General features: G+C 68.6%; 168 protein-coding genes and 5 pseudogenes. 81 read left to right on the forward strand and 92 right to left on the reverse strand.

The genetic code is table 11. The annotated features are described in order from the left end of the window. Positions 1 to 85: 85 nt before the first annotated feature. The 3 genes and pseudogenes from FXO19_RS13295 to FXO19_RS13305 all read right to left on the reverse strand — a co-directional run. A complete protein-coding gene (locus FXO19_RS13295; protein ID WP_149195599.1) occupies positions 86 to 493 on the reverse strand; it encodes a DUF2971 domain-containing protein in 408 nt (135 codons plus the stop codon). A 429-nt stretch (positions 494 to 922) separates the two neighbouring features. Then, positions 923 to 1117, reverse strand: coding sequence for a hypothetical protein (locus FXO19_RS13300; protein WP_149195600.1), 195 nt, complete (start codon positions 1115 to 1117; stop codon positions 923 to 925). A gap of 222 nt (positions 1118 to 1339) precedes the next feature. Beyond that, a pseudogene (locus FXO19_RS13305) lies at positions 1340 to 1707 on the reverse strand (RtcB family protein); the annotation flags it as partial. Positions 1708 to 1824: 117 nt separating this feature from the next. On the opposite strand from FXO19_RS13305, the gene FXO19_RS13310 reads away from it, so the two are divergent. The 4 genes from FXO19_RS13310 to FXO19_RS13325 all read left to right on the forward strand — a co-directional run bounded on the left by FXO19_RS13310 (position 1825) and on the right by FXO19_RS13325 (position 5220). Beyond that, positions 1825 to 2457, forward strand: a complete 633-nt coding sequence (locus FXO19_RS13310) for a GntR family transcriptional regulator (protein ID WP_149195601.1) — start codon at positions 1825 to 1827, stop codon at positions 2455 to 2457. 157 nt (positions 2458 to 2614) lie between these two features. Beyond that, positions 2615 to 2761, forward strand: coding sequence for a benenodin family lasso peptide (locus tag FXO19_RS13315; RefSeq protein ID WP_255516419.1), 147 nt, complete (start codon positions 2615 to 2617; stop codon positions 2759 to 2761). Between the two features lie 48 nt (positions 2762 to 2809). Next, positions 2810 to 3478 carry a lasso peptide biosynthesis B2 protein gene (locus FXO19_RS13320; protein WP_187775785.1) on the forward strand — a complete coding sequence of 223 codons (669 nt, stop codon included), beginning with the start codon at positions 2810 to 2812 and terminating at the stop codon, positions 3476 to 3478. Beyond that, positions 3478 to 5220 (forward strand): asparagine synthase-related protein, encoded by a 1743-nt coding sequence (locus tag FXO19_RS13325; protein WP_149195603.1) that lies wholly within the window; start codon positions 3478 to 3480, stop codon positions 5218 to 5220. Before FXO19_RS13320 ends, FXO19_RS13325 begins: the two co-directional genes overlap by 1 nt. Here FXO19_RS13325 and FXO19_RS13330 read toward each other — a convergent pair. After that, positions 5173 to 7395: an Atxe2 family lasso peptide isopeptidase gene (locus FXO19_RS13330; RefSeq protein ID WP_255516420.1), complete on the reverse strand. Its 2223-nt coding sequence runs from the start codon at positions 7393 to 7395 to the stop codon at positions 5173 to 5175. The genes FXO19_RS13325 and FXO19_RS13330 overlap by 48 nt on opposite strands. Then, complete coding sequence (locus FXO19_RS13335) at positions 7395 to 10085, reverse strand: TonB-dependent receptor (protein ID WP_255516421.1); 2691 nt, start codon at positions 10083 to 10085, stop codon at positions 7395 to 7397. The genes FXO19_RS13330 and FXO19_RS13335 overlap by 1 nt, the downstream gene beginning before the upstream one ends. A 257-nt stretch (positions 10086 to 10342) precedes the next feature. Here FXO19_RS13335 and FXO19_RS13340 point away from each other — a divergent pair, with 257 nt between their 5' ends. The 3 genes from FXO19_RS13340 (at position 10343) to FXO19_RS13350 (ending at position 12967) form a co-directional block, all read left to right on the forward strand. After that, on the forward strand, positions 10343 to 10672 hold the full coding sequence (locus tag FXO19_RS13340; RefSeq protein ID WP_187775786.1) for a helix-turn-helix domain-containing protein: 330 nt from the start codon (positions 10343 to 10345) through the stop codon (positions 10670 to 10672). Positions 10673 to 10868: 196 nt separating this feature from the next. Beyond that, positions 10869 to 11153, forward strand: coding sequence for a helix-turn-helix domain-containing protein (locus FXO19_RS13345; RefSeq protein WP_149195605.1), 285 nt, complete (start codon positions 10869 to 10871; stop codon positions 11151 to 11153). Between the two features lie 548 nt (positions 11154 to 11701). After that, positions 11702 to 12967, forward strand: a complete 1266-nt coding sequence (locus FXO19_RS13350; RefSeq protein ID WP_149195606.1) for a HEPN domain-containing protein — start codon at positions 11702 to 11704, stop codon at positions 12965 to 12967. Positions 12968 to 13024: 57 nt separating this feature from the next. On the opposite strand, the pseudogene FXO19_RS13355 reads toward FXO19_RS13350, so the two are convergent. Next, positions 13025 to 13288: pseudogene (locus tag FXO19_RS13355) on the reverse strand (transposase); the annotation flags it as partial. Between the two features lie 191 nt (positions 13289 to 13479). On the opposite strand from FXO19_RS13355, the gene FXO19_RS13360 reads away from it, so the two are divergent. The 7 genes from FXO19_RS13360 to FXO19_RS13390 all read left to right on the forward strand — a co-directional run bounded on the left by FXO19_RS13360 (position 13480) and on the right by FXO19_RS13390 (position 25558). Next, positions 13480 to 16383, forward strand: a complete 2904-nt coding sequence (locus FXO19_RS13360) for a DNA methyltransferase (protein ID WP_149195607.1) — start codon at positions 13480 to 13482, stop codon at positions 16381 to 16383. A gap of 326 nt (positions 16384 to 16709) precedes the next feature. Then, positions 16710 to 17159, forward strand: a complete 450-nt coding sequence (locus FXO19_RS13365; RefSeq protein ID WP_255516422.1) for a MerR family transcriptional regulator — start codon at positions 16710 to 16712, stop codon at positions 17157 to 17159. Then, entirely contained in the window at positions 17156 to 20116 is a 2961-nt protein-coding gene (locus tag FXO19_RS13370) for an HsdM family class I SAM-dependent methyltransferase (protein WP_149195609.1), read from the forward strand. Before FXO19_RS13365 ends, FXO19_RS13370 begins: the two co-directional genes overlap by 4 nt. Next, positions 20113 to 20766 carry a hypothetical protein gene (locus tag FXO19_RS13375; RefSeq protein WP_149195610.1) on the forward strand — a complete coding sequence of 218 codons (654 nt, stop codon included), beginning with the start codon at positions 20113 to 20115 and terminating at the stop codon, positions 20764 to 20766. The genes FXO19_RS13370 and FXO19_RS13375 overlap by 4 nt, the downstream gene beginning before the upstream one ends. 457 nt (positions 20767 to 21223) lie before the next feature. Continuing rightward, complete coding sequence (locus FXO19_RS13380; protein ID WP_255516423.1) at positions 21224 to 23098, forward strand: DEAD/DEAH box helicase; 1875 nt, start codon at positions 21224 to 21226, stop codon at positions 23096 to 23098. Between the two features lie 458 nt (positions 23099 to 23556). After that, positions 23557 to 24756 carry a reverse transcriptase family protein gene (locus FXO19_RS19850; protein ID WP_149195611.1) on the forward strand — a complete coding sequence of 400 codons (1200 nt, stop codon included), beginning with the start codon at positions 23557 to 23559 and terminating at the stop codon, positions 24754 to 24756. Next, complete coding sequence (locus FXO19_RS13390; RefSeq protein ID WP_149195612.1) at positions 24749 to 25558, forward strand: retron Ec48 family effector membrane protein; 810 nt, start codon at positions 24749 to 24751, stop codon at positions 25556 to 25558. The genes FXO19_RS19850 and FXO19_RS13390 overlap by 8 nt, the downstream gene beginning before the upstream one ends. A 26-nt stretch (positions 25559 to 25584) precedes the next feature. Here FXO19_RS13390 and FXO19_RS13395 read toward each other — a convergent pair. The 9 genes and pseudogenes from FXO19_RS13395 to recC all read right to left on the reverse strand — a co-directional run. Continuing rightward, a pseudogene (locus tag FXO19_RS13395) lies at positions 25585 to 26381 on the reverse strand (ATP-binding domain-containing protein); the annotation flags it as partial. 82 nt (positions 26382 to 26463) lie between these two features. Then, positions 26464 to 27696: a sensor histidine kinase gene (locus tag FXO19_RS13400; protein ID WP_149195613.1), complete on the reverse strand. Its 1233-nt coding sequence runs from the start codon at positions 27694 to 27696 to the stop codon at positions 26464 to 26466. After that, positions 27696 to 28400, reverse strand: coding sequence for a response regulator transcription factor (locus FXO19_RS13405; RefSeq protein ID WP_149195614.1), 705 nt, complete (start codon positions 28398 to 28400; stop codon positions 27696 to 27698). Before FXO19_RS13405 ends, FXO19_RS13400 begins: the two co-directional genes overlap by 1 nt. Before the next feature lie 15 nt (positions 28401 to 28415). After that, positions 28416 to 30752, reverse strand: coding sequence for a TonB-dependent receptor (locus FXO19_RS13410; protein WP_223115508.1), 2337 nt, complete (start codon positions 30750 to 30752; stop codon positions 28416 to 28418). Positions 30753 to 31259: 507 nt separating this feature from the next. Beyond that, entirely contained in the window at positions 31260 to 31565 is a 306-nt protein-coding gene (locus FXO19_RS19445) for a hypothetical protein (protein WP_223115509.1), read from the reverse strand. Further along, a complete protein-coding gene (locus tag FXO19_RS19450) occupies positions 31562 to 32011 on the reverse strand; it encodes a BRO family protein (protein WP_255516424.1) in 450 nt (149 codons plus the stop codon). Before FXO19_RS19450 ends, FXO19_RS19445 begins: the two co-directional genes overlap by 4 nt. Before the next feature lie 123 nt (positions 32012 to 32134). Then, positions 32135 to 34195 carry an exodeoxyribonuclease V subunit alpha gene (gene recD / locus FXO19_RS13420; protein ID WP_149195616.1) on the reverse strand — a complete coding sequence of 687 codons (2061 nt, stop codon included), beginning with the start codon at positions 34193 to 34195 and terminating at the stop codon, positions 32135 to 32137. Then, positions 34192 to 38031 carry a UvrD-helicase domain-containing protein gene (locus FXO19_RS13425; RefSeq protein ID WP_149195617.1) on the reverse strand — a complete coding sequence of 1280 codons (3840 nt, stop codon included), beginning with the start codon at positions 38029 to 38031 and terminating at the stop codon, positions 34192 to 34194. The genes recD and FXO19_RS13425 overlap by 4 nt, the downstream gene beginning before the upstream one ends. Beyond that, positions 38028 to 41444: an exodeoxyribonuclease V subunit gamma gene (recC, locus tag FXO19_RS13430; protein ID WP_149195618.1), complete on the reverse strand. Its 3417-nt coding sequence runs from the start codon at positions 41442 to 41444 to the stop codon at positions 38028 to 38030. Before recC ends, FXO19_RS13425 begins: the two co-directional genes overlap by 4 nt. A 359-nt stretch (positions 41445 to 41803) precedes the next feature. On the opposite strand from recC, the gene FXO19_RS13435 reads away from it, so the two are divergent. From FXO19_RS13435 to FXO19_RS13465, 7 genes are all read left to right on the forward strand, one after another. Then, on the forward strand, positions 41804 to 43024 hold the full coding sequence (locus FXO19_RS13435; protein WP_149195619.1) for a CynX/NimT family MFS transporter: 1221 nt from the start codon (positions 41804 to 41806) through the stop codon (positions 43022 to 43024). Positions 43025 to 43284: 260 nt separating this feature from the next. Continuing rightward, positions 43285 to 44073 carry an ABC transporter ATP-binding protein gene (locus FXO19_RS13440; RefSeq protein ID WP_149195620.1) on the forward strand — a complete coding sequence of 263 codons (789 nt, stop codon included), beginning with the start codon at positions 43285 to 43287 and terminating at the stop codon, positions 44071 to 44073. After that, a complete protein-coding gene (locus FXO19_RS13445; protein WP_149195621.1) occupies positions 44070 to 44819 on the forward strand; it encodes an MlaE family lipid ABC transporter permease subunit in 750 nt (249 codons plus the stop codon). The genes FXO19_RS13440 and FXO19_RS13445 overlap by 4 nt, the downstream gene beginning before the upstream one ends. A gap of 169 nt (positions 44820 to 44988) precedes the next feature. Further along, entirely contained in the window at positions 44989 to 45528 is a 540-nt protein-coding gene (gene mlaD / locus FXO19_RS13450; RefSeq protein ID WP_149195622.1) for an outer membrane lipid asymmetry maintenance protein MlaD, read from the forward strand. Next, positions 45528 to 46187, forward strand: a complete 660-nt coding sequence (locus FXO19_RS13455) for an MlaC/ttg2D family ABC transporter substrate-binding protein (protein WP_425481482.1) — start codon at positions 45528 to 45530, stop codon at positions 46185 to 46187. The genes mlaD and FXO19_RS13455 overlap by 1 nt, the downstream gene beginning before the upstream one ends. Next, positions 46174 to 46470 carry an STAS domain-containing protein gene (locus FXO19_RS13460; protein ID WP_149195624.1) on the forward strand — a complete coding sequence of 99 codons (297 nt, stop codon included), beginning with the start codon at positions 46174 to 46176 and terminating at the stop codon, positions 46468 to 46470. The genes FXO19_RS13455 and FXO19_RS13460 overlap by 14 nt, the downstream gene beginning before the upstream one ends. Positions 46471 to 46533: 63 nt before the next feature. Further along, positions 46534 to 47607 (forward strand): MlaA family lipoprotein, encoded by a 1074-nt coding sequence (locus tag FXO19_RS13465; RefSeq protein WP_149195625.1) that lies wholly within the window; start codon positions 46534 to 46536, stop codon positions 47605 to 47607. A 158-nt stretch (positions 47608 to 47765) separates the two neighbouring features. Here the strand turns inward: FXO19_RS13465 and FXO19_RS13470 are convergent, their stop codons facing one another. Both FXO19_RS13470 and FXO19_RS13475 read right to left on the reverse strand, forming a co-directional pair. After that, a complete protein-coding gene (locus FXO19_RS13470) occupies positions 47766 to 49109 on the reverse strand; it encodes a DNA recombination protein RmuC (protein ID WP_149195626.1) in 1344 nt (447 codons plus the stop codon). Positions 49110 to 49370: 261 nt separating this feature from the next. After that, on the reverse strand, positions 49371 to 52244 hold the full coding sequence (locus tag FXO19_RS13475) for a TonB-dependent receptor (protein ID WP_149195627.1): 2874 nt from the start codon (positions 52242 to 52244) through the stop codon (positions 49371 to 49373). 133 nt (positions 52245 to 52377) lie between these two features. Between FXO19_RS13475 and agaR the strand changes: the two genes are divergently transcribed. Further along, positions 52378 to 53157, forward strand: coding sequence for a transcriptional repressor AgaR (agaR, locus tag FXO19_RS13480; RefSeq protein WP_149195628.1), 780 nt, complete (start codon positions 52378 to 52380; stop codon positions 53155 to 53157). A gap of 6 nt (positions 53158 to 53163) precedes the next feature. Here agaR and FXO19_RS13485 read toward each other — a convergent pair whose 3' ends face one another. Beyond that, positions 53164 to 54315, reverse strand: a complete 1152-nt coding sequence (locus tag FXO19_RS13485) for an amidohydrolase family protein (protein WP_149195629.1) — start codon at positions 54313 to 54315, stop codon at positions 53164 to 53166. Between the two features lie 112 nt (positions 54316 to 54427). Here FXO19_RS13485 and FXO19_RS13490 point away from each other — a divergent pair, with 112 nt between their 5' ends. The 6 genes from FXO19_RS13490 (at position 54428) to FXO19_RS13515 (ending at position 61562) form a co-directional block, all read left to right on the forward strand. After that, on the forward strand, positions 54428 to 56527 hold the full coding sequence (locus FXO19_RS13490) for a glycoside hydrolase family 36 protein (protein ID WP_149195630.1): 2100 nt from the start codon (positions 54428 to 54430) through the stop codon (positions 56525 to 56527). Further along, positions 56524 to 57441 (forward strand): DMT family transporter, encoded by a 918-nt coding sequence (locus FXO19_RS13495; protein WP_149195631.1) that lies wholly within the window; start codon positions 56524 to 56526, stop codon positions 57439 to 57441. The genes FXO19_RS13490 and FXO19_RS13495 overlap by 4 nt, the downstream gene beginning before the upstream one ends. Positions 57442 to 57457: 16 nt before the next feature. Further along, a complete protein-coding gene (locus FXO19_RS13500; RefSeq protein WP_149195632.1) occupies positions 57458 to 58747 on the forward strand; it encodes a D-tagatose-bisphosphate aldolase, class II, non-catalytic subunit in 1290 nt (429 codons plus the stop codon). Then, positions 58734 to 59891, forward strand: coding sequence for an SIS domain-containing protein (locus tag FXO19_RS13505; RefSeq protein ID WP_149195633.1), 1158 nt, complete (start codon positions 58734 to 58736; stop codon positions 59889 to 59891). The genes FXO19_RS13500 and FXO19_RS13505 overlap by 14 nt, the downstream gene beginning before the upstream one ends. Next, positions 59888 to 60856, forward strand: coding sequence for an N-acetylglucosamine kinase (locus FXO19_RS13510; protein WP_149195634.1), 969 nt, complete (start codon positions 59888 to 59890; stop codon positions 60854 to 60856). Before FXO19_RS13505 ends, FXO19_RS13510 begins: the two co-directional genes overlap by 4 nt. A gap of 163 nt (positions 60857 to 61019) precedes the next feature. Continuing rightward, positions 61020 to 61562 (forward strand): DinB family protein, encoded by a 543-nt coding sequence (locus FXO19_RS13515; RefSeq protein WP_223115516.1) that lies wholly within the window; start codon positions 61020 to 61022, stop codon positions 61560 to 61562. A gap of 263 nt (positions 61563 to 61825) precedes the next feature. Here the strand turns inward: FXO19_RS13515 and FXO19_RS13520 are convergent, their stop codons facing one another. From FXO19_RS13520 to FXO19_RS13530, 3 genes are all read right to left on the reverse strand, one after another. Then, positions 61826 to 63877 (reverse strand): S9 family peptidase, encoded by a 2052-nt coding sequence (locus FXO19_RS13520; protein ID WP_187775787.1) that lies wholly within the window; start codon positions 63875 to 63877, stop codon positions 61826 to 61828. 138 nt (positions 63878 to 64015) lie between these two features. Then, positions 64016 to 65440, reverse strand: a complete 1425-nt coding sequence (locus FXO19_RS13525; RefSeq protein WP_187775788.1) for an amidase family protein — start codon at positions 65438 to 65440, stop codon at positions 64016 to 64018. A 56-nt stretch (positions 65441 to 65496) separates the two neighbouring features. Continuing rightward, a complete protein-coding gene (locus FXO19_RS13530; RefSeq protein WP_149195638.1) occupies positions 65497 to 67737 on the reverse strand; it encodes a TonB-dependent receptor in 2241 nt (746 codons plus the stop codon). 316 nt (positions 67738 to 68053) lie between these two features. Here FXO19_RS13530 and FXO19_RS13535 point away from each other — a divergent pair, with 316 nt between their 5' ends. Further along, on the forward strand, positions 68054 to 68542 hold the full coding sequence (locus tag FXO19_RS13535; protein ID WP_149195639.1) for an Lrp/AsnC family transcriptional regulator: 489 nt from the start codon (positions 68054 to 68056) through the stop codon (positions 68540 to 68542). 118 nt (positions 68543 to 68660) lie between these two features. On the opposite strand, the pseudogene FXO19_RS13540 reads toward FXO19_RS13535, so the two are convergent. The 4 genes and pseudogenes from FXO19_RS13540 to FXO19_RS13555 all read right to left on the reverse strand — a co-directional run. Further along, a pseudogene (locus FXO19_RS13540) lies at positions 68661 to 68822 on the reverse strand (aldo/keto reductase); the annotation flags it as partial. Between the two features lie 179 nt (positions 68823 to 69001). Continuing rightward, positions 69002 to 69667 carry a hypothetical protein gene (locus FXO19_RS13545; RefSeq protein ID WP_149195640.1) on the reverse strand — a complete coding sequence of 222 codons (666 nt, stop codon included), beginning with the start codon at positions 69665 to 69667 and terminating at the stop codon, positions 69002 to 69004. A 322-nt stretch (positions 69668 to 69989) separates the two neighbouring features. After that, the gene (locus FXO19_RS13550; protein WP_187775789.1) at positions 69990 to 71135 is read right to left on the reverse strand and encodes an aldo/keto reductase; all 1146 of its coding nucleotides are present in this window, start codon (positions 71133 to 71135) and stop codon (positions 69990 to 69992) included. A 145-nt stretch (positions 71136 to 71280) separates the two neighbouring features. Continuing rightward, entirely contained in the window at positions 71281 to 72240 is a 960-nt protein-coding gene (locus tag FXO19_RS13555; protein ID WP_149195641.1) for a LysR family transcriptional regulator, read from the reverse strand. A 90-nt stretch (positions 72241 to 72330) separates the two neighbouring features. Between FXO19_RS13555 and FXO19_RS13560 the strand changes: the two genes are divergently transcribed. Next, positions 72331 to 73248 carry a DMT family transporter gene (locus FXO19_RS13560; RefSeq protein ID WP_149195642.1) on the forward strand — a complete coding sequence of 306 codons (918 nt, stop codon included), beginning with the start codon at positions 72331 to 72333 and terminating at the stop codon, positions 73246 to 73248. A gap of 198 nt (positions 73249 to 73446) precedes the next feature. Here FXO19_RS13560 and FXO19_RS13565 read toward each other — a convergent pair whose 3' ends face one another. Together FXO19_RS13565 and FXO19_RS13570 are read right to left on the reverse strand one after the other, a co-directional pair. Beyond that, complete coding sequence (locus FXO19_RS13565) at positions 73447 to 75486, reverse strand: NHL repeat-containing protein (protein WP_149195752.1); 2040 nt, start codon at positions 75484 to 75486, stop codon at positions 73447 to 73449. Positions 75487 to 75584: 98 nt separating this feature from the next. Further along, on the reverse strand, positions 75585 to 76757 hold the full coding sequence (locus tag FXO19_RS13570) for a class I SAM-dependent rRNA methyltransferase (protein WP_149195643.1): 1173 nt from the start codon (positions 76755 to 76757) through the stop codon (positions 75585 to 75587). Between the two features lie 554 nt (positions 76758 to 77311). On the opposite strand from FXO19_RS13570, the gene FXO19_RS13580 reads away from it, so the two are divergent. Together FXO19_RS13580 and FXO19_RS13585 are read left to right on the forward strand one after the other, a co-directional pair. Further along, on the forward strand, positions 77312 to 78073 hold the full coding sequence (locus tag FXO19_RS13580) for a rhomboid family intramembrane serine protease (protein ID WP_149195645.1): 762 nt from the start codon (positions 77312 to 77314) through the stop codon (positions 78071 to 78073). Between the two features lie 206 nt (positions 78074 to 78279). After that, complete coding sequence (locus FXO19_RS13585) at positions 78280 to 79266, forward strand: NAD-dependent epimerase/dehydratase family protein (RefSeq protein ID WP_149195646.1); 987 nt, start codon at positions 78280 to 78282, stop codon at positions 79264 to 79266. A gap of 81 nt (positions 79267 to 79347) precedes the next feature. Here FXO19_RS13585 and FXO19_RS13590 read toward each other — a convergent pair whose 3' ends face one another. From FXO19_RS13590 to FXO19_RS13600, 3 genes are read right to left on the reverse strand one after another with little or no spacing between them, the layout of a single operon-like run. Further along, positions 79348 to 80109, reverse strand: coding sequence for a methyltransferase domain-containing protein (locus tag FXO19_RS13590; RefSeq protein ID WP_149195647.1), 762 nt, complete (start codon positions 80107 to 80109; stop codon positions 79348 to 79350). Positions 80110 to 80146: 37 nt separating this feature from the next. Beyond that, a complete protein-coding gene (locus FXO19_RS13595) occupies positions 80147 to 81634 on the reverse strand; it encodes an ABC transporter permease/substrate-binding protein (protein ID WP_149195648.1) in 1488 nt (495 codons plus the stop codon). Beyond that, positions 81631 to 82368: an ATP-binding cassette domain-containing protein gene (locus tag FXO19_RS13600; RefSeq protein WP_149195753.1), complete on the reverse strand. Its 738-nt coding sequence runs from the start codon at positions 82366 to 82368 to the stop codon at positions 81631 to 81633. Before FXO19_RS13600 ends, FXO19_RS13595 begins: the two co-directional genes overlap by 4 nt. Positions 82369 to 82460: 92 nt before the next feature. On the opposite strand from FXO19_RS13600, the gene FXO19_RS13605 reads away from it, so the two are divergent. Further along, positions 82461 to 83531 (forward strand): serine hydrolase domain-containing protein, encoded by a 1071-nt coding sequence (locus FXO19_RS13605; protein WP_149195649.1) that lies wholly within the window; start codon positions 82461 to 82463, stop codon positions 83529 to 83531. 67 nt (positions 83532 to 83598) lie between these two features. Here the strand turns inward: FXO19_RS13605 and FXO19_RS13610 are convergent, their stop codons facing one another. Continuing rightward, positions 83599 to 84636 carry an endonuclease/exonuclease/phosphatase family protein gene (locus tag FXO19_RS13610; RefSeq protein ID WP_187775790.1) on the reverse strand — a complete coding sequence of 346 codons (1038 nt, stop codon included), beginning with the start codon at positions 84634 to 84636 and terminating at the stop codon, positions 83599 to 83601. A gap of 187 nt (positions 84637 to 84823) precedes the next feature. On the opposite strand from FXO19_RS13610, the gene FXO19_RS13615 reads away from it, so the two are divergent. From FXO19_RS13615 to FXO19_RS13625, 3 genes are all read left to right on the forward strand, one after another. After that, positions 84824 to 86530 carry a M28 family metallopeptidase gene (locus tag FXO19_RS13615; protein WP_187775791.1) on the forward strand — a complete coding sequence of 569 codons (1707 nt, stop codon included), beginning with the start codon at positions 84824 to 84826 and terminating at the stop codon, positions 86528 to 86530. A gap of 223 nt (positions 86531 to 86753) precedes the next feature. Beyond that, the gene (locus FXO19_RS13620) at positions 86754 to 87818 is read left to right on the forward strand and encodes a patatin-like phospholipase family protein (protein WP_149195652.1); all 1065 of its coding nucleotides are present in this window, start codon (positions 86754 to 86756) and stop codon (positions 87816 to 87818) included. A gap of 477 nt (positions 87819 to 88295) precedes the next feature. Next, complete coding sequence (locus tag FXO19_RS13625) at positions 88296 to 89210, forward strand: LysR family transcriptional regulator (RefSeq protein WP_149195653.1); 915 nt, start codon at positions 88296 to 88298, stop codon at positions 89208 to 89210. Positions 89211 to 89549: 339 nt separating this feature from the next. On the opposite strand, the gene FXO19_RS13630 is transcribed toward FXO19_RS13625, so the two are convergent. Beyond that, entirely contained in the window at positions 89550 to 89855 is a 306-nt protein-coding gene (locus tag FXO19_RS13630; protein ID WP_149195654.1) for a DUF6506 family protein, read from the reverse strand. Positions 89856 to 89960: 105 nt separating this feature from the next. Between FXO19_RS13630 and FXO19_RS13635 the strand changes: the two genes are divergently transcribed. Next, positions 89961 to 90668 carry an aspartate/glutamate racemase family protein gene (locus FXO19_RS13635; protein ID WP_149195655.1) on the forward strand — a complete coding sequence of 236 codons (708 nt, stop codon included), beginning with the start codon at positions 89961 to 89963 and terminating at the stop codon, positions 90666 to 90668. Between the two features lie 157 nt (positions 90669 to 90825). Here FXO19_RS13635 and FXO19_RS13640 read toward each other — a convergent pair whose 3' ends face one another. Further along, a complete protein-coding gene (locus tag FXO19_RS13640) occupies positions 90826 to 91302 on the reverse strand; it encodes a DUF2269 family protein (protein ID WP_149195656.1) in 477 nt (158 codons plus the stop codon). Then, positions 91283 to 92572: an SDR family oxidoreductase gene (locus FXO19_RS13645; protein WP_149195657.1), complete on the reverse strand. Its 1290-nt coding sequence runs from the start codon at positions 92570 to 92572 to the stop codon at positions 91283 to 91285. Before FXO19_RS13645 ends, FXO19_RS13640 begins: the two co-directional genes overlap by 20 nt. 12 nt (positions 92573 to 92584) lie before the next feature. On the opposite strand from FXO19_RS13645, the gene FXO19_RS13650 reads away from it, so the two are divergent. Further along, positions 92585 to 93154 (forward strand): hypothetical protein, encoded by a 570-nt coding sequence (locus tag FXO19_RS13650; RefSeq protein ID WP_149195658.1) that lies wholly within the window; start codon positions 92585 to 92587, stop codon positions 93152 to 93154. On the opposite strand, the gene FXO19_RS13655 is transcribed toward FXO19_RS13650, so the two are convergent. From FXO19_RS13655 to FXO19_RS13675, 5 genes are all read right to left on the reverse strand, one after another. Continuing rightward, positions 93042 to 93569, reverse strand: coding sequence for a hypothetical protein (locus FXO19_RS13655; RefSeq protein WP_149195659.1), 528 nt, complete (start codon positions 93567 to 93569; stop codon positions 93042 to 93044). The genes FXO19_RS13650 and FXO19_RS13655 overlap by 113 nt on opposite strands. Next, entirely contained in the window at positions 93566 to 95113 is a 1548-nt protein-coding gene (locus tag FXO19_RS13660) for an FAD-dependent oxidoreductase (RefSeq protein ID WP_149195660.1), read from the reverse strand. Before FXO19_RS13660 ends, FXO19_RS13655 begins: the two co-directional genes overlap by 4 nt. Before the next feature lie 379 nt (positions 95114 to 95492). Next, on the reverse strand, positions 95493 to 95738 hold the full coding sequence (locus tag FXO19_RS13665; RefSeq protein WP_149195661.1) for a hypothetical protein: 246 nt from the start codon (positions 95736 to 95738) through the stop codon (positions 95493 to 95495). Positions 95739 to 95797: 59 nt separating this feature from the next. Next, positions 95798 to 96292, reverse strand: coding sequence for an arsinothricin resistance N-acetyltransferase ArsN1 family B (locus FXO19_RS13670; RefSeq protein WP_149195662.1), 495 nt, complete (start codon positions 96290 to 96292; stop codon positions 95798 to 95800). 192 nt (positions 96293 to 96484) lie between these two features. Next, a complete protein-coding gene (locus FXO19_RS13675; RefSeq protein WP_149195663.1) occupies positions 96485 to 96958 on the reverse strand; it encodes an Lrp/AsnC family transcriptional regulator in 474 nt (157 codons plus the stop codon). Between the two features lie 132 nt (positions 96959 to 97090). On the opposite strand from FXO19_RS13675, the gene phhA reads away from it, so the two are divergent. Continuing rightward, positions 97091 to 97981 carry a phenylalanine 4-monooxygenase gene (phhA, locus tag FXO19_RS13680; protein ID WP_149195664.1) on the forward strand — a complete coding sequence of 297 codons (891 nt, stop codon included), beginning with the start codon at positions 97091 to 97093 and terminating at the stop codon, positions 97979 to 97981. A 276-nt stretch (positions 97982 to 98257) separates the two neighbouring features. Further along, on the forward strand, positions 98258 to 100375 hold the full coding sequence (locus FXO19_RS13685) for a TonB-dependent receptor family protein (protein WP_149195754.1): 2118 nt from the start codon (positions 98258 to 98260) through the stop codon (positions 100373 to 100375). A 184-nt stretch (positions 100376 to 100559) separates the two neighbouring features. Here the strand turns inward: FXO19_RS13685 and FXO19_RS13690 are convergent, their stop codons facing one another. The 5 genes from FXO19_RS13690 to FXO19_RS13710 form a co-directional block, all read right to left on the reverse strand. Continuing rightward, complete coding sequence (locus FXO19_RS13690; RefSeq protein ID WP_149195665.1) at positions 100560 to 101252, reverse strand: helix-turn-helix transcriptional regulator; 693 nt, start codon at positions 101250 to 101252, stop codon at positions 100560 to 100562. A 58-nt stretch (positions 101253 to 101310) separates the two neighbouring features. Continuing rightward, complete coding sequence (locus tag FXO19_RS13695; protein ID WP_149195666.1) at positions 101311 to 101982, reverse strand: NIPSNAP family protein; 672 nt, start codon at positions 101980 to 101982, stop codon at positions 101311 to 101313. 106 nt (positions 101983 to 102088) lie between these two features. Then, a complete protein-coding gene (locus tag FXO19_RS13700) occupies positions 102089 to 102577 on the reverse strand; it encodes a hypothetical protein (RefSeq protein ID WP_149195667.1) in 489 nt (162 codons plus the stop codon). A gap of 199 nt (positions 102578 to 102776) precedes the next feature. After that, a complete protein-coding gene (locus tag FXO19_RS13705) occupies positions 102777 to 104288 on the reverse strand; it encodes a carotenoid oxygenase family protein (protein ID WP_149195668.1) in 1512 nt (503 codons plus the stop codon). Between the two features lie 10 nt (positions 104289 to 104298). Then, positions 104299 to 104721 carry a DUF2141 domain-containing protein gene (locus FXO19_RS13710; protein ID WP_149195669.1) on the reverse strand — a complete coding sequence of 141 codons (423 nt, stop codon included), beginning with the start codon at positions 104719 to 104721 and terminating at the stop codon, positions 104299 to 104301. A gap of 3 nt (positions 104722 to 104724) precedes the next feature. On the opposite strand from FXO19_RS13710, the gene FXO19_RS13715 reads away from it, so the two are divergent. Together FXO19_RS13715 and FXO19_RS13720 are read left to right on the forward strand one after the other, a co-directional pair. Beyond that, positions 104725 to 105978 carry a sensor histidine kinase gene (locus tag FXO19_RS13715; RefSeq protein WP_255516426.1) on the forward strand — a complete coding sequence of 418 codons (1254 nt, stop codon included), beginning with the start codon at positions 104725 to 104727 and terminating at the stop codon, positions 105976 to 105978. Then, on the forward strand, positions 105975 to 106622 hold the full coding sequence (locus FXO19_RS13720) for a response regulator transcription factor (RefSeq protein ID WP_149195671.1): 648 nt from the start codon (positions 105975 to 105977) through the stop codon (positions 106620 to 106622). Before FXO19_RS13715 ends, FXO19_RS13720 begins: the two co-directional genes overlap by 4 nt. A 30-nt stretch (positions 106623 to 106652) precedes the next feature. On the opposite strand, the gene FXO19_RS19615 is transcribed toward FXO19_RS13720, so the two are convergent. After that, the gene (locus tag FXO19_RS19615; RefSeq protein WP_425481479.1) at positions 106653 to 106934 is read right to left on the reverse strand and encodes a peptidase; all 282 of its coding nucleotides are present in this window, start codon (positions 106932 to 106934) and stop codon (positions 106653 to 106655) included. 71 nt (positions 106935 to 107005) lie between these two features. Between FXO19_RS19615 and FXO19_RS13730 the strand changes: the two genes are divergently transcribed. Then, the gene (locus FXO19_RS13730; protein ID WP_149195672.1) at positions 107006 to 107755 is read left to right on the forward strand and encodes a 2OG-Fe(II) oxygenase; all 750 of its coding nucleotides are present in this window, start codon (positions 107006 to 107008) and stop codon (positions 107753 to 107755) included. A 234-nt stretch (positions 107756 to 107989) separates the two neighbouring features. Here FXO19_RS13730 and FXO19_RS13735 read toward each other — a convergent pair whose 3' ends face one another. The 3 genes from FXO19_RS13735 to FXO19_RS13745 all read right to left on the reverse strand — a co-directional run bounded on the left by FXO19_RS13735 (position 107990) and on the right by FXO19_RS13745 (position 110657). After that, a complete protein-coding gene (locus FXO19_RS13735; RefSeq protein WP_149195673.1) occupies positions 107990 to 108430 on the reverse strand; it encodes a response regulator in 441 nt (146 codons plus the stop codon). After that, positions 108427 to 109203, reverse strand: coding sequence for a sensor histidine kinase (locus tag FXO19_RS13740; RefSeq protein ID WP_149195674.1), 777 nt, complete (start codon positions 109201 to 109203; stop codon positions 108427 to 108429). The genes FXO19_RS13735 and FXO19_RS13740 overlap by 4 nt, the downstream gene beginning before the upstream one ends. 347 nt (positions 109204 to 109550) lie before the next feature. Continuing rightward, positions 109551 to 110657 (reverse strand): PA0069 family radical SAM protein, encoded by a 1107-nt coding sequence (locus FXO19_RS13745; RefSeq protein WP_255516427.1) that lies wholly within the window; start codon positions 110655 to 110657, stop codon positions 109551 to 109553. 595 nt (positions 110658 to 111252) lie between these two features. Between FXO19_RS13745 and FXO19_RS13750 the strand changes: the two genes are divergently transcribed. Continuing rightward, complete coding sequence (locus FXO19_RS13750) at positions 111253 to 112578, forward strand: sigma-54 dependent transcriptional regulator (protein ID WP_149195675.1); 1326 nt, start codon at positions 111253 to 111255, stop codon at positions 112576 to 112578. Positions 112579 to 112602: 24 nt separating this feature from the next. Here FXO19_RS13750 and FXO19_RS13755 read toward each other — a convergent pair whose 3' ends face one another. The 6 genes from FXO19_RS13755 to FXO19_RS13780 form a co-directional block, all read right to left on the reverse strand. Beyond that, positions 112603 to 113961, reverse strand: coding sequence for a transporter (locus FXO19_RS13755; protein ID WP_255516428.1), 1359 nt, complete (start codon positions 113959 to 113961; stop codon positions 112603 to 112605). A gap of 34 nt (positions 113962 to 113995) precedes the next feature. Next, positions 113996 to 114775, reverse strand: coding sequence for a hypothetical protein (locus FXO19_RS13760; protein WP_255516429.1), 780 nt, complete (start codon positions 114773 to 114775; stop codon positions 113996 to 113998). A gap of 12 nt (positions 114776 to 114787) precedes the next feature. Further along, positions 114788 to 115489 (reverse strand): C39 family peptidase, encoded by a 702-nt coding sequence (locus FXO19_RS13765; RefSeq protein WP_149195677.1) that lies wholly within the window; start codon positions 115487 to 115489, stop codon positions 114788 to 114790. Positions 115490 to 115599: 110 nt separating this feature from the next. After that, positions 115600 to 117054: an adhesin gene (locus FXO19_RS13770; RefSeq protein WP_149195678.1), complete on the reverse strand. Its 1455-nt coding sequence runs from the start codon at positions 117052 to 117054 to the stop codon at positions 115600 to 115602. A gap of 37 nt (positions 117055 to 117091) precedes the next feature. After that, a complete protein-coding gene (locus FXO19_RS13775; RefSeq protein WP_255516430.1) occupies positions 117092 to 117718 on the reverse strand; it encodes a hypothetical protein in 627 nt (208 codons plus the stop codon). Between the two features lie 2 nt (positions 117719 to 117720). Then, on the reverse strand, positions 117721 to 118227 hold the full coding sequence (locus tag FXO19_RS13780; RefSeq protein WP_149195679.1) for a hypothetical protein: 507 nt from the start codon (positions 118225 to 118227) through the stop codon (positions 117721 to 117723). Positions 118228 to 118567: 340 nt separating this feature from the next. On the opposite strand from FXO19_RS13780, the gene cls reads away from it, so the two are divergent. From cls to FXO19_RS13800, 4 genes are all read left to right on the forward strand, one after another. Continuing rightward, the gene (cls, locus tag FXO19_RS13785; protein ID WP_149195680.1) at positions 118568 to 120013 is read left to right on the forward strand and encodes a cardiolipin synthase; all 1446 of its coding nucleotides are present in this window, start codon (positions 118568 to 118570) and stop codon (positions 120011 to 120013) included. 104 nt (positions 120014 to 120117) lie between these two features. Then, on the forward strand, positions 120118 to 120387 hold the full coding sequence (locus FXO19_RS13790) for a hypothetical protein (RefSeq protein WP_149195681.1): 270 nt from the start codon (positions 120118 to 120120) through the stop codon (positions 120385 to 120387). Between the two features lie 55 nt (positions 120388 to 120442). Further along, complete coding sequence (locus FXO19_RS13795; RefSeq protein ID WP_149195682.1) at positions 120443 to 121195, forward strand: pyridoxine 5'-phosphate synthase; 753 nt, start codon at positions 120443 to 120445, stop codon at positions 121193 to 121195. 53 nt (positions 121196 to 121248) lie between these two features. Then, a complete protein-coding gene (locus FXO19_RS13800; RefSeq protein ID WP_149195683.1) occupies positions 121249 to 121509 on the forward strand; it encodes a hypothetical protein in 261 nt (86 codons plus the stop codon). Here the strand turns inward: FXO19_RS13800 and FXO19_RS13805 are convergent. The 10 genes from FXO19_RS13805 to dnaA form a co-directional block, all read right to left on the reverse strand. Next, on the reverse strand, positions 121499 to 121912 hold the full coding sequence (locus FXO19_RS13805) for an ExbD/TolR family protein (RefSeq protein ID WP_149195684.1): 414 nt from the start codon (positions 121910 to 121912) through the stop codon (positions 121499 to 121501). The genes FXO19_RS13800 and FXO19_RS13805 overlap by 11 nt on opposite strands. 12 nt (positions 121913 to 121924) lie before the next feature. Then, positions 121925 to 122347: an ExbD/TolR family protein gene (locus FXO19_RS13810; protein ID WP_149195685.1), complete on the reverse strand. Its 423-nt coding sequence runs from the start codon at positions 122345 to 122347 to the stop codon at positions 121925 to 121927. A 27-nt stretch (positions 122348 to 122374) separates the two neighbouring features. Then, positions 122375 to 123130 carry a MotA/TolQ/ExbB proton channel family protein gene (locus tag FXO19_RS13815; protein ID WP_149195686.1) on the reverse strand — a complete coding sequence of 252 codons (756 nt, stop codon included), beginning with the start codon at positions 123128 to 123130 and terminating at the stop codon, positions 122375 to 122377. 104 nt (positions 123131 to 123234) lie between these two features. Beyond that, a complete protein-coding gene (locus FXO19_RS13820) occupies positions 123235 to 123900 on the reverse strand; it encodes an energy transducer TonB (protein WP_149195687.1) in 666 nt (221 codons plus the stop codon). Between the two features lie 157 nt (positions 123901 to 124057). Then, positions 124058 to 125245: a tetratricopeptide repeat protein gene (locus tag FXO19_RS13825; RefSeq protein WP_149195688.1), complete on the reverse strand. Its 1188-nt coding sequence runs from the start codon at positions 125243 to 125245 to the stop codon at positions 124058 to 124060. Positions 125246 to 125366: 121 nt separating this feature from the next. After that, positions 125367 to 126173 (reverse strand): M48 family metallopeptidase, encoded by an 807-nt coding sequence (locus tag FXO19_RS13830; RefSeq protein ID WP_149195689.1) that lies wholly within the window; start codon positions 126171 to 126173, stop codon positions 125367 to 125369. A gap of 235 nt (positions 126174 to 126408) precedes the next feature. Continuing rightward, positions 126409 to 128868, reverse strand: a complete 2460-nt coding sequence (gene gyrB, locus FXO19_RS13835; protein WP_149195690.1) for a DNA topoisomerase (ATP-hydrolyzing) subunit B — start codon at positions 128866 to 128868, stop codon at positions 126409 to 126411. A 142-nt stretch (positions 128869 to 129010) separates the two neighbouring features. Beyond that, on the reverse strand, positions 129011 to 130096 hold the full coding sequence (recF, locus tag FXO19_RS13840) for a DNA replication/repair protein RecF (RefSeq protein ID WP_425481480.1): 1086 nt from the start codon (positions 130094 to 130096) through the stop codon (positions 129011 to 129013). Positions 130097 to 130181: 85 nt separating this feature from the next. After that, complete coding sequence (gene dnaN, locus FXO19_RS13845; protein ID WP_149195692.1) at positions 130182 to 131282, reverse strand: DNA polymerase III subunit beta; 1101 nt, start codon at positions 131280 to 131282, stop codon at positions 130182 to 130184. A gap of 258 nt (positions 131283 to 131540) precedes the next feature. Next, entirely contained in the window at positions 131541 to 132854 is a 1314-nt protein-coding gene (gene dnaA / locus FXO19_RS13850) for a chromosomal replication initiator protein DnaA (protein ID WP_149195693.1), read from the reverse strand. Between the two features lie 231 nt (positions 132855 to 133085). Here dnaA and rpmH point away from each other — a divergent pair, with 231 nt between their 5' ends. The 5 genes from rpmH (at position 133086) to FXO19_RS13875 (ending at position 138252) form a co-directional block, all read left to right on the forward strand. Next, a complete protein-coding gene (gene rpmH, locus FXO19_RS13855; protein WP_013536759.1) occupies positions 133086 to 133226 on the forward strand; it encodes a 50S ribosomal protein L34 in 141 nt (46 codons plus the stop codon). Positions 133227 to 133292: 66 nt separating this feature from the next. Next, positions 133293 to 133721 (forward strand): ribonuclease P protein component, encoded by a 429-nt coding sequence (gene rnpA / locus FXO19_RS13860; protein WP_149195694.1) that lies wholly within the window; start codon positions 133293 to 133295, stop codon positions 133719 to 133721. A gap of 13 nt (positions 133722 to 133734) precedes the next feature. Continuing rightward, positions 133735 to 135453, forward strand: coding sequence for a membrane protein insertase YidC (gene yidC / locus FXO19_RS13865; protein WP_149195695.1), 1719 nt, complete (start codon positions 133735 to 133737; stop codon positions 135451 to 135453). Positions 135454 to 135780: 327 nt separating this feature from the next. Further along, positions 135781 to 137121: a tRNA uridine-5-carboxymethylaminomethyl(34) synthesis GTPase MnmE gene (mnmE, locus tag FXO19_RS13870; RefSeq protein ID WP_187775792.1), complete on the forward strand. Its 1341-nt coding sequence runs from the start codon at positions 135781 to 135783 to the stop codon at positions 137119 to 137121. A 99-nt stretch (positions 137122 to 137220) separates the two neighbouring features. Continuing rightward, positions 137221 to 138252, forward strand: a complete 1032-nt coding sequence (locus tag FXO19_RS13875; protein ID WP_149195697.1) for an energy transducer TonB — start codon at positions 137221 to 137223, stop codon at positions 138250 to 138252. Positions 138253 to 138347: 95 nt separating this feature from the next. Here the strand turns inward: FXO19_RS13875 and FXO19_RS13880 are convergent, their stop codons facing one another. The 7 genes from FXO19_RS13880 to FXO19_RS13910 all read right to left on the reverse strand — a co-directional run bounded on the left by FXO19_RS13880 (position 138348) and on the right by FXO19_RS13910 (position 144682). Further along, the gene (locus FXO19_RS13880; protein WP_149195698.1) at positions 138348 to 139517 is read right to left on the reverse strand and encodes an ABC transporter permease; all 1170 of its coding nucleotides are present in this window, start codon (positions 139515 to 139517) and stop codon (positions 138348 to 138350) included. Next, the gene (locus FXO19_RS13885) at positions 139514 to 140260 is read right to left on the reverse strand and encodes an ABC transporter ATP-binding protein (protein ID WP_149195699.1); all 747 of its coding nucleotides are present in this window, start codon (positions 140258 to 140260) and stop codon (positions 139514 to 139516) included. Before FXO19_RS13885 ends, FXO19_RS13880 begins: the two co-directional genes overlap by 4 nt. A gap of 112 nt (positions 140261 to 140372) precedes the next feature. Then, entirely contained in the window at positions 140373 to 141881 is a 1509-nt protein-coding gene (locus tag FXO19_RS13890) for an alpha/beta hydrolase (protein ID WP_149195700.1), read from the reverse strand. Further along, positions 141878 to 142078, reverse strand: coding sequence for a helix-turn-helix transcriptional regulator (locus tag FXO19_RS13895; protein WP_149195701.1), 201 nt, complete (start codon positions 142076 to 142078; stop codon positions 141878 to 141880). The genes FXO19_RS13890 and FXO19_RS13895 overlap by 4 nt, the downstream gene beginning before the upstream one ends. Then, positions 142075 to 142500: a hypothetical protein gene (locus FXO19_RS13900; RefSeq protein ID WP_149195702.1), complete on the reverse strand. Its 426-nt coding sequence runs from the start codon at positions 142498 to 142500 to the stop codon at positions 142075 to 142077. The genes FXO19_RS13895 and FXO19_RS13900 overlap by 4 nt, the downstream gene beginning before the upstream one ends. Positions 142501 to 142528: 28 nt before the next feature. Then, the gene (locus tag FXO19_RS13905; protein ID WP_149195703.1) at positions 142529 to 143743 is read right to left on the reverse strand and encodes a hypothetical protein; all 1215 of its coding nucleotides are present in this window, start codon (positions 143741 to 143743) and stop codon (positions 142529 to 142531) included. A gap of 174 nt (positions 143744 to 143917) precedes the next feature. Further along, positions 143918 to 144682: a ferredoxin--NADP reductase gene (locus FXO19_RS13910; protein ID WP_425481481.1), complete on the reverse strand. Its 765-nt coding sequence runs from the start codon at positions 144680 to 144682 to the stop codon at positions 143918 to 143920. A 214-nt stretch (positions 144683 to 144896) separates the two neighbouring features. Between FXO19_RS13910 and FXO19_RS13915 the strand changes: the two genes are divergently transcribed. From FXO19_RS13915 to FXO19_RS13935, 5 genes are all read left to right on the forward strand, one after another. Next, positions 144897 to 145874, forward strand: coding sequence for an ABC transporter ATP-binding protein (locus FXO19_RS13915; RefSeq protein WP_149195705.1), 978 nt, complete (start codon positions 144897 to 144899; stop codon positions 145872 to 145874). Next, positions 145871 to 146674, forward strand: coding sequence for an ABC transporter permease (locus tag FXO19_RS13920; protein WP_187775793.1), 804 nt, complete (start codon positions 145871 to 145873; stop codon positions 146672 to 146674). The genes FXO19_RS13915 and FXO19_RS13920 overlap by 4 nt, the downstream gene beginning before the upstream one ends. Before the next feature lie 111 nt (positions 146675 to 146785). After that, positions 146786 to 147337 (forward strand): ECF-type sigma factor, encoded by a 552-nt coding sequence (locus FXO19_RS13925; protein WP_149195706.1) that lies wholly within the window; start codon positions 146786 to 146788, stop codon positions 147335 to 147337. Positions 147338 to 147354: 17 nt separating this feature from the next. After that, positions 147355 to 150045 (forward strand): serine/threonine-protein kinase, encoded by a 2691-nt coding sequence (locus FXO19_RS13930; RefSeq protein ID WP_187775794.1) that lies wholly within the window; start codon positions 147355 to 147357, stop codon positions 150043 to 150045. A 193-nt stretch (positions 150046 to 150238) separates the two neighbouring features. After that, entirely contained in the window at positions 150239 to 151990 is a 1752-nt protein-coding gene (locus tag FXO19_RS13935; protein WP_187775795.1) for a YadA family autotransporter adhesin, read from the forward strand. A gap of 31 nt (positions 151991 to 152021) precedes the next feature. Here the strand turns inward: FXO19_RS13935 and FXO19_RS13940 are convergent, their stop codons facing one another. Next, entirely contained in the window at positions 152022 to 152822 is an 801-nt protein-coding gene (locus FXO19_RS13940) for a TatD family hydrolase (protein ID WP_149195709.1), read from the reverse strand. Between the two features lie 115 nt (positions 152823 to 152937). Here FXO19_RS13940 and hrpB point away from each other — a divergent pair, with 115 nt between their 5' ends. Both hrpB and FXO19_RS13955 read left to right on the forward strand, forming a co-directional pair. Then, positions 152938 to 155583 (forward strand): ATP-dependent helicase HrpB, encoded by a 2646-nt coding sequence (hrpB, locus tag FXO19_RS13950; RefSeq protein ID WP_255516431.1) that lies wholly within the window; start codon positions 152938 to 152940, stop codon positions 155581 to 155583. A 112-nt stretch (positions 155584 to 155695) separates the two neighbouring features. Next, on the forward strand, positions 155696 to 156094 hold the full coding sequence (locus FXO19_RS13955) for a hypothetical protein (RefSeq protein ID WP_149195710.1): 399 nt from the start codon (positions 155696 to 155698) through the stop codon (positions 156092 to 156094). Positions 156095 to 156176: 82 nt separating this feature from the next. On the opposite strand, the gene FXO19_RS13960 is transcribed toward FXO19_RS13955, so the two are convergent. Together FXO19_RS13960 and FXO19_RS13965 are read right to left on the reverse strand one after the other, a co-directional pair. After that, entirely contained in the window at positions 156177 to 157283 is a 1107-nt protein-coding gene (locus FXO19_RS13960) for a hybrid sensor histidine kinase/response regulator (protein ID WP_149195711.1), read from the reverse strand. Between the two features lie 122 nt (positions 157284 to 157405). Then, entirely contained in the window at positions 157406 to 157945 is a 540-nt protein-coding gene (locus FXO19_RS13965; RefSeq protein ID WP_149195712.1) for a pseudouridine synthase, read from the reverse strand. Positions 157946 to 158136: 191 nt separating this feature from the next. Here FXO19_RS13965 and FXO19_RS13970 point away from each other — a divergent pair, with 191 nt between their 5' ends. Both FXO19_RS13970 and FXO19_RS13975 read left to right on the forward strand, forming a co-directional pair. Next, a complete protein-coding gene (locus FXO19_RS13970) occupies positions 158137 to 158931 on the forward strand; it encodes a hypothetical protein (RefSeq protein WP_149195713.1) in 795 nt (264 codons plus the stop codon). A gap of 94 nt (positions 158932 to 159025) precedes the next feature. Further along, positions 159026 to 159772, forward strand: a complete 747-nt coding sequence (locus tag FXO19_RS13975) for an MHYT domain-containing protein (RefSeq protein ID WP_149195714.1) — start codon at positions 159026 to 159028, stop codon at positions 159770 to 159772. Positions 159773 to 159966: 194 nt separating this feature from the next. Here the strand turns inward: FXO19_RS13975 and FXO19_RS13980 are convergent, their stop codons facing one another. From FXO19_RS13980 to FXO19_RS13990, 3 genes are all read right to left on the reverse strand, one after another. Continuing rightward, a complete protein-coding gene (locus FXO19_RS13980) occupies positions 159967 to 160377 on the reverse strand; it encodes a PPC domain-containing protein (RefSeq protein WP_149195715.1) in 411 nt (136 codons plus the stop codon). Positions 160378 to 160477: 100 nt separating this feature from the next. After that, positions 160478 to 161356 (reverse strand): class I SAM-dependent methyltransferase, encoded by an 879-nt coding sequence (locus tag FXO19_RS13985; protein WP_255516432.1) that lies wholly within the window; start codon positions 161354 to 161356, stop codon positions 160478 to 160480. Positions 161357 to 161408: 52 nt separating this feature from the next. After that, positions 161409 to 162332: a LysR substrate-binding domain-containing protein gene (locus FXO19_RS13990; protein WP_425481483.1), complete on the reverse strand. Its 924-nt coding sequence runs from the start codon at positions 162330 to 162332 to the stop codon at positions 161409 to 161411. A gap of 120 nt (positions 162333 to 162452) precedes the next feature. Between FXO19_RS13990 and FXO19_RS19295 the strand changes: the two genes are divergently transcribed. The 3 genes from FXO19_RS19295 (at position 162453) to FXO19_RS14000 (ending at position 164710) form a co-directional block, all read left to right on the forward strand. Then, positions 162453 to 162614 (forward strand): hypothetical protein, encoded by a 162-nt coding sequence (locus tag FXO19_RS19295; protein ID WP_187775800.1) that lies wholly within the window; start codon positions 162453 to 162455, stop codon positions 162612 to 162614. A 99-nt stretch (positions 162615 to 162713) separates the two neighbouring features. Continuing rightward, positions 162714 to 163691, forward strand: coding sequence for an aldo/keto reductase (locus FXO19_RS13995; protein ID WP_149195717.1), 978 nt, complete (start codon positions 162714 to 162716; stop codon positions 163689 to 163691). After that, complete coding sequence (locus tag FXO19_RS14000) at positions 163688 to 164710, forward strand: NADP-dependent oxidoreductase (protein ID WP_149195718.1); 1023 nt, start codon at positions 163688 to 163690, stop codon at positions 164708 to 164710. The genes FXO19_RS13995 and FXO19_RS14000 overlap by 4 nt, the downstream gene beginning before the upstream one ends. A gap of 402 nt (positions 164711 to 165112) precedes the next feature. Here the strand turns inward: FXO19_RS14000 and FXO19_RS14005 are convergent, their stop codons facing one another. Together FXO19_RS14005 and FXO19_RS14010 are read right to left on the reverse strand one after the other, a co-directional pair. Next, the gene (locus FXO19_RS14005) at positions 165113 to 167347 is read right to left on the reverse strand and encodes an NADP-dependent isocitrate dehydrogenase (protein ID WP_149195719.1); all 2235 of its coding nucleotides are present in this window, start codon (positions 167345 to 167347) and stop codon (positions 165113 to 165115) included. A 261-nt stretch (positions 167348 to 167608) separates the two neighbouring features. Then, positions 167609 to 169003: a DUF763 domain-containing protein gene (locus tag FXO19_RS14010; RefSeq protein WP_149195720.1), complete on the reverse strand. Its 1395-nt coding sequence runs from the start codon at positions 169001 to 169003 to the stop codon at positions 167609 to 167611. Between the two features lie 144 nt (positions 169004 to 169147). Here FXO19_RS14010 and FXO19_RS14015 point away from each other — a divergent pair, with 144 nt between their 5' ends. Beyond that, positions 169148 to 169369 carry an AbrB/MazE/SpoVT family DNA-binding domain-containing protein gene (locus tag FXO19_RS14015; RefSeq protein WP_149195721.1) on the forward strand — a complete coding sequence of 74 codons (222 nt, stop codon included), beginning with the start codon at positions 169148 to 169150 and terminating at the stop codon, positions 169367 to 169369. A gap of 8 nt (positions 169370 to 169377) precedes the next feature. Continuing rightward, positions 169378 to 169803: a type II toxin-antitoxin system death-on-curing family toxin gene (locus tag FXO19_RS14020; RefSeq protein ID WP_149195722.1), complete on the forward strand. Its 426-nt coding sequence runs from the start codon at positions 169378 to 169380 to the stop codon at positions 169801 to 169803. A 152-nt stretch (positions 169804 to 169955) separates the two neighbouring features. Here the strand turns inward: FXO19_RS14020 and FXO19_RS14025 are convergent, their stop codons facing one another. Further along, complete coding sequence (locus FXO19_RS14025; RefSeq protein WP_149195723.1) at positions 169956 to 170897, reverse strand: LysR family transcriptional regulator; 942 nt, start codon at positions 170895 to 170897, stop codon at positions 169956 to 169958. A 123-nt stretch (positions 170898 to 171020) separates the two neighbouring features. Here FXO19_RS14025 and FXO19_RS14030 point away from each other — a divergent pair, with 123 nt between their 5' ends. From FXO19_RS14030 to FXO19_RS14050, 4 genes are all read left to right on the forward strand, one after another. Further along, positions 171021 to 171404: a DoxX family protein gene (locus tag FXO19_RS14030; RefSeq protein WP_149195724.1), complete on the forward strand. Its 384-nt coding sequence runs from the start codon at positions 171021 to 171023 to the stop codon at positions 171402 to 171404. A 12-nt stretch (positions 171405 to 171416) separates the two neighbouring features. After that, entirely contained in the window at positions 171417 to 172295 is an 879-nt protein-coding gene (locus FXO19_RS14035; RefSeq protein ID WP_255516434.1) for a pirin family protein, read from the forward strand. A gap of 138 nt (positions 172296 to 172433) precedes the next feature. Next, positions 172434 to 173372 (forward strand): alpha/beta hydrolase family protein, encoded by a 939-nt coding sequence (locus tag FXO19_RS19300; protein ID WP_223115511.1) that lies wholly within the window; start codon positions 172434 to 172436, stop codon positions 173370 to 173372. Positions 173373 to 173509: 137 nt separating this feature from the next. Next, on the forward strand, positions 173510 to 173878 hold the full coding sequence (locus FXO19_RS14050) for a hypothetical protein (RefSeq protein WP_149195727.1): 369 nt from the start codon (positions 173510 to 173512) through the stop codon (positions 173876 to 173878). 64 nt (positions 173879 to 173942) lie between these two features. On the opposite strand, the gene FXO19_RS14055 is transcribed toward FXO19_RS14050, so the two are convergent. The 5 genes from FXO19_RS14055 to lpxE all read right to left on the reverse strand — a co-directional run bounded on the left by FXO19_RS14055 (position 173943) and on the right by lpxE (position 180258). Continuing rightward, positions 173943 to 175382, reverse strand: a complete 1440-nt coding sequence (locus FXO19_RS14055; protein ID WP_149195728.1) for an ArnT family glycosyltransferase — start codon at positions 175380 to 175382, stop codon at positions 173943 to 173945. Then, on the reverse strand, positions 175382 to 176500 hold the full coding sequence (locus FXO19_RS14060; protein ID WP_223115512.1) for a glycosyltransferase: 1119 nt from the start codon (positions 176498 to 176500) through the stop codon (positions 175382 to 175384). Before FXO19_RS14060 ends, FXO19_RS14055 begins: the two co-directional genes overlap by 1 nt. Positions 176501 to 176598: 98 nt before the next feature. Beyond that, positions 176599 to 177435, reverse strand: coding sequence for a phosphatase PAP2 family protein (locus FXO19_RS14065; protein WP_223115513.1), 837 nt, complete (start codon positions 177433 to 177435; stop codon positions 176599 to 176601). A 325-nt stretch (positions 177436 to 177760) separates the two neighbouring features. Next, positions 177761 to 179359: a phosphoethanolamine--lipid A transferase EptA gene (gene eptA, locus FXO19_RS14070; protein WP_149195730.1), complete on the reverse strand. Its 1599-nt coding sequence runs from the start codon at positions 179357 to 179359 to the stop codon at positions 177761 to 177763. 83 nt (positions 179360 to 179442) lie between these two features. After that, entirely contained in the window at positions 179443 to 180258 is an 816-nt protein-coding gene (gene lpxE, locus FXO19_RS14075; RefSeq protein WP_149195731.1) for a lipid A 1-phosphatase LpxE, read from the reverse strand. A gap of 398 nt (positions 180259 to 180656) precedes the next feature. On the opposite strand from lpxE, the gene FXO19_RS14080 reads away from it, so the two are divergent. Both FXO19_RS14080 and FXO19_RS14085 read left to right on the forward strand, forming a co-directional pair. After that, entirely contained in the window at positions 180657 to 181445 is a 789-nt protein-coding gene (locus FXO19_RS14080; protein ID WP_223115514.1) for a response regulator transcription factor, read from the forward strand. Beyond that, entirely contained in the window at positions 181408 to 182793 is a 1386-nt protein-coding gene (locus FXO19_RS14085; protein WP_149195732.1) for an ATP-binding protein, read from the forward strand. Before FXO19_RS14080 ends, FXO19_RS14085 begins: the two co-directional genes overlap by 38 nt. A gap of 209 nt (positions 182794 to 183002) precedes the next feature. On the opposite strand, the gene FXO19_RS14090 is transcribed toward FXO19_RS14085, so the two are convergent. The 3 genes from FXO19_RS14090 to FXO19_RS14100 are packed head-to-tail and all read right to left on the reverse strand — an operon-like array spanning position 183003 to position 187879. Further along, positions 183003 to 183629: a thioredoxin family protein gene (locus FXO19_RS14090; protein ID WP_255516435.1), complete on the reverse strand. Its 627-nt coding sequence runs from the start codon at positions 183627 to 183629 to the stop codon at positions 183003 to 183005. A gap of 25 nt (positions 183630 to 183654) precedes the next feature. Next, entirely contained in the window at positions 183655 to 185751 is a 2097-nt protein-coding gene (locus tag FXO19_RS14095; protein ID WP_149195733.1) for a protein-disulfide reductase DsbD family protein, read from the reverse strand. A gap of 4 nt (positions 185752 to 185755) precedes the next feature. Further along, positions 185756 to 187879 carry a carbohydrate binding family 9 domain-containing protein gene (locus FXO19_RS14100; protein ID WP_187775797.1) on the reverse strand — a complete coding sequence of 708 codons (2124 nt, stop codon included), beginning with the start codon at positions 187877 to 187879 and terminating at the stop codon, positions 185756 to 185758. A 304-nt stretch (positions 187880 to 188183) separates the two neighbouring features. On the opposite strand from FXO19_RS14100, the gene FXO19_RS14105 reads away from it, so the two are divergent. Beyond that, entirely contained in the window at positions 188184 to 189248 is a 1065-nt protein-coding gene (locus FXO19_RS14105) for a sensor histidine kinase (RefSeq protein ID WP_149195735.1), read from the forward strand. Then, a complete protein-coding gene (locus FXO19_RS14110; RefSeq protein WP_149195736.1) occupies positions 189245 to 189982 on the forward strand; it encodes a LytR/AlgR family response regulator transcription factor in 738 nt (245 codons plus the stop codon). Before FXO19_RS14105 ends, FXO19_RS14110 begins: the two co-directional genes overlap by 4 nt. A 131-nt stretch (positions 189983 to 190113) precedes the next feature. Here FXO19_RS14110 and FXO19_RS14115 read toward each other — a convergent pair whose 3' ends face one another. Next, positions 190114 to 191712, reverse strand: a complete 1599-nt coding sequence (locus FXO19_RS14115) for an MFS transporter (RefSeq protein WP_255516436.1) — start codon at positions 191710 to 191712, stop codon at positions 190114 to 190116. A 231-nt stretch (positions 191713 to 191943) separates the two neighbouring features. On the opposite strand from FXO19_RS14115, the pseudogene FXO19_RS19620 reads away from it, so the two are divergent. Then, a pseudogene (locus FXO19_RS19620) lies at positions 191944 to 192378 on the forward strand (serine hydrolase domain-containing protein); the annotation flags it as partial. A 32-nt stretch (positions 192379 to 192410) separates the two neighbouring features. On the opposite strand, the gene FXO19_RS14125 reads toward FXO19_RS19620, so the two are convergent. Next, positions 192411 to 192977, reverse strand: a complete 567-nt coding sequence (locus tag FXO19_RS14125; RefSeq protein WP_149195739.1) for a cytochrome b — start codon at positions 192975 to 192977, stop codon at positions 192411 to 192413. Continuing rightward, positions 192974 to 194137 (reverse strand): catalase family peroxidase, encoded by a 1164-nt coding sequence (locus FXO19_RS14130; RefSeq protein ID WP_149195740.1) that lies wholly within the window; start codon positions 194135 to 194137, stop codon positions 192974 to 192976. Before FXO19_RS14130 ends, FXO19_RS14125 begins: the two co-directional genes overlap by 4 nt. 159 nt (positions 194138 to 194296) lie before the next feature. Between FXO19_RS14130 and FXO19_RS14135 the strand changes: the two genes are divergently transcribed. Further along, on the forward strand, positions 194297 to 194809 hold the full coding sequence (locus FXO19_RS14135) for an RNA polymerase sigma factor (RefSeq protein WP_149195741.1): 513 nt from the start codon (positions 194297 to 194299) through the stop codon (positions 194807 to 194809). Continuing rightward, positions 194806 to 195555, forward strand: coding sequence for an anti-sigma factor family protein (locus FXO19_RS14140; protein WP_149195742.1), 750 nt, complete (start codon positions 194806 to 194808; stop codon positions 195553 to 195555). Before FXO19_RS14135 ends, FXO19_RS14140 begins: the two co-directional genes overlap by 4 nt. A gap of 50 nt (positions 195556 to 195605) precedes the next feature. On the opposite strand, the gene FXO19_RS14145 is transcribed toward FXO19_RS14140, so the two are convergent. Beyond that, positions 195606 to 196496: a LysR family transcriptional regulator gene (locus FXO19_RS14145; protein WP_149195743.1), complete on the reverse strand. Its 891-nt coding sequence runs from the start codon at positions 196494 to 196496 to the stop codon at positions 195606 to 195608. Positions 196497 to 196594: 98 nt separating this feature from the next. Between FXO19_RS14145 and FXO19_RS14150 the strand changes: the two genes are divergently transcribed. The 3 genes from FXO19_RS14150 to FXO19_RS14160 all read left to right on the forward strand — a co-directional run bounded on the left by FXO19_RS14150 (position 196595) and on the right by FXO19_RS14160 (position 198689). After that, positions 196595 to 197464, forward strand: a complete 870-nt coding sequence (locus tag FXO19_RS14150) for an SDR family oxidoreductase (protein ID WP_149195744.1) — start codon at positions 196595 to 196597, stop codon at positions 197462 to 197464. 33 nt (positions 197465 to 197497) lie between these two features. Beyond that, the gene (locus FXO19_RS14155) at positions 197498 to 197971 is read left to right on the forward strand and encodes an AtaL-like protein (RefSeq protein ID WP_149195745.1); all 474 of its coding nucleotides are present in this window, start codon (positions 197498 to 197500) and stop codon (positions 197969 to 197971) included. A 223-nt stretch (positions 197972 to 198194) separates the two neighbouring features. After that, on the forward strand, positions 198195 to 198689 hold the full coding sequence (locus tag FXO19_RS14160; RefSeq protein WP_149195746.1) for an amidase family protein: 495 nt from the start codon (positions 198195 to 198197) through the stop codon (positions 198687 to 198689). Position 198690: the final 1 nt, after the last annotated feature.

A 198690-nucleotide genomic window follows, 5' to 3' on the forward strand; every position in this document is an offset into this window, starting at 1 on the left:
TTGAAGACACTCCTGAAGTGAGATCAGGGTGTCCACTGAACCGTAGGAACTACCGGTTCGGCTTGAATGAATTGTTAGGCTGCGCCTACGGAATCCTTGTAAAGTTGAGACGAAAGCAAGAGTCGCTCAGTTCACCCAGCCACAAATCTACCGCGGGATTCAACATGCGGGCGAGGTTTCCAACGACCACTCTGATCTCTGCGGTTGTACGCGAGCCGAAGTACACCCCAGTTAGTTCTTTGTCTGCGTAGTGGTAGCGGGTGCCGGCCTCTTTATGCAGAAGCCGCCACTCTTGCTCGTATGACCAATCCTGCGATTTCGTGCAGTACATCTCCGTGATCTGGTTGTAGTCCTCGTTGCAGAGCATTCTTTCAAGATCAATGACAGGGAACTCCAGGCTATAGGCGACCTTGTGTAAGAGGGAAAATGTCGGCCCAGCCGTATCAAACTCCAGGCACATCCCGGCACCTTGAGAGGCGTAATGAGACCACATTAGAAGATTGTCATTCTTCTCAGAGAAACAGCAAATTCCGCGATTCTTTAGAGTGCTTTTTATGGTCTTAGTGATTGTGTCTTGCGACGCGCCCTGTAGGAGCTGAATTATCTCGTCATCTGTTGGTCCGACCCCGGCGGGAAGGGGTAGCCTCTTGCGAATCCTCGCCAGTTGCTCATGGGTGAGGTCGGTGACCTTTGCGGAAAGAGCACAGTCGTAGGGATCATTGAAATTCTGAGGCGAGCCAAAGTACAAGGTTCGGCTAACGAGGTTTTCTAAACTCCTCGTCGAAATCGGCTGATACTTATAGAGACGTATTGGGATCACAATGTGCAGCCTAACGCCTGAGTTAAGCCGAACCGCGAAGCGGTTTCGGCTTGAATGAATTGTTAGCCCCCATAGCACCGTTGCGTCTCACGGCGGTGACGCCTATCGCGCCTTGCCTATGTGCTTGGTGATCAGGATGCCAAGCCAGTAGCAACCGGCCAGAACGACTGCGGCGCTTGCAATGTACGCGATGTTGCCGATCTCTGAGCGGGCCAGATGCAGCGGCCATGCCACAACAACGATCGCGGCAAGCCATAGAGCGAGGCGAACGACGTATTTCTTGGTCTGCACGGTCATGCCTGTTCTGGGGCCTAACTACGGTTAGAGCCCTAGATGGGCCGTAGCGCGAACTCTGCGCCGCGTGCCTTGGGTCGTCAAATCGAGTTTGGACACGCGGCCGGGCCACTGCCCTGCCATGGACGAATCGCGATGAAGTGCCGATGCTATAGCCGGCGATAGGCCACCTTACGGGCGCGATGCGACGCACAGGAAACGGCCCCGCCTGCGCGGGACCATCCCTCACCCCTTGACGCACACCACCTGGTGCAGGGCGCGCACCACTTCCACCAGGTCGGCCTGCGCCGCCATCACCGCGTCGATGTCCTTGTAGGCGGCTGGCGATTCGTCGATCAGGGCTGCCCCTTGCGGCATTCGACGTGAGCGGTGGCCTCGCGGTGCTGCTTGAGGGGGATGCTGTTGCGGGCTGCGGCGCGGCTCATCACCCGGCCGGCGCCGTGGCTGCAGCTGTGGAGGCTGTCGCCGCAGCCCAGGCCGCGGACGATGAAGCTCTTCGCGCACATGCTGCCGGGGACGATGCCGAGTTCGCCCCTGCCCGCCCGCACCGCGTCCTTGCGGGTCACCAGCATTTCGCGGCCAGCGTGCGTCTCCGGTGCCGTGCAGGCCCAACAGGCCAGCCGCATGCGGAAATCTTGACCCATGTCCCAGCATCGAATCGCCAACGACCTCAGATTAGATCCCGCCATTAGCGGATACGGAGGTCCGCCATGAGCGCATTCCACACCAAGAGCGTGCAGCTGCAGGACCAGGTCCGGCGAGCGCTGCGATCAGGACGCTACCTGCCCGGCGACCGGATCGATCCGGCCTCGCTGGCCGCCGAGTTCAACACCAGCCTCATGCCGGCGCGGCTCGCACTGGAGCGCCTCGTCGGCGAAGGCCTGCTCGAGCACCACTCCCGCGGCGGCGTGTACCTCCCGCTGCCTACCGAAGTCGAACTGCGCGACGCCTACGACTGGATGCAGCGCCTGCTGCTGATGGCGTGCGACATCGGCATCGCCACCAGGCTTTCCGGAGGCGTACGCCAGCCCGATGTCGCCTCAGCCAACGAAGACCCCGTCGAGATGACATGGCAACTGTTCGACGCCATTGGCCATGCCACCGCCCACACCTTCGTGCACGATGAGATAGGGCGCATGAACGGCCGGCTCGCCCCGATCCGTAGGGCCAAGCGCGGCCTGATCGATGGGGCCTTCGAGGAGATCATCGAGCTGAACCGGCATTGGCAGCAGCGCGACATGCCCAGTCTGAAAGTGGCGTTGCGCCACTATCACGAGCGTCGCAAGCAACTGGTTCCGTGCATCGTGGTGACACTCAAGCAGCGACACGACCGCCTGCAGTAATCCCGGGCGGCGTAGCAGGCTCCGCGACTCCGCTACGGACGTCACAGTTGCAGATAATCACTCGATGATCATCCAAAGATCATTTGAAGATCAGGACATCCGCTTCCTACGCTGAAGCCGTCATGGAGCCCCATGACTCAATCAGCAGGAGACGGAAATGAACAACAGAAACGACAACACCCCGCGTCCGGAAATGCAGGACGACATCATCGAACTCGGCGTGGCGAGTATCGAGACCAAGGGACCGGGCGGCAGCGTTGAGCCCACCGGGATCAACGTCCTCCCCGGGATCACCGAGGAGTGAACGGCGAGGCGCACCGTGAGGTGCGCCTCTCTCGTCTTCGAGGCAACGTTGCCCTACGCCCTGCGCGATGACCTCTCGTTTTGTCGAGTAGACGGCCACCTCGTCTTCATCGACATTCGGGATGATCGTTACTTCCGCCTACCCGACAGGCTGGAGCGCTCCTTCGATGCCTGCATTGACGGGCACGCCAACAATGATATCGATGTCCTCCTGGCGCGAAACATTCTCGTGCCGACGCCTGACGAACTCCCGATCAAAATTGCAAAGAGTCAGCATCCCGTTCGAAGCGCCATCGAAGAATCGGCTTCGTCCGAAGTGCACTTCAAAGGTGTGCTCGATGTGTTCGCGCTGGTCTTCTCAATACGCAGGCAGTTGAGATCCAAGTCACTCAAAAGCGTTGTTTCAGCAGTGACAGCATTCAGGCAGCGCAAGCAGCCATCACAGATGTCATTGCGGGACGGTGGAGTGGACGAACTCCTGTGTCAGGCCTCCACAGAGTTCAGGCTTGCCCGCGCCTATGTCCCGGTGGAGAACATCTGCCTGCTGGATTCCCTCGCAATGGTCAAGTTCCTTGCCAGGCGCAAGCTCCACGCGAACATTGTCTTCGGTGTCACGTCGCATCCGTTCTCGGCGCATTGCTGGGTGCAGGTCGAAGACCTGGTCCTCAACGACACCGTCGGGCACGCGCGGGCCCACACACCGATTCTGGTCGTCTGATGAGCTATCGATATCTCGCCCTTGTAGATGTCGATCACCAGCGGAAGGCAGATCCCCCCGGAATGGCTGCTGCATTGCTGGAGCATGGCATGCGGGAATGCCTCTCCAGAGGTCCGCTTCGCGTCTTCGTCTCTCACGACACGCCCTTTGTGGTGCTGCCCGGCAGCGGGATTGCGATTGGACACGTATTCCCGCGCACATCATCGGCGGATGGCCCTGAAGTCGATCAGATCAGGGAACTTCGTTCCGCCAGCCAGCTCCGGACCCAGATCCTTGAGAGCATGTGGGGCGAGTACGTTCTTTTCCAGCCCGACGACGCAGGTGACTCGTCTGCTGCTGTAACCCGTGATCCCTCGGGGGGTGTTCCCTGCATCTACTCGCTCCGGAACGGCTACGGGTTCGTCACTTCAAGCATTTCGCTGGCAATGCGCCTGGGCCTGTACAGGAAGCAGGTCGACTGGGACGTCATCGCTCACCTGCTGACTTACCCCAATCTCAAGACGAGTCGAACGGCGCTGGCCAATATCTGCGAGTTGCTTCCGGGAACCTCGTTGCGCGTCCAGCGGACACACATCGTCACCGATCAAGTATGGTCGCCATGGACATTCGTCGCGCCGGGACAACGGCACACCAACCTGTCGGACGCGGCTGCCGAGATCCGACGCACCGTGTCTAAGGTGGTCAGGACCTGGGGGGATGTCGACGCGTCCATCCTGATGGAGCTGTCCGGCGGCCTGGATTCGTCCATCGTCGCCGGGTGCCTGCAGGCTACGCATTCCCGGCTGGTCTGTGGCAACGTGGTGACGCCGGTTCCCGGTGGAGACGAGCGCCACTACGCGGCACAGATAGCGCACCTTCTCGGAGTCGGACTGCACAGCTGGCATCTCGATCCCGACATCGCCTGCGCCGACATCGTCCCGCATGTGGACGCCACCACGCCGAGGACCGGCATCCTCCAGCATGCGGTCGCCGAGGTGATGCAATCGGCGAGTCGCCTTCACGGAACATCGAGCTTCTATCTCGGCGCGGGTGGAGACACCGTATTCGGACTTCTTACCAATGCGGTTCCCGCTGCAGACGCCATCCGGGAACGAGGCTTGCTGAAAGGCGCCGCCACGATCGGCGATCTGTCGGCATTGCATCAATGCACGATGTGGAAAGCCACGAGGCTGACGCTCCGGAAGATGGTGCAGCCACCCAAACTTCCCTGTCCACCGAACCGCATCTTCCTCAATCCGGCAATGGACCCGGTAGCGGCCGACGACCACCCGTGGTTTGAAGTGCCCGAAGGCGCGTTCCTCGGCGACAGGGAGAGGATCTTCGACCTGGCCAGCAACCATCTGTTCAGGGACATGGTCTTCCGGGGCGACGACAGCTGGATCCGCATGCCATTGCTCTCCCAACCGGTCGTCGAGGCGTGCCTTCGCGTTCCGACATGGCTGTCGGTCCGTGGTGGGCGCAACAGGGCTGTGGCCAGGGCCGCGTTCGCCGACATGCTCCCTCCGGACATCATCGGCCGGAGGAGCAAAGGCACTTTCATCGGTTACCTGGGTGCACTGTTCAGACGGAACCGCATGCAGATCCACGACACCCTGCTGTCGGGAGCGTTGCACGACCAGGGCCTGATCGATCCGAAGGCAATCACCCGCTTCTGCATGGCAGAACTGCCCCCGCGTGATGAATCCTTCCTTCGCTTACTGACCTTCGTGATGGCGGAGAACTGGATTCGACGACAAGGATGATCCACCTTCCACCGGCTCATGGCCGTCCCGGTCCACGGCTCGCGCTTTCATGTTCCGCCAGCCCAGGTACTGCTGCCTCTTTTCCGGTGCGGGGTCCTCGTAGTCCTGGAGCCAGAACCGGAACCAGTCGACGTTCCTCTCGTTCGCTGCCAGCAGGTGCCTGGGCTGGAACTTGAAGTGGGGCGCATGGGGAAACACGTACAGGTCCGCCTTCTGTTCCAGCATCAAAGGAACGGCCGAATCAAGCAACCACAGGTATTCCTGTTCGGGAATCTGCATCAGGACGGGTGCGCTGACCTTGTCCACATTGAATTCCAGGCCAATCCTTTTCCACTGGTCCGCGGTTTCGTCGGGCGGGCCGAGTTGCCAGATCCTCTTCGCGCGCGACACGAACTCTTCCCCCTTGAGGGTTCCATGCAGGTACATGCTTCGGGAAAGCACCGCGCCCGTGATGGATGCCGCCTTCAGGAGGTCTGAGTTGAACGCCGTCCACATGGTGATCTCGGTACCGAAGCTAAGCTCGCCCATTCCGACCCTGGCCGGGTCTATCTCGCCAGCGGAGGCGAGCATCTCCACCGCGCTCTTCACTGCAGCCAGACCCTCGTTGAACCGCTCCAGCGCGTCGAAGCGAAACGGCGGGTAGTTCACGCACAGGGACGAGATTCCTTTCTCGGCGAGTGTTGCCAACGGCCACTCACCCCCGAAACCACTTCGCAGGAATCCTGGGCAGTAGTAGTAAGCGATGAACAGGGGCGGCGGCTTATCGTCGGCCCTCTGCGCGGCGAAGAACTGTCCCGTGAACTGTCGCCCCGCCGCATCCTTCCAGCGCAGGAGCCTCACGGGCGTGGCCAACGAGACCGCAGCGTGAAGCGATGCGTTGGGGTCGAACAACACGCGCCGCTCGCCGGTCTCCAGATCGACTCTCTCCAGACGTGGCGGCCGGTTCGCATCGGATGCCACGCAGGCGAGCGCCACGAGAGAGCGTCCACAACCGGTATCCGCGACACCGTATCGTTGCCCGCCATTGAGCAGGCCTTGCGCCCGTACAACGGGGACCACCTCGCCACTGCCCACGTTCCACCGGAAGATCGACTGTGCAAGCCCCTCCGCGGGATCCGTGACGGTGAAGATGACCTCGTCGCTGCCCACCCCCCACTGCACGTCCGATATCGGCTTGCCCGCACAGGCGTCAGCCTGGCAGCGGACGCGGCCGCCCCCCTCTTCCAGCACTGCCGACAGTTCGACATCAGGCTTCTGTACCAGGTTGCCCTGCTCACCGATCCGGGTCAGTACCGCGATGCGGCCGCGTGCCGGATCGTATGCGGAGCGCCATGGCCCGGAGGCGTCCCTCGACAGGGACGGTGCCACGGGTCCTGGCGAGGGGATTTCGGCAGGCACCGCATCCCGCGCCGTCCATTCCACCAGGTCGATGGCCTTCCAGCGATCCGGCACTTCCGAGAGCAGCGGCACGCGAGCAAAGCCATCGCCCAGGTAATCGAGGCGCTGGGTGGCAAGCCGGCCTTCGACGTTCCCGGAGCGGAAAAGTGCGCCTTGGCCGATGGGAACGGACCTGTCGACGCGGATACCGCGCTCGTACTCCGCCTGCTCCGCTGCAATGACTTCTTCGCGCGTAGCGCCGACGCTGTACACGAGGGACCTTCCGTCGGCGCTCACCGAAAAATCACGCACATCCGCCAGATCCTGTGTGACCGGCTTCGCGCCCGAGCCATCGGCATTGGCACGCCAGACGTCGATCCGGCCATCCATGAATGCCCGGTAGTAGATCCAGCGCCCGTCCGGCGACCATGCCGCCATGGCAGGCAGCGTGAGGCCCGCAGACGTGCGCAACGGGGGGCCTCCCTCGCCGATCCTCCGCGCCGGAGCGTCGCCCTCCATATCCTGGACATACCACACCGAATCGTAGGTATTCCGGTCGATGGATGCCTGTTCGGTCCGGAATGCGACCCGCGTTCCGTCCGGTGACACCACCGGCCCGCTGATGTCGACCACCTCGATCAGGCGACGTGGCGAAACCACCTCACCTGCGCGCGCGCCGACGAGCACGCTGAGCAGTCCCGCCAGCACCATGAGCCGGATGGCAACCGAAGCCCACGGCCGGCATGCCCTGCTCCCGTTCGATCTGTTCATGTCCTGCCCCGATGGATTGATCGACATCACCAGCGCTTGGCCACACTCACGCTCAGGAATCTCCCGACGGGCGAGTAGTTGGTCGAGTCGTAAGGTGGATTTCCGACCGACAGCGGCGCATACAGCGGCGGCTGACGGTCGAATGCATTCATCGCGGAAAGCGCGATGTCGAGCCCGGACCAAGGCCCGTCGCCATCGGCGGTGTCGTAGCGCAACGAGGCATCGACGGTGGTGAACGACGCCGTCTTCCTGTCGTCCACGGGGTTGGTCACACCACCGACGTAGTTGGCGAAAACAGAAGCGGAAAACCCACCCTGGCTCCAGACCGCACCGGTACGGCCATTCAACCTGGCAGGATGGAACAAGGTGCCCGACAGGTCGTGGAACGGCTCCCCAGCCAGCCGCTGTTGCGCACTGCGCAACCAGCTTGCCGAACCGCGCAACTGCAGTCGCGACTCGCCGAGATCCACCCGGTAGGATCCCGAGAGATCCAGGCCCCGGACCCGTTGCGACACCGTGTTGATGTAACGATTGAAGGCAATCGCAACGACCTGGCCGGGGTCATAGGGCTCACCCGTGAAGTTGCTGAACTGCGACATCGCCAGCACACTCGCCAGCGCCTCTGCAGTTGGTCCGTGGTCAATGAAGGCGGCGTACCTCGGATTGCTCAACGCTTCCGCCTGGTACACCAGCGGTTGCGCGATGCGATCGGAGAAGTCGATATCGAACCAGCTCGCCTCGACTTCGAGGCCCGGCAGGGACACGGGATGGAAAGCGGCCGTGGCACTCCACGTCCGTGCGCGCTCGGGTTCGAGGTCCGGGTTGCCGCCGTATGGGACAAGTACCGTCGCACCGGCGGGAAAGCCTGTGCCCCCGAGGGCCGTTGCGGTGTACAGATAGGCGGAGGGCGTCTGGTACCGCTGCAGCAGCGTCGGTGCCTTGAAGGACTTCCCCCACGACGCCTTGAGCGTGAGATCGGTACCGGCGCGATACACCACGCCAACCTTCGGCGTGACGACCTCGCCGAAACTGTCGTAATCCTCGCCACGCAGCGCGGCCGTCACCGTGAATCGCGGCACGCTGGGCATCTGCGGACCTGCCCCGACCACCGGCAGGTTGATCTCGGCATAGACGAAGCGGCTGCTCTCGCTGCCGGCGGCCCCTATCGCACCGGTGGCCAGATTCTCCTGGACGAACGTGTTCTCCCGGTGTCCGGCGCCGACGGCGAGCCGCGCGTGCCCGCCGGGCATGGCGAACAGGCTGCCCTCCGCCTCCGCCTCGTATGACACCGTGCGGTTGCGGTAGGACGAAGGGGCCAACGGCGTCACGGCACCCGTCGAGCGGGACACGATCGACAGTCCCGTGAGCGTCTCGTCCTCGCCCCACGTGACCCCTGTCGACGATGTCCAGCCACTGGGTAGGGAGAGCTGGAGGCCAGGCGATGCGAAGGCCGTGGTGGTCGCGGCCGTCGCGGGGAAGTAGCTGTCGGCCGTGGCCGGATAGTAGACAACTTGGTTGCGTTTGGTCCTCAGTGCATCCAGCCGCAGTTCGACCCCGTCGAAGAGCAGGTGATGGGCGCTGACCAGTCCACTGCGCAACCCGCTCTCCGGGAGCAGCGATGTCGGACCGTCCAGGTGGCGCGTGTAGTCGCGTTGGCGGGCATCGATCTGTTCGCCGATCGATCTCTTCCAGGTGGCGATCAATCCGCCACCGCGCCAGGGGGCGCCTGCGGTCATGTCGTACTCACGGGTGGCAAGGCCGCCGTCCGTCGCACTGCCGTACCGCGCACCGACCGAGACTCCCTCGTGGTCGCGCTTGAGGATGACGTTGCCGACCCCACCGACCGCGTCGGATCCATAGATCGCCGACGCACCATCGGGAATGATCTCCAGCCGATCGATCGCCGCGACCGGGATGGCACCGATGTCGACCGCCTGCACGAACCCGCTGTAGGCCAGCCGTCTCCCGTTCAACAGCGTGAGCGTGGCGTCCGGACCCAGACCCCGCAGGTTGAGCGCCGAACCGCCGGAAGTGTTCTGGTTGGCAATACCGCCGCCCTCGGCACCCGCCACGATGCCGGGATTCTGGCCACCGGAGAAGTTCTGCGGCACGCTGCGGATCACCTCGCCCAGGTCGGTGAACCCTTCTTCCTGAATCCGCTCGGCGCCGATCGTGATCACCGGCGAGGGCGTCGTGCCTCCGCGGATGCGCGTGCCGGTGACCGTGATCGCGGCAAGATCCGTCGCCTCCGGCTCGGCTTGCGGGGCGGCCCGCTCCGGGTCCGCCGGCACGGACGGCGACACAGGCCCGGCAGTCTTCCCCGTCCGCCCGGTGATGACGACCTTGCCGTCGGAATAGCCGTACGCCAAGCCGCTGCCGAGCAGCAATCGGTCGAGCGCCTCCCGCCAGCTCATCTGCCCGTGCACCGCTTGCGCCCGCTTGCCGTCTACCAACCCAGGCGGGTACTCGGGGCGAATACCGCTTTGCGCGCCGAACGCATCCAGCGCCAGACCAAGGTCGCCCGCCGGCAGGTCAAACGCGTGTACAGCGCCTATCGGCACCTTCTCTTGCGCAGTTGCTGCATGCAGCGGCAGCAGGGATGTCAGCGCAGCGGAAAGGGCGCCTCGCGCCAACGTCAGTCTGAACCCGTCAGCCTCGGGTGACAGCCCGATCTCACTTCGTGCCACGTCCGCGCTACCGTCCTGGATGGCGTTCACTGCTGCCACTGGGTGGGCAATGGACGCCACGATTAGTAGGACCACCCAAACGCCGCATAGAGCACCGCTTGTCATGATCTATCCCTCCCTCTGTCCCGGATGAAGTTGCTGTGCCCTCCTAGTCCCCGAAGGCGCGGCGCCAAGCAAAACCCCCCAAAGCTACGTTAAACGTAGCTTCCTGAATATTACGTTTTACGTAGTATCCGTGTCAACCGATGCTCCGGAAGCTCCTGTGTATCTCCTCCAGGGATGCAGACATGAGCTCACAGGAAGCCGAGAAGCTCTACGGGCGGCGCCTACGCCAAGCTCGGAAGAGCTACGGGTTTAGTCAGCCCGAGCTGGGAGTGGCAGCAGGGCTCGACTACTCCGGCGCAGGGGTGACGATCAGTCGTTACGAGAACGGCAGGCACCAGGCGAGGCCGGGCTTGCATAAGAGACTGGCTCGGGTGCTAGCGCTGCCGCTCACCTACTTCTTCACCGAGGATGATGAAGAGGCGGCGTCGATCGCTGCGGCTGCGCGGAGCGATGAACCTGCAAAAAGGAAAGCCGATGCCGAGGCGATCATCGCAAAGATGAAGCGCATGTAGCGGTTGCAGCTCACTCTTGGTCTGCGATCGCCACGGCAACAAGGGGGATGTGCGTACCTCACTCTCCCGTAAGAGGCGGTTTGGGTAACACGCATCTAATCCTTCCCGGCAACCCAAAATTACGTTTATCGTAGTATCGCGTTGGCTCGCGTATCTGGATGCTTCCTTTTGATGGAACTTCAGAACGCACCCGCACGTGGCTGACAAGGATTCGCTTCCGGTCTACAGCCGCCGGCTGCGTGAGGCTCGTGAAGCTCACGGCATCTCCCAACGCGCCTTGGGCATCCAGGCAGGGTTGGACGAGTTCGTTGCCAGCACGCGCGTCAACCGCTACGAAACGGGCGTGCACCAGCCCGACCTACAGACCCTGCAGCATCTTGCGAGAGTCCTTAACCTACCTGTGGCCTACTTCTATGCCGAAGACGACGAACTGGCGCGACTCATTGCGGAGTTCAAGGTCAAGAGCAAGCGGAAGCACTGATCTGAGCCGGGCGGCATTGCCCTACGTTGCACTTCACTGTTCGAAATCGACCTCACTAACCACCGCGACGGCTTGGCTCATTGTCCCGGCTCTCGGAGACGGGCAACATCGGATTGTTGTTGCCCCTATCCTAGATGCGCACGCGACCGCATGGGATTCAGACTATTCCTACAAGAAAGTAGTGAAAGCGCCGACTTCTTTAGGTATGGCGGAATGGCAAAGTGGCCGTGCCCCGGCAGCACGGCCTTTGCACCGGCAACGGATGCCGCTCAGCAACAGGAAAGAGGCCGCCGCCTTGAGCAAGCGGTAAAGCTGGGCCGGGGCATCTCCCTATTACAGCTAGTCTGGCGGTCCGTATAGCCCGCCACGTACGCCTAACCGCAGGCGTCCTGCCGCCAAACGTGGCCGAGGGTGGTACCGGGCGTCCGCTTCCGGCCATGAGCAGGCGTTAGTAGCCAAGTAAAAGTGCATTTCTTCCTTACCTATCGAGTGCTTATGGCGCGTTGTAAGGTATGAAATCGATCCGATCATGTTTGTCAGGTGCCCTCATGCCTCTTTCACTTGCGGCGCCTCTAAGAGAGCGCCTTATTGAGCAGCTCGTGGCCGAGCTTAATAACGCCACTGTTTTCGCTGACTATTTCATCTCCGCCTGGTCACTTCGCGGGCTCGCTGGCATCAAGAGCCTGCCTGATAAAGGAGAGCTCGCTGAACAACTGAGCCGCTTCATCGGAGATGATCCTTTCTCAACCTTTGCCACCGACGAACTTGACACAGGCTTCAAGGGACCGGGCCCGAACACGGATGCGAATGAGACTCCCCTCGCCAACTACGAAGGTTATGGGGATCTCGGCAAAGTTGCGTCAGATCTCGTCGAAGCCTTCGCCACGCTCCCTTGGTCCTACGAGCTGACGATCAGATTGCCAAACCCCCTTGGCGCTGCAGTTACTCGTGAACTTGGCGACACTCCATTGTCACCCCGACATCGGATTGTATCTGGCGCCACGTTAAGCGCAGCGTTTCCTATGGCAGTGCGACACCAGGGTCTCATGGGACTCATGTCGAACGCGAGGCCCGCCCCACCGTGGGATGAAGACGGCGGCTATCTCCAGGTCTCAATGAATGGCTACTTCCGAAGCAAGCAGACGGAGCCATTCTTCGCTGCGCGGGATGATGTACTCACCTTCTTTGGTCTCGGCATCGCGCTGGGCCTCTTTGATGAGTTTCCTTCCGATATCAAGGAGATAGACGGAAAGGTGTCGCACCTCTACGTCCATCGCCTCGACGACGGCGCATGGGTGGAGCAAAGCACGCTAGATATTGATGATCAGCACAAGTATGGGATCGGGCGTCTTGCGCTAGCCGAAGACGCTCGCAACGACCCAAACCTCATGCGCCAGAAGCTTGCTCGGATCGGTTCGGTCTTCCGGTCCGACATGGGAAAAAACATTGCCTTGTCCGCCCGCTGGCTATTCGAAAGCTACTGTGGGAGAGATGCGCTGCTACAATACATTCAAGCAGCGGTAGCCATTGAGATTCTGCTCGGAGATGAAGAAGCCGATCCGAGTGTCGGACTCACGACTTTGATGGCTAACAGATGTGCCTTTTTGATCGCAAAAACGCCGACGGCGCGAGAGAATCTCCTTAAACTTTTTCGCGACATCTATAGGGTCAGGTCTAAAATCGTTCACCGCGGGAAGAGCCGTCTAAATACACAGGAAATAAGGCTATTTCGCTCGCTTCATTTTATCCTTAGGATGGTAATCGACACCGAGCAGAGGCTGCTTGAACGAGCGGAAGTGCAACAGAACACCTAACCATTGTTCGAAGCATCACGTGAATTTCTGATTCGGTTACTCGATAGACGCAACGTCTTGCGCTTCGCGCTCCAGGCGTCGGCTGGAGGGGATGCGGTTGAGGTAGCCGTAGATGTAGATCTTGAGCAGGGCGATCAGGTGATAGGCAGGCCGCCCGCCCACGGCGCGACTGGCAGCCTCGAAGCCCAGCTCGCTCAAGTCGAGGGCTTCGACGAAGGCGTCGACCACCCGCACCGGATTGTCTTCGTGGACGTAGTCCTCCAGCCGATCAGGGAGCAGAAGCCCTTGGGAACGATCGACTCCATCTACGAATCGCTTCATGCAGAGTACCCATCGACTGGTACTGAGATCTTGCCAGCCAGACGGGGGTTTTCAAACAGCCTCAGCCAGGGGCGGACAGTCGGAAGGCCACTCGCCCCGTTTCTGCGTTCCCGTGTGTCGGCGGACGGCCAAGGCGTTGCCCCCAGCCGCGCAGCTAACATGGCCACTCAGCATCCCAGGAAGCACAGCCCATGACCGATCGAGTCGATCGCCTCCGCCAGTTCGTCGACTGGTGCGCCACACACATCTGCGGTGACGAGAAGGGCGAGGCGCAGATCTTCCTTGACCAACTGTTCCGCGCTTTCGGCCACACCGGCGTCAAGGAAGCCGGGGCGACGTTCGAGGATCGCGTCAAGAAGGAGCACAAGGGCACCGCCTTCGCCGACCTTGTCTGGAAGCCCGTCGTGCTGATTGAGATGAAGAAGCGCGGGACTGACCTGTCAAAGCACTACCGACAGGCGTTCGACTACTGGACCCGCCTCGTTCCTGGCCGTCCACGCTACGTGGTGCTGTGCAACTTCGACCAGTTCTGGGTTTACGACTTCGAGACCCAGATGGACAGCCCTGTCGACGTGGTCGCGCTGGCGGACCTACCCGAGCGTGACGGCCCACTGGCCTTCCTGCTACCTGAGGACGTCAAACCAGTGTTCGGCAACGACCAGGAGCAGGTGACGCGCGACGCCGCTGACCTGCTGGTAGGCCTGTTCCGATCGCTGGTCGATCGTGACGTCGAGCGCGAGCTTGCTCAGCGCTTCACACTGCAGGCCCTGATGGCGCTGTTCGCCGAAGACATTGGCTTGCTCGAGAAGTACTTCTTCGCTCGCCTGCTGGACGATTGCACGACTCCAGCGCTCGCGCACGATCTGATCGGCCAACTTTTTGCCGAGATGAGCGCTCCTGGCATCACCACCGGCGGACGGTTCAAGGGTGTGCCGTATTTTAACGGCGGTCTATTCCGCGAGCCGGCTCGGGTCGAACTGCTGGTGACTGAAGTCAGCCTACTGCGGCAGGCTGCGGCGTTCGATTGGGCCAAGGTGCGGCCGGAGATCTTTGGCGCGATCTTCGAGCATAGCCTAGGTGACGTGGAGCGCCATGCCTCCGGCGCGCACTACACCAGCTCCGTCGACATCATGAAGATCGTCGGCCCGACCATCGTCGAGCCGTGGCGCGAGCAAATCGGCAAGGCCAAGACCCTAACCGCACTGGAAGCCCTGCTTGCACGCATCGAACGCTTCCGTGTGCTCGACCCGGCCTGTGGCTCGGGCAACTTCCTGTACATCGCCTATCGCGAACTCAAGCGGCTGGAAGCGCTGATCTACGAGCGAATGGGCGAGTTCAAGAGCGTTGACCACAGTCAGCGTCCGTTCGGCTTCGTTAGCAGCAAAAACTTCTATGGGCTGGATATCAACCCGTTCGCCGTCGAGCTGGCCAAGGTCACCATGATGTTGGCGCATAAGCTGGCCATCGACGAGCTACACATCTCCGAAAAAGCATTGCCGCTGGACAATCTCGACGCCAACTTCATCGCCGGGGACGCGCTGCTGCAGGCCGACGGCACTTGGGCGCCGTGGCCGCGGGTCGACGTGATCGTGGGCAACCCGCCATTCCTCGGCGCCAAGCGGCTCAAGCCCGAGCTCGGTGTAGATTACGTCAACAACGTGCGCAAGGCCTATCCGCAAGTGCCGGGCATGGCCGACTTTTGCGTGTACTGGTTCCATCGTGCAGCGTCGCACCTGCCCGCCTGCACGCCTGCCGATCCGCTGGCCGGCCGCGCCGGCTTGGTCGGCACCCAGAACATCCGTAACAACGCCAGCCGCGAGGGCGGACTCGATTTCATCTGCGCGACCGGGACTGTGGTCGAGGCCGTCGACAACCAGCCGTGGTCGGGAGACGCCAACGTACACGTGTCGATTGCCAACTGGGTACACACGCTCGATGCAGCGCTGCTGCCGAAGACGCGGCGCTTGTGGTTCAAGGCCGCGCCAGTAGTGGGGAAGAAGGTCAGGAAGAAACGGGGCAGTGGCCCAGCCAGCAAGGATTACGAATTAGACGTGCGAGAGGTGGCGCACCTCAATGCGTCACTGTCGGACCGGGTAGATCTAGGCAATGCTAAGGCGCTGCCCTGCAACAAGGAACCCAAGAAGGTGTTCCAAGGGGTGACGCCGGGGCATGACGGCTTCGTGCTGACGCTGCAGGAGAAGCGTTTTGTCGAGAGCGACGGCAGCTCCGCCGAAGTGGTCCATCCATACCTGACCGGGCGCGAACTGGTGACCGGCGATGGCACGCCGGAGCGCTTCATTATCGATTTCCAGCGCCGTGATCTGCTACAGGTGCAGCGGTTTCCGAATGCATTTGAGCGCATACGAAGCTCGGTGCTCCCAGATCGTCAGCGTAAGGCGGACGAGGGTAAGGACGTCAATGGAAATATGAGGTCGCACCACAAGCAGTTCTTGGAACGCTGGTGGGCGCTTTCGTGGGATCGAAAGGACCTATTCAGTGGTTTCGAGAGGCTGCGGGGTCGCTTCATCTGTTGCTCGCGGGTCACCAAGCGTCCGATTTTTCAGTTCCTGACCACCGATGTTTGGCCCAGCGACAAGGTTCAGGCGTTCCTGTTCGACGACGATTACAGTTTCGGTATTCTGCAGTCTTCAGCGCACTGGCAGTGGTTCCTGGAGAAGTGCTCGAAACTGAAATCGGACTTTAGTTATTCGATCGAATCCGTCTTCGACACCTTCCCGTGGCCGCAATCGCCGAGCGCAGCCCAGATCGACGCCATCGCCGACGCGGGCCGCGAGCTACGCGTACTACGCACGCAATCACTACAGTCGATCAGCGGCGGCCTGCGCGCCCTGTACCGAACGCTCGACCTGCCCGGCAAGAACCCGCTCAAGGACGCTCACGCCCGTCTAGACACGGCGGTGGTGAGTGCCTACAGCTTTAACCCCAAAGTCGACCTCCTAGAACAACTGCTCACGCTCAACCAGAGTGTCGCCCAGCTCATCAGCGATGAGCAGGCTGTGACCGCACCGGGTATTCCGGCCGGCTACGCCGATCCGGCTCGGCTGGTAAGCGCCGATGCCATGGGCAGGGTCTGATGATGAGAGTGGCCACTTGGAGCAACGTAGACATAGCGTCTTTCGGACCGTCCGCTCCGGGTCGGCACAGATTATCGGCCGCGGTGTCGGCTTCCGGCCAGAGTGGACACTCGCCAGTCGCAATGGGGGAGACGACAGAAGAGTTCCCTTGTGCTTCGCCCATTTGTGGATCTTCGTGGCTTCGATCGACCATACGGTCTTGATACGGCAGAAGGGCTGCTGCCCTCCAAGCTCCTCGACCGACAAGCGCTCCCCTTGCCAGCTTCGTCTGTACCCGTCACTATCCCCCGTGTTTCCTGTTGTCGACAACAAAAATGATCGGGGTCGTGTCCATCCAATTCACGCAGGAACAAGCGCGCACGCTCGCGGGCGTTTCGCCGGAAACCATCCGGCACTGGCGCAAGGCCGTCCCGTACCTGTCCGCCAAGACAGGCAAAGCGGCGCGGTACTCCTTCCCTGAATTGGTGGGCTTGGCCGCCACGAATGAGTTGGTGAAAGCCCTGGGTGTCCACATCGCTGCCGTGAGCGGTGGAGTCGACGCGCTTTTTCGTCTTCTGATGAACAGCAATGTTGCGGCTTTCCAGGAAACCGTTGCCGTGGTCACTGCGAACAAGGCCGCTCTCGAAACAAAAATTACGGCCTGCGAGCAAAGCGCCTTGATGGTGCCGTTAAAGCCGCTGGTGTCGCGAATTCAGCAAAGCATGTTGCCCGCCCTCCCGAACACGGAACAGGCGACGCTGCCATTTCCGCCCAAAATCGTCCGGAGCCGGTCGTGAGTATCACAACACTTAAACAAGTGTTGGAAGCGACTGGCTACTACCCGGATGGCCGGCCCGCGCCTGGCTTGCAACTGGGCAAGGATGCTCGCGCCCAGCGCCGGGGCAAGGACTTCGCACCCGACGCTTCGTGGCGTAGTCCGTCGTCCCTGACCGTCTACTTCAAGTTCGAAAAGAAGCCGCCGCAGGACGAGCTCGTCAGTCGATGGCGCCGGGAAATCTGGAACGAGGGTTTCGCGCCGCTGCTTTGGATCATCTCCCCTGAGCGCATTGACCTCTACAACGGATTCGGAGTGCCGCAACGGGAAGGGGACGCCCAGAAGCATCTGATCAGAACGTTTGAGAACGTGGATGCGTCCTTGGCCGAGCTGGATGCGCTGGCTGGCCGCTTGGCGATCGAAACCGGGCAATTTTGGGCACAAGCCACCAAAGTCGATCGCAAGACCAGCGTCGATCAAAATTTGCTGTCCGATCTGGCCGCGCTCGAACGCGACCTGGTCGCAGCTGGGCTCGAGCGCGACGCTGCACAGGCTCTGATCGGGCGTGTGGTCTTCACGCAATACCTAATTGACCGTGGCATCGTCACAGCCAGAACGCTCAAGAAACTTGGCGGACACACATCGTTTCCCGTCATCTTGCGAGACCTTGAGGCGGCCGACCTGCTGTTCAACTGGCTGAGTCAAACGTTCAACGGCGACATGTTCCCGCCGTCTTCAATCAGGAACACACCCGCGAAGCGGCATTTGGCCCGCGTTGCTGAGTTCTTGGAGGCCGTTGATCCGGACAGCGGACAACAGAGCCTATTCCCGTATCAGTTCGATGTAATTCCCGTTGAACTCATCAGTTCGATCTACGAACAATTCGCGCATTCCGGGTCCAGCGGCGCCTCGCGTCGATCCAATGACGCCCTCAGCAATGGAGTTCACTACACCCGCCTCTCAGTGGTATCACTGGTCTTGGATGAGGTGATGCAGGATCTGACAGGCGAAGAAACGGTGCTGGACCTCACCTGCGGCTCCGGCGTATTCCTGGTCGAAGCGCTACGAAGGCTGGTGCATCTGCGCTCAGCCGGCGAACCCCCTACCAGGAAAATGATTAGATCGACACTCTACGAACAGGTTTACGGCGTTGACATCAGTGAGGCTGCCGTCCGCGTGGCGGCATTCAGCCTTTACCTGGCGGCGCTGGAACTTGATCCAGACCCGCAGCCGCCGCGTGCATTGAAGTTCCAGCCGCTCATCGGTAGAACGCTGTTTGTAGGGGATGCGCGCACGGTCGAACGCGAGAGCGGCCGCGCCATCCTTACGACGCCACATAGCGGCCTAAAGCAATTCGATCTTATCGTCGGGAATCCCCCTTGGAGCTTTAAAGGCCTTGCAGGTACCGAGGCTAGGCGCAGGACACGCGCCGCCGGCATTCCGGCCCAGCCACGCGGGGAAGGACTAGACTTCGTGTTGCGGGCTATCGAGTTCTCGCATGAAAAAACCCGTTTTGGCGTGATCCTGAGCGCGCTTCCGTTCTTCAGCCGAAGCGGCACCGGCATGGCAGCGGCGCTTCATGTCATGCGCTCGCTTGCCCCCATTACGCTCGTCAACTTGTCGAACCTATGCGGTTGGCTGTTCGCGACAGCCACAATGCCAGCGATTGTTCTCTTCGCCAGGCATCGGCCACAGCGTGCGGATCAAGTGACAGTGGTCCAGATACCTTGGACTGCCAGTGGCTCGAAGAGCCACACTTTTGACGTCGCACCCAGCGACATCATCAGGTTGTCGCTGGCGGATATCGAGGCGCAGCCAATTAAGCTGAAAGCCGCGGCCATTGGTCGACGGCGCGACATTGCACTGCTCGACGCGTTATCTTCAGCCTATTCTCCGCTCGGGGCCCAATTCCAATCAATCGGATCGGAACTGAACGTCGGTATGATTCGCGGGCTGCCCAAAAATCAGACCCGGGACGCGCACCTCCTGAACGGCTTGGAGCTTCTGGAAGCTGGTGACATCAAGCCGTTCCAGATCCCCGAAGTACTGCCCCCCTTTCGGCAGACAAAAGCGCAATGGCCCCGTTCCCGGGGCATCTACCGCGCTCCGATCCTGATCATCAAGGAGACCCTGAGCGCAGGCCCCAGACCGATCGTCGCCGTTGCGGATCGCGACCTGATCTATACCAACGCCTATTTCGGCGCTGCAATGCCATCAGCCGATCCACGCATCGCCCATCTGGTTGCGGCACTCCTGTCGTCTTCGCTCGCATCATGGTTCTTCCTGATGTCTGCCTCCGAATTCGGCATTTGGAAGCGGCGTTTGCTGCGACACGACGTGTCGCTCATGCCCGTGCCTGCGCTGAAGGGTGTCGTCCGGTCGGATGCCGGTAAGAAGCTGTTGAAGATCGGAAGCAAGCTACAACGGGACATACCCACCGAAGCCGACTGGCACTACCTTGACGACGCGGTGTTCGATCTTTACGGAATCGACGATGCAGATCGTGTTGTGGTGCTCGACGGCCTATACCGCGCCGGCTGGCAATGGTTGGCGGGCCGGGAAGACTCCGTTTCCAGCGCGAGCTCCACCGAGCTGTCCGACTATGCAAGCACCTTCATGGATGTTATTGGTGGCTGGTTGTCGGCCCGCAACAAGCGCCATATACGCGCGGAGATTCTCGAACTACCACGACACTCGGCCCTCAGAGTCGTACGCTTCATCCTCAAAGGTGGCCCGGGCGACGCCGCCATTCAAACCACCAAAGTAGACGGTGGCCTTGAAGACGTCCTGACCCGCATCAGCAATCGCATGAACGTCCGGATCGCAACTGCATTGAGCACGACCCGCGAGTTGAGAATCCATGACCGCAACGAGGTCGTGATCATCAAGCCAGCAGCCAAGCGCTATTGGATGAAGATCATCGCCCTGGAGGACGCTGATGCGGTTGTAGCGGAAAGCTTTTCAGGGAGCCGCGCTTGAGGATTCCCTACGATGCGCCAGCCCCTTTGGGCAAGGAGTTCATTGAGCTGGCGCCGGAGGTGACAGCCGCTATACTGCTTACCCTTCTAGCGGGCTGGGAGCGCGCTGTCGCTTCCATTGACGTGCGTGCTGACGCAGGCGAAGTGCTGATAACTGAGCGGCTTCGCGACGGCATGCGCAGTACGTTGAAGTTGGAAGGTCTTCCCTGGGCGAAGACTATGGTCATTTTGCCAGGAGCGGAATCACGCTCTTCTGCGGCCGTAGTCCCTGATGGTCGGACCGACATACCGGTCATGCTGATTGAAATCTTCGTCCGAACACAAGAGCACGACCCACACGCGATCATCGAATGCAAGCGCATTGCGGGATCGGATACACATCTCTGTCGCGAGTACGTCGTCGAAGGGATTGATAGATTTTGCACTGGCAAGTACAGCCACAACCATGCAATCGGCTTCATGGCCGGCTATGTCATATCGGGAACAACAGATGAAGCAGTATCCGGTGTCAATGCATACCTTTCTCGTACTTCCCGTGAGCCTGAGCACCTGAGTCTTGCCGATGCATGCGAGGCACCCACTTTGATCAGCAAGCACATTCGCTTATCGTCGTCTCTAGTCACGCTCCACCACGTGTTCCTCCCCTGCTAAGCTGCATCGCTCTAGAATTTGAATTGAGTCGGCCGTAGATGGAATTCGACTCTGTCAAGTGTCCGCTTTGGGCCGAGGCTGTGTGAAAACTCGTCGGCGATGGGCTTGTGATGTCGGCGCGGCCAGTTCGAGTAGCGGGCAACGCAGCAAGAAGTTCGTCGTGTCCATTTGTCGGGGCTCAAGGGACCCGTTTGCCGGTCCCTGCCACGCTCGGGAATCTGACCTAATCTCGTGGAGTATCCGCGCCCTGCCGACGCGGTTGCCGCTGGCGCGATGTAGCGATCGGTGTCCTCCTGTCCCACCGAAGAAGGGCTGATGGCCGACCGCGCTGTGTTCCGGTACCAGATTCGGCAAAGCTGGACGCCGCCCGCCGGGGCCGTTTTTGCTCGCCGCAGTCGACGGCACGGTAAATTCTGCTGTAGCTTCCACCTCAGCGCTCCAGGGATTGGGGAATCCAATGGCCACGCTGATTCCAAGCCGCAATACTTGCCTGGCACGCATGACGTCGGGGGAGCGTCGCTTCTCGTCCCGGCTGGACGACACGCTCGATGACGAGTACCTGTGCTGGTACGACGTACCGATCGGTCCGCGTTACCGGCATCCGGACTTCGTCGTCCTGCACCCTTCCCGCGGATTGCTGGTGCTGGAGGTCAAGGACTGGAAGCCGGATACCTTGGCCGAGCTAGACCGCGATCGCGCCATCATCAACACCGACCGCGGCCGCGTGACCAAAGCCAATCCGTTGCGCCAGGCGCGGGACTGCGCGATGGAGATCGTCCGCCTGCTGCAGGAGGACCGGGCGCTGTGCCACCCGCCGGGTGACAAGCGCACCGGCACGCTGCTCATGCCCTGGGGCTTTGGCGTGGTGCTGGCCAACATCACCCGCACCCAGTTCGACCAGATGGGGCTGGAGCATTTCCTGCCGCCGGGCAGCGTGATCTGCCGCGACGAGATGACCGAAAGCGTTGACGTGGAGGACTTCCAGAAGCGGCTCTGGGACATGTTCCTGATGCCCTTCGCCTGCCTGCTCAGCCTGCCGCAGATCGAGCGCGTGCGCTGGCACCTGTTCCCGCAGCTGCGCATCCAGGTGCAGGGCGATCTGCTGCAGGCGCCACGACCGGCCGAGGACACGCCCGTCGAGATCCCGGACATCATCCGGGTCATGGACCTGCAGCAGGAACTGCTGGCACGCTCGCTGGGCGACGGACATCGCGTCATCCACGGCGTGGCCGGCTCCGGCAAGACAATGATCCTCGGCTATCGCTGCGTCGAGCTCGCCCGCAGCCAGCACAAGCCGGTGCTGGTGCTCTGTTACAACAAGTCCCTGGCCGGCCACCTCGAGCACCTGATGCAGGGCCACGGCGTGCAGGACCGAGTGGCCGCCCGCAACTTCCATGAGTGGTGTCGCGAGCAGCTCAAGACCTATGGGCTGCCCATGCCGCCCTTCCAGAAGAGTGCCGACACGTATGCACAGATGCTCGTGCAGTCGGTGATCGAAGGCGTGGAATCCAACGCCATTCCGCGCGCGCAGTACGGCGCGGTGCTGATCGACGAAGGCCACGACTTCGCCCCGGAGTGGTTGCGGCTCGTCGCTCAGATGGTGGACCCCGAGACCAACTCGCTGCTGTTGCTCTACGACGACGCGCAGACCCTGTACGGCAATGCCGCCCGGCGGAAGTTTTCCTTCGCCAGCGTCGGCATCCAGGCCCAGGGCCGGACCACCATCCTGCGACTGAACTACCGCAACACCCTCGAAGTGCTGACGGTCGCCAAGGCCTTCGCCGAAGAAGTGCTGACGCGACACGATGCCGACGACGACCACGTGCCGGTCGTCGTGCCAGAAAGCGCCGGCCGCCGCGGCCCGATGCCCGAACTGTGGCGAGCACGCAACATCTGGGCCGAGGCCGACATCATCGCCGCCCGCATCCAGGACGCGATCAGCAACGGCGCCAATCCCAACGACTTCGCCGTGCTGTGCCACTCCAACCGGCTAGCCGGCCTGATCGCCACGCAGCTACAGAAGCGTGGCCTGACTGTGCTGCTGGCGTCGGACGACCAGCGACGCGCCATGTTCAACGGCGCGGCTTCGGTCAAGGTGATGACCATGCATTCTAGCAAGGGGTTGGAGTTCGACACCGTTTTCATTCCCGGCATCTGCGAGCTGACGAACCGAGACGAAAATGCCCACCGTAAGCAACAGCAGGTGCGCGTGCTCTATGTCGCGATGACCCGGGCGCTGCGGCAGCTGGAGATGTCACACCATGGCGAGAGTGCGACGGTAGAGCAGATTCGAAGTGTGGTTGACGGTGTTTCGCGGCGGCTGGCAGCGTAGGCCGTACCACATCTACGTTTGGTAGCTTGCGGCGACGGGCGGACACTCTCTGGCGGCTCAGTAGCTTTGCCGCCGTCCTAGCGCCCAAGTGCCTCAGACGCCCCTCACTAACTTCCCCGTCCTCTCTCTTTCTTCCCACTACCCCCCATTGCATTCGCTAAGGATCCGCTCTATAACAAAGGCGCTCAAGCGGTTCGCTTGACTGGTGCAGCCGGGGATACACGGGTTCGGTATACGCGTACTGCGTATTTCTAGCAGTGCGCGCTTAGCGTCAAAGCTAAGCTCTAAGGGACATGCGGTTCCGCCGCCCTCCGAAACCGGAGGAGCTTTCCCGAAGGTGGATCAAGCCAGCACGAGAGCGGCAGTTGCTGAACCTTTTCCCGGTGTATCTAGCGCTCTCGTGTTAAAAACCAGCCTCGCTGGTGGGCTTGATCCACACCTATCGATCAGGGCGGAAAATGTCGCTCAAGTCGCATGTAACGAAAGTATCTAGACATTCGATAGGATCTGTCAGATCTCTCTGCAGAACTCTATCCATAGATGAGCCAGAACTCCAGGCGCTGCTGTCTTGGGTGCCTGAATCGCGCTTCAAGAAGAAGGCGGTAACGAAGTCGTCTGGTGGCTCACGGACCGTATATGTGCCTCACTGGCGTTATCGCAAGATTCTTCGAAAGATCAACAAACGGATCTTGGGGAACACCAAGATTATTCGTTGGCCTGATTACGTATTTGGTTCAGTGCCAAGCTCGGACGCCGATGACGCAAGATTGATAGGTAGAGATTATATTGCGTGCGCAGCAGTCCACTCAAGTTCAAAAAGCATTTTGAAAGTTGATATATGCGACTTTTTTGACAACGTCGAGCAGCCCCTCGTAAGAAATATATACACTGACTTTCTAAAATACCCACCTGCGGTCGCTGAAACGCTATGCAACCTCTGCTGCATCCACGGAAAGATTCCTCAGGGCGCCCCTACCTCGAGCTATCTTGCAAATCTTGTTTTTTGGGACCTTGAAGCCAATCTAGTTGCCAGGCTCAAACAGAAGGGCCTGACGTATACCAGGTACGTGGATGACATCACGATTTCTTCGCGCAAGTACTCTCAGGACTTTTCGTTGGCTCTGAAGTTGGTGGATCAGATGCTAATGGACAAGGACCTCACCAGAAGCGAAGTAAAGACCCAGGTCCTGCGCTCGGGCACTAAGCCGCTGCTTGTCCACAGTCTGAGGGTGGAACACGCGACGCCTCGAATACCGTCTCCAGAATATCGGCGTATCCGATCAGCCGTCAGGACACTCGAGAACTTCGCAGCAGACGCAGGGTTTCGTACCTACGACGCTTATAGAAGAATGTTCAACGTCTGTCTTGGGCGAGTTAACAAACTATCCCGGCTGAGGAAGAAGTCGCACACTGCTTACATCACTCGACTGAACAGGGTGGGCCCGCTTCCCTCCCATCGGGATCTACGTTGGTGCCAGCGGACAGCACGAGAAGTGCTTAAGCGATTCGCTATACCGGGAGAGTCCGAGCGGTTTTTTTTCAGGCGTAAACTATTTCGGCTACGTGAACGCCTCAATCTCCTACAACGTACTTACGTACATGAGGCATCCGCAATAAGGGACAGCCTTGCGCAGATAAAGATCTATAGCCATGAGTAGCCCAGGCAGTTACGACACCAAGATTGCTGCAAGCCTGCCGAGGCTTCAGAAGGGTCTACTTTTAAGCGGGATAGCAATCGCCCTTGTTTTACTTACAGCGCTTCTCACCTCTCTTACGTCGACCTTCATCGCGGACGGCGCGATTGATCGGGAATTTTGCTTCCATAGAGCTTGCCTTGACGAAGCTTTGAGGCTTTTTGCGCTACCCATTGGGGTTGTCAAGATCCTTGGCGCGTTTGCCGTCGGTTTCACAACACTTCTAGGCCTAGTTGTGGCTTTAGGAGTGTACCTATCCAATTCAAAGCTTGTTGAACAGCATGCTCAAACCGCCATAACGCAAGCGGATTCACTGCGAGAGCAAGCAAAATCTTCAGCGCTGCAATTGCATGCAGTGAGATTCAGTTCCTTCAGAGAGTATGTCGTAGACGCTGTCGGCCGCTGCTCGAGATTAGGGCTTTCGTCAATTGATGTAACGTCATGGTATTTCAAGATTTTCCCCAACGCCTACGAGGGGGACATCGCGGTGAATGCCTACTACATTGAGGCGGTTAAGCGGATTTCTGCAGCAATGTTGGCCGCTGATGAGCGACTGGGACCCGCAGCGAAGAGATTTAATTATGGCGAGCATCAAAGGGTGCTCATCCCTATGCTTGCAGAGATCGGGATTCGCTTATATTCATTGCCAAGGCTCGACTATTTTCTGATCGAGGACGAAGTTGTGGAGCTTATCGCTTCAGTGCATCGCGTCTTCGGCATTGAGAGCATCACCTTTGGTGATCGCAAGTATCGGGGCGTCAGCTAGTTCCTCGCAGTACGTACATCGGGGTCTCAGACCTTGACGGCGCCGAGCCGGTGATTGAGACCGGAACACCGCTCTGCATGGCGCGAGAGCGCCTGGGACATAACATCCGCGCTTCCCGCCGCATGTAGCACGCTCCGCGCACGCGTCATCCCCGTGTACACCAGCTCCCGCGACAACACGCGGGTGAAGCGATCCGGCAGCACCAGCCACACCTCGTCGAACTCGCTGCCCTGTGCCTTGTGCACCGTCATCGCGAAGGCGCTGTCGTGCGCGGGCAGTGCAGCGGGATGGAAGGGGGCGCGGGTTGCGGGGGTCGTCGCCGGGGAACCAGGCCATCAGGGTGCCGCCGTTATCGCGAAGGCAGATGCCGATGTCGCCGTTGAACAGGCGGTGGCGGGAGCTGTTCTCGGTGACCAGCAGCAGGCGGCCGTGGAAATAGCGGCTGGCGGTGGACGCGGGGCCGGCGCCGCGGCGGGTGCCGGCCAGCAGGTCTTCGATGCGGGCGTTGAGGCCGCGGGCGCCTTGGGGGCCTTCGCGCACGGCGGTGAGGATGCGCAGGCGGGCGGCGCGGGTGAGGTGGATGTGGCGGGCGGGGAAGGTGGGTGCGCGGGCTGCTGGGGGAAGAGCGCCCTCACCCGCGCCTTCGGCGCGACCTCTCCCGCGAGCGGGAGAGGTGACCGCAACAGCGGTAGGAGCGGTGGCAATGCTTTGGGCGGCGGCGAGGATGCCGGCGAGCACGGCGCCCGCTTCCACCGAGGGCAGCTGGTCGGGGGTCGCCGAGCAGCACCAGGCGGGCGCGGCCGGGGCCGGCTTCGACCAGCTTGCCGTCGCACGCTGAGCGCCGCGCGTTTCGGTCGCGTTGGTTGCAAAGTACCTGCTGTTTGCGAAGGAGCAGTCTGTCGTGCTCACCACGAAAGACGGGCGGTCACACGCGCCTCGTCCACGTGCAGCGAAAATTCCCAGCCGTTGCGCTCACACAGTCGTTGAACGATGCCAAGACCCAGGCCATGTCCATTGGAGGAAGAGGAGCCGGCCGGCGTGAGCCGGCCAACTTCGTCACCGCCCAACAGATTGGTGACCAGCAGCTCGTGCTCCTTGATGAGCACCGTGATCGGTCCCTGTCCGCCGGGCGTTTGCTCGAACGCATTTCGAACCAGATTGGCGACCGCGATCAGGAAGGCCTGTGGATGGCCGCGAACGACTGGTGTTGCGACACTTTCGACGTCGACTTCGACGCACTTGCCGTTCAGCAGGTGACGCTGCTGGTCTACCGCCCGGCTCACCAGTGGCGCCACCAGGAACTGTTCGCCGTACAGCCCGTCGTCGGCTTCGCGAGCGACGCACAGGAACATTTCAATCGTGGACTTCATCTCGAGCGTCGCGCGCCGGATCCGGTCCACCGCCTTCACGTCTTCGGCCGACAGATCACTTTGCTCCAACAACTCGAGCGCGCCTGTGATCACCGTGATCGGCGTCCGCAGCTCGTGGCTGGCAGAGCCGGTGAAGTCCCGCTCTCGCACGATGAATGCGCTGATGCGCTCAAGCGTTTTCTCGATTGCCCCCGCGAGGACGCCCACCTCGTCCTTTCCGAACCGGCTGGACTCGATGAGCTTGTAGTCCCCGGCCGACAGATGTTCCAGGTCGATCTCCGCGACCGTTTCGGCGAGCTGCACCACCGGGGAGATCGCCCTTCGTATCACCAGGACTCCCAGCCGGAAACCCAGCGCACCGAGCGCGCCCACGACGGCGGTAATGACGAGGAGCCACCACCAGTCCTCGGAGGACGCCGCCTCGATCCCGGCGACATCGAACACCACGAATGCGCGCCCCTGCGCATTGTCGGCAGGGATCACCGCCACATGCAGCTCTTCGGCGACGAACTCGTACGTGCCCTCATCGGGATCCGTGAGCGCCCATGCCCTCAGTGGCTCCGGCAAGCTCCCGGCGTCGTCGTATCCCCGCAGGGTCGTCGTGAGATCGGGATAGCTCTCGCTGGCGCGCTGCAGCTGGTTGACCACCACGCGGTCTTCGCTGAGCCTGATTGCGCCGAAGAACGCGAACCCCCAGGCCACGCTGAGCCCGACGACACACAGCGCGAACGCAACCTCGACACGCTTGCGCAGACTGTGCCGCGGCATTACTGGCCGTCCTCCGCAATCCGGTATCCGATGCGGTGCACCGTGTGAATCAACGGTCGGTCGAACGGCCGGTCGATGGCCTGCCGCAACTTGTACATGTGCGAACGAAGCGCATCGCCATCCGGCCGCTCGTCGGCCCACAGCAGCGTTTCGAGCGCATCGCGATTCACGACCGACGGGGACTCTTCCATCAACCGTCGCAGCAGCTTCATTCCGGCGGGATTGATCTCGACGCGCCGCCCCGCCCGGTGCACCTGCAGCGTGGACCTGTTCAACGTCAGGTCGCCGACTGTCAACAGGTTGTCGCCATTGCGGTGACTGCGCTTGTAAAGGGCCCGCAGACGCGCATGCAGCTCCTGCAGTGCGAATGGCTTGACCAGGTAGTCATCGGCGCCGGCGTCGAACCCCTTGAGTCTGTCGTCGAGCGTGTCCCTCGCCGTCAGCATGAGGACTGGCGTTTCGATCTGGGCATCGGCGCGCAGCTTCTGGCAAAAAGTCAGGCCGTCCATCCTCGGGATCATCAGGTCCAGCACGATGACGTCGAACGGATTGTTCAACGCCAGGTTCATTGCGGTGACGCCGTCGTGGGCGAAATCCAGGACATAGCCGAGCTTTTCGAGGTACGCGGCGATGTTCGCGCAGATGTCGCGGTTGTCCTCGACGATCAACGCCCTGATCGGCGCAGCATCAAGCGCGCGTGCCATCTGCTGCCCCTCCCGCTACCAGGCATAGTCTAGCCGAAGACCGATCAGCGGCTCGGCTTCGCTGTCGTCCTTCACGTTGACACCCCTGCGGTAGTCGAACTCGGTGTCGTCGGTCGACGCCGCCGACGTGAGGTTGATGACATCGAGGAAGGCCGTGACGTCGATGGGGCCGAATGCGCGCCGGTAGTCGACACGGGCGTTCAGCACGCCGTAGCCGGATCTGCGACCGACGCCGCGCTCGGTCGTCTCCCTCGAGTAGCGCAGGGGTTGTCCGGGGCCCAGCACGTCTTCGTGGATGATGTAGGCGTCTTCCGGCCTGCCGGACAGGTATTTGTAACGCGCGGCCACCTTCCAGCGGTCGGTGATTTCCCAGGTCATCCCGAGGGTCGCCACGTGCTCCCGGCTGAACTCGTCGGCGACGGCGCCACGGCCGTCCTTCCGGTCCACTTCCGCATCGTTGTAGGAGTAGGTCGCGGTCGCGTAGAGGCCTTCGCGAATCGTGCCCTTGACCACGACATCGAAGCCGTAGGACGTGCCATCGCCAATGTTGGCGAACGTCCCGCTCGCCCGGTCCAGATCGACCACGAGATTGGAGTGGTCCTGGTAATAGGCTTCCGTCAACACCGACCAGCGGTCGTTCGGGAAGTACTCGAGGCCGAAACTCCCGTGGGTGATCTCCTCGTTCTCGAGCGTGTTCGCCGCGTTGGCCGCGAGGTCCAGGAACCGCGGCGACTGGTGGAAGAGGCCTGCAGTCGCGAAGTATCTGAAGTTCCGGCTCGGTTGCCAGGTCGCCCTGAGCCTGGGCGACACGAGGCTTTCGTCCGTCAGGTCGTCCCGCTCCAGCCGGACGCCCGTGCGCAGTTCCCACGCGCCGCGCTTGAAAGCCTGGTCCACGTAACCCGCGTAGTTCGTCGCCTTCCGGCTCAGCGAGGAGTTGATGTTCTCCGGCGTCAGCACGATGAAGCGCTGCTCAGGGTCCGGTCGGAAGTCGTCGCGGTCGTAGACGTACCGGATCCAGTCGCCATCCAGCACGGTGCTGTAGTCCAGGTCGATCTGCGTCACCTGGACGCCTGCGTTGAACGCACCCCATCGATTCACCGTCGCGAAGTCGCTTCGCCAGCCGATCTCGGTCTCGTCTTCGGTCACGGTGAGGATGTCTTCCCGCACCGGAAAACTGTCAGCGGGCGATCCGTCGGGCACGAGATCGGGAAACGCTTCGCCCTCCGAGCTGATCTTGTTGCTGGCCCGGCGGTAGACCTTGTTGGTCCAGACAGCGTCCTCCCCGATCAACGATCGCAGGGTAAACCCGTACAGGTCGCTGTCTTGCTCGAAATCGAGAAGCGCCGCATCTTCGAAATTGGGCGACTCGAAGACGTGAGTCACGTCGCGCGTGTACGTCTCGCGCGTATCGATGAGCAGCACCTCGAGCGTATTGGACTGGTTGATCGGCACGGCCGACTTGACGATGATGTCCCTCAGCACGGGGTCACCGATGTCCAGTTCTTCGATCGTTTCGAAGAAGGCACCGAAATCCAGTCGACGGGCGGACACGAGCACGGTGGAATCTTCAGTGATGCCGAGCGGCCCGTCGTAGCCGACCTCAGCGCCTGCAAGGTCGAGGCGCAGACTGGCCGACGGGCTTGGATTGCCATCGGCGACTTCGAGCTTGAGCAGCGATGCCGCCCGGCCGCCATACGCAGGGCCCCAGCCGCCCGGCGAGAACTCGGCGCCACTGATGACGTTCGGTGCGAAGATCGAGAAACGCCCGCCGCCGCCGATGTCTTCGTCCTCACCCAGTGTCGCGTCGAAGTGCACCGCCTTGTCGAAGGGGAACTCGTCGACGAAGATCAGGTTATCCCGGGGGCCACGGCCGCGTACGCTGAAGCTTGCGAACTCGCTGGCGGACGCCAGGCCAGGCAGGCCGTCCAGCGAGAGGAGCGGATCTGCGCCACCGCCGACAGCACTTCGCAATGCTTCCCGATCGAGATAGGTGCTGGAAGGCGATGCCAATGCATCGATGGGCCGCGCCTGGACCACCACTTCCTCCAGCAGCGGAATGCCCAGTTCGAATTCGACCCGGGAGTTCTTCCGCGTGATCACGCGTACGCTCGGCTCGTAGATTGGGGCGAACCCGGCCTTGGTGATGTTGACCGTGTAGAGGCCGGGGTCGAGCTGTTCGACGAGGAGGCGGCCTTGTGCGTCGGTTTCCAGCGATCGCGCGGTGTCGGTTTCCCGTTCCGTGATCGTGACCCTCGCGTTTGGAAGTGGCCGGTCGGTCGTCTGATCCTTGACGATGATGGTCAGGGCACCGGGTGCCTCCGCTGCGTGTGTGACCAGTGGAACGCCGATCAAGTGCGCCGAAAGCGCCAACCACAATGCCCGTCGGGCATGCCTACTCATATCGCTCTGCCTCCAGGAATGGGCCGTCTCGCTTCATGAAGCGATGCGAGATTAACGAGGCAAATGTCGCCAAAAGGTCGCCGGCCCGGTGCGGCAGCGACTGCCGATGCCGGTGTGCGTGCGCTCGATACGCATCCGTGTGCGCTCCAGCTGCCGCCCGGCGACCGGAACAGCGTCGGCAAGGCCGACCGGGGTTCGGTCCTCACGTCGAACTCGCAGGTTCGTTCCGAGCTGCGTTCGGCTACTACTCGACGGACTGCTTCGGGTCGAGTGCGGCCACTCGGCCGGCGAGCAGGCCTTCGATGCGGCCGTTGAGGCTGCGGGCGCCTTGGGGGGGCCTTCGCGCACTGCGGTGAGGAACGGCAGCGGGTTTTCGGCGGGGTGGCGTCGACACCGGGCGCTTGGCTGCGCTGATGGGTGGGTTCTGGCGACCCTGGCTCGCCCTGCGCTTACTGCGTGTCAATCGTCCAGTGCTTTTGGCTTCTTGAGCGCCTTCTTGTCTTCGGCTGCCAAGCGGCGCTCGACTTTCCTGACGTCTTCTTCCGGCGACAGGTTCTCCGGAACGATGCCGCGGCCAAGCAGGGTGTTGCGCACCGCCCGGTTGTTGGACACGTGTTCCTGCGAAATCGCGGATTCGCTGCGCATGCGTTGCTCGCGTGCGTTGTGAATGGTGATTTCAGTGGCGAAGTCCTTGGCCTTCAGGATCAGGGTGGGCGCGAAATCGGCCAGGGGACGGCTGGCGGGGACTTGCCAGCGCTGCTTCATGTCCTGGGTGTTGCGGCCGAACAGCGCGTGGTCGCCCTTGCTGCGGATCGTGGCGAAGTCCTGATTTGCCGCCCGTTTGCTGGTAGATCACGCCGGACAGTTCCCTTCTCGGTTTCGCTCAGCTTGCGACGCGCCTGCAAGCGCTCGGCTTCCAGCAGGCGTTGTTCGATCAGTTCGGCGCGGCGGGTCTGCAACGCGAAGTAGGTCTGCGCGAACGCGATTTCCGGCTTGCGCGGGTCGCCGTTCTGGGCAACCAGGTAGCAGGCGTAGCGTGTGAGCATGATGTCGTCGACCTCGCGCTGGCTGCCGGAGCCCAGGTCGACCATTTTCCCGACGTCGGCAAAATGGTCTGGAACCACATGGCCGGAGACTTCGCAAGCGGTCTTGGCCTTTGAAACCACGTTGAGGAAGTTGTCCCATTTGCTGTAGCCGAGCAGGTACTGCAAATCCCGGGCTAGCCAGAATTCGATCCCACCTTCGGTGTGGTTGGCGTGGGCCTCGAAGTTCTGCGTCAGGCTGTGGACCAGATCTTCATCCTTTCTCTCCTTCCGTGCGCGTACGTGGAATCTTCAGCCTACCGCGTTGCCACCCAAGCGCCAGCCCAACCCCGACCACCGGCCCGCATGCCGCGCCAGCGCCTCGACGATGACTTCGGCGCTGCCAGCCAGGTGCAGGGCGTGGCGGGCGCGGGTGAGGCCGGTGTAGATCAGCTCGCGGCTGAGCACGCGGTTGAAGCGGGCGGGCAGCAGCAGCCAGACCTCGTCGAACTCCGAGCCCTGGGCCTTGTGCACGGTCATGGCGAAGGCGCTTTCGTGGGCGGGCAGCGCGGCGGGGTGGAAGGGGCGCGGGCTGGCAGTGTCGTCGCCGGGGAACCAGGCGGCCAGGGCGCCGGTGGCGTCGCGCAGGCAGATGCCGATGTCGCCGTTGAACAGGCGGTGGCGGTAGCTGTTCTCGGTGATCAGCAGCAGGCGGCCGTGGAAATGGCCGGGGCCGGCGGCGCGGCGCTGGGGGCCGGCCAGGCCGGCTTCGGCCAGCAGGCCCTCGATGCGGGCGTTGAGGCCGCGCGCGCCCTGCGGGCCCTCGCGCACCGCGGTGAGGATGCGCAGGCGGGCGGCCTGGGCCAGGGCCTCGGCGGGGCTGGGAGCTTCGGCCAGGGCGGCCCAGTGGGCGAGCAGGCGGTCGCGGTGGGCTTGCAGGGGGTCGGTGAGGTTTTCGTGGAAGTGAACGCCGGTGAGGGTGGCGCCGCGCAGCAGGGAGAGAGTGGTGTTGGTGTCGCCCTGGCGCACGGCGGTGGCGAGGGGGGCGAGGTTTAGGGATTCGGATTGGCGGTAGCCGCGGGTGAGGTGGACGCGGCGGCCGGGGAAGGGGGTGGGTTCGCCGGCGGGTTGGGCGTGATTGGGGTCGCCAGCGGGCGCGGGGGTGTGGGCGCCGGTGGGGGTGTGGGTTTCGCGGCCATGGGCCGCTCCTACGAGGATGCCGGTTAGGACGTCGCCGGCTTCTACGGAGGGGAGCTGGTCGGGGTCGCCGAGCAGGACCAGGCGGGCGCCGGGGGGGACGGCTTCGACCAGCTTGGCCATCAGCGGCAGGTCGATCATCGAGGCTTCGTCCACCACCACCACGTCGAAGGGCAGCGGGTTGTCGGCGTGGTGGCGGAAGCTGGGCGAGTCGGGGATGGTGCCGAGCAGGCGGTGCAGGGTGGTGCCGGTGGTGGGGAGTTGCTGGCAGAGGGTCGGGTCGATGCCGGCTTCGGCCAGCGCCTGCACCGCGGCGCGCACGCTTTCGGCCATGCGCTCGGCGGCGCGGCCGGTGGGCGCGGCCAGGGCGATGCGCGGGGCGGGGCGGCCGGCGTGTTGCGCCTGCGCGGCCAGCAGCACCAGCAGGCGGGTGATGGTGGTGGTCTTGCCGGTACCGGGGCCGCCGGTGATCAGCAGCAGGGTGTGGTGGAGGGCGAGGGCTGCAGCCTGGGCCTGGTGGTCGCCATCGGGTGGTGCGGGGGCGCCCTGCTCCGTCGCTTTCGCGGGTACGCCGGGTCCGGTTCGGGACGGGGGCTCTTCCGGCGAAGCGGGCGGCGGGCCCGGGTGGGCTGCGGCGTCGGGCCGGGACGCGTCGATGCCGTCCGTGTGGGCGGGCGGGGACGCGTCGGCGGGGCCGGCCGGAGCGGCGCCGGGGAACAGCCGCGCGAACAGGGCCGCGAGCGCGGCCGGGTCGCCCGGGTCGGGCGCATGCGTGCCGATGCGGCGCAGGCCGTAGGCGAGGCGGCGCTCGTATTCGCGGTAGCGGCGCAGGTACAGCAGGCCGGGGGCGTTGGGGGCGGCTTCGAGGACCAGGGGGGCGTCGGGGGCGGATTCCTCTTCGGCAGTGGCGGGGCGGGCGACCCAGCGGGAGGCGGCGAGTTCGGCGCGCCATGCTTCCGGTTCCGGCCAGTCGATGTCGGCTTCGACCAGGCGCCGGGGCTGGGCCGGGTCGAAGCCGGCGTGGCCGGAGGCGACCGCCAGCGAGGCGAGCGCGGCGGCGGCGAGCACGCTGTCGGGGGTGGCCGGGTCCAGGCGGCGCAGGCTCTGGGCGAAGGCGTGGTCGAGGGTGCGCAGGGCGCCGGCCTGGGCGAGGGCCTGGAGCAGCTGGGTGGTCATGGGGCGGTACCGCCTGGGGTGCCCTCACCCCAACCCCTCTCCCGTGAACGGGAGAGGGGCTTGTTCGCCAGCTCCGGCGTGTTTGTGGGGTCGGGGGTTTGCTCTGGCGTTAGCGGATTTGCGGGGTGGGGAGTGCCAGCGAACAGAGCATCGAGTGCGTGGACGAGTTGCGGGTCGAAGCGCCAGGCGCGGATGCCGGGGGCGTCGGGGGAGTAAGGGCGGGTGGCGTCGAGGCCGCGGCAGAAGAGGTAGCGGATGCCGCCGAAGTCGCGGGTGTAGTCGTAGTCGGCCTCGCCCAGGCGGAAGCGCAGCCAGCGGTGCAGGGCGAGGGTGTAGATCAGCGCCTGCAGCTCGTATTCGCTGTGGGCCATGGCCGCGTCCAGGTGGGCGGGGCCGTAGCCGGGCAGGCGGTTGCTCTTGTAGTCGAGCAGGTACCAGCGGCCGTCGTGCAGGTAGGTCAGGTCGATCAGGCCGGTCATCAGGCCTTCCAGCCTTCGGCGCGCGCCGAAACCGGTGCGGGCGGTGAGCAGGCCGTGGCGGTGCAGCAGGGCCAGCAGTTCGTCGACGCGGGTGGGCGCGAGCGCGAACTGGAACTCGATCTCGGGGCGGCGCGCATCCGCCGGCAGCTCGGCCAGGCGCAGGCCTTCGGGCAGGGCCGCGGTGAGGGTCTGGCCGATGAGCGGGGTGAGTACGGCGATGCCGTCGTCGAGGTCGGCGTCGGCGTAGCCTGCGGCGCGCAGGCGTTCGAGGATGATGTCGCCCTCGCCCGCCGGCGCCGGCAAGCCCGGCGCCCAGCCGCGCCACTGGGCGAAGTCGCTGCGCTCGAGCACGTCGTGCAGCACCACGCCGAAGCGGGCGCCGGCGAAGCGGCGGTCGAAGGTGTCGGCGTCGGCTGCGTCGGGGCCGGCGGTAGGGGCATCGGTGCGATCGGTGGGGAGCGCGTCGTCGCCCGCGTCGGGTTCGTCGTAGCCGCCGGCGGCGGGCATGGTGGCGGCGCTGGAGGCGTCGCCGCCGGCCTCGGCATTGGCCAGCTGGGTGAAGCTGTAGACCCACCAGTCGCTGGCCAGGCTGCGGGTGGCGATGCGCGCGGGCGGCACCGCGGCAGTGGACTGCGGCGGCAGCCAGGGCAGCGCTGCGGGCGGTTCACGATTTTCGATGTGCATGTCGCCGCCGAGCGCTGCGACGAGCGCGGCGGGGTCGGCGATCATCGGCGCCAGCGCGGCCTTGTCGTGGCAGTGGAAGCGGCCGCCGGCCAGCCACAGCGCGTGGCGTGCGCGGGTCAGGCCGACGTAGAGCAGGCGCGCGTCCTCGGCGCGTTGCGCCTCCAGCCAATTCTGCTTCGCGTCGTCCCAGCCGCTGGCGGAGGGCAGCAGCTTCCAGTGCAGCACGCGGCCGTCGTCGCCGGCCACGGTGACGTGCCGGCCGGCATCGCGCGGGCGGCCGCCGATGCCGGCGAACGGCAGGAACACCAGCGGGTATTCCAGGCCCTTGCTCTTGTGCAGGGTGACCACCTGCACGCGGTGAGCATCGGATTCCAGCCGCAGGAGTTGGCTGTCGTCGTCGGCGCTGGCGGCGGCGATCGCGCGGGCGAGCCAGTCGACCAGGCCGTGCAGGCCCAACGCGCGGCCCTGTGCCTCCTGCAGCAGCTCGGCCAGCTGCAGGTAGTTGCTGAGCCGGCGCTCGCCGTCGAGCAGGCCGAGCAGGCGGGCGGCGTGTTCGGCGCAGAGATCGCTGACCAGCGCGAGCGGTCCGCCGCGCTGCAGTCGGTCGCGCCAGCCGAGTGCGGCCAGCTGCCACCGGCGCAGCGCTTCGCCGTCACGGTCGAGCGCGGCGATGGCCTGCGCATCCTCGCCGACCAGCACCGTGGCCAGCGCGGTGCGCAGGCGGCCGTCGTCGGCGCCGTGCAGCAGCGCCAGCAGCAGGGCATGCATGTCGCGCGCCTCCGCCGTGGCGAACATGCTCTGCCGCCCGGCGGCGACCGCCGGGATGCCGACCAGCGCCAGCGCCTGGCGGATCCGCGTGGCCTCGTGGTGCGAGCGCACCAGCACTGCGATGTCGCCGGGCCGCACCGGACGGCCGTCGATCGTCGCGCTGCCGGTGCGCGCATCGCCCAGCACGCCATGGATCGCGGCGACGCAGGCCCGGGTGGCGAGCTCGCGCGAACGGCCGGCGCTGTAGGGCTTGAGCTTGCCCTTGTGGTCGGGCGGAGGCTCCGGCGCCTGCCACAACGTCAACGCCGGGGCGGGCGCGCCGTCGCGCAGGAAATCCCCGTCCTGCCGCAGGCCGCCCGGGGCGACCGCGCGGAACGCGATGCGCGCATCGACGAACGGCGCCTGGCCGGCGGCGTCGGCCTGGGCGTACAGCGCGGCGATCGCGCGCAGCAGGCCGGGGCGCGAGCGGAAGTTGAGCGACAGCGCCGGCGCTTCTTCCGCGCTGGCCTTGGCGGCGAGGTAGGTCTCGACGTCGCCGCCGCGGAAACCGTAGATCGCCTGCTTGGGGTCGCCGATCACGAACAGCGCCGGCGCGCCGCTGGCGGCGCCGAACACGCGCTCGAAGATACGCCACTGGCGCGGGTCGGTGTCCTGGAACTCGTCCACCAGCGCCACGCGGTACTGGCGGCGCAGCGCGGCCACCAGCGCATCGGCGCGGGCGCGGGCCTGGGGGGTCAGCTCGCCGTCATCGCTCGCGTCGATGTCGAACACGTCGGCGACGCGGTCGATCAGGTCGTCGTAGGTCTGCACCCGCTGCTGCTGCTTGAAGCGGTCGACGCGGCCGCGGGCGTCGCCGCGCAGCCGGTGCAGCAGTTCGGTGCGGCGCACGTCGTGCCATTCGGCCACCGCGGCCAGCGCATCGAGGTAGGCGGGCACGGCATCGCAGATCGGAGAGTCGGGGGTGCGGCCGGCGCCGGCCTTGCTGGTGCGCTGCTGCAGGGTGTCGCGGTGCAGCTGCGCCAGCTTGGGGTGTTCGAACGGCGTGTCGTAGTCGCTGTCTGCGCACCAGGCGTGCAGCGCATCGAACAGGGCCGCGATCCATTCGGCCTTGTAGCTGCCGCCGTGCAGCACCTTGGCTTCCACCGCCGCCAGCAGCGCGGCGCGGAACTCGTCGCCATGGGCGCGGAACGATTCGGCCAGCGCGGCGCCGGCGGCGCGCAGGCGCGGGCGCGGGTCGCCCGGCAGTTCGGCCAGCGCCGGGCGCAGCACGCGTTCGCGCACCAGCGGCGACAGGTCCCCGGCCAGGGCGGCGTGGCCGCCGGGCCAGAGCGCCAGCAGGTCGTCTGCAGCGTCGGGCCCGGCGCCGTGCGAGCGCCACAGGTCGGCGGCGATCGCCTCGCGCAGCGCGGTGTCGTCGGTCATCAGCTCGGGCGCGTCGAAGCCCTGCCCGGCTTCCAGCGCGTGCTCGCGCAACACCCGCGCGCAGAAGCCGTGGATGGTGAAGATGGCGGCCAGGTCGATCTCGTCGGCGGCAGTGCGCAGGCGGCGGTGCAGGGCGGTGGCGGACTCGGTGCCGCGGGCGAGATGCGCGTCGATGATCGCGCGGGTGAGCGCAGCCTCGGGCGTGGCCTGCTCCGCGGCCGGCGCGTCGACGCTGTCGGCGGCCAGCAGCAGGCGCGCGCGGATGCGGCTGCGCAGCTCCTGGGTGGCGGCCTCGGTGTAGGTGACGGCGAGGATCTCGCCGAGCTTCAGTCCGCCCTCCACCACCAGCCGCGCCACCAGCGTGGCCAGGGTGAAGGTCTTGCCGGTGCCGGCCGAGGCCTCGATGGCGCGCACGCCGTCGAGCGGCAGCGCCAGGTAGGGATCGGCGTGGGAATCGGCGTGCGGATCGGCGGCGGCGCTCATTCGGCGTCCTCCACATCCAGGTCCGCGGCGATGGCGTGCAGCGCGGCGGCGTCGGTGCCGCCGTACCCGGTGCCGAAGACCAGCGCGCCGAAGATGGTCATGGTCTGGTCGACGAAGGCGATCTGCGTGGCCTCGTCGGTGAACGGGTCGCGGCCGCGCAGTGCCAGCCGCAGCGCCTCGGTGTTGCCCTCGCCCCAGCTGCGGTCGCTGCCGCGCCATTTTTTCGCGGCAGCATCGAGGCCCTTTTCCAGCGAGTCGGCGGTGAACAGTTCCCAGCCGCTGTAGGGCGCGAACGCCAGCGGCGCGCGCAGGCCGGCGCCGCGCAATGTGACTAGCCGCGCCAGCAGCGCGCGGGCCTGCTCGGGTGCGAGCGCAGCGCGCGGGTGCGGGCCCTTGCCGGCGTCGCCGCCGTCATGGAATTCCACCAGCGGTGCTTGGAGCCCGGCGGCGCTGGCCAGCAGCCAGTCGAGGCCGTTGCGGATCGAGGCATTGCCGTTGGGCGGGTCGAAACGAAGCCGGGCGATGCCCTGTGGATAGACGTCGGCGATGCGGCCGTGCAGGCGCACGCCGTGTTCCGATCCGGGGAAGTCGATATGGGTTTCGAGCCGCGGCGCGTCCGCCGCCGCGTCTTCGCGCCAGACGCGGAAGGCCTCGGCGTAGGGGTCGACTTCGCTGCGCACTGCTTCCAGCGTGCGGCGGCCGAGCGGGCCGGAGGGCAGCAGGCCGCGCGCGCGCAGCAGTGCCTGGGTGGTGGCGTCGTCGTCGCCGCGCAGGCAGGCGTCGAACACCGCGCGCTGCAGCGCGTGCCGCGCCAGGCCGCGGCCGGGTGCGAGCAGCGGTTCGACGTCGCCTTCCGGCGCCTCGACCTCGGCCAGGCGCATGCCGAGCCGGTGGCGCAGGAAGGAGTCCGCGGGCGCCTGCAGGAAGCGGCGCAGGGTGTCGAGCGACAGCGCGTCTTCTTCGGTTGCGTCGTCAGCCGGCGCGAGCGCGGCGCCGTCGAACCACGGCGGCAGCGGCGTGCGCCGCTGCGCCGGCTGCGACGCGGCCGGCCACCACTGCCGCCGGTACGAGAAACGGCGATCGTCGCCGGCGCCGAACGCGGCCGGCGCGAACGGCTGCAGCGGGTGGTGCACGACCAGCGCCTGGCCGGCGTTCGCCTCCGGTGCGTGCTGCGCATCAGCGGCTTCGAGCAGTTCCGACACCAGCACCGAGGGCACGCGCGCGCTGCCGTCGTTGGGGTCCGCGCCCTGGTAGCTGAGATAGAACACGTCCTGCGCGGCGGCGAACAGCTGCAGGAACAGGAAGCGGTCGTCCTCGCGGGTGGAGCGGTCGCCGGCCTTGCGCCGTTCGGTGCCGAGTTCGGCGGTGAGGCGGTTGAGGCCGGCGGCCGGGTCGCGGCGCGGGAAGTCGCCGTCGTTCATGCCGAGCAGGCAGATCGCGCGGAACGGCAGCAGCCGCATCGGCACCATGCGGCCGATGCTGACGCCGCCGGTGAGCAGCGGCGCGCGGGTGTCGGCCTCGCCGAGCGCGGCGGCGAAATGCGCGCGCACCGCCTCGGCCGGCACCGGCGCATCGAAGCCGGCGCGCGCGGCGTCGGCGGCGAACGCATCGACCAGGTTGCGCAGCCGATCCAGCGCGCGCTGCGCGGCGGGCGTTGCCGGCGGGCGCGGCAGCAGCGCATCGAGCAGGCGCAACAGGCGGTCGCGCCAGTCGGCCGGCGGCATCGCCTCGGCCAGTAGGGTGGCGTGGCGCGCGAGTACACGCAGCAGCCGGATCAACCTGTCCAACGCGTCGAGGGCGCTACCTTCCAGCTCCGGCAGCGGTGACACGATCTGGCCGGACGCGGCGGCGATCGGCGCGTCGCTGCCGCTGGCGTGGCCGAGCAGCAGGCGGTCGAGCGCGAACGCCCAGGTGTAGGCATCGTCCTGCGGCGCGTCCAGGCGCGCGCGGTGCGCGGCGTCCAGGCCCCAGCGCGCGCCGGCGGCGTGCAGCCAGGCGTGCAGGCGCGCGAACGCGCCGGCGTCGAGCCCGGCCGATTCGGCCAGCGGCGGGCTGGCGAGCAGGTCCAGGGTTTCCTGCAGCCCGAAGCGCGCCACCGGCAGCGCGAGCAGGCGCAGGAACACCTCGGCCAGCGGTTCGCCGGCGAGCGGGCTGGCGTCGGCGACCGCGTAGGGAATGGCGTCGTCGCGGCCGGGGCGGGCGAACACGGCGTCGAGGTAGGGCAGATACGGATCGATGTCCGGCGCCAGCACCGCGACCTCGCGCGGCTGCAGCGGCGGGTCGAAGCGGGCGTCCTCGAACAGCGCGCGCAGCTGGTCGTGCAGCACCTGCAGCTCGCGCAGGCGGGTGTGGCAGGCGTGCACCTGCAGGCTGGGATCGTCGCGGCGCACGGCGGGCAGGCGCGTGCGCGGGTCGTCCGCGGTCGGCGCCGGCGGCGGCGACGGCCGGCGATGGAACAGGTCGGACTGCAGCCGCCGCAGCAGGCTGCCCTGCAGCGCGCCGCCGCCCTCGCCCGGATCGGCGTCGCCGCGGATCTCGAGGTCCGGGTGCACCACCTCGTAGCCGCCGAGCACGGCCATGAAGTCGCGGCCGGCGTGGCCCCAGGCTTGCAGCAGCGGGTTCTCGGAGCGGGCGGCATCGTCGTGCGCGGCCGCGACGCCGCCGGCGCGCACGCGCTGCAGGTCGCCCCAGTAGTCGTGGCTCGGCGAGGGCACGTACAGGTGCAGCGTGCCGACGCGCGCCTGGGTGGCCAGCACCCGCAGCACGTCGGGCGAGACGTTGAGGGTGGCGAACGCGAACAGCCGCGGCGGCAGGCCGGCGGGCAGCGGCGCGTCGCGGGCCTCGAAGCGGTCGAGGTACTGCTGGATGCGCCGCGCGCGGTGGCCGCGGCCGCGGGCGATGCGCCGCCACAGCATCGCCTGCGGATCGTCCGGCTCGGCGCCCGCCTCCCAGCGCAGCAGCCACTCGCGGCGCCAGGCCTGGTACTTCTCGAACACCGAGGCGAGTTCGCCGGCCAGCGCCCAGGCGCGCAGCGGGTCCGGACCCTCGACGTGCGCGCGCAGCGCCGCCAGCGCGGGCTGCGCCATGAACCCCGGGTCGATCAGCGCGGCATACAGGAGCCAGCGCAGCGTGGCCGCATCGGGTTCGTCCGTGGCCGGGCCGAGGTTGGCGGCGAGCGCACGGGCGACGAACTCGCCCGGGGTCAGGAACTCGAGGTTCGCGGCGACCCCGTGCGCGGCGGCGAGCGTGGCCTGCAGCCAGCGGCGCATCGCCACCTGCGGGATCAGCACCGTGTCCGGCGTCAGCAGCGACTGCCCGTCCGCGGGTTCGCGCAGGGTCTCGGCCAGCAGGCCGGCGAGCACCTCGAGCGCGTTGGAGTGGTACAGGCGAAAGTCGGGTGCGGCGCTGGTCATGAGCGATGCATTGTCTCCCAGCGTCGTCGCAAGCAGGGAGAACGCCCGCATTGGCCACAGTCCGCGGTCCGCGCGACGCCCAGTGACGCCACGCTGCCGCGTTCCGCGCGTCGCGTGATCGCCACGCGACGCGCTGGCGTTGTCGTGCGTCGACACGCGGGCTCCCGACGCCGCTGATCATCGTGCCGCTGATCATCGAAGCGGTCGCGCGATGCCCGCACCCGCGCACCGGACCCGATCCACGCCGCGCGTCAGGGCAGAAGGCCGCATCCCGGGCGTCGATCACGAGACGCACCGTTTCGCGCCCCGGGATGGCGAGTGTGTACCGCCGCGGGCGCGGGCCGCCGATAATTGGCGCCATGTCCCCCACTTCTCCCTGGCGCGGCCGGCTGGTCGCGCTGGCCGGCATTGTTCTATCGGCTTTCAACCTGCGCACTGCAGTCACCGCGCTGACGCCGCTGTTCGACCGGGTGAGTGCGGACCTGGGCTTCGGGCCCACCGTGATCGGCGTGTTCGGCATGCTGCCGACGGCGGCGTTCGCGCTGTTCGGCGTGGTCACGCCGCGGATCGTGCGGCGCATCGGGCTCGAGCGCACGGTGCTGCTGGCGATGGCGCTGACCGCGGGCGGTTCGCTGCTGCGAGGCGTGTCGGGCGACACCGCGACGCTGCTGGCGGCCTCGGCCACGGCACTGGCCGGCATGGGCGTCGGCAACGTGGTGCTGCCGCCGCTGGTGAAGCGCTACTTCCCCGACCGCATCGGCCCGCTGAGCATGGCCTACATCTCGGCGCTGCAGGTGGGCACCTTCGTCCCGGCTTTCCTGGCGGTACCGCTGTCGGACGCGTTCGGCTGGCCGGCCTCGCTGGCGGGCTGGACGATCCCGGCGGTGGCCGCCACCGTGCCGTGGCTGGTGCTGCTGCGCCGTTCCCCGGTTGCATCGTCGCAGTTGCCGGGCGAGCTGAAGGTGTTGCCGGTCGCCGCTCCGCACCGCCCGCTGTGGCGGTTGCCGCTGGCCTGGGGCATGGCGCTGATGTTCGGCATGACATCGCTGGCCACGTATACGGTCTTCACCTGGCTGCCGACGATCCTGGTCGGGGCCGGCGGCGACCGCGCGCTGGGCGGCAACATGGTCGGGCTGTTCTCGCTGCTGGGCACGGTGTCGGCGCTGGCGATGCCGCTGCTGGCGATACGGGTGCAGCGGCCGGTCTGGCTGGTGGTGGCGTGCGCCGGGGTCATGGCGCTGGCCTATCTCGGGCTGCTGTTCTCGCCGCTGCGCGGGACGATGCTGTGGGTGCTGCTGCTGGGCCTGGGCCCGGCGACGTTCCCGCTGTCGCTGACGCTGATCAACCTGCGCACCCGCAGCACGGCAGGCGCGGCGGCGCTGTCCGGCTTCACCCAGGGCGTGGGCTACGCGCTGGCTTGCGCCGGGCCGCTGCTGTTCGGCTGGCTGCACGACCTGACGCACGGTTGGGAGCTGCCCTTCGCCTTCCTCGGGCTGTGCCTGCTGGTCCTGCTGGCCGGAGGGATGCTGGTGAACCGGCCGCGCCAGTTGGAAGACGAGTGGGACGTGGCTTCGCGGTGACGCGCTTGGCCGGCTGACGGCTCGGCTTCGGCGCGGCCCGGGATGAACGCTCGCTTGCGACGTGTGTCCTGGCGCGATGGGAACGAGGGCGTGGCTCGGCCTGGCGCTGCAATCGCGCCTCTGGCGGGACAGGTCGGCCCGGGCACGGGACAATTTCTGTACTCACGGGTTCAGTCGATCGGTTAAGATTCAGTTCGCAGCCGCCAAGCTATGCAACGTTTGCCGCCCGCTCCTTTTCCCGCCTTCCCGCGCTGGTCTTCATGCCCGAATCGAACACCCCCGCCGTGCGCCTTGTCGACGTCCGCCTCGATCGCGGCACGCGCACGGTGCTGCGCGACATCGCGCTGGAGGTGCCGCGCGGCAGCGTGACCGCGGTGCTGGGGCCGTCGGGCAGCGGCAAGTCGACCCTGCTGGCGGCGCTGACCGGTGAACTGGTGCCGGCCGCCGGCACCGTCGAGGTGTTGGGCCAGCGCGTGCCGCAGCGCAAGCGCGAACTGCTGGAACTGCGCAAGGGCATCGGCGTGCTGCTGCAGGGCAACGGCCTGCTGACCGACCTGACCGCGGCCGAGAACGTGGCGCTGCCGCTGCGCATGCATACGCGGCTGCCCGACCCGGTGATCCGGCGGCTGGTGGAGATGAAGCTGCACGCCGTCGGCCTGCGCGCCGCCGCCGACGTGTACCCGCGCGAGCTGTCCGGCGGCATGGCGCGCCGCGTAGCGCTGGCGCGCGCGCTGGCGCTGGATCCGCCGCTGATGGTCTACGACGAGCCGCTGACCGGGCTGGACCCGATCGCCAGCGGCGTGATCATGAGCCTGATCGCGCAGCTCAACGCCACGCTCGGCCTGACCAGCATCATCGTCACCCACCACGTGCACGAGACGCTGCCGGTGGCCGACCGCGCGATCGTGATCGCCAATGCCCGCATCGTGTTCTCCGGCACGCCGGACGAGCTGCAGTCGAGCACCGATCCGCTGGTGCGGCAGTTCCTCGACGGCGAGCCGGACGGGCCGATCGCGTTCGACGCGGCGCCGCAGGAGCGTGCGGCATGAACGGATTCGCCGAAGCCATCCGCTCCGTCGGCCGCGCCGGCCTGTTCTCGCTGTCGGTGCTGCGCGCGTCGAAGCCGACCCGCGATTTCTTCGCCGAGCTGGTGCGCGAGATCTACAAGATCGGCGCGCGCTCGCTGCCGATCATCGCCGTGGGCGGCGCCTTCGTCGGGCTGTCGGTGACCCTGCTCGGCTTTCGCGCACTGGAGACCTACGGCGCCTCGAACCAGGTCAGCGTGCTGGTCGGCCTGGGCCTGTACCGCGAGCTGGCGCCGGTGCTGACGGCGCTGCTGTTCGTCGGCCGCGCCGGCTCGTCGATCGCCGCCGAGTTGGGGCTGATGCGCGCCACCGACCAGATCACCGCGCTCGGGCTGATGGCGATCGATCCGGTCGCCAAGGCGGTGGCGCCGCGGTTCTGGGCGGCGGTGATCACGGTGCCGCTGCTCACCGGGTTCTTCTGCAGCTTCGCGATCAGCGCCAGCTATTTCGAGGCGGTGCACGTGCTCGGCATCGACAGCGGCATGTTCTGGCAGGCGATGAAGGACGCGGTGGATTTCCGCGGCGATTTCATGAATGCGTTCTACAAGTCGGCCGTGTTCGGCGGCACCGCGGCGCTGGTGGCCTCGTACGTGGGGTTCCATGCCGAGCCGACCATCGAGGGCACCTCGGTGGCGACCACGCGCGCGGTGGTCAACGCCTCGCTGCTGGTGCTGATGTTCAACTTCGTCATGTCGGCGTTCCTGTTCTGACGATGACGACGACCACCACGCCAATGCTGCTTTGCCACGGATCTTCGCGGATGGACGCGGACCTCGCTTCCTGCCGGTCGTTCCTCCGTGATCATCCGCGGAACTCCGCGGCCAGGCGCCTTCTTCCATGGCGCGACGGCACGCTCCACTACTTTCCGGAGACAACCCCATGAGCACCCGCGGTCCCCGTCTCGAATTCGCCGTCGGCGCCTTCCTGCTGCTGGCACTGGGCTCGTTGCTGGTGCTGGCGATCGCCTCCACCAACGGCCGCTTCAGCCTCGGCGGCGACAGCTACGAGCTGACCGCCCGCTTCAGCAACCTCGGCCAGCTGCGGCGGCAGGCGCCGGTGCGCGTCGGCGGGGTGACCATCGGCCGGGTCGCGGCGATCGAGCTCGATCCGGTGCGCTTCGACTCGATCGTCACCCTGGCCATCGACAACCGCTACCGCGACATGCCGATCGACACTTCCGCCAGCATCCTCACCGGTGGTCTGCTGGGCGAGAGCTACGTCGACCTGCAGCCCGGCGGCGACATGGAGTCGCTGCAGCCCGGCGAGGAGATCGCCTACACCTCGCCCGCGGTCGACCTGATGCAGATGGTCGGCAAGTACATGTTCAGCGGTCCCGGCGGCGACCAGGCCCCGGCCGAGGCGCCGCCGGACTCCAGCGGTGCCGAACCGCTTCCTTCCCCCGAGGAGCCCAACCCATGATCAAGCGCAACCTGTTCTCCCTCGCCATCGCCGCCGCCCTGCTCGCCTCCGCACCAGCCCTGTCGCTGGCGCAGGACGCGGCGGCCGGCGCCGCCCAGACCCAGGGCTCGCCGAGCAAGCTGGTGCTGGACAACACCCAGCGCATCCTGAGCACGCTGGAACAGCGCCGCAGCGAATTCAGCAACAACCGGGCGGCATTGAACGACTTCGTACAGAAGGAGTTCGAGACGATGTTCGACCGCGACTACGCCGCGCGCCAGGTGCTCGGCCGCCATGGCCGCGGCGCCGACGAGGGCGACATCAAGCTGTTCGCCGACGCCCTCGCCGACAGCCTGCTGCGCCGCTACGGCGCTTCGCTGCTGGACTTCAACACCCGGTTGCGGGCGCGCATCAAGTCCGAGACGCCGCTGCCGCGCGGGCTCGGGGTCAAGGTGTCGAGCGAGATGCTGCGCCAGGGCGGCGAGCCGATCCCGGTCGACTACCTGATGCGCCAGTCCGGCGGCCAGTGGAAGGTGTTCGACGTGCAGGTCGAGGGCGTGAGCTTCGTCAGCACGTTCCGGCGCCAGTTCGACGCCGAGCTGCAGCGCAAGTCGATCCGCCAGGTCGCCAACGAGCTGCGCCAGGGGCAGCTGGAGGCCGAGGCCGATGTCGGCCAATAACGCCGGCCTGCGCCGCGACGGCGACGCGCTCGCGTTCAGCGGCGCGCTGCTGCGCGCGGACATCGCCGGGCTGTGGCCGCAGGCGACGAAAGCGCTGGACGGCGTGCGCCGTTTCGACCTCGGCGCGGTCGAGCGCATCGACAGCGCCGGCCTCGCCCTGCTGTCGGCGCTGGCCGCACGCGCCGGCGGCGCGGTCGAGGTCACCGGTGATCCCGCCGGCCTGGCCGACCTGCGCGCCGCCTACCGGCTGACGCCGACGCTGGCGTTCGCCGACAACCGCTGATCGGCGTCCGCGCCGCCCGCCATCCCCGACGGGGATGACCACACAAGGATGAGACCGCGCCCCATGTTCGTTCGTTCGCATTCCCTCCTCGGCGCCCTGCTGGCGCTCCTGCTGGCGGGCTGCGCCGGCACCGGCGGCCAGGTCCGCAGCGACCCGGCCCCGGCCGGGACGGCCGGCGCCGCAACGACATCCGCCGCCGGCACGGATTCTTCGCCCGCGTCCGCAACCGTGGACACGGGCGACACGCCGCAGGCTGCGGCCGTGACGGCGCCGGAACGCCCGCGCTCCGGCGAAACCGCGGCCGATGCCGGCGCCCCGCCCGCCAACGGCAATGGCGCGCCGACCCAGGCCGAAGTGGACTACGCGGCGATCTACGGCGAGGAGGTCTACGACCCGATCGCCGATCCCACCCTGCCCGACCCGGCGCAGATGCCGGCCAGCTACGACCCGTGGGAGCCGTTCAACCGCCGCATGCACCGCTTCAACAACGCCATCGACCGCACCATCGCCAAGCCGCTGGCGACCGCCTACCTGGAAGTGGTGCCGCGCCCGGTGCGGCTGGGGGTGCGCAATTTCTTCCACAACCTCGGCCAGCCGGTCAGCGCGCTCAACGCGCTGCTGCAGGGCAAGCCGAAGCAGGCCGGGCACTCGCTGGGCCGCTTCATGGTCAACAGCACGCTGGGCATCGGCGGCATCTTCGATCCGGCCAGCGACGCCGAGATCCCCAACCGCAGCGAGGACTTCGGCCAGACCCTCGGCGTCTGGGGCTGGGAGCGTTCGCGCTATCTCGAGCTGCCGCTGTTCGGCCCGCGCACCGTGCGCGACGTCTTCGGCATGGCCGGCGACGCACCGCTGTCGCCGACCCGGCAGCTCGACGACAACCACATCCGGATCTTCCTGCAGGGCCTGCAGCTGGTCGACGTGCGCACCCAGCTGATGGCGGTGGACCGCATGCGCGAAGGCGCCGCCGACGAATACGCGCTGGTGCGCGATGCCTGGATGCAGCGCCGCCAGTACCAGATCCACGGCGACCGCGAGGGCGACGACGACGAGTTGCTGCCGGACTACCTGCTCGACGACGAGGCCAACCCGACGGTGCCGATCGATGCGATGCCGGTGATTCCGGGCACGCCGTAGCCGTTCTCGCTGGCACGCGCATAGGAGCGCGCCATGCGCGCGATGCCGCGGGCATGGCGCGGCCTGCAAATCCCGGTCACCGGCGCACCTGCCGGTCCGGAGTCGCGGCATCCACCGGATCCTGCCAACACCCGCGGCATCGCGCGCATGGCGCGCTCCTACGGTTCGGATGCGTCGGGCTCGTCGCCCAACAGCGCCTGCGCCTCGCTGCCCGGCAGCGATTCCACGGTCTTCAACTTGCGTTCGATCTGGCGCGTGCGCACCCCGGCATGCTTGAGGCTCTTCTGCACGGTGTCGAGCTGGCCATGCGCCTTCTCCAGCACCGTGGCGAACTTGCCGAACTCGGCCTTCACCGCACCCAGCACCTGCCAGACCTCGCTTGAGCGCTTCTCGATCGCCAGGGTGCGGAATCCCATCTGCAGGCTGTTGAGCAGCGCGGTGAAGGTGGTCGGGCCGGCAAGCACGATACGATGTTCGCGCTGCAGCAGGTCCACCAGGCCGGCACGGCGGATGGTCTCCGCGTACAGGCCTTCGGTGGGCAGGAACATCACCGCGAAATCGGTGGTGTGCGGCGGCACCACGTACTTCTCGCAGATCGACTTGGCCTGCACGCGGATCGCACGTTCCAGCTGCGCCGCGTTGATGCGCACCGCCTCGGCGTCGCCCTTCTCCTGGGCATCGAGCAGCCGCTCGTAGTCCTCGCGCGGGAACTTGGAATCGATCGGCAGCCACACCGGCACGTCCTCGTCGCCGCGCCCGGGCAGGCGGATGGCGAAGTCCACGGCCTCGATGCTGCCCGGGCGCACCCGCACGCTGCGGGCGTACTGCTCCTGGGTCAGGGTCTGTTCGAGGATGTTCTCCAGCTGCACCTCGCCCCACCCGCCGCGATCCTTGACGTTGCTGAGCACGCGCTTGAGATCGCCGACGCCGGTGGCCAGCTGCTGCATCTCGCCCAGGCCGCGCTGCACCTGTTCCAGGCGCTCGGAGACGAGCTTGAACGAATGTCCCAGACGGGTTTCCAGCGTGGTCTGCAGTTTTTCGTCGACGGTGGCGCGCATCTGCTCGAGCTTCGCCGCGTTGTCGGCCTGCAGCGCCTTGAGCTGCTGTTCCAGGGTGGTGCGCATCTCGCCGATGCGCTGCTCGTTGCGCTGGATGAGTTCGTTGAGCCGCGCGCCCAGGCCGTCGGCGAAGCGCTGCTGCGAATCACCCGACTCCTGGCGCCCCTTGCGGGCATCCTCGGCGAGGCTTTCGCGCAGCAGGTCCAGGCGTTGGTCCATGCGCGTGGACAGGTCGCCCAGGCTGCGCGCGAACATGTCCATCCGTGCATCCTGCTGGCGCGCGAGGCCCTCCAGCTGCTCGCGCAGTTCGCCGCGCCCGGTGCGCTGCTCTTCGCGCATGGCCTGTTCCAGCAGCGTGGTGCCCGGACGGCGGAACAGCGTGACCAGCTGGATCGCGAGGACGGCCAGCAGCAGGCCGCCGAGGATGAGGAGTTCGGATTCCATGCGCGCAGTGTAGCCAAGCGCGTCGCAGATGCTGCGCCGTTGCCGCGGTCCGCGCCGGGAGCGCTACGTTGCGCCGCCGGGCGGGTCGCTGCCGATACCGTGCCGCGATCGGCTTCGCGACCGCGGCGCTTCGGCGCCCCGTTCCCGGTCCCGGCTGCCCGCTTCCGCAGCGGGGCGGCGGCCTAGGGAAGGTCTGAACAACTCGGCTCTTGATCGTCATCCCCGCGAAGGCGGGGATGACGGCAGTTAATCAGACCTTCCCTAGAACCTGTAGCTCAATCCGAGCGTGATCGAGCGGCCGTATCGGTAGTAGCCCTGCGACAGCAGCGGATTGCCGTTGATGCTGTAGGTCTGCTCGTCGTCGAGCAGGTTGCGGCCTTCCAGCGAGGCGCTGAAGCGGTCGTTGAACTCGTAGGAGACGTGCGCGGTCAGCCAGGTCAGGGGATCGGCCTGTTCGTTGTAGCCGACGCCCAGCACGTTGATCGCGGTGACGAAGCCGTCGGTGCGATCGGCGGTCGCGCCGAGCGACCACGGGCCCTTTTCGTACATCACGCCCAGCGAGTACACCGACGGCGCGATGCCCTCGAGCGGCCGCTCCTCGTCGTCGACCCAGCTCTTCGACCAGTTGCGCGTGTACTGGGCGCGCACGCCGAAGCCGTTGTCCCAGAAGTGCTGCAGGCCCGCCTCGATGCCGCGCACCTTGGCGTAGTCGCCGTTGATCGGGCGCTGCACGTTGAACAGGGTCGGGCCGGTGGTGACCGGATTGCCGTCGGTATCGACGATCGGGCCGACGCCGATGTCCTGGCCCGGCTCCCAGCTGGTGGTGATCTGGTTCTCGATGCGCTTGTAGAACACCGCCACGTTGGCGATCGAGTTCTCGGCGAAGTACCACTCCAACGAGGCATCGGCCTGCCTGGCAGAGTACGGCTTGAGGTCGACGTTGCCGCCGTAGATCTGGGTGAACTCGCCCCAGGAGACGCTGGCGGTGGTATTGGTCGGCGCGAGCATGTTCACCGGCGGGCGCGCCATCGTCTTGGCGGCACCCAGGCGCAGCTGCAGGTCGTCGGTGAAGCGCCAGGTGAAGTTGCCCGACGGCAGGTAGTAGGTGTAGTCGCCGTCCTGGCGGATCTCGCTCGGCTCGTCGTAGGCCGCGGTGTAGTTGAACGCGCCGTTTTCGACGATCCGCAGGATCTGCGCGTCCCACGCCTGCGCGGTGGTCTTGGTCTTGACCATGCGCACGCCGGCGTCGGCGGTCCAGCGCTCGCCGGACATCTCCAGCTGCAGCCACAGGCTGTCGGTCTTCTCGGTGACGCTGTAGCTCTCCAGCGGGTTCCAGGCCGGGGCGGCGTTGGCGAAATCGTAGGGGCTGCCGTCGGCGCGCAGGTTGCCGTCGTAGGCGGCGAGCTGCTGCAGGTAGTTCGGCACGTCGAAGCCGAGGAACGAACGCGGGAAAACCGCGCGCACCCCGGTCATGAAGTGGGGCGGCGCGATCGACTCGTTGATCACGTTGCCGCCGAGGTCCGCCACATTGATCGCGTTGGCGCCCGAGTAGTAGTCGGCGCCCGCGTTGAGGGTGTTGTTGATCAGCTCGCGCGACTTCTCGCGGTCGGTCCGGCCGACGCCGAAGCGCAGCCGGTCCAGGAAGGAGCGGCCGACGAAGAGGTCGCCGTCGATCGTGGCACCGGTGATTTCGTCGACGACGTTGTCGCCCAGCAGTTCCATGTAGTGGGTGTTGAAGTCCGAGGCGCCGAATTGCGAGGGGTCGAAGCCGTTCTCCAGCGAGCGCCCGTCGTCGAAATCGACCCATACGTCCGGCACCGCGGCACCGCCCAGCGCGATGCGCGCGCTGTTGGGCTGGTTCATGCGCAGCACGACGTAGGTGTCCTGCCCGCCCGAGTAGCGCTTGGAGGTCGAGCGGTAGACGTCGCCGGTCAGGACCAGGTTCGCGGTGGCGTTCCACTGGCCGTTGATGCCGTACAGGTCGGTGTCGACCACACGATGCTCGGTGACGTTGAGCAGCTCGGGGTTCAGGCGCTGCTCCGGATCGGGGTTGTCCATCGTGAACCCGGTGACGATGCCGTCACGGATGACGAGATCGGACCAGCGGCCGGGCGCGAACAGGGTGTAGTACGACTGCTGGTAGCCGACCTTGGGCGCGTCCAGGCGGGTGCTGAGTCCGTCGACGACGATCCGGACGTCGTCGTTGGGCCGCCACTCGAGCTTGCCGGACAGCGCGTGGCGCTTCTTCTCCTCGACGATCGAGCCGACCCGGAACTGGCCCGGTGCGATCAGGCCGTACTCGTCCTCGTCCAGTTCGCCGTTGCCGTTCGGGTCGATGTTGCCGCCCCAGGCGTTGCCCCATAGCCAGCTCTCGTCGTTGGGATCGGGGTTGCGGGTCCAGCCGCCGTCGTTGCCGGCGATGTCGGTGCGGTCCTTGCGCCGGCTGTACACCGCGCCCAGCAGCACGCCCACGGTGTCGTTGGCGAAGGTGTTGCTGTAGGCGGCGGAAAACTTGCCGCCGTCGAGCTCGGACATCAGGTTGCGGTCGCCCTCGAGGCGGACGATGCCGTGCTGCCCGGTGCGGTCGAAGGGGCTCGCCGAACGCAGGTTGACCAGGCCGCCCACCGCGCCCTCCGTGTTCATGGCCTGCGCGCCCTTGATCACGTCGGCTCCGCTGATCACGTCCGCCGGCAGCACGTCGAAGGCGAAGTCCCGGCCCGCGCCGTCGGTGGCGAGGATGCGGCCGTTGAAGGTGGTCAGGGTGTATTCCGGGCCCAGCCCGCGCACGCTGACCGTCTGGCCCTCGCCGCCGGCGGTGCGGCTGATCGCCACGCCGGTGATGTGGCTCAGCGAGTCGGCGACGTTGTCGTCCGGGAACTTGCCCAGCTCCAGCGCGCTGATCGAATCCTGCACGGTGCCGGCGTCGCGCTTGAGTTCGATCGCCCGGGCCTGGCTGGCGCGCACGCCGGTCACCACCACCGCGTCCAGGGTCTCGGTCACCTCGCGCGTGTCCGCCGCATCCTCGGCCAAGGGATCCTGGGGCGCGGCGCCGGCAGGTTGCTGCGCGAACGCAGTTCCGCTGACCAGCAGGGCGAGCGCGATTCCACGGTACAGCGGGTGAGGTGCGGCGTTCACTGGGTTCTCCTGGGTGGCGCGACGGGTAACCTGCGACAAGCAACGAAATCGAGCGTATTACAGGTTTCGTTTTGCATCAATAGCGAAACACAACGAAATTTGGCATACTCCGCCCGGTCCCGAGGACATCCCCATGGCAGCGACCCGCGACACCAGCCAACGCCGTCTGCAGATCAGCGAACTCGTGCGCCAGCAGGGCAGCGTCCAGGTCGACGCCCTGGCCCGGCGCTTCGGTGTCAGCATGCAGACCGTGCGCAAGGACCTGCGCTACCTGGCCGAGCGCGGCGTGATGACCCGGGCGTACGGCGGCGCGATCGACAGCGGCGTGGTCGGCGGGGCGGCGGTCGAGCCGCCCTACGAGGCCAAGCGCACCGTCAACCTCGAGCAGAAGCGTCGTATCGGCCGGCGCGCGGCCACCCTGGTCAGGCCCGGTGACACCATCGCCATCGATTCGGGCACCACCTCGATCCAGCTGGCCGAGGCGCTGCCGGACATCGACGTCACCGTGGTCACCAACGATTTCGGCGTGCTCGGCGCGCTCACCGCCAAGTCCAACGTCAACATCGTCATGCTCGGCGGCGAGCTGCGCCGCAAGAACATGGCCTTCTACGGCGGCCTGACCGTCGAAGCGCTGGGCGCGCTGCACGTGGACCGCCTGTTCCTGGGCGTGGACGGCTTCGATCTGGAGCGCGGCATCACCACCCACTACGAGCCCGAAGCGCTGCTCAACCGGAAGATGGTCGAGGCCGCACGCGTCGTCGTCGCGATCACCGACAGCTCCAAGTTCGGCAGGGTCTGCCTGCATCGGATCATCCCGGTGAGCGCGATGGACACGCTGATCACCGACACCGGCGCGCCGGAGGAGATCGTCGAAGCCAGCCGGGAACTCGGCTTCGAACTGTTGCTCACCTGACACCGCTCAGTTCCCCGCCCCGCTCGCGGCCGGGATCGGCGCCGGTGCGAACATCCTGGCGGCGTTGGCGTAGTAGAGCTTGTCCACCACGGCGCGCGGCAGCGCCAGGCCGGGCACGTCGGCGTCGATCGTCTCCACCCGCTGGCTTTCCGCGGTGGCCAGGTAGCGCCAGTCGGCACGCCAGACTGCGTGGGCCTGTCGCCTGAACTCGTCCGGGTCCGCATCGGGCCCGAGTGTGAGGTCGGTCCCGTAGAGCACCCGATCCTGGTAGCGGATGAAGAAGTCCCGCACCTTGTCGCGGTCGCGCACCGACTGGTATTGCACCTGGCTCATGCGCGCCGCCAGGTCGACGGTGGCGTGGGGAAACCGGTCGAGGAACGCCGCCAGGCGATCGACGTCGTACTCGAGGCTGCCCAGGTGCGCGCCGACGAAGCGCAGCTGCGGGTGCGCGGCCAGGAACCGGTCGCGGGCGGCGACCTGGTCCTCGTAGCCCGGCTCTTCCGGGTGCAGGTACATGTGGTACTCGGGATGGTTGCGGAAATACTCGCGATCGTTGTCGGTGGTCATCTCCTCCAGCGGCAGCCAGCAGTTGTGCGGCTCGCCCTGGTGGCCGATCAGCGCCACGCCCAGCGCGCGGATCCGCTCGGCCACCGGCGACAGGCCGGGATGGTCGAGCATGATCAGGCGGCCGTCGGCGTCCTTCTCGACCATGCCTACGTTCTTCCAGATCTTGACCGCCCGCGCGCCCTGCGCGACATCGCGGGCCAGCGCGGCCGCGACCGTGTCGGCCCAGCCCGGTGCGCCGAAGCCGTCCATCGGGAAGGTGGTCGCCCAGTGGAAACGCGCCGGTTCGGCTGCCGCCAGCGCCAGGGCCGCCGCATGCTGCGTCTCGAGGGTCGGGAAGTCCGGATAGTCGACGTTGATCGACATCAACTCGAAGCCGTCGGCGCGCGCCTGCTCCAGGAACGCGGTGTCCATGGTGTTGGCGTGGACGTGGGCGTCGTACTTCCGCACCCGGGAGAAATCGGACATCGCGTAGACGGCGGCGGCGGCGGCGGCGTCCGCCGGCCCGGCATCGGGCGGCGCGGTCGGCGCGCACGCGGCGGCGCCCAGCGCCGCGCATCCGAGGAGCACCATCTGCTGCAGGACCCTGTGCATCACGCGCTCCTGGGGTTCATAACGAAACTTACTGAAACCATATCGCAACAAAACGCTTGCATCAACCGGCGCGTCTCAAGCAGAATCGAACGACCTCGACCGGATCGCGCCCATGGCCCCGATTGAACGCCGCACGCTCCTGAAACTGATGGCCGGCAGCCTGGTCGGCGCCGCCTCCTGGGCCGCGCTGCCGCCGGCGCAGGCCACCGCGGGTCGTGGCGGCAAGCTCGCCGACGCGCGACTGGAGGACGGCGTCCTCTCGATCGCCTTCGACCGGCAGCTGCGGACCCGCGTCGGTTCGGGCGGCAAGTGGCTGACCCGGTACCAGGACAGCGAACGCCTGCTGCTGGCGGACGGCAGCGCCGAAGCGTTCGCGTTCACCGGGACACAGCTGCTTCCGCTCGACGACGCCCGCCACGGACCGGGCCGGCAGCTGCTGGTGCGCGGCCGCTCGGCGCGCGGGATCGAGAAGCAGGTCGCGGTGTCGCTGTTCGATCGCCAGCCCGGCATGGCGGTGCTGCAGGTGCGCTACCGCAACCAGGGCGCGGCCGCGGTGGAGGTCGCCGGCTGGCGCAGCGCCGCCCACGAGCTGGCCGACGCCCCCGGCGGCTTCTGGAGCTACTCCGGCGCGACCCACACCGATCGCCGCGACTGGGTGCAGCCGCTCGACGCAGGTTTCGAGCAGCGCAACACCCTGGGCATGGATTCCTCCGACTACGGCGGCGGCACGCCCGTGGCCGACCTCTGGCGGCGCGACGTGGGCCTGGCCGTCGGCCACGTCGAACCGGTGGTGCGGCTGCTGGACATGCCGGTGCGCCGGACCGACGGTGGCGCCAGCATCGCGGTCGAATCGCGGGTGCCCGTGGTCCTGGCGCCAGGACAGACCCTGGTGACCGACCGGGTGCTGCTGAACGTTCACGGCGGCGACTACTTCGCGCCGCTGACCCGGTACCGGGAGTTCATGCGGGCCGAGGGCATCGTCGCGCCCCTGGCACCGGAGTCGGCCTTCGCGCCGGTCTGGTGCGCCTGGGGCTATGAGCGCGACTTCAACGTCGAGCAGATCCTGGCGACCCTGCCGAAGGCGCGCGAACTGGGCTTCGAATGGGCGGTGCTCGACGACGGCTGGCAGACCAACGAGGGCGACTGGCAGATCGACCGGCGCAAGTTCCCGCGCGGCGACGAGGACATGCGCGCCTTCACCCGCGCGGTGCGCGCGCAGGGCATGCGCCCGCGGCTGTGGCTGGCGCCGCTGGCGGCCGACCCCGGCAGCGACGTGCTGCACGAACATACGGACATGCTGCTGCTGGACGAGTACGGCGCGTTCCAGACCGTGACCTGGTGGAACGCGCTGACCCAGTGCCCGGCCTACCAGCCGACGATCGATTTCTACGTCGCGCTGGTGAAGAAGGCGATCGGCGACTGGGGCTTCGAGGGCCTCAAGCTCGACGGCCAGCACCTCAACGCCGTCGCGCCGTGCCACAACCCGGCGCACGACCACGCCGATCCCAACGAATCGTTCGAAAAGCTCGCCGACTTCTGGAGCGCGATCCACAAGGCCGCGCGCGAGGCCAATCCCGACGCGGTGGTGGAACTGTGCCCGTGCGGCACCGCGTTCGCGTTCCACAACCTGCCGGCGACCGACCAGTTCCCGTCCTCGGACCCGCTGTCGTCCTGGCAGGTGCGCAGCAAGGGCAAGACCATGAAGGCGCTGATCGGCGAGCGCAGCAGCTACGCCGGTGACCACGTCGAGCTGTCGGACGGCGGCGCCGATTTCGCCTCCAGCGTCGGCATCGGCGCGGTGATCTCGTCGAAGTTCACCTGGCCCAGGGATACCGAAACGCCCACCGCGCCGCTGCCGCCCGGCGGCTACGTGCTGACGCCGGAGAAGGAAGCGCTATGGCGCAAATGGGTCGGCCTGTACAGGCAGCACATGCTGCCGAAGGGCGACTACCTGGGATCGCTGTACGACATCGGCTTCGACACGCCCGAAGCGCATGCGATCGCCCGCGACGGGAGCATGTACTACGCGTTCTATGCCGACACCTGGAAGGGCCGGGTGGAACTGCGCGGGCTGGGCCGCGGCCGCCATCGCGTGCGCGACCTGTTCAACGACACCGAGCTGGGCACCGTGGACGCGGACGACAACACCCTCGACGTCGCGTTCTCGGAGTTCCTGCTGCTGCAGGCGACGCCCGTGGACGCGGCCGCATGAGCGCCACCGCCATTGCCGGCGCAAGCCGGCGCCCGTGGCTGGTCTACGCGCTGACCACGGTGCTGCTGTGGGGGGTGTGGGGCGCGCTGTCGGGCCTGTCCGCCGAGCACGGATTCCCCGAGACGCTGGTCTACTGCGTGTGGGCGCTGACGATGATCCCGCCGGCGCTGTACATCCTGTGGCGCGGCGGCTGGGCGCTGGACCGCTCGCCGGGCGCGATCGCCTTCGGCATGACCATCGGCCTGCTCGGCGCGGGTGGACAGATGCTGTTGTTCCACACCCTGACGATCGGTCCGGCCTACTTCGTGTTCCCGATCATCTCGCTGTCGCCGGTGGTCACCATCGCGCTGGCCTTCCTGCTGCTGCGCGAGCGCACCGGCCCGCGCGGGGCGCTGGGCATCGCCCTGGCGCTGCTGGCGCTGCCGCTGCTGGACCTGTCGTTCGGCCGCGGCGCCAGCGGGGGGCTGGGCTGGTTCCTGCAGTCGCTGCTGATCATGGCGGCCTGGGGCGTGCAGGCGTACTTCATACGCCTGGCCAACCACACCGTGCGCGCCGAGAGCATCTTCTTCTACATGATGCTGGGCGCGGTGCTGCTGGCACCGGTGGCGCTGGCGATGACCGACTGGACACAGCCGATCAACCTGGGTCTCGACGGCCCGTGGATGACCGCGGCGATCCAGATCCTCAACGCCGTCGGCGCCCTGACCCTGGTGTACGCGTTCCGCCACGGCAAGGCGATCGTGGTGGCGCCGCTGACCAACGCCGGCGCGCCGCTGGTCACCGCCGTGCTGGCGCTGCTCTTCGCCAGCGTGGTGCCCGGGCCGCTGAAGATGGTCGGCCTGGTGCTGGCACTGATCGCCTCGCTGCTGCTGGTGAGCGAACCCGAACGCGACAGCGCGACCGTCCCCTCCTGACCGGACCCGCCCCCCGATGCACGTCCTGCTCGACCTCGTCGCCCGCCATACCCAGGGCCACGCCACCGGCGTGACCTCGATCTGCTCGGCGCACCCCATCGTCATCGAAGCCGCCCTGCGCCATGCGCTGCGCACGGACCGGCCGTTCCTGCTGTTCGAGGCGACCTGCAACCAGGTCAACCAGGACGGCGGCTACACCGGCATGACCCCGGCCGGCTTCGTCGAGTTCGTGCACGCCATCGCCGAGCGGGTCGGCTTCGACCGCGCACGCCTGGTGCTGGGCGGCGACCATCTCGGCCCCAACCCGTGGACCGCGCTGCCGGCCGGTGCGGCGATGGCCAAGGCCGAGACGATGGTCGCGGCCTATGTCGCGGCGGGCTTTCGCAAGATCCACCTGGACTGCTCGATGGCCTGCAGCGGCGATCCCGAGCCCCTGCCCGAGGCCGAGATCGTCCGCCGCGCGGTCCGCCTGTGCCGGGCGGCAGAAGCCGCCCATGCGCAGGCGGGCGGCGAGGCGCCGGTCTACGTCATCGGCACCGAGGTGCCGGTGCCGGGTGGCGCCACCGAGTCGATCGAGGGCCTGGCGCCGACGACGCCGGAAGCGGCGCTGGCGACGATCCAGGCGCATCGCGATGCGTTCAGTGCTGCCGGGCTCGATGGCGCATGGCCGCGTGTGATCGCGTCGGTGGTGCAGCCGGGCGTCGAGTTCGATCATCACGACGTGATCGACTACCGGCCAGAGGCGGCGGCTCCGCTCAGCCGCGCCATCGAGAGAGTGCCGGGCATGGTGTTCGAGGCGCATTCGACCGACTACCAGACCCGGCCCGCGCTCGCCGCGCTGGTGCGCGACCACTTCGCCATCCTCAAGGTCGGCCCGGGCCTGACGTTCGCGCTGCGCGAGGCGCTGTGGGCGCTGGACGCGATCGAACGCGAATGGATCGACCCGCCCCGGCAGGCGCGGCTGCGCGAGGTGGTCCGCGAGCGCATGCACGCCGAGCCCGGGCACTGGCAGCGCTACTACCACGGCCAGGGCCGCGCGCTGGCGGTCGACCTGGACTACAGCCTCAGCGACCGCATGCGCTACTACTGGCCGGACCCCGCGATCGAACAGGCGCGACAGCGGCTGTTCGACAATCTGCATGCCGACCCGCCGCCGATGTCGCTGATCGGCCAATACTTGCCCCACGCCCTGCGTGCGCTGCGCCACGAAACCGCGACCAACGCGCCGCTTTCGCTGGCGATGGCCCATATCGACGTGGTCCTGGACGACTACAACGATGCCTGTGACCCCCATGCCTCCCACTGAATCGCTCGGTATTCCCGAAACCGAACTCATCGCGACCGGCGCCGCCTGCACCGCGCGCGAGATCGCCCAACAGCCGCGCATGCTGGAGCGCACGCACGCCCTGGTGTCGGCGCTCCACGCGCGGCTGCAGGCGTTTGTCGCGCCGGTCACCGGCAACCCGCGCGCGCGCGTCATCCTCACCGGCGCCGGGACCTCGTCCTACATCGGCCAGTGCCTGGCGCCCGTCCTGGACCGCAGCCTCGCCGCACGCGTGGACGCGGTGCCGACGACCGACCTCGTCAGCGCACCGCGGTTGTACCTGGATGCCGACCAACCGCTGCTGCTGGTGTCCTTCGGCCGCTCCGGCAACAGCCCGGAAAGCATCGCGGCGATGGAGCTGGCCGAGTCGCTGGTCGCCGACGTACGGCACCTGGTGGTGACCTGCAATCCCGCGGGCGCGCTGAGCCGCGCCCCGGTGGCCACGGCGATGACGCTGCAGCTGCCCGAGGAAACCCACGACGCTAGCTTCGCCATGACCTCCAGCTTCAGCTGCATGATGTACGCCACGCTGGCGGCGCTGGGCGGGGCGGGAACGATGGACGCCAGGATCGGGCCGATCGCCCGGGCGACACAAAGCACGATATCCGGCGCCCATGCCCCGCTCGGGGAACTGGCCGCGTGCGGCTACGACCGCGTGGCCTACCTGGGCAGTGGCGTGCTGCAGGGGCTCGCCCGCGAGGCGGCGTTGAAGCTCGGCGAGCTCACCAACGGCGCGGTGGCCACCTGCTTCGACTCGCCGCTCGGGTTCCGCCACGGCCCCAAGACCTTCATCACCGCGCGGACTCTGGTGATGGTGTTCGTGTCCAACGATCCGCTCACCCGGCGCTACGACCACGACCTGATCGACGAGCTGCGGTGCGACGGCCGCGCGGCCGGGGTCATCGAGGTCACCGCGCAGCCCCGGCGGGCCGATCCGGACACCATCGCCGTGTCCGGCATGGCCGGCGCGGCCGACGTCGACCTGCTGTGGCCGTTCGTGGTGGTCGCGCAGCTCTACGCCTTCGAGGCATCGCGCGCGCTCGGCCTGTCGCCGGACAACCCGAACACCCAGGGCCTGGTCAACCGGGTGGTGCAGGGCGTCCGGCTGTACGCGCCGACCGCATGACCGGCGCGTGCTTCCTCGGCGTCGACGGCGGCGGAACCAAGACCCGGTTCGCCCTGATCGACGACGAGGCCGGGCTGCTGGCCGAAGCGCGGCTGGGCACCACCTACCACCCGCACGCCGGCGTCGATGGCGTGCGCGAGGTCCTGGCGCTCGGCGTGGAGCAGGTGCTCGCGCTGGCGGGCGCGCAGCGCAGCGACATCGCGCATGCCTTCTTCGGCCTGCCCGCCCACGGCGAGGACAGCCGCATCACCCCGCTGCTGGACGCGATTCCGGCCGCGCTCCTCGGCCACGACCGCTACGCCTGCGACAACGACATGGTCTGCGGGTGGGCCGGGTCGCTCGGCTGTGCGGACGGCATCAACATCGTCGCCGGTACCGGGTCGATCGGATACGGGCAGCGCCGCGGGCGCTCGGCCCGCGCGGGCGGCTGGGGCGAGGCGTTCTCCGACGAGGGATCCGCCTACTGGATCGCCATGCAGGGCCTGAACGCCTTCTCGCGCATGAGCGACGGGCGGCTGGCGAAGGGGCCGCTGCACGCGATTCTCAAGCAGGCGTTGCGGCTCGAGCACGACCTGGACATCTGCGCGCACGTGTACGGCACGCAGCACTACGCCCGCGGCGAGCTCGCCCAGCTGTCGCCGCTGGTGGCGCAGGCGGCGCAGGCCAGCGACCCGGCCGCACTCGGCATCTACCGGCAGGCAGCGCACGAACTGGCGCTGATCGCGACCTCGCTCCGTGCGGCGCTGGGGTTCGAGCCGCAGGAGACCGTTCCGCTGTCGTATTCGGGCGGCGCCTTCAGTGCCGGCGACCTGCTGCTGCAGCCGTTCGTCGCCGCCTTGCGCGCGGCCAGTCCGACATTCGAACTGCGCCAGCCGCTGCACCCGCCGCATTACGGTGCGGCGCTCTATGCGAGGCAGCTCGCGCGCGATCGGCAGCGCGGGTCTGCCATCGGAATCGCCGGCTAGCGCCTCGTCTTCGGAGGCCGGCGCGACGGTGCGCGCAGGGCGATTGCAATCGCTCCGGTGCATCGGGCAGGCTCTTCAAGCGCGCGGGCCGGGCATCCTCGGCGCCCGCGACCTTGCCGCCGACCACGGAGCGCACGTGTCCCGACCCGATCATGTCGCGCTGATGGCGCGCTACAACCGCTGGATGAACGAACGGCTGTACCGCGCCGCGGCCACGCTGCCGGCGGCGGCGCTGGCGCGCGATCGCGGCGCGTTCTTCGGTTCGATCCTCGGCACCCTCAACCACCTGCTGGTCGCCGACCTGATCTGGCTGCGGCGCTTCGCCGCCGCGCCCGGGGCGCATCCGCTGCTGGCGCAGTTGCAGGCGATGCCGGTGCCGTCGACGCTGGACGCGACGCTGTTCGACCGGCTCGATGCGCTGGCCGCGGCGCGCGGGCGCATGGACGCGCTGATTGAGGCCTGGAGCGGCGCGCTCGACGAGGCCGCGCTGGCGACCCCTCTGCGCTACCGCAACACCGCCGGCAAGGCGTTCGAGCGCGAGACGTTCGGCCTGCTGATGCACCTGTTCAACCACCAGACCCACCACCGCGGCCAGGTCACCACGCTGCTGTCGCAGGCCGGCGTGGACATGGGCGTGACCGACCTGTTGGCGCTGCTGCCAGTTGCGGAGGCGCCGGCCGCGGACGACGGCACGCATCCGCACTAGGGCCTGTTAACGCTTCCCGAGCAGGTCGCGCCGGGCCTGAGGGTGTGCGGGGCAAGGAAGAACGAAGGCGCGTATGTCGATACGCAACTGAGTGATGACGCCGCCCCGCGCAGCCTCAGGCCCGGCCCTTCGGGTTGCGCCGCAGTGGCCGCCATGCGGCGCCGCACGGCTTGACCTTGCAGTCAGCAAGGCGCCGCGCCGCGCAACACCACCTGGCGGCCACTGCGGCGCAACGCGACCTACTCGGGAAGCGTTAACAGGCCCTAGTCGCGCGTGAGGGTCGCCGTGGGAGCGGGCGGCGCCGCGAGCTGCCGGTCGAGCCAGCCCAGCACGCGCTCGAGCACGTCGCGCTGGTGCTCGCGCTCGCGGAACCAGTGCGGCTCGCGCGGGTAGCGCACCATCTCCACAGGGCTGCCGTTGAAGCGTAGCGCGCCGTACAGCATCTCGCCCTGGGACAGCGGCACGCGCGCGTCCTCGTCACCGTGCAGGATCAGCACGGGGATCTCGATACGATCGACATGGCGGATCGGCGAATGGCGGTCGTAGGCGGCGCGCTCGGCCAGCGGGTCGCCGAAGTAGCCGGGCAGGTAGTCCGGGGTATCGGTGGTCAGCGCCATCGCGCCGATGTCGATCACCCCGGCGCCGACGATCGCGGTGCGGAAGCGGTCGCTGTGCGCCGCCGCCCATGCGGAAAGATACCCGCCATAGCTCCAGCCACCGATCGCCACCCGCTGCGGGTCGACGATGCCTTCGGCAGCGATGTGGTCGAGTCCGTCGAGCACGTCCTGGAAGTCGGCGCCGCCCCAGTCGCCGCGTGCCAGCCAGGCGAAGGCCGCGCCGCGCCCCTCGGAACCGCGCGGGTTGGGCATGAGCACCGCGTAGCCATGCGCGGCCAGCAGCTGCGCCCACTCGTGCCAGGAGCCGAGCCAGCCCGACCACCAGGCCCAGGCCGGGCCGCCGTGGATCTGTACCAGGGTCGGCAGCGGCCCCGCGCCCGGTCGCCAGTCCGGCGGCAACATCAGCACGCCGTCGATCTCGCGGTCGTCGCGCGAGCTGCGCCACGACAGTTCGCGCAGCCGGCCGCGGGTCCAGCCGGCGACCTGTGGATTGATGTCGGTGAGGACGCGGGCGACGCCGTCCTGCAGCAGCCACAGTTCCGCCGGCGCGTCGTCGCGCATGCCGGCGAACACCACGCGACCATCGCCGGCCACGTCGAACATGGGCGACGACGCCTGCACCTCGGCCATCGTTTCCCAGCTGCCGTCGGCGGCGTCGATGCGCAGGAAGTTGGCGCGCACACCGCGCTGGCCTTGGCCGATCAGCGCGCCGTCGCCCTGCCAGCGCGCCTGCCACAACGTGCCCGGCCAGTCGGCGGCGAGCGGAATGCGGCGGTCGTCTTCGAGATCGTGTACCACCCGCTGCGCGGTCATGCCGTGCGGCCCGAGCGTGGCGTACAGCAGGTGGCGCCCGTCCGGCGACCACTGCGGTGCGGCGGCGGCGGCGCGCTCGTGCAGGGTCCGCAGGTGACGGCCGTCATCCGCGTCGATCAGCACGATGCGTGAGCGGTACCAGTAGTGGTTGAGGGTGGTGCCGTCGGAGACCCGCAACGCCAGCCGGCGGCCGTCCGGCGACCAGGCCGCGTCGTGCACCTGCAGGCCGGGGCCGGTCAGCACGCGCGCGGGGCCGGCGGCGGGATCGAGCCGCCACAGGCGGGCGAACTGCTGCGGACGGTCGACCTCGACCGCATCGTCCTTGCGTTCGCGCCGTCGCTGCTGCGCGGCCGGCAGCGGGTCGACGGCGATGTAGGTCAGCGCCCGGCCGTCCGGCGACCAGGCGAAGGCAGTCACGCCACCGGCCGCATCGGTCAGCGGCGTGGCGGCGTCACCGTCGCCGGCCACGCGCCAGACCTGGGTGACGGGTGCCGACTCGTCCGCCTTCCCGTCGTCGTCGCCCGGGCGCGGGCGATCGGAAAGGAACGCCAGCGTGTCGCCGCGCGGCGACCAGCGCGGCATGTGGTCGCTGGCGTCCGCCGATGTCGGCAATACGCTGCCGGCGGCGCCCTCCAGCGGTCGGCGCCAGATCCGCTGTCGCGGCGGCTTGCCCTCTGGTTGCGGCGTCGCGACCACGTAGGCCAGGCGCGCAGCGCCGGGAGCGAGCTGCGGGTCGGACACCTGCTTCAGGTCGACGAGGTCGGCGGCGGTGAAATCCGCCGCCGGCGCCGCGCCTGCCGCGAACAGCAGGACCAGAGCGAGGCATGCGACGCGCCCCCGGCAGCACCGCACCGCCACGCCGCCACGTTTCCGATCGCCGGTCATTCGCTCGTCATTCCGTTCCGCCTCCTTCGAGTGCGCCGCACAGCTGCTCCGCGCTTTCGGCGATCGCATGCCGCGCCAGCACCGCCGTGCCCTCTTGCGGGCATGCAGTGTGGACCGGTCGCGGGTACGCGCCATCCATCAGCCCGCCTCCGCATGCGATGCCACCGAGTGCGGCGGCCAACGTCCGTGCCACGGCGCCGCCGCTTCCAGCGCGTACGCCAGCGCCAGCAGCAGGTCCTCGCCGCCGCGATCGGCGGCGAACTGCACGCCGACCGGCAGCCCGTCCGCGCTCGTCGCCAGCGGCAGCGAGATTGCGGGCGTCCCGGCGAGATTCTGCAGCGGCGTGTACGACATCCAGTCGAACACCGCCGCCAGCAGTGCCTCGAAGTCGCGATCGGGCGCCAGGGTGCCGAGCGGCGGCGGCGGCGTGCGCACCACCGGCGTCAGCAGGACGTCGCAATCGCGATGGAAGCCGGCGAACGCCGCCGGCAGGCCGCCGAGCTGGGCGAAGGCACGCTCCAGCGCGTCGGTCCCGCAATGCCGCCGATGCCACGCCGCCAGCTGGCGGGTCCACGGCTCCAGCACGCGGTCGGCCGCACGTGCGCCCAGCTGCGCGGTGACCCGGTCGACGCTGTCGGCCGCCAACTGCGACCACAGCGTGCGCAGCGCCTCGGCGACCGCTTCCACGTCCACCGGCAGGCGCGCGATTTCCACCGTATGGCCGAGCTCCGCGCACAGCACGGCGGCGGCGGACAGCGCGCGCGCCACCTCCGGGTGCGGATCGTCGCCCTGCAGGCTGCCCGCGACCACGCCGATGCGCAGCCGGCGCGGCGAAGGCGCGGCCACCGGCGCCGACAGTACCGGGCGGGCGACCGCGAACGCCCAGGCCGCATCGCGCACGCTGCGCGCCAGCAGCCCGTCGCCCACCAGCAGGTCCTCGAGCAGGTGCGGCGCGCGCGCGCGGACCACGCCGCCGCGGCCGGGCTTGAGCCCGACCACGCCACAGCAGGCGGCCGGCATGCGGATCGAGCCGGCGCCGTCGCTGCCGTGCGCCAGCGGCACGATGCCGGCGGCGACCGCCGCCGCCGCGCCGCCGCTGGAGCCGCCGGGCGAATGCGCCGGCGACCAGGGATTGCGGGTGACCGGGCCCAGCAGCGGTTCGGTCGAGGGCAGCAGTCCAAATTCCGGCATCGCGCTCTTGCCGATCGCCACCAGGCCCTGCGCCGACAGGCGTTGCACGAAGGCCGGCGCGGCGGTCGCGAGGATCTCCGCGCCGCTGCGCGATCCGGCGCGCGTGGGCATGCCGGGATGGTCCAGCGAGTCCTTGGCCAGCCATGGCACGCCGGCCAGCGCTGCGTCCGCGCCCGGCCGCAGCGCGGCGGCGCGCTCGCGCGCGGCATCGAAGGCGCGGTGACTGAGAGCGCCGAGCGCCGGATCGAGCCGCTCGGCGCGCATGATCGCGGCCGCCACCAGTTCCGCCGGCGACAGCTCGCCGGCGCGCACCAGCGCGGCCTGGGCGTGCGCGTCCAGCCGGCCCAGCGCCATTGCGTCGGCATCGCGCATGGCCGCGGGCTTCCGGTCCGCATCCGGCCCGGTGCCGGTCGACAACGACCGCATGCTCAGAATCGCCAGTGCGCGGTGACGCCGAAGGTGCGCGGGCGCACGATGCCCTGCCCGAGTCCGTTGGCTTCGGGCACGGTGCGGGTGACGCCGCGCTCGTCGAACAGGTTGCTGCCGAACAGGGTGAGGTCGGTGCGGCCGAAGCTCATGCGCAGGCGCAGGTCGACCAGGTGGTAGTCGCCCTGTTCGTTCGGCACCACCCCGGGCACTGCGGAGTTGAGGTCGCTGATGCCCTCCGACAGGTACTGGTGTGCCAGCGTCAGGGTCGGATACCAGCGCGCGTCGAAGCGCCAGCTGGCGGCGTTGCTGACCGACCAGTCGGCCGAGCCGGGCAGGCGCCCGCCCGCGGGAGCGGTCCCGTACCAGAGGATGAACAGGTCCTCCTCCAGTCGTGCCTCCTGCCAGGTCACGGCGCTGTGCAGGTCGAACTGCGCGTTCGGTCGCCACGCCGCGGACAGTTCGATGCCGCGACTGCTGGCCTTGCCGCCGTTGGCGGCGTAGTTGAAGTTGTCGGGCGTCTGCAGGCGCAACTGGATGTCGCTCCAGTCGACGTAGAAGGCGGTGGCATCGAGCAGCAGCCGGTTGTCGAGCCAGGCGGTGCGCACGCCGAGCTCGTAGTTGGTCAGCGCGTCGCTGCCGGAGCCGTCGGGAACCGGATACGCGCTCAGCCCCGGCGTGTTCGGCGTGCCGAAGCGGAAGCCTTCCGAGACCAGGCCGTAGACCATCAGGTCCTCGCGCGGGGTCCAGGTCAGCGCGGCCTTGGGATTGAAGCCGCTCTCCTCGGTGCGCGAGCTCGACACCCGCGGCGCCCCCGGGTACGTGCCGAAGCCGACCTCGGTGGCCGTCTCCTCGACCTCGGTGCGGAAGGCGCGGCCACCGAGGGTCAGCTTCCAGCGCGGGTTGAAATGCACCGAGGCCTCGCCGAACAGCGCCTTCTCCGTGCCTTCCAGTTCAGTGTAGAAGGCATTGAAGATCTCGCCGTCCGGCGCGATGACCGCGCCGCTGCCGGGGCCGAACAGCGCGGAGCGGTCGAACGCGCCGGCCGCGCCGGCGGCGCCGAGCTGCTCGTGCAGCGACTTGTCGGTGTCGAACAGCATCGCGCCGACCAGCCACTCGAAGCGCCCGCCGGAGGGCGAGGCCAGCCGCAGCTCGAAGCTGCGGCCCTCGCTCTCGCCGCCGGAGGCGATGTACAGCGGCTCGGTCAGGTCGAGGTCGAGGTCGGCGTTGTAGCCGGCGCGGTACGGGGTGAAGTCGAAGCGCCAGTCCTGCGACTTCTCCTGCCAGGCCGCCAGCGCGGTCAGGCCGGCCCAGCCGAAGTCGTGGTCCAGGCGCAGGCTGTGGATGGTGACGTCGGTGTCGGTGGACTCGGGGATGGCGGTATCGCGCACCAGGTCGCCGAGCGCCGGCATGCGATAGGCGTTGTCGTCCGAATCGATCTGCTGGAACAGGCTGAGCCAGGTGACGGTGGTGGCCTCGCCCGGCGTCAGCACTGCCGAGAGCCGGCCGCCGGCCACGGTGGCGTCGTTGGCGCCATCGACGCCGGTGCCGACATTGTCGAGATAGCCCGGATCGGAGCGATAGTTCACCACGCCGCGTACCGCGAACACGTCCTCGGCGATCGGCAGGTTGACCATCGCCTTGCCGCTGTAGCCCAGGTCGGCATTGCGGGTCTTGCTGACGGTGCTTTCCAGCGCGGCGTCGAAGCCGCCGGCATCGGCCAGGTTGGCGATGTAGTTGATCGCGCCGCCCATCGACGCCGAGCCGAACAGCGTGCCCTGCGGCCCGCGCAGCACCTCGACGCGGTCGAGGTCGAAGGTGTCGACGTCCGGCACCGCGATGGTCCAGCCGGGCTCGGTCAGCGGCACGTCGTTGAGGAAGTAGCCGGTGGTGGTCTGGCCCTGCACGTTGCCGGCGCTGGTGGCGATGCCGCGCACCACCACGTGCGACACGCCCGGCTGGTAGCTGTTGAAGACCACGCCGGGGGTGCGCTGCACGTAGTCGGCCAGGCTCTGCGCGCCGCTGTCCTGCAGCTGCTGGCCGGTGACCGCGGAAACCGAGCCGGAGACTTCGCGCACCGACTCCTCGCGCTTGCCGGCGGTGACGATGATGCGATCGAGCGTCACCGCTTCGGCGGACTCCGCCGCCTCGGGTCCGGACTGCGCCGTCGCCGATGCCGCGGCCAGCAGGCCGAGGCAACCGCAGATCGAAAGGCCGAGAGGATGCACGGCGAAAGACTTCATGTTCGTTCCCCTTGTTGCGGCAGGCGGCGCTGCGGAGCTGGAAGAGGTCCGCGCCGGTGGCGGCGCGGGCACGCGGCCGTTTCATCAGAGATGACGTGCGCCACCGTGTCCACCACCGCCCGCGCGCCAGCGCTTTCGCCCAAACCGTTGATTGCGCTTGCCTTTCGCCGATCCAGGCTGCGCGATCCTGCGCCTGCGCCGGTGAAATAACGCAGGATGTCCGGCCGGCGGGGGGCAATTCCACAGAATCTGCGGCGCCGCCGGCCGCGCGTCGGCGCGATTAGACTCGGGGTCACGCTCCCGAACGCAGCCGCCGATGTCGTCCCGCAACCTCGACCGCACCGACCTGAAGATCCTCAACGTGTTGCAGCAGGACGCGCGCATCACCAACCAGGCGCTCGCCGACCAGGTCGCGCTCTCGCCCAGCGCCTGCCTGAGCCGGGTGCGCGCGCTGGAGGCCCGCGGCCTGATCAACGGCTATCGCGCGCAGGTGGCGGTGGACCGGATCCGCTCGGCGACGATCGTCCTGGCGCAGGTGTCCTTCAAGCACCATGCGCTGGACGGCTTCAGCGCCTTCGACCAGCGCATCCTGGCGATGCCCGAGGTGGTCGAGGCCTCGCGGGTGAGCGGCGCCTACGACTACATGCTGCGGGTGATCGTCAACGACGTGCACGAGTGGAAGGACATCGCCCGCGCACTGCTCGGCGGTGACTACGGCGTGGAGAAGATCGTCTCGCACTTCCTGATGGACGAGGTGAAGCCGTTCAGCGGCTACCCGCTGGCGTCGAAGCCGACCCGGGCCTGAGGAGCGTTCGCCGCCGCGCTTCCTGCCGGCGCGCGAGCGCTAGGGAAGGTCTGAATAACCGCCGTCATCCCCGCGAAGGCGGGAATGACGATCAAGAGCCGAGTTGTTCAGAGATTCCCTAGGCGGGGACCGGCGCGTCCGCCTCGATCAGCTGCTCGGCCTTCAGTTCGGCCCAGAAGTCGCCGGGAATCCGCACCCGCATCGAGCGTGCGTTCTGCCGCGCCTGCTCGGCGGTGCGCGCGCCGGGGATCACCACACTGACCATGGCCGGCGGCGCGGCATCCGCCGCGATCGACGCCGAACCGTCAGTTCGGATCGGCGGCGGCCGGGCCGGAAGCGGCGCCGTCTGCCGGAGGCGCGTCGTCCTCCGGTGCGGCGAGCGCATAGGTGCGCGCGCCGGGGATCACCACACTGACCATGGCCGGCGGCGCGGCATCCGCCGCGATCGACGCCGAACCGTCAGTTCGGATCGGCGGCGGCCGGGCCGGAAGCGGCGCCGTCTGCCGGAGGCGCGTCGTCCTCCGGTGCGGCGAGCGCATAGGTGTAGACGTTATTGTCCAGCCGGACCTCGAGCAGATCCCGGCCATGGCGGTCGATCGGATAGATCTTGCCTTCCCAGCGGGCGGTCAGCGCGGTGATCGGATCCAGGCCGCCCAACCGGCTGCCGGACAGGTGCACCCGCACGCGGTCGTCCGGGTAGGACACCCGCACCGAGCTGAAGTAGGTGGCGTACTGTCCGCTGGACATCGCCCGATAGGAGCCGCTCGCGTTGGGATGGGCCACCAGGAAAGCGAACTGCCTGTCGAAATCGATGGCCGAGAAATCCGGCTCGATGTCGTGGCGGCGCAGCTGCCGGGGGCCGGCCATCGCCTCCAGCGCGTCGGCGTGGACGAGCGGGAAGAACTCGATGTCCGAGTAGACCGGCATCGCATCGGGGTCCGCCATGCCGCCGGTGGCCAGGATGGCGCGGGCCACGTCGGCACCGCCGAGTGCGGGACGATGGCCGATCTCGAAGTCGCTGACCGCGGCCACTTCCTGCGGCTCCGGTTCGCGCGTGCCTTCGCAGCCCGGCACCAGCGCAATGGCGAGTACGGCCGCCGCCAGCGGCCACGTCTTCCCTGTCATCATTCCGTGAACTCCTTGTCTGTGCTTTTCCGGGGCGGGATTTTCGTATACGACGGAACGAAACAGAAACCGCGGCAGCCGGATGCCGCCACTGTAGCGCGGCACGCCGCTTCCGGCACCCGCGATATCGCGCCCGGGGCGCTCTTACCGTGTGTGCACGACCGCCGCGCCGTAGGAGCGCGCCACGCGCGCGAGGCCGCGGGCAGTCCGCCATCCGCGAATTGCGGTGACCGGCGCGCCTGCCGGTCCGGAATCGCGGCGTCCACCGGATTTCACCCGGCACCGGGTGCAAGGTCGCCTGCCCCCCAGCGGTGCCGGCGCCTCAAACCGCCGGCACTGGCGCGTCCGCCTCGATCAGCTGCTCGACCTTCAGTTCGGCCCAGAAGTCGCCGGGAATCCGCACCCGCATCGAGCGCGCGTTCTGCCGCGCCTGCTCGGCGGTGCGCGCGCCGGGGATCACCGCCGAAACCACCTCCGGCGCGGCGGCGAACTGCAGCGCGGCGGTGCGCAGGTCGATGCCGTGCGCGTCGGCGATCGCGGCGACCCGCGCGCGCTTGTCCGGCGCCCAGTCCGGAATCGTGCCGTCGTACAGGTAGCGCTCGCGGCCGGCGAGATAGCCGGCCAGCAGCGGCGATCCGACCACTACCGAGGCCCCGTGCGCGGCGATTTTCGGGAAGGTCTCGTGCAGCGCCTGCGCATGGTCGAGCAGCGAGTACTGGCAGGCGAGCAGGAAGATGTCGGGGTCGGCTTCTTCGATCGCGCGCAGCGCCGGCTCGGGCCGGTTGACGCCGAAGCCCCAGGCCTTGATCAGGCCCTCCTCGCGCATCTTCGTCAGCTCCGGCATCGCGCCTTTCGCGGCTTCGGCGAAGCGCTGTTCCCACGGCATGCCCAGGTCCTGCTCGTTGTCCGGCGACAGGTCGTGGATGAAGACGACGTCGATGCGCGGAATCCCGAGGCGTTGCAGGCTGTCCTCGATCGAGCGGCGGGTGGCGGCGGCGCTGTAGTCGTAGGTGTAGTCGAACGGCGCCGGGTCCTGCCACTGCGTCTGCGGCGGATCGTCGGTGGCGGTCAGCAGGCGCCCGACCTTGGTCGAGATCGCGTAGTCGTCCGGATCCAGCGTGTGCAGGAAGCGGCCGAAGCGACGCTCGCTCAGGCCCAGGCCGTACCAGGGCGAGGTGTCGAAATAGCGTGCGCCGCTGTCGTAGGCGGCCTGCAGGGTGTCCTGGCATTGCGCGTCGCTGGCCGGCGCGAAGCCGTTGCCGATCGCCACGCCGCCCAGCCCCAGCCGGGTCGGCGGCCGGTAACGGCCGCCGCGGGCGGCGGCGGCCGGCAGCGGGGGGCTGCGCAGCTCGCCGCGCGTACGCATGACGCTGCCGGGACCGCCCTGCGCGCGCGCCATCCGCGGCGCGAGGACGACGGCGGCGGTGCCGAGGGCGGCGGCGGCCAGGAAGCAGCGGCGGGCGTTCATCGATGGTCTCCGAATGGGCGGGGATGACGGTGGCGCGACGCGAACCGCGTTCGAGCGCCGGACGTAGCCGTTGCCGTCGCTGTATAGCCGGGGCGCGGTGACCGTGACGTCATCGGCGCGCGGCGATCTGCCGGCGCCGCGCGCATCAGTCGCGGCGCATCGCGCCGGCCGACGGCCGCCGCCAATCCGGCGTCGCCCGCCAGGCCTCGACCAGGAACTCGACGAAGGCGCGTGCCTTGGCCGGCACGTAGCGACGCGCCGGCATCACCGCGTGCACGTCGAGGCCGGGCATGGCCCAGTCCGGCAGCACCGACTCCAGCTCCCCGCTGGCCAATGCATCGGCGACGGCGAAGGCAGGGATGCGGGCGATGCCGGCGCCGGCGATCGCGGCGGCCTTCAGCGCGAGACTGGAGTTGGCGTCCAGGCGCGCACCCAGGGCCACGCGCACCACGTCACCGGCACGCGTGAACTCCCAGGTGCGGCCGCTCACCGCGAGGCTGAAATGCAGGCAGTCGTGTCCGCTCAGTTCGTCCGGCCGCTGCGGACGGCCGGCGCGATCGAGGTAATCCGGCGCGGCGCACAGCAGCACCGGGCTGCGCGCGATGCGGCGTGCGACCAGGCTCGAATCCGCCAGCCGGCCGAGCCGGATCGCTAGGTCGAAGCCTGCCTGCACCGGATCGAGCTGGCGATCGTCGAACTGCAGGTCCAGCGTCACCTGCCGATGGCGCGCCAGGAACGCGGCCGCGTGCGGGGCGACGTGCAGCAGGCCGAAGGTCATCGGCACCGTCACCCGCAAGCGCCCCTGCGGCTCGCGCTCGCTGCCGGCCACCGCGTCCTCGGCCGCGCGCGCTTCGGCGAACGCGGTCTGCGCGTGCCGCAGGTACAGCTGCCCGGCCTCGGTGAGGCTGAGCCGGCGCGTGGTTCGGTGCAGCAGGCGCGTGCCGAGCCGGCGCTCCAGCGCCGAGACCTGCTTGCTGACGGCGGCCTTCGACAGGCCCAGCGCATCGGCCGCGCGCACGAAGCTGCCCAGCTCCGCCACCCGGACGAAGGCGAGCAGACCGGGCAGGTCGGGCGTGGGCAGTCGGGCCTGCGGGATTGTTGACATGGGGAAACAGTCTAGCCACTCCAGGGCCGATTATCCGCGCCGGCCGCCTCACTACCTTGGAACCGCACCCCCGCCCACCGGAGCGCTTCCATGAACGCCACCGCACAACGCTTCGCCCTCACCCTCGCCGCCGGCGGCCTGATCGGCAGCGGCTTCGTCGTCGCCAAGTTGCTGCTCGACGCCGGCGCCAATCCGGCTGCGATTGCACTGGTCCAGGTCGGCGGCGCCGGCCTGTTCCTCGGCATCGCACTCAAGCTCGGCGGCGGCACACTGCCGTTCCGCCGCGACACCTGGCGCTACCTGCTGGTGGCAGCGCTGATCGGCATCGCCGCCGGCCCGCTGCTCGGGCAATGGGTGCTGGCGCGGATCCCGGCCGGCGTCTTCACCGTGGCGGTGACGCTGTCGCCCATGTTCACCACGCTCATCAATGCCGGCCTGGATCGGCGGCTGCCGGCACCCACGACTGCGCTCGGGATCGGGATCGGCCTGGCCGGGGTGCTGCTGGTGCTGGTGCCACGCGCGCAGACGGTCGGCCCCGAGCAGGGCCTGGCCCTGGCGCTCGCGCTCGGCGTCCCCGTGCTGCTCGCGGCCGGCAACGTCTACCGTTCGCGCCGCTGGCCGGACCGCCTGCCCGCGCCCGCCGCGGCGGCCGGCACCCTGCTGGCCCAAGGCCTGCTGCTGTTGCCGCTGTTCTTCGCCCGGCCCGCCGCCGGGAGCGCCGAACTGCTGCCGCTCTGGCCGCTGCTGGCCGCACTGGTGACAATCACCATCGCCGGCAGCCTTGCCGCCTCGACCCTGCAGCGCGTCGCCGGCGCCGCCGCGTTCAGCCAGATCGGCTACGTGATCGCGCTGACCGGCGTGGCCGCGAGCGCGCTGGTGTTCGGCGACGCGCTCGGCGCGCTGTTCTGGCCGGCGTTGGCGCTGGTGTTCGCCGGCGTCGCGATCGGCAACCGTCCCGCCGCGGCGGCAGCATCTGCGATGGCGGGGCATCCGGTTCCCGCCCGCTGATCATCTCCTCAAGGCGACCGGCTCGGACTGCACTCGCCGAGCTGGCCGCGGCTGCGGTCGATCCAGCACCCGGCAGGACGCGGCCTTCAGATCGCGCGACTCCTGCGCGTCGGCCGGGAACGGTTCGCCGCCCTGCACGACGGCGCCGACCTGGTCCGGCTGGGCTGCGTGTGGCCGCTGCTGGGGCTGATGGTGCCGCTACGGCATCGCGGCGCGCACCGTCACCGGCAGGTCGCGGGTGCCGACGGCCTGATTGCCGCTGTGGTCCTCGCCGAAGGCGCGGATGATGTAGTCGCCCGGCGCGAGGTCGGCCGGCTGCCAGTGCGAGACCGCCAGTTCGTCGGCACGCACGCGATTGCTGGCCACGTACAGGAACCGCGTGCGGGCGGCGCCGTGCACGGTGATGCCGCTGTTGGCGGCGTAGGCGACTTTCACCGCATCCGGATGCGCGGGCATGCGCGAGAAATCGAGGTTCATCGCCGGCGCCGCCAGGCCCGGCAACATGCTGCCGTCGGCCGCGAGGATCTGGTAGCCGACGCGGTGCAGGCCGAGCCGACGGCGGGCGAGATTGCCGTTCACCTGGTCCCAGGCATCGACGACGACCTGCACGCCACCGCCGTCCTGCGGCACCAGCACGCGGCCGTTCTCGCGGCGGTCGAGCGGCTGGTCGCGCTCGTCGAGCAGGAACACGCCGTCGATCCGCGGCGGCACGCTGTCGACGAAATTGCGCAGGCCGAGCCGGATCGCGTTGTGCTGGTAGCCATAGGGACCGACGATCAGGTGCACGTGCGCCTGCGCGTTGATCGTGCCCAGCGCGTCGCCGGCGGCGAAGCGGGTGCCGCGCGGAACGCGCACCCGCTCTGGACGACCGTCGTCGTCGGCAAGGATCTGGAACCTGTCCGGATCGAGATTGCGCCCCTGCGGCGTGCGTCCGACGCGCATGTGCACATAGGCCAGCTCGCCGATCGCCATGCCCTCGGCCTGTCCGCCGAAGCTCCAGGCGGCCAGCGGCGTGGCGACCTTGCCGTCGGCGATGGCCAGCACCCGGGCGCCGACGTCGCCGCGGACGTCCAGGCCGTTGTGCAGATGGTTGCGGCTCTCGCCGCGAAAATTGCCGCGCACCTCGCCGAGCGTGCCGACCACTTCGTGCCAGCCGTCCTGTGGCGCAAGCGGCCAGCGCTGGCCGGTGTCGGGCAGCGCGCGCCCGGGCGCCGGCCCGACCGGACCGTCGGCGGCGGCGCCCGCCCGCGGCGCCAGCCGGTGCAGGCGGTGGCCTGCGGCATCGGCCAGCAGGAGGCTGCCGTCGGGCTCCAGCCACAGCGCCGAGGGCCGCGCGAACCATGGCGCGGCCCCGTCGCCGGCCAGCACACGGGTGCGGCCGTCGGCGGTCAACTGCAGCACGCGGCCCGGCGAGAGTTCGGCGACGTAGAGATGCCCGTCATGGGTCGCCGCCAGCGCCAGCGGACGGCCAAAGCCGTCGCGCTCTTCTTCCCGCCATTCCCATGGCGAAGGCCGCCAGGTGTCGACGGCGCCATCCGGGTCGATGCGCCGCAGGGCGCGGTTGCCGGTATCGGCGACCCAGACGGTGCCGTCGCCGGCCACGGCGAGCGCCGCCGGCGTGTCGAAACGCGCCTGCCCGCCCCAGCCGTTGCGGAACCCGGGCCGGTCCCCGCCGGCGACGGTGCGCACCTGCCCGTCGGGCTCGATCACGCGGATGCGGTCGTTCCAGGTATCGGCGACGTAGACCCGGCCGGCCGCGTCGAGCGCCACGCCCATCGGCGCATGGAAGCGCGCCTGCGCCGCCGCGCCGTCGCGGAATCCGGGCGTGCCATCGCCGGCCAGCGTGCTCACCAGGCCGTCCGGGGCGATCCGGCGGATCGCGTGGTTGCCGGTATCGGCCACGTAGAGATTGCCGGCCGCGTCCACCGCCAGCGCCGACGGCGTGTGGAAGGCCGCCGCCGCGCCGCGACCGTCGGCGAAACCTTCCTCGCCACCGGCGAACGGATGCAGGCTGCCGTCGGGCGCGATCCGGCGGATGCGGTTGGCCTCGCCCGCGTCGGCGACGAACAGGCTGCCGTCGGGTCCGCGCACCAGGCCCCAGGGCTCGTCGAAGCGCGCCTGCGCCGGGTCACCGTCGCGCAGGCCGCGATGCCCGTCGCCGGCCAGCGGCGCGATCCGCGCCTGCCAGTCGAACGCGGTGGCGGGCGGGCCGGGATTGGGCTGCGGCGGGTCGCGCATCGGCAGGAGGAAGCTGGCGCCGAGCGCGAGCGCGGTCAGCAGCAGCACCACCGGCAGCGCGCGCCGCGCCCACGGGCGCGGCGCGCGGCGGCGCCGGTTCAATCCAGCACGCGGCAGAAGGCCGCCTTCAGGTACCGCGACTCCTGCACGTCGGCCAGGAACGGATGGTCGGCGCCGGCGCCGGATACCTTCAGCACCTGCACGGTGCGCCCGGCGTAGAACGCGGCGCGGCGCAGCATGTCGAGGAACTGCTCCTCGCTGACCAGGCCGGTGCAGGAGAAGGTCGCGAACAGGCCGCCGGGCTTGACCACGCCGAGCGCCAGCTTGTTCATGTCGAGGTACTTCTTCAGCGCCGGGATCACCTGCTCGCGGTCGCGGGTCATCTTGGCCGGATCCAGCACCACCGCGTCGAAGCGCTCGCCGGCGACGGCGGCATCGCGCAGCCACGGGAAGATGTCGGCCTGCACCCAGCGCACGCGCACGTCGTTGAGCTTGGCGTTGCCGTGGGCGATGTCGAGCACGTCCTGGTCGATGTCGACGCCGACCACTTCACTCGCCCCGCGCACCGCCGCGTACACGGCGAAGCCGCCGGTGTTGCAGCACAGGTCGAGCACGCGGCGGCCGGCGATCTGCTGCGCGAACCACTGCCGGTTGTCGCGCTGGTCGGCGAAGAACCCGGTCTTGTGCGCGCCGGCGGGATCGGCGCGGAACTTCACCCCGTGTTCGCTGATGATCGCGGGCGCGGCCGGCTCGGTGCCGCGGAAATCGAAGCTCTCCTGCTTCTGCACGTGCTCGTCGGCGAAGCCGTGGAAGCGGCAGCCGGGGAACTGCTCGCGCAGCGCGGCGTGGATCCACTCGCGGTGGCGGAACATGCCGGCGCTGAAGTACTCGACCACCAGCAGGTCGCCGTAGCGGTCGACCACCAGCCCGCTGAGCCCGTCGCCCTCGCTGTGCACCACGCGCCAGGCGTCGGACACCTCGTCCAGCCGCAGGACCTCGCGCCGCAGCCGCACCGCCGCCGCGATCTTGTCCGCGAACCAGGCGGCATCGACCGCGATGTCCGGATTGCGCTCCAGGATCCGCACCGCGATCCGCGAATGGCCGTTGTAGAAGCCGCGGCCGATCCATTCGCCGTCGACCCCGACCACGTCGACGATGCTGCCGGGCTTGGGCCGCTGCGCGGGCTTCTCCACCAGGCGCTGGAAGATCCATGGGTGGCTGGAGCGCCAGGCGTTCTTGAGGCGGACGGTGGTGAGAGGCTGCGAGGTCATCGGGGAATTCTACGCTGCAGGTGCTTCGGGATTCGGGATTCGGGATTCGGGATTCGGGAAAGCGCGTATCGCGCTTGCTCGTCATCCCGGCGAAGGCCGGGATCCATTTTGACGCGCCGGGAAAGCCCTGGATCCCGGCCTTCGCCGGGATGACGGTGCGGGTGCTTACGCTTCCCGTCTTCCGAATCCACTGGGATGACGGTGTGGGCGCTTCCGCCTCCCGTCCTCCGAATCCCACCGGGATGGCGGCCTGGGCGCTTGCGCACTCTCGCGAAAGAGCGCGTCGCGCTTGCTCGTCATCCCGGCGAAGGCCGGGATCCATTTCGACGCGCCGGGAAAGCCACTGGATCCCGGCCTTCGCCGGGATGACGGTGCGGGAGCTGATGACGGTGTGGGTGCTTCCGCTTCCCGTCTTCCGAATTTCATCGGGATGACGGCGCGGGTGCTTCCGCCTTCGCCCTTCGAATCCCGAATTACAGAATCCCGAATCCCGGCCCCCAACCACCCTTGCATCCTCCCGATCTGCCGCCATCCTCTGCTCCATGCACCTGGACATGCCCGACGCGCCGATCGATCCCGAGGCGCAGCGCGCCGCCGATCGCCGCCGGATCGGCGGTGCGCTGAAGATCAGCATCGCCTTCCTCGCACTGCTGGCGGTGATGTTCGGCGTGCAGGGCATGCTCGACTGGCGACCGTTCGCGATCGTGCCGCAGTCGTTGCCGGGCCTGCTGGGCGTATTGACCGCGCCGCTGCTGCACGGCTCGCCTGCGCACCTGATCGCCAATGCCTCCGCGCTGCTGCTGCTGGGCACGCTGGCGTTCTCCGTCTATCCGCGCGCGACCGTGCGCGCGCTGCCGCTGATGTGGCTCGGCGCGGGATTGTGCGCGTGGTGGCTGGGCGAGCCGGGCTCGCGCCACCTCGGCGCCAGCGGCGTCACCCATGGATTGATGTTCCTGATCTTCGTCCTCGGGCTGCTGCGCCGCGACCGGCCGTCGATCGCCGCCGGCATGATCGCGTTCTTCTTCTATGGCGGCATGCTGCTGACGGTGCTGCCGCAGGAGCCGGGCGTGTCCTGGCAGTCGCATCTGGGCGGCGCGCTCGGCGGCATCCTCGCCGCCTGGCTGTTCCGCCGCGCCGACCCGCAGGCGCCGCGGCGCCGCTACAGCTGGGAGGACGAGGACGACCTGGAGCTCGGCGCCCACGACGACACCCTCGAGCCGCCGCCGCCGCGGGACGTCCCGGTGCTGTGGGAGCGGCCGGAAGAGCCGCGCGGCACGGTGCTGTCGTTCCCGGACCGGCGCCGAGAACGCGACTGATGCCGGCACGGCGGCGCCGTGCGATCCGCGCGCGGCTGGAACGCGTTCCAAAAGACCGTTGGGCCACCGATTGACGCGGATCAGCGCGGATAGAGCTGTCCAAGGGAGATAGCCGACTCGTGCTGCGTTGATCCGGATCAATCCGTGGCAACAGCCCCTGGAATCGGCCCTAGAATGCGACCTTTCTCCACCGCATCGGGCCCCGCATGACGATCCTGGTCACCGGCAGCGCCGGTCATCTCGGCGAAGCGTTGATGCGCATCCTGCGCGCGCGCGGGCGCGCGGCGATGGGCGTCGACGTCGTCGCCTCCGCGTTCACCGACCGGGTCGGTTCGATCGCAGACCGCGCCTTCGTTGACGCCTGCATGTCCGGCATCGACGCGGTGCTGCATGCCGCCACCCTGCACAAGCCGCACGTGGCCACGCATGCGCGCCGGGCGTTCGTCGACACCAACGTCACCGGCACGCTCAACCTGCTGGAAGCCGCGTCGGCGCGCGGCGTCGGCGCGTTCGTCTTCACCAGTACCACCAGCGTGTTCGGCGACGCGTTGACGCCGGCGGACGACGCCCCGGCGGCCTGGATCACCGAGGCGGTGACGCCACTGGCCAAGAACATCTACGGCGCCACCAAGGCCGCGGCCGAGGACCTGTGCCGGCTGTTCCACCGCAACCAGGGACTGCCCTGCCTGGTGCTGCGCACCTCGCGCTTCTTCCCCGAGCCCGACGACAGCGCGTCGCTGCGGGAGGCCTACACCGACGGCAACATCAATGCCAACGAGTTCCTGTACCGACGCGTGGACATCGAGGACGTGGTGGAGGCGCACCTGCGGGCACTCGAACGCGCGCCCGCGCTCGGTTTCGGCCGCTATATCATCAGCGCCACCACGCCGTTCCGGCCCGAGGATGCGCCGGCACTGCACCGGGACGCGCCCGCCGTGCTGGCGCGGCGCGTGCCTGACTACGCCGACGCATACGCACGCCGCGGCTGGCGCATGTTCCCGCGCATCGGCCGCGTGTACGACAACGCGCTGGCGCGGCAGGCCTTGGACTGGCATCCCCGTTACGACTTCGCCCATGTCCTGCAACGGCTGCGCGAGGACCGGAACCCGCGCAGCGCGCTGGCGCGCGAGGTTGGCAGCAAGGGCTATCACGGCGAGCGCTGGCGCGACGGGCTGTACCCGGTCGAAGGGTGAGAGTGAGAAACGAGGAGTGAGAAACGAGTTAAGAGCGGCTGCCTTCCTCTTGTTTCTCACTCCTCGTTTCTCACTCCTAGGTTATTCGTCGGGCATCGAGGCCAGCTTGCGGCCGATCACCGCGCAGTAGTGCAGCGGGTTGCCCTCGATCGAGATGCGGTGGCGGTAGCGCTCGAGGTGGTAGAGCTGCAGGAATTCCCCGGCCACCAGGCGCTTGATGAACAGCGCCAGGCCACTCTCGTCCGACTGGCCCAGGAACGTCTCCTTGATGTTGAACCCGATCCAGCCGCCGTCGGCGATCAGGTTGAAGGCGCGGTGGAACGCCGCCACCGGGATATCGTCATAGCCGAGCGCGGCGATGGTGGTCAGGCAGTTGAAGTCCCAACCGCCGAGCGCGGTCATCAGGTCATCGTCGTGGCGGCTGAGGTCGCCGACGTAGTAGGCGTCGTAGACGCCGGGTCGGTCGCGCCATAGCGCATCCTTCGCGGCTTCGGAAATGTCCGCGCCGACCAGCCGCGAGACGCCGTAGTGCGCCAGCTCTTCGCCCATCATGCCGTTGCCGGCGCCGAAATCGAGCACGCGTTGGCGGTTGAGGTCGTCGCCGGCCGCGGCCAGCACTTCGTGCATGCGCAGCGCCAGGAAGCGCGGCGAGTCGCACTTGAGCCGCTCGTAGAAGATCTGCTCGTACAGGCCGGGCAAGTTGTAGATCCGGTCGTAGTCGTGGAAACGGATGTGCTCGGCGCGGCCGTCCTCGTGGTCGAGGACGAAGTAGACGTCGCTCTCGCGTTCGCGGCTGAAATCCAGCTGCGGCAGGCGGATGCGGTGGCGCGGGATCTTCGTCATGCGGACTCCTGTGTTGTCGTCGATGGGTGCAGCGCGGTTACCGGCGTGCGGCCAGGCGCAGGCCGCGCGGTGTCAGCACGCGCTCGATCAGCTCGAACGCCCCCTGCGCGGCCAGCGCCAGCAGCGCCGCCGGCACGGCGCCTTCCAGGATCAGGCCGATGTCGTCGAGCCGGATGCCGGCGAGGATCGACTGGCCGTAGCCGCCGGCGCCGATCAGGGCGCCGAGCGTGGCGGTGCCGACGTTGATCACCGCCGCGGTCTTGATGCCCGCCAGGATGGTGCGCAGCGCCAGCGGCAGCTCGATCCGCCACAGCCGCGTCGACGGCCGCAGGCCGATCGCGGCGGCGGTCTCGCGCAGGTCGCGCGGGATGCCGGTCAGGCCGGCATGGGTGTTGCGCACGATCGGCAGCAGGCTGTACAGGAACAGTGCCGCGATCGCCGGCCACGCGCCGATGCCGAACAGCGGGATCATGAAGACGAACACCGCCAGCGACGGCAGCGTCTGCAGCAGGCCGGTCAGCGTGAGCACCACCTGCCCGGCGCGCGGGCGCCGCGCCGCGAAGACCCCGAGCGGCAACGCCACCAGCAGCGCCAGGCCCAGCGAGATGCCGACCAGCGCCAGATGCTCGCGGGTGCGCTGCCACAATCGCGGCCAGTGGCCGACCCCTTGCGGCGCGTCGACACCGAGCCAGTCGGCGGCGACCGCGGACTCGGCCTCGCCGTCCAGTTTCACCCGCGCGTTGAGGCGCTGCATGGTCGTCGCGTCGATGCGCCCGGCCATGTCTTCCAGCGCCTCGACCCAGCGCGGCGCGCGCTGCACCAGGTCCTCGCGGTACAGGAACACCGCCTCGTAGCCGGGGAAGAAACCGCGGTCGTCCTCCAGCACGACGATGTCGTAGTACGGGATCTCGGCGTCGGTGCGGTACAGGTCGGTGACGTCGATCGCGCCGTTGGCCAGGCCGCGGTAGGCGAGGTCGTGGTCGAGTCCGTTGGCCGACTGCGGCAGTCGGTAGGCGGCGCGCAGGCCCGGCCAGCCGTCGGCGCGCTGCATGAACTCGTTACCGAAGCCGAAGCGCAATCCCGGATGATCACGCAGGTCGCCGATGCTGCGGATACCGAGCTCGCGTGCGTGTGCGGCGCGCATGCCCAGCGCGTAGCTGTTGTCGAAGCCAAGCGGCGCGGTCATGCGGAGGCCGCGCCGCCGCAGCTCGGCGCGCAGCGCGTCGATGTCGGCATCCGGCATGCGCAGCAGTTCCTGCGCCAGGGTGCCGGTGTACTCGGGATAGGCGTCGATCTCGCCGCCCAGCAGCGCACGCCAGACGATGCGGGTGCCACCGAGCTGGCGGCGATGGCGCACCACGGTGTCGGACTGCCGGCCGAGCCCGGCGCCGATCTCGCCCAGCACCACCGACTCGGTGAAGTTCTTCGAACCCATGGTGGCGCTGGCCGGCGCCGCGCCCGGTGGCTGCGCCCAAGCGCCGGCGCCGACGCAGAGCCACAGCAACGCCAGCAGCGCGCGCATCATGCGTCCGCCCCCAGGCTGCGTTGCGCGGTCATGAACGCATGCACGAAGGGCTCGGCCGGCGCCTGCAGCAGCTCGCGCGCCGCGCCCTGCTGCACCACGCGGCCACCGCGCAGCAGCACCAGGGGGTCGGCCAGGTACGCGGCCTCGGCGACGTCATGGGTGACCAGCACCACGGTCTTGCCCAAGGTCGCGAACAGTTCGCGCATCTGCGCCTGCAGCTCGTGGCGGATGATCGGATCGAGCGCGCCCAGCGGCTCGTCGAGCAGCAGCACTTCGGGGTCGAGCATCAACGCGCGGATCAGGCCGACGCGCTGGCGCTGGCCGCCGGACAGTTCGGCCGGATAGCGCTGCAGCGCGTCATCGGGCAGCTGGCACAGTTCGGCCAGTTCGCCCATGCGCGCGTCGATGCGCGCGCGGGTCCAGCCCAGCGTGCGCGCCAGCAGCGCCACGTTGCCGGCCGCGGTGAGGTGCGGGAACAGCCCGCCCTCCTGGATCACGTAGCCGACCCGGCGCCGCTGCTCCAGCAGCGCGGCGCGGCGCAGCGGCTCGCCGCGGAACAGCACCGTGCCCGAATCCGGCCACTCCAGGCCGATCAGCATGCGCAGCACGGTGGACTTGCCGGCGCCGCTCGGCCCGATCAGCGCGGTGCTGCGGCCGGCCTCGATGCGCAGATCGACATCCTCGAGCGCGATGCTGCTGCCGTAGCGCCGGCTGACATGGCGGAGCTCGAACATCCGCCCACCATAACGCAGCGGCATGACCGTCCGCAGGTGGGCGCATGGCGTGCCGGCCGCGCGGGCATGGTCCGTGCACTAGAATCGACCCGATGCGCTTCCTCGCCGCCATCGCTGCATGCCTCCTGCTGACCGGCGCCGGCGCGGCCTCTGGAGACCCGATGCAGGCGAATGTCGATGCGCTGATGCGCGACTACAACCGAGGGGGTGCGCCCGGCGCCGCGGTGCTGGTGTTGCACGATGGCGACGCGGTCGTCCGCCGCGGCTATGGCCTGGCGGACCTGGAGGCCGGCACGCCGGTGACGCCGGCCAGCAACTTCCGGCTGGCCTCGCTCAGCAAGCAGTTCACCGCCGCCGCGATCCTGCTGCTGGCCGAGGACGGCCGCCTGCGCCTGGACGATCCGGTGCGCAAATGGCTGCCGACCCTGCCCGCAGCCGCCGAGCCGGTCACCCTGCACCATCTGCTCAGCCATACCTCGGGGTTGATCGACTACGAGGAGGTGATGCCGGAGGCGATCGACGGACAGCTGCACGACGCCGACGTGCTGGCGCTGCTGGAACCGCACGATCGCCTGTACTTCGCGCCGGGCACGCAGTACCGCTACAGCAATAGTGCCTACGCACTGCTGGCGCTGATCGTCGGCAAGGCGTCGGGTTCGGATTTCGCCACATTCCTGCGCGAGCGCATCTTCCTGCCGCTGGGGATGGCGCGCACGGTGGCGTTCGAGGACGGCAAATCCACCGTGGCCGACCGCGCCTACGGCTACCGCCGCGTCGACGGCGACTGGACGCGCAGCGACCAGAGCCCGACCAGCGCCGTGCTCGGCGACGGCGGCATCTACAGCTCGATCGACGACCTGGCGAAATGGGATGCGGCGCTGTACGACGACCGCCTGCTGTCGGACGCCTCGCGGGCGCTGGCGTTCGCGCCGCAGACCACCACGCCGACCGGCGAAGACGACGTCGACGCCTACGGCTACGGCTGGCGCCTGCATGGTGGCGAGACGCTGTGGCACTCCGGCGAGACCACCGGTTTCCGCAACGTCATCCTGCGCTTTCCGCGCCAACGGCTGACGGTGATCGTACTGAGCAACCGCGACCACCCCGAGCCCTACGCGTCCGCACGCGCGATCGCCGACCTGTGGCGCGAAGAAAAACCCTGAAACGCCGCCCGGGCGCCTGGGCCTGTGCCAGCACTGGCCGGCGCCTGCCCGACGGATAACCTGTCCGTCAGAGTCTGACGTTCCAAGTCAGCAGCGAATGGTCGGACTCGCCGCCCTCGACATGATCGCGATCGGAGGACTCGACGTCGTCACTTGTGTAGATCCGGTCGATAGGATCGGCCCATGCCCAAAATCCCGGATCGTTGTCGCCCTCCATGCCGCCCAGCGTCTCCTCGCGCGAGTTGAAGTCGCCGAGCACCACGGTGTTGTCGCCGTAGCCGCCGGCGATGCCGGCCAGGTTCGCGTACTGCGTCTCGCGCGCTTGCTCATCGTCGTTGCTGAAGTGCGTGCTGATCACCGTGGCCGGTTCGCCGCCGGCAACGATGTCGACGGCCAGCGCGGTCCGGTTCTCGCCGTTCGCATCGTTCGCACCCAGGTCGTGTCGGGTCACGACCGCGTTGCCGCTGAAATCGCGCTGTAGCGAGGCGCCGGGCCCGAGCAGCACCGCGTTGCCATAGGTGCCGCCGCCGGTAGCGGTCGAGGAACCGTAGACGATGGCGTAGTCCTGACTTCCGTTCGGCGAACGCACATCGGCGTTGTACACCGTGATCACGCCGCTGCCGTCTCCGGCGTCGACGCGCTGTCCGTTCTCGTTGTAGTGTTCGCGGGTGATCTTCACCTGGCTGCTGCGGCCCTCGGGGTCGGTGCCCTCGATGACCGTCACCGGGTGTCGGGCCTCGTAAGGCACCTGCTGCCCGTTCTCGTCGATGCTGTAGCGCTCGAACTGGACTTCCCCCTGCAGGCCCGCCTCCTTGGCCGATATCTGCGCAAGGATGAGCATGCTGTAGTCGTCGCTGCCGTTGGCGTTGAGCGCGCGTTCGGTACCGACGTCCACTTCCTGCAGGGCGACGACGTCGATGTCACCGTTCACCACCTGGCCGGCAATATGCGCGGCGGTCTCCGCGAAGCCGGAACGGGCGCCGGAGTTGCCGCCGCCCACGTTGTAGGTGCCGAAACGCAGTTCGGGCGCTTCGTGCTCTCCCTGCGATGGCGGGTATGGCGAATAGGTTCCTCCGGCTGCGGCAGCCGGATCGAGATTGGCCATGTCGACGCTCCTTCGGTGCGGTAGGCGCAACCCTGGAGCGGCCCATGCGGCGGCACAACCCGGGGTTGGCCCTAGATGAGCACCCGATCGCATTCATCGTCCGCACACGGCCACATTCAGCATTTCCGCGAAGCAAAGCTTGTGTCGGCATATGCTATGGGGATCGCCTCCCCTGTACCGCTTGCCGATGCGCAAACTCCTCGTCGTCATCCTCCTTGTCGCGCTCGTCGGCATCGCCCTGTTGCTCGGACAGCGCTGCGCACGCCAGCCGGACCCGTCGACGGAACGTTCCGCCGACGGAACGCCGATCACCGACGCCGTGCCGCAATCGTCGGACCCCGCGGCGCAGCGCATCGAGGCCGACCTGCGGCGCCTGGCCGACGACGCCATGGAGGGCCGCGAGACCGGCACCCGCGGTTACGAACTGGCCGCCTCGTACGTCGCCGCGCGCTTCGCCGATGCCGGCCTGCAACCCGGCGGCGAGGACGGCAGCTATTTCCAGCGCGTGCCGCTGCTCCGGGCCGTGGCGCAGGAGGAAGGCGCGCGGCTGGCGGTGGAGCGCGGCGGGCGCACCATCGAGCTGCGCTTCGGCGAGCACTTCCTGCCGTGGGCCAATTTCAATGCGCCCGCGCACGCGATCGAGGCGCCGGCGGTGTTCGTCGGCCATGCCATCCATGCCCCGGACCTGGAGCACGACGATTTCGAAGGGCTCGACCTGCGCGGGCGGATCGCGGTGCTGCTGCCCGGTGCGCCGGAGCGCTTCGACGACCATCGCCGCGCCTTCCACTCCTCGCAGCACGAGAAGCTGCAGGCGCTGGCCGAGCGCGGCGCGGTGGGCGCGGTGTTCGTGTCGACGCCGGAGTTCGAGGCGCGGGTGCCGTGGCCGCGCCAGCGCGCCGGCTGGGACAAGCCGGCCATGCGGCTGCGCGGCGACGACGGCGCGCCGCTCGACGCCTTCCCGCAGCTGCAGGCGGTCGCCGCGGTGGGCGCGGCCGCGGCCGACTTCATCTTTGCCGACGGCGATCGCACCGCGGCGGAACTGTTCGACGCGGCGCGCGCCGGTCGCCTGCGCGGGTTCCCGCTGCAGGGCATGATGCTGATCGCCGGGCGCACCGACATCGCGCCGATCGAATCGCGCAACGTGCTGGCGAAACTGCCGGGCAGCGACCGCGACCTCGCCGGCGAGTACGTGGTGCACACCGCGCACCTCGACCACGTCGGCATCGGCGCCGCCGATGCCGAGGGCGACACCATCCACAACGGCGCGCTCGACAACGCACTGGGCGTGTCGATCATGCTCGAGACCGCACGCACCCTGCTCGCGGCGGACACCGCACCGCGACGCAGCCAGCTGTTCGCCGCGCTGACCGCCGAGGAGCAGGGCCTGCTCGGCGCGCAGTGGTTCGTCGCCCATCCCACGGTGCCGCGCAAGGGCCTGGTCGCCAACCTCAACCTCGACATGCCGGTGCTGACCGCGCCGAGCACCGACGTGGTGGCGATCGGCATCGAGCATTCGACACTGCGGCAGGCGGTGGAAGCGGCCGCCGCGGAACTGGAGGTGAAGCTCTCGCCCGACCCGTACCCGGAAGAAGTGGTGTTCGTGCGCAGCGACCAGTACGCCTTCGTCCGTGCCGGGATCCCGGCGCTGTACCTCGACGGTGGCACCCTTTCCGCCGACGGCGAGCGCGACCCCAAGATCGCGCTCGCGTATTTCCTGCGCAACTGCTATCACCGGCCCTGCGACGACGCCTCGCAGCCGATCCAGTACGACGATGCCGCGCGGCTGGCGCGGCTGAGCGCGGCGGTCGCGACCCGCGTCGGCAGCGCCGACGAGCGGCCGCGCTGGAACGACGGCGACTTCTTTGGCGAGCGCTTCGGCAGCGCCACTCCGTAGGAGCGCGCCATGCGCGCGATGCCGCGGGCATCGCGCCGCCCGCGAATCCGGTGACCGACGTGCCTGCCGGTCCGGAATCGCGGCGTCCACCGGATCCGGCCGGCATCCGCGGCATCGCGCGCATGGCGCGCTCCTACGACGAGTCCGACCACGGCATGGCCGTTCAGCCCGCCATCAAGGCAGCGGCCGCTATGCTGGCGGCCCGATTCACTGCATCCGCCCCATGCCCGCACCGCTTTCGCCAACCCGCATGCTGCGCCCGTTCTGGCTGCTGTCGCTCGCCGCGCTGCTGGCCGCCTGCGGCGGGCGCGAGACGCGGCCATCGCCGCCGGCGCCCGAACCGGTCGCCACCCCCGCCCCGGCACCGTCGCCGGTGCGCATCGGCCTGGCGCTGGGCGGCGGCGCGGCCAAGGGCTTCGCCCATATCGGCGTGATCAAGATGCTCGAGGCCAACGGCATCGCGCCGGCCGTGGTCGCCGGCACCAGTGCCGGCAGCGTGGTCGGCGCGCTCTACGCCAGCGGCATGGACGCGTTCGCGCTGCAGGAGCGGGCGGTGGCACTGGACGAGGCGAAGATCCGCGACGTGCGCCTGTTCTCCGGCGGCCTGGTGCAGGGGCAGAAACTGCAGGACTACGTCAACGCGCAGGTCGACAGCCGCCCGATCGAGCGCCTGAAGCTGCCGTTCGCCGCGGTGTCGGCGCGACTGGACAGCGGCGAGCGCGTGGTCTTCACCCGCGGCAACACCGGCCAGGCGGTGCGCGCCTCCAGCAGCGTGCCGGGCGTGTTCGAACCGGCGCGGATCGGCGGCCACAGCTATGTCGACGGCGGCGTGGTCAGCCCGGTGCCGGTGGACGCCGCGCGCCAGCTCGGCGCCGACCTGGTGATCGCGGTCGACATCTCCACCAAGGCCAGCGGCACCGCGCCGGAGGACATGCTGGGCATCGTCAACCAGTCGATCGCGATCATGGGCCGGGGCGTCGGCGCGCAGGAACTGGGCCGCGCCGACGTGGTGATCCGGCCCGAGGTCAACGACATCGGCCCGGCCGATTTCGCCCGGCGCAGCGCCGCGATCCTGCAGGGCGAACGCGCCGCGCTGGCGGCGCTGCCGCAGATCCGCGCCAGGATCGCGGAACTCGAGGCGCAGCGCGCCGCGGCGCTGGCGCCGAAGCCGGCGGAGCCGGAAGCCGCGCATACCTGCGAGTCGGGTTGGATCCAGGCATTGAACCCATTCCGCGAGAACGCCGCTGCCTGTACGCAGCCCGACACCGAGAACGACGCGCGTCGCTAGGGCGTATCGACATGCGTGCCTTGCCGGCTCGTGTGGAAACGGCGTCAGCAAGTTGGCCGGTAAGTCGTGACTTCGCCGACGGCCTGTCGCGACTTCCGTCGCTCCCACAGGCTCCGACGACTCGGCCCCCGGACTGTCGATCGGCCTAGCCGCAATCTCGCACTCGCACCGGCTGCGGCTTCAACGCATCAGCGCATACAGTCGTCGCGCGATGGCACGCAACATCCCGCCGGGCCACATGGCCGGCGCATAGGGCCCGCGGCGATGCGGCGGCTTGGCGTGCGCGGGATCGGACAGCGAACGGCGGACGGATGGGTCATGGCGCATGAGAGTTCTCCTCGTGATCGCCGGCTGGCGGCGGGACGGCCCCCGGCAGGGGCGAGGAGATCGCGATCTCGGACACCACCATGCACCCGATCTTTTGTTCATTCAAACGAAAACATTTACATTGATCGTTCAATTGAACTGAACACTGCCATGCCCTCCGACGCCACCTCCGGCGCGCCCGCCGCGCCGCCGCTGCTCGAAACCGACGCCCTGCAGACCTTCGTCGCCATCGCCGAGACCGCCAGCTTCACCCGCGGCGCGCAGCGCGTGTTCCGCACGCCGTCGGCAGTGAGCATGAAGATCAAGCGCCTGGAAGAGATGCTGGGGCGGACGCTGTTCGTGCGCGAAGCGCGCCGGGTGCGGCTGACGCCCGAAGGCGAGGTGTTGCTGGGCGACGCGCGGCGCTTGCTGCAGCTCAACGGGGAAACGGTGGCGCGCTTCCTGGCGCCGGCCCTCAGCGGCCGCGTGCGCATCGGCACCTCCGACGATGTCGGCAGCCGCATCCTGCCGGCGGCGCTGGGGCAGTTCGCGCGCACCCACCCTACGGTGGAGGTGGAGATGACGCTCGGCCGCAGCGGCGACCTGGCCGCGCAGTTGGACGCCGGCGCGCTGAATCTGGCGCTGGTCACCGCCGGCAACGACGATTACGGCGCCGATGCCGGCCACGGCGAGACCGTGCATACCGATGTGCTGGTGTGGGCGCAGCGGCGCGATGGCGATGCGGGCACGCGCGCGCCGCTGCCGCTGGCCCTGGCGAGCCAGGGCTGCGTCTGGCGCCGCGCCGCGCTGGCCGCGCTGGACCGCGACGGCCGCGACTACCGCATCGCCTACACCTCGGAACACTGCGGCGGCCAGCAGGCGGCGATGCTGGCCGACCTGGCGGTGGCGCCGTTCCCGCGCAGCCTGGTACGGGCGCCGCTGCAGGTGGTGCCGGCGCGCGCCGGCCTGCCGCCGTTGGGCGAATACCAGATCGTGATGCTGGTCGGCGCGCCCGCGCCGGCGGTCGATGCCCTGGCCGAGGTGGTGCGGCGCGCCTTCCGCGAACTGCGCCGCGAGCGCCTATGACATTCGCCTCCCACGGCACCCGGCGCCGATGCCCCTGTAGGAGGGCTTCAGCCTGAGATTTCCCACGCTTCTCGCAGCCTATCTTCCCCCTTTGAAAAAGGGGGATTGAGGGGGGCGAAAGCCGCCGCTTGCAAGCCGCAGGCTTGCGGCGGCTTGAGCGCCCTCGCGCGCTGCGCGAGGGCCGGGAATCGCGTAGCGATTTGCTGTTGCTCATGCTCGCCGCCGATGCGTCTGCCTACGCGGTCGGGGCTGAAGCCCCTCCTACAGGGATCGGCTGCGGGTGGATGGTCGATTCGGCCCAGGGCCGTTGACGCGCATGGCCGCGCGTCAGCATGCGCATCAGGCGTCCGGCGCGAAGATGTCCGCCAGCCGCGCGACCGACGCCCCGCCCGCGTACCCGACCGTGCCGACCGGCACGCGTCCGCCGGTCGCCTCGATCACCTTCCCCGCCCATTCCGGCTCGAAGCCCCCGCACAGTTCGATGAACTGCACGCCGCCCGCCACCAGATCGGCGGCGACCTGTGGTGCCATCGACGGCTCCGGCACGGCGACCACGGTCGAGCGCAGGCCGCCTCGCTCGATCACCATGCGATCCACCGCCGGATCGGTCTCCGGCGCCTCGAAGATGAATGCCCAGCTGATCATGTCGTTCTCCGCAGTCGTTTCGATGATGATCGCAGACGGCCCCGGGGATGCCGGCACTTCCGCTCGCGGCGTCGACCCCGGAGCGCCGATTCCTATACTGCGCGCATGGAAACCATCGGCCTGCTCGGCGGCATGAGCTGGGAATCGACCGCGCTCTACTACCGCCTGATCAACCAGACGGTGCGCGAGCGCCTGGGCGGGCTGCATTCGGCACGGTTGCTGCTGTACAGCGTCGATTTCGCCGAGATCGAGCCCCTGCAGCACGCCGGCGACTGGGACGGCGCCGGGCGCGTGCTCGGCGCGGCGGCGCGCGCGCTGCGCGACGGCGGCGCCGAGCGGCTGGTGCTGTGCACCAACACCATGCACAAGGTCGCCGACGCGATCGAGGCCGCTGCCGGCCTGCCGCTGCTGCACATCGCCGATCCCACCGGCGCGGCGATCCGCGCCGCCGGCTTCACCCGCGTCGGCCTGCTGGCGACACGCTTCACCATGGAGCAGGCGTTCTATCGCCGGCGGCTGGCCGAGCGCCACGGCCTGGACGTGCGCGTCCCCGATGCCGACGCGCGCGAACGCGTGCACCGGGTGATCTACGAGGAGCTGTGCCTGGGCGTGGTGCGCGATGCATCGCGCGAGGCCTACCGGCGGATCATCGCGCAGTTGGTGGACGACGGCGCCGAATGCATCGTGCTCGGCTGCACCGAGATCTGCCTGCTGATCGGCGACGGCGACGCCGAGGTGCCGCTGTTCGACACCACCATGCTGCACGCGCGCGCGGCGGCCGTCGCGTCGCTCGCGGTTCGCGGCGGGACCTGACCACGACACCGCATCCGCGCTCACGCCACGCCGTAGGAGCGCGCCATGCGGGCGATGCCCGCATGTTCCGACCGCGCCGGCATCGCGCGCATGGCGCGCTCCTACGAAGGCGTCGACCCCTTGGCCCGGCAGGCCGCCGCCGGTCCAGCGGCGGCGCTCACAGGAAATCCAGTGGCGGCTTGGCCACCATCAGCCAGAACACGATCAGGAACGAGACCAGTGCCGGCACCCCCAATGCCGCCCAGCAGCCGAGCGTGGCGTCGTAGCGGCGCGGCAGCGGCGCGCCCTTGGCCGCGGCGGCGGCGGCGATGTCGCGCAGCCGCATCTGCAGCCAGACCACCGGCAGCCAGCACAGCGCCGCGATCAGGAACAGCACGATCGACCAGTACAGCCACGGGGTGGTCAGCGGCAGGCCCATGCGCCGCGCCAGGTACAGGCCGCTGAGCGGCTGGAGCACGATGGTGGTGGCGGTGAACAGCCAGTCGGCGATCACCACGTAGCGCGCCACCACCGCGACCACCCGCGCATCGCGCGTGCGGCTGATGAAGAACAGGTAGAACGCGGTGCCGATGCCGGTGCCGAACAGGAAGGTCGACGACAGCACGTGCAGGTACTTAACGATCAGGTAGTCCATCCGGGCGATCCAGTTCGTGCAGCGCGAGCAGCGCCGCCAGCAGCGGGATGTTCTTCAGCACCGGTCCGTAAGGATGGGCCCAGAACTCGGGCAGGCAGGCAGTGATGACGACGGTGTAGGCGGTGACCAGCAGCAGCTGCACGCGGTACGACCACAGACGCCAGCGCGGGCGCAGCATGGTGATGCCGAGGACCAGGTCGAGGCCGGCGGCACCGTACAACGCCACCTGCGCCGCCATGCCGGTGAGGCCGGTGCGGGCCAGCAGCGCCAGGCTGTCGGCGACCGGATAGACGAACACCGACACCAGGGCGGTGACGATCCACATCGCCGCCACCGCGTAACGCAGCAGCGGCAGCAGCCAGCGCAGGCGCGCGCCGGTGCCGAGGACGCGGCGCGCGCCGGGATCGACGAAGGCCTCGATGCCGCGCGGCGGCCGCCCCAAGAGCCGCGCCGCCGGGCCGGCGTCGGCGACGTTGCCGGCCTCGAGCATGCGCAGCGACTCCGGCGTTGCCAGGCTGCCGGGCAGGCGCGCCAGCAGCGCCGCCGAGGCGCGCGCCAGCGCGGCCGGCATCGGCAGGAACCCGCGCGGGAATCCCAGCCTGCGCTTGAACATCGCCAGGTAGTCGCGCAGGGTCACCGCCGTCGGACCGACCGCGTCGAGTCGTCTCGGCGGGTCCTCGGCTTCGAGCACGCGCAACACCAGCGCGCACAGGTCGTCCAGGTGCAGGGGCTGGATGCGCTGGCCGCCACCGCCCGGCAGCGGCGTGAGCGGCAGCGCCGCCAGCAGCGCGAACCAGCGCGTGCTGGCGCCTTCGGGCGCGAACACCAGCGACGGCCGGACCACCGTCGCCGTCATCGGCAGCGCGGCGAGCGCGGCATCGGCGCGGCCCTTGGAGGCCAGATACGCGGTGGCGGCATCGGGCGCGGCGCCAAGTGCGGAGACCTGCACGATCCTGCGCACGCCGGCGTCCGCGGCCGCCTCGAACAGCGCCAGCGGCCCTTTCACGTGGAGCGCATCGAAGCGCTGGCTATCCTGCTCGCGAAAGATGCCGACGACATTGACCACGGCATCCACGCCGCGCAGCGCGTGCCGCCACTCGGCGGGCGACGGATCGACATAGTCGATCGCCACCGTCTCCGTGTCGGGCCAGCGCTGCCGCAACGATTCGATCCGTCTTCCGCCCGGAATCGCCTCATGCCCCGCCCGCAGCAATCGCTCGACCAACGCCGCGCCGATCAGCCCGCTGGCGCCGCTCACCAGCACACGCATGGCGGCTCTCCCTTGCGCGCCACCGATCTGCCGGTGCGCGCGCTGATGTCCGGATCGGTGGCGAGTGCGCTGTCCACGCTCACATTGTCCTGGCTCTGCCATCGCGACGGCGGTGCGCTGGCCAGCGGCACCAATGCCACCAGCCACTGGTTCTGGGGCGAGACCGCGCGCTACCGCGATGCGCCGAGCCTGCGGCATACGCTGCTCGGCTATGCGATCCACCATGCCAGCTCGGTGTTCTGGGCCTGCGGCTTCGAGCGCCTGGCCGGCCGGCGCGCACGACCGGCACGGATCGCGGCGGCGGCCGGGCTGACCGCGGCGCTGGCCTACGTGGTCGACTACCACGTGGTGCCGCGGCGGCTGACGCCGGGCTTCGAACGGCACCTGCCCGCAAGCGGGATGCTCGCCACCTACGTCGCGTTCGCCGTCGGGTTGTGCCTGGGCAGCCGCGCATGCCGGCGGGGCGTGGTCAAGCTCGCGCGCCGCGTCGCGCGGCCAGCGCGTCGCGCAGTTCGAGCAGCGCCGGCAACGCGCACAACAGCGCCGGCGGCACCAGCACCACCGCCCAGGTCGCGGGACTGAGCGGCGGCTGCCGCACCGTCAGCGCCCAGCCGGTCTCGGGCGCAGACTGCCACGTCGCCGCGATCACCAGGCCGAGCGCGATCGGCGGCGCCATGTCGAGCACGCTGTGCACGTGCTGCTCGAACGGGCGGATGTCGCGCAGACCGTACGCGCGCCGGGTATCGACATATCCGACTACCGCGTGCAACGCGACCAACACCGCCATCCATGCCCACACGCTCCAGCCGATTTCCAGCAGCAGGCCGGCCAGGATCGCGAGAGCCAATAGTCCCAGTTGTAGCAGGTGCATCAGCGATTCTGGCAGGCCCGAGGTATGCGCCAGATCGGTGCGGCGATGGCAGACGAAGTCCAGGGTGCCGGCGAACAGCCACGCCAAATAGCCGGCATAGGCCCAACCGATCAGCCCGGAGCTCAAGCGCGCTCCCGATCGTCGACCGCGGCCGGGTCGAACGGCGCCAGCGGCCGCACCGCAGGGCCGTTGAGCACCGCGCCGGTCTGCGCGTCGAAGCGCGAGCCGTGGCAGGGGCAGTTCCAGGATTTTTCCGTCGCGCTCCAGCGCACCGCGCAGCCCAGGTGGGTGCAGCGCGCGTTGTGCGCGCACAGCGTGCCTTCGCCGGTGCGGTACACCGCCACCCGATGCAAGCCGTGGCGGAGCACCGCGCCCTCGCCGGGCGCGAGCTCGTGCAGCGTGCGGATGTCGCCGCCGCCGATCCAGTCGGCGTACTGCACGGCGACGTTGGCGTTCTCGCGCAGCCATTCGCCGATGCCGCGGAACATCTTGCGTTTCGGGTCATACAGCGCCGCCCACGGATTGGCACGGTCGGCGACCAGGTCGGCGAGCAGCAGCCCGGCCAGGGTGCCGTGGGTGACACCGTTGCCGGAATCGCCGGTGACGATGTAGACGTTGTCCTCGCCGCCCGGATCGCGGCCGATGAAGGCGAGCCCATCGTTCGGCTCGATGATCTGCCCGGACCAGTCGTGGGTGAACTCGGTGACCGCCGGGAACATCGCGCGGGTCCAGTCCTGCAGGCGCACGTAGGCGGTGGGGTCCTCGTCCTGCCCGGTCTTGTGGTCCTCGCCGCCGACGAGCAGCAGCGCCTCGCCGTCGCCGCCGCGCCCCGGCAGCAGGCGCACGTAGTGGTAGGGGTCGCCGTCGTCCCACAGCAGCGCGTCCGGCACGGCGTCGGCCGGCACCCTGCCCGCCACCACGTAGCTGCGGTACGCCGCCTGCTTGGTATGGATCGCAACCGTCTCGTGGAACGGCACGTTGGTGGCGATCACGATCGCGCCGGCCGACAGCGTTCCACCGTCCTTCAGCCGCGCGACCGGCCGCGCGCCGCCGTCGACCCGCGTCACCTCGGCGCGGAAGAAACGCACGCCGAGTCCCTGCGCGGCATCGACCAGCGCATGCAGATACACGTCCATCTCGATGCGCGCCTGACGCGCGAAGCGTAGTGCCGGCCGCATCGCCGGCACGCCCGGCACGCCGTCCTCCAGGTACTCGACCTCCAGCCCGGCCGCGCGCGCGGCGTCCAGTTCGCGACGGAGGCGGCGGTCGTCGCCGTCGTACGGGAACAGGTAGCCGGGGACGCGGCGAAAGCCGCAGCCGTTCTCGCGACCGTCGACGAAAGCCTCGATCCAGTCGATCGCCGCGGCGTGGCTCTCCGCCGCCAACCGCGCGCCGTCCTCGCCGTGCCAGCGCGCCAGGTGATAGAAGCGGTCATCCAGCGCCGAGGCCAGGTGCGCGGTGGTGCGCAGCGTCTCGCCGGCACCGGGACCTTCGCGATCGACCACGACCACCTTGCGCCCGTCCTGTGCCAGGCGCAGCGCGGTCACCGCGCCGGCGACGCCGGCGCCAATGACGAGCACGTCGGGCGCGACGTCGCCGGGCAGCACCTCGACGGACCCGCCGGTTTCCGCGAGCTGTTCCCATACCGGATGCGTACGCGCACTGCCCATGATCGTCGGCCCGTTCTGCGTGGTCGCGTCGGGCGTCTGCGCCGCGGACGCGGAATGGCGGTGGCGCGGGAATGCGATGCCTCTCGTGCCCCGTCCAGAGTATTCGGACGCGGTCGTGATCGCGCGGTGACGCGATCGCCGGCCACAGACGCCGAATCGGTGGCGACGTCAACAACGAGGCATGGGCAACCCGGTACCAATGGATGCTGCAGCCGGACGCGGCACCGACATGGCGCTCCGGGCCGACATCAACGGTGTCGGCCGGCCCTGATTTTTCATCCGGTGCAGCAGCCATGCGATAAGTTCGCTTCGACTGAACCGGCCCGCCTGATTGCCGTTCGACGACGGAATGGTGAGGCCCGTCCACCGCGCCCACCGGCTACCGGTCGGCGAAGTCCTGCGTGAACAGATCCATGAACAGCACCAGTCTGCGGATCCGCGGCGGGGCCAGCAGCCCGACCGCGATATACAGGACAGCGACGACCGAGAACACCAGCTGCCACTCCATGGACGCGCCGAAGTAGTGCAGAAGCACGGCCACCAGCGCCCAGAACACGCCGAAGGCGATGCACGGTATCCGGCCGCTCGATCCAGAGGCGCGCCTGTCACGCGTCGGTCTGTTCATGCGAATCTCCTATCGGCACGGGTTCCAGAGTGGTCTGTAATGCTACCGCCAGTGCCCGGTCACAGCAGCCGTTGCCAGTATCCGACATCGATCCAGCGATCCTGCTTGAACCCGACCTGCTCGAAATGCCCGACCTTGCGGAACCCGAGGCGCTCGTGCAGCGCGATGCTCGCTGCGTTCGGCAAGGCGATGCCGCCGATGGCCGTGCGCATGCCCTGCGCCTTCACCGCGTCGATCAGTGCGACGTACAGGCGCCGGCCGAGCCCCTGGCCGGTGCTCAGGGGGTCCAGGTAGACGGTGGTCTCGACCGAATAGCGGTAGGCACAGCGTCCCTTCCACTTCGATGCATACGCGTAGCCGGCGATCGCGCCGTCGGCGTCCGCCACCAGCCACGGCAACGGGAGCTCCAGCGTGTCGGCGATGCGCTGCGCCATCTCCGCCCCGGACAACGGCTCGGTCTCGAAGGTGACGCAGGTGTCGGCGACGTAATGGTTGTAGATGCGCGCGATCGCTTCGGCATCACCGGGCATTGCAGGACGGATGACGGGTTGCATCGGAACCAGCGGATGGCGGCACGGAACGTGCCGGCGCCAATTGAACCTGATGATTCGCCGCCTGGCGACGTTGGTGGCGCGACCGGTGCGCTTGCGGCGGGCGCCGGCCGCTTCAGCCGTCGAACCGGTACGCAGTCGCGATCGGTTCGGCACGGAGGAACGCGTGGAGAGGAACGCGTTCCTCTCGCTTGCCTACGGCGGCAGCGGCACGCCGCCGAACGCCTTCACGGTACGCAGCACGAAGCTGGAGTTGACGTCGGCCACGCCGCTGGCGTTGAGCAGGCGGTCGAGCAGGAAGCGCGAGAAGTGGTCCAGGTCCTGCACCATCACGTGCAGCAGGTAGTCCATGTCGCCGGTCAGGGCGTGGCAGGCGACCACCTCGTCCCAGCTGTGCACGGCCGCGGTGAAGCGCTCGACGTGGTCGGCATCGTGCTTTTCCAGCTGCACGCGGACGAAGGCCTGCAGGCCGAGGCCGACACGTTCGGGGTCGACCTCGGCGCGATACCCGGCGATCACGCCGCTGCGCTCGAGCCGCTGCACCCGGCGCAGGCAGGCGGAGGCCGACAGGTGCACCCGCTCGGCCAGTTCGGCATTGGTCTGGCGACCGGCGCGCTGCAGTTCGGCCAGCAACTGCAGGTCCGTGCGGTCCAGGTCGAGTCGCTGCATGATTCTGCCGTGATTATTCGATTCAGCGCAATGATACCGCGCTTCGCCCGGCCGTTCCGGCAACAACGCAATCTCCTTGCGCGGCGCTGGGGGTACAGTCGAAAGCTCCCCCGAGGTCGTGGAGTCCCTGCGATGAACAGCCAGCCGCGCCGCGTCGAAAACCTGCACACCGACAAGGGCAAGGTGCCGGTGTACGCCACCGGCATCGTCGAGCAGCCCTGGGATGACTACAGCGACGACGACCACGCCACCTGGTCGACGCTGTACGCGCGCCAGCGCGAGATCCTGCCGGGACGCGCCTGCGACGAGTTCCTGGCCGCGCAGGATGCGATGGGCATGTCGGCCGACCACATTCCGAAGTTCTCCGAGCTCAACCAGGTGCTCACCACCGCCACCGGCTGGACGCTGATGGGCGTGGAGGGGCTGCTGCCGGAGCTGGATTTCTTCGACCACCTGGCCAACCGCCGCTTCCCGGTGACCTGGTGGATCCGCAAGCCGGAACAGATCGACTACATCGAGGAGCCGGACCTGTTCCACGACCTGTTCGGCCATGTCCCGCTGCTGATGAACCCGGTGTTCGCCGACTACATGGAGGCCTACGGCAAGGGCGGGGTGAAGGCGCACGGCATCGGCGCCGACGCACTGCAGAATCTGACCCGGCTGTACTGGTACACGGTGGAGTTCGGCCTGATCCAACAGGCCGACGGGCTGCGCATCTACGGCAGCGGCATCGTGTCGTCGAAGGGCGAGTCGGTCCATTCGCTGGAAAGCGCCGCACCCAACCGCATCGGCTTCGATCTCGAGCGGATCATGCGCACCCGCTATCGCATCGACAGCTACCAGAAGACCTATTTCGTCATCGACAGCTTCGAGCAGCTGATACAAGCGACGCAGCCGGACTTCACCCCGATCTACGCGCGGCTGTCGCGGCAGGCGTCGCTGCCCGCCGGCGAGATGCTGGAGAGCGACCGGGTGTACCAGCGCGGCACCGGCGAGGGCTGGCCGACGGACGCGGATGTCTGACGGCGTCGCGCCGGAGTGCGCATTCCCCGACAACGCCGAGGCGCTGGAGGTGAGCCCCCCAAGGGGCCAATCAAAGCATGCGCCGCTTGAAGGATGATCATGGTAGGCCAAGGCCCACCACAGGGATCCGGCGAAGCGGCAGCGTCTGAACCATCGCGACTTCCCCGCATCCTCCGCTCCACGCCCCGGCCCGCACCAGTGGCACGCTCGTGCCGGGACCGGTCGCGTTGCGCGTTGTAATCTGCACGCCGACCTCCCCCGAAGGCCTCCTTGCCGATGTTGAATGCCTGCCTGGCCTGTGCGCTCCTGCCCGCGGGCGCCGCCGTCGCACTGAATCCCGATGCCAACGACGCCGTCACGCTCGACCGGATCGTGGTGGAGGCCACGCGCCTGCGCGGCGTTCCGGCGTTCGACATGCCCGCGTCCACGGCGACGATCTCGCTGCGCAACGACGGCAACCGCGCCGGTGCCGACGTATCGGAAGTGCTGCGCGGCGTACCGGGCGTGCTGGCGCGCGACCGGCAGAACCTGGCGCAGGACACGCAGCTGTCGATCCGCGGCTTCGGCGCGCGCTCGACCTTCGGCGTGCGTGGGGTGCGGCTGTATGCCGACGGCATTCCGGCGTCGATGCCGGATGGCCAGGGCCAGCTGTCGCACTTCAGCCTGGCCGGCGGTGACCGCATCGAAGTGATCCGCGGGCCGTTCTCGGCGCTGCACGGCAATTCGTCGGGCGGCGTGGTGCAGATCCACAGCGCGAACGGCGAGGCCGGCGATCCGTGGCGCGCGCGCGCGACCGTCGGTCGTGACGCGACGTATTCGGCCGCGGCGCAGCTGCTCGGCGGAGGTGGGCGCATCGGCTACAACCTGGCGCTGTCGCGCTACGACACCGACGGCTGGCGCGACCACAGCGCCGCGCGCCGCGACACCGCCAACCTCAAGCTCGGCGTCGACCTCGGCGCGCGTCGGCACCTGGACCTGGTGCTCAACTACGTCGACGTGCCGGAAGCGCGCGATCCGCTGGGGCTGACGGCGGAGCAGGTGCGCGCCGATCCGCGCCAGGCGGTCGCCAATGCGTTCGTCTTCGACACCCGCAAGACGGTGCGCCAGCACCAGGCCGGCATGACCTATGAACAGGGCCTGGGCGCGGCGCAGACGCTGCGGCTGATGGCCTATGGCGGCAGCCGCGAGGTGATGCAGGTGCTGCCGATCCCGGACTTCGCCCAGGGCAATCCGCTGAGCTCGGGCGGCGTGATCGACCTGGACAACCGCTACGACGGCCTCGACGCGCGCTGGTCGTGGCAGGGCGCCGTCGCCGAACGGCCGCTCGAGTTCACCGTCGGCGGCAACCTCGACCGCCAGCGCCAGCACCGCCGCGGTTTCGAGAACTTCGTCGGCGAGACGCTCGGCGTGCGCGGCGCGCTGCGCCGCGACGAGCGCAACGCCGTCGACAACGCCGACGCCTACGCGCAGGCGTGGTGGCGCTTCGCCGAGCGCTGGTCGCTGCTGCTGGGAGCGCGCCACAGCGAAGTCGAATTCGAATCGCGCGACCGCTACGTCACCGATGCCAATCCCGACGACAGCGGCCGCGTGCGCTTCCGCCACACCGCGCCGGTGGCGGGCCTGACCTTCGCGCCACAGGCGGACTGGCGCGTGTACCTGTCGGCCGGCCGCGGCTTCGAGACCCCGACCTTCAACGAGATGTCCTATCGCGCCGACGGCGGCGCCGGCCTCGCGTTCGGGCTGCGCCCGGCGGTCAGCGACAACGTCGAGCTCGGCATGAAATGGCGCGACGCCCGCGGCGCGAGCTGGGAGGCGGCGCTGTTCCGCGCCGACACCGACGACGAGCTGGCGGTGGCGCGCAACGTCGCCGGCCGCAGCAGCTTCCGCAACGTCGGCCGCGCGCGGCGGCAGGGGTTCGAGACCGCCTTCGCCACGCCGCTGGGCGAGGCCTGGGACCTGCGACTGGCGTACACCCGGCTGGACGCGACCTTCCGCGACGCCTACCGGATCTGCCAGGGCGCCGGCTGCACCGTGCCGGAGACCGAGGTGCCGGCCGGCGCGCGCATTCCCGGCGTGCCGGAACAACAGCTGTTCGCGCGCCTGCAGTGGCGTGGCGAAGCCTGGAGCGCGGCGATCGAGGGCGAGGCGATCGGCGACGTGCCGGTGAACGACCTGGGCAGCGAATCGGCCGCCGGCTACGGCCTGCTGCACCTGGAGGCCGCGCGCCGCTGGCGCACCCGCAGCGGCGAACTGCGCACCTTCGCCCGGATCGACAACCTGCTCGACCGCGCCTATGTCGGTTCGGTGATCGTCAACGAGGGCAACGGCCGCTTCTACGAACCCGGGGCCGACCGCGGCTGGCTGCTGGGCGCGGAGTGGACCTGGGCGCGCTGAAACGGGACCCCCTTCCGTAGGAGCGCGCCATGCGCGCGATGCCGCGGGCATCACGCCGCCCATAAATTCCGATAACCGGGGCGCCTGCCGGTCCAGCATCGCGGCATCCACCGGATCCTGCCGGCACCCGCGGCATCGCGCGCATGGCGCGCTCCTACGGTGCGTTCGGCCCCGCCAGATCCGGTTAAACCCAGCCGTCGCTGCCGACCGCGCGCAGGTAGGCCTGCAGGCCGCGATCGGCGCTGTCGTCGTACTGCTCCCCAGTCGCGACGAACACGTCCATCCGGTCCGGCCGGAAGTTGCGGAATCCGGCGCGCAGCCGGCACCAGGCGCCGAGCGTCCAGCTGCCGCCCCAGAACGCCAGGCACAGCGGCTCGATTTCGCGTTCGCTGTTGCGGCCGTCGCCGTCGCAGTAACGGATCGCCAGCACCTGCCGCGCCTCGATCGCGGCGTGCAGGCGGTCGATGACGCCGCTGGCCTCGATCCGATCGTCGCGCGCGGGCGCGTAGATCCGGGTGCGCTGCGCGCGCGCCTGCAGCGCCGGCGGCAGCACCGCCTCGATCTTGAGCAGCGCCGAGCAGGCGCCTGCCGCCAGCCGCGGACCGCCGAAGGCCCGCACGAAGCGCGTGCCGGTCACCAGGGCCTCGAGCTCGTCGCCGTCGAACATCAGCGGCGGGATGTCCGCGCCCTTGCGCAGCACGTAGCCGATCCCGGCCTCGCCCTCGATCGGCACGCCCGACAGCTGCAGGTCGACGATGTCGCGGTACACGGTGCGGACCGACACCCCGAGGGTGGCGGACAGCTGGTGCGCCGGCAACGCGGAACGGCGGCCACGCAGTGCATGGATAATCAGGAACAGGCGGTCGGCGCGGCGCATCGGCACATCATTGCGCAGGGCCGCGGCGGCGGCCAGCCGCCGGTGGGATGGCGCGGGCTCACCACGGCGAGCCCGCGGTCGGCCGCAGGCGCATGACCTCGCAGTCGCGGGGCCGCTGCGGCGGTGCGTCCGCGTGCCACGCCGCGCGCAGGCCGTCGTCCCATCGCGGCACGCGGGCGAACCAGGCGAACACGTGTTCCCCTTGGCGCACGGGCAAGGCGGGAAAGTCGTTGCGCGCATATTCGCTGGCGAACCCGCCCAGCAACACGGCGCCGGCAGCCGCGAACCGCGGCCACAGCTGCTGCCGGAAATGCAGCGGCACCGCCGCGTCGACCGGGGCGTCGAAATGGCACAGCACGCCGATCACCTCCGCGCCCGCGGCAGTCCCCGCATCGGTCGAGTCCACGTCGGCCGGATCGATGACCGGCCGCAGCAGCAGCACGTCGTCCGAATCGATCATGGTCGCGTTCGCGGCTTCGCGATGTCGGCGCCAGGCCGGGCCGCCGTAGAAGTCGGCCAGCGCCTGTCGCCGCGCTGCCATGTCGGCAAAGCCGCGCAGCCACACGAAGCGGTCGGGCACGTCGAGATCGCGGAAGCGGCCGAGCAGGCGCATGCCGCAGGCTTCCTGCGGCGCCACCAGGTCGCGCTCGAACAGGTCGATCAGGGCATCGCGACGCCCCGGGTGCAGGGTGTAGCGGCGCAGCTCGACCACCGCGGGCAGCCTGGTCATCACCGCATCGTGCCGGCTCACGGCCGCCGCTCCGCGGACGCGGGCGCCCGGCCACCGCCGTCTCCGGCGCGGGTGCCGTGGCAGCTGCGGATCTGCGGCCGGCGCCTCATGCCGGCAACCGCGTGAAGTACATGTGCCAGTTGGTTTCCCAGCTGGTGCCGCCGTCGGTGGACAGGCCCTGCTGCCAGTGCGCGCCGTCGGCGCTGATCTCGTCCCAGAGGAAACGCGCCAGCACCGTGCGGCCCTGGTGGCGGTCGATGCCATAGAAGCTGCCGATGCCCTGTGCGAAGCCGCCGACGACCGGCGCCTCCAGGATGCCGTCGCGGTTGCTGGCCCAGTACAGGCTCCATTGCCGCGCCTGTGGATCGAACAGCCGCAGGGTCATGCCGAGCAGGCCGCCGCTCCAGTCGCTGACGAATTCGTCGACGTTGCCCAGGCCGCCCAGCACCGGCCGGCACACCTGCTCCGCGTCGAAGCCGTCCCAGTCCTGTGCACCGGCCAGCCGCGTCCTGAGCCGCTCGTTGCGGATCCGCCAGCGGCCGTGCAGGAAATCGAAGTCGTGGCGACCGTCGCGGTCGTCGTGTGCTGCTTGCATGCCATGTTCCTCGTCGATGATCCGCGCCACCGGGCCGGCGTGGGCCGGCACCTGCCATGTCCGCAACCAGATCCGCCCGTCGGTGCGGGCGGTCCTGAGGGAGCGTTGGTGGCGCTGCGGTGTCGATAGCCTGCGGCGGGCCTGCTGACAGCATGGTGTCAGCAGACAACGGCGCGTCGGATCTGTCGCCCGCTGCTGCTCAGCCCGGAGCGAAGAGCCCGTGGAAGCCGAGCGGGAAGGCGTACGGCAGCCAGGCCTGGGCCAGCGGCCCGTCGCCGATGCGGCGTGCATCGAACACGGCGATGCCGCTGCGATCGCGCGCCGCGTCGAGCAGGGTGCCGACCAGCCAGCCGTCATCGGGCCGGTCGCTGCCGGGACGCGGTACGAACACGTGCTCCTCGGCCAGGATGTCGGCGCCGTAGCGGTGCACCTCGCGCCGATCGCGGGCCGGATCGAACATCGCCACGGCGTTGAAGTAGGGCGCGTTGGCTTCGCCCTCGGTGGTGGGCGCATACAGTCGCGCCGGCCGATCGCCGGGCGTGCGTGGATCGAACAGCGGGAATTCGATGTCCGCGACGTCATGCGCCACCCAGCGTGCGCGGCCGCGGCCCAGGTCCAGATGCAGATCGGCCAGCCGCGACGGCATGCCGCCGTCGCGCGCATGCCCGCGCATCGCCTCCCGCATCGGCGAACGCGCCTGCTCCGGATCGGAATGGCGGACGGCGCGCACCACGATCCCGCCGTTGCGTTCGAAGGCGTCGCCGAAGTGATAGACGGCGGCGAAGTCGACCTCGAACCAGCGCGCCCGGTCGGGCGCGTTCTTGTCGACCACCGCCACCATGCAGGCACGGTCGGTGGCGAAGCGCAGGCGTTCGAAGAATGCGCCGTCGTCCTCGGCGAACCGGAACGGCGCCAGCACGAAGACCAGGTGCCGCTCGGTCATGGCGAAGCTGTGCAGGTAGCCGGGCGCCGGCGTCTCCAGCATGTGCGCGCCGCGCAGCGCGCCGTCGGCGCCGATGTGCCAGAGCAGCAGGCCGGCGCCACCCGTCAACGAGATCGCGCCGAAGTTCCAGAGCGAGCCGTCGCGATCGCGCAAGGGATGCGCGGAGAACGGCAGCGCCGCCAGGTCGTCGCGCCAGGTCACCGGCCCCAGCGTATCCAGCGCGTCGGGATCGAGCTCGAACGCCGAGCCGCCCTCCCACAGCGCGAACAGCCGCCCGCCGATCATCGCCACCGAGGTGTTGGCGGTATTGGCGTCGTCGTTGTTGCGCACCGGCTGCGCGTCCGGCACGGTGGTGCCGGCGGCCGTGGTGAGGAAACGGCCGGCGGCGCGCTCGCGTTCGAACTTCGGCGTGGCCACCATGCGTGCGCGGTGGGTCACGCCGTCCGCGCCCAGGCGCCAGCCGTGCACCATGCCGTCGCCGTCGAACCAGTGCTCGTAGCGGAAGCCGTCCCGCTCCAGCCATGCCGGCCCGTTGCGGTACAGCGTGCCGGCGAGGCCGTCGGGCAGGCGGCCTTCGAGCTGCACCGTGGTGGGCCCGAGCGATTCGGTGCCGACGCTCTTCCAGCCCGCCAGCCACGGATGCCGCTCCAGGCCGGCGGCGAACGCCGCCGGATCTCCGGCCAGCGCCGTGCCGCGCAGCAGCGGTGGGGTCAGCGCCAGCGCGGTGGCGCCGGAAAGCAGGTTGCGCAGGAAGCGGCGACGGTCCATGGCGGCGCCCTCAGCGGATCGCGATGTCGAGGACGAGGTCGTCCGCGCCGAGGTCGAAGCGGGCCTCGTCGAAGGTCGGCTTGCGCATCACCTGCGGATTGTTGCTGAAGCCATAGCCTTCGACCGGCATGCCGACGAGATTGGTGTCGAGGCGGCCGTTGCCGTTCTCGTCGTGGAACGCCATCACTGCGTAGGCGCCGGGCGCCAGGTCGGCGACGTGCATCCGCACCGCGTTGCCGGTCGCGGTGAGCTGCTGCGCGGCGACCGGGGCGGCTTCACCGTCCCAGCCGGCGGCGCTGTCGACCACGGAAACGCGGACGCTGCCGTCCTGGCTGCGCAGGCCCTGCAGGCGCACTTCCAGATCCGCGGCCCACGCGGCGGGGGTACAGGCGATGGCCGGAAGCAGAAGGGTGGCGAGAACGAAGCGGGTCATGGCATGTCTTCTCGGGTTTGCGGGAGGACGCCAGTTTCGTTGCCACCGTCAAGGGCGTCAGGAGCCGGTGGTCATCGATCCGGCCTGCCGGAAGTCACTTCTTTCACCGGCCCCATTGCCCTGGCGCGCCGTACGCCGCAGCATGACCGCATGACGTCGTCGATCCACAAGTTGTTGCTGCCCTTCAATCTCGCCGGGCTGTGCACGCTGAGCGCAGTCGCGCTGTCGCTGCGCTGGATCGCGCCGGAGGCGGCGGTGCTCGGCTGGGCGACGCTGGCGGCGTTCACGCTCGCCTTCCTGCTGTACGACATCGCGCGCCTGCGCGACACCTGGGCCGGCCACGCATTGCTGGTCCTGATGCCGTTGCTGGCACTGCTGCTGCTCTGGCTGACGCCGCGCTCCGGCTCCTCGCAGGTGCTGCTGGTGGTGTGGACCGCTGCGGCGGCGATGGCCTGGCCGCTGCGATGGGCGGCGGTGGCGGTGCTGCTGGCGGACGCGGCGGCGTACCTGATCCTGCTGCGGCAGGGGCATTTCTCGCCGCTCACCGTGACCTTGATGTATCTCGGCTTCCAGGCCTTCGCCGCATTGATCGCCCACTACGCCACCAGCGCTGAGCGCACGCGTGATGCGCTGGCACGCGTCAACGCCGACCTGCTGGCGACGCGCGCGCTGCTGGCCGATGGTGCCCGCGACAGCGAACGGGTGCGCGTGGCGCGCGAACTGCACGACGTGCTCGGCCACAAGCTGACGGCGATGACGCTCAACCTGCGCGCGCTGGGCAACGATCCGGCGCTGGCCGGCCGCAAGGAACTGCACGTCGCGCAGCGCATGTCGCAGGAGCTGCTGGGCGACATCCGCGGCGTGGTGCAGTCGCTGCGCGACTCCTGCGGGCTGGACCTGGCGACCGCGCTGCATGCGCTGGCCGCGCCGCTGCCGCGGCCGCGGCTGCAGCTGGACATCGCCGACGACGTGCACGTCACCGATCCGGTGCTGGCGGAAACCGTGCTGCGGATCGTGCAGGAAGCGCTGACCAACAGCGCGCGCCATGCCGATGCCGACACCGTGCGCGTGGCGCTGTCGATGCGCGACGGCGCGCTGCAGGTGCGGGTGGAGGACGACGGCCGCCTGCGCGGCGCGCTGAGCGAAGGCAACGGCATTGCCGGCATGCGCGAACGGGTCGCCGCGCTCGGCGGATCGCTGGCGTTCGCGGCCAATGCGCACGGCGCGCTGCGCATCGACGCGAGCCTGCCGGCATGAGCGAAGGCGCGCCGCCGGCACTGCGCATCGCGCTTGCCGACGACCAGGCCCTGGTGCGCGCCGGCCTGCGCGCGCTGCTGGAACAGCAGGGCGTCGAGATCGCGTTCGAGGCCGAGGACGGCGAAAGCCTGCTGGCGCAGCTGGCGCGGATGCCGGTCGACGTGATCCTCAGCGACATCCGCATGCCCGGCGTCGACGGCGTCGACGCACTGGCCGCGCTGCGCGCACGCGGCGACGCCACCCCGGTGCTGCTGCTGACCACCTTCGACGAAACCGACCTGCTGCTGCGCGCACGCGACGCGGGCGCCCAGGGATTCCTGCTCAAGGACGCCGCGCCCGAAGACCTGCGCGAGGCGATCGAGCGCCTGGCGGCGGGCGAGACCCTGCTGCAGCCGGTCAGCACCGATCCGGTGCGTGCGCGCTACCGCTATCACGACGAGCGCGCGCCGGTGGACACCTTCAACGCGCGCGAAGTCGCGATCCTGCGGCTGCTGGCCGGCGGCTACTCCAACCGGGAGATCGCGCGCAGCCTGTTCCTGGCCGAGGGCACGGTGAAGAACTACGTCTCGACCATCCTCGACAAGCTCGGCACCCGCGATCGCACCCGCGCCGTGCTCAAGGCGATCACGCTGCGGGTGATCTGAGCCGCGCGCTCCCCGCTCGCGGCGAAAGGCTTATTGCCGCGGCATAGCCTCGTGCTCCGGATCCTGTTCGCAGTGACGTTCAAACGATGCCTGGCCGGCGGGAAAGCCTTCGGCTTCGGCCAGCTCCCAGGGACGCTCGCACTGCTGCGTCCGCGCGCACCACGCGTAACCGGCAGAGGGGATGCAGCCATGCGCGTCCCGATCCGAACCTGGCAGCGGAATCGCGCCGGTGTCCGGCGCCGGCGAGGTGCAGGCGACCAGCAAAAGGGCGGCCACGGCCGGAACCCAACGCCTTTTCTCGTTCATCCGCATGCTCCGTTTGGCCCAGGCCTGCACTCTACCCGCGGACCGCGGCGCTTACCTCACCGGCGCGGCATGCGAGGATGAGGCTCTCCGAACCCGTCGGTGAAAGCACCGTGACCCAGAGCGCCGCCGCCCACGACGATTTCATCGAGGTCACCCCCGGCGTGGTCGACGCCGCGACCTGCGCCGCGATCGTCGAGCGCATCCGCGGCAGCGATGCGTTGCAACCCGGCCAGGTCGGCGGCGGCGTGTTTCCCGAACTCAAGCGCAGCCGCGACCTGTCGCTGGCCGGCAACCCGGCCTGGGCGGACGTGGAACAGGCGCTCAACGTCGCCGTCTACGGCGGCCTGCTGGCCTACCTGCGGCGCTATCCGCAGGCGCTGATCGCACCGCTGATGCTGCAGCAGCCCGGCGCCGACGGTGCCCCACGGCGGCTGTCTGCCGAGGACCTGGCGGCGATGGACGATCGCCGCCTGGGCGAACTCGCGCGCACCTGCCTGCGCCCGGGCGCGATCAACCTGCAGTGGTATCGCGACGGCGAGGGTGGTTATCCGTACTGGCACTGCGAACTGTATCCACGCGATGCACAAAGCGAGACCCTGCACCGGCACCTGCTGTGGACGATCTATCTCAACGACGGTTTCGAGCAAGGCGAGACCGAGTTCCTGTTCCAGCAGCGCAAGGTCGCGCCGCGTACCGGCGACCTGCTGCTGGCGCCGACCGCCTTCACCCATACCCATCGCGGCAATCGCCCGCGCGGCGGCGACAAGTTCATCGCCACCAGCTGGATCCTGTTCCAGCGCGCCGAGCGGCTGTTCGCCGCGGGCTAGGACGTGTCATCAACTGTCCAATCCCAACGCTCCGGAACCAGATGTCTCCGCGCGCGGCGCTCGTAGGAGCGCCCCATGGGCGCGATGCCGCGGGTGCCGACAGGATCCGGCGGATGTCGCGATCCTGGACCGGCAGGCGCGCCGGTCACCGGAATGTGCTGGCCACGAAACGCCCGCGGCATCGCGCCCATGGGGCGCTCCTACGCTAGGCGGCCGGGTGGCGCCAACGTTGCCTCAGCCGTCCTTGCGCGGCTGGTTGAGCACCAGCCAGTACAGGCCCACCTGCTTGACCGCCCACACGAACTGCTCGAAATCGACCGGCTTGCGGATGTAGCTGTTGACGCCCAGCGCATAGCTGGCCTCGACGTCGAACGGCTCGTTGCTGGTGGTCAGCACCACCACCGGCAGGGCGCGGGTGCGGGCATCGCTGCGGATCGCCTGTAGAACCTCGCGCCCGTCCACCTTCGGCAGGTTGAGGTCGAGCAGGATGATCGAGGGCAGGTCGTCGGGGGCGCGATCGGCGTAGGCGCCGCGCGCGAACAGGTAGTCCAGCGCCTCGGCGCCGTCGCGCACCACGGTCAGGGTGTTGGCGATCTTGGCCTCGGCGAAGGCGATGCGGGTGAGTTCGACGTCGTCCGGATTGTCCTCGACCAGCAGGATCTCTTTCTCGTTCACGCTTCACTCCGCGATGCCGGCGCCGCCGGCAACTCGACATGGAACACGCTGCCGGAACCGGGCGTCGACTCCGCCCACAGCCGGCCTGCATGCCGCTCGGCGATGCATTGTGCGATCGCCAGTCCGAGGCCGTGCCCGCCGCCCTCTTCCGGTCCGTGCAGGCGCTGGAACGGCTCGAACATCCGTTCAGCATAGCGCATGTCGAAACCGCTGCCCTGGTCGCTGACCGAGATCACGATATGGCCGTCGCGGCGCTCGCCGCGCACGTCGATGCGCACCCGATCGCGCTCGCGCGAGAACTTCCAGGCGTTGTGCAGCAGGCGCTCGAACAGCTGCTTGAGCTGGCGCTCGTCGCCGAATGCCACGAGCTGCGGCTGCACGGTCACCTCGGCGTCACGTTCCGGCTCGGCGTCCTGCAGTTCGGCCGCACTCCACTCCACCAGCAGCCCGATATCCACCCGCTCCGGGCGCAACGGCGCCCGCGCGACGTGCGACAGCTGCAGCAGGCCTTCGATCAACGCCTCCATGCGCCCGGTGGCATCGCAGATGCGATCCAGATAGTCGCGCCCGCGCGCATCGATCGCGTCGGCATGGCCGGCGGCGAGGATCTGTGCATAGCTGCCGATCGCGCGCAGCGGCGCGCGCAGGTCGTGGGAAATGCCGTGCGCGAGGGTTTCCTGCTGCCGGCGCAGCATCTGCAGCGCGCGCTCTGCCTCCTGCAGACGTGTCTCGGCGTCGGCGGCGGGCGGGGCTGAACGGGGCTCGGGAGACATCGCGGTGTCCGGGTGGTGCGCGGCCAGTCTAGCGACGATCCAGTCGCGGCAGCGTGTATCCGGGATAAATCCCCGCGCGTGTCGGCCGCTTCCCACGGCCCTGGCACCGGTGCCCTTGTCGGAAGGGCTTCAGCCCCGACCTGCCGAAGGTCGCGGCCGGCGCGGCGACGCTGGTGCTGCCTGCACCTCACGGATCATCTGCAACAGCTTTTCACCTCCCCAGGAAAAGGGAGCGCGCAGTGCGGTGCGGGCGGGAAGCTGTGTGCGTGGGTCTTTTCCGCGCTCCGCTTGTTCCCGGGGTCGGGGCTGAAGCCCCTCCTACAGGATCGGCTGCGGGATGGGATGGTCTAGAACAGCTCGCCCTGCGGCGACGGCGGCCGCGGCGGGACGAAGCGCGCGCAGTCGAGCGCCGGCAGGCGCCCGTAGCCGAGCCGGCGATGGGCGCGCGCGAACCGCCCGGCGATCAGATCGGCGAACGGCCCCTCGCCGCGCATGCGCCGGCCGAACGTGCTGTCGTAGTCACGGCCGCCACGCATCTGCCGGATCAGGCTCATGACGTGCGCGGCGCGCTCGGGGTAATGCAGTTCCAGCCACTCGCGCCAGAGCTGCTTGAGCTCGTGCGGCAGCCGCAGCAGCACGTGACCGGCCGCGGCCGCGCCATGTTCGCGCGCCGCCTCGAGAATGGCTTCCAGCTCGTGGTCCGTGATCATCGGGATCACCGGCGCCACCATCACCCCGACCGGCACGCCGGCATCGGCCAGTCGCCGCAACGCCTGCAATCGGGCATGCGGCGCCGAGGCGCGCGGCTCCATCTTCGCCGACAACCGGTTGTCGAGCGTGGTGATCGAGAAGTACACGGTGACCAGCCGCTGCCGCGCCAGTGTCGCCAGCAGGTCGAGGTCGCGCAGCACCAGCGCGTTCTTGGTGATCAGGCTGACCGGATGCCGGCACTCGGCCAGCACTTCCAGCAGTGCCCGGGTGATCCGGTAGCGGCGCTCGATCGGCTGGTAGGCATCGGTGTTGATGCCCAGCGCGATCGCCGAGCAGCGATAGGCGGGCCTGGCCAGTTCCGCGCGCAGGCGCTCGGCGGCATTGGTCTTGGCGTACAGGCGGGTCTCGAAATCCAGGCCCGGCGAAAGATCCAGATAGGCGTGCGACGGCCGCGCGAAGCAATAGGCGCAACCGTGCTCGCAGCCGCGGTAGGGATTGACCGACTGGCTGAAGGCGATGTCCGGCGAATCGTTGCGGCTGACGATGCTGCGCGCACGTTCCTCGGTGACCACCGTGTCCGGGTGCGCGGCCTGCGCCGCGTCGGTCAGTTCCGCCAGGCCGCCCCAACCGTCATCCTCGGCCCGGGCCACGGTCTTCTCGAAGCGGCCGCTGACGTACGAGCCCGAACCCCGCCCCTTGATCGCCGCGGGCGCGGGCATCTGTTGCTTGCCGTTCTCACGCATGCCAATCAGGTTAACGCCGCAGGATCGCAGTCGCTGCGACCGCGCCGGGCGGCCGCCATCGGTGGTGGCCATGATGAACGCGCCGCCGTGCGCCGCGAAGGGCAACAACGGCAGGGCACACCCGCTGTCGGCTTGCGCCGGGTCGGGGCTGAAGCCCCTCCTACGGGAGCTTCGGTGCCCGGGGGCGCCATGGGGGCGAAACTTGGCCGGTTTAGCTGAACAGGTCGATGGCCGGTGGCCGGTGCGCGGCGCTCCCGCCGTTCACGCTAGACACCAGAGCCGAGCCCCCGGGGCTCAGCAGGGGAAGTACATGAGTCTGGTTGTCCAGAACGCCCGCCGGAATGTTCCCGGCCACATCCGGATTCGGCCGATGCCTGCGCATCGGACTGATGGCGCCGCTGCCAATGTCGATGACCGCTGACGGCGACGGTGTGCGGCTTCTATCGATGCCCGGACCGGCGCCCTGGAACCGCGACGACGCGGTCGTGCGCCGTCGCCCACACCCCTGTCTGTCATCCACGGCACGGAGACTGGCCACTGCCGCGCGGGCGCTGCCGTCGTGCCACCGCGATCGGCGACTGCAAGGAGCGTGACGATGGCTGCCCTACCCAAATTCAACCCGCATTGCGTGATCTGGTTCGGCCGGCCGTCGCGGCACGAGCGCGACATGCTGGCCGCCGCCGGATGGCGGATGCGGATCGCCGATCCCGCGCGTGACCTCCACGTCGGCATGCGTGGCGAGGACTACGTGATCGGCCTGGTGGATCTGCGTGGCGGCGACACCTCCGCGCTGGCGGCGCTGGAGCAGCTGGTCACCGATCACGCCGACCTGCCCCTGCTGGCGCTGACCTCGGAAGACACGCCGACCGAGGATGCCGGCGTCCGCCGGATCCTGAGCGCCTGCGGCGAACGCCTGGTGGCGCCGCTGAACCCGCAGCAGTTCGGCCAGGCGCTGTCGTCGTTCGATGCCGACGGCACGTGCATGGACGACGCCAGCGGCATGATCGGACAGAGCGCGCCGATGCTGGAAGTGCACGGCATCCTCCACCGCTATTCGCGGGTCGACCTGCCGGTGCTGATCACCGGCGAGACCGGCACCGGCAAGGAGCTGGCGGCGCGCGCGCTGCATGAGCGCTCTTCCCGCCATCGCGCGCCGTTCGTCGCGGTCAACTGCGGGGCGCTGCCGCCGAGCCTGGTGCAGTCGGAACTGTTCGGCCACGAGCGCGGTGCCTTCACCGGCGCCAGCGCGCGCCGCATCGGCCTGTTCGAATCCGCCGACGGCGGCACCCTGTTCCTCGACGAGATCGGCGACCTGCCGCTGGACGCGCAGACCAACCTGCTGCGGGTGCTGCAGGAAGGCACCCTGGAGCGGGTCGGCAACAGCCATTCGCTGCGGATCGACGTGCGTGTGCTGGCGGCGACCCACGTCGACCTCGAGCAGGCGGTCGCCGCCGGACGCTTTCGCCAGGACCTGTACTACCGGCTCGACGTGCTGCGCCTGGACATGCCGCCGCTGCGCGATCGCGGCGACGACATCGAGCTGCTGGCGCGGCGCTTCCTGGAGGCGTTCCGCGAGCACCATGCGGTGACCGCGCGCGGCTTCAACGCCGCCGCGCGCCAGGCGATGCGCGCGCATCGCTGGCCGGGCAACGTGCGCGAACTGCTCAACCGGGTACGGCGCGCGGCGGTGATCGCCGAACAGCCGCTGATCGGCCCCGCCGAGCTGCAGCTCGGGAAAAACGACGGCGCGGGCGCGGGCCTGGACCACGCGCGCGAGCACGCCGAGCGCGAGGCGGTGCTGTCGGTGCTGCGTGAAACCGGCTGCAACGTCAGCGCTTCGGCCCGCCGGCTGCGGGTCTCGCGCGTCACCATGTACCGGTTGTGCCGCAAGCACCGGCTCTCGCTGGCGGAGATGCGCTGACCGTTTCGCCCGCCGCACGCGCGATCACAGCATGTACGGCACCTTGAAGGTCAGGTTGAAGTCCGGCGCGTCCGGCGTCAGGCCGATGCCGAGCATCCCCACCAGCGTGGTGTTGGCGTTGAGCGCATGGGTCACGCCGAGATTGAAGGTGGCGGCGTTGGCGTCGCTGCCGATCACCTTGATCCAGTCCGCGTTCTCGTAGCGGGTGCGCGCGCGGGCGCTGAGGCGGTCGCTCAGCGAGATGCTCAGGCTGGTGCGCTCGTTGAAGGCGAAGGCGACGCCGGCGCCGAAGTAGAACGCGCGGCCCAGCTGCACCTCGCCCGGGTTCACCGTCGCCGGATTGTTGTCGAGATCGTCGAAGCTGCCGGTGAACGAGTGCACGTAGCCGATGTTGCCGAACAGAATCGCCGGATCGGTGGTCTTGACCGCCGACAGGCCGACGGTGGCCTGCCAGACACCGTTGCCGGTCGGCTGCTCCTCGGGCACCGCGAAGCGGATGAAGTCGTCCTCGTCGCGCTCGAGCACCTCCCATGGGATGCCGTAGGGCTCGCGCCCGGTCGGCGCGGTGACGCCGAGGTTGAGCACCGTTTCCGGCAGGAAACCGCGCTCGCCGAACAGCTTGTAGTTGGCGCTGGCGCTGATGTCGCCGAGGCCGGCGCCGTCGGTCTGCTCCTGCGCGATCGATGCCGCGGCGCCGCCGGCGCCGCCCTTCTGGTAGATGGTCTTGCGCGCGATGTAGGGCACGTCGAGGTTCAAGGTCAGGCGCGGGCTGAGGCCCCAGCGCGCGGCGAAATTGTAGTTCAGGGTGTCGGACTCGACGTTCTCGATGGCGATGTTGCCGAGGAAGATCGCGTCCAGCGCCAGGAACCCGTTGAGGGTGAGCTGCTTGCGGTCGTAACGGTTGTAGCTGACGCTGTTCTCCAGGATCAGCCGCTGGTTGAAGAGCGCCTGGTTCTGCTGCTTGACGTCGGCGACGCTGCGGGTTTCCTCCTCGCGTGCGCGCCGTGCGTCCTCGGCGCTGCCGGCATAGCCTTCCTGCGGCGGCGGCGCGGCGGGCGCCGCGGCCGGATCCGGCCGCGGTGCAGGCGTTGCAACGGCCGCGGCGATCGCCGTCTCCGGCGTCCCGGTGGCCGACGCTGGCGCGCCTTGGCCGCTGACCCGCGCCTGCAGCGCCTGCATGCGCATGTCGAGCTCGCGCAGGCGCCGCACCTCCTGCGCATAGCTGGCCTTGAGCGCGGCCAGCTCCTGCATCAGCTCGCCCATTTCCTTGTATTCGGCCGGGCTTGGCGCCGCGCCCGGATCCTGGGCGGCGGCGGTGCCGCTCAATGCGAGTGCGAGCGCCGTCGCCAGCAGCCCCGGTCGCGCGGTTGGTGTCCTTGTCACGTGGAACTCCCGTGGTTGCATGCGCATTGTCCGTTCAGAGGCGGCCGCCGAGCCCGCGGGTCAGCGAGATCGCCTGCGCCACGCCCTGGTCGAGGGCCGCGTTGGCCGGCACCGCTTGCCGCACCAGCTCAAGGTGCAATTGGTTGCTGACCGCGTGGCCGTCGCTGCCCAGACGGATGCTCTGGCCGAGGCTGCCGGCGCGGATCCACTGCTCGGCGGCGCCGTGGCCGTCGACCTGCAGCAGGATCCGGGCGTCGCCGCCGTCGAAGCCGGCGCTCGCGGTCAGCCCGCCCATCGCGGCATTGGCATGCCCGCCGGCGCTGGCGCCGGCCGGGGCGGGCGCTTCGCCGTCGCGCACGGTCAACGAGGTGAGGTTGCCGGCGGTATTGCCGTCGCCCGCGACCTGCACCGACTGCACCATGCCCGAGACATTGGCCAGTCCGGCCGAATCGACGCTGCGCTGGCCCTGCGCGACCGGCATGGGCGCGTCCCCGGCGGTGATGGTGACGCTCGGCCGGTAGCTGACCGTCGGCGTGCCGCGGCTGAAATCGAAGCCGAAATCGAGCTGGCCCTGCAGGGTCTGTCCGGCCGCGGTCTGCCAGGTCGAGACCATCGACACGCCGAACCACAGCACCGCGTCGTTGCCGACCGTGTAGCGGCCGCGCATCAGGCCCAGTTCGGCCTCGGGGATCTCGGTCAGTCCGGGCGCAGGTCGCGCGACCTCGCCGCCGGCCTGCGCGAGCGCGGACGCCATCGGCAGTCCGGCGCACAGCGCCGCCGGCAGCGCCAACGACCATCGTCGAATTCTATTCATCTCATCTCTCCTTCAGAACAGATCCGCATGCGTGAATCCGAAATCGAGCAGTTCGGCATCGGTGATCGGCCCCTGCCGCGCGTACAGTGTCTTCGCGCTGGGCCGGGACACCGGCTGCAGCAGCACCGTGTTCCGGTCGAAGTCACTGGCGATCACGATGAAAACGGCGCGCGACGGCCACGACTGCATGAATTCGTCGAACGGCACACTGCGGTTGCCCAGGATCGGGTCGCCGAGCTCGACCCGGTCGCCGTCGACCTGCTTGAGCACCACGAAATGGCGAAAGCCGCCGACGTCCATCAGCACCAGCGCCGGCACGCGCAGGCCGCGCAGCCGCGCTTCGTCGACCCGGTAACCGCGTCCGCGCATGCCCAGCGCTTCGACATAGCGCTTGATATCCAGCAGCGAGAAGCCGCGCTCGCGCACCAGTTCCGGGTCCGCCACGCCCATCATGCCGTCGATCACCGTGGCCTCGTCGGCATCGATCCGATAGCCGTAACGCAGGATCGTCGCCAGCGCGGCGGCGCCGCAGCTGTAGTCGGTGTGCTGGCGCACCAGGTGCCGGAAGCGCGCCTCGCGCATGCTTTCCACGGACTTGGTGAACAAGCCGCCGTCGGGGAGCACGCCGCTGAAGCGCACCTCGCCGGCGTCGGCGCCGGCGCATGCCGCCGTCGCCGCCAAGAGGCAGGCGGCCGCGAGAATCTTCCGCAACATTACGATCTCCGTTCGGTGGAAGGCCCCGTCCCGCAGGGGAATACGGAACGGGGCTTCCGGGACTCCCGGCCTCAGGGGAAAGGGCGGGAGGTCACGCGTTGCGGCAGCGCTTATTCGCCGCCGCCGCCGCCACCACCGCCGGTCGACGGCTGCGCCACGGCCAGGGCCAGGCTGTTGGCCTGCAGGTTGCCCGTGCCCGAAGCGACGTTGACGCCGATGTTGCCGGAGGCACCGCTGAAGGCGCTGCCCGACAGGCTGGCGGTATTGGTCGCGTCGACCACGATCCACTGGGTCGAGCTGACGGTGCCGCTCAGGCTGGCGACCAGGTCGCTGTAGGACAGTTCGACGAAGCCCAGCTCGCCGGACTCGCGGCCCCGGTAGCTGCCGCTCTCGTCGGTGTCGAAGGCGAGCCCGCCCACGCCCTGGCGGTACGGGTTCTGCACCGCGCCCTGGCTCTCGTTGTCGAAGTCGGCATGGCCGATGCTGGGGCCGGCCGGATGGTCTTCGCCTTCCCACATGTCGGCGTAGAAGTTGCTCTGCTGGTAAGCGTTGCCGCGACCGGCGTAGCTGCCCTGCTCGGTGCCCTCGTAGCGGCCCCTGCCCACACCCACCGACCAGCCCTGGACCGGACCGCTCAGGCTGACTTCGACCGAGTCGGTCATGCGCTCGATGCGGCCTTCGTTGCTGACCGCGTTGCCGGTGGAGATCTGCTTGGAGCTCACGCTCGCCTGCGCATAGGCGCTGGTGGCGACCGAGGCGGCGAGGGCGTTCTTCTGCTGGTTGTTGTTGCCCGAAGCCACGTTGACGCCGATGTTGCCCGACGCATTGGCGAACGCGTTGCCGCCGACGCTGGCATCGTTGGTCACGCCCATGTTGATCGTCTGGTTGCCGGCGCCGTACTGGTCGACGAAGACTTCGGCGTCGGCCAGGCCGAAGGCGAAGCTGGCGTCCGCGGCCGAAAGCGCGGCGGCGTTGTCCTGCACGTTGTTGTCGCCGGCGGCGACGTTGAAGGCGAGGTTGCCGGAGGCGTCGGAGCCGACGTCGTCGCCGATCGAGGCGTCATTGGTCAGCATGTCGTTGATGCCGACGTTGTCGGTGACCATCTGCCGGTTGTCGACCACGGCGATCGCCGCCGAATCGATGGCGATGTCGCCGGAGATCGTCGGGTCGCCGCTGAAGGCGATGTCGGAGCTCAGCGACAGTTCCTTGTCGAGCTGCACGTTGACGCCGTGCTCGTTGCGCTCCGAACGCACGTCCTCGTTGCGCTCGATGTCCTCATATTCCTGATTGGTGCTCAGGCTCTGGTCGATGCGCGTACGACGGGCGAATCTGTCGCTGTAGGCCAGGTCCACATCGATGTCCTTCGACACGTTCATGTCGAAGTTGGTGTCGCTGGTGTGGGTATTGGTGCTCGTGTTGGTGGTGTAGTTGCGGGTATCGTCGACGGTGATGTCGTGATCGATCATCACGGTCTCGTTGTACTCGACGTCCTGCGCCTGTGCCGCGCCGGCCGTTGCCGCGGCGACCGCAATCGCGAGTGCCGTCCATTTCGTATTCGCTTTCATGATGTCCTCTGCTCTTTCTCTGGAGTGAAGTGCCGGTTCACGGAACGGTCTGCACGGACAGGACCAGTTGGTTGTCCGTGGCGTTGCCCGACCCCGCGATCTGATTGAGCTGCAGCACGCCCTCGAAGCCGCGTAGCGCGGAGGCTTCCACGGCGACCTTGCGGTCCGCCGTTTCCGCGCCCCCCTGGCCGTTCGGATGTTGCAGCCCTGCTGACGCGAACGCCGGCGACGACAACTGCTCGTCGCTGGCCTCGCGTATGCCCTGTTGCGCCAGCGTCACGGCAACCGCGTTGAGTTCCGCGTTGCCGCTGCCGCTGGCCTGATTGATGGAGACGAGCCCGCTCGCGTCGGCGAATGCCTGCCCGCCGATGACGGCGGTCGCCTGCGCGGGCGCGTCGAAGCGGTCGGATGTCCGCGCCTGGTGCACGGCGACCGGAGCGCTCGCCCTGCCCCCGCTGGCGAAGGCGCGCTGGTTGCTCTGCTGGTTGAGGTCGCCCGCAGACAGGTTGACCGCGATCGCGCCGCTGGCGCCGTTGAAGGCGCGCTCGTCGACACGGGTCTCGGCCAGCCAGCCGAGCATCGCGACGTAGTCGTCGCTCTCCTGCGCCTGCACGCCGGCGAGCGGCAGCAGCGCCAGCAGCGGCACGAAGCGGAGCGGCGCCATGGTCATCGCCCGCCGTTGCCGTTGCCTGGCGTGGTGCCCAGGGGAAACTGCGACAGCGCGCCGTCGATGTGCCGGCCGATGCCGCGCGTGCTGGTGCCGATGGCACCGAGCGGTGCGCGCAAGGCGCCGTTGATGCCGGCCCCGGACCCCAGCCCGCCCCGTTCCGGGCTGGCCGTTCCAAGACTCCCGGACACGGCGGTCGCGGCGCTCTGCCCGGCCGGGGCCAGGCCCGCGCCCGGTTGCAGCCGGTGGCCCGAATCGATCGCCGCGAAATCGGCGTCGCTCAATTCGCCGGTCCCCAGCGACCGGTCGATCTCGCGATTCGGTGTCGGGTCGGCGATCACCGCCAGGCTTGGCGGTGCCGGGCGGACGGCGTGGCGTGTATTGACGTCGCGCAGCAGCACCATCTCGCCGTGCCTGGGCTCCACACCACTGCGGGCGCCGGCGGCCTCGGCTCCATACGGCGCCATGCACAGCAGGCAAAGCGCGAGGATCTTGGTTCTGGTCATGGCAGGGTCTCGTGCGGAAACGCGAGGAGATGGACGCACGATCCGTGCCACGGATAAAAACTATTAAAAACAGCGTCTTACGTTCTCATTAAGAAGCACGGCGATACCGCGGTGTTACAGGGCTCCACCGCCGCCGGCGCGCTTTCCGGTGGCCGCCGGCGGCATTGCGCGCTCGTTGGCGATCACCGGCGCTGTATCGCTTCCGTTACACCCGGGCCGCAACGGTTTACACGGCGGTGCGGCGGCGGCGGAGCATGGCGCGTCGCCGGCGTGTTCCGCTTCCGCGAAGGCGGCGTTAGCCTAGGCGACCGTTTCTCGGCCGACGTCCTCGAGGCTTCCGATGCCCGACTTGCTGCAGCGCGGCTGGGATGCGCTGACCTCGACCCCCGGGCTGGCGATGCTGCTCGTGCTCGGCTGGCTGCTGTACCTGATCTGGCTGGGCGGCTGGATCGTGCTGCAGAAGCGCGAACCGGTGGCGACCCTGAGCTGGCTGCTGGGCCTGGCGCTGCTGCCCTATCTCGGCTTCCTGATCTACCACGTGTTCGGGCCGCAGAAGATCCGGCGCCAGCGCCTGCGTCGCGAGAGCAGCCGCGCCCGCTTGCCACAGGAACCGGACGGGTTTTCCGGCCATTCCGACGCTGCCGAACTGGCGAGCCTGGCGCACGCGGCCTCCGGCCTGGCGCCGGCCTCGGCGACCGAGGTGCGGCTGCTGGTCGACGGCGGCGAGACCTACGATGCGTTGCTGGCCGACGTCGCCGCCGCGCGCAGCCACCTCCACCTCGAGTACTACATCTACGAGACCGACCATATCGGCACCACGCTGCGCGATGCGCTGGTCGAGCGCGCCCGGGCCGGCGTGCGGGTCCGGTTGCTGATCGATGCCGTGGGCAGCGGCCAGCCGCGACGGTTCTTTTCGCCGCTGATCGACGCCGGCGGCGAGGTGACGTGGTTCCATCCGACCCAGTTCGGGCGCATCTGGCAGCGGCCTTGGCTCAACCTGCGCAACCACCGCAAGATCGTGGTGATCGACGGCTGCATCGGCTACACCGGCGGCATCAACATCAGCGACCACCAGGACGAGCGCCGGCGCGACGACGCCTATCGCGACCTGCACCTGCGCCTGGAGGGCGAAGCGGTGCGCCGCCTGCAGAAAATCTTCGTCGAGGATTGGCTGTATGCCAACGGCGACGACGGCTGCATCGGCGAGATCGCGGCGCAGACGCCGGCTTGCGACCATGGCCCGATCGCAGCCCAGGTGCTGTCCTCGGGCCCCGATTCGTCCTGGGAAGCGATCCACCGCCTGCACGTCAGCGCGATCCATGCCGCGCGCACGCGGGTCTGGCTGGTGACGCCCTATTTCGTGCCCGGCGAGGCGGCGATGATGGCGCTGACCTCGGCGGCGCTGGCCGGACTCGACGTGCGGCTGCTGCTGCCGCGGCGCTGCGATTCGCTGCTGGTGACGCTGGCCGCCCGCTCCTACTTCGACGCGCTGATGGAGGCGGGCGTCCAGGTGTACGAGTACGGTCCGCGACTGCTGCACAGCAAGGCGCTGGTGGTCGATGATTCGCTGGCGTTGGTGGGCAGCGCCAATTTCGACAACCGCAGCTTCCGGCTCAATTTCGAGGCCTCGGTGCTGTTCGACGACCGCGCGCTGACGGCGCAGCTGGCGCGTCACGTCGAATCGGAACTCGCGCGGGCGCGTCGGGTCCACGCCCGCGACGACCGGCCGCTGCTGCGCGAGCGCCTGCCCGAAGCGCTCGCTCGACTGCTCTCACCGCTGCTCTGAAACCGCCCCGTCGCGACCGGCGGCAGCAGCGGCCCACCGGACGGCTGCCAGGCCGCGCGGCAGGGGGTAGACTGGTGGCGTCTTCGTGGAAGGAGGGATTCCACATGCCATGGTTGTTCCTGCTGCTGGCCATCGCCGCGTTTGCGATCGCGATGGCGACTTCCTCGTTGGCGCTGGCGGTGGTCTGCATCCTGGCCGCGCTGGTCCTGCTGGCGATCTGGGTCATGGGCCTGTTGGCGCAACGCGTCGGCAGCCAGAGCCGCGACGACACGATGATGATCGACCCGCAGGAATTGCGCCGCCTGCGCGAGCAGGCCGAAGCGCGCCGAGCGAGCGAAGGCATGACTGCCTCGGGCGAAGCGCCGCCGCATTGAATCCTGCGGACGTGCCCGCCGCGGTGGTGCCATCAGCGAACGCCAGGCGCGGGCCATGACCCGTCTCAGCGTCAACCTCAACAAGGTGGCGCTGCTGCGCAATGCGCGCGGCGGTGGCGACCCGGACGTGCTCGAGGCCGCGCGCATCTGCCTGGACGCCGGCGCGCACGGCATCACCGTGCATCCACGACCGGATGCGCGCCACGCCCGCAGCGACGACGTGCTGGCGTTGGCGGCCTTGTGTCGACAGCGCGGCGTCGAGTTCAATCTCGAGGGCAATCCGTTCGCAGCGGCGCGTCCCGGGTACCCGGGATTCCTCGCCCTGTGCGCCGAGACGCGCCCGCGGCAGGCGACGCTGGTGCCGGACGACGATGGCCAGCTGACATCCGACCATGGTTTCGACTTCGCGCGCGATGCCGACCGCCTGCGTGCACCGGTCGCCGAACTGCACGCACTGGGATGCCGGGTCAGCCTGTTCGCCGATGCCGGCGCGGCGGTCGAGCAGGCCGCGGCGCTCGGCGCCGACCGGATCGAGCTCTATACCGGTCCGTTCGCCGAGGCGCATGCCCGCGGCGATGCCGGCACGGTCGCGCGCGATTGCGCCGAGACCGCAAGGCGCGCGCGCGATGCCGGGCTCGGGGTCAATGCCGGCCACGATCTGAGCCAGGCCAATCTCGGCGCCTTCCTGGCCGCGGTGCCCGGTGTGCTCGAAGTGTCGATCGGCCACGCCCTGATCGGCGAAGCGCTGTACGCCGGACTTGCGCCCACCATCGAGCGCTACCTTCGCCTGCTGGACGCCGTCCGCTAGTCGCTCCGGCACCGGGACACCGGTCGGCGGTTGCTCGAAAAGCATTGTTTGCCGTGGAACGACGCGGATCGGCCATCGACCTGCACAGTCCGTTCGACTCCCGCTCGCCCGCGATTCGAAAAGAGCACCGCCTCTTCGTAGGAGCGCGCCATGCGCGCGATGCCGCGGGCAACTCGCCGCACGCGAATTCGATGACCGGCGTGCTTGCCGGCGCAAAAAAAAACGCCGCCCGGAGGCGGCGTCGAAAGTTCGGTAAGCGTCCGACCGGCGCGCTGCAGGCGACGCCGGCCGGGTACAACGTGTCTACTTCTTGACGAAGCCGATCTTGAGCATCTGCGCGTTCTTGGCCTGCGCCAGCACCTTGGCCAGGACGCCGTAATCGGAATCCTCGCTGGCATCGATCTCCAAGGTCGGCTGGTTGGTCGGATCGCGCTGGACCTCGGCCTCCATCATGTTGCGCAGCGCCGTCACGGGCGTCGGGCTGTCGTTCCAGAACACCTGGCCTGCCGGATCGATACGCAGCCGGATCGGCTCCGGCGGATCGACCGGGTTCTCCGGCGGGGTGATCGACCTTTGCGGCAGATCGATATCGATTGGATACGACAGCTGCGGCGCCGTCACCATGAAGATGATCAGCAGCACCAACATCACGTCCGCGAGCGGAATGATGTTGATGTCGGCCATCGGGCCTTCGCCGGCATCGGAACTGAATGCCATCGTGGGTCTCCGTTAGTTTTGTTCGCGGGTGGCGACGAAGCCAACCTTGCGCATGCCCTGGGCCTGCGCAACGGTGACCACGTCGTTCACCACGCGGTACTTCGTGGTCGCGTCGCCGCGGACGTTGACCGGCGGCTGCGGCGTCTTCTGCGCCTCGACCGAGAGCGCGCTTTCGAGCAGTTCCCGGCTGACCGGCTGGTCGTTGAGGTAGATCTGGCCGCTCTCGGTCACCGCGATGGTGATCGGTGGGGCCGGCGGGGCTTCATCCGGACGTTCGTCCAGATTGGCCTGCGGCAGATCGACCTTGATCTTGTGCGCCATCAGCGGCGCCGTGACCATGAAGATGATCAGCAGCACCAGCATCACGTCGACCAGCGGCACGACGTTGATCGTCGCCATCGGCTTGCCGCCACCCTCATTGCTACTGAACGCCATATCCGGCCTCCGTCAGTCGCGCCCGAATCAGCGCTGGCTCGGCACTTCGCCGACGCGCGAACCGGTGGCGAAGAAGTCGTGCAGGTCATGCGCGAAGGTATCGAGCTTGTTGTTGGTGATCCGGTTGGTGCGGGTGAAGAAGTTGTAACCCAGCACCGCCGGAATCGCCACGCCCAGACCGATCGCGGTCATGATCAGCGCCTCGCCGACCGGACCGGCGACCGCGCCGATGTCGGCCTGGCCGCTGGCGCCGATGCGGATCAGGGCGCGATAGATGCCCCACACCGTACCGAGCAGACCGACGAACGGGGCGGTCGAACCGACCGTCGCCAGTACCGTCAGGCCGCTCTCGAGCCGCAGCGATTCGCGGGTCACGGCCTGACGCAGGGCGCGATCGACGAACTCGGAGCGGTTCAGCGACTCGACCAGGCGCGAGCCTTCATGACGCTGATGGTGGGCGGCCGCCTGGGCGGCGTCGAGGGCAACCTTGGAGAACGGCTCGCTCCGGGGCTGCTCTTCCATGTAGCGGATCGCATCCTGCGCGTTCGGGGTTTCCCAGAACGTGCTGATCACGCGATCGGAGCTGGAACGCAGGCGCGCGTTCTTGATGAAGTTGAAGATGATCCAGTAGATCGACATGGCCGACATGACCAAGAGAGTGCACAGCACTACCCAGCCGACGATGTCGAGGTGCTGAATCATGTCCGCGAAGCCCATCTGCTGCAGCGCTGCGGCGCTGTCGGCGGCTCCGGTGACAGGGGCGTTGGTGGTTTCCTGCAGCATGACGCTTACCTTTGAGTGTTGAAGTTTGGAGTTATGGGATGGATCGATGGAGCGGAACAGGTGTTACGGACGCAACATCTATCTGGTAATCGGACCCGGCACGATCATCCGCCGAGATTGAAGTCGACGGGCACGCGCACGCGCCCGGCCGAAGGCCGTCCGTCGACGGTGGCGGGATTGAAGCGCCACTTGCGTGCGGCCTGCATCGCGGCGCGGTCGAGATCGCGGTTGCGGCTGGAGGTTTCCACCGAGACATTGGTGACGTTGCCCTGTGCGTCGACGTCGACGATCAGCACCACCGTGCCCTGGATGCCCGCGCGCAGCGCCGACGGCGGGTACTTCGGCGGGTTCATGTTCTTCGACGAGATATCGACGCTGGCGCCGATGTCGGCCTGCGGCGCAGGCGGCGCGGGCGGCGCCGGCGGCGGGGCCGGGGTATCGATCGGAGACGGGTCGTCGAACACCACCGGCGGCTCTTCCGGCGGCGGCGGCGTCGGCGACGGTTGCGGCGGCACGAGCTCCTTGATTTCCTGCTTCGGCGGTTCCGGCGGCGGCGGCGGCGGCGGTGGTGGCGGTGGCGGCGGTTCGATGATCACCACCTGGGTGACCTCTTCCTCCACGGCCCCTGCGTCGGGCGGGTTCACCGGGGCCAGCAGCAGCAGCACGGCGGCCGCATGGAACCCGATCACCATGGTGAAACCGGCGATGCGCGCCCAGTTGAGGCCTTCGTCTTCTTCGCTCTTGTCGATCGTCGGCAAGCGTTGCGTCATGCGGGGGAACTCAAGTCTGTCCGGACGCCGGAGCGCCCCGGTCTAGTTGTTCGGATACCCGCTGCCGCGATTTCGACGACGGGAATTCCCAAGTCTATACCAACTCTGGCACCGGTGACCAATCGCCCGGAAACGGTTTCGGTCAGTCGGCGCCGGCTCATCGTGCCAGCAACTGTTGCGCTTCCTCGGGCCGCTTCAGGCCCTTGTCGAGCGCTTGCTGGGCAGCCTGCTTGGCTTCCGCGTCACGGCCTTCCCCGGCGAGGATCTTGGCGAGGTTCAGGTACGACTCGCCGTTGTCGCTGAGCGGCGCCGCCTTCTGGTAGGCCTCGATCGCCGGCTCGGTCTGGTCGGAGAAGTAGTACGCCTGCGCCAGCGCCACGTAGGTCTGGTGGTCTTCCTTCAGTACGCCCTTCTGCAGGCCTTCCTCGATCACCTCGATCGCCTTCTGCTCGCCGCCTTCGCTGTTGATGTGCAGCGCGACCAGGTTGCGGTACTCGCGGTCCTCGGTCAGCTGACCCTCGGCGCGCAGCTTTTCCATCACCTCGATCGCCTTGTCGTCGCGCTCGGCCTGCATGTACATGCTCGCCAGATTGAGTTGCGAGCGCTTGTCGCCCGGCGACTGGCTTGCGATCTGCTCGGCAAGCGCGGTCGCCTCGGCGGCCTGTCCGGTCTCGGCGTAGGCGGCCATCAGCGCCTGGGTCCAGGCGGCGTTCGGCGTCTCCGAAGCCGCGATCGCCTGCTTGAGCGCCGGCACCGCCTCCCCGTAGCGCTCGGCCTGGTACAGCAGCTGACCTTTCAGCGCCAGGTCTTCGGGCTTGTCGCTCTGCGTCTCGGTGAGATAGCGGTCCAGCGTCGCCAGGCTCTCGTCGGTCTGCTCGTCCTGCGCCTGCAGCTGCGCGAGCATCATCATCGACTGATAGTGGCCGTTGTTGTCGAGCGCATCGAGCTCGATGGTCTGCTGCAGGTAGGCCTTGGCCGCCGCGGTGTCGTCCTCGCTGTAGGCGGCGTTGGCCGCCAGCTGGGCGGCATAGGCCTTGTCGTAGTCGTTGGCGCGGTCCTCGGCGAGGATCTCGTCGGCGAGTTCGCGCACCTGCGCGTACTGCTCCTTTTCGAAGGCGGTGCCGAGCTTGTTCAACTTCGATCCCATCCGCGACGAGGCGCTCTCGCCGGGCGCTTCGCGCGTGGCCTGCGGATAGAGTTCCTCGGCTTTCGGCGCGCGATCGCGGCGCGACTGGCATTGCTCGACCGGAACGTTCGCCGGCGATTGCGCGGCGGCGGCATCGACACCGAGCGTGGCGGCGACCGCCAGCGCGAGCAGGGCGGGCGCATGGATCATCGATTTCATTGCATCACCTTCTCTTGTTGCCTGGGAACGCCGGTTGGATCGGCCGGTCGGATCGGCCGGTTGGAAAATCGTCGGGCGTCCTTCCCCGAAAGCGCGATGATGCCGGCGCCGCGCCCGCGGCTCAACCGCATTTGGGAACGCGTCCGCCCGCACGCGCCTGTTCGTACGTGGGCACGAGGCGCGCCGCGCGCGACTGGAGCTCGCCGATGCGGCTTTGCGGATCCGGGTGGGTCGACAGCCACTGCGGCGGGCGGCTGCCGCCCGCGGCGATCATGTTCTGCCACAGGTTCACGGCCGCGCGCGGATCGAAGCCGGCGCTCGCCATCAACTGCTGTCCGACCACGTCGGCCTCGCTCTCCTGCGCGCGCGAGCCGGGCAGCAGGAAGCCCGCCTGCGCGGCGATACCGCCGCCCTGCACCGCGGCATTGCCGACGCCCTCGCCGTAGCGCGAGCCGAGCAGCGAGCCGACCACCTGCAGCGCGCCGGAGGCGCCGGCCTGGCGGGTGATGCGTTCGTCGTGATGGCGCGAGGTCACGTGGCCGATCTCGTGCGCGATCACCGCCGCCAGCTGGTCCTGGTTGCGGGCCACGCTGAAGATGCCGGTGTTCACGCCGACCTTACCGCCCGGCAGCGCGAATGCGTTGGCGCTGTTGTCGACGAAGACCGCCGACTCCCAGCCGATCCGCTGCGCATCGGGCGGCAGCTGGCGCACGATCGCATTGACCACGCAGCTCACGTAGGCGGTCTGGCGGCTGTCGTTGCTGACCTTCTGCTTCGCCTTCATCTCGGCGAACGCCTGCGCGCCGAGCTGATTGAGCTGCGCTTCGGGCACCGCACCGACGTACTGGGTACGCCCGGTCGGCGAAGTGGTGGTGGCGCATGCCGACAGCACGAAGACGGCACCGAGCGCGAACAGGAACGGTTTCATGGCGAAGGTCCCGGGGATCGGCTGCCGTTGTAGAACGGCGGTGATTAAAATTTCGTCAAGCGAACGACACCGTCGGCATCGACGCTGGTCGCTGGCGCGACGATCCTACGCGGCCCGTGTGTCGTCCGCGTGACCGTGGCGTTCAGATCGCCAGGTCGGCGATCGGCCCCGCCGCAGTCCCGATGCGGTGCCGATGGCGAAGCCGCCCGACTTGGGGCGTGGCGCCACCGCGACCTCAGACATCCAGATTCGCCACTTTCAACGCGTTGTCCTCGATGAACCCACGGCGCGGCTCCACCACGTCGCCCATCAGCGTGCTGAAGATCTGGTCGGCGGCGACCGCGTCCTCGATCCGCACCTGCAGCAGACGACGGGTCTCCGGGTTGACCGTGGTTTCCCACAGCTGGTCCGGGTTCATCTCGCCCAGGCCCTTGAAGCGCTGGATCTGGCGGCCCTTCTTGGCTTCCTCGAGCAGCCAGACCTGGGCCTCAGCGAAACTGGCGATCGGCTGGCTGCGGTTGCCGCGGACGATGCGGCCGCCGCTGCGCACCAGGCCATGCAGCTGTGCCGCGCACTCGCGCAGCGCCCGTAGTTCGCCGCCCTCGAACGCGGCCAGCGGCAGCACCTGCTGCTGCTCCACGCCCATGTGCCGGCGGACGATCAACAGGGTGGCCGGCACGCCCTCGCCACCACGCTGCAGCTGCAGCGCATAGCGTGGACGACCCAGGCCGCTGCGGTTGAGCCGGGCCTCCAGGCCGTCGAGCACCTGCCGTGCCTGCGCATCGTCGCCGAGATGGGCGGCGTCGAGCGGCGCCGCGTCGATCAGCGCCGTCAGTACGGCCGGATCGTAGCGGTGGGCATTGCGGGCGATCGCGTCGCGCGCGCCGGCATAGGCCAGCAGCAGCTTCTCGAGTCGCAGGCCCTCGACCGGCGGCTCGCCCTCGGCCGGGACCAGCGAGGCGCCCTCGACCGCGTTGCCGGCCAAGTAGACGTCGAGCGCGGCATCGTCCTTGAGGTACAGCTCGCTCTTGCCCTGCTTGATCTTGTACAGCGGCGGCAGCCCGATATAGATATGGCCGCGCTCGATCAGCTCCGGCATCTGCCGATAGAAGAACGTCAACAGCAGCGTGCGGATGTGGCTGCCGTCGACGTCGGCGTCGGTCATCAGGATGACGCGGTGGTAGCGCAGCTTGTCCGGGTTGTATTCGTCCTTGCCGATGCCGGTGCCGAGCGCGGTGATCAGGGTGCCGACCTCGGCCGAACCGAGCATGCGGTCGAAGCGCGCACGCTCGACGTTGAGGATCTTGCCCTTGAGCGGCAGGATCGCCTGGGTCTTGCGGTTGCGGCCCTGCTTGGCCGAGCCGCCGGCCGAGTCGCCCTCGACGATGAACAGTTCCGACAGCGCCGGATCCTTTTCCTGGCAGTCGGCCAGCTTGCCCGGCAGGCCGGCGATATCCAGCGCGCCCTTGCGCCGGGTCAGGTCGCGGGCCTTGCGCGCGGCTTCGCGGGCACGGGCGGCATCGACGATCTTGCCGGCGATGGCGCGCGCCTCGGCCGGGTTTTCCTGGAGGAACTCCTCCAAACGTGACGCGAACGTGCTCTCAACGACCGGTCTCACGTCAGATGAGACAAGCTTTTCCTTGGTCTGCGAGGAAAAGCTCGGATCCGGCACCTTCACCGACAGCACCGCGATCATGCCCTCGCGCATGTCGTCGCCGGACAGGCTGATCTTGGCCTGGCGGGCGATCCCGTTCTGCTCGATGTAGTTGCTCAAGGTGCGCGTGAGCGCCGCGCGGAAGCCGATCAGGTGGGTGCCGCCGTCCTTCTGCGGGATGTTGTTGGTGAAGCAGAACATCGTTTCCTGATAGCTGTCGGTCCACTGCAGGGCGACGTCGACGGTGATGCCGTTCTGCTCGCCGCTCACCGAGATCACGTTGGGGTGCAGCGGGGTCTTGAGCTGCGCCAGGTGCTCGACGAACGAGCGGATGCCGCCCTCGAACTCGAACACGTCGCGGCGCGCTTCGCCGCGCTCGTCGCCGCGCTCGTCGACCAGGGTGATGCGTACGCCGGAATTGAGGAACGACAGCTCGCGCAGGCGCCGGGCCAGGATGTCGTAGTGGAACTCGGTGTCGGTGAAGATCGCGGTGGCCGGCTTGAACCGCAGCAGGGTGCCGCGCTTGTCCGACGTTTCCAGGGTCTCGAGCGGATACAGCGGCTCGCCCAGCGCGTATTCCTGCCGGTAGTGCCGACCATCGCGCCAGATGTCGAGCCAGAGGTGCTCGGACAGCGCGTTGACCACCGACACGCCGACGCCGTGCAGGCCGCCGGAGACCTTGTAGCTGTTGTCGTCGAACTTGCCGCCGGCATGCAGCACGGTGAGGATCACCTCGGCCGCGGACACGCCCTCCTCCTTGTGGACATCGACCGGGATGCCGCGGCCGTTGTCCGACACCGCCACCGAGCCGTCCGGATGGATGGTGACCACGATGTCGTCGGCATGACCGGCCAGGGCCTCGTCGACGGCGTTGTCGACCACCTCGAACACCATGTGGTGCAGGCCGGTGCCGTCGTGCACGTCGCCGATGTACATGCCGGGGCGCTTGCGCACCGCCTCGAGGCCGCGCAGCACGGTGATCTTGCTGGAATCGTATGCGGTGCCGCCGGGCACGGGCGGCGAAGGGATCTGGTCGGTCATTCGCGTCTTCTGGGCTGGACAGGTCCGTTCGCCACCGTCGCGCCGGCCGCAACCGGCACACATTAGCTATAGGGACTCAACGCCCAATTATAGCATCGCGGCTGCCTTCGAACCGCGCAACGACCGTGCTGTGGCGGGGCGCTCAGGCGGGAGTCACCGCGCCCTGTTCCACGTGGAACCGGCGCAGGTCGGCCAGCTCGGCATCCGCGCCCGGCGGCCAGTCGGTGCCGGTGACGAAGACCTGGGCCGCGCCTTCGCGCAGCAGCGCCAGCACCCGTTGCCGGTGGCCGGCGTCGAGCTCCGAGGCCAGGTCATCCAGCAACACCACCGGCCATTCGCCGCGTCGGGTGGCGTAGTCGCTGGCCTGCGCCAGCAGGCAGGCCAGCGCCGCCAGCTTGCTCTGGCCGCGCGAGAGCGGTTCACGGTTCGGTGCGCTGGAGAATTCGACGCGCCAGTCGGCCCGGTGCGGACCGACGCCGGTATGGCCGAGCATCCGGTCGCGCTCGCGTGCGACCAACAGCGCGTCTTCGAGGCCGAGTTCGCCGCGACGCCAGCCAGGCTGAAACGCCAGCGTCGCGATACCGAGCATCGGCGCCATCCGCGCCACCGTGGCCGCCAGCACCGGTTGCAGCCGCTCCAGGTAATCTTCGCGGAATCGGGTCAGGGGTTCACCGGCCAGCGCCAGCTCGTGGTCCCAGACGTCCAGCTGGTCCGCCGGCGCACCGGACTTCAGCAGCGCATTGCGCTGTTTCAAGGCCCGTGCGTAGCGCCGCCACAGCGGAAGAAACTCCGGTTCCACGTGGAACAGGCCCCAATCGACGAAACGCCGGCGCGGCTCGCCACCACCGGAGATCAGGGCGTGGCTGCCGGGCTCGAAACTGACCACCGCCAGGGCGGCGCACAGGTCGCCCAGCTGCGCCACGGCCTGGCCATCGAGACGGCCCTCCCAATCCTGCCCGCTGTGGCGCAGGCCGGCACGGCGCGTCCGTTCGTTGTGCCCTTCGGACCACTCCACGTACACCTCCAGCGCCGCGGCACCGGTGCGCACCAGGCCGTCGCGCACGCGCCCGCGAAAGCTGCGCCCGTAGGCCAGCAGATGCACCGCTTCCAGCACGCTGGTCTTGCCGGCGCCGTTGTCTCCGACCAGCAGGTTCAGCGCCGGCCCTGGCGCCAGCTCCGCCTCGGCCAGTCGCCGCAGGTGCCGGATCCGCAGCAGGGTCACATGCACGCGATCGCCCCCCGCGCCGGACCGCAGGAAGCAAAACGCCCGGACCATGCCGGGCGTTCTGGTTTCACGTGGAACACGGCGCCATTCACAGCCGCAGCGGCATCACCACGTGGCGGCACCGCTCGTTGCCGGCCTCGCGCACCAGTGCCGACGAGTTGGCATCGCGCAGCTGCAGGATGACATGCTCCTCGCGCAGCGCGGAAAGGGCGTCGAGCAGGTAGTTGACGTTGAAGCCGACCGCCAGATCATCGACATTGGTCTCGGCCTCCACTTCCTCCTGCGCCTCTTCCTGCTCGGGGTTGTGGGCGCTGATCTTCAGCTGCCCGGGCGAGACTTCGATGCGCACGCCGCGGTACTTCTCATTGGACAGGATCGCCGCGCGCTGCAGCGATGCCCGCAGGGCCTCGCGTTCGATCCGCACCTCGCGATCGGCGCCGATCGGGATCACCGCCTCGTAATCAGGGAAACGGCCATCGATCAGCTTGGTGGTGAAGGTGACATCGTCGCGCCGGACCCGCAGATGGTTGCGGTCCATCTCCAGTTCGAGCTCGCGGTCGCCGCCTTCGAGCAGGCGCTGCAGCTCCTGGATGCCCTTGCGCGGCACGATGATCTGCCGCTTGTTGCTCACGGTGGCCTCCAGCGGGGCCTCGCACAGCGCCAGGCGATGGCCGTCGGTGGCCACGCAACGCAGGTGGCGGTCGCCGAGGTCGAACAGCAGGCCGTTGAGGTAATAACGCACGTCCTGCTGCGCCATCGCGAACGCCGTGCGCTCGATCAGTTCCTTGAGCACCGCCTCGGGCACCTGCACCCGCTCGGTGGTCTCGACGTCGTCGATCGCCGGGAAGTCGTTGGCCGGCAGGCTGGCCAGGGTGAAGCGGCTGCGCCCCGCCTGCACCGTGACCTTGTCGCCGGTCTGCGAGACCGTGACCTTGCTGCCATCGGGCAGGGCGCGGACGATCTCGAACAGCTTGCGCGCCGGGATCGTGGTCTCGCCGTTCTGGGCGTCGTCGACCGGCGTCCTGGCGACCATCTCCACTTCCAGGTCGGTGCCGGTGAGCGACAGCCGGCCGTCAGCCACCTGGACCAGCAGGTTGGCGAGCACCGGCAGGGTCTGCCGACGTTCGACGACGTTGACCACCTGCGCCAACGGTTTCAGAAAGACTTCGCGTTGCAGACTGAAGCGCATGCCGGTCGTGTCCCCGTGCCCAAGATTGAAGAGATTGGATAAAACTAAAAACTGGTGGTGGTGGAGTCCCGATTTTCGGGCGATAACTCATCTAAATGATTGATATTAAACGGCATTATTCGATCACAACCGGGTGGATAACGGCTCCCCCCGAAGACCGACAACCTGTGGATAGAATCGGCGGCGCCATTCGATCCTCAGGTTGTCCACAACTTGTTCGGTGCCTGTCCACCGGGCTCGCACACGGCCTTTTCGCCGTCATTCGCTGAGCTTGCGGATCAGCTTGTCCCAGTCCTCTCGCAGCTTGCCGTCGGTTTCCATCAGGTGCTTGATCTGGCGGCAGGCGTGCAGCACGGTGGTGTGGTCGCGGCCCGCGAACGCGTCGCCGATCTCGGGCAGGCTGTGCTCGGTCAGCTCCTTCGCCAGGGCCATCGCCATCTGTCGCGGGCGGGCCAATGAGCGGGTGCGTCGCTTGGACAGCAAGTCCTTGATCTGCAGACCGTAGTAGTCTGCCACGGTCTTCTGGATATTGGCGATGCCGACGCTGTGCATCTGCGCGCGCAGCAGGTCGCGCAGGGTTTCCTGGGCGAATTCCGGGGTGATGCTGCGGCCGGTGAAGTTGGCGCGGGCGACCAGGGTATTGAGCGCGCCTTCCAGGTCGCGCACGTTGGAGCGCATCTTCTTGGCGATCAGGAAGGCGACGTCCTCGGGGATCAGCGCGCCGCGTTCGCTCGCCTTCGACAGCACGATCTGCGCGCGGGTCTCGAAGTCGGGCGGGTCGATCGCCACCGACAGCCCCCAGGCCAGGCGCGATTTCAGGCGCGGCTCGAGGCCGTCGACCTCGCGCGGGAAGCGGTCGCAGGTCATGATGATCTGCTGGCGCCCGTCGAACAGCGCGTTGAAGGTGTGGAAGAACTCCTCCTGGGTGCGCTCCTTGCCGGCGAAGAACTGGATGTCGTCGATCAGCAGCGCATCGACCTGCTGGAACTGGCGCTTGAAGCCGTCCATCGCCCGGTCCTGCAGCGCCCGCATCATCGCGCTGAAGAACTGTTCCGAGCGCAGGTACAGCACCCGTACCGACGGGTTCTGGCGCCGCATCTGGTTGCCGGCGGCGAACATCAGGTGGGTCTTGCCCAGGCCGGTGCTGCCGTACAGCAGCAGCGGATTGTGGGCGCGGTCGCCGGGCTTCTGCGCCGCCTGCCAGGCGGCGGCGCGGCCGAGCTGGTTGCTGCGGCCCTCGACGAAATTCTCGAAGGTGTAGTGGTTGTCGAGATTGCCGTGGAACGCCTCGGCCGCCGGCGCGTGCGCGATCACCGGCAGAGTGTCCATGTTCGTCCGCGGCAGCGAGCCGATCTCGAGCGCAACCTCGGCGCTGCCGGAGAAATGCCCCAGCAGTTCGCGGATCCGGGTCAGGTAGCGCGAGCGCACCTCGTCGCGGACGAAGGCATTGGGTGCGTACAGCACCGTGGTGTCATCGCGACGTGTGGCCTGCAGCGGCTTGAGCCAGGTATGGACGTCTTCGGCCGGAAACTCGGCTTCGAGGCGTTCGAGACAGCGTGGCCAGGCATCCATCGGGCGTGACATCTAGGGTCGGCAAAGGCGCCGGACAACGGCAACCGTCGCGGCGTGGGCGGGTAGGGGAGTGAGCCGGCAGACTACCATCGCACCCCGCGGGGCGCATCATCGCGCCGACGCGGCCGGCGGACCGTCGCCGGTGCTCGCCGCCGGCACGGTTGACCTGCCGGCCGTGGCGCCGCTAGAATCGCCGGTTCTTTCCGTCGCGCACCGCACGAGAGTTCCACCATGGCCACCAAGCGCACTTACCAGCCCAGCAACCTCAAGCGCAAGCGCGACCACGGTTTCCGTGCCCGCATGAAGACCGCCGACGGCCGCAAGATCCTGGCCCGCCGTCGCGCCAAGGGTCGCAAGCGCCTGACGGCCTGACGCCGTCGTTCACGCGGGCGCCGCGTCGCCCCCGTTGCCGAGCGTCTCCCGAGCGTCCGTTTTCCGATGACCGCCGGCTTCCCGAAGCAGGCCCGGGTCCGCGTGCGCGCCGATTTCGATCGCGTGTTCAAGCACGCCCGGCGCACCGCGTCCCCGCTGATGGCGTTGCACTGGCTCGACGACGCGTCGTCGCCGCGGCTCGGCCTGGCGGTGTCGCGCAAGGTCGATCCCAACGCGGTCGGACGCAACCGCATCAAGCGCGTCCTGCGCGAACAATTCCGAACCCTGCGCGCGCAACTGCGCCCCGGCGCGTACGTGGTCGTGGCGCGCGCGGCTTCGGCCGATGCCAGCTCCGCCGCCTTGCGCGAGGGCTTCGTCGCGGTGCTCGCACGCGCCGGTGCGTTGCCGCCACCGGCGGCGGACGGCACAATGCCGGGCGCTTCCTCCTCTTCCATCCCGTCCCACGTCCCTGCGCCGGATCGTTGCGGCGAATGAGCTTGCCTGCCTGATGAACCAGACCCGTACCTTCCTGATCCTCGCCTGGCTCATGGTGGCGACGCTGCTGTGGATGGAGTGGAACCGGGACAAGGACGCGGCGCCGGACGCGGCCGCCTCCAGCGAACAGGCCCAAGAGCGCGGCAACGCCGTGCCCGGCAGTGATGCCGGAACCGGGACCGGCACGGCGGCGGTGCCGACGGCGCCCGACCTGCCGGCCGCGGCGGAGAGCGCCCGCCCGGCGGTGCCGGGGATGCAGGCGCCTGCGGCGGCCGGCGACCAGTCGGTCACGGTCACTACCGACGTGCTGCGACTCACGCTCAGCCGCGGCAACGTGGTCGACGCCGCGCTGCTGGGCTATCCGCAGACGCGCGACGAAGACAGTCCGCCGGTCAAGCTGCTCGACACCGATCCGGCGCGCTACTACGCGGCGCAAAGCGGCTGGGTCAGCCAGGCCGATCCGGCGCCGGACCACGAGAGCGGCTTCACGCCGGAGGGCGCCGAGCGCGCCTATCGCCTGACCGAGGGCGGCGACGCGGTCAGCGTGCCGTTCGTCTGGCGCGGCGCCGACGGCCTGACCATCCGCCGCACCATCACCGTGCGTCGCGGTTCCTATGCGATCGACGTGCAGGACACGGTGGTCAACGAAGGCGCAAGCCCGTGGCAGGGCTTCGTCTACCGGCAGCTGATGCGGGTGCCGCCGCAGGTCAACCGCGGCATGACCAACCCGGAGTCCTTCAGCTTCAGCGGCGCCACCTGGTACAGCGGCGACGAAGGCTATGGCCGCCGGACCTTCGCCGATTTCGCCGACGACGGCCCGCTCAACCTGCAGGCGCGCGAAAGCTGGATCGCGATCCTGCAGCATCACTTCTTCACCGCCTGGATTCCCGAGCCCGACGCCGCGACCACGATCTCGCTGCACGTCGACGGTCCGCGGCACCTGATCCGCGAGGTCGGGCCGGGCGTCAACGTCGCCCCGGGGCAGCAGGCATCGACCGCGGCGCGGTTGTGGGTCGGCCCCAAGCTGGTGCAGCAGATCCAGGCGCAGGACGTGCGCGGCCTCGATCGCGCGGTCGACTACTCGCGTTTCTCGCTGTTCGCCTTCCTCGGTGAATGGCTGTTCTGGCTGCTCGACAAGCTGCACGACCTGTTCAAGAACTGGGGCTGGTCGATCGTCGGCCTGGTGCTGCTGGTGAAGCTGGCGATGTATCCGCTGTCGGCGGCGCAGTACAAGTCGATGGCACGCATGCGCAAGTTCCAGCCGCGAATCGCCCAGCTCAAGGAGCGCTACGGCGACGATCGCCAGAAGTTCCAGATGGCGATGATGGAGTTGTACAAGAAGGAGAAGATCAACCCAGTCGGCGGCTGCCTGCCGATCCTGCTGCAGATGCCGATCTTCTTCGCCCTGTACTGGGTGCTGCTCGAATCGGTGGAACTGCGCCATGCGCCGTGGATGCTGTGGATCCAGGACCTGACCGCGCGCGATCCCTGGTTCATCCTGCCGGTGATCAACATCGCGGTGATGTGGGCGACACAGAAGCTCAGCCCGATGACCGGCATGGACCCGATGCAGCAGCGCATGATGCAGCTGATGCCGGTGGTGTTCGGCGCGGTCATGATCTTCTTCCCGGCCGGCCTGGTGCTGTACTGGGTGACCAACGGCGCGCTCGGCCTGGCGCAGCAGTGGTGGTTCATCCGCAAGTACAGCGAGCCTGCTGCCAAGTCGGCTTGAGAGCCGGGAATCGGGAATCGGGAATCGGTAAAGGCAGCAGCAACAGCAATGCAGCCTTTGCCGTTGCGTGAACGGCGGCTTTCCTTGTGGGAGTGGCGGTGATATGCCCGCGCCGGGAAATCGCGACGCCGTCCGCTCACGCCCGCCCGGTATCACCGCTCCCGCAGGCTCTATTCCGAGTCCGTTTCTCCCTTCTTGAAAAGTTGAACCGCGGAAGGCGGGTCGAAAGCGCGTTCCTCAGCACCTTGCCGCCGTATCCTGTTCTGCGATTCCCGATTCCCGATTCCCGATTCCCGATTCCCGATTCCCGATTCCCGATTCCCGGCCGTGACTACCGACACCATCGTTGCCATCGCCACCGCGGCAGGTGCCGGCGGCATCGGCGTGGTGCGGCTGTCGGGTCCGGAGGCGCGCCGCATCGCCGAGACGCTCTGCGCGCGGCCGCTGCGGCCACGCCAAGCGCACTACGTCCGCTTCCGCGATGCCGACGGCGCGGTGCTCGACGACGGCATCGCGCTGTGGTTCCGCGGCCCGGCCAGCTACACCGGCGAGGACGTGGTGGAACTGCAGGCGCACGGCAGTCCTGCGATCCTGCGGCAGCTGGTCGCGCGCGGCTGCGCGCTGGGTGCGCGGTCGGCGCGCGCCGGCGAGTTCAGCGAGCGCGCCTTCCTCAACGGCCGGCTCGACCTGGCGCAGGCCGAGGCGGTCGCCGACCTGATCGCCGCCGGCGATGCCGGCGCCGCGCGCGCTGCCCGGCGCGCGCTGGAGGGCGAGTTCTCGCGGCGCGTGGAAGCGCTCGCCGCGACATTGCTGGCGCTGCGGGTGCAGGTGGAGGCAAGCATCGACTTCGCCGACGAGCCGCTCGACACCCTCGGCGGCGAACGCCTGCGCGAGGGCCTCGACCAGGCGATCGCCGACCTGGACGCGCTGCTGCTCGCCGCCGAGCGCGGCCGCAAGCTGCGCGACGGCCTGCATGCGGTCATCGTCGGCCCGCCCAATGCCGGCAAGAGCTCGCTGTTGAACGCACTGGCCGGCAGCGAGCGCGCCATTGTCACCGCGATCGCCGGCACCACTCGCGACCTGCTGCGCGAGACCGTGCGTATCGGCGGCGTGGAATTGACCCTGGTCGATACCGCCGGGTTGCGCGCCGGCGGCGACGCGATCGAGCGCGAGGGCATGCGCCGCGCCGAGGCGGAACTCGGCCAGGCGGACCTGGCCATCGTGGTGCTGGACGCGCGCGACCCCGGTGCCGGCCACGCCGCCGTCGCGGCGGCGATCGCGGCGGTGCCGCAACGGCTGTGGCTGCACAACAAGGTCGACCTGCTCGACGCCGCGACGGTCGACGAAGCCGGCACGGACGTACTGCGGGTTTCGGTGCGCACCGGGCACGGGCTGGCGCAGCTGGTGGCGCGGCTGGAAGCCTTGGCGCAGGGGCCGGAAACGGGCGCGGAGGCCGGGACGTTCAGTGCCCGGGCGCGGCACGTCGAGGCGCTGCAGCGCGCCGGCCGCGACCTCGCGGCGGCGCGCGCCGCGCTGCGCGACGAAGCCCTGGACCTGGCGGCGGAGGCGCTGCGGGCCGGCCACGACGCGCTTGGCGAGATCACCGGCCGGATCGCGCCGGACGATCTACTGGGTCACATTTTCTCCACGTTCTGCATCGGCAAGTAGGCGCGGGAACCCGTTCCCGGGGGCACGGGTGTTGACAAATGGCGCCCGCTGCCGCGTCCTAGGCATACGTGCGGCATCGCACATCAGGGGGAGTTCTCGATGTTTTTGACAGACAACGGGCGTGCGCGTCCGCTTTGGTACCGAATCGCCATCGGCGCGGGGATCGCCTGCGCGCTGGTGGCCTGTTCACAGGAGCCGGCCGCGCCCGATGCGGAGCCGGACGCCAGCACGCAGGCCGCGCCGACCACACCGGCGGACGCGCCCGCGGCCGCCGACCAGACCGCGACCATGAGCATCGAGGAGCTGCGCGCGGCGGCCGCCAAGGCCTATCAGGAAAGCCGGCTGTACGCCCCGGCCGGCGACAACGCCATGGAGTACTACCTCGGCCTGCGCGACAAGCAGCCGGGCGACGCCGGTGTCTCCAGCGCGCTGACCGATCTGCTGCCGATGACGGTGATCGCCACCGAACAGAGCCGCGACCGCGAGGACTTCGAGGAAGCCCGGCGTCTACTGGCGCTGATCGAACGCGCCGACAAGCAGCATCCGGCGCTGCAGCGGCTGGGCAGCAGCATCGAGGCGGCCGAAGAGGCGACCGCCCAGCGTGCCGAGCAGCAACAGCTGACCGCGGAGCAGGAAGCCGAACGCCAGCAGCAACTCGAGCAGGAGCGCCAGCGCCAACAGCAGTTGCAGCAGGAGCAGGCGGCCAAGGAACTGGCCGCGCAGCAGGAAGCCGAACGTCAGGCGGAGCAGGATCAGGCCGCCGCCGAAGAAGCCGCCGCGCAACGCGCCGCGGAGCAGCGCGCGGCCGAACAGCGCGCGGCGGAGGAACGCGCCGCGCAAGCCGCCGCGGCGGCGGCGGCGGCGGCGCCGACGGCCGCCGACCTGCGCGCGATCAGCACGCCGGCGCCGCGCTATCCGCCCGATGCTCTGCGCAGCGGCCAGGGCGGCGAAGTGCTGGTGGAATTCACCGTCGGCGCCGACGGTTCGGTCAGCAATGCCCGGGTGGTCCGTGCCGATCCGCCGCGCGTGTTCGATCGCGAGGCGGTCGCCGCGGTACGGCGCTGGCGCTTCGAACCGGTGGCGGCGCCGGTGACGACGCGGCGCACGATCGCGTTCACGCCCGGCGGCTGAGCCTCTGCCGCTGAAACGCAGACGACGCCCGGCATCGCCGGGCGTCGTCGTATCCGGTGTCACCCATGGATCACCGCGCGCCCGCGGGCACGGCGTCAGGCCGAGATCGCCAATTTTTCGCGGTGATAGAGCCGCGCGGCGAGCAGCCACAGCAGCAGGCCGAGGCCGAAGCCGGCGCCCAGGTAGGCCGCCCATTCCGACGCCGTGATGGCCTCGCTGCGGACCAGTTTGAGGATCATCTGGTTCTGCGCCAGGAACGGCACGGTGAACTGCCACAGCTGGTTCTTCACCGGGTTCACCATCAGCACCACGGTCGGGATGATCGGCAGGAACATCAGCACGCTCATGTAGCTCTGCGCTTCCTTCACCGATTTCACGCTGGCCGCGATCAGGGTCAGCAGGGTGGTGCCGATCAGCACCATCGGCAGCAGCACCAGCAGCAGCAGCGCCATCGCCGGCAGGGTCACGTCGACCAGCCGCAGCGGCCCGGGGGCCAACGAGAAACTGAACTTGAACGCCAGCAGCGTCAGCAGCAGGCTGAGCATGCCGAACAGGCACGCGGCCAGGATCTTGCCGCTCATGATCGCCGAGCGCGCGGCCGGCGTGGCCAGCAGCGGCTCGAGCGACTGCCGTTCGCGCTCGCCGGCGGTGACGTCGATCACCAGGTGGGCGCCGCCGAGGAAGCTCAGCAGGATCAGCACGTACGGCAGGAACGCCAGCAGCATGCCGCGTCGGGCTTCGGGCGTGGCGACGTCGCGCTGCGTCACCTGCACCGCGAAACCGGCCTCGGGGCTGACGCCGCGGCTGATGCCGCGCAGCGCCCCGACCAGTCGGCTGTACTCGGCCAGCGCGCCGCGAACCCGCTCGACCGGGATTCGCGAATCCTGCCGCGAACTGTCGTAGACCAGCTCCACGCGTGCGCTGCGGCTGTCGCGCCACTGCTCGCCGAACGCCGGATCGATCTTCAGCACCAGCTCGGCGTCTTGGTCGCGCACCGTCGCGTCTGCATCATCGGGCGGCGCCTTGGCGGTGATGTTGCGACCCTCGAGGAAGCGCATCAGGTTGGGCGCGTGCTCGGCGCCAAGCACCGGAATCTCCAACGCCGATTCGAGCTGGGTGCGCATCTTCTTTTCGGCAATCGAGCCGATGCCCAGGATCAGTGCCGGCAGGATCAGCGGCCCGAGCAGCAGCCCGAGCAGGACGGTGCGGCGGTCGCGGAACAGGTCGACGAGTTCCTTTCTGGCCACGGTCAGGATCGTGCTCATGCGGCGTCCTCCCGGTCGAGGTCGGCCAGGCGGACGAACACGTCCTCCAGGTCATCGAGCCCGGTGGACGCGCGCAGCTCGTCCGGCGTGCCGATGGCGCGCACCTCACCGTGCGCGATCACCACGATGCGATCGCACAGCGCCGCGACCTCCTGCATGATGTGGCTGGAGAAGATCACGCAACGGCCCTCGTCGCGGAGCCGGCGCAGGAAGCCGCGCAGGCCACGCGTGGTCATCACGTCGAGGCCGTTGGTCGGTTCGTCGAGGATGACATTGCGCGGATCGTGCACCAGCGCGCGCGCGATGGCGGTCTTGGTGCGCTGGCCCTGCGAGAAACCCTCGGTGCGCCGGTCCAGGAAATCCTCCATCACCAGCGTCTCGGCCAGTTGCGCGATCCGCGCCGCGATGGTGCCGGCATCCAGGCCGTGCAGCGCGCCGAAGTAGGCGATGTTCTCACGCGCGGTCAGGCGCTTGTAGACGCCGCGCGCGTCGGGCAATACGCCCAGCCGCTGCCGCACCGCGGTGGCCTCGCGATGGGCGTCGAGGCCGTCGACGCGGACGTCGCCCGCGTCCGGCTTCATCAGCGTGTACAGCATGCGCAGGGTGGTGGTCTTGCCGGCGCCGTTGGGGCCGAGCAGGCCGGTGATCTCGCCGTCGCGAGCCTCGAAGCCGACGCCGCGCACGGCGTGCACCGGACCGCTCTTGGCCTTGAAGGATTTGTGCAGGTCGTTGATCCGAATCATGGGGTGGGTCCGTGATTGGTGATTAGTGATTGGTGATTCGAAAAAGCGGATCCGGATCTGCAGCGCTTGTCGCCTTTGCCAATCACGAATCACGAATGACGAATCACGGCACCTACGGCTCCCAGCCGTAGGCGCCGGCGAACGGCGGTTGCGGCTGCAGGCGTTGCAGGCAGTCGGCGTCGAGTGCGTCGGCGTCGGTGTTCTCGACGAACTGCGCGAACAGCTTCGGCATGCAGCCGGTGCCGATCACGTTGTGTCCCTGGCCGGGCAGCACCAGGTGGCGGGCGTTGGACAGCTGTGCGATCGCCTCGTCGCCGTAGCGCGGCGGCGTGACCGGATCGAATTCGCCGCTGATCGCCAGCACCGGCAGATCGCCCCGCAGCGGTTCGCGGAAGTGCTCGGCGCGCCGGCCGCGCGGCCACACCGCGCACTGCGCATCGGTCAACTCGATCAGCGCGGTGCCGAGCACGGTGTCGCGGTCGGCGTCCTCGGCACGCAGCTCGTCGGCGTCCTCGCTGCACAGCACCGACAGCTGCATGCCGTGATAGATGGCGTCGGAGACGCTGGCGGTCAGCAGCTGCGACTGCGCCAGCAGGCTTTCGTAGTGCCCCTGCGCCGCTTCGTGCAGCAGCAGCGGCAGGGTGGCGGCGATCTGCGGCTGGTAGGCGTACATGCGCAGCAGACCGGCGAGATGGCCGTAGCGCGGCGTTTCCTCGCGCCACTCGCCGCTGACCGGGTCGCGGTAGCGCACCGGTGCGATGCTGCCGGTGTCCAGGCGCTCGCGCACCGCCACCAGCCGGTCGGCGGGATCGCCGAGATTGCGCAGGCAGGCGCCGTCGCCGCGGCAGGCGGCGAACTGCGCCTGCAGCGCGTCCTCGAGGTTGCGGGCATGCTCCTGGCCCAGCACCAGGGTGTTGGGCACCACCGAGTCGAGCACCAGGCTGCGGGTGTGTTGCGGGTACGCCGCGGCGTACTGTTGCGCGACGCGGGTGCCGTAGGAAATGCCTACCAGGTTGATCCGTTCGACGCCGAGCGTCTCGCGCACCAGGTCGAGGTCGCGGACGTGGTCGCCGGTGGTGTAGTAGCGCAGGTCGGCGGTCTTCGACAGCGCCTCGCGGCAGCGTTCGGCGAACGCGCGCATGGCCTCGGGCGATTCGTCGTCGGGGTCGTAGATGGCCTTGTCGCCGTCCTCGTCGCGGCAGGCGAGCGGGTGCGAGCCGCCGGTGCCGCGGGCGTCGACCAGCACCACGTGGCGGGTGCGGCGCACGTCCTCGAATGCGGCATGCACCTGCGGATAGCTTTCGATGGCCGACTGCCCCGGCCCGCCGGCGATCATGTAGACCGGATCCTCCACCGCCAGGCCTTTCGCCGGCACCAGTGCCACCGCCAGTTCGATCATGCGGCCCTGCGGCGCGTCGTGATCCTCGGGCGCCTGCAGCGTCGCGCACTGCGCCTCGACCGTCTGGCCGGCGGTAGCGCTCAGGGCGCAGGGGGTGAACGCGAGTTCGCCGTAGTGCAGCGTGCCCTGCGCGTCGGTGCGCGGGCCGCCCTGCTGTTCGCCGCCACAGGCGGCCAGCAGCAGAGCCGCCAGCAGCGGCGCGAAACCTGGCCGTGATGTCATGGAGCTTCCTCCGGGATGAAGATGGATTCGATGGTTTCGCCGAACGTCCGCGCGATGCGGAACGCCAGCGGCAGGCTGGGATCGTACTTGCCGGTCTCGATGGCGTTGACCGTTTGCCGTGAGACTCCCAGACGCTCGCCGAGCAGCGACTGTGACCAGCCGCGCGACTCGCGCAGCTCGCGGACCCGGCTCCTCACCGGTAGCGCCGTGCGGCCACGGATTTGCAGACGCCGTAGAGCAGCAGGTAGAGCGGCATGATCCAGACCAGCACCACGGTGCCGTCGACCGCCAGCACGTCCGCCCTGGCGAGCAGGCCCAATGCGAACGTGCCCAGGCACAGCAGCAGCGCACCCAGCCCCATGCCTTCCAGCTCGATGCGCCGCTGCAGTTCGTCGCAGCGGCGCACGTAACGCAGCATGGCGCGGGCGGCGAACCCGATCGGCAGCAGCGGTAGCAGCGCGAGAACGGCCCGCAGCACCGGTGTATCGATGTGGCGCAGCGCGAACGTCGCCGCCACCAGGACGACGGCGTAGGCGCCCATCGCCGGAAGGAATTCACGTGTCAGGTGCCGGCTGGCAGCGGTCCGCATCGGCAGGGCCTTGTCAAGTCTGCTTGACATGCACGATGCCGCAGCCCGCGGGGGAATGTCAAGCTTCCTTGACAGCCACCGTCGTCTGCAGTCGGGCCGCCAGGGCGTCCAGGTGCTCGCCCAGGACCGCCAGGCTGGCCGCGTCCTGTACCCGGTCCAGACGCGTCCGCGCCGTTTCCAGGTGGCGGCGCGCGCCCGCGGCGTCGCCGGACAGGGCGGCATGCTCGGCATCCAGCCAGGCCCGGTACGGCGACAGGTCGAGCAGCCCGCCCTCGCACCATGGCCGCCAGGCGGCCACCAGCGCGCCGTCCTCCAGCATGACGGCGGCATACCCGGCCAAGGACACGGCGATATTCGGGCGCAGGGCTTCCGGCGCCTCCCAGAACCGCGCCCCGAGCACTTCGGCACAGTCGCGCGCGGCTGAAGCGTCGCGCTGGTCGCAGGCGCGCGACAAGCGCAGCAGCCGGCAGACGATGGCCAATACCGGTGCGGGCGCGTCATCGACGACTGTCGGCAGCAGGGCCTCGGGCCAGTCGCGCGGACGGACCCCGGCCAGGCTCAACGCCATGATCCGATTGATCTGCTGCTGCAGGGCGGCATCGGATGTCGCGCGCAGCAGATCGAGCAGCCCGCGACCGTCCGAACGCCAGCCCTTCGACTGGAACGGCACCAGGTTCACCGCGCCGATCAGCAGCGCCGAGTACGCAGCGCCCTGGGCCGCCGCCGCCCATGCCGAGCCTGCCAGCAGCGCCGCCGCAATCAGGCCGAGTGCAGCGGTGATCAGGTTGGCCAGCGGGCCGCCGGCGAGAAAGATTGCCTGGTCGATGCGCCCGAAACCGCGCTCGTCACCCGGCAGCAGTGCGGCGAAACCGCTGATCCCACGGACACCGCCGCCGCGCCGGAAGCGCCAGCCGCCGGCGCCACGTTCGATCCGGTACGGGCCAACGCCGAAGGCGAGCGCGCGCATGCCGCGCGCAAGTCCGGCCGCCGCGTGGCCGGCCTCGTGCAACACGATGTTGGGCCAGGTGGCGAGTACGAAGCCGGCAAGCACGGCCCAGCCGGGTGACGGCAGCAGGTCGGCGCCCAGCCGTGCACCGGCGTGCGCCGCGGCGAATCCGACGACCATGCCGGCGCCGGCGAACGCGGCCATCGACACCAGCCAGCGCAGGAATCGCCGGGCCGGAGGACGCGCGTGCGTGGCGGCAGGGGGCGCTGGCGGCAGCAGTGCCGCATCGCCGCGGTGCGTTCGGGTCGCGGTCGGCATGTCGATCATGGCGTGTGGGCGCCTTCCTGATGGCCTGGCATCGGCAGGTGGTCGCCGACGGTACGGGATACCTCCGATCGCCTCTGGGATGCAAGTCGCCAGCCGATTCCGGATGACCGGCGCAGCGCCGCCTTGCGCGTCGACGCGTCTCGCGCGCCGTCCACGGCGGGAGATCCGTCGAAGCTACTTGCTGCTGACGTACTTCTCGCGGCGGATCTGCGGCACCGCCAACCCGCGCGCTTTCAGTGCCTCGAAACAGGCGTCGACCATGTTCGGGTTGCCGCACAGGTAGGCGATGTCGCCGTCCGGATCGGGGGCGAGTTCGTCGAGGAACTGCTGCACGTAGCCGTGGCGCACGTCGGCATGCACCTGCCGCGATCCCGCCTCGGGCAGCTCGCGCGAAAAGCACGGCAGGAAGCGGAAACCCGGGTGGCGTTCGGCGAAGGCGCGAAACTCGTCGCCGTAGAGCAGTTCGGCGGGCGAGCGCGCGCCGAACAGCAGCACGACCTCGACGCCGCGTTCGGCCATGGCCCGCTCCAGCAGCGGCAGCATCGCCCGGTACGGGGTGACGCCGGTGCCGGTGCCGATCAGCAGGTAGCGGCGGTTGCCGTCGCCCGGCATCAGGCAGAAGCGCCCGAACGGACCGCTGGCGTCGACCGTGTCGCCCGGCTCCAGGCCTTCGAACAACGCGGTGGCCGCGCCGCCGGGCACATAGCTCACGGCGATCTCGACCGATTCGCCGGGCCCGAGCGCGTGGTCGTGGATGGTCGCCAGCGAGTAGCTGCGCCGGGTGGGCGTGCCGTCGGCATAGCGGAAGTGCACCTGCACGAACTGCCCGGGGATGAAGTCCAGCGGTTGGCCGTCGCCGCGCACAAAGCTGAGATGGGCGATGCCGGGCGCCAGCATGCGACGGTCGACGAGCTTGAGGGGGAAGTGCTGGATGGCCACGGGATACCGGAATCGGGCGGCGGACGGCCGCGGGAAGGTGCAGTGTGCGACAGGTGTCGATTGCAGGCGCAAGATCGCAGGCGGGAAGATCGCAGCCGCGACGACCGCAACCGTCGGCCGGGCCGCCGCGCAATGCAGCGTCGCGCAGGCGCCTCCGCGCGACCGCCTATAATAACGGGATTCGCCGCGCGTCTCGCGGCACAGGTAGTCGAGCATGGCCCCCAATCCAGCGGATGCGTCGCCGGCGCTGTCGGTGCGCGACCTGCGCAAGACCTACGCCGGCGGCGTCGAGGCGCTCAAGGGCGTCTCGCTGGACGTCGCGCCCGGCGACTTCTACGCGCTGCTCGGCCCCAATGGCGCCGGCAAGAGCACCCTGATCGGCATCGTCTCCTCGCTGGTCAACAAGACCATGGGCGAGGTCTCGGTGTTCGGCGTCGACCTCGCGCGCCGCCGCGACGCCGCCATGCGCCTGATCGGCCTGGTGCCACAGGAAATCAACTTCAACCTGTTCGAAAAGCCCTTCGACATCCTGGTCAATTACGCCGGGTTCTACGGGATTCCACGCGCCGAGGCGCTCGTGCGCGCCGAGCACGAATTGCGCAGCGCGCAGCTGTGGGACAAGGCCCAGGTGATGAGCCGCACGCTCTCGGGCGGCATGAAGCGACGGCTCATGATCGCGCGGGCGATGATGACCCGGCCGCGGCTGCTGATCCTCGACGAGCCCACCGCCGGCGTCGACATCGAGATCCGCCGCGGCATGTGGCGCACCCTGCGCGAGATCAATACCGCCGGCACCACCATCATCCTCACCACGCATTATCTCGAGGAAGCCGAGAGCCTGTGCCGCAACCTGGCGATCATCGACCATGGCCGCATCGTCGAGCAGGGCCCGATGAAGACATTGCTGGCCAAGCTCGACGTCGAGGGCTTCCTGCTCGACATCGAGGGCGCGCTACCGGCCGCGCTGCCGGTGATTCCCGGGGTCGAGGTGCAGGCGCCGGACGACCACACGCTCGACGTCGAGATGCCGCGCTCGATGGACCTCAACCGCTTGTTCGGTTCGCTCGACGCCGCCGGCATCCGCGTGCGCTCGATGCGCACCAAGTCCAACCGGCTGGAGGAGCTGTTCGTGCGCATGACCGGCACGCCCGAGGCCGCGGTGATCGCCGCGGCAACGCGGGAGTCGGCATGAGCGCCGCGCGTCACGACCACGCCGAGGTGCGGATGCGCGACAACTGGATCGCGCTCGGCACCATCGTGCGCCGCGAGATCGTGCGCATCCTGCGCATCTGGGGCCAGACCCTGGTGCCGCCGGCGATCACCATGACCCTGTACTTCCTGATCTTCGGCGGCCTGATCGGCTCGCGCATCGGCGAGATGGGCGGCTTCAGCTACATGGAGTTCATCGTCCCCGGCCTGGTGATGATGAGCGTGATCCAGAACAGCTACGGCAACATCTCCTCGAGCTTCTTCGGCGCCAAGTTCGGCCGCCACATCGAGGAACTGCTGGTCAGCCCGATGCCGAGCTGGGTGGTGCTGACCGGCTACGTCGCCGGCGCCGTCGCGCGCGGGCTGGCGGTGGGCGCGATCGTGCTGTGCATCGCGATGCTGTTCACCACCGTGCGCATTCCACACCCGCTGGTCACCTTCAGCACGGTGCTGCTGGGCGCGACCATCTTCGCCCTGGCCGGGTTCGTCAACGCGGTGTACGCCAAGAAGTTCGACGACGTCGCGATCGTGCCGATCTTCATCCTCACCCCGCTGACTTACCTGGGCGGCGTGTTCTATTCGGTGAGCCTGCTGCCGGACTGGGCCGAGGCGGCCACCCACGCCAACCCGATCTTCTACATGGTCAATGCGTTCCGCTACGGCCTGCTCGGACAGTCGGACGTGCCGCTGTGGATCGCCTACGCGTTGATGCTGTTCTTCGTGACCGCGCTGGCGGCGCTGGGCCTGTGGCTGCTGCGGCGCGGGGTCGGCCTGCGCAGCTGACGCGCCCTGCTGCGGATTCCGTCGAGACGGCGTGGCCGCAATCGGCGGCCGTCCACGTAGTGCCCGGAGCAGGCTAGGATCTGCCTGGGGCTGACATGGGGGCGGCGGGACATGGACGGTGAAGCGATCACCGGGTTGCTGGCGCAGGCGCGGACCGGCGAGCCCGAGCGGCTGTCGGCGGTGTTCGAGCAACTCTATCCGGAGCTGCGGCGGCTGGCCGCTTCGCGCCTGTCCGGTGGCGACCACACCGTCACGCCCACGGTCCTGGTGCACGAGCTGTACCTGCGCGCCACCACCGGCGAGCCGCTCTCGGTCACCGACCGCCATCACTTCTTCGCCGCAGCGGCCAAGGCGATGCGCTGGATCCTGGTCGACCATGCGCGCCGCAGGTACAGCGAGAAACGCGGTGGCGGCCAGATCGCGGTGACGCTCACCGAAGGCCTGCCGATGGAGGTCGCGTCCGAGCAGGTGCTGGCGCTGCACGAGGGGCTCGAGGCGCTGGGCGAGATCCATCAGCGGCAGCGGGAAGTCGTCGAGCTGCACTACTTCGCCGGACTCGAGTTCGCCGAGATCGCCGAACTGCTGGGAATCTCCACGCGCACCGCGCGCCGCGAATGGGAACGCGCCCGCGCGTTCCTGTACGCCATGCTCGACGCGCCCTAGTGGATGCGCGGCAGAGGGTGGCCTGGCGCGAGGCGGACCGCGTCCTGGACGGCCTGCTGGACCTGCCGCCGGAACGCCGCGCGGCGGCCTTGGCGGCCGCAACGCTCGACGACGACCTGCGTGCGCTGGTGCAACGGCTGCTGAATGCGCATGACTGCCGCAGTGGTCCGCTCGAAGCGGTGCCGGTCCTCGAGATGGCCGCCGATGCCGACGACACGCTGAAGGACCGCCGCCTCGGTCGCTGGCGCCTGCTCGAGCAGATCGGCCGCGGCGGCATGGCGGTCGTCTATCGCGCGGTTTCGACGCAAGCGCCGGTTGGGCAGCAGGCCGCGGTCAAGGTGCTCACCTTGGGCGCGCTGGCCGGCGGCGGCCGTGAACGCTTCCTGCGCGAACAGCAGCTGCTGTCGCGCCTGCGGCATCCGGGCATCGTCCCGCTCTACGATGCCGGCATCGCCGACGACGGCACGCCCTGGCTGGCGATGGCGCTGATCGACGGCGTACGCATCGACGCCTGGTGCGAGCGGCATCGCTTCGAGGTCGAGCAGTGCATCGATCTGGTGCTGCAGGTCGCCGACGCACTGGCGCATGCGCACCGCAGCCTGGTGATCCACCGCGACATCAAGCCGTCGAACGTGCTGGTCGACGACGATGGCCATGCGCAGCTGCTGGATTTCGGCATCGCCCGCCTCGACGACGACCAGGACGCGGAGCGCACCGCGACCGCGCTGCGTGCGCTCACGCCCGAGTACGCCGCGCCGGAACAGTTCCTCGGCGCGCCGCCGAGCACGGCGATGGACGTCTACGGCCTCGGCGCGCTGCTGTACCGGATCCTCACCGGTCGGTCGCCGCGGCCGCAGGGCCTGCAGGGCATCGATACGCAGACGCTGCCGCCGTCGCGCGTGGTGCAGAGCGACCCGGCGCTGCCTTCGCCGACGCGGCGGCTGTGGGTACGGCGCCTGCGCGGCGACCTCGACACGGTCGTGATGAAGGCGCTGGCCAGGCAGCCCGAGCAGCGCTACGCCAGCGTCGAGGCATTGGCCGAAGACCTGCGGCGCTGGCGCGGCCGGCATCCGGTCCGCGCGCGTCCGCAGAGCCGGCGCTATCGCGCCGGGCGCTTCGCGGCCCGGCACCGGCTGGGCGTGACCGCCGCCGCGCTGCTGGCGCTGACGCTGGCCACCGGCGTCGCCGGTACCCTGTGGCAGGCGCAGCAAGCACGGCAGCAGGCGGTCCTGGCGCAGGCGGCGCAACAGCGCACCGCGCAGGCACTGGCGCGCTCCAACGCGATCCGCGATTTCCTGTTCGAGCTGTTCCGCACCACCGCGCCGGGCAAGCCGCGCGAGCAGCTGCCGACCACCGCGGAACTGCTGGCCGCGGCGGTCGAACAGCTGCCCGAGCGCTTCAGGAACGATCCCGAGACCGAGGCCGAATTCCTCGCCGCCATTGCCGAGGTCTATTACCAGCGCAACCTGCCCGAACACGTCGAGTTGCGTCGTCGCCTGCTGCAGCTGCGTGCGCCGCAGCGGCTGCGGCAACCGGTAGCCCATGCAGCGGCGCAGGTCGACCTGGCGCAAAGCCTGGCCACCGCCGACGCCTCCGAGCAGGAAGAGTCGCAGCGGCTGTTCGCCGAGGCCATCGCACAGCTGGAGCGCTCGGCGCCGGACTCGACGGAACTGGCCCATGCCTACCGCCAGCGCGGCACGCTGCACATGCATCGCGGGGACGGCGCGGCGCGGCTGCGCGACAGCGAGCGCGCCTGGGCCATCCTGGCCGGCCGCGACGAGGTCAGCGAGCGCGAGCGCTTCTTCGCGGTCGCCGCCGTGGCCGCCGGCCACCATCAGGCGGGCGGCTATGCGAAGGCGCTGGGTTTCTACGACCAGGCCATCGATCTCGGCCGCCGCGTGTTCGGCCGGGAACACGTCCATCCTGCGACGCTCACCCTCAACCGTTCCGGTGCGCTGTCGCACCTCGGGCGTTTCGCCGAGGCCGAGGCCGGCCTGCTCGCCAGCCTCGCCGACTACGCTCGGATCTTCGACAAGCCGCGCGGGTACATGCTGGCCGCCTGGCGCGAGCTGGAACTCCTGTATTACCGGCAGGGGCGTTACGAACAGGCGTTGCAGGCGCGCGACCAATGGGACCGGCTGTTGCACGAGGCCGAACCGGACAACCGCCAGGAGCAGGCCAAGAGCCAACTGTGGCGGGCGCGGGACCTGGTCCGCCTGGGCCGGGCCGCCGACGCCGAAGCGTTGCTGCACGCCGCCGCGCCGGTGCTGCAGGCCGATGGCGGGTCGGGTGCCCGCAACCGGTTGATGGCGGCATCGAGCAGCCTGCGCCTCGCCTGCGACCGGGCGCTGCCGGCGATACCGCCCGAGGCCCGCGAACAGGCGCTGGCGCTGGCGCGCGAGATGAACGGCCAGGATCTGGTCCACGCCGCCGAAGCCCATGCCGTGGTCGGGTACTGCGCCCTGCGCAACGGCGATTCGCGCCAGGCGCTGCGGCATCTGCAGCGCGCCGCGACATTGCATGCCGCGCTGCCGCGGGGCGATGCCGCCGAGGTCGCCGAGCACCTGCTGTGGCGCGGTCAGGCGCTGACGGCACTGGGCGAGACCGAGCAGGCACGGACGACCTGGGCCCAGGCGCAGCAACGGCTGCGCTCGGCCGACCTGCTGGCGCATCCGGTGAACGCGCAGCTGCATCGCGCGATGCGCTGACCCGAACCGCGGCACCGGCGCCGGAACGCCTTCCGGGCCCTGTCCGCTCGCCGCACACGCTCGACCAGGGGGTGGCCATCGGCGCCCCCCGAATACGGATGCATGACCAGGAACGGATCGCGAGCAGATGCCACGCGACCGCGACAGGGGTTCGGCCGGCCGCTTCCGGCCTCATGCATGCGAGAAAAAGACCATGAAAACGTCCTGCAATCGTCATCCGCTGTCCACGGCGCTGGTCCTGGGCCTCGGCCTGCTGGCCGGCACGGCCTGGGCCGGCGAAACCTGCGAACTGAGCAGCGGCGGCGCCGGCGGCGCCGTCGTCGATGCCGATGCCGATACGCTGGCTTGCGGCCAAGGTTCGCAGGCTGCCGCGAATGCCACGGCGGTCGGTACCGGTAGCATCGCCAGCGGCTTTGCCGGCACGTCGCTCGGGATGGCCAGCGGAGCCACCGCGCAGGCGGCCACCGCGATCGGAGCCAGTGCCGAGGCCAGCGGGCGCCTGAGTACCGCGCTGGGGGCGGGCACGGTCGCCAACCTGGCCGGCAGCGTTGCCACAGGCGGTTATGCGATTGCCGCCGGCGTCGGTTCGGTCGCAATGGGCGGGTGGGTGGATACCGATGGCGATGACATCGTCGCCATTGAGGAGCGTACCCTGGCCACAGGCCTCAACGCGGTTGCGATCGGCAACAGCGCCCGCGCATTGGGCGACAACAGCATCTCGCTGGGCGCGACGGCGCTCGCCACGGGAAACAGCAGTATCGCCGCCGGCACGCTCAGCCGCGCCGAAGGCACCGCCAGCGTCGCCAGCGGCCTGCGAGCCCACGCCGAAGGCCCGCGCACCACCGCGGTTGGCGTCGACAGCCACGCGTTCGGCATCAGCAGTCTCGCGCTCGGCGATGCCAGCGCCGCCGAGGGCGATGCCAGCGTCGCGGCCGGCCGTTCGGCGCGGGCGCTGGGCGAGTTCGGCGTGGCGGTCGGCTACGACAGCCTGGCCAGCGGCGGCGGTGGCGCCACGGCGCTGGGCGCGTCGGGCTCCGCCACCGGTGACAACGCCACCGCGGCCGGGTACTTCAGCGTCGCCGCCGGCAGCCAGGCCGCGGCGTTCGGCGCGATCAGCAATGCGTCGGGCATGCAGAGCACCGCGATCGGCGGCGTCGCCGTCGCCAGCGCCGACGTCTCCACCGCGCTCGGCCATACCAGCCAGGCGACCGGCTTCGGCAGCACCGCGCTGGGCAACAGCAGCCAGGCCACGGGGATCGGCAGCATCGCACTGGGATACGGTTCGGTCGCCGACCGCGATAGCGCGGTGTCGGTCGGCACAAGCCTCAGCCAGCGCCAGATCGTCAACGTCGCCGCCGGCACTCAGGCCACCGACGCGGTCAACCTCGAGCAGCTGCAGTCGACGCTGGCCACGGCGAACGCCTACACCGACACCGCCGTCGCCACCGGCGGCACCGCCACCAACGCCTACACCGACAACCGCGAGGCGGCGATCCGCGGCGACGTGGCGGCCGGCGATGCCGCCACGTTGAGCGCGGCGGAAACCTACGCTGACACGGGCGACGCGGCGACCCTGACGGCGGCCAACGCCTATACCGACACCCAGATCGCCGGGCTGGTCGGTTTCGATCCAGCTTCCATCAACGGACGGATGGAGGCGCTCGAGGACCGCTTCGCCGAAGTCGATGGCCGCCTGCATCGGCAGAACCGCCGCATCGACCGCCAGGGCGCGATGGGTTCGGCGATGCTCAACATGGCGATGAACGCCGCCGGCTCGCAGAGCCCGCGCGGGCGCATCGCGGTCGGCGCCGGCTTCCACGGCGGCGAGCAGGCGCTGTCGATCGGCTACGGCAAGCGCATCGGCCAGCGTGCCTCGTTCTCGCTGGGCGGGGCGTTCAGCGGCAGCGAGAAGTCGGGGGGCATCGGTTTCGGCGTGGACTTGTAGCACCCATGCGGTGGGCCAAGGCCCACCGTCATCATTTGTCTTCAATCGGCAGGCGGAAGAACGCCCGCGCCGTGTCGGCGGTCGCGGCGGCGGTGACGGCGGCGTCCTCGCCGCGGTCGCGCGCCAGCTCCTCGACGATGTGCGGCAGGAACGCGGGCTCGTTGCGGCGGTCCTTCGGCATCGGCCTGAGCGTGCGCGGCAGCAGGTAGGGCGCGTCGGTCTCCACCATCAGCCGGTGCGCGGGGATGTTCGGCACCAGCTCGCGCAGGTGCGCGCCGCGGCGCTCGTCGCACAGCCAGCCGGTGATGCCGACGTGCCAGTCGCGGTCCAGGTAGTCGAACAGTTCCTTGCGGGTACCGGTGAAGCAGTGCACCACCGCCGGTCCGAGGCGGCCGTCGAACTCGCGCATGATCGCCATGAAGTCGTCGTGCGCGTCGCGCTGGTGCAGGAACAGCGGCTTGCCGTTGTCGGCCGCGATCTGCAGCTGGCGCTCGAACGCCCTGCGTTGCGCCGGGCGCGGCGAGAAGTCGCGGAAGTAGTCGAGCCCGCATTCGCCGACCGCGACCACCTCCGGATGCGCATGCAGCGCACGCAGCTCGGCGTCGCATTCCTCGGTGTATTCGACGGCGTGGTGCGGGTGCACACCGGCGGTCGCCGACAGGAAGCCGGGATGCGCTTGTGCCAGCGCGAGCGCCTTCGGCGAATGCTCGCGACTGGCGCCGGTGACGACGATCCGGCCGACGCCGGCGGCGCGGGCGCGCTCCAGCACCGCGTCGCGATCGCGGTCGAAGCTGTCGTGGGTGAGGTTGGCGCCGATATCGATCAGGTGCATGCGGGAGAATCGGGAATCGAGAATCGGGAATTGTAAGAGCGAAGCGACGCTCCGCTCCCGGGAGCGGATCCGCCGCCATCGTCCGAACGCAGCGGCAAGCCTTATCCTTGCGCCGATGCCGGCGTCTGATTTCCCCATCGCTCCCCTGTTGCCGGAGGTCCTGCGCAACCTGCGGGCGCATCCGCGCCTGGTGCTGGAGGCGCCGCCCGGCGCCGGCAAGACCACCCAGGTGCCGTTGGCGCTGCTCGATGCCGACTGGCTGCAGGGCCGGCGCATCGTGATGCTGGAGCCGCGCCGGGTCGCCGCGCGCGCGGCGGCCGGATTCATGGCGCAGCAGCTGGGCGAGGCGGTGGGCGACACCGTCGGCTACCGGATCCGCTTCGACCGCCGCATCTCCGCGCGCACCCGGATCGAGGTGGTCACCGAAGGCATCCTGACCCGCATGCTGCAGGACGATCCGCTGCTCGAAGGCGTCGGCGTGCTGCTGTTCGACGAATTCCACGAGCGCCATCTGGCCGGCGACCTCGGCCTGGCGCTGGCGCTCGACGTGCAGGCGGGCGTGCGCGAGGATCTACGGATCGTGGTGATGTCGGCGACGCTCGACGGCGAGCGGCTCGCCCGCTTCCTCGATGCGCCGCGGCTGTCCAGCGCCGGGCGCAGTTTTCCGGTCGAGGTGTCGCACTTCCCGGCGCGCCGCGCCGAAGCCCCCGAACACCAGGCCCGCCGCGCCGTCGAGCACGCGCTGCGCGAACACCCGGGCGACGTGCTGGTGTTCCTGCCAGGGCGGCGGGAAATCGACCGGCTCGCGACACTGCTCGAAACCAGCCTGTCCGGGCGGTCGAACGACACGCCGACCGTAGGGAGCGGGCTCCGGGAGGCATCGCGACAAGCCGGCCATGGATGGCCGGCGCCCGAGTCAGGGCAGGATGCCCTGACCGAGGGAAAAGCGATGTCTTCCGGAGCCCGCTCCCGGGCCCAACCGAAGCCCGCCATCGACGAAATCGAGATCCTCGCCCTCCACGGCGACCTCCCCGTGGACCAGCAGGCCCGCGTGCTGCGGCCGTCGGCGGACGGCCGTCGCCGCGTGGTGCTTGCCACCAACGTCGCCGAGTCCAGCGTCACCCTGCCCGGGGTGCGCGTGGTGATCGACTCGGGCCTGGCGCGCGAGCCGCGCCACGATCCCAACAGCGGCTTTTCGCGGCTGGACGTGGTGACGATCGCGCAGGCCTCCGCCGACCAGCGTGCCGGCCGCGCCGGCCGCGTCGCCGCCGGCTGGGCCTACCGGCTGTGGCCGCAATCGCAGCGGCTCGAACCGCAACGGCGGCCGGAGATCGCACAGGTCGAGCTGGCGTCGCTGGCGCTGGAACTCGCCGCCTGGGGCAGCGATGCGCTGCGGTTCCCCGATCCACCGCCGGCGGGCGCGCTGGCCGCCGGCCGCGACCTGCTGCGTGCACTCGGCGCGCTGGAGGCCGATCACCGCATCAGCGCCGTCGGCCGGCGCATGCTTGCGCTCGGCACCCACCCACGGCTGGCGGCGATGCTGCTGGCGCCGTCCGGCGATGAAGCGCGTGCGCTGGCCTGCGACCTGGTCGCGCTGCTGGAAGCACGCGATCCCCTGCGCGGTCGTTCCGACGCGGTGGCCGCACGCTGGCAGGCGTTGGCCGCCTTCCGTGGCGGACGGGCTCCGGGCGATGCCCATCGCGGTGCACTGGCGGCGATCGACGCCGCGGCCGCGCAGTGGCGCCGCCGCCTGCGCATCGCCGCGCCGCCGCCCGCGGCGGTGCCGGCGCACGCGCTCGGCGACCTGCTCGCGCATGCCTTCCCCGATCGCATCGCGCACCAGCATCCGCAGGATCCGTATCGCTACCAGCTCGCCAACGGCCGCATGGCGCGGCTGCTCGACGACAGCGCGCTGTACGGCGAACCTTGGCTGGTCGCCAGCGAGCTGCGCTTCGAGGCCCGCGACGCGCTGCTGCTGCGGGGCGCGCCGGTGGACGAGGCCGCGCTGCGCACCGCGTTCGCATCGCGCTTCTACGAAGGCGAGGAAACCCGCTGGGATCCGGCGCGCCGCGCGCTGGTGGCCGAACGCGTGCGCCGCTTCAACGGCATCGTGCTCGACAGCCGGCCCGGCGCGCGGGTCGATCCGCAGCAGGCCGCGCGTGCACTGACCGACGCCGTGCGCCAGCTCGGCCTCGACGCGCTGCCGTGGAGCGACGGCCTGCGGCAATGGCGCGAGCGCGTGCGCTGCCTGCGCGAATGGATCCCCGAACTCGGCCTGCCGGACCTGTCCGACGAGGCGCTGCTGGCGACGCTCGACGACTGGCTGCTGCCGGCCTTCGCCGGCAAGACGCGCCTGGACGCGCTGGACGCGCCGGCGCTCGGCGAGGCGCTGCGCGCCGGCGTCGACTGGGACCTGCGCCGGCGGATCGACCTCCTGGCGCCGGAGCGGATCGCCGTGCCGTCGGGCATGCAGCGACGCATCGACTATGCGCACGGCGCCGCGCCGGTGCTGGCGGTCAAGCTGCAGGAGTTGTTCGGCCTGGCGGATACCCCGCGCATCGCCGACGGTCGGGTGCCGCTGACGCTGCACCTGCTCTCGCCGGCTGGGCGGCCGCTGCAGGTCACCCAGGACCTGCGCAGCTTCTGGGAACGGACCTGGCCGGAGGTGCGCGGAGAAATGAAGGGGCGTTACCCGAAGCATCCCTGGCCGGAGGATCCCTGGAACGCCGCGCCGACCCATCGCGCCCGGCCCAGGACATGACGGATCGCCGCATCGGTCCGGCGTCAGCCCGCCAGGCCGGGCGATCACGTCGCCGCTACGGCGGCGCGTCGATACTTGCGGCAAGTGCGACCACCGCCACGAGGATTCCGCGATGAGCAAGCTCGATACCCTGCAGGGCAGGGCCCTGGAACTGGCCGGACACGTGGGCGACGGCGTCCGCTATGTCATTCCCGACAACGCAGGCAAGTGGCTGCAGGCCGGCGCCGTGCTTGGGGCGGCGCGTACCGGCGCGAAGACCGCGAGCCATGTGGTGCGGCGCAATCCGACATTGGCCGTGACGGCCGCGGTCGCCGTGGGTGCGGGCCTGGCGCTCTACGCGATCCTGCGCCGGCAACGGAAAGCGAACGGCCAGGCTGCTGGCGCGACGATCGAAGGCCGGTCCAAACGCGTCGACGCCGATCGCAACTCGCGTCCGCGCAAGGCCGCCAAGCGGCGAGCGTCGAGCGCGCGCAAGCGCACCGAGGGCGGCGCCGAAACAACCGGAGGCTGATCGCCAAAGGGCGCCGTGGACGCTGCGTGCGGGCGTTTCCCGCGCCGCGGCCGCGGCTGCAGGGGCCTCCCCTCCCGTTCGCTCATGACCTCGTGCGAGCTTCCGGCAGTTCGACGACGAAACGTGCGCCGCCGCCTTCGCGGTCCTCGTACCAGAGCTGGCCGCCAGCTTCGCCGATGATCTGCCGGGCCAGCGACAGGCCGAGGCCACTGGACATGTCGCCGGGGGCCGGCGGCTCGTCGTGCAGGCGCACGAACGGCTGGAACAGCTGGCGCTGCTTGGCCGCCGGGATCCCTGGGCCGCGATCCTCGACCAGCAGCCGCAGGAATCCGGGCCCACCGCGGTGGCAGGCGATTTCCAGGTCGCTCTGCGGTGCGTACTTCATCGCATTGGTCACCAGGTTCTCCGCCACCTGGCGCAGCACCAGCGCATCGACCGCCACCTGCATGTCCGGCTGCACGGGCGTCACCTTCAGGTGACGCTCGCGCGCCTCGTACTGCAGGCCGTAGCGGTTCTCCAGCCAGCGCACGATCTCGGGCAGCGAGGCGATGCCCTCCTGCGGTGCGACCTGTCGCACCACGCGCTGGGTCTCGAGATAGCGCTTGATGTAACCGAGCGCGTCGCTGGCGCTTTCGTGGATGGTTTCCAGGTAGCGCGTCACGCGCTCCTCGCGCACGTTGCCGCTGCGCAGCATGTCGATCGCGAACAACACGCTGCTGAGCGGATTCTTGAGATCGTGCGCGACCAGATTGACCAGCTCCTGACGTTCGCGCGCCACCCGTTCCAGATGATCGCGGGTGAGCTTGAGACCGACGTGGGCCGCGACCCGTGCCAGCAGCTCCTCGGGCAGGAACGGCTTGGTGACGTAGTCGACGGCGCCGGCATCGAAGGCGCGCAGCAGCTGCTCGCGATCACGCGCGGCGGTCAGGCACACCACCGGCAGCCGCATCAGCGGCTCGCGCTGCTTGATCTCTGCAAGCACCGCGAAGCCGTCCATGCCGGGCATCAGCACGTCGAGCAGGATCAGGTCGGGCAGTTGCTCGGAGGCGATCCGCAGCGCTTCCTCGCCGTGGCCGGCATCGAGGACCTCGTAGCCGCTGCGCGCGAGCAGCGCCCCCACGACCCGCAGGTTGGCCGGCTGATCGTCCACGACGAGGATGCGCCCCGCAGTGGAGCTGCCTTTGACCATGTCGCATCATTCTGAACAGGTGTTCGGGCAAGTTATCAGAAACGCAAACGCATCACTCGTCGAAGCACACGCGGATTCGGCGGAAGCCCGGACAAGCCTGAAGGATTCAGTATTGCGAAGACCTAATCGTTCACCTTGCGCCAGTGCCCGGGCGCCAAGTCGCCCAGGCGCCATGGCCCGATCGCGACCCGCACCAGGCGCAAGGTCGGCAGCCCGACCGCCGCGGTCATGCGCCGGACCTGGCGATTGCGGCCCTCGTGCAGCACCAGTTCCAGCCAGGTGTCGGGGACCGTCTTGCGATGGCGCACCGGCGGGTCGCGCAGCCACAACGTCGGCGCCGTGATCGTCCGCACCGTGGCCGCGCGCGTGCGCCCGTCGCGAAGCTCGACGCCGTCGCGCAGCGCCGTGAGTTGTCCCGCATCCGGCGTGCCCTCCACCTGCGTCCAGTAGGTCTTGGGCAGTTTGTGCCGCGGGTCGGTGATCCGGTGCGCCAGCGCGCCGTCGTCGCTCAACAGCAGCAGGCCTTCGCTGTCGCGGTCCAGGCGCCCGGCCGGGTAGACGCCGGGCGGCAGAGCGAAAGCGGCCAGGGTCGGCCGTGGCGGCGTACTGCGGTCGGTGAACTGGCACAGCACGCCCCAGGGTTTGTTCAACGCGATCAGCATGGGGCCGGGGGCAGGCAGCGGTGGCGACGATGCCGCGGGGCGCAGCACCGCGCAACTGGATTCATCATTGTGAGTGAGCTCCCGGTTTTTATCCGCCGAAGTTGTTATTGATGACAGGCCGCAGGCAGGAGGGTAACCGTCCACCGGGCGGCAGACAGGGTGCGTCGAGCATCGGGGGGAAGGAAAGCATGGTGACCATCGAGCTGAAGGTCGTCTCGGAACAACGAGATGGCCTGCTGCTGGCGTTGGGCGAGGTACTGCTCACCAATCAATTCAAGCTGCTGCGCCACCGTCGTGCCAACACCGACCGCGGCGTGGTGATGGTGCTGGTCGTGCAGGGGCCGGAGTCGCGTCTGCTGGCGCTGGAGGAACAGCTCGGCACGCACTGGATGGTGCGCAGCTTCGAGGCGGCGCCGTACGAACCCGGGGTGTCGACCTCGCCGCAGACGTTGGCCGAGGTCGTCGCGTCGATCGACCCCGTCCGCGCCGATGCCCCGCCCGCGCCGCCCGCGCCGGCCGCTGCGCCGTCGGCGGCGCCCGATCCGGCGCGGGTGGAGGTGCTGCTGCCGCAGCTGGCGCGCGACTACCCGCGCGTGTTCGGCCTGGTGCTGGGGTTCGAGCGCAGCTTGGAGCCGGCGCAGCGCGTGACCACGATGCGCTACATCGGCACCCGCGTCGGCGCCTGGGTCTACAAGCGGGATTTCGCCCTCGGCGCCGCGCTCGACCTGTCGCGCTCGATCAAGCATGTCGCGCTGCCGGCGATGCGCCAGCTGCTGCCGACCGAGCCCGATGGCGACGCGCTGACCACCAGCGGCAGCCCGTTTTGCGTGGTCACCAGCCAGACCGTCGCCGCGCAGTGCCATTTCCTGTGTGGCTTTCTGGAAGGCCTGCTCAACGCGTCCGGAACCCTGCCGCGCGTGCGCGTCTCCGAGGCCGCGTGCCGCGCCGGCGGCGCCGCCGGATGCCGCTTCGTGTTCGACGCCTGAGGCGCGAACGCCGACGTGTCACCTAGTCGCTGATCCGCATCGCGATCACAGATTCCAAGCGCCCGCCCGGGACATCCATCGAGGAGAACGTTCCATGCCACACGATCATGCCATCCAGTGCATCCACGACCCGCTGCTGGTCGTCCTGTCCTACCTGGTGTCGGTACTGGGTGCGTTCACCGCCCTGCAGGTCGCCATCGGCATTCCCGCCGCGCGTACCCAGGCGCAGCGCCGGATGGCGATCGTCGGCGGCGGCGCGGCGATGGGCGGCGGCGCGATCTGGGCGATGCATTTCATCGCCATGCTGGCCTGCCGGATGGACGTTGCGGTCGCTTACGATCCGGGCCTGACCCTGCTCTCGGCATTGATGGCGATCGGCGCCTGCATGCTGGGACTGTCGATCGCCGGGACCGGGCTTTTCAGCTGGGGCAAGCTCGCGGTGGCGGGCACCTGCATGGGGCTGGGCGTGGCCGCCATGCACTACACCGGCATGGCCGCGATGCGCATGCCGGCGACGGCGCACTACGACGCGGGCGTGGTCGCGCTGTCGGTCGTGATCGCGATCGTTGCCTCCGCCGCGGCGCTGTGGCTGGCATTCAATCTGCGTGGCTGGGTGCAGATGCTCGGCAGCGCCCTGGTGATGGGCGTGGCGGTCTGCGGCATGCATTACACGGGCATGTACGCGGTCAGCTTCGTCCCCACCGGCGAAGCGGCCGTGGCCGGTGGCATGGGTGGCGCCTATCTCGGCATGGGCGTGTTCATGGTGACCACGGTGCTGCTGTCGGCGATGCTGGTCACGATCCTGCTGCGCCGGCAGCGTCGGGCGGCGGTGACGATCTGAAGGATGGCTTCGGCTGATCCGTCGGGTTCCGCGCATTGGCGGCGCCCCGCCGGCTGTGCGACGCAGCCCGGGCCGGATCGACACGGCCCAGCCCGGGCGTTGCCTGATGCGTGCCGACGCATGACGTCGGCCGTCGTGGCCGCAGAGCGCCGCCGATCGCGGCGGCGCTCGCACCGAGGCCGGGGACGCTGCGCTCAGTCGTCGCTGACCACCAGCGCACGCAGGCTGTAGTCGCCGGTATGGCCTTCGCCCATCGGCAACGAGTTCAGGCGCACGGCGTAGGTCCCGGTGACGGGGGTCGACGCCACCAGCAGCGAATCGGTGCCACCGCCTTCCTTGTCGTCGTTCTCGGCGACGCGGTCGCCGTCGGGGCCGAACAGGATCAGCACGGTGTCGAAGTCTTCCGACTTGGCGCTGATCGCGACCAGTTGGCCGGCGTCGAGATCGAGCGTGTAGTCGTGGCTGCGGCCGCCGCTGTCGCTGGAACGGTCGCTGGCCTGCAGCACGCCCTCTACGGCGCGTCCGGGTGTGAGCTTGTCGGCGGCGAACGCCGGGACGGCGGCCAGCGCCGTCAGCAGCGCGAGCGAAAACAACGGATTGCGCATTCGGATCCCCTGGAGAGCGACGGAATTGTCGCGGCGCGCAGGGTACACCGGGCGTGCCCGGTGCGGCGCGCCTGCCGTTGGTCGGCAGGCGCGCGCCGGATCATTCCGGCTTGACGAAGCGCAGCGTCATCCGGTCGCTCTCGCCGATCGTGCGGTACTTCTCGGCATCGGCTTCTTCGTGCCTGTTCGACGGCGGCAGGGTCCAGACGCCGTTCGGATGGTCGCGGGTGTCCTGGGGATTGGCATTGATCTCGCTGCGGTCGACCAGGCGGAACCCGGCGCCCTCGGCCAGGGCGATCACCGTCTGCTCGCCGACATAGCCGGACTCGTCGTCGGCCGGAAGTTCCTTCTCCGCACGGTGCTCGACCACGCCGAGCACGCCGCCGGGCTTGAGCACGCTGAAGAAGCCTTCGAACATCGCCTCCGCGGTGCCGTTGCCGAGCCAGTTGTGGACGTTGCGGAAGGTCAGGACGGCGTCGGCCGAGGCATCATCGCCAAAGCGCGGCGCCGCGGGATCGAACTCGACCATCGTCGCGCGGCCGTAGACCTCGGTGGGCTCGCCGCCGAGCCGTTCGCGCAGGCCGTCGCGGGCGCGGGTGTAGTAGGTGCGGCTGTCTTCCTCGTCCTGGCTGTCGGGCGCGACCACCGCGGCCACATAAGTGCCGTTCTCCCGCAGATAGGGCGCCAGGATCTCGGTATACCAGCCGCCGCCGGGGGTGATCTCGATCACGGTCATGTCCGGGGTGATGCCGAAGAAGGTCAGCGTCTCCTTCGGGTGGCGGTATTCATCGCGGGCGGCGAACTCGGGCGTGCGCCAGTCGCCGGCCAGCACCGTATCGAGCGTGGACGACGCCTCCACGGCGACATCGGGCGCGGGCACCGGCGTCTCGCTGTCGGCCGCCGGTGGCGGTGCGTCGTTCTCGGCAGCGCAGGCGGCGAGCAGGGCGGGCAGCAGGGCGGCAAGCAGGACACGCTTCATGACATCTCTCCGTGAACGGGGATCCAAGCCTAGCGCCAAACGCAGCGGCGCGTCAGCGTGTCGCGCCATCGCCCGCGCGCCGGCTGCCGCGGGCCATGGCGGCGGCATGCGCCCGCGCCTCGCCGTGCAGCCAGTCGCGGAACGCGCCGAGCGCGGCATGGTCGCGATGGCGCGGCGGATACACAAGGTAGTGCGCATAGTCGGTCTTCATCCGTTGCCGTCCGAGCCGCTGCAACTGCCGGGATTCGAGCAGCAGCCGCACCCGCGTCAGGCGCCCGAGCGCCACGCCGAGACCGGCGGCGGCGGCCCGGTGCAGTGCTTCGGCGTCGCCGAAGCGCGCGGCGAACCGCACCGGCATGTCGCCGCCGTGACGCGCGAACCAGGCCGGCCAGGCATCGGGACCGGGATCGCCGAGCAGCGGCCAGTCCTGGAGCCGCTCGACGCCGGCCTTGCGCATCCGCGCCACCAGCGCCGGGCTCGCCACCGGCGCCAGCCAGTCGTCGAACAGGTGTTCGGCGACCACGCCCGGCCATTGGCCGCGACCGCTGCGCAGCGCCGCATCGACCTGGCCCGGGCGCGAGAAGTCGACCACGGCCGCGTCCGAGAGCAGGTTCAACTCGACCTGCGGCTGCGCGGCCAGGAATTCCGATAGCCGCGGCAGCAGCCAGGCCGACGCCAGCGACGGCACCACGCTGAGCGTCAGCACGTCGTCGCGGCGCGCGGCGAACGGGCGCAGCGCCGCCTCGATCGCATCCAGGTGCGGCGAGACCTGCTCGAGCAGGCGCTGTCCGTCCGCGGTCGGATGCACGCCGCGCGGCCCGCGCTCGAACAGGCGGCGATCGAGCCGCTGTTCCAGCGAACGGATCTGGTGGCTGAGCGCGCTGACCGTCAGATGCATTGCTTCGGCGGCACGGGTGAGGTTGCCGGCGCGCGCCGCCGCCACGAAGCCCTGCAGCGCGTGCAGCGGCGCGCGGATGCCGTCGGGGCGCGTGGCTGGGGTTGAGCTCAATTCAAGTCTACCTTGCAGATATGTCGCTTTTCCGGCACCGACTATCGGCCTATGTTCGAAACCGATCAAGTCGAAGAGGAGATCGCCATGAGCATCTGGAATGGATTGCTGTTCCTGCAGGGGCATGTCGTCAGCCCGCGGCTGGCGCTCGCGCTGGCCGATGCCGAGTCCGTGCCGGCGCCTGCGGCCGTACCGCCGCCGCTCCACGATGACGCGCATCGTCGCTCCGCCACGGCGGCTTGCCGCTGAGGCGTCGCGCCACCGGAACACAGCATCACGCCACGGGTTCGCGCACCGGCAACATCGGCAGCGTTATCGTGATTGGCCTCGCCAAACATCGAATCGCGCATGGCCGCAGCAGAAGACGCAAGACCGCTCGGCCGCTCCGGCCTGCGGGTCCGCCCGCTCGCCTTCGGCGGCAACGTATTTGGCTGGAGTGCCGACGAGAAGACCGTGTTCGCGCTGCTCGACGCCTTCGTCGATGCCGGCTTTTCCCTGGTCGACACCGCCGATGTCTATCCGGCGTGGGTGCCGGGCAACCAGGGCGGCGAGTCGGAGACGATCATCGGCCGCTGGCTGGCCGCGCGCGGCGGCCGTGACCGATTGGCCATCGCCACCAAGGTCGCCAAGTGGAGTGCGCGGCCAGGGCTGTCGCCGGACAACATCGCCGCCGCCGCCGATGATTCGTTGCGGCGGCTGCAGACCGACTGCATCGACCTGTACTTCGCCCACGAGGACGATCCGGACGTGCCGCTCGAGGATACGCTCGGCGCATTCGCGCGCCTGATCGAACAGGGCAAGGTGCGTGCCATCGGCGCCTCCAACTACGATGCGCCGCGGCTGGCCGAGGCGCTGGCGGTGGCGCAGCGACATGGGCTGCCGCGCTACGAGGTGCTGCAGCCCGAGTACAACCTGTACGACCGCGCGGACTACGAGGCGTCCCTGGAACCGCTGGCGCGCGAACACGGCCTCGGCGTGATGAGCTACTACTCGCTGGCCAGCGGCTTCCTCAGCGGCAAGTACCGCAGCGCCGCCGACGCCGCCAAGAGCGGCGCCCGCGGCGCCACCGTGGTCCGGCGCTATCTCGACCAACGCGGCGAACGCATCCTCGAGGCGCTCGATGCCGTGGCCGCCGCACACCGCGCCACCCCGGCGCAGGTGGCGCTGGCCTGGCTGATCGCGCGCGAATCGATCACCGCGCCGATCGCCAGCGCCACCAGCCTTGAACAGCTGCACGAACTGCTCGCCGCCACCGACCTCGCGCTGTCGGCGGCCGACATCACCGCGCTGGACGCCGCCGGCGCCGACACAGGGAAGCCTTCATGACCGCCACCGACAACACCCGCATCGTGCTCGCCTCGCGCCCGCAGGGCGAGCCCACCAGCGAAAACTTCCGCGTCGAACGCGCGCCCTTACCGCAGCCGGAAAAGGGCCAGGTGCTGCTGCGCAACCGCTGGTTGTCGCTCGACCCCTACATGCGCGGGCGCATGAATGCCGGGCGCTCGTACGTCGCGCCGATCGAGGTCGACGCGGTGATGGAGGGCGGGACCATCTCGGAAGTGGTCGAATCGCTGCACCCGGACCTGCAGCCCGGGGACCTGGTGCTGGCCGACGGCGGCTGGCAGACCCACGCCGTCGCCGATGGCGAAAGCCTGCGTCGCAAGCTCGATCCGGATGACGTGCCGGTCACCACCGCGCTCGGCGTCTACGGCATGCCCGGCTTCACCGCCTATGCCGGCCTGCACGAGATCGGCAAGCCACGGCCGGGCGAGACCCTGGTGGTCGCCGCCGCTTCCGGCCCGGTCGGCGCCACCGTCGGCCAGATTGCAAAACTGCGCGGCGCGCGCGTGGTCGGCATCGCCGGCGGGGCGCGCAAGGTCGCGCACTTGCGCGACGATCTCGGTTTCGACGTCGCCCTCGACCATCGCGCCGACGATTTCGCCGAACAGCTGAAGGCGGCGGTGCCGGATGGCATCGACGTGTACTTCGAGAACGTCGGCGGCCACGTGTTCGACGCGGTGCTGCCGCTGCTCAACGAGTTCGCGCGGGTGCCGGTATGCGGCCTGATCGCCCACTACAACGACAGTGCGCCGCCCGAGGGTCCCGACCGTCTGCCGCAGCTGATGGCACTGGCGCTGGCCCGGCGCCTGACCATCCGCGGCTTCATCGTCTTCGACTTCAACAAGCTCTATCCGGAGTTCCTGCGCGAGATGGGCGCATGGCTGCGTGACGGCAAGGTCCGCTACAGCGAGGACATCGTCGAGGGCCTGGAGAACGCGCCGCAGGGCCTGATCGGCCTGCTGCGCGGCGAGAACTTCGGCAAGCGCCTGGTGCGGATCGCATAAGCAACCGCGATCCCCGCGATCCCCAAGGGTCACGCAATTCTTTGGCCCGTGTCTTCCCCCTTTGAAAAAAGGGGGACTGAGGGGGATTTGCTTTGGCCGTGACAGCGCCTACGCCAATCCCCGCCCCGCCGCCGCGCGACACCGCCCGCGCGCAATCCCCCCGCCCGACGCCACGGCAGCAACCCGTAGGAGCGCGCCATGCGCGCGATGCCGCGGGCACGGCGCCGCCCGCGAATCCCGGTGACCTGCGCGCCTGCCGGTCCGGAATCGCGGCATCCACCGGTTCCGGCCGATACCCGCGGCATCGCGCGCATGGCGCGCTCCTACGGATAGGCATTGCCATGCGTGACGAGAAAGGCCCGGCATTGCCGGGCCCTTCTCGGTGCGGCGGCGCTGGCGCCCTCAGCTCGCGGCCAAACGCTCCAGCGCGGCCGTGAAGGTCCCGCTCGGGCGCATCGCCTGCGCGGCCTTCGCCTGGTCCGGGTGGTAGTAGCCACCGATATCGACCGCGGCGCCCTGCACCCGGTTCAACTCTTCGACGATCTTCGCCTCGTCGTCCGCAAGTGACTGCGCCAGCGGCGCGAACCGCGCCTTCAGCGCGGCGTCGTCGTCCTGCGCCGCCAGCGCCTGCGCCCAGTACAGCGCCAGGTAGAAATGGCTGCCGCGGTTGTCCAGCTCGCCGACCTTGCGCGACGGCGAACGGTTGTCGTCGAGGAACCGGCCGTTGGCCGCGTCCAGCGTCTTCGCCAGCGCCCGCGCGCCGGCGTTGTCGTGGCGCTCGGCCAGGTGTTCCAGCGACGCCGCCAGCGCCAGGAACTCGCCCAGCGAATCCCAGCGCAGGTGGTTCTCCTCGACGAACTGCTGCACGTGCTTGGGCGCCGAGCCGCCGGCGCCGGTCTCGAACAGGCCGCCGCCGGCCATCAGCGGCACCACCGAGAGCATCTTGGCGCTGGTGCCCAGCTCCAGGATCGGGAACAGGTCGGTCAGGTAGTCGCGCAGCACGTTGCCGGTAACGGAGATCGTGTCCTCGCCCTTGCGGATGCGCGCCAGCGAGAACTGCGTCGCCTCCACCGGCGGCAGCACGCGCAGATCGAGGCCGGCGGTGTCGTGGTCCTTCAGATAGGTCTCGACCTTGGCGATCACCTGCGCATCGTGCGCGCGGTTCGCGTCCAGCCAGAATACCGCCGGGGTCGCGCTCAGGCGCGCGCGGCCTACTGCCAGCTTCACCCAGTCGCGGATCGGTGCGTCCTTGGTCTGGCACATGCGCCATACGTCGCCGGCCTCCACCGCGTGCTCGAACAGCACGTTGCCGGTCTCGTCGGTCACCCGCACGGTGCCGTCGGCGGGGATCTGGAAGGTCTTGTCGTGCGAGCCGTACTCCTCGGCCTTCTGCGCCATCAGGCCGACGTTCGGCACGCTGCCCATCGTCGCCGGGTCGAACGCGCCGTTGGCCTTGCAGTCGTCGATCACCGCCTGGTACACGTCGGCGTAGCAACGGTCGGGGATCACCGCCTTGGTGTCCTGCAGCTGGCCGTCGGCATTCCACATGCGGCCCGAGTCGCGGATCATCGCCGGCATCGACGCATCCACGATCACGTCGCTGGGCACGTGCAGGTTGGTGATGCCCTTGTCGGAGTTCACCATCGCCAGCCCCGGGCGGGCGGCGTACACGGCGGCGATGTCGGCCTTGATCTGCGCCTGCGTCTGTTCGGGAAGCGTGCCGATGCGCGCGTACAGGTCGCCGATGCCGTTGTCCGGATCGAAGCCGACCTGCCGCAGCGCTTCGGCGTGCTTCTCCAGCGCCTCACCGAAGAAGGCGCTGACCGCCTGGCCGAACAGGATCGGGTCGGAGACCTTCATCATGGTCGCCTTCAGATGCAGCGAGAACAGCACGCCCTGCGCCCTGGCGTCCTCGATCTGTGCCTGCAGGAACGCCGCCAGCGCCTTGCGCCGCATCACCGAGGCGTCGACGATCTCGCCGGCCTGCACCGCCACCTTCTGCTTGAGCACCGTGCTGCCGCCGTCGGCGTGCAGCAGCTCGATCTTCAGGCCGCCGGCTGCGCCGATCGTCGCCGAGCGCTCGCTGCCGTAGAAATCGCCGTCGTCCATATGTGCCACGTGCGTCTTCGAGTCCGCGTTCCAGGCGCCCATCCGGTGCGGATGCTTGCGCGCGTAGTGCTTCACCGACAGCGGCGCGCGGCGGTCGGAATTGCCCTCGCGCAGCACCGGGTTCACCGCGCTGCCGGTGACCTTGGCGTAGCGCGCGTGGATGTCGCGCTCGTCGTCGTCCTTCGGCTCGTCCGGGTAGTCCGGCAGCGCATAGCCTTGCCCCTGCAGCTCGCGGATCGCCGCCTTCAACTGCGGCTCGGAGGCGCTGATGTTCGGCAGCTTGATGATGTTGGCCTCCGGCGTGGTGGCCAGCTCCCCCAGCTCGGCGAGGTGGTCGCCGATCCGCTGTTCGGCCGTCAGCCGCTCCGGGAACTGCGCCAGGATCCGCCCGGCCAGCGAGATGTCGCGGGTCTCCACCGCGATGCCGGCGGTGGCGGTGAACGCCTGCACGATCGGCAGCAGCGACTGGGTGGCGAGGAACGGGGCTTCGTCGGTCAGGGTGTAGATGATCTTCGGCGTGCTGGGCATGGGGGCGTCGGGATCCTGCGGGCGAGAACGAGAAGGGGAAACGCCGCGAGCGCAGGGACCGGGGCCCCGGCCATGCGCGGCCCGGGAGCGTGTCGGTCGGTCCCGGTGCGGAACGGCGCGAGCGATCGAGCCATTGTCGCGTGTTCCGCAAGTGCGGGCAAAGCGCGGCTGGCGATGCAGCCGGCAGGCGCTGCGGGAAGCGCTCAGCCATGACCGCCGCACTCGACAAGGCCGGTGCGCGGCCTGCTTCTGCGGAGCGTTTCAGCTCCGACCCGCCGCCGCCTGAACCGAAGCGCCTTCCGCAGGCTCGCCCTCGCCGTCCGCCGCGTCGCCTTGCGGCGCCGGCTCCCAGCCGAACACGCTGCGGCCGCCGTAGGCATGCGACTGCCGGCGCTCCTCGTCGATCAACTGCTCGACCGAAGGCCCGCCGGCGTGGCGCTCGAGCCGCCGCGCCTGCGCATCCAGGCGCTTGAGCGCCTGCAGCTGCTCCTCGCGGCCGAGCTTCGCGCTGTGCACCGCACGCTTCAGTACGCCGATGGTCTGGTCGTACACGCGCGTGGGCACCGGGAACGGATGGCGGTCCTTGCCGCCATGCGCCAGCGAGAAGCGCGCCGGATCGGTGAAGCGGCACGGCGTGCCGTGCAGCACCTCGGCCACTAGCGCCAGCGCACGCACGGTGCGCGCACCCACGCCCGGCACCTGCAGCAACTCGGTGAAATCGCGCGGCCCGCACTCCGCGGCCGCGGCCAGGTTGCCGCGCAGGCGCCGCGCGACCACATCGCTGCCGCGCACGTCGTGCCGATCAGGCAGGCAGAGATGCGGCAGCAGGTCCAGCTGCAAAGATTCCTTCTCCCGTTTACGGGAGAAGGTGCCCGAAGAGCCTGCCCCGGACTCGATCCGGGGGCGGATGAGGGCGCTCTTCGACCGCGCATCCATCTCCCCCATTCGCCCTTCCAACCTCCCCCACTCCCGCGCCACCCCATCCGGCCCCAGCGTCCCAAGCATCTCCACCTGCGCCCGTCGCGCCGCCTCGGCGCGCCGGTCCGCCAGATTGACGATGCGCCCCCGCCCCGGCCCCTCGATCGCCGCATGCGGCGCATCGACGAAGCTGGTCAGCCCCTCCGACAGCCAGTGATAGCGGCGCGCCTGCTTCGCCTCGCCGTTCATCCCCTGCTGCACCACCACCCAGCGGCCCTCGTCGCTGACGATGAAACCGTGCAGGTACAGGTCGAACCCATCCTGCAGCGCCGCGCTGTCGACCTTCGCCACCAGCCGGCTGGCCGCCGCCAGCGCCGCGCCGTCGAAGCCCACGCGCTCGCCGATCGCCACCAGCTCGCCCGGCGTGGCCCGCGAATGCCGGCCGCGGCCGCCGCACACGTGGATGCCCAGCTCGCCCGACAGCGGCGCCAGCCCGCGCTTGAGCGCGCCGATCACGCTGGTGGTGATGCCTGACGAATGCCAGTCCATGCCCATCACCGCGCCGAACGACTGGAACCAGAACGGATGCGCCAGCCGCCGCAACAGCTCGTCGCGGCCGTACTCGTGCACGATCGCCTGGCACATCACCGCGCCCAGGCGCGTCATCCGCTCGCCCAGCCAGCGCGGCACGCGGCCGCCGTGCAGCGGCAGATCGGCGCTTCCGGATCGTCGGCTCATGGCGGCGGTGGCCTCATCGGCGCATGGTCGTGTCCGGCGGTCTCACGCCATGAGACGCGGTGCCGGGCATGCGCCAAGGCCGACTTGCACGCCCACACGAGCAGGCGTATATACGTTAGTTATAACCAGTCTGGAGCCACGCCCATGAAGCTCAAGATCACCACCATCGGCAATTCCGCCGGCGTCATCCTGCCCAAGGAGCTGCTCGCCCGCCTGCGTCTGGGCAAGGGCGACGAGCTGTTCGCGCTGGAAACCCCCGACGGCATCAAGCTCACCACGTTCGATCCCACGCTTGCCGCGCAGATGGATGTGGCCGAGGACGTCATGCGCAGGCGCCGCACCCTGCTGCACAAGCTGGCGCAGTAGCCGCGGCCATGATCGTCTGGATCGAAAAGCCGCTCGCGCTGGCCATCCACGACCGCCAGTTGGCCGAGCACGGCGGCAACCCCGGCGTGCGCGACGAAGGTCTGCTGGATTCCGCCCTCGCCCGCCCGCAGCAGCTGCACGCCTACGGCGACCCGCCGCCGGACCTGGCCGACCTCGCCGCCAGCCTCGCCTTCGGCCTGGCCCGCAACCATCCCTTCATCGACGGCAACAAGCGCACCGCCGCCGTGGCCTGCGAAGTCTTCATCGTGCTCAACGGCGCCACGCTCCAGGCCGACGACCTGGCGCTGTATCCCGTCTACATTGCGCTCGCCGAAGGCAGCCTGCCCGAAGACGACTTCGCCGCCTGGCTGCGCCGGCACATCGCGCCGGCCGAGACTAGGCTGCACGAACCACGGGCGCGTTACGCGCGTTGAAGCGACACCGCCTGCGCGAGGTCATCGGGCCAATCTCGACCCTGAGCGGTCACTCGCTGACGCTCTAGGCGCGGTGCCGTGGTGCCCGACACGAGCGATCTAGCGATTACCTGGCCGATAGCGGCAGCCACCAAGCTAACCCTGGCATTTCGCTATCTTGCCCGACCCGATTCCACCACCGCCGGCGAAGCGCCCAGATAGGCTGTTTTCTCCATCACCAAGTCGATGAAGGCCGATACAGCCTTCGGCAGATGGCGTCGACTGGGGTAGAGCACATTCACACCGTGGCCTTCGCAGGTGTAGTGCGACAACACCGGCACCACCCGGCCTGCATTGAGATCGATCCTGGCCATCGTGCTTGGCAGGAGTGCAATGCCGAGCCCAGCGACCGTGGCCTTCCGAAGCGCTTGCGCCGTGCTCGCACTCAGGCGGGGCTGGAGTCTAACTTCCTCTTTCAAGCCGTCCGGCCCTTGCAGGCGCCACTTCAGGATGCCGCCGGGCTGGGTGAAGCCCAGACACTGGTGATTCTCCAGATCGCTCAGCTGCGTTGGAGCGCCATGCGCAGCCAGATAGAGAGGACTCGCCACCAGACCATTGCTGCCAGCCGGGTGCAGCTTTCGCCCTACATACCCTGAGTCCCGAAGCGGGCCGCCTCGAAAAGCCACGTCGATGCGCTCTGCAATGAGGTCGGTGGAGGCATCGCTGAGCACGAAGTCCATGCGCACGCGGGGATGTTGATCGAGAAAGGCGGCCAGCCAATCCATCTCGAAGAAGTCGAAGAAATCCGCAGGCGCCGCCACGCGCACCAACCCGCTGGCCTCGTCCGTGCCGCTCATCAGCTCTTGGCCTGCATCGACCAGGCCGTCGATCGATGCGGCACATCTCTCATGCAAGGCCTCACCCGCGCTGGTCAGGGTCAGCTTGCGAGTCGATCGTTGCAGCAAGCGTGTGCCCACCTTGTCTTCCAAGCCCTGGATGCGTCGGCTGACCGTATTGGCAGGCATATCCAACCGGCGCGCCGCCTCGGCAAAGCTGCCGCTGCGAACAACCTGGACAAACAGGGCGATGTCGTTGAGATCCAGCGAGGCGGCCATTCGTTGTGTTTTTGGATGGGTTCAATCCAATTAAACCATCTACCGGAGCAATCGGACGAATCCTAAAGTGCCGCCATGGCACCGCAAGGCAGCCATCGAGCCCACCCTCACCAAGGAATGTCCATGAACCCTTCAACTACTTTGTCCACCATGCAGCGCCGGATCGTCTGGGGCGTTCGCATCCTCCTCGCCCTGGCCTTTACGGCGGCCGGTGCCGCCAAGCTCGCCGGAGCCCCCGACATGGTCCAGCTGTTCGACGCTGTTGGCTTCGGTCAGTGGTTCCGCTATGTCACGGGCGCAATCGAAGTACTGGGTGCGGTGTTGCTGATCATTCCTTCCAAGGGGTTCTACGGCGCCGCCTTGCTGACGGCCACGATGATCGGCGGCACGGCCACCCATCTGTTCCTGATCGGCGGCAACCCCGTGCCGGCTATCGTTCTGGCCCTGCTCTCGGCGTTCGTGGCCTGGCGCCTGCAGCCGGTGCGCCTGTTCGCTCCGGCGCATTGACGGAGGCCATCAATGAACCTCCAAACCGTTTCCCGGATGGATCAGCGCCGTGAAGCTGCAGGGACAAGCGCCGACACACCGCATCGCGCCATTGTTCACCGCAATCGCGGCACCACCCACGGCCCGATCACGCGCCTGGTCAGTCCCGGCGATCTTGGAGAGCACATCAAGCCCTTCGTGTTCTTGGACTACTTCAAGATTTCTGCCACCGGAGCACCCCGCCTTGCGATGCATCCGCATTCCGGGATCGCCACGCTCACCTACCTCATGAAGGGGCGCATGCGTTACGAGGACTCGACGGGCAAGGAAGGCGTGCTGCTGAGTGGCGGCGCGGAGTGGATGCGTGCGGGCAACGGCGTGTGGCACACCGGGGAGCCCATCGAGAACGTCGCCGGGTTGGGCTTTCAGCTGTGGGTGGCCCTGCCTGCCTCACACGAGAATTCTCCGCCACAGAGCATGTACTTGTCGCCTGGCGACATCGCGCGCGAAGGGCCCGTGCGGGTTTTGGCAGGGCGCCATGGCCGGACCCGGGGCGCGATCCCCGCCCCGGGCGACATGAACTATTTGGTGGTCGAACTTCGCGATGGCGAGCGTTGGCAATACACGCCGCCACCAAGCCACGATGTGGCGTGGTTAGCCGTGGGCGCGGGGACGGTGGATGCAGGCGGCCTGGTCGATACAGGCCAGTTGGCAATCTTCGAGGAGTCCAATCAAGCGATCGACGTCGTAGCTCACGGCGATACGGTGTTTGTTCTGGGATCAGCGGCCAAGCATCCGTACGACTTGATCACGGGCTATTACTCGGTTCACACCAGTCCTGAAGCCTTGGCGCAAGGCGAGGCCGAGATCCGTCGACTCGGCAAGGAGCTGCGCAGGCAAGGACGCTTGTGATCCCGAGAGTTCTGACGGACCTCTGCCAGCTGGACAGATTTTTCCCTCGCCGACCGACATCACGCGCGGCTTACGCATCGCCCGCGTGGTGCTCCATCGCTCAGCTTTCCATCTCAATGAAACGATGAGGACTTACACATGAGCCAGACCCACGAATCGACCGCCACCCCGTCCCGCGCCGAGCAAATCGCGGGGCTTGTCTCGGGCATGGTGAACCCCCTGCGGTCGCCCATCCTCCGCAATCCAACCGAAGACGGCCTGGAATATGCCGACGTGTACTTCCCGGCGATGGACGGCGTCCGGCTGGACGGCTGGTTCATCCCAGCCGACGGCGACCGGCTGATCATCGCGAACCATCCGATCTGGGCGAACCGCTACGGGTTTCCCGGCCATATTGCCCCGTATGGCGATCCGTGGGTCGCGAGCGGCAATGACATCGAAGTCAACTTCATGCCGGACTACAAGCGTCTGCACGATGCCGGCTACAACATCCTGGCCTACGATCTGCGCAACTTCGGCCACAGCGCCTCGGGCGGTGGCAACGCGATCGGCAACGGCATCCGGGAGTATCGCGACGTGATCGGATCGCTCCGCTATGCCCGCTCGCGATCGGACCTGCGCCACATGAAGATCGGGCTCCTCAGCCGCTGCTGCGGCATGAACGCCACGATGGTGGGCCTGAGCAAGCATCCGGACGAGTTCGAGGGCGTCCACGCCATCGTAGCCCCTCAGCCTATCTCGCTCAGCTCCTTCTATCGCACGATCCTGGACCACATGGGCATGCCCGACGCCCTGCCCGAAGTCGCCGAGGCACTTCGTCGCGCCACCAGCATGGAGCTGAAGGACATGGACATGCCGCAGTACGCAAGCGCCGTCGACATCCCGACGCTGCTACTGCAGGTACGCGAGGACACGTTGACGACGCCGGCAGACGTGCAGGCCATCTTCGACGCCATTCCGGCCGAGCAGAAGGAGTTGATCTGGATCGAAGGCACGCAGCGGCGCTTCGACGGCTACAACTACCTGCCGAATAATCCGAAGCCGATGTTGGACTGGTTTGAGCGCTTCATGGCGTAGCCACAGCTTCCCGGGCCGTTGGAGAGTCCGCTCTCGCCCATGGCGGACATTCGAGCTGCGCGGTTGGTTGCCTGCCAAACAGGGGCAGCCCAAGCTCGTGGGCAATCCTCGATCCACGGGCCGGCGCGACACAGAAAATGACGCAGATGCAAACCGTCCGTCTCTCCGCCCTGGCGGCCATCTGTCTGTTGGCTCTTTCCTGTGCGGGCGCTTCGATTGCGGCGGACTATTCACAAGAAGTGCCGTTATGGCCCGAGGACTCTCGAGTCCTGCAGGACGGAATCAGAGAACTTGCCGAGGAAGAATGGGCGCTCACCCGTCCGACATTCCTGCTCTATTCTCCGCAGGTCAGTTCGACACGGTCTGCTGTCCTCGCTTTCGCGGGAGGCGGCTACAAGGCACTGGCGATTGGACCGAACACCACGATCGGACCCAATGGGACCGATGTCTGCCGGTGGCTGACAGACTCCGGGATCACTTGCATCCTCTTGAACGCGCGCACCTGACATGGCATCGCATCGGAACAGCACCCTACGGCGGCGAGGGTCCGGATATTGCGGCGAATGTACGTCAGTTCGGGCACAGATCCGGCGATTTAACCCCGGATACCGGTGTCAGGTGATATCGCATCAGCGTGACTCCGGCTTGCGTTCGAATGGCTTCATGAGTGGCTTCGACCGTTTCAAAGAGGCTTGGGGCTGTCTCGGAGGTCGTTTCCGACCGTCTTGCCCGCTCGATCAAGAGGCCTGGGGCGGTGCACAACTCGGTAGGGAAGGCGACACGGAAGCCGTAGCGCTGCAGTTGAGCCACGGACCAGACGCGCACTTGCGGAAAACGAAGCGCGAGCGATCCGGTTCGAGCGTAGTCGGTCGTGGCGATCCATGTTGCGCCCTTTTCCTCGAGCAGTTCAGTGATGGCATCTTGGGTCGCTGACCATCCGCGCGTCTGGTTTGGTGGATTGTCGGCCGTGCCGATCGGGGCGACCGGGTTGAGGGCGGTCGCGACCAAACCGACGCTCATCGACAATGCGACGGCGAGGGTGGCCTTGGTCCACAGCCGCGGCGACTGCGCTCGAGCAAGGCCAAAGGCCGCAAGAATGGCGAAGAGCGCCTGCAGCGGCACGATCCAGTTGGCTTGCACTGGCGCATGCGTCGCGTGATAGGCGAAGTAGAGCAGGAGCGGAACAGCGCTCCAGACCAGCAGCGCGCTGCCTTCGGGCGGGGCCTTGAGCGCGCGGAAGGCGAACCACGCGACCAATGGTGTCGGCGCCAGGAGCAGGAGCGCGGCGTATTCGCCGAGATATCGGATCGAGAAGCCGGAGGCGACCAGGCGCGCGCCTTGGCGTTCCAGGCCGAGCCAATCGTGTTGCAGGTTCCAGACAAGATAGGGCAGAAGCGGCAGCATCGCCGCGGCCACGGCCATCCAGGGCAGACGCGTGGGCAGGTACGCGCGGCCCTTTGGCGTGGCGATCAGGTAGGCCAGCAATCCGAAGGCCAGGAAGGCATTGGTGAACTTCGACAGGCCGCCGAACCCGATCAGTAGACCCGTGCAGACCCACCATAGCGTCGCGGAACGTGTGTCCGGGGGCGTGTTGGTCGCGCGGATCGCGGCCCAGAGTGCGGCGACCCAGAACAGGGTCGAGGGCGCGTCGGGGGTGGCGAAACTGCCCAGCGCGAAGACGAGCAGGCCAAGGTTGTAGAGCGTCGTCGCCAGCACTGCCAGACCCACGGCGCCACCGGACATGCGCCGCGCCATCTCGCCCACCAGGTATCCCGAGGCGACGAAACCGATCACCGGGAACAGGCGGATGCCGAGCGCGGATTCGCCAAAAAGGTCCGTACCCATGCGGATCATGTAGGCGATCATGGGCGGGTGATCGTAATAACCAAGCGCCAGATCGCGGGCCCACAGCGCGTAGTAGGCCTCATCGTCGAAGAGGGGTACCCATGCAGCGATGGCGAGGTGAACGGCCAGAAACGCGAGCGATACGGTGAAAACGGAAAGCCGCATCAGAGAGTTGCCTTTGCCCCTTGCGTTCGGGGACGAGTGCGCCAAGTAAACAGTGAAGAAGCAACGAAGTTCCAAACTGCGCCAGCAATCGCGCCGACGATGCTTGCCGGGGCCCAGAACGGCATCGCCGCGAAGAACACGTTGGCCACGCCCACGTTCATGACCGCACCGAGCGCGCAGACCGCGTAGAAGCTCAGCAACCCGCGCCAGATCGCGCGCCCGCGCAGAGCGCGGTCCCGATAGGTGATCAGGTTGTTCAACAGGAAATTCGAGTTGATGGCTGCGAACACCCCGAAGGCCTGCGCGAGCGCAAATTGATCCGTCAGAGAGGCCAGCGCGATCTTGACGGCAAGAAGCTGCACGAAGATGCCCGTAAAACCGACGGCACAAAACAGTACGAACCGCGTCGACACCAGTCCGCCGGTCTTCCGGACCACCAGCAGCGACACGAACTCGAGCGCGACGGCGGAATCCATCTTGGATTCTCCGGCGTGACGCGACCGAAACGTGTAGGGGATCTCATGCGTCTTCCATCGCCCTGCAGACGCGGCCAGCATGTCGGCGAGAATCTTGAACCCTTCGCCTTGAAGGGACGTGACCACCTCGTTGAAGGACAGGCGGCGCACCATGAAGAACCCGCTGACCGGATCGGAGGCCGTGATGTTCAGCAGACGCTGCGTCAGGGCTGTCGCACGATCGCTGCCCCATCGTCGGATACGGGACAGGCCCTGCCCGCTCGACCCGCCCTCGATGTTGCGACTGCCGATCACGATGTCCAATGCGTCATCGCCTTGCAACGCATCGAGCATGGGTGCGAGCCGGGTTTCGTCGTGCTGCAAATCCGCATCGATGACGGCGCAAAACGTGGCCGTGGAGGACAGAACGCCCTCGATACAGGCCCCGGAGAGGCCGCGGCGCCCGACCCGTTGGATGACGCGGACATTGTCGAACTCCAGAGCCAGGGAACGCACTGCCTCAGCCGTGCCATCGGGGCTGTCGTCATCCACATAGACCGCCTCCCAGGACCGCCCCTGGAGCGCGGCGCGCAACAGATCGAACAGCGGCCGGACATTGTCCTTTTCGTTGAATGTGGGGATGACGACGCTCAGGTCGTACATGCGCTGGCCCTGCATTCGGCCGTTGGCCCCGGGGCGGCTTGGCGCCTCGAAGGGCCCATGCACGACGGCGCCTTGGCTTCGGGAGGGAGCCGTGTCCATTAGAGAAGCGGTACGCCTGGCCGAGTGACCAAACGCTTCCTGATGGGTCCAAGCCGTCGTGAGAGCTTGTAGATGAGGAAGCCGACCAGCGCCCCGATCACCATCCCGGTCAGGGTGTCCGCCGGATAGTGCACCCCCACGTAGATGCGGCTATAGCCCACGATCGACGCCCAGAGCAGCAACAGAAGCAGCAGGTGCCTGTGGATTCTTCGGAACAGCAGGCCCAGGAAAACCGCGAATGCCATCGAATTCGCAGCATGCGCCGAGAAATAGCCATAGCGTCCGCAACGCGGCGCGAGATAGCGGATGAGCTCCTGCAGATGCTCTTCCCGGCATGGCCTGGGGCGCTCGAAACCGTCCTTGAAGAGATTGGCCAACTGGTCGGTTGCGGTGATCATCACTGCGATCAGCCCCAGAACCACCAGCATGCTCTTCAGTCCAAAATGGCGATGCACCAGATACATCAGCGCCGCGAAAACAGGGATCGTTGAAAGCCTGCTGGTGACAAACAGCCAGAAGCCGTCCCAACGTCCCGAACCCAGCGAGTTCAGAAGCACGAACAGCTGCTCATCCAGCCGTAACACCCCGCCGAAGAAGCTGCCGACCGCAACCGGCGACGAATCCCCCTGCACCGCTTCGCCCACAAGCAGAGCGTTGGTCGCGATCCATAGTCCGAACAGTGCGCCGCCGGCAGCCAACGCAACGCCGATCACGGCGGCCCAGCGCAAAGGCTTGATCGAGAGGGAAGCGACGCGTTCGATCGCCAGTCGCAGCGGGCCGGAGGTGCTCCATTTCCAGTGGCCGCCCGCACGCAGGTCGCGGCCGTACTCGATCACCTGGGCCTCCATGCCGGCCCGGCCACGATGAGCGAAACTTCGCTCATTCGCGGCGCGGGCATGTGGCCGGCGGGTGCCAGATCGGAACGGTTCCGGCGTGCGGACGCATGCGATGCCTCGCGCTATGACGAAGCGCAACTGTCAGGCGATGCGTCTTTCCGGATACTTACTGCACAGGAAGTTCCCGCCGACGAGGAATCGGTGCGGCCGGGTAAGTGTCCAGTAAGGCTTTCAGTGCGAGCGCGTTACCTCCAGCATTCGCCAGGGCACAGAACGACCTGACGAGCCACATTCACGCAGGCCATCTTTGCCAGCGCCTCTGATGTCACTGGTGCCTCTCTGGCGAGAAGAGGTTCAATGCGGGGTCGAAGACGTCGCTACGCATTCCGAACGCACCCATGACGCTGTGAAACACGTTCGCGTGGGAAAACGTGCCTTCGACTGTCATTGTCGTGCTCGCGTTTGAATGGGCTGCGCTGGAATCCCATACGATCAACGGGATTTCCTTCTGAACGGCAGGTGCAATCGACCAGGGCGTCCCGTGCAGATACAGGTTGTACTCCCCCAGCGATTCGCCATGATCGGAAACGTAGATCAGCGAGGTCGAATAACCCTGTAACCCCTTCAGCATGTCGATGGCCTGCCCCACGACGAAATCCGTGTAGACGATGGTGTTGTCGTAGGCATTGACCAGTTCGTCGCTCGAGCACTGGTGCAACTGGACCGATGCGCACACCGGTGTAAACACGTTGAAGCGCGACGGGTAGCGCGTGTTGTATGCCGGCCCGTGACTCCCCTCGAGGTGGAACACCACCAGGATGCGCTGCTGGCTCGATGCAGCAATACGCGCTTCGATGCCGCGCAACAAACCTTCGTCGTAGTCGCACGCCTCTCCTGTGCAGCCTGCCTTCAGATCGCCAAGACGTTCGAAGTGCCGTACGCCCATTGCGGGCTCGCCGGCGTTGTTCGTTCGCCAGGTGACTTCGACGCCATGGCGCTGGAGATAGCTGGTCAATGGCTCCCACCGCGCCCGCGCCCCGGGGTCCTGATGGGCCAGGATGCATTCGAGGGAGGCAGTCGTGTACGTGGCGCACGACCGGGCCTTCTTGAAGACCGTGGCGCCAGCCTTGGCGATTGCCGGGTTGGTCCGCCTTCCGTACCCATACAGGGAGAAATTCTGCGCGCGGGCGGACTCCCCGATGATCAGGAAGACGACCTTCCGTTCGTTCGACACGAAATGGGCGGGCGGCAACAGCCTGCGTTCGTGCGGAGCCACGTTGCCTGCCCAGTAGCGCACACCATTGACCACGTACGACCAGGGCAAGACCATGCCGCCAATCCGCTTGGCGTACTGATCGATCCATAACCAGCTCTGGGATGCGCCATACGCCCAGCAAAGCGTGAAGAGGCCGACCGCGACGGGCATTGCCAGGCGCTGGCGGAAGGGCGTGTGCGTCACCTCGACTTGCAGGAGAACCCAGCAAGGCACGATGCCCAGGAACAAGACGTACACGAGCATCCAGGGATGGAACAGGCCGGCCGCTTCCGACGTGTCGGTGTTGAAGACGTTGCCCATCATGGTGTCGTCCAGCACGACGCCATACGTGACCAGGAAATAGAGTGCGATGGCGTTGACGACCGCCATCGCCATGCATGATGGCTTGACCAGTCGCTGCGAGATCAAGGCGATCAGGCCAATGAATACTGCGGTCATTGCCACGACCAGGACGGGCAACGTGAGCAACGTCATGCCCGCACGCAAGGATGCGACATCCAGATGATCGATGCCGAAAAGATAGAGTGGCGCGTGATACGCCGCCCCATTGAACAGCGCCCAGACCAGAATGAACATCGATGTTCGGAAACGCCAGCGCACCCTGGGAACGAAAGCGCCAGACAACAATCTGCGCGCTAGGGCGTGCATGCTGATCGTCTCACGCGGATCTCCTGGTGATGGATCGTGGGGGATGACTGGCGGCCGCCGGGTTGGCGCGAATCCCCGCCAACCTACGACCTGTACTTTCCTGTAAACAAGGCAGCGCAGAAGATGCCGATCAATGCGCCTGCAATCACCGCGGATCCGGTATGCGCATCGAGCGCTACGCGCGCAAGCATTGTCAGCAACAGCACCGGCACCAAATAGAACAGGTGCCACCATCCGTAGCGACGCCCCACGAAGTACACCGCCGAAGACGCCAGTGAGGCGTGTCCGGAAGGCATGTTGTGCCGTCCGCCATAAGGACGTTCACCCAAGCGCACTCCCAGGATGACGACTGGATCCAGTGCGCGCTTCAAGCCATGGGTCATGATGGTGCCGGTAACGCCGATATAGACGATTTGCATCACCCCTATCGGGTCGCGTTTGACTATGGGCAATGCCACCACTGCGATCGTATTGATATGCCGTCCGTACCGCTCTGTACCAGTGACCAGTGCGTGTTCGCTGCGCGGCGTATCGCGGTAGCTCGATAAATCGGACGGATAAACAACAGACGAAGCAATGCCGGCGAGACATACCGCCAACAGTAGTCGCGGCCGTCGTACTTGCACGTAGGCCTTCTTCGCCAGCGCCTTCAGCGTTGTCGGTTCTCTGGCGGGGGACAGATTCAAGGCGCGTTCTAAGACGTCGCGGCGCATGCCGAATGCGCCCATCGCGCTGTGAAGCCTTCCGCGCGGAAAACGTGCCTTCGCCAGTCGATGTCGTACTTGCCGGCCCCGCGACACGATCCACGCAGATAATCGTGTTGGCGCAACCAGCAACGGGCTCGAGGTGCTCCGCTTCGGGCGGCCGCCCGCGCGAGGGGCGCTGTCGTACTCGATCACCCGGGTCTCCCTGCCGACCCAGGCACCAGCCCCGGCAATGGCCGCACCGCGTCCACTGCCTTCCGGCCCGACGTGCGGCAGTCGCCGCCACCGGCGGGGATGCGGAGATCGCCGGTCCGATCAGGCGCCCGGTGAAGCTCCAGGCAGTGCGGGAGCACTGATGTCTCGTCGCAGAACGCAACGCTGGTCGAAATGCTATTCATGCACGACGCGGGCGAGTGCCCCGGGGCGTGCCGGATCGGAACGGTTCCGGCGTGCGGATGCATGCGATGCCTCGTGCTATAACGAAGCGCGACTGTGAGGCGACGCGTCCTTCCGGAGACTTACCGGACAGGGAACCCCCGCCGAACAGGCATGGGTTCGGCCAGGTAAGTGTCCAGTAAGGAAAACGCTCGATAATGCCGCTCGTGCGCGGCGCGTTGAACGCATGCAGGAGTAAGGCTTTCAGTGCGAGCGCGTTACCCCCATCTGGCACCCCAGAACGAAACGCCGCGATGAGCCGCATTCTCCTGATCGAGGATCACGAGCGGCTTGCGCGACTGGTCTGCAAGGGACTCGCGGCAGCCGGAATCGCCGTCGATGTCGTCGATCGCGTCGAGGCGGCATGGACCATCATCCGGCGCATGCCTTACCAGGCGCTGGTGATCGATCGCGGGTTGCCGGATGGCGATGGGCTCGTCCTGCTGCGGCGCATGCGCGGCGCCGGAATGGGCATGCCCTGCCTGGTGCTGACGGCGCGGGACGCGTTGCGCGACCGTGTGGAGGGCCTGGATGCCGGCGCCGACGACTACCTGCCAAAACCATTCGCCATGGACGAGATGGTGGCGCGCGTGCGGGCATTGCTGCGTCGCCCGGTGGAGGTTCGCCAGCTCGACCCCAGCCAGGGCGATCTGACGCTGCGGCCCGGCGACGGCATCATGTGTTGCGGCGAAAGGAGCGCGAGGCTGCCCCCGGCGGAAATGCAGATCATGCTGTTGCTGCTGCGCAAGCACGAGGAAGTCGTACGCCGCGGCGCGCTGGAGTCGGCCGGTTGGGGACTGGGCGAGGCCGTCACCCCGGGCGCGCTGGATGTCGCCCTGCATCGCATCCGCCGCAAGCTGCGCGCCATCGGTTCGCGCCAACGGATCATCAATGTCAGAGGTCTCGGCTATGCCGTTCGTGAAGCCGACAGTGCCGAACAGCCTTAGCCTGCGGGTCCTGCTCGCGTACGTGGTCGGGGTGATCCTGAGCGTTTTGCTCATGATCCTGGTGACCCTCGTGCTGACGACTTACCGCAGCGACCTGTTGCTGAAGGCAGACATGGCCGAGTACACGCGGCAGCTGGTCGGGGCGGTCCGGTTCGACGGCAAGGGTGTCCCAGTCGGCTTCGCGGCCAGCGAGGAAGACGACAGGTGGATCTACGAGAGTCTCAAGGAGGAAGTTGCCTACCGCGTGCTGGACGAATCCGGGCGTCCGGTGCTCGTTTCAGCTGCCGGAGAAGGATTCTGGTCTCCCGCCGAATCGCGGCAACTCGTGCCTGGAAGCTTCAACTTCGAACGCGGGGGCGTCCGGGTGCACAGCGTCATCGAGCCCTTCGAGCATGGCGGAAGGACCTGGTACCTGCAGTTCGCCGTCAGCACGAGGATACTGGGCTTCATCTACGAGGAATTCACCCTGCCATTCATGGGTGCAGCCGTCGTCATATTCAGCGTGCTGCTGCTCGTCGTCTTCGGCATCTGCGCCTATGTCACGCTCGGATACACGCTCAAGCCCTTGCGCAAGCTGTCGGAGTCCGCAACCTCGATCTCACCGCGCGCACTCCACGCGCGATTGCGCACCGAGGCGGTGCCGTCCGAGATCGCGCCCCTGGTGCACAGCTTCAACCGCGCGCTCGACAGACTGGAACACGGATACCGCGTGCAGCAGGAGTTCCTTGCGACGGCTGCGCACGAGTTGAAGACGCCGCTGGCATTGATCCGCGCGCAGGTGGAGTTGAGAGAAGAGGGCGAGGACCGCGACGCGCTGCTCGGCGACGTCGAGCACATGACGCGCCAGGTGCAGCAACTTTTGCTGCTGGCGGAAGCCAGCGAGGTGCAGAACTACGGATTCGCCACCACCGATGTGCAGGAGGTTGCGCAGGACGTCGTTGCCTACCTGCAGCGCATGGCCGAGGCGGCGCACGTGCATGTGACCCTTTCCGGCGCGTCCGTTGCGCGATGGCAAGCCGATCGCGGTGCGCTGTTCACCCTGCTGAAGAACCTGCTGGAAAACGCCATCGAGCATGCGCCGCGCGGCACCGAGGTGCAGGTGGAGGTGGACGCTGAAACGGTGACGGTGCGCGATTCTGGCCCCGGCGTGGATCCGCAACATCTGTCGCAAATGTTCTCCCGCTTCTGGCGTGGCGCCCATCGGCGCGACCAAGGTGCTGGCCTCGGCCTGGCCATCTGCCGGGAAATCGCGCTGGCGCATGGATGGGTGCTGTCCGCGCACAGGGCGGACCCGGGATTGCTGCTCCGGTTGTCCGTGAGCATGGGGCCTTCAGGTCTAGCGGAATAGCAACCGAAGAACCACCGCACCACGGGACATGGCGGTCTGCCTGGAGTTGCTGGCGGAGCAGGCCCAGCTGGTGCTGGACGAGATGTTTTGGCCGGCGGAGCGGGCGGAACGGCGCAAGCGGGATTGCAGCAGGCGTCGCACGCCCTGCACTGAGCGGGGGCGACTCCGCCCCGGGACGCTCCAGCGCCCCGGAGCATCGAGCGCCCAGATCAGTTCGCGTATTTCACTGAACACCCGTACGGGCGCGTCACCGGGGTGCTGACCGGCTGCCCGGCCGCCAGCTCCGCCAGCGCCTGCGGCACGTACTGCGTCGCCTTGGCGATGTCGGCCGGGTCGGGGCTCGGAATGCTGTCGATGCCTCCGGCGTAGCGCAGCACGCCGTCGGGATCGATGACGTACATATGCGGGGTGGTCTTGGCGCCATAGGCGCGGCCGGTGGTGCCGTCCGGGTCGAGCAGGTAGGCGGTCTGCGCGGCGCGGGCCTGGCCGCGGATCCGTTCGGCGGCGGCGCCGTCGACGTGTCCCTGCTGGCCCGGGGCCGACGAGTTGACGCTCAGCCAGACGACATCGTCGGCGGTCGCGTCGCGCTGCTGGGTCTGCATGTTCTCCGATCCATAGTGCTTCTTGACGAACGGACACTCGTGATTGGTCCACTCGAGCACCACGGTCTTGCCGGCGAAGTCGGCCAGGCTGCGCGTCTGTCCGGCCGAATCGACCAGGGTGAAGGCCGGGGCGGGCTGGCCGACCGCCGCGGCGGCGGCGGCGTCGGAGGCAGCGCAGGCCGTCAGTGCAGCGGCGGCGAACATCAGTGCAGTGGTGAGCAGTGGGGCTTTCATCGGTCGGTCTCCTGGGTCGGGAAGGTCACATCGAACGGATCGCGTCGGCGACGCCATCCGCGGTCAGCAGCTGCGGCAGCACGCGGGGTGCGCCGCCGCCGGCGGGGTAGAGCACGTACAAGGGCACACCGTTGCGGCCGTAGCGCTGGAGGTAGCGCGTAATCGCCTCGTCGTTGCGCGTCCAGTCGCCCTTGAGGTAGGCGACGTCGTGCGCGGCGAGGGCTTCGCGCACGGTGTCGGTGGACAATGCGACGCGTTCGTTGGCGAGGCAGGTGATGCACCATGCGGCGGTCATGTTGACTAGCACCGGGCGGTTGGCCGCGCGTAGTTCGGCCAGGCGCTGTTCGCTCCAAGGCTCGATGCCGGCGTCGCTCGTCAATCGCGCACCGGCGGCTGCCGGCGCCGGTGCCGACAGCGGCAGGCCGAGCGCAACCACCAGCGCCGCCGCGGACACGATGGCGGCAGTCGCGCGGAATCGTGGCGAGCGCATCGCAGGCCGGCGCCCGAGCAGCCACAGCGCGAACGCCAGCGCGATCAGGGCGGCGAGCAGCCAGGCCATGCCGAGCGGCGAGGTCTGCTCGCCGTACACCCACAGCAGCCAGACCACGGTGAGGTACAGCGGGAACGCGAGCAGCTGGCGAAAGCCTTCCAGCCACGGGCCGGGCCGCGGCAGGGCGCGGGCCAGCGCCGGGACGAACCCGAGCAGCAGCATCGGCGTGGCCAGGCCGAGGCCGAGCGAGGCGAACACCGCCAGCGCAGCGTAGGCCGGCTGCGCCAGTGCCCAGCCGAGCGCGGTGCCCATGAACGGCGCGGTGCATGGGCTGGCGACGACGACCGCGAGCGCGCCGGTGAAGAATGCCGCGCGCGCACCGTTGCCTTCCGTCAGCCGCTGGCCGGTGCCGGCGATCCGGCCGCCGAACTCCCAGACGCCGGAGAACGACAGCGCCATCGCGAACAGCAGCAATGTGACGCCGGCGACGAAGCGCGGCTCCTGCAGCTGGAACCCCCAGCCGAGCTGTTCGCCGCCGGCACGCAGCGTCAGCAGCACGCTGGCGAGCAGCAGGAACGTCGCGACCACGCCGAGCGTGTACCAGCCGCCGTGCCGGCGCAGTTCGGCGCGATCGTCGGCCGAGCGGAGCGCGCTCATCGCCTTGATCGACAGCACCGGGAACACGCACGGCATCAGGTTGAGGACCAGGCCGCCGAAGAAGGCGAGCACGAGAGCCGCCAGCAGACCGAGCGGGGTGGCCGCGCTGCCCGGCAGCGGCGCCGCAGCGGCGGACGACGCACCGGTGCCCGCCGTCCCCGCGTCGGCGGCGACGAAACGCCACGCGGTGCCGTCGCCATCGATCGCGACCAGGGCGACATCCGTCGGCAGCGCAGTGAAGTACTCGCTCTTGGACCAACGCGCCTGCCAGCCATCGGCCGTGCGTTGCCACTGCGGCTGCGCGCCGTTGGCGACGACCTCCGGAGTTTCCGGGAACCACTGCCACTGCGCTGGCGCCACGGCGGCGTCGAGACCGCTCACGGTCAGGGCGATGGCGTCGGCGTCCTCGGCGATCGCGAGCGTCGCCGCCGCTACGATCGGCAGGTCGGCGCGCGCGGCGGCGAAATCGTCGACCCAGCGCGCATCGGCGTCGGTCGTTGGGGCCACCGGCAGCTCGAACGCGTACTCGGCCTTGCCGGGGATGCATTCGACCTCGCAGATCAGCCAGCTCGCCGACGCGCGCACCGGCAGCGAATCCGTGGCGTAGTCGGCCGGAATCACGATCGTCACCGGCAGCAGCCGGCGCTCGCCGTAGCCGAAGTTGACGATATCCGCGAGCTCGAAGCGCTGCGGATGCGGCCACTCGATCGGCTCGACCGTCACGCCGTCCGGCAGCGTGAGTGCGAGCTCGGTCGGCAGCCCCGAATCGCCCGGGTTGCGCCAGTACGTGTGCCAGTGCGGATCGTGCTCGAGCAGCAGGCCGAGGGTCAGCCGCGCGCCGGGCACCGCCGCGGTCGTTTCGGCGACCAGTCGCGACTGCAGGTGGTCGGTCCGCACCGCCGGCGAGGCCGCGCTGGCGGCCGCGGGTGCCAGCAGCGCGATGAGCAGGATCAGCAGGGCATGCGCTCGGATCATGTCGTCAGGCTCCCGGCTGCCAGGCGTAGCTGAGCTTCAGGAACAAGCTGCGATCGCGGTCTGCGAGCCGCACCTGGTCGCCATCGGCATAGCCGCCGTGCGAATAGCCCAGATAGCCCGCGGTGCGGGGGTTGAGCTTGTACGAATACAGCAGCTGGGCTGCGACGTCGCGGCTGCGACGTTTGACCGGCGTCGAATACAGCGCCGGGTCGCGCTCGATCGCGCTGCCCTGCAGCGACAGGCGCAGCCGCTGGCGCGGATCGAACTGCCAGCTCGCGCGCGCATCCAGGACGCTCGCGCGGAACGCGGTGCCGCCGTCTCGCTCGAGCGTCTGTACGCTACCGTCGAGGATGACGCTGAGGCCGCGTCCGATGTCGAGCCAGAGCGCGCCGTCGACCTTGGTGAAGTCGCCCAGTTGCGACGCGAGCAGGTCCAGTTGGCGGCCGGTCTGGGCGACCAGTTCGGTCCGCACGCCCGCCCAAGGGGTGGCCTCGAGATAGAGCTGGCGGAACGACTCGTCGAACATCCGCCCGTTCCAGAAGCGCTGACGCGTGCCGCCGAGGAGCCGCGCGGTGCTTTGGAGCGGGCCGCTCGCGCCGATCCAGCCGCGGACATCGCGGCTGAGCAGCTGGCCGTCGTTGCGGTGGACCAGATCCACCAGGCTGCCGGCCCAGACGCGCGTGACCGCCGCGCCCGGGGCGCCGTACCAGGTGCGGACGCCACGGCCGAAGCTCTGGTCGAAGCCGACCCGAGGGATGAAACCGAGATCGGCGCGGAAGCCCGGATCGATGCGGGTGTGCTGCAGGTCGACGACCCAGTTGCGGCTGCTGAAGTTGTAGCGCGCATCGAGCGCATCGCCGGCGGGGGTCGCGTCGTTGAGAGCGAGTTCATCGGGATAGCGCGAATCGCTGCGCAGCCATTGGCCGGTCAACGTATGGCTGCCGCGCTGCCAGCGGCCATCGACACCGGCCAGGGCATTGCGGTAGTCGTCCCCGTTGCGGAAGGTCGTCACGGCGCCGAGGCTGGTCTGCCCGTCGAAGTCGTGCCGGTAGCGCGCGAACGCGACGTCGGAAGGCCGATCCAGCAGCAGGAAACGCGACCCGAGCGGGCCGGGCATCAGCAACTGGGTCACCGCATCGCGGGCGACCACGGCGCCGTACGCATCCGACCCCAGGCGACCGGTCACGCGCACGCCGGCGTCGGGGTCGGCGATCTGGCGGGTGTACAGCACCTGCAACGGCGTGCTGAAGGTATCTGCGGCCTCGAGGAAGAACGGCCGCTTCTCGGGGAAGAACAGCGCGAAGCTGGTGTTGAGGTCGAGCTGCGCGGTGTCTGACTCGACCTGCGAGAAGTCGGGGTTGAGTGTTGCGTTGAGCGTGAGGCTCGGGCTCGGCGACCATGCCACGTCGACGCCGGGCTCGATCTGTACGCCCTCGCCTCGCCATCCGCGGTTCGCGCGCGACTGCGCGTTGGCGACGGTCAGTGTCGGCGTGATCTCGAGGCCACGGCCCTGGCGGATGCCAGCGAGGCCGTCCAGCGTGCGCATCGAGCACAGGTCGCAGCGCGCGCCGCGCTCGATGCGCTGGTTCGCGTACAGGTAGGGATTCTCGCGCGGCCGCGAGCGCAGGAACCGCACGCCCCAGCGGCGTGCGCCATCGTCCGGACGAAACCGCAGCGTCGCGAACGGGATGCGCATCTCGATCCGGTACCCGTCATCGGTGATTCGTCCCGCGCTCGTCCACAGCCCGTCCCAGGCGTCGTCCTCCTTGCCGCTGGCCTCTTCCTTAATCCGGTCGGCCTGCACGCCAAGCGGATTGACCAGAAACTGGTACGCGCGACGCTGGTCGTCGAAGGTATCGAGCATGATCGCGGCGTAGTCGTCGTGGTACAGCGAATCGCGGTCGCGCAGGAAGGCGCGGATCCGCGATGGGTCCGGATCGCGCGCGCCGAATGCGATCAGCAGCGCGTCGTCGGTGCGGGCGATGTAGGCCGTGGTCGCGACCGCGGCATCGGTGTTGTCGCCAGGCTGGGTCTCGTACGCCAGCTCGACCTTGGTGGCCTGCTGCCAGACGGCTTCATCGAGGTGACCGTCCACCGTGATGTCGGCATCCACGTGCGTGATCGACAAGGGCGCGTCGGCTGACTGCGCGGCCACCGGCTCCGACGCTGTGAGCGCGGCCGGTGCCATCGCCATTACGAGCAGCAAAGACTTGTACATAGATCCTCGGGGTCCGGGGTGTTCGCTCCGACATGGGCGCAACGTGGCGCTTCGCGGTGCGAGGTCCGGGTGGGCATCGCTGCCGTCGGGTCCGCGTGCAACCTAGCGCCAAGGACCGCGAATCGATCAACGCTGGGACGAATCGGGGGGAACCGGGGACGAAGACGCCGCCGGCGGTTGCGGGGACCGCGGCCGCGGACTAGCCTCCCTCGCTATGCGCAAGGTCCCTTGGCTCATCGTGATTGGCGTGGTCGGATGGTGGGGGCTGAACGCCGTCATCGTGACCAGCCATCTGCTCGCTTTTCGCGCCGCTCGCGGCCAACCAATCAGCCTGCAGGAGATCCTGCCCGCCGAACTGATGAGCGCCGCGATCTGGGTGGTCTCCACGCTGTGGCTGCTGTGGTGGACCGCACGCAGTCCATTGGAACGCGAGCGTTGGCTGGCGCCGTTGGGGACGCTGCTGCTCGCGATCCTGGCCGTGGTGGTGTTCCGTAACACCGCCGTGCTGGTGCTGGAACCCTGGGTCGACTGGTACAACACGCCACCGCGCGGGGGCACGCTGATGGTCAGCAGCATGCTCAGGAACTTCCTCGTCGGCTGCGTCATCGTCGGCATTGGTCACGCGCTGGTCTACGCCCAGCGCTCGCGCACCCGCGAACGCCAGGCCCAGGTGTTGCAGGAACGATTGACGCAGGCGCGGCTGGACACGCTTTCCGCACAGCTCAACCCGCACTTCCTTTTCAACTCGCTCAATTCCATCGCCGAAATGGTCCATCACGATGCGGACGCGGCCGACACCATGCTGGTGCAGCTGGGCGGACTGCTACGCCACAGTCTCGAATCCAGTCGCCAGCAACACACCTCCCTTCACGACGAGCTCGGTGCGCTCGAGTGCTACATCGGCATCGAGCAGGTGCGCCTGGGCCACCGGCTCCGCTTCACATGCGACGTCGGCGAGGACGTGCTTTTCGCACAGGTACCGCGACTGATGCTGCAGCCGCTGGTGGAGAACGCGGTGGCGCACGCGGTGGCGCAACGGGTATCACCGACGCACGTCGAGGTACGGGCTTGGCGCGAGGGCGACCGGCTGCTGTTGGAAGTGCTCGACGACGGGGCCGGCACATCGGCCAAGCCCGGCTTCGGGATGGGCCTGGCCAACACGCGCGACCGCCTGGAATGCCTGTACGGCGCAGCCCAGTCCCTGGAGATGACGACCCTGCCGCGCGGGGGCACGCGGGTGCGGGTGTCGCTGCCGCTGACACTGGGCACGGCTGCATGAACGACGTGCCGCTGCGGGTGCTGATCGTGGACGACGAGCCGATGGCGCGCACACGGCTGCGGCGAATGCTGGGTGCCGAGCACGGCGTGCATATCGTGGGCGAATGCAGCGACGGCGAGGAAGCGTCGGCCGCATTGGCCAGCATGAAGCCGGACGTGGTGTTCCTCGATATCCAGATGCCCGGCATGGACGGCTTCGGCACGCTGCATCGCGCCTCCGCGGTCTGGCGCCCGCACGTGGTGTTCGTCACCGCGTTCGGCGAGCACGCCGTGGACGCGTTCGAACACGGCGCGGTCGACTACCTGCTCAAGCCCTACTCGCGCGAGCGGCTGCGGGTCTCGCTGGATCGTGCCCGCGCCGCGCGGCAGCGCGTCGCCTCCGGCGCAACCGACCACTTCCCCGAGCGCCTGCCCGTGCCCGTGGCCCACCGCTTGCGCATGGTGCCGGTGCAATCGATCGACTGCATCGTCGCGCAGTTGAACTACGTCGAGCTGCACGTCGGCGCGGAACGCCTGATCCTGAGAGAAACCATGGCCGCGATGGAGTCGCAGCTCGACCCGCGCCACTTCGCGCGCATCCACCGTTCGCGGATCGTGCGCATCGCGGCGGTGACGGAGATCGAGACGCTGGGGTCGGGGCAATACGTCTTCCGGCTGGCGTCGGGTGCGCGCCTGGGCAGCGGGCCGGCCTATCGCGAGCGGGTGCGGCAGGCGTTCCGGCTGCGCGCCTCGTGAACTGTCGTTGCGTGCTGTTGTCGCCGTCGCTTGGACCGCAGCGGCACGGAAAAACAGCTTGAACCGTGCGAGCCTGCGACAGAACAGATCTGTGCAGCGAAGGCCTCTCGGGCGCCGATTCGCATTCGGACTCAAGAAAAGCGCACCTGAATCTCCTCGAGCCCTTGCCCTCGTGTTTCCACGCCGCTGCGTCCGAGCATGACCGCAGATGCCGCCATGGGGATGGCGAGCAGCGCCGCAGAGAGCGCGAAGTGATCGAAGAACCCGATGACGCCCAGGCCCGCGCCGAGGATGCCCCCGAACTTCGAGCTCGCGGCGATGACCCCCGAACCGGTGCCGCGCAGACGCAATGGATAGATTTCTGCAGCATAGGGAATGAGCATCGCGATCACGCCGCTCACGCTGATCAGCAAGCTGGCGATGGCTGTCGTGGTCAGGGACGCCGAGCGGATGCCCAGGACATCGAGCGCAGCGAACACCAGCAGCGCGGCAACTGTCAGCCCCAGGAACAGCACCAGCGATTTGAAGCTACTCCAGCGGTAGTAGAGCCAGATGACGAGCGCGATGCCGGGCAATGCGTACAGCGCCGACCGCGCGAGCAGGGCGCTGGCCGCGGCCGCATCGACGCCCAGCTCGGTGAGGTTGGTCGGCAGCCACAGCACGAAGCCGAAGTTCACCAGTCCCCACGCGGTGCCCGCGACCAGCAGGCTCTGTGAGACCGGTGCATGCCGGCCGCGCATGAGATCCCGGATCCCCGCGACTGGATGCCCTTCATCGATCACCGGCGGCGCGGGATGCAGGACGTCGTCGCGCTCGATGCACCCGCCCGGCCCGGAGAAACGCGCGAGCAGTGCCCGGGCCTGTGCATGCAGGCCCATGCTCGACAGGAAGCGCGGCGACTCGGGAATGAAACGGTTGAGTACGATGATCAACGCGCCGGTCGGCAGGCCCAGCAGCCACAGCACGCGCCAGCTGAACATCGGTTCCAGCACGGCCGCCGCGCCCGCGGCGAGCAGGTAGCCACCGGACGTCCCCAGGCCGCCCAGTGCGACCAGCAGCCAACCGCGATGCAGCGCCGGCACGGTTTCGGCCATCAGGGTGAAGGCGATCGGCAGCAGCCCGCCTGCCGATGCGCCCATCAGGAAGCACATTGCGAGGTTCCAGCCGAACGACGGCATCGCGCCGCAGATGGCGGTGCCGATGAACATCAGCGCCGACAGCAGGATGGCCGAGCGGCGGCCGAAGCGGTCGGCCACGCGCCCCCACACCACCGAACCGACCACCGTGCCCGTCAGCGCGAACAGCGCCAACACGCTGGCGCCCGAGGTATCCAGGCCGTACTCGGCGCGCATGCCGGGCATCACGAAGCCGAGCGTGGCCGGCTTCATGACGTCGATGGCGAGCGTCACCACCAGCACCGTCGCCAGCGTCCAGTGCGCGCGGTTGAGCGGCACGCCATCGGCCACGTGGAAGTTCAGCGGCGCGCCCATGCCGGGCTGCAGGCCTGCGGGCGTGCGCGGCAGCATGCCGTAGGCCGACAGCGCCAGACCGACCGGAATGAACGCCATGCCAATCCACATCTCGGTCGTCATCGGCATGCCGACCATCTGCCAGTGCGTGTGCTGGCCCATCAGGAACATCGGGCCGTGCGAGAGCACGCCCGCAGTGATCAGGGCGCAGCCCATCCAGAACGCGATGGGATGGTGGAATGAAAAGCCTGCTCGACTCACGATGCCTCCCGAAGGTGCGCGCATGGTAGCGCCGTCGTCCTGCCTTGGGGCAGTACTGCGACAGATGCCTCAACAGGTGTGATCGAACACAGGAGAACCGGAACGCCAGCCTCGAGGCGGACATGGTTATCGGACGAGCGAGAGCGGAAGTACGGCCGCGCCGATCCCGGCGTTTGCCGCTACGCTACGGATACGATGCCTGGCCGGCACCCTCGGAAAGGATCTCTGCACATGCCAGGTATCGGCTCCGTACTCGCTCTCACGGGATTGCTGGCATTGCAGGCGGCCACCGCCGCAACGCCGCCCACGTCTGCCGAGTTCACGCGCTATGCGGAAACGCTGCTGGCGGACACGTACCGCGCGGATGCGCCGGGCGTGACGGTGCTCGTCATGCGCGGGGACGAGGTGTTGTATCGGGGCGCGCGCGGCCAGGCCGATGTTGCAGCTGGCAAGCCGCTCGATCCTGCAGACCGGTTCCGCATAGCATCGATCACAAAACAGTTCGCCGCGGCCGGACTCCTGACGCTGGTCGATGACGGCAAGGTCTCGCTGGACGATCCGCTTTCAAAGTACCTGCCGACCTACCCGGGCGGTGCCCGCATCACGATCGAGCAACTGCTCAACCACACGTCCGGCATCAAGGAATACACCAAGATTCCGGGGACGTTCGAAGAGCCGATCAGGCGCCAAGTAGCGACTCAAGGTTCGTTCACGCGGCGCTCGATTCCGCCCGTCATCGCCCGGAATACGCCATCGCGATACACCCACGCATGCACCAGTGCCGCCGACAGATGCAGCAGCACAATGGCGAACAGCAGATAGGCTAGCCAGCCGTGAGCAGTACGCATGACGGAGTAGAGGATCGCGTCTTGCGGTGCGATCGGCGGCAGCGCGAACGAGGCGCTCATCTGCACGGGGTAGCCGCCCGCCGACAGCATCGCCCAGCCGATCAGCGGCATCGCCAGCATCAAGGCGTAGAGCAGCCAATGCGAGGCGCGTGCTGCGCTCTTCTGCCAGTGCGGCAACGTCGACGGCAAGGCGGGCGGCCGGTGGCGCATACGGTTGCGCAGCCTGAGCACGGCCAGCAGCAGGATCGCGATGCCGAGCGGGCGGTGCAGGTCGATCAGCCACGGGCGCGCCGAGACCGACGTGACCATACCGACGCCGATGAACAGCATCGACAGGATCATTGCCGCCATCAGCCAGTGCAGCCAGCGTGCGGTGGAGTTGAACGAGTGCGGGGTAGGGTGAGTGGGTGCGCTCATCGTGCTTGCTCCGGGCCGGTGGCCGCATCACCGTGCCCGAGCGCGATCTCGCGCTGGCGGCGATTGAACGATTGCGAGTAAGCGGCAGAGCGCGCCGCGAGGATCGGGTCGTCGGACGCGGCGACGCCCGACGGCAGGATCAGCGGGTCGAAGTTGACGTCGCGGCACTCGCCGGTGGCCTGCGGTTCGAAGTGCAACAGCGTCAGGGTGCCGGCGACGACCTGTTCGCGCGGACCGGACCAAAGGCGGGAAGGATCATTGACCGGGTCCCCGGCCGCAGCCAGGGTCACTACCATGTCCCAGCGCACAGAGCCTCGCGCCAGTCGCGCTCGCAGGTCGGCGGCGAGGAAGTCGACATCGGCGCGTTCGCGCTCGGCGGCGTCCAGCGCGTGGAAGGCAGCGTGCGGCCGCATCGACCAACGTACGAACCGCTCGGTGCCGTCGGCATCGATGAAGCGGAACGCGTTGACGCTGTTGTATTGCGTGTTGGCCCAACTGTCGGACCAAGGTGCGGTCTTGGCCCATTGCTGGAACTCGCGCGCCTGCGGGTGAGCCGCGAGGAACGCTGCCATCGCGGCGGGGTCGGGCTTGCCGGTCGCGGGGTCGGGACGCTCGGCCAAGGTCTGCTCGTGGAAGGCCTGCGGGGTCGCCACGGCGAAAAACGGGAAGCTGTTCAATGCCATACGCCACTGCGCTGCGTCGGGGCCGCCGAGCTGCAACGCCATGCTGCGCACGCGCGCGTTGTTGTCGGCGCCTTGCGGGTTGGGGCCGCCGATCGAGAACCGTCCCAGCACCGGCACCGGCTCACCCGAAAACGCAGCTACCGTGGACAATGCCTGCCCCTGCTCGGTGCCGCGGAACATGCCGGCGACGCAGACGCCCTTGGCATGGTTGCGCCGGAAGCCCGGATGCGCGGGGCCGTTGGCTTCCATCGCGCCGACCAGGCGCTGCGCGGTCAGGCGGTCGCCGCCGAGCCAGCCGGCGGCCCATGCGAACGCACTAGCGGATCCCAGCGCGATGGCGCCGATCCCGGCGAGCGCCAGCAGTCGTCCTCGGCTCTGCTGCGCTGCGCGCGCGTCAGGGGCGTCGAACGGTGGTGGTGGCGCCGGTGGAGACGGACTCGACGGGAATGAAGGGTTGGACGGCTTGGACTCGTTCATTGCATGCTCGTTTCGGCGGGAACAACGGTATGACGACCGGGCCGGCGATATATTCCCGGCAACCACAAACTCGCCGCACGGGAATAAAACACGCGCCCACGCGTCACACCTGCATGTCTCCGCCTCTCACCGCCCCGGCCCCGCCCCATGGATGACGCCATGGACGAACTCGACGAAGACCGCCTGCACGAGCTGATCCCGCGGCTGCGGCAGTTCGCGCGCGCGCTCAGTCGCGATGCCGCGAACGCGGATGACTTGGTCCAGGCAACGCTGGAGCGCGCGTTGCGGGCATGGTCGTCACGCAATAGGGAGAGTGCGCTGCAGTCGTGGCTGTTCTCGATCCTGTACCGCCAGTTCGTCGACGAGCAGCGGCGCGCCAAACGCTGGCGGCGCGTACTCGACGTGGTCGGCGTGACCGAGGAGCCCCTCGCGCCGTCGGCCGAACGGGTCAACGAGGGTCGGGCCGCGCTGGCCGCGTTCGCGGGACTGTCGACCGAGCAGCGCGCGATCCTGCTGCTGGTCAGCGTCGAGGGCTTCAGCTATCGCGAAACCGCGGATGCGCTCGGGGTACCGATCGGCACCGTAATGTCGCGGCTGTCGCGCGCCCGCGAGAAACTGCGCCGAATTGCCGAAGGATGCGCGCCCACCCCCGCATTGCGGATACTCAAATGAACGACCCGGCCCCGCACCCCGACGAGCTGCATGCGTACGTCGACGGCCAGTTGCCCGATGAACGGCGTGCCGCGGTGGACGCTTGGCTGGCCGCCAACCCTGACGCCGCTGAACGGGTTCGCGGTTGGCGTCGCGACGCCGACGCCCTGCGCTCGACGTGGGGTGGTACGGCCACGCTGCCGGCCGAGCCGCGGCTGGACCCGGCGCGGATACGGCGCCGCCTGCGAGTCGAACGCTGGACCGGTATGGGCCGCGCGGCCGCGCTGGTGATGGCGCTGGGCCTGGGTGGCGCCAGTGGCTGGCTGCTGCATGGCATGCGCGGTGGCAGCGACAACGCGTTGCCAATGGCCGATGCGGTGACCGCCTATCGCCTGCTCGCCGATCAGCAGGTGTCGATGGATTTCGAGGGCGACCGGATGAACGGCCTGCAGGACTGGCTGGCCCAGAATTTCGCGGCCGCCGGCCGCGTGCCCGACCTCAGCTCGCAGGGCTACACCCTGCAAGGCGCGCGCATGCTGTCGACGCCGGAAGGCGCCGCCGCGATGCTGGTCTACGAGGACTGGCAGGGCGCCACCCTGGGCGTCTATATCCGCCCCCGCCCGCAGCGAATGCGCGAGGGCCAGCGTCGCGATGGCGCTCTGGTGGCGCGGTACTGGTCGCAGGGCGACACCGCGATCGCGGTGGTCAGCTCGCATTTCGACGAGCGCGCGGAGGCGGTCGCGCCATTGGTGCGAGGTGATGGCTAGGCGCCGATTAGAGGAGCGTTACCGTTGAGCATCTGGAATGCGCCGGCCCACTAGTCTTCGATGTAGGCGGAGAGTTCTTCGGGCACGCCGAGCGGAAAGGCGTCCTTCAAGAACTCCAGGAAAGCCGAGACCCGGGTACTCAGCAGGCGCCGCGAGGGATAGAGGGCCCAGATTTCGATCGGGCGCCCCTTCACATCGCCCCAGTGCACAAGCACGCCTGAGCGCAGGTCGCCCGCCACAAGCGAGAGCGGAAGCACGGCCGCGCCGATCCCGGTGCGCACCGCATCGCGAATCATGATCAGCGATGCCAGGCGCAGGATCGGGTCGATCGGGACCTGCACGTCTCCTTCCTGGGCCGCCAACGCCCAGGTCGACTGGTTGCTCGACGCTCGCACTACCGCGCGGACCGGTGCATCTTCCACCGGCTGTTGCAACGCAGGGCTGGCCACCGCCACCAGGCGGTCGTGAAGCAGGATGCGCCCGATCAAGTGTTCGTTGGGATCGGGATTGACCCGGATCACCAGGTCGTAGCCCTCTTCCACCATGTCGACCGCCCGATCCTCTGTCGTGATCTCCAGGCGCACCTCCGGATAACGCAGCGCGAATTCGGCGGACAGTTTGCCCAGCGCGATCTGGGAGAACAGCAGTGGGGCGCTGATGCGCAGCCTGCCACGCGGCGTCTGGCCTCCCGAGGCGATCGCAGCGGTCGCTTCGCCCAGTTCGGTTAGCAGCGACTCGGTGCGCTCGAACAGGGCGCGCCCCTCCTGGGTCAGCTTGAGGGCGTGGGAGCCGCGCTCGAACAGGCGCACCCCCAGACCCGCCTCCAGGTCCGCAACCCGCCGCGACAGCGTGGCCTTGGGTCTTTCCGCCGCCCTCGCCGCCCGGCCGAAGCCCCCATGACGTGCCACCAGGTTGAAGTCGGCCAGAGCCAGGAGGTCCATGTGTTCCACCAGTGAGACAGGTGGTCCAAGTATATGGGCTATCGGACCGTTCGTGGACCAACAACCATGGGGCCTCCCAACCAACCCGGAGCAGTCCCATGACCATCCTCGTAACCGGCGCCACCGGAAATGTCGGCCGGCACGTCGTCCAGCAACTCATCCAGCGTGGCGCCAAGGTGCGCGCCCTCGTCCGTGATCCAGCCGCCGCCAAGCTGCCCGATGGGGTGGAGGTCGTACAAGGTGACCTGCTCGATGTGGATGCCTTGCGCAGCGCCTTCCAGGGCGTCTCCACCCTCTTCCTGCTCAACGCCGTAGTGCCAGACGAGTTCACCCAGGCGCTCATCACGCTCAACGTGGCCCGCGAGGCCGGTGTTGAACGCGTCGTCTACCTCTCGGTCATCCACAGCGATCGCTATGTGAACGTGCCGCACTTCGCCGGCAAGTTCGGGGTGGAGCGGATGATCGAACAGATGGGCTTCAGCGCCACCATCCTGCGCCCGGCCTACTTCATGGACAACGACCTGACGATCAAGGATGTGGTGCTGGGCTACGGCGTGTATCCCATGCCGATCGGAAGCAAGGGACTTGCCATGATCGATGCGCGCGACATCGGCGAGATCGCCGCTATCGAGCTGCTTTCCCGCGATCAGGCACCGGATGGCGCCGCGCTGAGCCGCATCAACCTGGTCGGTCCGGACACGCTGACCGGCGCCGACGTGGCAGGCATCTGGTCGGACGCACTCGGCCGCACGATTGCCTACGGCGGCGACGACACGGCTGCGTTCGAGCAGAACCTGCGCCAGTTCATGCCGGCGTGGATGGCCTACGACATGCGCCAGATGGCCGAACGCTTCCTTACCGACGGCATGGTGCCCGAGGCGGGCGACGTCGAGCGACTGCGCCAGTTGCTGGGCCGTCCCTTGCGCTCCTATCGCGACTTCGCCGCTGCAACCGCAGCGGCCGCCTGACTCGAACGCAACCTCACCCACAAGGAGTCCATCATGATCTACTCAACCGCCACCCTGCCGGTGAACGTCGCCGGCCAGGCACCGCTTACCCGCGCTCAAGTGTGGGAGGGGCTGGTCCAGAAGGCGCGTGACGCCAAGCGCTTCTTCCCACCCAATGAGTGCACACGCTGCGAGATCGTCGAAGAAAGCACCTCGCATCTGGTGCGCGAGGCGACCATCCTGGGTGATGACCTGACCGAGATCATCACTCTCGACGCAGGTAAGAAGATCACCTTCTTCCAGGCGCAGAGCCCGCGTGAAGGCGCGATCATCAACGAGCTCTTCGAGGACGCGGACGGCGCGCTGCACCTTCGCTTCTATTGCTACCTGGGCCTGCGCGGCAAGGTGGCCAGCGGCCCGGAGGAGCAGGCGGCCCAGGCCTGGATGGACAGCGATAAAGGATTCAAGGCCGCGATTCAATCGACGCTGAAGCGCACGCGCGAGCTTCTCGCGGAAGGCAGGATCTGATCAGATCCTGCGCCAGGGTCGGGCCCAGCTCGCACCTCGGCGCCTACATTGGCTCACCCACGACAAGGAGACGGGCACTGGGGAGCCAGGCATGGATCCGCCGCAAGACGTGCATACTGCATTGGACTGTCCGGCCGCCCACGGCCCTTTGCGGCCACTTATGTTCCCGCTAGAATTTCGGCGTTGCAGGACAAGCAAGTAAGCAATAGGGGCAGAAACACCCTTGATTGAAGACCGCCGACCTACAGACAGGGGAATCATGAATCCTATTTCTAGGCGTGACTTCCCCAGGGCGTCAGGCGGCACGGCAGTTTCATTCCCTTCCATTACATCTGCGCAGAATGGCCTCGAATCGGGAGAGCTGGCTTTTTCGTCAGCGACCGACCTGGCGCAACTGATTCAGCGAAAACAAATCAGCTCGTTCGAACTCACCCAATACTACATCGAGCGCATCGAACGATTCGATAAAGCGTTGAATGCCGTCGTGGTGAGGGATTTCGAACGTGCACTGGAAGCGGCGAAGTTGTCTGATGAGTCTCTTGCTCGGGGATACCGATTGGGGTCGCTGCACGGCGTCCCGATGACGATCAAAGAAACCTTCGACGTTTCTGGATTGCCAACGACGTGGGGCGTGCCGGAGCAACGGGACAACCTCGCCCTGAACCGACGTCCCCCCGCTTTTAGTAGCGGTCTGATCTGGAGTCCGGGTTCACTGTAGC

It is taken from the genome of Luteimonas suaedae, from assembly GCF_008312895.1.
Taxonomy (GTDB): Bacteria; Pseudomonadota; Gammaproteobacteria; order Xanthomonadales; family Xanthomonadaceae; genus Luteimonas; species Luteimonas suaedae.

Coding starts and splice junctions, on each gene's coding strand:
- FXO19_RS14105 (WP_149195735.1), top strand. CDS start 188,184: ATGCGCAAGGTCCCTTGGCTCATCGTGATTGGCGTGGTCGGATGGTGG.
- FXO19_RS13925 (WP_149195706.1), top strand. CDS start 146,786: ATGGACGGTGAAGCGATCACCGGGTTGCTGGCGCAGGCGCGGACCGGC.
- FXO19_RS13580 (WP_149195645.1), top strand. CDS start 77,312: ATGCCCGACGCGCCGATCGATCCCGAGGCGCAGCGCGCCGCCGATCGC.
- FXO19_RS13610 (WP_187775790.1), bottom strand. CDS start 84,636: ATGGCCAATCTCGATCCGGCTGCCGCAGCCGGAGGAACCTATTCGCCA.
- FXO19_RS13605 (WP_149195649.1), top strand. CDS start 82,461: ATGCGCTTCCTCGCCGCCATCGCTGCATGCCTCCTGCTGACCGGCGCC.
- FXO19_RS13730 (WP_149195672.1), top strand. CDS start 107,006: ATGAGGCTCTCCGAACCCGTCGGTGAAAGCACCGTGACCCAGAGCGCC.
- phhA (WP_149195664.1), top strand. CDS start 97,091: ATGAACAGCCAGCCGCGCCGCGTCGAAAACCTGCACACCGACAAGGGC.
- FXO19_RS13625 (WP_149195653.1), top strand. CDS start 88,296: ATGCCCTCCGACGCCACCTCCGGCGCGCCCGCCGCGCCGCCGCTGCTC.
- FXO19_RS13695 (WP_149195666.1), bottom strand. CDS start 101,982: ATGACCAGGCTGCCCGCGGTGGTCGAGCTGCGCCGCTACACCCTGCAC.
- FXO19_RS13560 (WP_149195642.1), top strand. CDS start 72,331: ATGAACGCCACCGCACAACGCTTCGCCCTCACCCTCGCCGCCGGCGGC.
- FXO19_RS14125 (WP_149195739.1), bottom strand. CDS start 192,977: ATGAGCGCACCCACTCACCCTACCCCGCACTCGTTCAACTCCACCGCA.
- FXO19_RS13470 (WP_149195626.1), bottom strand. CDS start 49,109: ATGGAATCCGAACTCCTCATCCTCGGCGGCCTGCTGCTGGCCGTCCTC.
- FXO19_RS14010 (WP_149195720.1), bottom strand. CDS start 169,003: ATGAGCCGACGATCCGGAAGCGCCGATCTGCCGCTGCACGGCGGCCGC.
- FXO19_RS13775 (WP_255516430.1), bottom strand. CDS start 117,718: ATGGCGCCGCTCCGCTTCGTGCCGCTGCTGGCGCTGCTGCCGCTCGCC.
- FXO19_RS19850 (WP_149195611.1), top strand. CDS start 23,557: ATGTCGCTCAAGTCGCATGTAACGAAAGTATCTAGACATTCGATAGGA.
- FXO19_RS13875 (WP_149195697.1), top strand. CDS start 137,221: ATGTTTTTGACAGACAACGGGCGTGCGCGTCCGCTTTGGTACCGAATC.
- FXO19_RS14135 (WP_149195741.1), top strand. CDS start 194,297: ATGGACGAACTCGACGAAGACCGCCTGCACGAGCTGATCCCGCGGCTG.
- FXO19_RS19445 (WP_223115509.1), bottom strand. CDS start 31,565: ATGAAGCAGCGCTGGCAAGTCCCCGCCAGCCGTCCCCTGGCCGATTTC.
- FXO19_RS13790 (WP_149195681.1), top strand. CDS start 120,118: ATGCCATGGTTGTTCCTGCTGCTGGCCATCGCCGCGTTTGCGATCGCG.
- FXO19_RS13515 (WP_223115516.1), top strand. CDS start 61,020: ATGGCGCGCTACAACCGCTGGATGAACGAACGGCTGTACCGCGCCGCG.
- FXO19_RS13325 (WP_149195603.1), top strand. CDS start 3,478: ATGAGCTATCGATATCTCGCCCTTGTAGATGTCGATCACCAGCGGAAG.
- FXO19_RS14080 (WP_223115514.1), top strand. CDS start 180,657: ATGCCGCTCGTGCGCGGCGCGTTGAACGCATGCAGGAGTAAGGCTTTC.
- dnaN (WP_149195692.1), bottom strand. CDS start 131,282: ATGCGCTTCAGTCTGCAACGCGAAGTCTTTCTGAAACCGTTGGCGCAG.
- FXO19_RS14140 (WP_149195742.1), top strand. CDS start 194,806: ATGAACGACCCGGCCCCGCACCCCGACGAGCTGCATGCGTACGTCGAC.
- FXO19_RS13545 (WP_149195640.1), bottom strand. CDS start 69,667: ATGACAGGGAAGACGTGGCCGCTGGCGGCGGCCGTACTCGCCATTGCG.
- FXO19_RS13960 (WP_149195711.1), bottom strand. CDS start 157,283: ATGGTCAAAGGCAGCTCCACTGCGGGGCGCATCCTCGTCGTGGACGAT.
- FXO19_RS14025 (WP_149195723.1), bottom strand. CDS start 170,897: ATGGCCGCCTCGCTGGATCTCAACGACATCGCCCTGTTTGTCCAGGTT.
- FXO19_RS13585 (WP_149195646.1), top strand. CDS start 78,280: ATGACGATCCTGGTCACCGGCAGCGCCGGTCATCTCGGCGAAGCGTTG.
- FXO19_RS14035 (WP_255516434.1), top strand. CDS start 171,417: ATGAACCTCCAAACCGTTTCCCGGATGGATCAGCGCCGTGAAGCTGCA.
- FXO19_RS14020 (WP_149195722.1), top strand. CDS start 169,378: ATGATCGTCTGGATCGAAAAGCCGCTCGCGCTGGCCATCCACGACCGC.
- FXO19_RS13505 (WP_149195633.1), top strand. CDS start 58,734: ATGCCTCCCACTGAATCGCTCGGTATTCCCGAAACCGAACTCATCGCG.
- FXO19_RS13565 (WP_149195752.1), bottom strand. CDS start 75,486: ATGCGCGACCCGCCGCAGCCCAATCCCGGCCCGCCCGCCACCGCGTTC.
- FXO19_RS13510 (WP_149195634.1), top strand. CDS start 59,888: ATGACCGGCGCGTGCTTCCTCGGCGTCGACGGCGGCGGAACCAAGACC.
- FXO19_RS13620 (WP_149195652.1), top strand. CDS start 86,754: ATGCCCGCACCGCTTTCGCCAACCCGCATGCTGCGCCCGTTCTGGCTG.
- FXO19_RS13805 (WP_149195684.1), bottom strand. CDS start 121,912: ATGGCATTCAGTTCCGATGCCGGCGAAGGCCCGATGGCCGACATCAAC.
- FXO19_RS14145 (WP_149195743.1), bottom strand. CDS start 196,496: ATGGACCTCCTGGCTCTGGCCGACTTCAACCTGGTGGCACGTCATGGG.
- FXO19_RS13675 (WP_149195663.1), bottom strand. CDS start 96,958: ATGCAGCGACTCGACCTGGACCGCACGGACCTGCAGTTGCTGGCCGAA.
- FXO19_RS13975 (WP_149195714.1), top strand. CDS start 159,026: ATGCCACACGATCATGCCATCCAGTGCATCCACGACCCGCTGCTGGTC.
- FXO19_RS13465 (WP_149195625.1), top strand. CDS start 46,534: ATGTTCGTTCGTTCGCATTCCCTCCTCGGCGCCCTGCTGGCGCTCCTG.
- FXO19_RS13810 (WP_149195685.1), bottom strand. CDS start 122,347: ATGGCGTTCAGTAGCAATGAGGGTGGCGGCAAGCCGATGGCGACGATC.
- FXO19_RS14155 (WP_149195745.1), top strand. CDS start 197,498: ATGATCTACTCAACCGCCACCCTGCCGGTGAACGTCGCCGGCCAGGCA.
- FXO19_RS13825 (WP_149195688.1), bottom strand. CDS start 125,245: ATGAAATCGATGATCCATGCGCCCGCCCTGCTCGCGCTGGCGGTCGCC.
- FXO19_RS14150 (WP_149195744.1), top strand. CDS start 196,595: ATGACCATCCTCGTAACCGGCGCCACCGGAAATGTCGGCCGGCACGTC.
- gyrB (WP_149195690.1), bottom strand. CDS start 128,868: ATGACCGACCAGATCCCTTCGCCGCCCGTGCCCGGCGGCACCGCATAC.
- FXO19_RS13885 (WP_149195699.1), bottom strand. CDS start 140,260: ATGATTCGGATCAACGACCTGCACAAATCCTTCAAGGCCAAGAGCGGT.
- FXO19_RS13425 (WP_149195617.1), bottom strand. CDS start 38,031: ATGAGCGCCGCCGCCGATCCGCACGCCGATTCCCACGCCGATCCCTAC.
- FXO19_RS13630 (WP_149195654.1), bottom strand. CDS start 89,855: ATGATCAGCTGGGCATTCATCTTCGAGGCGCCGGAGACCGATCCGGCG.
- FXO19_RS13435 (WP_149195619.1), top strand. CDS start 41,804: ATGTCCCCCACTTCTCCCTGGCGCGGCCGGCTGGTCGCGCTGGCCGGC.
- FXO19_RS13890 (WP_149195700.1), bottom strand. CDS start 141,881: ATGACATCACGGCCAGGTTTCGCGCCGCTGCTGGCGGCTCTGCTGCTG.
- FXO19_RS13300 (WP_149195600.1), bottom strand. CDS start 1,117: ATGACCGTGCAGACCAAGAAATACGTCGTTCGCCTCGCTCTATGGCTT.
- FXO19_RS13935 (WP_187775795.1), top strand. CDS start 150,239: ATGAAAACGTCCTGCAATCGTCATCCGCTGTCCACGGCGCTGGTCCTG.
- FXO19_RS13765 (WP_149195677.1), bottom strand. CDS start 115,489: ATGTTGCGGAAGATTCTCGCGGCCGCCTGCCTCTTGGCGGCGACGGCG.
- FXO19_RS13315 (WP_255516419.1), top strand. CDS start 2,615: ATGAACAACAGAAACGACAACACCCCGCGTCCGGAAATGCAGGACGAC.
- FXO19_RS13360 (WP_149195607.1), top strand. CDS start 13,480: ATGACCGATCGAGTCGATCGCCTCCGCCAGTTCGTCGACTGGTGCGCC.
- FXO19_RS13330 (WP_255516420.1), bottom strand. CDS start 7,395: ATGTCGATCAATCCATCGGGGCAGGACATGAACAGATCGAACGGGAGC.
- FXO19_RS14030 (WP_149195724.1), top strand. CDS start 171,021: ATGAACCCTTCAACTACTTTGTCCACCATGCAGCGCCGGATCGTCTGG.
- FXO19_RS13955 (WP_149195710.1), top strand. CDS start 155,696: ATGAGCAAGCTCGATACCCTGCAGGGCAGGGCCCTGGAACTGGCCGGA.
- FXO19_RS13570 (WP_149195643.1), bottom strand. CDS start 76,757: ATGACCTCGCAGCCTCTCACCACCGTCCGCCTCAAGAACGCCTGGCGC.
- FXO19_RS13340 (WP_187775786.1), top strand. CDS start 10,343: ATGAGCTCACAGGAAGCCGAGAAGCTCTACGGGCGGCGCCTACGCCAA.
- FXO19_RS13740 (WP_149195674.1), bottom strand. CDS start 109,203: ATGTCTCCCGAGCCCCGTTCAGCCCCGCCCGCCGCCGACGCCGAGACA.
- FXO19_RS13440 (WP_149195620.1), top strand. CDS start 43,285: ATGCCCGAATCGAACACCCCCGCCGTGCGCCTTGTCGACGTCCGCCTC.
- dnaA (WP_149195693.1), bottom strand. CDS start 132,854: ATGGATGCCTGGCCACGCTGTCTCGAACGCCTCGAAGCCGAGTTTCCG.
- FXO19_RS13595 (WP_149195648.1), bottom strand. CDS start 81,634: ATGATGCGCGCGCTGCTGGCGTTGCTGTGGCTCTGCGTCGGCGCCGGC.
- FXO19_RS13900 (WP_149195702.1), bottom strand. CDS start 142,500: ATGTCAAGCAGACTTGACAAGGCCCTGCCGATGCGGACCGCTGCCAGC.
- FXO19_RS13780 (WP_149195679.1), bottom strand. CDS start 118,227: ATGACCAGAACCAAGATCCTCGCGCTTTGCCTGCTGTGCATGGCGCCG.
- FXO19_RS13760 (WP_255516429.1), bottom strand. CDS start 114,775: ATGAATAGAATTCGACGATGGTCGTTGGCGCTGCCGGCGGCGCTGTGC.
- FXO19_RS14015 (WP_149195721.1), top strand. CDS start 169,148: ATGAAGCTCAAGATCACCACCATCGGCAATTCCGCCGGCGTCATCCTG.
- FXO19_RS13615 (WP_187775791.1), top strand. CDS start 84,824: ATGCGCAAACTCCTCGTCGTCATCCTCCTTGTCGCGCTCGTCGGCATC.
- FXO19_RS13940 (WP_149195709.1), bottom strand. CDS start 152,822: ATGCACCTGATCGATATCGGCGCCAACCTCACCCACGACAGCTTCGAC.
- FXO19_RS13880 (WP_149195698.1), bottom strand. CDS start 139,517: ATGAGCACGATCCTGACCGTGGCCAGAAAGGAACTCGTCGACCTGTTC.
- FXO19_RS13380 (WP_255516423.1), top strand. CDS start 21,224: ATGGCCACGCTGATTCCAAGCCGCAATACTTGCCTGGCACGCATGACG.
- FXO19_RS13965 (WP_149195712.1), bottom strand. CDS start 157,945: ATGCTGATCGCGTTGAACAAACCCTGGGGCGTGCTGTGCCAGTTCACC.
- FXO19_RS13660 (WP_149195660.1), bottom strand. CDS start 95,113: ATGGGCAGTGCGCGTACGCATCCGGTATGGGAACAGCTCGCGGAAACC.
- FXO19_RS14000 (WP_149195718.1), top strand. CDS start 163,688: ATGACCGCCACCGACAACACCCGCATCGTGCTCGCCTCGCGCCCGCAG.
- FXO19_RS13715 (WP_255516426.1), top strand. CDS start 104,725: ATGTCTTCTCGGGTTTGCGGGAGGACGCCAGTTTCGTTGCCACCGTCA.
- FXO19_RS13550 (WP_187775789.1), bottom strand. CDS start 71,135: ATGAACGCCCGCCGCTGCTTCCTGGCCGCCGCCGCCCTCGGCACCGCC.
- FXO19_RS13830 (WP_149195689.1), bottom strand. CDS start 126,173: ATGAAACCGTTCCTGTTCGCGCTCGGTGCCGTCTTCGTGCTGTCGGCA.
- FXO19_RS13635 (WP_149195655.1), top strand. CDS start 89,961: ATGGAAACCATCGGCCTGCTCGGCGGCATGAGCTGGGAATCGACCGCG.
- FXO19_RS13795 (WP_149195682.1), top strand. CDS start 120,443: ATGACCCGTCTCAGCGTCAACCTCAACAAGGTGGCGCTGCTGCGCAAT.
- eptA (WP_149195730.1), bottom strand. CDS start 179,359: ATGCACGCCCTAGCGCGCAGATTGTTGTCTGGCGCTTTCGTTCCCAGG.
- FXO19_RS13995 (WP_149195717.1), top strand. CDS start 162,714: ATGGCCGCAGCAGAAGACGCAAGACCGCTCGGCCGCTCCGGCCTGCGG.
- rnpA (WP_149195694.1), top strand. CDS start 133,293: ATGACCGCCGGCTTCCCGAAGCAGGCCCGGGTCCGCGTGCGCGCCGAT.
- FXO19_RS13350 (WP_149195606.1), top strand. CDS start 11,702: ATGCCTCTTTCACTTGCGGCGCCTCTAAGAGAGCGCCTTATTGAGCAG.
- FXO19_RS13400 (WP_149195613.1), bottom strand. CDS start 27,696: ATGCCGCGGCACAGTCTGCGCAAGCGTGTCGAGGTTGCGTTCGCGCTG.
- FXO19_RS13520 (WP_187775787.1), bottom strand. CDS start 63,877: ATGACCGGCGATCGGAAACGTGGCGGCGTGGCGGTGCGGTGCTGCCGG.
- FXO19_RS13460 (WP_149195624.1), top strand. CDS start 46,174: ATGTCGGCCAATAACGCCGGCCTGCGCCGCGACGGCGACGCGCTCGCG.
- FXO19_RS13535 (WP_149195639.1), top strand. CDS start 68,054: ATGTCGTCCCGCAACCTCGACCGCACCGACCTGAAGATCCTCAACGTG.
- recD (WP_149195616.1), bottom strand. CDS start 34,195: ATGACCACCCAGCTGCTCCAGGCCCTCGCCCAGGCCGGCGCCCTGCGC.
- hrpB (WP_255516431.1), top strand. CDS start 152,938: ATGCCGGCGTCTGATTTCCCCATCGCTCCCCTGTTGCCGGAGGTCCTG.
- FXO19_RS14085 (WP_149195732.1), top strand. CDS start 181,408: ATGCCGTTCGTGAAGCCGACAGTGCCGAACAGCCTTAGCCTGCGGGTC.
- FXO19_RS13445 (WP_149195621.1), top strand. CDS start 44,070: ATGAACGGATTCGCCGAAGCCATCCGCTCCGTCGGCCGCGCCGGCCTG.
- FXO19_RS14055 (WP_149195728.1), bottom strand. CDS start 175,382: ATGCGGCTTTCCGTTTTCACCGTATCGCTCGCGTTTCTGGCCGTTCAC.
- FXO19_RS13495 (WP_149195631.1), top strand. CDS start 56,524: ATGAGCGCCACCGCCATTGCCGGCGCAAGCCGGCGCCCGTGGCTGGTC.
- cls (WP_149195680.1), top strand. CDS start 118,568: ATGCCCGACTTGCTGCAGCGCGGCTGGGATGCGCTGACCTCGACCCCC.
- FXO19_RS19300 (WP_223115511.1), top strand. CDS start 172,434: ATGAGCCAGACCCACGAATCGACCGCCACCCCGTCCCGCGCCGAGCAA.
- FXO19_RS13555 (WP_149195641.1), bottom strand. CDS start 72,240: ATGTCAACAATCCCGCAGGCCCGACTGCCCACGCCCGACCTGCCCGGT.
- FXO19_RS13750 (WP_149195675.1), top strand. CDS start 111,253: ATGGCTGCCCTACCCAAATTCAACCCGCATTGCGTGATCTGGTTCGGC.
- FXO19_RS13720 (WP_149195671.1), top strand. CDS start 105,975: ATGAGCGAAGGCGCGCCGCCGGCACTGCGCATCGCGCTTGCCGACGAC.
- FXO19_RS13390 (WP_149195612.1), top strand. CDS start 24,749: ATGAGTAGCCCAGGCAGTTACGACACCAAGATTGCTGCAAGCCTGCCG.
- FXO19_RS14050 (WP_149195727.1), top strand. CDS start 173,510: ATGACGCAGATGCAAACCGTCCGTCTCTCCGCCCTGGCGGCCATCTGT.
- FXO19_RS13685 (WP_149195754.1), top strand. CDS start 98,258: ATGTTGAATGCCTGCCTGGCCTGTGCGCTCCTGCCCGCGGGCGCCGCC.
- FXO19_RS13525 (WP_187775788.1), bottom strand. CDS start 65,440: ATGCGCGATGCCGACGCAATGGCGCTGGGCCGGCTGGACGCGCACGCC.
- FXO19_RS19295 (WP_187775800.1), top strand. CDS start 162,453: ATGAGCATCTGGAATGGATTGCTGTTCCTGCAGGGGCATGTCGTCAGC.
- FXO19_RS13700 (WP_149195667.1), bottom strand. CDS start 102,577: ATGCAAGCAGCACACGACGACCGCGACGGTCGCCACGACTTCGATTTC.
- FXO19_RS13490 (WP_149195630.1), top strand. CDS start 54,428: ATGGCCCCGATTGAACGCCGCACGCTCCTGAAACTGATGGCCGGCAGC.
- FXO19_RS13590 (WP_149195647.1), bottom strand. CDS start 80,109: ATGACGAAGATCCCGCGCCACCGCATCCGCCTGCCGCAGCTGGATTTC.
- FXO19_RS13690 (WP_149195665.1), bottom strand. CDS start 101,252: ATGCGCCGCGCCGACCGCCTGTTCCTGATTATCCATGCACTGCGTGGC.
- recC (WP_149195618.1), bottom strand. CDS start 41,444: ATGACCAGCGCCGCACCCGACTTTCGCCTGTACCACTCCAACGCGCTC.
- FXO19_RS13920 (WP_187775793.1), top strand. CDS start 145,871: ATGAGCGCCGCGCGTCACGACCACGCCGAGGTGCGGATGCGCGACAAC.
- FXO19_RS13530 (WP_149195638.1), bottom strand. CDS start 67,737: ATGAAGTCTTTCGCCGTGCATCCTCTCGGCCTTTCGATCTGCGGTTGC.
- FXO19_RS13310 (WP_149195601.1), top strand. CDS start 1,825: ATGAGCGCATTCCACACCAAGAGCGTGCAGCTGCAGGACCAGGTCCGG.
- FXO19_RS13745 (WP_255516427.1), bottom strand. CDS start 110,657: ATGCGTGAGAACGGCAAGCAACAGATGCCCGCGCCCGCGGCGATCAAG.
- FXO19_RS14090 (WP_255516435.1), bottom strand. CDS start 183,629: ATGAAAGCCCCACTGCTCACCACTGCACTGATGTTCGCCGCCGCTGCA.
- FXO19_RS13710 (WP_149195669.1), bottom strand. CDS start 104,721: ATGACCCGCTTCGTTCTCGCCACCCTTCTGCTTCCGGCCATCGCCTGT.
- FXO19_RS13645 (WP_149195657.1), bottom strand. CDS start 92,572: ATGCGTGTGCTGGTGAGCGGCGCCAGCGGGCTGATCGGCGCGGCGTTG.
- FXO19_RS13820 (WP_149195687.1), bottom strand. CDS start 123,900: ATGACGCAACGCTTGCCGACGATCGACAAGAGCGAAGAAGACGAAGGC.
- FXO19_RS14110 (WP_149195736.1), top strand. CDS start 189,245: ATGAACGACGTGCCGCTGCGGGTGCTGATCGTGGACGACGAGCCGATG.
- mlaD (WP_149195622.1), top strand. CDS start 44,989: ATGAGCACCCGCGGTCCCCGTCTCGAATTCGCCGTCGGCGCCTTCCTG.
- FXO19_RS13500 (WP_149195632.1), top strand. CDS start 57,458: ATGCACGTCCTGCTCGACCTCGTCGCCCGCCATACCCAGGGCCACGCC.
- FXO19_RS13985 (WP_255516432.1), bottom strand. CDS start 161,356: ATGAAGCGTGTCCTGCTTGCCGCCCTGCTGCCCGCCCTGCTCGCCGCC.
- FXO19_RS13770 (WP_149195678.1), bottom strand. CDS start 117,054: ATGAAAGCGAATACGAAATGGACGGCACTCGCGATTGCGGTCGCCGCG.
- FXO19_RS14095 (WP_149195733.1), bottom strand. CDS start 185,751: ATGATCCGAGCGCATGCCCTGCTGATCCTGCTCATCGCGCTGCTGGCA.
- FXO19_RS13670 (WP_149195662.1), bottom strand. CDS start 96,292: ATGCAACCCGTCATCCGTCCTGCAATGCCCGGTGATGCCGAAGCGATC.
- rpmH (WP_013536759.1), top strand. CDS start 133,086: ATGGCCACCAAGCGCACTTACCAGCCCAGCAACCTCAAGCGCAAGCGC.
- FXO19_RS13485 (WP_149195629.1), bottom strand. CDS start 54,315: ATGCACAGGGTCCTGCAGCAGATGGTGCTCCTCGGATGCGCGGCGCTG.
- FXO19_RS13980 (WP_149195715.1), bottom strand. CDS start 160,377: ATGCGCAATCCGTTGTTTTCGCTCGCGCTGCTGACGGCGCTGGCCGCC.
- FXO19_RS13640 (WP_149195656.1), bottom strand. CDS start 91,302: ATGGACTACCTGATCGTTAAGTACCTGCACGTGCTGTCGTCGACCTTC.
- FXO19_RS14005 (WP_149195719.1), bottom strand. CDS start 167,347: ATGCCCAGCACGCCGAAGATCATCTACACCCTGACCGACGAAGCCCCG.
- yidC (WP_149195695.1), top strand. CDS start 133,735: ATGAACCAGACCCGTACCTTCCTGATCCTCGCCTGGCTCATGGTGGCG.
- FXO19_RS13915 (WP_149195705.1), top strand. CDS start 144,897: ATGGCCCCCAATCCAGCGGATGCGTCGCCGGCGCTGTCGGTGCGCGAC.
- FXO19_RS14060 (WP_223115512.1), bottom strand. CDS start 176,500: ATGTACGACCTGAGCGTCGTCATCCCCACATTCAACGAAAAGGACAAT.
- FXO19_RS13905 (WP_149195703.1), bottom strand. CDS start 143,743: ATGATCGACATGCCGACCGCGACCCGAACGCACCGCGGCGATGCGGCA.
- agaR (WP_149195628.1), top strand. CDS start 52,378: ATGGCAGCGACCCGCGACACCAGCCAACGCCGTCTGCAGATCAGCGAA.
- FXO19_RS14130 (WP_149195740.1), bottom strand. CDS start 194,137: ATGAACGAGTCCAAGCCGTCCAACCCTTCATTCCCGTCGAGTCCGTCT.
- FXO19_RS19615 (WP_425481479.1), bottom strand. CDS start 106,934: ATGCGGATGAACGAGAAAAGGCGTTGGGTTCCGGCCGTGGCCGCCCTT.
- FXO19_RS13600 (WP_149195753.1), bottom strand. CDS start 82,368: ATGTTCGAGCTCCGCCATGTCAGCCGGCGCTACGGCAGCAGCATCGCG.
- FXO19_RS13815 (WP_149195686.1), bottom strand. CDS start 123,130: ATGCTGCAGGAAACCACCAACGCCCCTGTCACCGGAGCCGCCGACAGC.
- FXO19_RS13295 (WP_149195599.1), bottom strand. CDS start 493: ATGTGGTCTCATTACGCCTCTCAAGGTGCCGGGATGTGCCTGGAGTTT.
- FXO19_RS13405 (WP_149195614.1), bottom strand. CDS start 28,400: ATGGCACGCGCGCTTGATGCTGCGCCGATCAGGGCGTTGATCGTCGAG.
- FXO19_RS13665 (WP_149195661.1), bottom strand. CDS start 95,738: ATGAACAGACCGACGCGTGACAGGCGCGCCTCTGGATCGAGCGGCCGG.
- FXO19_RS13705 (WP_149195668.1), bottom strand. CDS start 104,288: ATGGACCGTCGCCGCTTCCTGCGCAACCTGCTTTCCGGCGCCACCGCG.